This window comes from Roseibium sp. AS2, assembly GCF_038900065.1.
Classification (GTDB): domain Bacteria; phylum Pseudomonadota; class Alphaproteobacteria; order Rhizobiales; family Stappiaceae; genus Roseibium.
Genome location: NZ_JBBMQN010000001.1, coordinates 1 through 230686, shown reverse-complemented (window position 1 = coordinate 230686; position 230686 = coordinate 1). Strand labels below are relative to the sequence as shown.

The 230686-nt window shown below is 62.0% G+C and carries 204 protein-coding genes, 2 pseudogenes and 1 riboswitch (1 of these 207 cut by a window edge); of the genes and pseudogenes, 119 read left to right on the top strand and 87 right to left on the bottom strand.

All coding sequences use genetic code 11. The features are described from left to right. Window positions 1-684 carry the 5' portion of an aminotransferase class I/II-fold pyridoxal phosphate-dependent enzyme gene (locus WNZ15_RS01030; protein WP_342891071.1) on the bottom strand. 492 nt of this gene lie to the left of the window's left edge, so only the first 684 of its 1176 coding nucleotides appear in the window; its start codon is at window positions 682-684; the stop codon falls past the left edge of the window. Between the two features lie 34 nt (window positions 685-718). Continuing rightward, a complete protein-coding gene (locus WNZ15_RS01025) occupies window positions 719-1795 on the bottom strand; it encodes a fatty acid desaturase (RefSeq protein WP_342891070.1) in 1077 nt (358 codons plus the stop codon). A gap of 554 nt (window positions 1796-2349) precedes the next feature. On the opposite strand from WNZ15_RS01025, the gene WNZ15_RS01020 reads away from it, so the two are divergent. Together WNZ15_RS01020 and WNZ15_RS01015 are read left to right on the top strand one after the other, a co-directional pair. Next, window positions 2350-2571, top strand: coding sequence for a hypothetical protein (locus WNZ15_RS01020; RefSeq protein ID WP_342891069.1), 222 nt, complete (start codon window positions 2350-2352; stop codon window positions 2569-2571). A 175-nt stretch (window positions 2572-2746) separates the two neighbouring features. Next, a complete protein-coding gene (locus WNZ15_RS01015; RefSeq protein WP_342891068.1) occupies window positions 2747-3199 on the top strand; it encodes a hypothetical protein in 453 nt (150 codons plus the stop codon). A gap of 32 nt (window positions 3200-3231) precedes the next feature. On the opposite strand, the gene WNZ15_RS01010 is transcribed toward WNZ15_RS01015, so the two are convergent. The 7 genes and pseudogenes from WNZ15_RS01010 to WNZ15_RS00980 all read right to left on the bottom strand — a co-directional run bounded on the left by WNZ15_RS01010 (window position 3232) and on the right by WNZ15_RS00980 (window position 11311). Further along, on the bottom strand, window positions 3232-4929 hold the full coding sequence (locus tag WNZ15_RS01010) for a cache domain-containing protein (protein WP_342891067.1): 1698 nt from the start codon (window positions 4927-4929) through the stop codon (window positions 3232-3234). Between the two features lie 210 nt (window positions 4930-5139). Further along, a pseudogene (locus WNZ15_RS01005) lies at window positions 5140-5334 on the bottom strand (integrase core domain-containing protein); the annotation flags it as partial. Window positions 5335-5884: 550 nt separating this feature from the next. After that, window positions 5885-7528, bottom strand: coding sequence for a chaperonin GroEL (groL, locus tag WNZ15_RS01000; protein WP_342891066.1), 1644 nt, complete (start codon window positions 7526-7528; stop codon window positions 5885-5887). A 57-nt stretch (window positions 7529-7585) separates the two neighbouring features. Continuing rightward, window positions 7586-7873, bottom strand: a complete 288-nt coding sequence (gene groES / locus WNZ15_RS00995; RefSeq protein WP_342891065.1) for a co-chaperone GroES — start codon at window positions 7871-7873, stop codon at window positions 7586-7588. Window positions 7874-8141: 268 nt separating this feature from the next. Further along, on the bottom strand, window positions 8142-8720 hold the full coding sequence (locus WNZ15_RS00990; protein ID WP_342891064.1) for a hypothetical protein: 579 nt from the start codon (window positions 8718-8720) through the stop codon (window positions 8142-8144). A 208-nt stretch (window positions 8721-8928) separates the two neighbouring features. After that, complete coding sequence (locus WNZ15_RS00985; RefSeq protein WP_342891063.1) at window positions 8929-10428, bottom strand: sigma-54 dependent transcriptional regulator; 1500 nt, start codon at window positions 10426-10428, stop codon at window positions 8929-8931. Window positions 10429-10573: 145 nt separating this feature from the next. Beyond that, entirely contained in the window at window positions 10574-11311 is a 738-nt protein-coding gene (locus tag WNZ15_RS00980) for a hypothetical protein (protein ID WP_342891062.1), read from the bottom strand. 458 nt (window positions 11312-11769) lie between these two features. Here WNZ15_RS00980 and WNZ15_RS00975 point away from each other — a divergent pair, with 458 nt between their 5' ends. After that, window positions 11770-13248, top strand: coding sequence for an EAL domain-containing protein (locus WNZ15_RS00975; RefSeq protein WP_342891061.1), 1479 nt, complete (start codon window positions 11770-11772; stop codon window positions 13246-13248). Window positions 13249-13352: 104 nt separating this feature from the next. Here WNZ15_RS00975 and WNZ15_RS00970 read toward each other — a convergent pair whose 3' ends face one another. The 5 genes from WNZ15_RS00970 to ileS form a co-directional block, all read right to left on the bottom strand. Then, entirely contained in the window at window positions 13353-14678 is a 1326-nt protein-coding gene (locus WNZ15_RS00970; RefSeq protein ID WP_342891060.1) for a pitrilysin family protein, read from the bottom strand. Window position 14679: 1 nt separating this feature from the next. Next, entirely contained in the window at window positions 14680-16149 is a 1470-nt protein-coding gene (locus tag WNZ15_RS00965; RefSeq protein WP_342891059.1) for a pitrilysin family protein, read from the bottom strand. Between the two features lie 244 nt (window positions 16150-16393). Next, window positions 16394-17095: a hypothetical protein gene (locus WNZ15_RS00960; RefSeq protein WP_342891058.1), complete on the bottom strand. Its 702-nt coding sequence runs from the start codon at window positions 17093-17095 to the stop codon at window positions 16394-16396. A 72-nt stretch (window positions 17096-17167) separates the two neighbouring features. Then, a complete protein-coding gene (gene lspA, locus WNZ15_RS00955) occupies window positions 17168-17704 on the bottom strand; it encodes a signal peptidase II (protein ID WP_342891057.1) in 537 nt (178 codons plus the stop codon). Between the two features lie 20 nt (window positions 17705-17724). Then, the gene (gene ileS, locus WNZ15_RS00950; RefSeq protein WP_342891056.1) at window positions 17725-20685 is read right to left on the bottom strand and encodes an isoleucine--tRNA ligase; all 2961 of its coding nucleotides are present in this window, start codon (window positions 20683-20685) and stop codon (window positions 17725-17727) included. A 355-nt stretch (window positions 20686-21040) separates the two neighbouring features. Here ileS and WNZ15_RS00945 point away from each other — a divergent pair, with 355 nt between their 5' ends. Continuing rightward, window positions 21041-22348: a glycosyltransferase family 87 protein gene (locus WNZ15_RS00945; RefSeq protein ID WP_342891055.1), complete on the top strand. Its 1308-nt coding sequence runs from the start codon at window positions 21041-21043 to the stop codon at window positions 22346-22348. On the opposite strand, the gene WNZ15_RS00940 is transcribed toward WNZ15_RS00945, so the two are convergent. From WNZ15_RS00940 to WNZ15_RS00930, 3 genes are all read right to left on the bottom strand, one after another. Then, complete coding sequence (locus WNZ15_RS00940; RefSeq protein ID WP_342891054.1) at window positions 22324-23265, bottom strand: DMT family transporter; 942 nt, start codon at window positions 23263-23265, stop codon at window positions 22324-22326. The genes WNZ15_RS00945 and WNZ15_RS00940 overlap by 25 nt on opposite strands. Then, window positions 23262-24260 (bottom strand): bifunctional riboflavin kinase/FAD synthetase, encoded by a 999-nt coding sequence (locus tag WNZ15_RS00935; protein ID WP_342891053.1) that lies wholly within the window; start codon window positions 24258-24260, stop codon window positions 23262-23264. Before WNZ15_RS00935 ends, WNZ15_RS00940 begins: the two co-directional genes overlap by 4 nt. 200 nt (window positions 24261-24460) lie before the next feature. Beyond that, window positions 24461-24907 carry a MaoC family dehydratase gene (locus tag WNZ15_RS00930; RefSeq protein ID WP_342891052.1) on the bottom strand — a complete coding sequence of 149 codons (447 nt, stop codon included), beginning with the start codon at window positions 24905-24907 and terminating at the stop codon, window positions 24461-24463. Window positions 24908-25158: 251 nt separating this feature from the next. Here WNZ15_RS00930 and WNZ15_RS00925 point away from each other — a divergent pair, with 251 nt between their 5' ends. Beyond that, a complete protein-coding gene (locus tag WNZ15_RS00925) occupies window positions 25159-25542 on the top strand; it encodes a response regulator (protein WP_342891051.1) in 384 nt (127 codons plus the stop codon). A 195-nt stretch (window positions 25543-25737) separates the two neighbouring features. After that, entirely contained in the window at window positions 25738-26403 is a 666-nt protein-coding gene (locus tag WNZ15_RS00920; protein WP_342891050.1) for a chemotaxis protein, read from the top strand. Window positions 26404-26485: 82 nt separating this feature from the next. Here the strand turns inward: WNZ15_RS00920 and WNZ15_RS00915 are convergent, their stop codons facing one another. Together WNZ15_RS00915 and WNZ15_RS00910 are read right to left on the bottom strand one after the other, a co-directional pair. Further along, the gene (locus WNZ15_RS00915; protein ID WP_342891049.1) at window positions 26486-29608 is read right to left on the bottom strand and encodes an efflux RND transporter permease subunit; all 3123 of its coding nucleotides are present in this window, start codon (window positions 29606-29608) and stop codon (window positions 26486-26488) included. Further along, the gene (locus tag WNZ15_RS00910) at window positions 29605-30978 is read right to left on the bottom strand and encodes a biotin/lipoyl-binding protein (RefSeq protein ID WP_342891048.1); all 1374 of its coding nucleotides are present in this window, start codon (window positions 30976-30978) and stop codon (window positions 29605-29607) included. Before WNZ15_RS00910 ends, WNZ15_RS00915 begins: the two co-directional genes overlap by 4 nt. 266 nt (window positions 30979-31244) lie before the next feature. On the opposite strand from WNZ15_RS00910, the gene WNZ15_RS00905 reads away from it, so the two are divergent. Next, the gene (locus WNZ15_RS00905; RefSeq protein ID WP_342891047.1) at window positions 31245-31817 is read left to right on the top strand and encodes a helix-turn-helix domain-containing protein; all 573 of its coding nucleotides are present in this window, start codon (window positions 31245-31247) and stop codon (window positions 31815-31817) included. A 38-nt stretch (window positions 31818-31855) separates the two neighbouring features. Here the strand turns inward: WNZ15_RS00905 and WNZ15_RS00900 are convergent, their stop codons facing one another. Beyond that, a complete protein-coding gene (locus WNZ15_RS00900) occupies window positions 31856-32731 on the bottom strand; it encodes a TIGR01459 family HAD-type hydrolase (RefSeq protein ID WP_342891046.1) in 876 nt (291 codons plus the stop codon). A 113-nt stretch (window positions 32732-32844) separates the two neighbouring features. On the opposite strand from WNZ15_RS00900, the gene mutL reads away from it, so the two are divergent. Together mutL and WNZ15_RS00890 are read left to right on the top strand one after the other, a co-directional pair. Continuing rightward, window positions 32845-34746, top strand: a complete 1902-nt coding sequence (gene mutL, locus WNZ15_RS00895; protein ID WP_342891045.1) for a DNA mismatch repair endonuclease MutL — start codon at window positions 32845-32847, stop codon at window positions 34744-34746. A 66-nt stretch (window positions 34747-34812) separates the two neighbouring features. Beyond that, entirely contained in the window at window positions 34813-35742 is a 930-nt protein-coding gene (locus tag WNZ15_RS00890; protein WP_342891044.1) for an alpha/beta hydrolase, read from the top strand. A 79-nt stretch (window positions 35743-35821) separates the two neighbouring features. Here the strand turns inward: WNZ15_RS00890 and WNZ15_RS00885 are convergent, their stop codons facing one another. Both WNZ15_RS00885 and WNZ15_RS00880 read right to left on the bottom strand, forming a co-directional pair. Continuing rightward, window positions 35822-37006 (bottom strand): porin, encoded by a 1185-nt coding sequence (locus WNZ15_RS00885; RefSeq protein WP_342891043.1) that lies wholly within the window; start codon window positions 37004-37006, stop codon window positions 35822-35824. 144 nt (window positions 37007-37150) lie between these two features. Then, window positions 37151-37618, bottom strand: a complete 468-nt coding sequence (locus WNZ15_RS00880; protein ID WP_342891042.1) for a nucleoside deaminase — start codon at window positions 37616-37618, stop codon at window positions 37151-37153. A gap of 449 nt (window positions 37619-38067) precedes the next feature. Here WNZ15_RS00880 and WNZ15_RS00875 point away from each other — a divergent pair, with 449 nt between their 5' ends. After that, the gene (locus WNZ15_RS00875) at window positions 38068-39480 is read left to right on the top strand and encodes a pseudouridine synthase (RefSeq protein ID WP_342891041.1); all 1413 of its coding nucleotides are present in this window, start codon (window positions 38068-38070) and stop codon (window positions 39478-39480) included. After that, window positions 39477-40079: a 16S rRNA (guanine(966)-N(2))-methyltransferase RsmD gene (gene rsmD / locus WNZ15_RS00870; protein WP_342891040.1), complete on the top strand. Its 603-nt coding sequence runs from the start codon at window positions 39477-39479 to the stop codon at window positions 40077-40079. The genes WNZ15_RS00875 and rsmD overlap by 4 nt, the downstream gene beginning before the upstream one ends. Here rsmD and WNZ15_RS00865 read toward each other — a convergent pair. The 7 genes from WNZ15_RS00865 to WNZ15_RS00835 all read right to left on the bottom strand — a co-directional run bounded on the left by WNZ15_RS00865 (window position 40026) and on the right by WNZ15_RS00835 (window position 49207). Further along, window positions 40026-40883, bottom strand: coding sequence for an MBL fold metallo-hydrolase (locus WNZ15_RS00865; RefSeq protein ID WP_342891039.1), 858 nt, complete (start codon window positions 40881-40883; stop codon window positions 40026-40028). The genes rsmD and WNZ15_RS00865 overlap by 54 nt on opposite strands. Window positions 40884-41150: 267 nt before the next feature. After that, window positions 41151-41465 (bottom strand): hypothetical protein, encoded by a 315-nt coding sequence (locus WNZ15_RS00860; protein WP_342891038.1) that lies wholly within the window; start codon window positions 41463-41465, stop codon window positions 41151-41153. 139 nt (window positions 41466-41604) lie between these two features. Beyond that, window positions 41605-42456, bottom strand: coding sequence for a patatin-like phospholipase family protein (locus WNZ15_RS00855; protein ID WP_342891037.1), 852 nt, complete (start codon window positions 42454-42456; stop codon window positions 41605-41607). 136 nt (window positions 42457-42592) lie between these two features. Next, window positions 42593-45691, bottom strand: a complete 3099-nt coding sequence (locus WNZ15_RS00850; protein WP_342891036.1) for an EAL domain-containing protein — start codon at window positions 45689-45691, stop codon at window positions 42593-42595. Between the two features lie 359 nt (window positions 45692-46050). After that, entirely contained in the window at window positions 46051-46956 is a 906-nt protein-coding gene (locus WNZ15_RS00845) for an alpha/beta hydrolase (RefSeq protein WP_342891035.1), read from the bottom strand. Window positions 46957-46987: 31 nt separating this feature from the next. Further along, window positions 46988-48265 carry a phosphoribosylamine--glycine ligase gene (purD, locus tag WNZ15_RS00840; RefSeq protein WP_342891034.1) on the bottom strand — a complete coding sequence of 426 codons (1278 nt, stop codon included), beginning with the start codon at window positions 48263-48265 and terminating at the stop codon, window positions 46988-46990. Window positions 48266-48430: 165 nt separating this feature from the next. Beyond that, on the bottom strand, window positions 48431-49207 hold the full coding sequence (locus tag WNZ15_RS00835; RefSeq protein WP_342891033.1) for a PEBP family protein: 777 nt from the start codon (window positions 49205-49207) through the stop codon (window positions 48431-48433). Window positions 49208-49365: 158 nt separating this feature from the next. Between WNZ15_RS00835 and ubiA the strand changes: the two genes are divergently transcribed. Beyond that, window positions 49366-50310, top strand: a complete 945-nt coding sequence (ubiA, locus tag WNZ15_RS00830; protein WP_342891032.1) for a 4-hydroxybenzoate octaprenyltransferase — start codon at window positions 49366-49368, stop codon at window positions 50308-50310. Between the two features lie 431 nt (window positions 50311-50741). Here ubiA and WNZ15_RS00825 read toward each other — a convergent pair whose 3' ends face one another. Together WNZ15_RS00825 and WNZ15_RS00820 are read right to left on the bottom strand one after the other, a co-directional pair. After that, window positions 50742-51185 carry a hypothetical protein gene (locus tag WNZ15_RS00825; protein WP_342891031.1) on the bottom strand — a complete coding sequence of 148 codons (444 nt, stop codon included), beginning with the start codon at window positions 51183-51185 and terminating at the stop codon, window positions 50742-50744. A gap of 36 nt (window positions 51186-51221) precedes the next feature. Further along, window positions 51222-51590, bottom strand: coding sequence for an antibiotic biosynthesis monooxygenase family protein (locus WNZ15_RS00820; RefSeq protein ID WP_342891030.1), 369 nt, complete (start codon window positions 51588-51590; stop codon window positions 51222-51224). Window positions 51591-51694: 104 nt separating this feature from the next. Between WNZ15_RS00820 and WNZ15_RS00815 the strand changes: the two genes are divergently transcribed. Further along, window positions 51695-52183, top strand: a complete 489-nt coding sequence (locus WNZ15_RS00815; protein WP_342891029.1) for a MarR family transcriptional regulator — start codon at window positions 51695-51697, stop codon at window positions 52181-52183. Window positions 52184-52535: 352 nt separating this feature from the next. Here the strand turns inward: WNZ15_RS00815 and WNZ15_RS00810 are convergent, their stop codons facing one another. The 3 genes from WNZ15_RS00810 to WNZ15_RS00800 all read right to left on the bottom strand — a co-directional run bounded on the left by WNZ15_RS00810 (window position 52536) and on the right by WNZ15_RS00800 (window position 55602). Next, window positions 52536-52751, bottom strand: a complete 216-nt coding sequence (locus tag WNZ15_RS00810; protein ID WP_342891028.1) for a hypothetical protein — start codon at window positions 52749-52751, stop codon at window positions 52536-52538. Window positions 52752-53008: 257 nt separating this feature from the next. Further along, a complete protein-coding gene (locus WNZ15_RS00805; RefSeq protein ID WP_342891027.1) occupies window positions 53009-54337 on the bottom strand; it encodes a four-carbon acid sugar kinase family protein in 1329 nt (442 codons plus the stop codon). After that, the gene (locus WNZ15_RS00800; protein WP_342891026.1) at window positions 54334-55602 is read right to left on the bottom strand and encodes a ribulose-bisphosphate carboxylase large subunit family protein; all 1269 of its coding nucleotides are present in this window, start codon (window positions 55600-55602) and stop codon (window positions 54334-54336) included. Before WNZ15_RS00800 ends, WNZ15_RS00805 begins: the two co-directional genes overlap by 4 nt. Before the next feature lie 116 nt (window positions 55603-55718). Here WNZ15_RS00800 and WNZ15_RS00795 point away from each other — a divergent pair, with 116 nt between their 5' ends. The 8 genes from WNZ15_RS00795 (at window position 55719) to WNZ15_RS00760 (ending at window position 64683) form a co-directional block, all read left to right on the top strand. Continuing rightward, window positions 55719-56543, top strand: coding sequence for a phosphogluconate dehydrogenase C-terminal domain-containing protein (locus WNZ15_RS00795; RefSeq protein WP_342891025.1), 825 nt, complete (start codon window positions 55719-55721; stop codon window positions 56541-56543). A gap of 107 nt (window positions 56544-56650) precedes the next feature. Continuing rightward, the gene (locus WNZ15_RS00790; RefSeq protein WP_342891024.1) at window positions 56651-57589 is read left to right on the top strand and encodes a D-ribose ABC transporter substrate-binding protein; all 939 of its coding nucleotides are present in this window, start codon (window positions 56651-56653) and stop codon (window positions 57587-57589) included. A 113-nt stretch (window positions 57590-57702) separates the two neighbouring features. Then, window positions 57703-58371, top strand: coding sequence for a DUF2291 domain-containing protein (locus WNZ15_RS00785; RefSeq protein ID WP_342891023.1), 669 nt, complete (start codon window positions 57703-57705; stop codon window positions 58369-58371). Continuing rightward, on the top strand, window positions 58368-59930 hold the full coding sequence (locus WNZ15_RS00780) for a sugar ABC transporter ATP-binding protein (RefSeq protein WP_342891022.1): 1563 nt from the start codon (window positions 58368-58370) through the stop codon (window positions 59928-59930). The genes WNZ15_RS00785 and WNZ15_RS00780 overlap by 4 nt, the downstream gene beginning before the upstream one ends. Beyond that, window positions 59927-60991 carry an ABC transporter permease gene (locus tag WNZ15_RS00775; protein ID WP_342891021.1) on the top strand — a complete coding sequence of 355 codons (1065 nt, stop codon included), beginning with the start codon at window positions 59927-59929 and terminating at the stop codon, window positions 60989-60991. Before WNZ15_RS00780 ends, WNZ15_RS00775 begins: the two co-directional genes overlap by 4 nt. 10 nt (window positions 60992-61001) lie before the next feature. Further along, window positions 61002-62027, top strand: coding sequence for a Gfo/Idh/MocA family oxidoreductase (locus WNZ15_RS00770; protein WP_342891020.1), 1026 nt, complete (start codon window positions 61002-61004; stop codon window positions 62025-62027). Between the two features lies 1 nt (window position 62028). Further along, window positions 62029-63858 (top strand): hypothetical protein, encoded by a 1830-nt coding sequence (locus WNZ15_RS00765; protein WP_342891019.1) that lies wholly within the window; start codon window positions 62029-62031, stop codon window positions 63856-63858. A gap of 96 nt (window positions 63859-63954) precedes the next feature. After that, window positions 63955-64683, top strand: a complete 729-nt coding sequence (locus tag WNZ15_RS00760; RefSeq protein ID WP_342891018.1) for a transcriptional regulator NanR — start codon at window positions 63955-63957, stop codon at window positions 64681-64683. A gap of 141 nt (window positions 64684-64824) precedes the next feature. Here WNZ15_RS00760 and WNZ15_RS00755 read toward each other — a convergent pair whose 3' ends face one another. Then, the gene (locus tag WNZ15_RS00755; protein ID WP_342891017.1) at window positions 64825-65415 is read right to left on the bottom strand and encodes a DUF6101 family protein; all 591 of its coding nucleotides are present in this window, start codon (window positions 65413-65415) and stop codon (window positions 64825-64827) included. Between the two features lie 296 nt (window positions 65416-65711). Here WNZ15_RS00755 and WNZ15_RS00750 point away from each other — a divergent pair, with 296 nt between their 5' ends. The 6 genes from WNZ15_RS00750 (at window position 65712) to lpxK (ending at window position 71270) form a co-directional block, all read left to right on the top strand. Continuing rightward, a complete protein-coding gene (locus WNZ15_RS00750; protein WP_342891016.1) occupies window positions 65712-67055 on the top strand; it encodes a TldD/PmbA family protein in 1344 nt (447 codons plus the stop codon). Beyond that, on the top strand, window positions 67042-67860 hold the full coding sequence (locus WNZ15_RS00745) for a 3'(2'),5'-bisphosphate nucleotidase CysQ (protein WP_342891015.1): 819 nt from the start codon (window positions 67042-67044) through the stop codon (window positions 67858-67860). The genes WNZ15_RS00750 and WNZ15_RS00745 overlap by 14 nt, the downstream gene beginning before the upstream one ends. 105 nt (window positions 67861-67965) lie before the next feature. Continuing rightward, complete coding sequence (locus tag WNZ15_RS00740; RefSeq protein ID WP_342891014.1) at window positions 67966-68205, top strand: DUF4170 domain-containing protein; 240 nt, start codon at window positions 67966-67968, stop codon at window positions 68203-68205. Between the two features lie 36 nt (window positions 68206-68241). Next, window positions 68242-68940 (top strand): lysophospholipid acyltransferase family protein, encoded by a 699-nt coding sequence (locus WNZ15_RS00735; RefSeq protein ID WP_342891013.1) that lies wholly within the window; start codon window positions 68242-68244, stop codon window positions 68938-68940. Continuing rightward, complete coding sequence (locus WNZ15_RS00730; protein ID WP_342891012.1) at window positions 68933-70252, top strand: 3-deoxy-D-manno-octulosonic acid transferase; 1320 nt, start codon at window positions 68933-68935, stop codon at window positions 70250-70252. The genes WNZ15_RS00735 and WNZ15_RS00730 overlap by 8 nt, the downstream gene beginning before the upstream one ends. Beyond that, window positions 70236-71270 carry a tetraacyldisaccharide 4'-kinase gene (lpxK, locus tag WNZ15_RS00725; RefSeq protein WP_342891011.1) on the top strand — a complete coding sequence of 345 codons (1035 nt, stop codon included), beginning with the start codon at window positions 70236-70238 and terminating at the stop codon, window positions 71268-71270. Before WNZ15_RS00730 ends, lpxK begins: the two co-directional genes overlap by 17 nt. A gap of 27 nt (window positions 71271-71297) precedes the next feature. Here lpxK and WNZ15_RS00720 read toward each other — a convergent pair whose 3' ends face one another. The 3 genes from WNZ15_RS00720 to WNZ15_RS00710 form a co-directional block, all read right to left on the bottom strand. Beyond that, window positions 71298-71513 carry a DUF2093 domain-containing protein gene (locus WNZ15_RS00720; RefSeq protein ID WP_342891010.1) on the bottom strand — a complete coding sequence of 72 codons (216 nt, stop codon included), beginning with the start codon at window positions 71511-71513 and terminating at the stop codon, window positions 71298-71300. Window positions 71514-71609: 96 nt separating this feature from the next. After that, window positions 71610-71837, bottom strand: a complete 228-nt coding sequence (locus WNZ15_RS00715) for a hypothetical protein (protein WP_342891009.1) — start codon at window positions 71835-71837, stop codon at window positions 71610-71612. Beyond that, window positions 71834-72037 carry a hypothetical protein gene (locus tag WNZ15_RS00710; protein ID WP_342891008.1) on the bottom strand — a complete coding sequence of 68 codons (204 nt, stop codon included), beginning with the start codon at window positions 72035-72037 and terminating at the stop codon, window positions 71834-71836. Before WNZ15_RS00710 ends, WNZ15_RS00715 begins: the two co-directional genes overlap by 4 nt. Before the next feature lie 397 nt (window positions 72038-72434). Here WNZ15_RS00710 and tldD point away from each other — a divergent pair, with 397 nt between their 5' ends. After that, window positions 72435-73859: a metalloprotease TldD gene (tldD, locus tag WNZ15_RS00705; protein WP_342891007.1), complete on the top strand. Its 1425-nt coding sequence runs from the start codon at window positions 72435-72437 to the stop codon at window positions 73857-73859. 242 nt (window positions 73860-74101) lie between these two features. Next, window positions 74102-75892 carry a monovalent cation:proton antiporter-2 (CPA2) family protein gene (locus tag WNZ15_RS00700; RefSeq protein ID WP_342891006.1) on the top strand — a complete coding sequence of 597 codons (1791 nt, stop codon included), beginning with the start codon at window positions 74102-74104 and terminating at the stop codon, window positions 75890-75892. 67 nt (window positions 75893-75959) lie between these two features. On the opposite strand, the gene WNZ15_RS00695 is transcribed toward WNZ15_RS00700, so the two are convergent. Next, a complete protein-coding gene (locus WNZ15_RS00695; RefSeq protein ID WP_342891834.1) occupies window positions 75960-76433 on the bottom strand; it encodes an invasion associated locus B family protein in 474 nt (157 codons plus the stop codon). A gap of 626 nt (window positions 76434-77059) precedes the next feature. On the opposite strand from WNZ15_RS00695, the gene coxB reads away from it, so the two are divergent. The 12 genes from coxB (at window position 77060) to WNZ15_RS00635 (ending at window position 89633) form a co-directional block, all read left to right on the top strand. Then, on the top strand, window positions 77060-77977 hold the full coding sequence (gene coxB, locus WNZ15_RS00690) for a cytochrome c oxidase subunit II (protein WP_342891833.1): 918 nt from the start codon (window positions 77060-77062) through the stop codon (window positions 77975-77977). Window positions 77978-78054: 77 nt separating this feature from the next. After that, window positions 78055-79650 (top strand): cytochrome c oxidase subunit I, encoded by a 1596-nt coding sequence (gene ctaD / locus WNZ15_RS00685; RefSeq protein WP_342891005.1) that lies wholly within the window; start codon window positions 78055-78057, stop codon window positions 79648-79650. A 142-nt stretch (window positions 79651-79792) separates the two neighbouring features. Beyond that, complete coding sequence (locus WNZ15_RS00680) at window positions 79793-80728, top strand: heme o synthase (protein ID WP_342891004.1); 936 nt, start codon at window positions 79793-79795, stop codon at window positions 80726-80728. Between the two features lie 5 nt (window positions 80729-80733). Then, the gene (locus WNZ15_RS00675) at window positions 80734-80895 is read left to right on the top strand and encodes a hypothetical protein (RefSeq protein ID WP_342891003.1); all 162 of its coding nucleotides are present in this window, start codon (window positions 80734-80736) and stop codon (window positions 80893-80895) included. 8 nt (window positions 80896-80903) lie between these two features. Next, window positions 80904-81524: a cytochrome c oxidase assembly protein gene (locus tag WNZ15_RS00670; protein ID WP_342891002.1), complete on the top strand. Its 621-nt coding sequence runs from the start codon at window positions 80904-80906 to the stop codon at window positions 81522-81524. Window positions 81525-81570: 46 nt separating this feature from the next. Further along, window positions 81571-82443: a cytochrome c oxidase subunit 3 gene (locus WNZ15_RS00665; RefSeq protein ID WP_342891001.1), complete on the top strand. Its 873-nt coding sequence runs from the start codon at window positions 81571-81573 to the stop codon at window positions 82441-82443. A gap of 134 nt (window positions 82444-82577) precedes the next feature. Beyond that, window positions 82578-82967 (top strand): DUF983 domain-containing protein, encoded by a 390-nt coding sequence (locus tag WNZ15_RS00660; RefSeq protein WP_342891000.1) that lies wholly within the window; start codon window positions 82578-82580, stop codon window positions 82965-82967. A 7-nt stretch (window positions 82968-82974) separates the two neighbouring features. Further along, on the top strand, window positions 82975-83754 hold the full coding sequence (locus tag WNZ15_RS00655; protein WP_342890999.1) for an SURF1 family protein: 780 nt from the start codon (window positions 82975-82977) through the stop codon (window positions 83752-83754). Window positions 83755-84039: 285 nt separating this feature from the next. Further along, on the top strand, window positions 84040-86346 hold the full coding sequence (locus WNZ15_RS00650) for a TonB-dependent hemoglobin/transferrin/lactoferrin family receptor (RefSeq protein WP_342890998.1): 2307 nt from the start codon (window positions 84040-84042) through the stop codon (window positions 86344-86346). Between the two features lie 4 nt (window positions 86347-86350). Continuing rightward, window positions 86351-88123, top strand: coding sequence for an SbmA/BacA-like family transporter (locus WNZ15_RS00645; protein ID WP_342890997.1), 1773 nt, complete (start codon window positions 86351-86353; stop codon window positions 88121-88123). After that, window positions 88120-88803 carry a hypothetical protein gene (locus tag WNZ15_RS00640; protein ID WP_342890996.1) on the top strand — a complete coding sequence of 228 codons (684 nt, stop codon included), beginning with the start codon at window positions 88120-88122 and terminating at the stop codon, window positions 88801-88803. The genes WNZ15_RS00645 and WNZ15_RS00640 overlap by 4 nt, the downstream gene beginning before the upstream one ends. Continuing rightward, window positions 88800-89633, top strand: coding sequence for a ChaN family lipoprotein (locus WNZ15_RS00635; protein ID WP_342890995.1), 834 nt, complete (start codon window positions 88800-88802; stop codon window positions 89631-89633). Before WNZ15_RS00640 ends, WNZ15_RS00635 begins: the two co-directional genes overlap by 4 nt. A gap of 377 nt (window positions 89634-90010) precedes the next feature. On the opposite strand, the gene WNZ15_RS00630 is transcribed toward WNZ15_RS00635, so the two are convergent. Both WNZ15_RS00630 and WNZ15_RS00625 read right to left on the bottom strand, forming a co-directional pair. Next, the gene (locus WNZ15_RS00630; protein ID WP_342890994.1) at window positions 90011-90499 is read right to left on the bottom strand and encodes a peroxiredoxin; all 489 of its coding nucleotides are present in this window, start codon (window positions 90497-90499) and stop codon (window positions 90011-90013) included. A gap of 105 nt (window positions 90500-90604) precedes the next feature. Beyond that, window positions 90605-91429 (bottom strand): protein-disulfide reductase DsbD domain-containing protein, encoded by an 825-nt coding sequence (locus tag WNZ15_RS00625; protein WP_342890993.1) that lies wholly within the window; start codon window positions 91427-91429, stop codon window positions 90605-90607. Between the two features lie 197 nt (window positions 91430-91626). On the opposite strand from WNZ15_RS00625, the gene WNZ15_RS00620 reads away from it, so the two are divergent. From WNZ15_RS00620 to WNZ15_RS00600, 5 genes are all read left to right on the top strand, one after another. Then, the gene (locus WNZ15_RS00620) at window positions 91627-92223 is read left to right on the top strand and encodes a YqgE/AlgH family protein (RefSeq protein ID WP_342890992.1); all 597 of its coding nucleotides are present in this window, start codon (window positions 91627-91629) and stop codon (window positions 92221-92223) included. 340 nt (window positions 92224-92563) lie between these two features. Continuing rightward, window positions 92564-93970, top strand: coding sequence for a threonine synthase (gene thrC, locus WNZ15_RS00615; RefSeq protein WP_342890991.1), 1407 nt, complete (start codon window positions 92564-92566; stop codon window positions 93968-93970). Window positions 93971-93974: 4 nt separating this feature from the next. Further along, entirely contained in the window at window positions 93975-95264 is a 1290-nt protein-coding gene (locus WNZ15_RS00610) for a pitrilysin family protein (RefSeq protein WP_342890990.1), read from the top strand. A gap of 49 nt (window positions 95265-95313) precedes the next feature. Further along, window positions 95314-95952, top strand: a complete 639-nt coding sequence (locus WNZ15_RS00605) for a GNAT family protein (protein ID WP_342890989.1) — start codon at window positions 95314-95316, stop codon at window positions 95950-95952. 31 nt (window positions 95953-95983) lie between these two features. After that, on the top strand, window positions 95984-98893 hold the full coding sequence (locus tag WNZ15_RS00600; protein WP_342890988.1) for an EAL domain-containing protein: 2910 nt from the start codon (window positions 95984-95986) through the stop codon (window positions 98891-98893). Between the two features lie 123 nt (window positions 98894-99016). Here the strand turns inward: WNZ15_RS00600 and WNZ15_RS00595 are convergent, their stop codons facing one another. The 4 genes from WNZ15_RS00595 to ispH all read right to left on the bottom strand — a co-directional run bounded on the left by WNZ15_RS00595 (window position 99017) and on the right by ispH (window position 102427). After that, window positions 99017-99940, bottom strand: coding sequence for a YegS/Rv2252/BmrU family lipid kinase (locus tag WNZ15_RS00595; protein ID WP_342890987.1), 924 nt, complete (start codon window positions 99938-99940; stop codon window positions 99017-99019). Between the two features lie 69 nt (window positions 99941-100009). Then, entirely contained in the window at window positions 100010-100462 is a 453-nt protein-coding gene (gene rnhA / locus WNZ15_RS00590; RefSeq protein ID WP_342890986.1) for a ribonuclease HI, read from the bottom strand. After that, the gene (locus WNZ15_RS00585; protein WP_342890985.1) at window positions 100459-101424 is read right to left on the bottom strand and encodes a homoserine kinase; all 966 of its coding nucleotides are present in this window, start codon (window positions 101422-101424) and stop codon (window positions 100459-100461) included. The genes rnhA and WNZ15_RS00585 overlap by 4 nt, the downstream gene beginning before the upstream one ends. A gap of 4 nt (window positions 101425-101428) precedes the next feature. Further along, the gene (gene ispH / locus WNZ15_RS00580; protein WP_342890984.1) at window positions 101429-102427 is read right to left on the bottom strand and encodes a 4-hydroxy-3-methylbut-2-enyl diphosphate reductase; all 999 of its coding nucleotides are present in this window, start codon (window positions 102425-102427) and stop codon (window positions 101429-101431) included. A gap of 194 nt (window positions 102428-102621) precedes the next feature. Here ispH and WNZ15_RS00575 point away from each other — a divergent pair, with 194 nt between their 5' ends. From WNZ15_RS00575 to gcvPB, 6 genes are all read left to right on the top strand, one after another. Next, entirely contained in the window at window positions 102622-103206 is a 585-nt protein-coding gene (locus WNZ15_RS00575; protein WP_342890983.1) for a hypothetical protein, read from the top strand. Window positions 103207-103343: 137 nt separating this feature from the next. Further along, a riboswitch (glycine riboswitch) is annotated at window positions 103344-103435 on the top strand. Between the two features lie 180 nt (window positions 103436-103615). Further along, entirely contained in the window at window positions 103616-104767 is a 1152-nt protein-coding gene (gcvT, locus tag WNZ15_RS00570) for a glycine cleavage system aminomethyltransferase GcvT (protein ID WP_342890982.1), read from the top strand. Between the two features lie 27 nt (window positions 104768-104794). After that, complete coding sequence (gene gcvH, locus WNZ15_RS00565) at window positions 104795-105166, top strand: glycine cleavage system protein GcvH (protein WP_342890981.1); 372 nt, start codon at window positions 104795-104797, stop codon at window positions 105164-105166. 3 nt (window positions 105167-105169) lie between these two features. After that, window positions 105170-105655 (top strand): OsmC family protein, encoded by a 486-nt coding sequence (locus WNZ15_RS00560; RefSeq protein WP_342890980.1) that lies wholly within the window; start codon window positions 105170-105172, stop codon window positions 105653-105655. A gap of 262 nt (window positions 105656-105917) precedes the next feature. Continuing rightward, window positions 105918-107264: an aminomethyl-transferring glycine dehydrogenase subunit GcvPA gene (gene gcvPA, locus WNZ15_RS00555; protein WP_342890979.1), complete on the top strand. Its 1347-nt coding sequence runs from the start codon at window positions 105918-105920 to the stop codon at window positions 107262-107264. Continuing rightward, entirely contained in the window at window positions 107261-108859 is a 1599-nt protein-coding gene (gene gcvPB, locus WNZ15_RS00550) for an aminomethyl-transferring glycine dehydrogenase subunit GcvPB (protein ID WP_342890978.1), read from the top strand. The genes gcvPA and gcvPB overlap by 4 nt, the downstream gene beginning before the upstream one ends. Window positions 108860-108963: 104 nt before the next feature. On the opposite strand, the gene WNZ15_RS00545 is transcribed toward gcvPB, so the two are convergent. Beyond that, a complete protein-coding gene (locus tag WNZ15_RS00545) occupies window positions 108964-109863 on the bottom strand; it encodes a hypothetical protein (protein ID WP_342890977.1) in 900 nt (299 codons plus the stop codon). A gap of 359 nt (window positions 109864-110222) precedes the next feature. Here WNZ15_RS00545 and WNZ15_RS00540 point away from each other — a divergent pair, with 359 nt between their 5' ends. The 4 genes from WNZ15_RS00540 to tyrS all read left to right on the top strand — a co-directional run bounded on the left by WNZ15_RS00540 (window position 110223) and on the right by tyrS (window position 113621). Next, window positions 110223-110690, top strand: coding sequence for a MarR family transcriptional regulator (locus WNZ15_RS00540; protein ID WP_342890976.1), 468 nt, complete (start codon window positions 110223-110225; stop codon window positions 110688-110690). 4 nt (window positions 110691-110694) lie between these two features. Continuing rightward, entirely contained in the window at window positions 110695-111348 is a 654-nt protein-coding gene (locus WNZ15_RS00535; protein WP_342890975.1) for a cysteine hydrolase, read from the top strand. 158 nt (window positions 111349-111506) lie between these two features. Beyond that, the gene (locus WNZ15_RS00530) at window positions 111507-112091 is read left to right on the top strand and encodes a hemerythrin domain-containing protein (RefSeq protein WP_342890974.1); all 585 of its coding nucleotides are present in this window, start codon (window positions 111507-111509) and stop codon (window positions 112089-112091) included. 252 nt (window positions 112092-112343) lie between these two features. Next, window positions 112344-113621, top strand: a complete 1278-nt coding sequence (gene tyrS, locus WNZ15_RS00525; protein ID WP_342890973.1) for a tyrosine--tRNA ligase — start codon at window positions 112344-112346, stop codon at window positions 113619-113621. 93 nt (window positions 113622-113714) lie between these two features. Here tyrS and WNZ15_RS00520 read toward each other — a convergent pair whose 3' ends face one another. The 5 genes from WNZ15_RS00520 to WNZ15_RS00500 all read right to left on the bottom strand — a co-directional run bounded on the left by WNZ15_RS00520 (window position 113715) and on the right by WNZ15_RS00500 (window position 118341). Continuing rightward, window positions 113715-114854: a site-specific DNA-methyltransferase gene (locus tag WNZ15_RS00520; RefSeq protein ID WP_342890972.1), complete on the bottom strand. Its 1140-nt coding sequence runs from the start codon at window positions 114852-114854 to the stop codon at window positions 113715-113717. Window positions 114855-114985: 131 nt separating this feature from the next. After that, the gene (locus tag WNZ15_RS00515) at window positions 114986-115672 is read right to left on the bottom strand and encodes a DNA-3-methyladenine glycosylase I (protein WP_342890971.1); all 687 of its coding nucleotides are present in this window, start codon (window positions 115670-115672) and stop codon (window positions 114986-114988) included. Window positions 115673-115726: 54 nt separating this feature from the next. Next, complete coding sequence (locus WNZ15_RS00510; protein WP_342890970.1) at window positions 115727-116497, bottom strand: transporter substrate-binding domain-containing protein; 771 nt, start codon at window positions 116495-116497, stop codon at window positions 115727-115729. Between the two features lie 110 nt (window positions 116498-116607). Beyond that, a complete protein-coding gene (locus WNZ15_RS00505) occupies window positions 116608-117414 on the bottom strand; it encodes an amino acid ABC transporter permease (RefSeq protein WP_342890969.1) in 807 nt (268 codons plus the stop codon). Window positions 117415-117540: 126 nt separating this feature from the next. Continuing rightward, a complete protein-coding gene (locus WNZ15_RS00500) occupies window positions 117541-118341 on the bottom strand; it encodes a transporter substrate-binding domain-containing protein (RefSeq protein ID WP_342890968.1) in 801 nt (266 codons plus the stop codon). Between the two features lie 207 nt (window positions 118342-118548). Here WNZ15_RS00500 and WNZ15_RS00495 point away from each other — a divergent pair, with 207 nt between their 5' ends. Further along, window positions 118549-120057 (top strand): AMP nucleosidase, encoded by a 1509-nt coding sequence (locus tag WNZ15_RS00495; RefSeq protein ID WP_342890967.1) that lies wholly within the window; start codon window positions 118549-118551, stop codon window positions 120055-120057. Between the two features lie 117 nt (window positions 120058-120174). On the opposite strand, the gene bfr is transcribed toward WNZ15_RS00495, so the two are convergent. The 3 genes from bfr to mutY all read right to left on the bottom strand — a co-directional run bounded on the left by bfr (window position 120175) and on the right by mutY (window position 122824). After that, entirely contained in the window at window positions 120175-120660 is a 486-nt protein-coding gene (bfr, locus tag WNZ15_RS00490) for a bacterioferritin (protein WP_342890966.1), read from the bottom strand. Window positions 120661-120920: 260 nt separating this feature from the next. Beyond that, window positions 120921-121403 (bottom strand): fasciclin domain-containing protein, encoded by a 483-nt coding sequence (locus tag WNZ15_RS00485; protein ID WP_342890965.1) that lies wholly within the window; start codon window positions 121401-121403, stop codon window positions 120921-120923. 344 nt (window positions 121404-121747) lie between these two features. Continuing rightward, a complete protein-coding gene (mutY, locus tag WNZ15_RS00480) occupies window positions 121748-122824 on the bottom strand; it encodes an A/G-specific adenine glycosylase (protein WP_342890964.1) in 1077 nt (358 codons plus the stop codon). A 220-nt stretch (window positions 122825-123044) separates the two neighbouring features. Between mutY and WNZ15_RS00475 the strand changes: the two genes are divergently transcribed. The 9 genes from WNZ15_RS00475 to WNZ15_RS00435 all read left to right on the top strand — a co-directional run bounded on the left by WNZ15_RS00475 (window position 123045) and on the right by WNZ15_RS00435 (window position 131198). Beyond that, window positions 123045-123554, top strand: coding sequence for a DciA family protein (locus WNZ15_RS00475; RefSeq protein ID WP_342890963.1), 510 nt, complete (start codon window positions 123045-123047; stop codon window positions 123552-123554). A 253-nt stretch (window positions 123555-123807) separates the two neighbouring features. Further along, the gene (locus tag WNZ15_RS00470; RefSeq protein ID WP_342890962.1) at window positions 123808-124443 is read left to right on the top strand and encodes a thioredoxin domain-containing protein; all 636 of its coding nucleotides are present in this window, start codon (window positions 123808-123810) and stop codon (window positions 124441-124443) included. Between the two features lie 96 nt (window positions 124444-124539). Beyond that, complete coding sequence (gene smc, locus WNZ15_RS00465) at window positions 124540-127998, top strand: chromosome segregation protein SMC (protein ID WP_342890961.1); 3459 nt, start codon at window positions 124540-124542, stop codon at window positions 127996-127998. Between the two features lie 225 nt (window positions 127999-128223). Continuing rightward, window positions 128224-128610, top strand: a complete 387-nt coding sequence (locus tag WNZ15_RS00460; RefSeq protein WP_342890960.1) for an AtpZ/AtpI family protein — start codon at window positions 128224-128226, stop codon at window positions 128608-128610. Between the two features lie 54 nt (window positions 128611-128664). Next, complete coding sequence (locus WNZ15_RS00455) at window positions 128665-129414, top strand: F0F1 ATP synthase subunit A (RefSeq protein WP_342890959.1); 750 nt, start codon at window positions 128665-128667, stop codon at window positions 129412-129414. A 70-nt stretch (window positions 129415-129484) separates the two neighbouring features. Beyond that, a complete protein-coding gene (locus WNZ15_RS00450; RefSeq protein WP_068407233.1) occupies window positions 129485-129709 on the top strand; it encodes a F0F1 ATP synthase subunit C in 225 nt (74 codons plus the stop codon). A gap of 117 nt (window positions 129710-129826) precedes the next feature. Continuing rightward, on the top strand, window positions 129827-130387 hold the full coding sequence (locus tag WNZ15_RS00445) for a F0F1 ATP synthase subunit B (protein WP_342890958.1): 561 nt from the start codon (window positions 129827-129829) through the stop codon (window positions 130385-130387). A gap of 10 nt (window positions 130388-130397) precedes the next feature. Beyond that, window positions 130398-130877: a F0F1 ATP synthase subunit B gene (locus tag WNZ15_RS00440; RefSeq protein ID WP_342890957.1), complete on the top strand. Its 480-nt coding sequence runs from the start codon at window positions 130398-130400 to the stop codon at window positions 130875-130877. A gap of 18 nt (window positions 130878-130895) precedes the next feature. Continuing rightward, complete coding sequence (locus tag WNZ15_RS00435) at window positions 130896-131198, top strand: hypothetical protein (protein ID WP_342890956.1); 303 nt, start codon at window positions 130896-130898, stop codon at window positions 131196-131198. A gap of 64 nt (window positions 131199-131262) precedes the next feature. On the opposite strand, the gene WNZ15_RS00430 is transcribed toward WNZ15_RS00435, so the two are convergent. Together WNZ15_RS00430 and WNZ15_RS00425 are read right to left on the bottom strand one after the other, a co-directional pair. After that, complete coding sequence (locus tag WNZ15_RS00430; protein ID WP_342890955.1) at window positions 131263-131919, bottom strand: ribonuclease HII; 657 nt, start codon at window positions 131917-131919, stop codon at window positions 131263-131265. A 45-nt stretch (window positions 131920-131964) separates the two neighbouring features. Further along, window positions 131965-133098: a PA0069 family radical SAM protein gene (locus tag WNZ15_RS00425; RefSeq protein WP_342890954.1), complete on the bottom strand. Its 1134-nt coding sequence runs from the start codon at window positions 133096-133098 to the stop codon at window positions 131965-131967. A gap of 110 nt (window positions 133099-133208) precedes the next feature. Between WNZ15_RS00425 and WNZ15_RS00420 the strand changes: the two genes are divergently transcribed. Next, window positions 133209-133904 carry a glycosyltransferase gene (locus WNZ15_RS00420; protein WP_342890953.1) on the top strand — a complete coding sequence of 232 codons (696 nt, stop codon included), beginning with the start codon at window positions 133209-133211 and terminating at the stop codon, window positions 133902-133904. A gap of 92 nt (window positions 133905-133996) precedes the next feature. Here WNZ15_RS00420 and moaB read toward each other — a convergent pair whose 3' ends face one another. Then, on the bottom strand, window positions 133997-134554 hold the full coding sequence (gene moaB / locus WNZ15_RS00415; protein ID WP_342890952.1) for a molybdenum cofactor biosynthesis protein B: 558 nt from the start codon (window positions 134552-134554) through the stop codon (window positions 133997-133999). Window positions 134555-134741: 187 nt separating this feature from the next. Here moaB and WNZ15_RS00410 point away from each other — a divergent pair, with 187 nt between their 5' ends. The 5 genes from WNZ15_RS00410 to WNZ15_RS00390 all read left to right on the top strand — a co-directional run bounded on the left by WNZ15_RS00410 (window position 134742) and on the right by WNZ15_RS00390 (window position 141985). After that, on the top strand, window positions 134742-135968 hold the full coding sequence (locus WNZ15_RS00410; protein ID WP_342890951.1) for a PLP-dependent aminotransferase family protein: 1227 nt from the start codon (window positions 134742-134744) through the stop codon (window positions 135966-135968). A 37-nt stretch (window positions 135969-136005) separates the two neighbouring features. Then, a complete protein-coding gene (locus WNZ15_RS00405) occupies window positions 136006-136650 on the top strand; it encodes a ceramidase domain-containing protein (RefSeq protein ID WP_342890950.1) in 645 nt (214 codons plus the stop codon). A 95-nt stretch (window positions 136651-136745) separates the two neighbouring features. Further along, entirely contained in the window at window positions 136746-139040 is a 2295-nt protein-coding gene (locus WNZ15_RS00400) for an NADP-dependent malic enzyme (RefSeq protein ID WP_342890949.1), read from the top strand. A gap of 188 nt (window positions 139041-139228) precedes the next feature. After that, a complete protein-coding gene (locus tag WNZ15_RS00395; RefSeq protein ID WP_342890948.1) occupies window positions 139229-140359 on the top strand; it encodes a PQQ-dependent sugar dehydrogenase in 1131 nt (376 codons plus the stop codon). A gap of 327 nt (window positions 140360-140686) precedes the next feature. Continuing rightward, window positions 140687-141985 carry a DEAD/DEAH box helicase gene (locus tag WNZ15_RS00390; protein WP_342890947.1) on the top strand — a complete coding sequence of 433 codons (1299 nt, stop codon included), beginning with the start codon at window positions 140687-140689 and terminating at the stop codon, window positions 141983-141985. A 464-nt stretch (window positions 141986-142449) separates the two neighbouring features. On the opposite strand, the gene WNZ15_RS00385 is transcribed toward WNZ15_RS00390, so the two are convergent. Both WNZ15_RS00385 and WNZ15_RS00380 read right to left on the bottom strand, forming a co-directional pair. Continuing rightward, complete coding sequence (locus tag WNZ15_RS00385; RefSeq protein ID WP_342890946.1) at window positions 142450-142773, bottom strand: hypothetical protein; 324 nt, start codon at window positions 142771-142773, stop codon at window positions 142450-142452. A 509-nt stretch (window positions 142774-143282) separates the two neighbouring features. Further along, window positions 143283-144959, bottom strand: a complete 1677-nt coding sequence (locus WNZ15_RS00380) for an electron transfer flavoprotein-ubiquinone oxidoreductase (RefSeq protein WP_342890945.1) — start codon at window positions 144957-144959, stop codon at window positions 143283-143285. A 416-nt stretch (window positions 144960-145375) separates the two neighbouring features. Here WNZ15_RS00380 and WNZ15_RS00375 point away from each other — a divergent pair, with 416 nt between their 5' ends. The 5 genes from WNZ15_RS00375 (at window position 145376) to WNZ15_RS00355 (ending at window position 149360) form a co-directional block, all read left to right on the top strand. Beyond that, window positions 145376-146308, top strand: a complete 933-nt coding sequence (locus WNZ15_RS00375) for a uracil-DNA glycosylase (RefSeq protein ID WP_342890944.1) — start codon at window positions 145376-145378, stop codon at window positions 146306-146308. Between the two features lie 271 nt (window positions 146309-146579). Then, on the top strand, window positions 146580-147221 hold the full coding sequence (locus WNZ15_RS00370) for a PilZ domain-containing protein (protein WP_342890943.1): 642 nt from the start codon (window positions 146580-146582) through the stop codon (window positions 147219-147221). Window positions 147222-147475: 254 nt separating this feature from the next. Then, window positions 147476-148096 (top strand): PilZ domain-containing protein, encoded by a 621-nt coding sequence (locus WNZ15_RS00365; RefSeq protein WP_342890942.1) that lies wholly within the window; start codon window positions 147476-147478, stop codon window positions 148094-148096. 174 nt (window positions 148097-148270) lie between these two features. Beyond that, window positions 148271-149128 (top strand): S49 family peptidase, encoded by an 858-nt coding sequence (locus tag WNZ15_RS00360; protein WP_342890941.1) that lies wholly within the window; start codon window positions 148271-148273, stop codon window positions 149126-149128. Between the two features lie 46 nt (window positions 149129-149174). Next, window positions 149175-149360: a hypothetical protein gene (locus tag WNZ15_RS00355; protein ID WP_342890940.1), complete on the top strand. Its 186-nt coding sequence runs from the start codon at window positions 149175-149177 to the stop codon at window positions 149358-149360. A 38-nt stretch (window positions 149361-149398) separates the two neighbouring features. Here the strand turns inward: WNZ15_RS00355 and WNZ15_RS00350 are convergent, their stop codons facing one another. Beyond that, a complete protein-coding gene (locus WNZ15_RS00350; protein WP_342890939.1) occupies window positions 149399-150790 on the bottom strand; it encodes an MATE family efflux transporter in 1392 nt (463 codons plus the stop codon). Window positions 150791-151122: 332 nt separating this feature from the next. Between WNZ15_RS00350 and WNZ15_RS00345 the strand changes: the two genes are divergently transcribed. From WNZ15_RS00345 to gltS, 4 genes are all read left to right on the top strand, one after another. Beyond that, entirely contained in the window at window positions 151123-152091 is a 969-nt protein-coding gene (locus tag WNZ15_RS00345) for a glycine--tRNA ligase subunit alpha (RefSeq protein ID WP_342890938.1), read from the top strand. 158 nt (window positions 152092-152249) lie between these two features. Continuing rightward, the gene (locus tag WNZ15_RS00340; RefSeq protein WP_342890937.1) at window positions 152250-152804 is read left to right on the top strand and encodes a LemA family protein; all 555 of its coding nucleotides are present in this window, start codon (window positions 152250-152252) and stop codon (window positions 152802-152804) included. A 14-nt stretch (window positions 152805-152818) separates the two neighbouring features. Next, window positions 152819-154759: a DUF2207 domain-containing protein gene (locus tag WNZ15_RS00335; RefSeq protein WP_342890936.1), complete on the top strand. Its 1941-nt coding sequence runs from the start codon at window positions 152819-152821 to the stop codon at window positions 154757-154759. Between the two features lie 83 nt (window positions 154760-154842). Further along, a complete protein-coding gene (gltS, locus tag WNZ15_RS00330; protein WP_342890935.1) occupies window positions 154843-156063 on the top strand; it encodes a sodium/glutamate symporter in 1221 nt (406 codons plus the stop codon). A gap of 27 nt (window positions 156064-156090) precedes the next feature. Here gltS and WNZ15_RS00325 read toward each other — a convergent pair whose 3' ends face one another. Further along, window positions 156091-157608, bottom strand: a complete 1518-nt coding sequence (locus WNZ15_RS00325) for an EAL domain-containing protein (protein ID WP_342890934.1) — start codon at window positions 157606-157608, stop codon at window positions 156091-156093. A 290-nt stretch (window positions 157609-157898) separates the two neighbouring features. On the opposite strand from WNZ15_RS00325, the gene glyS reads away from it, so the two are divergent. Continuing rightward, window positions 157899-159986 carry a glycine--tRNA ligase subunit beta gene (glyS, locus tag WNZ15_RS00320; protein WP_342890933.1) on the top strand — a complete coding sequence of 696 codons (2088 nt, stop codon included), beginning with the start codon at window positions 157899-157901 and terminating at the stop codon, window positions 159984-159986. 127 nt (window positions 159987-160113) lie between these two features. On the opposite strand, the gene WNZ15_RS00315 is transcribed toward glyS, so the two are convergent. Further along, complete coding sequence (locus WNZ15_RS00315; RefSeq protein WP_342890932.1) at window positions 160114-161349, bottom strand: MFS transporter; 1236 nt, start codon at window positions 161347-161349, stop codon at window positions 160114-160116. 441 nt (window positions 161350-161790) lie between these two features. On the opposite strand from WNZ15_RS00315, the gene nadA reads away from it, so the two are divergent. The 3 genes from nadA (at window position 161791) to nadC (ending at window position 165449) form a co-directional block, all read left to right on the top strand. Further along, entirely contained in the window at window positions 161791-162873 is a 1083-nt protein-coding gene (gene nadA, locus WNZ15_RS00310; protein WP_342890931.1) for a quinolinate synthase NadA, read from the top strand. A 100-nt stretch (window positions 162874-162973) separates the two neighbouring features. Further along, complete coding sequence (locus WNZ15_RS00305) at window positions 162974-164575, top strand: L-aspartate oxidase (protein ID WP_342890930.1); 1602 nt, start codon at window positions 162974-162976, stop codon at window positions 164573-164575. A 10-nt stretch (window positions 164576-164585) separates the two neighbouring features. Beyond that, window positions 164586-165449, top strand: a complete 864-nt coding sequence (gene nadC / locus WNZ15_RS00300) for a carboxylating nicotinate-nucleotide diphosphorylase (RefSeq protein ID WP_342890929.1) — start codon at window positions 164586-164588, stop codon at window positions 165447-165449. A 16-nt stretch (window positions 165450-165465) separates the two neighbouring features. Here nadC and WNZ15_RS00295 read toward each other — a convergent pair whose 3' ends face one another. From WNZ15_RS00295 to WNZ15_RS00285, 3 genes are all read right to left on the bottom strand, one after another. Further along, window positions 165466-166092 carry a LysE family translocator gene (locus WNZ15_RS00295; protein ID WP_342890928.1) on the bottom strand — a complete coding sequence of 209 codons (627 nt, stop codon included), beginning with the start codon at window positions 166090-166092 and terminating at the stop codon, window positions 165466-165468. A 125-nt stretch (window positions 166093-166217) separates the two neighbouring features. After that, on the bottom strand, window positions 166218-166811 hold the full coding sequence (locus tag WNZ15_RS00290; protein ID WP_342890927.1) for a HupE/UreJ family protein: 594 nt from the start codon (window positions 166809-166811) through the stop codon (window positions 166218-166220). Window positions 166812-166999: 188 nt separating this feature from the next. Continuing rightward, the gene (locus WNZ15_RS00285) at window positions 167000-167656 is read right to left on the bottom strand and encodes a GntR family transcriptional regulator (RefSeq protein WP_342890926.1); all 657 of its coding nucleotides are present in this window, start codon (window positions 167654-167656) and stop codon (window positions 167000-167002) included. A gap of 134 nt (window positions 167657-167790) precedes the next feature. On the opposite strand from WNZ15_RS00285, the gene dctP reads away from it, so the two are divergent. From dctP to WNZ15_RS00260, 5 genes are all read left to right on the top strand, one after another. Then, window positions 167791-168774 carry a TRAP transporter substrate-binding protein DctP gene (dctP, locus tag WNZ15_RS00280; RefSeq protein WP_342890925.1) on the top strand — a complete coding sequence of 328 codons (984 nt, stop codon included), beginning with the start codon at window positions 167791-167793 and terminating at the stop codon, window positions 168772-168774. 68 nt (window positions 168775-168842) lie between these two features. Then, window positions 168843-169391 (top strand): TRAP transporter small permease, encoded by a 549-nt coding sequence (locus WNZ15_RS00275; RefSeq protein WP_342890924.1) that lies wholly within the window; start codon window positions 168843-168845, stop codon window positions 169389-169391. Beyond that, a complete protein-coding gene (locus WNZ15_RS00270; RefSeq protein ID WP_342890923.1) occupies window positions 169391-170707 on the top strand; it encodes a TRAP transporter large permease in 1317 nt (438 codons plus the stop codon). The genes WNZ15_RS00275 and WNZ15_RS00270 overlap by 1 nt, the downstream gene beginning before the upstream one ends. Continuing rightward, on the top strand, window positions 170707-171960 hold the full coding sequence (locus WNZ15_RS00265) for a malonyl-CoA decarboxylase (RefSeq protein WP_342890922.1): 1254 nt from the start codon (window positions 170707-170709) through the stop codon (window positions 171958-171960). Before WNZ15_RS00270 ends, WNZ15_RS00265 begins: the two co-directional genes overlap by 1 nt. Before the next feature lie 3 nt (window positions 171961-171963). Continuing rightward, window positions 171964-173481 carry a malonyl-CoA synthase gene (locus WNZ15_RS00260; RefSeq protein WP_342890921.1) on the top strand — a complete coding sequence of 506 codons (1518 nt, stop codon included), beginning with the start codon at window positions 171964-171966 and terminating at the stop codon, window positions 173479-173481. 16 nt (window positions 173482-173497) lie between these two features. Here the strand turns inward: WNZ15_RS00260 and WNZ15_RS00255 are convergent, their stop codons facing one another. From WNZ15_RS00255 to WNZ15_RS00235, 5 genes are all read right to left on the bottom strand, one after another. After that, a complete protein-coding gene (locus tag WNZ15_RS00255; protein WP_342890920.1) occupies window positions 173498-174658 on the bottom strand; it encodes a cell wall hydrolase in 1161 nt (386 codons plus the stop codon). Between the two features lie 320 nt (window positions 174659-174978). Next, window positions 174979-175962 carry an NAD regulator gene (locus WNZ15_RS00250; RefSeq protein WP_342890919.1) on the bottom strand — a complete coding sequence of 328 codons (984 nt, stop codon included), beginning with the start codon at window positions 175960-175962 and terminating at the stop codon, window positions 174979-174981. Window positions 175963-175973: 11 nt separating this feature from the next. Further along, the gene (locus WNZ15_RS00245) at window positions 175974-176480 is read right to left on the bottom strand and encodes a protein-tyrosine phosphatase family protein (RefSeq protein ID WP_342890918.1); all 507 of its coding nucleotides are present in this window, start codon (window positions 176478-176480) and stop codon (window positions 175974-175976) included. A 53-nt stretch (window positions 176481-176533) separates the two neighbouring features. After that, window positions 176534-177196: an HD family hydrolase gene (locus WNZ15_RS00240; RefSeq protein ID WP_342890917.1), complete on the bottom strand. Its 663-nt coding sequence runs from the start codon at window positions 177194-177196 to the stop codon at window positions 176534-176536. A gap of 23 nt (window positions 177197-177219) precedes the next feature. Beyond that, window positions 177220-178113 carry a folate-binding protein YgfZ gene (locus WNZ15_RS00235; protein WP_342890916.1) on the bottom strand — a complete coding sequence of 298 codons (894 nt, stop codon included), beginning with the start codon at window positions 178111-178113 and terminating at the stop codon, window positions 177220-177222. A 176-nt stretch (window positions 178114-178289) separates the two neighbouring features. On the opposite strand from WNZ15_RS00235, the gene WNZ15_RS00230 reads away from it, so the two are divergent. From WNZ15_RS00230 to WNZ15_RS00215, 4 genes are all read left to right on the top strand, one after another. Continuing rightward, complete coding sequence (locus WNZ15_RS00230) at window positions 178290-179621, top strand: dihydroorotase (RefSeq protein WP_342890915.1); 1332 nt, start codon at window positions 178290-178292, stop codon at window positions 179619-179621. A gap of 225 nt (window positions 179622-179846) precedes the next feature. Further along, window positions 179847-181064, top strand: coding sequence for a L,D-transpeptidase (locus WNZ15_RS00225; protein ID WP_342890914.1), 1218 nt, complete (start codon window positions 179847-179849; stop codon window positions 181062-181064). 565 nt (window positions 181065-181629) lie between these two features. Next, complete coding sequence (locus WNZ15_RS00220; RefSeq protein ID WP_342890913.1) at window positions 181630-182901, top strand: DUF3419 family protein; 1272 nt, start codon at window positions 181630-181632, stop codon at window positions 182899-182901. 25 nt (window positions 182902-182926) lie between these two features. Then, window positions 182927-183613, top strand: a complete 687-nt coding sequence (locus WNZ15_RS00215; RefSeq protein WP_342890912.1) for a class I SAM-dependent methyltransferase — start codon at window positions 182927-182929, stop codon at window positions 183611-183613. A gap of 7 nt (window positions 183614-183620) precedes the next feature. Here the strand turns inward: WNZ15_RS00215 and WNZ15_RS00210 are convergent, their stop codons facing one another. Further along, window positions 183621-184208, bottom strand: coding sequence for a TetR/AcrR family transcriptional regulator (locus tag WNZ15_RS00210; RefSeq protein WP_342890911.1), 588 nt, complete (start codon window positions 184206-184208; stop codon window positions 183621-183623). 108 nt (window positions 184209-184316) lie between these two features. Between WNZ15_RS00210 and WNZ15_RS00205 the strand changes: the two genes are divergently transcribed. Genes WNZ15_RS00205 through WNZ15_RS00195 form a run of 3 tightly spaced genes read left to right on the top strand, consistent with a single transcriptional unit; the run spans window position 184317 to window position 188786 of the window. Then, window positions 184317-185009: a PspA/IM30 family protein gene (locus WNZ15_RS00205; protein ID WP_342890910.1), complete on the top strand. Its 693-nt coding sequence runs from the start codon at window positions 184317-184319 to the stop codon at window positions 185007-185009. Between the two features lie 25 nt (window positions 185010-185034). Beyond that, window positions 185035-185316: a YiaA/YiaB family inner membrane protein gene (locus WNZ15_RS00200; RefSeq protein ID WP_342890909.1), complete on the top strand. Its 282-nt coding sequence runs from the start codon at window positions 185035-185037 to the stop codon at window positions 185314-185316. A gap of 59 nt (window positions 185317-185375) precedes the next feature. Then, on the top strand, window positions 185376-188786 hold the full coding sequence (locus WNZ15_RS00195) for an acyl-[ACP]--phospholipid O-acyltransferase (protein ID WP_342890908.1): 3411 nt from the start codon (window positions 185376-185378) through the stop codon (window positions 188784-188786). A gap of 64 nt (window positions 188787-188850) precedes the next feature. Here the strand turns inward: WNZ15_RS00195 and WNZ15_RS00190 are convergent, their stop codons facing one another. The 11 genes from WNZ15_RS00190 to WNZ15_RS00140 form a co-directional block, all read right to left on the bottom strand. Further along, a complete protein-coding gene (locus tag WNZ15_RS00190) occupies window positions 188851-189528 on the bottom strand; it encodes a LysE family translocator (RefSeq protein ID WP_342890907.1) in 678 nt (225 codons plus the stop codon). A gap of 436 nt (window positions 189529-189964) precedes the next feature. After that, entirely contained in the window at window positions 189965-190291 is a 327-nt protein-coding gene (locus WNZ15_RS00185; RefSeq protein WP_342890906.1) for a type II toxin-antitoxin system RelE/ParE family toxin, read from the bottom strand. Then, window positions 190288-190557, bottom strand: coding sequence for a type II toxin-antitoxin system ParD family antitoxin (locus WNZ15_RS00180; protein WP_342890905.1), 270 nt, complete (start codon window positions 190555-190557; stop codon window positions 190288-190290). The genes WNZ15_RS00185 and WNZ15_RS00180 overlap by 4 nt, the downstream gene beginning before the upstream one ends. Window positions 190558-190685: 128 nt before the next feature. Then, entirely contained in the window at window positions 190686-191864 is a 1179-nt protein-coding gene (locus WNZ15_RS00175) for a hypothetical protein (RefSeq protein WP_342890904.1), read from the bottom strand. Next, window positions 191858-192472 carry a hypothetical protein gene (locus tag WNZ15_RS00170; RefSeq protein ID WP_342890903.1) on the bottom strand — a complete coding sequence of 205 codons (615 nt, stop codon included), beginning with the start codon at window positions 192470-192472 and terminating at the stop codon, window positions 191858-191860. Before WNZ15_RS00170 ends, WNZ15_RS00175 begins: the two co-directional genes overlap by 7 nt. Beyond that, entirely contained in the window at window positions 192469-193359 is an 891-nt protein-coding gene (locus WNZ15_RS00165) for a VWA domain-containing protein (RefSeq protein WP_342890902.1), read from the bottom strand. Before WNZ15_RS00165 ends, WNZ15_RS00170 begins: the two co-directional genes overlap by 4 nt. 27 nt (window positions 193360-193386) lie before the next feature. Next, window positions 193387-194328 (bottom strand): VWA domain-containing protein, encoded by a 942-nt coding sequence (locus tag WNZ15_RS00160; protein WP_342890901.1) that lies wholly within the window; start codon window positions 194326-194328, stop codon window positions 193387-193389. After that, window positions 194325-194687, bottom strand: coding sequence for a hypothetical protein (locus tag WNZ15_RS00155; protein ID WP_342890900.1), 363 nt, complete (start codon window positions 194685-194687; stop codon window positions 194325-194327). The genes WNZ15_RS00160 and WNZ15_RS00155 overlap by 4 nt, the downstream gene beginning before the upstream one ends. Further along, window positions 194674-195525 (bottom strand): DUF58 domain-containing protein, encoded by an 852-nt coding sequence (locus tag WNZ15_RS00150; protein ID WP_342890899.1) that lies wholly within the window; start codon window positions 195523-195525, stop codon window positions 194674-194676. Before WNZ15_RS00150 ends, WNZ15_RS00155 begins: the two co-directional genes overlap by 14 nt. Then, on the bottom strand, window positions 195519-196469 hold the full coding sequence (locus WNZ15_RS00145; protein ID WP_342890898.1) for a MoxR family ATPase: 951 nt from the start codon (window positions 196467-196469) through the stop codon (window positions 195519-195521). Before WNZ15_RS00145 ends, WNZ15_RS00150 begins: the two co-directional genes overlap by 7 nt. A 204-nt stretch (window positions 196470-196673) precedes the next feature. Then, window positions 196674-197642, bottom strand: coding sequence for a LysR family transcriptional regulator (locus WNZ15_RS00140; protein ID WP_342890897.1), 969 nt, complete (start codon window positions 197640-197642; stop codon window positions 196674-196676). A gap of 158 nt (window positions 197643-197800) precedes the next feature. Here WNZ15_RS00140 and WNZ15_RS00135 point away from each other — a divergent pair, with 158 nt between their 5' ends. The 14 genes from WNZ15_RS00135 to WNZ15_RS00070 all read left to right on the top strand — a co-directional run bounded on the left by WNZ15_RS00135 (window position 197801) and on the right by WNZ15_RS00070 (window position 219268). Further along, window positions 197801-198667 carry an ABC transporter permease gene (locus WNZ15_RS00135; RefSeq protein ID WP_342890896.1) on the top strand — a complete coding sequence of 289 codons (867 nt, stop codon included), beginning with the start codon at window positions 197801-197803 and terminating at the stop codon, window positions 198665-198667. Further along, complete coding sequence (locus tag WNZ15_RS00130; protein ID WP_342890895.1) at window positions 198667-199452, top strand: ABC transporter permease; 786 nt, start codon at window positions 198667-198669, stop codon at window positions 199450-199452. The genes WNZ15_RS00135 and WNZ15_RS00130 overlap by 1 nt, the downstream gene beginning before the upstream one ends. A gap of 56 nt (window positions 199453-199508) precedes the next feature. Next, window positions 199509-200648 carry an extracellular solute-binding protein gene (locus tag WNZ15_RS00125; protein ID WP_342890894.1) on the top strand — a complete coding sequence of 380 codons (1140 nt, stop codon included), beginning with the start codon at window positions 199509-199511 and terminating at the stop codon, window positions 200646-200648. 71 nt (window positions 200649-200719) lie between these two features. Beyond that, window positions 200720-201805: an ABC transporter ATP-binding protein gene (locus WNZ15_RS00120; RefSeq protein ID WP_342890893.1), complete on the top strand. Its 1086-nt coding sequence runs from the start codon at window positions 200720-200722 to the stop codon at window positions 201803-201805. Then, complete coding sequence (locus WNZ15_RS00115) at window positions 201802-203157, top strand: aspartate aminotransferase family protein (RefSeq protein WP_342890892.1); 1356 nt, start codon at window positions 201802-201804, stop codon at window positions 203155-203157. The genes WNZ15_RS00120 and WNZ15_RS00115 overlap by 4 nt, the downstream gene beginning before the upstream one ends. Window positions 203158-203166: 9 nt before the next feature. Beyond that, window positions 203167-204096 (top strand): 3-keto-5-aminohexanoate cleavage protein, encoded by a 930-nt coding sequence (locus WNZ15_RS00110; RefSeq protein WP_342890891.1) that lies wholly within the window; start codon window positions 203167-203169, stop codon window positions 204094-204096. A 2-nt stretch (window positions 204097-204098) separates the two neighbouring features. Next, window positions 204099-204581, top strand: a complete 483-nt coding sequence (locus WNZ15_RS00105; RefSeq protein WP_342890890.1) for an N-acetyltransferase — start codon at window positions 204099-204101, stop codon at window positions 204579-204581. Then, window positions 204578-205600, top strand: coding sequence for a histone deacetylase family protein (locus WNZ15_RS00100; protein WP_342890889.1), 1023 nt, complete (start codon window positions 204578-204580; stop codon window positions 205598-205600). The genes WNZ15_RS00105 and WNZ15_RS00100 overlap by 4 nt, the downstream gene beginning before the upstream one ends. Further along, window positions 205597-206697 (top strand): FAD-dependent oxidoreductase, encoded by a 1101-nt coding sequence (locus WNZ15_RS00095; RefSeq protein ID WP_342890888.1) that lies wholly within the window; start codon window positions 205597-205599, stop codon window positions 206695-206697. Before WNZ15_RS00100 ends, WNZ15_RS00095 begins: the two co-directional genes overlap by 4 nt. Window positions 206698-206731: 34 nt before the next feature. Further along, window positions 206732-207082 (top strand): RidA family protein, encoded by a 351-nt coding sequence (locus tag WNZ15_RS00090; protein ID WP_342890887.1) that lies wholly within the window; start codon window positions 206732-206734, stop codon window positions 207080-207082. A gap of 481 nt (window positions 207083-207563) precedes the next feature. After that, window positions 207564-208523, top strand: coding sequence for an ABC transporter substrate binding protein (locus WNZ15_RS00085; RefSeq protein WP_342890886.1), 960 nt, complete (start codon window positions 207564-207566; stop codon window positions 208521-208523). 156 nt (window positions 208524-208679) lie between these two features. Further along, window positions 208680-210485 carry a methyl-accepting chemotaxis protein gene (locus WNZ15_RS00080; protein ID WP_342890885.1) on the top strand — a complete coding sequence of 602 codons (1806 nt, stop codon included), beginning with the start codon at window positions 208680-208682 and terminating at the stop codon, window positions 210483-210485. 543 nt (window positions 210486-211028) lie between these two features. After that, the gene (locus WNZ15_RS00075) at window positions 211029-213359 is read left to right on the top strand and encodes a hypothetical protein (RefSeq protein WP_342890884.1); all 2331 of its coding nucleotides are present in this window, start codon (window positions 211029-211031) and stop codon (window positions 213357-213359) included. A 65-nt stretch (window positions 213360-213424) separates the two neighbouring features. Beyond that, window positions 213425-219268, top strand: a complete 5844-nt coding sequence (locus WNZ15_RS00070) for an SIR2 family protein (protein WP_342890883.1) — start codon at window positions 213425-213427, stop codon at window positions 219266-219268. A gap of 103 nt (window positions 219269-219371) precedes the next feature. Here WNZ15_RS00070 and WNZ15_RS00065 read toward each other — a convergent pair whose 3' ends face one another. Continuing rightward, entirely contained in the window at window positions 219372-220022 is a 651-nt protein-coding gene (locus tag WNZ15_RS00065) for a hypothetical protein (protein ID WP_342891832.1), read from the bottom strand. Window positions 220023-220295: 273 nt separating this feature from the next. Here WNZ15_RS00065 and WNZ15_RS00060 point away from each other — a divergent pair, with 273 nt between their 5' ends. Continuing rightward, window positions 220296-220925: a LysE family translocator gene (locus tag WNZ15_RS00060; RefSeq protein WP_342891831.1), complete on the top strand. Its 630-nt coding sequence runs from the start codon at window positions 220296-220298 to the stop codon at window positions 220923-220925. A 95-nt stretch (window positions 220926-221020) separates the two neighbouring features. On the opposite strand, the gene WNZ15_RS00055 is transcribed toward WNZ15_RS00060, so the two are convergent. Both WNZ15_RS00055 and WNZ15_RS00050 read right to left on the bottom strand, forming a co-directional pair. Then, window positions 221021-221293: a hypothetical protein gene (locus WNZ15_RS00055; RefSeq protein WP_006933467.1), complete on the bottom strand. Its 273-nt coding sequence runs from the start codon at window positions 221291-221293 to the stop codon at window positions 221021-221023. 190 nt (window positions 221294-221483) lie between these two features. Next, a complete protein-coding gene (locus tag WNZ15_RS00050) occupies window positions 221484-221894 on the bottom strand; it encodes a TIGR02301 family protein (protein WP_342890882.1) in 411 nt (136 codons plus the stop codon). 207 nt (window positions 221895-222101) lie between these two features. On the opposite strand from WNZ15_RS00050, the gene WNZ15_RS00045 reads away from it, so the two are divergent. The 5 genes from WNZ15_RS00045 to WNZ15_RS00025 all read left to right on the top strand — a co-directional run bounded on the left by WNZ15_RS00045 (window position 222102) and on the right by WNZ15_RS00025 (window position 227486). Continuing rightward, a complete protein-coding gene (locus WNZ15_RS00045; RefSeq protein WP_342890881.1) occupies window positions 222102-222824 on the top strand; it encodes a response regulator transcription factor in 723 nt (240 codons plus the stop codon). A gap of 8 nt (window positions 222825-222832) precedes the next feature. Continuing rightward, window positions 222833-223999, top strand: a complete 1167-nt coding sequence (locus WNZ15_RS00040) for an FIST N-terminal domain-containing protein (protein ID WP_342890880.1) — start codon at window positions 222833-222835, stop codon at window positions 223997-223999. Beyond that, on the top strand, window positions 223996-226254 hold the full coding sequence (locus WNZ15_RS00035) for an ATP-binding protein (protein ID WP_342890879.1): 2259 nt from the start codon (window positions 223996-223998) through the stop codon (window positions 226252-226254). The genes WNZ15_RS00040 and WNZ15_RS00035 overlap by 4 nt, the downstream gene beginning before the upstream one ends. A 120-nt stretch (window positions 226255-226374) precedes the next feature. Further along, window positions 226375-227076 carry a hypothetical protein gene (locus tag WNZ15_RS00030; protein WP_342890878.1) on the top strand — a complete coding sequence of 234 codons (702 nt, stop codon included), beginning with the start codon at window positions 226375-226377 and terminating at the stop codon, window positions 227074-227076. A 50-nt stretch (window positions 227077-227126) separates the two neighbouring features. Beyond that, window positions 227127-227486 carry a hypothetical protein gene (locus tag WNZ15_RS00025; protein ID WP_342890877.1) on the top strand — a complete coding sequence of 120 codons (360 nt, stop codon included), beginning with the start codon at window positions 227127-227129 and terminating at the stop codon, window positions 227484-227486. An 80-nt stretch (window positions 227487-227566) separates the two neighbouring features. Here the strand turns inward: WNZ15_RS00025 and WNZ15_RS00020 are convergent, their stop codons facing one another. Next, a complete protein-coding gene (locus WNZ15_RS00020; RefSeq protein ID WP_342890876.1) occupies window positions 227567-228427 on the bottom strand; it encodes a quinoprotein dehydrogenase-associated SoxYZ-like carrier in 861 nt (286 codons plus the stop codon). A 234-nt stretch (window positions 228428-228661) separates the two neighbouring features. Between WNZ15_RS00020 and WNZ15_RS00015 the strand changes: the two genes are divergently transcribed. Then, the gene (locus WNZ15_RS00015; RefSeq protein ID WP_342890875.1) at window positions 228662-229699 is read left to right on the top strand and encodes a quinoprotein relay system zinc metallohydrolase 2; all 1038 of its coding nucleotides are present in this window, start codon (window positions 228662-228664) and stop codon (window positions 229697-229699) included. A gap of 88 nt (window positions 229700-229787) precedes the next feature. Here the strand turns inward: WNZ15_RS00015 and WNZ15_RS00010 are convergent, their stop codons facing one another. Then, window positions 229788-230387 carry a hypothetical protein gene (locus WNZ15_RS00010; protein ID WP_342890874.1) on the bottom strand — a complete coding sequence of 200 codons (600 nt, stop codon included), beginning with the start codon at window positions 230385-230387 and terminating at the stop codon, window positions 229788-229790. 189 nt (window positions 230388-230576) lie between these two features. Between WNZ15_RS00010 and WNZ15_RS00005 the strand changes: the two are divergent. Continuing rightward, window positions 230577-230686 (top strand): annotated as a pseudogene (locus tag WNZ15_RS00005) (S-(hydroxymethyl)glutathione dehydrogenase); the annotation flags it as partial.

The following is a 230686-nucleotide window of genomic DNA, read 5'->3' as shown; positions in this document are numbered from 1 at the left end:
CTTGCGGTTGTAGCGCGACCAGGCGTCCTTGGTGACGCCGTGAAAGCGCAGCAGGCGCAGCCGCTCGGCCAGGGTGTCGTCGTTCAGGACCACCATGCCGCCTTCGCCGGTGGTGATGTTCTTGATCGGGTGAAAGCTGAAAATGGCCATGTGCCCGTCGGAGCCGATCTCCCGGTCCTGATACCAGGTGCCGAGGGCGTGCGCCGCGTCTTCCACCAGTGTCACGCCGGTGCCCTCGACAAGCTGGCGCAAGGCCGTCAGGTCGCAGGGCGCACCGGCAAAATGCACCGGGATGACCGCGCGGGTGCGGGACGTGATCCGGCGGGCCACGTCTTCGGGGTTGACCTGCAGCGTCTCGGGAAGAACGTCCGCGAAGACGGCGCGGGCCCCCAGCAGTTCGACCATGTTGGCGGAGGACGCCCAGGTGATGGCGGGAACGATCACCTCGTCGCCCGGACCGATGCCGAGCGCATGGGCCGCAATATGCCACCCCGCAGACGCCGAAGTCACCGCGATAGCATGCGCCACCCCCAGACGCTCCCGGAACAGCGCTTCGAATTGTGCCGTGCGGGGCCCGGTCGTGATCCAGCCGGAGCGCACACATGCGACCAGTTCCTCGATTTCCTCGTCCCCGAGGACGGGCTGGGAAAAGGGCAAGAATGTTGCGCGAACCTGCTCGATCACCGCGGTGGGGCTCCTTGATCGGGAAAAGAGGGCCTCACTGTTCCGGCGCGTTGCGGACAGCATGGTGGAACAGATCCCATTGGGGGTCGAAAATGAACGCCCGGATCAGCTTCCAGCGCGAGGTGAAGGCATGCAGCGGTTCATAAAACTCCGGCGCAATCCGGCTGACGCTGGGCAGCCGGCTCCAGGGGATCCCCGGAAAGTCGTGATGCTCGTTGTGACAGCCGAAATTGCATTCGAGGATGTTGGACGGTCCGGTGAAGTTGTTTGTCTCCTGGCCGTCCTCGACCATCAGGTGCTCCTGCAGCACGCGCGCACCAAGCGGGTGCAGGCTGAAGGCGAAGAAAAAAGACAGGAACAGGTAGAGCAGCGGACCGGGGCCGAGCAACCAGACGATCACAACGTCGACGGCAAGCTGGACAACGACGTTGATCGTCATCCATTTGGTGAAAAAGGGGCTGCTGCCGGAAAACTTCGCGGTCCGGAACGCCTGGAAGACGACAAAGAATGTCAGCCAGACGGCCTTGCGCCAGGTGCTGTTGCCCACCCAACTGGCCTCCCATCGGGTCGGTATGCCGACATCCTGCCGGTAATCGCCCATATTGGCGTGGTGCCAGTAATGATAGCGCCGGAACGATTCCGCGCTGACGATCACGAGCGGCGTGTTGGCCAGGATGGCGACGATCCTGTTGGCGTTCCGCCTCCGGAAGATCAGGCCGTGGGCGGCATCGTGAATGAGCGCGTAAAGTGACGCTGAAACATAGGCGCCGACACAGTAGGCGGCGCCCGCAAGCAGCCAGACCGGCGCGTCCCGCAGCAGGAAGGCCATTGAAAAATGCAGCAGCACAAGGCCGGCCACCAGCAACGCGGATCTGGGCTCGGGACCGAACAGGTGCCGGATTTCCGGATGCGCGGTCAGGATCTGTGTGCGTCTCTGCTTGTGCGGGTCCGGACAGTCGATCCGGAAGAAGTCGGCCTGGGTGTTCGGCACGGCGGTCATCGCGGCGCGGCTGTCTGGAGGCGCGGCAGCGCCACGGCAGGCCTTCGGGGCAATGGTTGATGACGGTGAGGCCCACCGTTTTTCAGAGTGTTTGAACGTCTGGTCAACCATGTCGCTCCTGCTGGTGATTTCACGACAGTGTGTCGGATCACATTTCCGGGGAGAGGTTGTGAGAGCAGGCGCGTCCGGTCGCTGCGATCACGTTCACCCCCCTGAACGAGAAACCCTAAGGTTGCACACTAACAAAAATACACCGCAATTCAACTCTCAACCCATGGCAGGCATTCAATGTCCGGCTCCGTCAGTTTTGGGCCGGGATCCGGGTCGGGCTCGGCATCGCGGTTCTCATGTCTCGCGGTCAGGCCAAAAGCCCAGCCGTGAATGCGGGTTTTTCCCGCTCCGAGACACCGGCTGCGGCCGGGATGGGCCCGGACTCATGGACAGAGTGCACAACCGAAGATGGAAAAACAAAAGAGTTCATTTGACAGAATTGACAAAGAAACTGTGTCGAAAAAGCAAATGATTCACGAATGATCTGGAATTTCGACGATTTCAAGAAGTTTTATTCTCGTGAGTATCGACCTGGCGGATTTTTTTCTTACAATCGATTTTGTGTTGCACCGCACACCTCCCATGCGGGGCCACGTTGAACAGGACCACTACATATGCTGTACACCGCCTATGTGGCCGTGTGCCTTGCATCCACACCGGTCCAGGACTGCAACAGGGACAGCGCGCTCAACTGGATGGTTGCGCCGGGTATGCACCACCTGTCCTATTGCATGATCCACGGACAGCAATTCGCCGCCACTTCCGGCATCGTGAAGGACGGCGACATTGTGAAAGTCTACTGCAAGGCACCCGACCAGTTCAGACAAGCCGGCTGACCGGCCTCCTCCCATCTGAACGCCACCTTGAAATCCGGACGCTCCGAAAGGATCGCCCGGATTTTTTCTTGTTCAGGGAGAGAGGGGGGAGGGGGCGAGTGGCTTGGGCGGGAAGGAAACTTGCGGTGCATTCGGAACGACTGACCAAAAGGGGGCTGGAAGGGGAATAGCGGATTTGAACACAACTGCTCGTAAAGCGGACATTTGTGTGCCGCGTGCGAATAGTCTTTTCCGGCCCGAAGCGGACATAGGGCACTTTGCAGCAAAAGTCTGCTTCGAGCCCGAAATCAGAGTTCATCGCACTGCACTGAAGGTCTTGGATGGGCTGTGGTTTCAACGGATCGACGCAACACAGGCGTCAAATTTTTCTGCTGGTGTTTGGTATTGCAAAGTCTTTCTCGGTCGCTCGTTGAGTTGGCGTGCAGTTGCGCTGAGCTTACCCGGAGATCAACAAATGCTGAAAAGCACAACCCCGGACTGTCCTGCTATTTGTCCACGTCTCTATCAAAAACCAAGCGCCTGCTTGGTTCAAGCAGGCGCTCCAATTTCCACCGGCGATTTGCAATGGGTTATGGCATCATTCCTAATCTCAACCGCCCTGACGTCCATGTTAGAGACATACATGTGAATGCCAGATCAGGCGACTGGCGATTTTTCAATTCAAGCCGCCTTTATTTGGGCATTTGATTTAATGTCATCAAGGAAGGATCCAACTTGGTCGCGAAGCTGTTGCGCTTCCTGTTCGAGACTTTGCGACGCTGCAAATACCGTATCAGCGGCTTCCTGGGTGACGGTTGCAGCTTCGGAAACGCCAGAAATGTTCTCCGACACTTCCTGTGTTCCAGACGCCGCCCGTTGAATGTTGCTTGCAATCTCTGTCGTTGCATCTCCTTGCTGATCGACGGCTGAAGAGATGCTGACAGTGATATCGTTGATTTGTGCTACCGTTTCTGTAATTTCCGCAATAGCTTCAACAGCGAGGCTGGTTTCACCTTGGATAGAGGAAATCTGAGCGGAAATTTCCTCGGTCGCCTTGGAGGTCTGAGTAGCCAACTCCTTCACTTCCGAAGCAACAACAGCAAACCCTCTACCTGCCTCTCCTGCCCGCGCAGCCTCGATGGTTGCGTTGAGTGCCAGAAGATTGGTTTGTTCTGCAATTGCCTGAATGAGGGATACGACCTCACCAATGCGTCCGGCAGCTTCTGACAAACCTTGAATTCGCTCATTCGTCTGAGACGCCTGGGCCGAAGCATTCGAAGCGATCTCGCTGGAAGATCCGACTTGCCGACCAATTTCAGAAACCGATGCAGCCAGCTCTTCAGCAGCAGCAGCAACAGTTTCGGTATTATTGGAGGCGCTGGAAGCTGCGCCAGCAACAGCCTCACTTCGGAGGGTCGTCTGTTGAGCTCCGGCATTCAGGTTTTCAGATGCGTTTTTCAATCCATCGACAGATCCGGTGATCGTATCAAGCAGCCCACGAACCTTCCCTTCAAAATCGGAAGATAGGTTTTGGATGTTTTCGGACCGTTCCAGATCTTCCGTCTGACGGTTGGCTTGTTCTGACTCAAGCGTACGCCTCGCATTTTCATTTTCGACAAAAGTCTCCATAGCTTCTGCCATGGCTCCGATTTCGTCGCGACGCCCTGTTCCTACAATAGAAATGTCTGCATCACCGGATGCTAGTTTTATCATATTGCTGGTCAACGCTGACAACGGCCTGGTCATATTGCGGATTACAGCGAACGCAATTGTTCCGGCAAGTAGCGCCCCGGCAAGAACAACGATGGCCAGAGTGACCGCTTTTGACATGAAGGTGGCTTCAATATCGTCGATATAGTTCCCTGTGGCAAAAATCCAGCCCCATGGTTTGAACGGAGCCGCCCATGTCGCTTTCGGGATAGGAGTTTCCTCACCTTTTCGCGCCCAACTATAGTAGAGTAAACCGCCGCCATCCTTGGCGACCTGAACCATTTCGCGAATATGATGCTTGCCGTTCTTGTCTTTGGCATCCCAGCCGTTCGTACCTTCAAGCTTGGCATTATTGCTGACAACTCGCTTGCCTTTGAAATCAATAACGAACGCGTAGTTTTTACCGTCATAGGTAGCTGCTCGGATGACGTTCCCGGCTTGCGTCATGGCTTGTTCTTTTGTGAGCTCGCCACTCTTTTCCAGCTCGTGAAAGTAATTTGCAATTGATGCCGAGAATTCGACAACGGTTTCGGCTTTGGCGGCCCGCTCCGCAAATAGCGTTGAGCGAAGCGAAAGTACCTGGTAGCCAGCCAGCACGATCGCAAGCACCCCGGCCAAAACCATCGGAATCCAAATTTTTGCACCAATGCTATAGTTGTTTAAATTCATACCCGCCTCCAAAACCAAACTTTATCTATCTTTTGCGAGAAACAACTTAACCAAGGCTGAAGGTTCGTATTGTTGTTGGGTTTTGGTATGAAAAACTGTTTGAAGTCGCGAATGCTCCACACTTACCATCGACAATTGTACGAATATGTTTTTGGAATCAGTGCTCTGAGCTACTCCCCATCTGTTGGACAGCTTCCGATGTAAGTTAAGCTACTCTCTGCACCTGCTGATCGGGTTGGTGTAGTTCAATACGTTGCCATAGACCAAGGCAGGCGGTTTGCCGCCAAGGGCTGAGTGCGTGCGTTTCCGGTTGTAAAAGTCCATCCATTTCCGAACGCCAGCCCTGGTTTGCGAGCCGGTTTCCCAGGCATGCAGATAAACGCACTCGTATTTGAGCGTGCGCCATCGTTCCGATGGACCAAACGCCAAGCATGCACTAACAATCAAAATGGACCAACCTGGTGGGGCCGATCAGGAGCCATTCACCCCATCCGCACTGCTGCCATTCGTTTTGGCCGCAGCGAATTCACCGGATGGGCGGAAAGTGTGAATTCGCTGCGCCCTAAATGAACGCCAGCTTTCAGGACCCAATCGAGAACCGGCGAACGTCCGATGGGGGAGCGCGAAGCTGTCATTCATTTGGAAGGTGCCCCATGCCGGCCCTGGGCCGACCGCGTCCTTCCTCTCAACACCCCAAGACAAGAAAGGGCGGCCCGATGGACCGCCCTCTCGTATTCTCGCTGAGCGTTAGGCTTCTTAGAAGCCCATGCCGCTTCCCCGTGCCGCAAAGCGGCGCACCTCGAAAATGATGGTCGGCGCCGCATGCAAAAAGGGCAGCCTATCGGCCGCCCTTTCGTATTCTCGCTGAGCGTAAGGCTTCTTAGAAGCCCATGCCGCCACTGAACCCGCCGTAGCGGGTTCAGCATGTAAGGTGATGGTCGGCTTTATGGGCTTCTTAGAAGCCCATGCCGCCCATGCCGCCCATGTCGCCGCCCGGCATTGCCGGAGCTGCGTCCTTCTTCGGAAGTTCGGCAACCATGGCTTCGGTGGTGATCAGGAGACCGGCAACGGAAGCCGCGTCCTGCAGAGCAGTCCGGACAACCTTGGTCGGGTCGATGATACCGGCTTCGATCATGTTGACGAACTCTTCCGTCTGGGCGTTGAAGCCGAAGGTCGGGTCGTTGTTTTCCTGGATCTTGCCGACAACGATGGAGCCTTCGACGCCAGCGTTTTCAACGATCTGACGGATCGGGGACTCCAGAGCGCGCAGAACGATCTTGATGCCGGCTGCGATGTCGGAATTGGCCGAGGTCAGTTTCTCAACCGCGATCTTCGCACGCAGCAGAGCCACGCCGCCACCCGGGACGATGCCTTCTTCGACGGCAGCGCGGGTTGCGTTGAGAGCGTCGTCGACGCGGTCTTTCTTTTCCTTCACTTCGATTTCGGTCGCACCGCCGACGCGGATGACCGCAACGCCGCCAGCGAGCTTGGCAAGGCGTTCCTGCAGCTTCTCACGGTCGTAATCGGAAGTGGTTTCCTCGATCTGGGCCTTGATCTGACCGACGCGGCCGTTGATATCATCCTTGGAACCGGCACCATCGACGATGGTGGTGGTTTCCTTGGTGATGGCGACCTTCTCGGCGGTGCCGAGCATGTCGAGGGTGACATTCTCGAGCTTGATGCCGAGGTCTTCGGAAATCACCGTGCCGCCCGTCAGGATGGCGAGGTCTTCCAGCATGGCCTTGCGGCGGTCGCCGAAGCCCGGAGCCTTGACAGCAGCGATTTTCAGGCCACCGCGCAGCTTGTTGACGACGAGGGTCGCAAGAGCTTCGCCTTCGACGTCTTCTGCAATGATCAGCAGCGGACGGGAAGACTGAACGACAGCTTCCAGGATCGGCAGCATGGCCTGCAGGTTGGAGAGTTTCTTCTCGTGCAGCAGGATGTAAGGCTTTTCCAGGTCGGCCAGCATCTTGTCGGCATTGGTGACGAAGTAAGGAGACAGGTAGCCGCGGTCGAACTGCATGCCTTCAACGACTTCAAGCTCGGTCTCGAGAGACTTGGCTTCCTCGACCGTGATCACGCCTTCGTTGCCGACTTTCTGCATGGCTTCGGCAATGTCCTGGCCGACCTGCTCGTCACCGTTCGCGGAAATGGTGCCGACCTGGGCAACTTCAGCGGAGGTGGTGATCGGCTTGGAAGCGGCTTCCAGGGCCTTGACGGCTTCGGCTGCGGCCATGTCGACGCCGCGCTTCAGGTCCATCGGGTTCATGCCGGCGGCAACAGCCTTGGCGCCTTCCTTGACGATGGACTGAGCCAGAACGGTCGCGGTGGTGGTTCCGTCGCCAGCGATGTCGTTGGTCTTGGAGGCCACTTCGCGCACCATCTGGGCGCCCATGTTCTCGAACTTGTCTTCAAGTTCGATTTCCTTGGCAACGGAAACACCGTCCTTGGTGATGCGCGGTGCGCCGAAGGACTTGTCGAGAACGACGTTACGGCCTTTCGGGCCGAGGGTCACCTTGACGGCGTTGGCGAGCGTGTCCACGCCGCGGAGCATGCGCTCGCGGGCGTCGGAACCGAATTTTACTTCTTTAGCAGACATGGGATCGTCTCACTTGTTTGTGGAATTTGATTGAGATCAGGAGCGGTTCGCTGGAACTTAAGCGATCACGCCCATGATGTCGGATTCCTTCATGATCAGGAGGTCTTCACCATCGATCTTGACTTCGGTGCCGGACCATTTGCCGAACAGAACGCGGTCGCCGGCCTTGACGTCGAGCGTAACGATCTCGCCATTGTCCTTGCGGGCGCCGTTGCCGACAGCGATGATTTCGCCTTCCTGCGGCTTCTCCTTGGCGGAGTCCGGAATGATGATGCCGCCAGCGGTCTTTTCTTCAGAGTCTACGCGGCGAACGACAACACGGTCGTGCAGTGGACGGAATGCCATAACACTGTTTCCTCTCATGAGCGCGCCCCCACGCATAAGGCAGCGCGCGAGACATGATCATTGGGTTGACATGCACGGAAGGATCGAGCCTCCCGTCGCGCGTTAGCACTCCTTAACAGCGAGTGCTAACGGCGCCATGGATTTATGAAGCCGCGTCGCTCTTGTCAATGCTTTGTGAAGATAAATCGTTCGCCCGAACCGCCTGTGTCGGCGATTGAGCCAGCCGAAACCGCGGCCCCGCAGCCTTGCCGGGGCCCGCAACCGGTCTTCAGTTGGCGTCGGTTGCAGCGCCGGTCACTGTAAAGGGCAGGGTGAAGGCGGACTGGGTGCCGCCGATCTCGTCCTTGAACCGGGTTTCGATCCGGTAGGCGCCCGCCGGCAGTCCGCTGAATTCGAAGGAGAGCGCCGCGGACAGCTCCCGCTGCCTGGTGCGGCCGCTGCCGGAAAAGGTCGCGAAATTGTCCTGTTCGGCCAGAACCTGGTCGGCAGGGGTCAGCAGACGGAAACTTGCCGTCAGTTCATAGGCATATCCGGTACCGGTCTCCCGGAACCCGTATCCGACGGGTTCGGCATAGACGGACAGGGGGTCCTCGCCCGTGAACACCGCTTCGCCGCGCGGGGTGTATTGCCCGTAGCCTGTCGAAGGACCGTTGGTGAAGGTGACGCGGGTGAAGGCAAGGCCCGATGCGGTCCAGGCCTGATCGAAGGCGTCGAGCGCATTCTGGAAAGCGGCGGGCGGGCTGGCGGCTTCGGACTGGGCTTGCGCGCCGGTCAATCCCGCAAGCAAACCGACGGCGATCAGACCGGCGGATACGATCCGCCCAGGAGCACGACTTCCAGCCACCATTCTCATATTCCCCGCACGCCGTTAAATCTTGTCGTTCTTAGCGATTTTGCCGATATAGACCGACTTGACCGATTACACAAGACAATGCGTGCGATGCGGTAAACACCCGTTCAAGCAAAGCCGAAATAATTCTCCGAGATTGAAGAGAACCGGAGTGGTCTTAAGGCCGTCCAGTCCGTGTCTGTGCATTCCGGTTACGGCTCTAAGCTCACATACACCGGGACGACCACGACTGCCGTTTGCGATAGATTGTCGAAGGACTGATTTCCAGCGCTGCCGCGGCCATCGAGATGTTGCCGTCAAAGGCATCCAGCGCATCTTCTATGATCCGCCGTTCCTGTGCCCAGAGCGGTTCGATCGTGCCGAACGGGCGGCTCGGGGGAGCGGCGCGGGAGCGTTCCCGGGACAGGTCGATCAGGGCGTTCGGCCGGGCGCTCTGGTCCCGGATCACCAGCGGCAGCATGTCGTAGGTGACTGCTGCGCCGTCGTTCATGACCACCATCTGCCGTATGGTGTTCTCAAGCTGACGAACGTTTCCGGGCCAGGCATAGGCAACGATCCGCGCTTCGGCGTCCGCGTCGAAGCCCTTGAAGGATCTGCGTTCCTCCGAGGAGTACCGGTCAAGGAACGTTTCCGCGAGCGGCAGGATGTCATCCCGGCGTTCGCGCAGGGGCGGAAGATGGATCGGCAACACGTGAAGGCGGTAATAGAGGTCTTCCCGGAACCGGCCGGCCGTGATTTCCGCCACCGGATTGCGGTTGGTGGCGCAGATGATGCGCGCATCGACCTTGCGGGTCTGCGTGTCACCGAGCCTCTGAAAGGTTCCCGTCTGCAGGAAGCGCAGCAGCTTGCTCTGCAGAAGAAGGTCCATTTCGCCGATTTCATCCAGAAACAGGGTGCCGCCATCGGCCTGTTCCGCGGCGCCGGCGCGATTGTCGGCCGCCCCGGTGAACGCGCCGCGCACATAACCGAAAATCTCGCTCTCGATGAGGTCGCGAGGAATGGCGGCGCAGTTCAGGGTGACGAAACGGCTGGCCTGCCGTTCCGACTGGTCGTGAACGGCATTGGCGCAGAGTTCCTTGCCTGTGCCGGATTCTCCGGTGATGAACACGGGCGCCTGCGAGGGGGCCATCCGGGCGATCTGGTCGTGAATGTCGCGCATCTGCGAAGACACGCCGATCAGCGGGGCCGGCCCGGCCTGGGACTGCCGGGAGGAGGGCACCGAAAGCTGGGCCGGGGATGCTGCGCTGTTGTTGCGCAGGATCACGGGCTCGCGAGGTTCCGGCACGGTCCTGGCTGCCGCGGCCGGCATCGGCCGGCGCTGGTCGAGCTGGAAGACGATCTTCGTTGCAAGCGCGTCCAGGGAAAACGGCTTCGTGAGAAAGTCGTGGGCACCGGCGCGCATGGCACTGACGGCGCGGGACACCGAGCCTTTCGCGGACACCGCGATGATGACCGCTCTCGGACAGCGCACCGCATATGCCTCGAGCGCGTCGTCGCCGCCGATGGTTTCCAGGTCGATGACAAGAATGTCCGTCGTCTTGTCCGCCAGGTCCTGCAGGCAGGAGGCCGAATCCGTATAAAGAATGGGGTCCGAGCAGGCCGTTGACAATTTGGCGCAAACCGCGGACGTGCGGGCCGCTTCCGAAGCCGATGCGTCCAGCACGCGTACAATTTCAGGCAGGTCCTTGCCCTCGATACTCCCCATTGCTGGGCAACTCCCATCGTGCGATCTGCGACATGCGAATACCGAAGCATTCTTCGCACTGATTCTTCTTCGAACAGGGTAAACAAAGCGTTGTCAGAAGACGCAATTTGCACAATTAGCTGACAACGGGGCGCTTCGCGGCCGCTCAGCCGGCGGCAAAGAGGTAGCCGGCGAAGAAACAAATCACCGCAAGGAGGACGGCAAGGGGCAGGGGAACAGGCAGGTGCGCCAGGCGGCTGAGTGACGGCGTGTCCGGACCTGCCCGGTCCTGGAGCACGGGCGTGTCTGACCGGCCGGTCTCGAATTCGGTCCCGAATCCGGTCTTGGTATCGTCGGGCAGCGGCTCGGCCTCGGCGATCGGATGCGGGCCGGACTGGCTGCCGCGATCCGAAGGCCTGCCGGTCCGCACGGGGGACTTGCCGGGGTGTCCATCCGGATTGAGGGAGACCACACTGGCAGTGCCCGGCAACGGGCTGCGACCGGCAGCCGGGGAGATGAACTCCGGAGCATAGCTGCCCTTGGGAATGACAATGCGTATGGCAGCGCCGGCACCGGAGCCCGAATAGTATTTTTCAAGCCGTCTGCGCAGGCGCGCCGCTTCAACCCGCACGATCGGATCGGTGACGGGATTGAATTCCTCCGGCCGGCCGAGCGCCTCGACGGCGATCGTGTAGCCTTTCAGCTTGTCCTGCTGATTGGCGAGGGTCGCACGAACGATGAAGCCGAGAAACGAACGCAGTTGGGGAGCTGACTGGAACTCGGGGCTCTGCAATGTCGAGACAAGCGCCGCCTGCACCACGTCCTGATCGAGCGGCGGGTTCACCTCCTGGGCGCTCCGGGAGGGCAGGCCGCCCTCATGCTGTGCTGATTTCAAGTGATCCATGGGGTTCGGAGAATTCCGACCTCGGCTGCGTTCATCTGACTTTTGGTTTCGCAAGGGTGTTTGGAACGCTCGTTACTGTGTCGGTCCGGTGGCTTGCAGACCAGCTCCAGCGAGAATTCGATCAAAATTACGGTTACCACGACAAAACTTCCCCTGAGTAAGTTTACCGGAAGCCCGTCAGGTTGCATAGTCCAAAAGCCGGCGCCCGGCACCGGAAACGATTATGGCGCGGTTCGAAGGCAGGGGCCACCATGTGCCCGCGAACCGGGTGACAAAACACAGATTTTACTGAACAGACAAACCAAAATCGGGGACAAGTCCCGGATTTCACGTCTTAAAGCGGCTTGCGGATTCGGTGGCGACTGGTTCTTAAGGCATGATTAACCAGTAATTTTTGATTCGGATCGGAACATTCCACCGCCATGGGCCGGACAGGGACCATTTTTGTAGCAGTATGTATGGCCGTGATCGCTTTGTCGTCCGCGACGGTCCTGGTCTTCCAGTTCGGCCGTCCGTTCGGTGAAGCCGTCTCCCTGTCGCTTGCGCTGATGTGCACGATGATCCTTTTCCATCTCCTCATCGGCCGGGCACGGGACCGGGGTGCCGTCAGCGAGGCGGTTGACCGTCTCGAGGAGCGCATGGCGGATCTCGACGACGATGTCGGCAATCTCGAGGGCCGCCTCACCGGCATGGAACATTCCGCGCCGCGCCGGACCCGCGCCGAGATCGATCCATTGTTCGCGGAAGTCGAGGTGCTGGGCACCCTGGTCAAGCAGATGGCCGAAGCCATGTCGGACCTGGAAACCAGGGTCGAGGACCAGCAGGCGATCGCGCCGCCGCCGCAAAGACCGGGTCTGCCGCACTACCAGCAGCCCCATCCGGGCGAACGCGAACCGGCTTACGCGGCGCCGCAACAGCCACCCGCACAATTTGTTTCGCCGCCGGCGCGGGCGCCGCAGGATCCCTATGCCGTCGATCCGGCGCACCAGCGGCGGGACGTGGGGAACATCGACAACCGCTATCCCGCCCACGCGCCGAGGCGCGAGGACCTCTCGCAAACCGGCGACTATCTCCACGCGGACAATCGGGGGCAGGGCAGCGTCCCCCCGTCCACCGACCCGGTCATGGAACCGCAGCCACCGAAGCCCAATCTGGCGATGCGGGAACTGATCACCTCCGCGCTGAACGCCAACCGGGTGGAACTGCATCTACAGCCCATCGTCACGCTGCCGCAGCGCCAGGTGAAGTTCTACGAGGCCTTCACCCGCTTGCGCGATGCGGAAGGCACCCTTGTCGAAGCGGGATCCTTCCTGCCCGAAGCCATTTTGTCCGGACAGATCGCCCGCATCGACAATCTGCTGCTGTTCCGCTCGATCCAGGTGGTACGCCGGCTGACGTCGCGCAATCGCAACGCGATCCTGTTCTGCAACATCTCGGCGCTGACGCTTGTCGACGAAACGTTCTTCCCGGGCTTCCTGGAATTCGTCAAGGCCAACCAGAACTTCGCGGATGTGCTGGTGTTCGAGTTCTCGCAGTCCGATGTCGCTGAAATGGGGGCGATGGAGCTGGAAAGCCTGAGCGCGCTGTTCGAACTCGGCTTCCGGTTCTCGGTCGACCGGATCTCGGACATGAAGATGGATTTCAATTCACTGGCGGGCCGCGGCTTCAAATACGGCAAGCTTCATGCCGACTATCTCATCGGCCGGCGGGAGGCCAAGCACGGTCACATTCACCCGTCGGATTTCGGCGATCTGCTGCATCGCTACGGCATGCAGCTGATCACCGATCACGTCGAGACGGAATCGCAGGTTCTGGAACTTCTCGACTACGATGTGACGCTGGCGCAGGGCACGTTGTTCTCGCCGCCCCGCCCCGTCAGGGCGGAGGTCCTGCAGGGCGCGCCGGCTCCCGGTCCCAAGAGATCCGCAATGGGCTGACCAGCCCGGTCTCGGAAGCCGTTTTCACGTTACTGCCCTGAAACCGGATTGCACGGGTCCATGGACGCGCCCGTCCAAGGCCGGCCGCGCCCTGTCGCGCACCATCAGCCCTGTTTCGGCCCGACCGTCACGATGGTCGGGGTCTTGCCTGCCAGAAGCCGTTTGGCAACGCTGCGCACATCCTCGAGGGTGACTGCGTCGATCTCGCTGTTGCGGCGGTCGAAATAGTCGACGCCGAGATCGGCATTTTGCAGAGCCACCAGCTGGCTGGCGATCTTGCCGGAACTGTCGAAGCGCAGCGCGTAGGATCCGGTCAGATATTGTTTGGCAGACCGCAGCTCGTCATCCGTGGGCCCCTGTGTCGCCATGCGTTCGATCTGGGCGCGCATGACATCAACGGCTTCCCCGGCCCGATCCGCCTTGGTCGCGGCGGAACCGATCAGAAGACCTGTGTGGAGATAGGGCGACAGGGAGGTGCCGGTGCTGTAGGACAGGCCGCGCTTTTCCCGGACCTCCTGGTACATCCAGGAGGTGAATGTGCCGCCCCCCAGAATGTGGTTCATGACATAGGCGGCCTGGTAGTCGGGATCGTTCCGGGTCAGTCCGGGCAGTCCGAGCAGGATCGTCGTCTGGGGAACCGCGAGGGTTTGAGAGATCCTTTCGCCGAAGGCCGGCTCCAGATCCGGCACGGGCACGAGATCCGCCTTTTCCGGCAACTGCGCGAAGACATTGTCCAGGATCTTCGCCAGCGTTTCGGCGTCGATTGCACCGACGACCCCGATGGTGAGCCCTTCCGTGGCCAGAAGCCTGCGATGCTGGGCGGTCAGGTCAGCGGGGGTCAGTTGCTCAAGGGTTGCCGCGGTTCCAAGTGTTGGCTGCGCATAAGGGTGGTCCCCGAACATGGCATTTGCGAGGGAGCGTCCGGCAATCGCGTCCGGATCGCTTTCATTGCGCCGCGCCCGTGTTGTCAACTGGGCCTTCATGCGCTCGACCGGTTCTTCGTCGAAGCGGGGGGCGTTGACCGCAAGCGCAAGCAGCTCCGCGGCGTCCTGAAGCGTGGGGGTCAGGGTCCGCATGCTGCCGTAGAACCGGTCCTTGCCGGTGCTGAAGCTGATGCTGACCGCAAGCTCTTCCTGACGGGCCTGGAAGGCTTCGGCTTCCAGGTCTCCCGCGCCTTCATCGAGCGTCGCTGCAAGCAGGCGGGTCAGGCCTTGTTTGCCCTCCGGATCTTGCGCGGAGCCGCCATTGAACGAGAAATTCAGGGCGACCAGGGGAACGGTGTGGTCCTCGACCAGCCAGGCCTCGATGCCACCGGGGCTCGTGACCTGCTGGATCTCCACGGCCTGCGCCAGCCGGACGGCCCCGAACAGGGCGATCGGGGTCAGAAAGAGGACGGCCAGGCAGCCGCGAAACGTGATCTTTGCGGCCATGTCAGGACTTGTCCTTCAATTTGGGGGTATCGGTCCGGGCGGCATCCGGCACCTGGGGGGCCTCCATGCGCAATTCGCCGGTAACGGGAAGCGAGGTGAGATAGGCGCGTGCGGCGGCCAGCACGTCGTCTGGCGTGACTGCGCTTACCTGGGCGGGCCAGGTCTGCACGTCTTCCACGGTCAGCCCGATCGAGAGCGCGCCGCCGAACAGGCGCGCGAGTTGCGACTGGCTGTCCTGGGCATAGATGGCCCCCGCGATCATGCTGTTCTTGGCCCGCTCGACCTCCGCCTCGCTGACGCCGGTTTCCAGAAGAGTTTCGAGCTCGGCGGCAATCAGCTGTTCCATCTCTTCAAGCGTATGGCCGGACTGCGGGGAGGCATACACCCCGAAGCGGCCGTCATCGAGCGCGCTGCCCTGGTAGTAGGCGCCGGCGCTCAGAGCCGCTTCCTTGTCGAGCACAAGCGACTTGTGCAACCGGCTCGAGGGGCCTTGCCCCAGAATATAGGCCAGCACGTCCAGCGTCTCCGGGGTCCGTCCGGTACCGGTCGACTGACTGGGCACGATCCATGTCCGCGACAAGGACTCCTGCCGGACGCGCGGGTCACTGACGGCGATGCGGCGTTCACCGGAAAGGGGCGGCTCCGCGGGCCGGACGCGGGCGCCCGGTTCGGCGCGCCGCTGGACCTTGCCGTATGTGGCGGACGCCAACGCGCGGATCCGGTCCACTTCGACATCGCCCGCGATCACGACCACGGCGTTGTTGGGCGTATAGAACCTGTCGTAGAACGCGATCGCGGATTCCTTGTTCAGGGCCTCGATTTCGCTTTGCCAGCCGATGACCGGCGATCCGTACGGATGATTGACGAAGGTGATCGCGTTGACGGCCTCGCGCAGGCGGGAACCGGGTTCGCTGTCCACGCGCATGCGCCGCTCCTCCAGCACCACATCGCGTTCGGGATCAACGACGTCGTCCGTCAGGACGAGGTGTTCCATCCGGTCGGCTTCCAGCTCCATCATCAGCGGCAGGTGCTCCTTTGCAACCCGCTGAAAATAGGCCGTGTAGTCCGCGCTGGTGAACGCGTTTTCCTGACCGCCGCGCTCGGCAACCATCCTGGAAAAGGCTCCGTCGGGGTTGGTCGTCGTTCCCTTGAACATCAGATGCTCCAGGAAATGCGCGACACCGGATTGTCCTTCCGGTTCGTCCGCCGAACCGACCTTGTACCAGATCATGTGGGTGACGACAGGTGCGCGCCGGTCCGGGATCACGACAACCTGCAGCCCGTTCTCCAGGGTGAAGCTTTCCAGATTGGGGGCAACGATGATCTGGGCGGCATTGCCGCTTTGGCCAGCTGCGCCGGTGTCGCCGACGGCCGGGCCGCCGAGAAGCAGGACCGGGACAAACGCCAGCCCGAGAGCCGTGCGCATGCGGGATGACCGCAGCCAGGGACGCCGATTGGATAGTGGGTTCACGTGCAACTCCCGAATTCTGTTTTCCGAAGACCCTGTCACCGCACCTGTCACCGCGCCTGCGGGCTCTCCCGGTGACCTGTCTGGTGATCTGGCCGTATTGTCCGATCGAATGTCCGGATGTCCCGCCGAGACCGGTCGGCCTTCGCTGGCAGGCACAAAAAAACCTCCGCTCCCTTTCCATATAGGAACCCGGGAACGAAGGTCTCGTTACATTTTTGTCATCGACTGCAATGCCGCAGGGGCGTTACCGGCAAAATTCGGATTTGCCTTCCAGGCACCGCGGATCAAGCGGCTTGTCGTCGTAGGGATCGATGTTGGTCGCCTTCCTCTTGGCCTTGACGACCACCGGCATCGGCGCGTCCGGAGACGGAGTGCTGTAGGTTGTCGGCGGATCGATCAGATAGCGCCGTGAGGCCAGGCCGCTCTGGTCGATGCCGGCCTTCTGAGCCGTGATTTTCTGCAGCCGTTCCCATTCCGCCTTCTGTTCGGCGCTCGTCTGGACATCGCCTTCCAGAAGCTCTCTCTCACGCTCCTCGGCGGTGCGATTGCGCTGCTCCGTTCCGGTGACGCCGGTGATCCTGAACCCGCGCATCTGCTCGGGTGTCAGAGGATCCTGCTGACTGCCGGATTTGGCGTAAAGCTGCTTGAGTTCGGTCAGCTGCGCGTTTTCCTGCTGCTGCGGCCAGTCCGCCGACTGGGTGCCGGCGACATTGGTTTCCGGTTCCGGAAGGCTGGTCGGCTCGGACGGCATGGCCAGCGGCGCGCGCGGCTTGTAGTCGATCGGCTTTTCGTTCGGGTCGACGGCGCCCAGGCCGCGCATCATGCTGGTCACCAGAGCCGTGTCCGGCGCCTGGCTTGTGCCGTCTGCTGCCTGACAGGCTGCCAGCCCGGCCAGCAGCACCAGAACCGAAGACCTTTTTACCAAATCGACCACTGTCCGCGACACGGCAGACTCCCCGAATTACATTCACTGTTGCGCACATGGTCGCGCGCAATGCCTCAGCCCGGCGTTAAACCGCTATTTTGCGGCTGAATTAGGACCATTTTGAAAACTGTCATACAGGAGACCGACCACGCCCGCAACGATCCACACGTCCGCCAGGTTGAAGACATACCAGGAGAAGGTGCCGACGTGAAAATGCACGAAGTCGACAACGGCGCCATAGGCCAGCCGGTCGATGCCGTTTCCGACCGCCCCGCCGATGACCAGCGCAAGCGCCAGTGCCAGCAGCCTGGACGCGCATCTTGCCGACCAGATCCAGAGCCCGGCGGTCACCACGACCGTGAGCCCCGCCAGCAGCCAGCGGCCCAGATCGCTGTGCTGCTGGAACAGGCCGTAGGAAATGCCACGGTTCCAGACCAGAACGATGTCCACGACCGGCAGCAGGCCGACCGGACCGTTCGCTGCCAGATCGAACCCGTGCACGAGCCAGAGTTTGGTTGCCTGGTCCAGAACCAGTCCGATCAGGGCAACGATGAGGACCAGCGCGCTGAAGCGGCCCCACAGCAGGGGCTGCTTCAGATGTGCAGAGCCGGTTTTTTCCGTATCGCTCATGAGGACGCTAGGCTTTCCGGTCAGGCCGTCGTATGGGCGGCGTCCCATTCACGCAGGGCAGCGGCGTCGCGCGGGGTGACATCCGGATACTCCGGATCCGTGCCCACATCCGGCAGGATCTTCCACGAACGGGCACACTTGCGGCCTTCCGCCAGCCCCGGAACCACGGCAACACCTGCGGTGTCGTCAAGCGTGAACGCGCTTTCCGGTGCCGGATCGCCGGACAGGGTCACCTGGCTGGTGATGGCGATATCCGCCAGATCCCGGCCTTTCAGCGCGCCCATCAACTCCGGATCGGTGACATGCACCACCGGATGGGCCTCCAGGGAGGAACCGATCCGCTTTTCCCGGCGCTCGATTTCCAGCGCCCCCGTGATGACCCGGCGCACTGTCCGGATCTTTGCCCACTTTTCTGCCAGCGCATCGTCGCGCCAGTCGGAAGGCACTGCCGGGAACTGCTCCAGATGCACGCAGGCGTCCTCGCCATGGCGCGAAGTCCAGCACTCGTCCATGGTGAAGGGCAGCATCGGTGCCAGCCAGGTCACCAGACAGTCGAACAGCTTGTCGATCACCTGAAGCGACGCCTTGCGGCGGGTGGAAGACGCGGCATCGCAATAAAGCGCGTCCTTGCGGATGTCGAAATAGAAGGCCGACAGCTCAACCGTCATGAAGGTGAACAGCTGGTGGAAGATCTTCTTGTAGTCGAATTCCCGGTAGCCTTCACGGACCAGCGCGTCCAGCTCCGTCAGCCGGTGCAGCATCAGCCGTTCCAGTTCGGGCATGTCGCCATGGGCGACTTCCTCACCGGTGGCATGGGCCAGCGACCCGAGCATCCAGCGCAGCGTGTTGCGCAGCTTGCGGTAACTGTCGACATTCGTCTTGATGATTTCCTGGCCGAGGCGCTGATCTTCCCAATAGTCGGTCGACGCGACCCACAGACGCAGGATATCGGCACCGTACTGCTTGATGATGTCCTGCGGGAAAACCTGGTTGCCCAGAGACTTGGACATCTTGCGTCCATCCTCTGCCATGGTGAAGCCGTGGGTCAGAACCGCGTCATAGGGCGCCTTGCCGCGGGTGCCGCAGCTTTCCAGGAGCGAGGAGTGGAACCAGCCGCGATGCTGGTCGGAGCCTTCCAGGTAGAGCACGTAATCGTTGCCGCCGTCCGGCTTGCGCTTCGGAGCGAGATCGGCGCGCTGTTCCAGCACGAAGGCGTGGGTGGAGCCTGAATCGAACCAGACATCCAGAATGTCGGTGACCATGTCCCAGTCGCCCGCCTGGTGGTCGTTGCCCAGGAAACGCTCCTTGGCGCCATCCTCGAACCAGGCGTCCGCGCCTTCCGCCGCGAAGGCGTCCCGGATGCGCTGATTGACCGTCTCGTCCTTCAGGACCTCGGCGCTCTCCTTGTGGATGAACACGGTGATCGGCACGCCCCAGGCGCGCTGGCGCGACAGCACCCAGTCCGGACGGTTCTCGATCATCGAACGCAGGCGTTTCTGGCCGCTGCCCGGCACGAAGCGTGTTTCGTCGATGGCCGTGAGCGCGCGTGCGCGCAGGGTGTCGCCTTTTCCGGACAGGTCCTTGTCCATATAGACAAACCATTGCGGCGTATTGCGGAAGATCACCGGTTTCTTGGAGCGCCAGGAATGCGGATAGGAATGGGTCAGACGGCCCAGGCCGATCAGGTTGCCCGCTTCCTTCAGCTTTTCGATCACGGCCTTGTTGGCCTTGCCCTTTTCACCCTTGTGGGTGATCACTTCAAAGCCTTCGAAACCGGGCGCGTCCTTCGTATAGAAGCCGTCGTCGGCAACCGTGAACGGGATCGCCGAACTGATGCCGCGCGCCTCCAGGTCGGCACGATTTGCCATCCAAATTTCAAAGTCGTCCGTACCGTGGCCCGGCGCCGTGTGCACGAAACCCGTGCCGGCGTCGTCGGTGACGTGATCGCCGTCGAGCAGCGGCACGTCGAAGTCGTAGCCTCCCAGATCGAGGCTCTCGAGCGGATGCGCGCAGGTCACGGTTGCAAGCTCTTCGGACGTGACCGCACGCAGACGCTTGAAGTCGGTGATGCGGGCATTCTTGAAAACATCGTCGGCAAGCGCATCGGCCAGCATCAGCTTGTCGCCCTGCTGCACCCAGTTGTCGTCCGGCAGACCGTCCTGTGTGACTTCAAAGATGGAATAGGCGATTCGTGAGGAATAGCTGATCGCCCGGTTGCCCGGAATGGTCCAGGGCGTGGTCGTCCAGATGACGACGGCGGCGTCCAGAAGCTGCTCGACGGCGACGTGATCGCTGCCGCCCGCGCTGACCACCGGGAACTTCACCCAGATCATGTCGGACTTGTGGTCGTGATACTCGATTTCGGCCTCGGCCAGAGCTGTCTTTTCGACAACCGACCACATCACCGGTTTGGAGCCGCGGTAGAGCTGCCCGGACATGGCGAACTTCATCAGTTCCTGCGCGATCACCGCCTCGCTTTCGAAGCGCATGGTCAGATAGGGATTGGCCCAGTCGCCCTCGATGCCGAGCCGCTGGAATTCCTTGCGCTGGACATCGATCCAGTGCTCGGCGAAGTCCCGGCATTCCTTCCGGAATTCGTTGATCGGCACTTCGTCCTTGTTCTTGCCCTTGGCGCGGTACTGTTCCTCGATCTTCCATTCGATCGGCAGGCCGTGACAGTCCCAGCCCGGAACGTAGTTGCTTTCAAAGCCCATCATCTGCATCGACCGGGTGACGATGTCTTTCAGCGTCTTGTTGAGCGCGTGGCCGATGTGGATGTTGCCGTTGGCATAGGGGGGGCCGTCATGAAGGATGAACTTGTCCCGGCCCTTGCCCTGTTCGCGCAGTTTTTCGTAAACCTGAAGGTTTTCCCAGCGGGCCAGGATTTCCGGCTCCTTCTTGGGAAGGCCCGCGCGCATGGGAAATTCGGTCTGCGGCAGGTTGAGGGTTTCTGAATAGTCGCGTTTGTCTGTCTCGGTCATCGTATGGTCGATCCGCTCGTTCGGGCGCAAGGCCCGCAGCTGATAAAGAGGTTTCTGCCCGCCTGTCGCCAGGCTGCAATTTGACTGCTGGAGGAGCCCGGTCCCTGGCGCCGCGTTGCCGCGTCAGCCGAAGGCCGGGCAAGTAATTCGCGAAATCGCGATCATCGGCAGGGCGCTGATTATGAGAAGCTGCTGGTGCATGGCATGGGACATAGCAGCACTTGGTTCCTGAATAAAGATGTTCCGGAAATCCGGGCGCCGATTGTCTTGCCCGCGGCGGACACGGCTGCGCAATTTCGCTGCGGGGTAACCGAATGTGAATGTCTGTCGGGCAGGATCGCGGCAGGCGAACGGTATGACGGACGAAAACGCACGGGCCATGGCATCTATTCCCAAAAACACTGCGGACATCGCGGCTGCGGATTCGCGCTCCGGTTTCTGGCACCGCGCGGTGCGGTCCGGCGACTGGTTCACCTGGGACCGGATCGGCTTCGCATGCCTGTGTTCCGCGATCGGTTTTGCCGCGGGCCTGATCTGGATGCTGGCCATTCCCAACACCTATGGCGCCCCCAACGGCACGTTGCTGATGGACTATCTGAGTTTCTGGCTGGCGGGTGGTCAGGCGCTCAACGGAACGCCGGAGCTGGCCTATGTTCCGGTGGAATTCGCGGCCATCCAGAAAGACTTTACCGGCGCCGACACGGTGTTCGGCTTCTTCTATCCACCGACATTTCAACTCCTGCAGGGCGGTTTCGCCCTGTTGCCCTACAAGGCCGCCTTCGCCACGTTCATCGTCCTGACCACCGGGATGTTGTGCCTGGCTTGCCGGATGATCACCGGGGCCTGGCTTCTGGCCGTGTGTCTCATTCTCGTTCCCGCTTGCGCCAACAACGCCTTTCACGGGCAGAACGCCGCCCTGACCGCGGCGCTTTACGGCTTTTTCCTGGTGGGCATCGAGCGTCAGAAGATGATCCTGGCCGGTGTCGCGCTCGGTCTTTTGACCATCAAGCCGCAACTCGGCATCCTGGTGCCGGTTGCCCTGATCGCAAGCGGAAACTGGCGCACGTTCCTGAGCGCGTCGGTAACGACGTTTGTGGTCGCGGGCGCCAGCGTGGCTGTCCTGGGTGCCGGTGTCTGGCTGGTGTTCTGGCAGCAGGCGCCGGTGGCCGCCGCGATGATGGAACTCGGCGGCGTGGAATGGGGCAAGATGGTTTCCGTCTATGGCGGCCTGCGCCTGCTCGGCCTTGCCCATGGATCCGCCATGGTGGTTCAGGTCGTGGTCGGCCTTGCCGCCGCGGTTTGCGTCTGGCGCGCCTGGCGCCGGTCCGAGGCGATGGCGGTGCGCTCGGCCGTTCTGGTCGGCGGCGCGCTTCTGGTGACACCGTTCGCGCTGTCCTACGATCTGACGCTGCTGGTCGTGCCCTGCGCCTACCTGATCCGCGACGGGCTGAAATCCGGTTTCCTGCCGTATGAAAAGGCGGTGCTTGCCCTGGTCATCGTGTTGTCCGCCTCGACCAGCCCGCTGGCCGTCTGGCTGGGTCTGCCCGTGGCACCGCTGCTGCCGCTGCTGGTGATCTGGCTCGGGCTGCGCCGGATGGATCAGGCGCCTCGGCCGCTGGCCGGAATAGACGACCCTGCTCAGACCTCGGCGATCGCGGGCTGACCCTTCGATTTCCGTTTGCGTTCCCTGTGGGCGATATAAAGCCCGCTGCCGATGATCAGGGCGATGCCGATCCAGGTCGGCCCATCCGGAAAATCCGAAAACACGAGATAGCCGAACAAGGTCGCGCTGACGATCTCGATATATTGCAGCGGTGCCAGCAGGCTCGCGCTGCCGCGTTGGAAAGCGGCGACGACCAGACCGTGAGCCGCGAATGAAATCAGCCCGATCAGGGCCAGAAATCCGACCTGGCTGCCGGATGGCATCAGGAACGTCATGTCTTCAAACCCGGCGAGGTTCGCGATCACAAGCGCGGTACCGAGCATCAGCGAACCGGACAGGCCGGCGCTGAACTGTATGGTCAGGAGGCCGTCGGTCACGGGATAGAGCCGGTTGAGCAGAAGATAGAAGGAAAACAGAAAAGCCGTCGCCACGGGCAGCAGGCTGACGAGCCCGATCTCGGCGAGATTGGGCCGCAGGATGATGATGGCGCCAATCAGGCCGACCAGAATGGCACCAATCCGGCGGATGCCGACCTGCTCCTTCAGGATCAGCGCCGCGAGAATGGTCAGCACCATCGGCTCCACGAAGAAGATCGAGATTGCGGTGGCAACCGACATGAATTTCACGGCGGTGAAAAAACACAGCGACGCGGCGGCCAGAAAGATGCCGCGCAGATAGTTGATCACCGGCTGTTGTCCACGCAGACGCGCGAACCGGCCTGTCGCGAGGGCCAGGACCAGACAGATCAGGAACTGGAAGAAAAACCGGCCGAAGGTCACTTCCAGCGGCGGCAGGTCCGTTGACAGGTACTTGGCGATGATGTCCATCACCGGAACGATCAGCATTGCCGAACTCATCAGGGCGATAGCCGCAAGCGGGTTCTGGTCCACGAGTGAAGGTGGGGTGCTCGCTGTCACCCGGAGACATCCAGCAGCAGGGTGTCGATTTCGGACAGGGGCTGCATCGAGCCCAGGGCCGCTCTGGCTTCGGCGCTGTCCTGGTCCATCTGGGTGATCAGCGCCTCGGCACTGTCGAATTTTTCCTCGCCGCGCAGATAGGACACCAGGTGCACCCGGAGTGTCTGTCCGTAGAGATCGCCGGAGAAATCGAACAGGTGGACCTCGAACAGGGGAGCGCCATTGTCGAAGGTCGGGCGGCGCCCGTGACTTGCGACCCCGTCATGCCAGCGCCCGCCTGCCTTGACCTTGACCGCGTAAATGCCGTGCCGCAGCGGGCAGTCAGCGGCAAGCGCAAGGTTTGCCGTCGGATACCCCAGGTCCCGGCCGCGCTTGTCGCCCTGGCGCACCTCGGCCTCGAAGAACCAGCGATAGCCGAGCAGGCCGTTCGCCTGGGCAATGTCACCGTGTTCGAGACTGTCGCGGATCCGGGTGGAGGAAATGACTTCCGCGCCTTCGTCCTCTTCACGCTGGACGATTGTCACGCCGAAGCCGTGGTTCGCACCGGCGCTGCGCAGGTAGTCCGGTGTGCCCTGGCGGGCCCGGCCGAAATGAAAGTCATATCCCGTGACCGCGTGCGAAATGCCGAGCGTGTCGATCAGGATATCCTGGACGAAGGCATTTGCCTCGATCCCGGCGAATGCTCTGGTGAAGGGCAGGATCAGCGCGCCGTCGAGGCCGCAGACACGCAGCAGGTCGAGTTTCTGCGCCGGCGGCGTCAGCCGGAACACCGGCTTTTCCGGATTGAACACCGTGCGCGGGTGCGGTTCGAAACTCATGGCATAGACCGGATGGTGCGTGCCATGGCCGAGACCCATGGCGGCGTCGAGCACCGCGCGATGTCCCCGGTGTACTCCGTCGAAATTTCCGATGGCGACGATGCCGCCTTTCAGGTCCGCCGGAAAGCCGTCAAGGCTTTCGGCAACGTGGAACCCGGAGGAAACAGTTCGGCTCATGCGGCAAACCTTCGCGCAACGTAACGGCCGGGACACGTCGGTGAGGCCGACATGTCCGGGAGGATGAGCAGTCACAGCGGTCTGCGGCAGAACACAGATCACCGTTGCTGGCGTGGAACCTGCCGTCAACAACTGAAAAGGTCAAGTTCGGCGGATCGGGAGAATGGCGTGCTTCTGAATGCGGCGCAGGCAGGGGCGTGTCAGGAGCCGGAGCGATCGTCGTCGCGACCGGGCACCTTGACGAGAGCCTCGCCTTCCAGAACGACGGTCTCCTCGACGCTGCATATGCAGGACAGGCGCGCACGGTTGCCGCGCTCCATCAGTTCCTCGACGGTCACGGTCACCTTGACGTCGTCACCGATTCGCACCGGCGCCTTGAAATTGAGGGTCTGGGAAAGATAGATCGCACCCGGACCGGGCAGACGGGTGCCCAGGACCGCGGAAATCAGGCTGGCGGTGTAGAGCCCGTGCGCGATGCGTGTCTTGAAGGGCGTTCTGGCGGCGAAATGCTCCGACAGATGGATGGGATTGCGGTCCCCGGACACTTCCGCGAAGCCCACGACATCCGAAGAACTGACATGTTTGACAAGTTCTTCACTCAGTCCGACGGACAGGTCTTCGAAACAGAGTGTTTGGAGCTCAAGCATTGCAAGTACCGCCATTAATTGTCTTTTTTCAAGCAACGCGAACGCTAGGCTCCGCAAGGTTTTTTCGCAATTGTGCTTTGGGCGAAGAAAAAAAGCTTCGTTATTAACGGTCTTTTCAGGGGCGCCGGTTAAATTGCGTTGAGTGTGGGGAGGCGAGGACACAAAGATTGTGTCACTCTCCTTCGAAGTCATAACGCGTTTCCACCGGCCCACGGCCAGGGGCCGCGCCAGTTGACAGTATGGAGTAGACAATGGCCCTTGATCTTCAGATGCCGGTCCTCGTGGTCGATGACTACAAGACGATGATTCGCATCATTCGGAACTTGCTCAAGCAGCTTGGATTCGAAGACATCGATGATGCCGCGGACGGCACCGAAGCGTTGGAAAAAATGAAGCAGCGCCGTTATGGCCTGGTCATTTCCGACTGGAATATGGAGCCGATGACCGGTTACGAGCTGCTGAAGCAGGTTCGTGCCGACGGCAGCCTCAGCAAGACACCATTCATCATGGTCACGGCTGAGTCCAAGACTGAGAACGTCATCGCCGCGAAAAAAGCCGGCGTGAACAACTACATCGTGAAGCCATTCAACGCACAGACGTTGAAAGGCAAGATCGAGGCGGTCTTCTCCGAGTGAATTCTTGCTGCTGGCGGAGGTCTGCGCGAACACGCATCTCCGCCAGTGCCTGAAGGGTGATCACGACTGGCTCGGACTTGCCGATCAGGCAGGCCGGGTTCGTTTTGACGCATCCGCAACGAAATAGCGGCACCTGACCCTGGGTCCGTCCTCGGAAGAAAAAACGACATGGAGAGGCACGACCAGGTGGCTAACATGAAACAGGAAAACATCGCCCGCGTCATCGATTTTCTTGAAGAAAACAAGAATCGAGAGGGAGAGGTTTCGTTTACCGACGTGATGCATCTCGCCGAGGTCATGTCGGGATCCATGTTCGACTTTCTGTCGACCGTCCAGCCGGCTGTAACCGAAGAGCTGACGGCGATCGCCAAGGAAATCACGCGCATGAAGGAGGAAATCTCCGCCTTGCGCGCCAACGACATGACCGGCAACAAGATACCGGGTGCCGGCCTTGAACTGGACGCGATCGTGGCAGCCACGGAGGAAGCCACGAATTCCATCATGGAAGCGGCCGAAGAGATCATGGGCGCCGACGCCAGCGACCCGGCAGCCTATCAGGAGCTGGTCAGCAACAAGATGATCGGCATTTTCGAGGCCTGCACCTTCCAGGACATCACCGGCCAGCGAATTTCCAAGGTCGTTGAAACGCTCAACTATATCGACGAACGTGTGAGCGTGTTCATTTCGCATCTGCGCATCCCCGAGGATATCGAGGCGGCCATCGAGGAAACCGACGAGGAACGCCGCAAGCGCGAGCTGATCCTGCACGGACCGCAGCATTCCGGAGAAGGTGTCTCCCAGGACGACATCGACGCCATGCTGGGCGACGCGCAATCGGACATCGACAAGCTGTTCGACTGATCCGGGAACACACCAAGAATTCGAAAAGGCTCTCCTCTGGAGGGCCTTTTTTATTGGGCGCCCGGACAGGAAAATGCCCGTTCTACCGGGTGGCAGCCCCTGCCTCCCGATGCGCCTTGCGCTCGGCAGCCAGCGAAGTCAGGCCGAAATCGTCCAGGATCGTGTAGAAGGCGGGCACCACGAACACGATCATCAGCGTCGTGCCGATCAGGCCGAAGGAAATCGAGGTGACCAGTGGGACCAGGATCTGGGCCTGGGGGCTGGTTTCGAACAGCAGCGGCAGCATGCCGACGATCGTGGTGACCGAAGTCAGCAGGATCGCGCGGAACCGCGCCTTGGCGCCCAACGGGGCGATGTCGGCGACATTTTCCATCTCCGGGGTATGTTCGTTCTTGATGAAATGCACCAGCAGGATGGAATCATTGACCACGATCCCGGCCAGGGAAATGAAGCCGAGCATGCTCGGCAACGCGAAATCGATGCCCATGAGCAGGTGGCCCCACACCGCCCCGATCAGCGCGAACGGGATCAGCACCATCACCACGACAGGCTCGATGTAGCTGCGGAACTGGAAACTCAGCAGGATGAAAACGAAGATCAGGCCCGTGCCGAGGGCGGCCGCCATTGACGCCTGGGTCTTGGCACCTTCCGCGTTCTGGCCTTCCGTCGATGCCGTCAGGCCGGGATAGCTCTCCAGCAACTGCGGGACAAACACGTTTTCCGTGTCGTTGACGACTTCATTCGCGTTGGCGGTTTCCAGATGCACATCGCCCGTCACCGTCACGGTCGGAAGGCGATCGATGCGATTGATCCGCGTGTAGGTCCTGTCGGACAGGATTTCAGCAACGCTGCCGAGCGGAACCCTGTGGCCGGACGGGGTCTCGATGGTGAAACGTTCCAGGTCCCCGAGGCTGTTGCGGTCCATGCCGGACAGGCGCACATCGACTTCGAAACTCTCCGCGCCGACCTGAACCTCATCCGCCGTGATCCCGTTGAAGGCGCCCTTGAGCTGGTCGGAGATCGCCTTGGCATCAAGTCCGACCGCACCGGCGCCGTCCCTGAGCGACAACGCCAGTTCCGGCTTGCCGAGACTGAGGTCGTCGGAGACGTTGTAGACGCCGTCATAGCCGTTCAGCCAGTGCTGCAGCTCCTGCGAGGCCAGGTCGAGAACATCCAGGTCCTCATGGGCAAGCCGCAGTTCGATGGCCCTTCCCGCCGGCCCGATACTGGATTCGGTGAGAATGTTGCGTCGCACATCCAGCGTTGCGGGCAGCTCCTGCTGCCATCTGGCCAGGATTTCCTGATTGCCCGCATCGCGCAGGTTGCCCTCCAGCAGGTCCACGTTGACGGTCGCCAGATGTCCGCCATTGGTGCCCGCATCACTGTTTTCGTTGAAGCGCACCAGCACATTCTTCAGGAGCGGGGCTCCGTCCGGATTGCGCGGCGAAAGCTGCGCGTCCGTGCGTTCCAGCGCGGCGATCGTTTCCGCCACGATCGTTCTGGTGTCGTCAAGCGCCGCGCTGGCGGACAGTTCGATCCGGGCTTCGATCTGGTCGCCCTCCACATTGGGGAAGGCCTGGAACTTGACCAACCCGCCCGCAAGAAGCGCCAGCGTGCTCAGGAAGAGCATGATGCAGATGCCGACCGTGAAATAGCGGTTGCGCACGGACCAGGACGCGCAGGGCCCGACCACATGCTCGCGCAGCCAGGACATTCCGATTTCCGCCGATTGCGTCACCCGGTTGGGCCTGTCCGCCGCGCCATGGGACAGATGGTTCGGCAGGATGAGGAATGCCTCGATCAGAGAGATCACGAGCACCAACAGCATGACGATCGGGATCACCCGCAGAATGTCGCCGAGATCGCCGCTGAGGAAGGCGAGCGCACCGAAGATCGCCACCGTCGTCAGAAACGAGGACACGACTCCCGGAGCCACCTGCGCCGTGCCTTCGATCGCCGCGTCGAGCGCGCCGAGGCCTTGCTGGCGTTTGGTGGCGATGTTTTCCGAAATCACGATGGCGTCGTCCATCATGATCCCGACCACGATCAGAAGCGCGACCATCGACAGCATGTTGATGGTCAGGCCGGTCAGCGCCATCACGGCAAGAGCGCCGAGGAAGGAGACCGGCAGCCCCATGCCGATCCAGAAGGCCTGCCGTCCGCCGAAGAAGATCCACATCGCGGCGACGACGAGCGCCAGACCCTGGCCGGAGTTCTTGACCAGCATCTGGAGCCGGTCCTTGAGCACGATCGAACCGTCGTTGAGGAGGGTCAGCGTCACGCCTGGAGCGGTGCGGGCCTGTTCCTCCTCGACAAAGGTCTTGACCCGATCGACCACCTTGATCAGATCGTCGCTTCGGGTCTTGGAGACATCGAGAACCGCGGCCAGCCGCCCGTTGAGCCGGGTTTCCACCTCTACGTCCTCGAACAGGTCCGTGATCGTCGCGATGTCGCCAAGCTTGATCTGGCCGCCTTGTGGGGAGGAAGCGACGATCACGGACGAATACGCGTCCGCCGCCAGCCGTTCGTCCGCAAAGCGCAGCAGGATCGAGCCACCCGCCGTCGTGATCTCGCCCGACGGGGTGTTGATGTTCTGCCGGGTGAGGGTCTCGGCGATCTCGGTGAGGGTCAGGCCGATTTCGCGCGCAGCCGCGTCGCGGACCTCGATCCGGAACTGGCGGTCGGAAAACCCCGAAATCTCCACCTGGGGAATGCCGCCGAACCGGAGCATGCGCTCCTTGACCGCCTGAGCGTAGTTCTTGAGCTGCGGCTTGTCGCCGATGCCTGTGATGACCACCGACACCGCCGCGCTCAGACGACCGGACTCTTCGATGACCGGATCCTCGACAGCGTCGGGAAATTCGGAGATCGCGTTGATCTCGCGGTCGACGTCGAGCATCAACTGGTCGATGTCCTTGCCTTCGACGATGCGGACGGTCGCAAGGGCGAGATTCTCCCTGGAATCGCACCTGAGCTCGTCGATGTTTTCAATCCCGTCGAGCGCATCCTCGATCCGGCGGCAGACCGTGCGCTCCACATCCGCGGAGGTCGCGCCCGGATAGGCGACGGTAACGGTGATCTCCTTGATCGGGATCTGCGGAAAGGTTTCCAGCAGCAGCGCGGGCACATTCAAAAGGCCGAGAACGACCAGGCCTGCCATCAGGAGATTGGCGGCGGTCGGATGCCGGGCGAAATACCGGATCATCGCTTCGCCTCTCCGGCTTCCAACGGCAGTCCGGAGGCTTCCACCAGCCGGGTGCCGACCGTGTCGTCTTCAACCGGGGCAAGCAGCATGCCCTCGATGACGGGCGACGGGTCGCTCACGATGACCCGGGTGCCTGCGGGCAATGCGGTTTCAAGAACGACAATGTCGTCAATGTGATAGGCAACCTGAACATTCAGAAAGGCGAGGCGGCTGTCTGGCGAAACCGTCATGAGCTTGCCGTTCCGGACGGCATTGCGCGGCACAAGGATCTTGCCGTCCACCGCCGGCGCCGACAATTCAACCTCCGCGAACATGCCCTTGACGAGCGGCGGCTTGATACCGGGCCGAATGGTGTCATAGGGCTTTTCAACGGTGACGATCAGGCCGATGGAACGGGTGTCCGGATCGACCGTGTCGCTGACCCGCTTGACCCGTGCCTTCCAGTTGGCGTCCTCTCCGACCGAGCCGACCATGACAGTCGCCGACAACCTGTCCAGCGAACGGCGGGCGCGCATCACGCCCTCTGCCGTATCCAGTTGACCGGGAAAGGCGAGATTGGCGAAGCCGGCCATGTTGGCCGGGCTGATCTGGACGTCGATGTCGGCTGCCTCGATACCGTCCAGGCCGCCGATGGACGTGCCGGCCGCGACGAACTGGTCGATCTCCACGCTGACCTCCGACACGCGGGCTTCGAACGGTGCACGCAGGCTGGTGCGGGCAAGGTTCAGCTTCGCCGTTTCCAGCCGCACCTCGTTCTTGCGCCTGGCCTGTTCCAGAGCCTTCTGCTGCACGGGATTGAGCGTGATGTCGTTTTCCAGGTCCTGGACCACGGACCGCTGCTGCAGGACGGCGGCTTCCTGGTTCTCGACCTGCTGATCGGAGATGACCTTGCGCTCGGCCAATGTCTTGAGCCGGGCCAGTTCCCGTTGCTCCAGGTCCAGAACGGCTTTCGCGATCTCCAGGGATTTTTTCTGCGTTTCAAGCGTGATCGAGAGCTCTTCCAGATCGACGTCGGCACTGGCGATGTCGGTTTCGGCCTCGGCGATTTCCAGCTGGTAGTCTTCAGGCGACAACCGGATCAGAACGTCGCCCTCGGCAACGAAGTCGCCGCGTTTGAAGCCGGGATTGATATAGGTGACCCTGCCGGACACCTGCGCAATCGCATCGAGCGTGCGGGCCGGTTCGACCGTTCCGTATCCGATGACCCGCGGCACGAAAGGCCGCGGCTCAACCGTGACCACACGCACGACGGAGGCCGTTTCCTCGATTTCGGTCCGCGGAGGGGTGTCACGACCGCTGACGGCGTAGAACAGCACAGCCGCGCCAACGAGGACCGGCGGAAGGATCAGGGCTTTGCGCAGCAGTGACACGGCATGTCTCCTGAATGTGAATGCGTTTGTCTCGACCGCAAGACCGGCGGCTGGCCAACAGACGGATATGATCGCACCAAGTCTTCCGACTGTAATCCTGCATTTTTCGCTGGCGGACGTATGCAAGCGTTTACTTGCAATAAGCTGTTTCCGTCTCGATTGCAAGCGCATGCTTGCCTAAGCCGTCAGGCAAGCTTAGCGTGCGAACGCACAGATGAAGATGACAGGGCATCGAATTGGTCCGGATTGGCCGGATGCGAGGGATTTTGGCGAAAAGTATCGATGTTTCCGAAGTCTATTCGGCAACGCTGGCGCTGTTCCGCGAACGCGGTTTCACAGGCACGACCACCAGGGAGATCGCGGTGCGGGCGGGTGTCAACGAGGTCACCCTGTTCCGGCGGTTCGGTTCGAAGGCGGCCCTCATGCAGGCGGCGATCGGCGATGCGATTGCCGATGCGCCTTTCGGACAGGTTCTGCCGGGCGACGACCCGCAAGCGGACCTGTGCGAGGTCGTGCGGGCGTATCTGGCCACTTACGAAAAATACGGGGGGCTAGTTCTGACCCTGTTTGCCCAATTGCCGCATCACCCGGAGCTGTCCGGGATTGCGCCGACCCTGTTCAGGAACATGCAGAACGTTGCGGCGATCATGGCCGCGCATCAGCAGGGCGGCCGGATCCGGGCGGGGGACCCGGGCAGGTTCGCCGTGGAACTGATCGCACCGCTCGCGGTGATCGGGATGATGAAGGAGATGGGCGCCGGGCCGGGACACAAGGATTTTGATGTCCCGGATTACGTCCGCACCTTCCTGTCCGGGCACGGAGCTTCGGCATCCGCTTGAACCGGCAGGGTTTCAGGTGTCGGGGCGCTGGCTTTGGGTCACCACCAAAGGCGCGGCAACGCGGCCCGGGCGCGCAGGCCTTCTTCCGCCAGGCGGCGCCGGATGAGGTTTTCGTCCGGCGTGTCGCTGGGGCCGAAATCGGACGCATGAATGCCGGCGGTGATGAACAGCACGTCGATATCCTGAGAAACCGCACCGCGGATGTCCGTGGGCAGGCCGTCGCCGATCGCAAGAACGTCTTCTCTGGCCACGTCCTCGCCCGATAGTTTCGCCAGCCGCTGCATGGCCGCGGTATAGATGGGCGCGTGCGGCTTGCCGAGGATGGACACCTTGCCGCCCAGGTCTTCGTAGAGACGTGCCAGCGCGCCAGCGCACCAGATCAGCCGGTCGCCGCGTTCAACAACGATGTCCGGATTGGCACAGATCATCTGCAGGCCGCGATCGGCCAGTTTCTGCAGGCGTTCGCGATAGTCGTCCGGTGTTTCGCTCTCGTCGTCTACGAGGCCGGTGCAACTGATCGCTTCCGCCTCGTCGTCATTGCTCGTGAAGGTGGCCTCAAGGTCCCAGTAGAGCGGCTGGTCGCGATTCGGGCCGATATGCAGCAGCGTCTTGCTGCCCTGGGCAACAAGCACTTCCCGGGTGACGTCTCCGGAGGTGACGATGTCGTCATAGGCTTCCCCCGGTACGCCGAGGCTGGCCAGCATCTCGCCGACCTGTTTGGCCGGGCGCGGGGCATTGGTGATCAGCACCACCTTGCCGCCGGTTTCCTCGCGATAGGTCCTGAGGGCTTTGTGCGCGCCTTCGAAAGCGGCTACACCGTTGTGAAGAACACCCCAGACATCACACAAAATACCCTTGTAGGATGGCGCGAGGGCATTGAGCCCGTCAACAAGAAGCGGTGCAGAAACGGTCATGGCGGGTCACTCGATTGCGGTGGGTCTGGTAAGCTTTACCAAGGAAGCGGGACAAACACGGCGCGGACCATATAGGAACATGCCGCGGTGCGAAACTGCGTAGAGAGAGTTTCATGAAAGTCAGGCAGCTTGGCGAACAGGTGATCAACCAGATCGCGGCCGGAGAAGTGATCGAACGGCCCGCCAGCGTCATCAAGGAACTGGTGGAAAATGCCGTCGATGCCGGAGCCACACAGATCGAGATTGTGACGGCCGCCGGTGGCAAGACGCTGATGCGGGTGTCCGATGACGGTGACGGCATGCACCGCGACGACCTGCAACTGGCCATCCGCCGTCATTGCACGTCCAAGATTTCGGACGACGACCTGTTCGATATCCGCACGCTCGGGTTCCGGGGCGAAGCCCTGCCGTCCATCGGTTCGGTCGCCCGGCTGGCGATCCAGTCCCGCCACGCGGACGAGGACCACGCCTGGGCCATTGCGATCGAGGGCGGCAAAGAGCAGGCCGCTGTTCCGGCGGCGCGCACCAGAGGCACACAGGTCGAGGTCCGCGATCTCTTCTTTGCGACGCCCGCACGGCTGAAATTTCTCAAGTCGGACCGCGCCGAGGCCGCCGCGATCACCGAAATCGTCAAGCGGATCGCACTGGCCTATCCCGGCATCGGGTTTTCGCTGGCCGGTGCGGACAGGCAGGCGCAGAGCTGGCCCGGTGCGCGCGGCACCGACCCGCACCTCACCCGGATCGCCCAGATCCTCGGCAAGGCCTTCGTCGACAACGCCATGGAGATCGACGCCGTGCGCGAGGGCGTGCGTCTGAGCGGGTTCGCCGGTTTGCCGACCCATCACCGTGGCAACGCCCAGCACCAGTTCTTTTTTGTCAACGGCCGGCCCGTCAAGGACAAGCTGCTGCTGTCCGGTCTGCGCGGGGCCTATGCGGACGTGCTCGCCCGCGACCGCCATCCGGTGGTGGTGTTGTTCCTCGATCTTGACCCGGTGCAGGTCGATGTGAACGTGCATCCGGCCAAGGCCGATGTGCGCTTCCGGGACGGCCAGCTTGTGCGCGGGCTTCTGGTCGGTGCGATCCGGCATGCGCTGGTTCAGGCCGGTCATCGCTCGTCGACGTCCAATGCCGCCGTGGCACTCGATGCGTTGCGCCCGCAGGCGCCGGGCTACGCATCCGCGCCTGCGGGCAATGGTGCCGCCTATGGCGCCGGAACAGGAGCAGGTGCAGGAGCAGGAGCAGACTTTGTCCGGTCCCATGCAGCGCCCCACTGGGATCCAGGCGCCTTTCGGCCGCTGGACGGCGGGGGAGCCGCGGCAGGGTTCGCCGAACCGGCACAAGCGCCTTTCACCAGCCCGGGCGGTTTTGAGGATTTCGCGGTGCCGTCCGCCGATGCCCGGGCCCATGATGCGCCGGTCGAGATCGAGAAGACCCGCTTGCCGCTGGGCGCCGCCCGGGCCCAGGTGCACGAGACCTATATCATCGCCCAGACTGGCGACGGTGTCGTCATTGTCGATCAGCATGCGGCGCACGAGCGTCTTGTCTATGAGCGCCTGAAAGAGGCGTTGGCCAGGAAAGACGTCGCCCGGCAGATGCTGCTGATCCCGGAAATCGTGGAATTGCCGGAAGAAGATGCCGCCCGGCTGACGGAACGGGCGGAGGACCTTGAAAAGGTCGGTCTGTGTCTGGAAGCCTTCGGCCCCGGTGCGATCGCGGTCCGGGAGACGCCGGCGATGCTGGGCGACATGGATATCCAGGGCATGGTCCGGAACCTTGCCGACGAACTCGCCGAATGGGACACTGCGGATGGCTTGAAGGAGAAGCTGGACCATGTTGCGGCCACCATGGCCTGCCACGGGTCCGTGCGTGCCGGCAGGCGCATGCGCCCGGAGGAAATGGACGCGCTGCTGCGGGACATGGAGGCGACGCCGTTGTCCGGCCAATGCAATCACGGACGGCCCACCTGGGTGGAACTGAAGCTGACCGACATCGAGAAGCTGTTCGGGCGGAAGTAGACCAGGCTGATCGGCAGGCGCCGGCTGTGCGTATCTCTCGGGGCCACGCGGGATGGAGAAGGCTGCATGAGCGAATCCGATGCGAACGGGACTGGCGGGCGCGCGCGGCGGGCAGGCGGCTTGCTGCGGCGGGCAGCCGGGCTTCTATCCGGTCCGGCGATCGTCGTCGTCATCGCCTATTGCATGGCGGCAGGCTACATGTATCTGAACCAGCGCGGCTTTGTTTTCGTGCCGACGGGAACGCTCGCCGCCCCGGCGGAGAAGGGCCTTCCCGGTGTCGATGTTGAAACCGTCGCGATGGCGGACGGGACGCAGGTCGCCGTCTGGCGGGCCGGCCCCACGCGGCCCGGAGCGCCAACCGTCGTCTATTTCCACGGAAACTCCGGTAATGTCTCCAGCAGATCGAACCGCTTCAGGCGAATCCTGGACAGTGGTTTCGGCCTTTACGCACCAAGTTATCGTGGTTATGCCGGCAGCGAAGGCAGCCCGTCCGAGGCCGCGCTGATCTCCGATGCCCTGGAACACTTCGACAGGGCCGCCCAGTCCGGTGCGCCCGTTGTCCTTCACGGCGAAAGCCTCGGGACCGGCGTCGCAACGGCGGTGGCCGCCGCGCGTCCCCAGGCCGGTCTGCTTGTTCTGGAAGCGCCCTACACCGCACTTGTCGATCTTGCGTCCGCGCAATATCCGTGGCTGCCGGTCACTCTGCTGATGAAGGATCCGATGCCGACCCGCGACCGCATCGGCGATGTCGCGGCCCCGGTGCTGATCGTTCACGGGTCGAAGGACCGGCTCATCCCCGTCGCCCATGGCAGAGACCTGTTTGAACGGGCCGGGGATCCGAAACGCAGTGTCATCGTCGACGGTGCCGGACACGGGGATCTTTGGGACAAGGGTCTCTGGAACGCTGTTCTGGAGACGTGGCGCGATACGCGGCTATGCGCTTCGCCGGAAGAGCGGCGCGAGGGCGGCAATTCCCTGGATGTGGCGGACTGCTGACAAGATTTCGGCAGATTGCCGGACTTGTGACCCGGGCCGGTCGGCCCGGGCTGCGCAGTGGGGAACGCGAACAGTGTCCTCAGAAGGTCCGCTGAACGCGGAACGTGCCATACAGTTCGTAGGTGTCGTCGAGACCGGACGCGGTGTTGAAATCCAGATCGCGGTACTGCAGTTCCGGGCCCATGATGAAGCCGGAAACCGGTTCCCAGACCGCGTTGACGGTCGCGTCCCACTGGGTGAAATCATACGCGTTGGTGCCGCCGTCCACGTTGTGGTAGCCGCCTTGCAGGTTGACTTCGATCGTATTGGTCAGGCCCAGGCTGACGCCGCCGAAAACGTTGATCGTCTTGGTGGTGTCGATGCCGTTGCCGACCACGACCGCATCGGTGATCCGGCTGTTCCAGCCCGTGGAACCGTAGGCGCTGGCGCCGTCGGTGTAGACGACCTGAAGGGCGGCACGGCCACCTTGCCCGATACCGCCGAACTTGACTTCGCCAGCCGCGCCGAGGGCCCAGCCGAGTTCGTCCTCGGAGCCGCCGCCGGTGCTGTTGACCAGTGCGTTGGCGTAGATCTGGTGCAATGCGCCCATGATCTGGACTTCGCCCCAGCCCTGCTTGAGGGCAAGTGCGCCGGTGAAGTCCGGCATGCGCGTGCCGCCGTAGCCCTGTACGCCGTTGTTGAAGCCGACGCCGGCCTGCCTGTTGGCCCCGTCCTCGACGGCCACGGACGCATTGAACCCGTTGCCAAGGGCGTAGGTGTAGCCGATCAGGTTGGTGTCCTGATCGGAGTAGGATTCGATCTGGGCGCCAAAGGAATAGCCGGTGAAGAAATCGAAATAGGACGATGTGAAACCGGCTGTCAGGCCGCCCCACTGGATATAGACGTTGTCGACCGAGAAGCTCTCGGTGCCGTTCTGCACTTGCCCGTAGTAGCTGATATAGGAGCGCAGGGTTCCGAACTCGGTTGCCGTTCTGGCATCGAGATACAGATAGCCGCGTGTGCGCAGTTGCAGGCCGTCGGCGCTGCGCGTGCTCCATGCGTTTTCTTTCTCGCCGAAATTGCGGAACCTGGTATCGACACGGACGCGGCCGCCGACGCGCAGGCAGGTTTCGGTGCCCGGAATGTAGTAAAAGCGCGAGCCGTAGGCATCGCAGACGCGAACGTAGTCAACCGGCTCCGGCGCGATCGGCAGGTCGGCGGATTGTGCAGGACTGGCCATGGCCAGGATGCCGGCGATCGATCCAAGAAGTGCGTGACGTGTCATTTCAAACTCCGAACTCATAGCGGAATGCCCCCGCATGCGATTGTGGCAGCGGTAAATGACAGCACAATCATCAGGTGGATCACATTTACACTTGTGAGTGTATTTCTGAGCAGTTGTTGCCTCCGGGCAACGCTGGGTGTGCGCTCAGCGCCTGGAGCTAAAAAAGGTCCTCAGCAGATTTGCAGAGGGCACCTCGCCAATTCCCGAATAGACATCCGGGGCGTGGTGGCAGGTCGGCTGACTGAAGAACCGGGTACCGTGATCGACCGCCCCGCCTTTTTCGTCGCCCGCACCGTAATACAGCCTGCGGATACGGGCAAAGGAGATCGCGCCCGCGCACATCGGGCAGGGCTCCAGCGTGACATAGAGGTCGCAGTCGGGCAGGCGCTGCGAATTCATTTCTTCGCAGGCTGCGCGGATCACCAGGATTTCCGCATGGGCGGTCGGGTCGTTCCGTTCCAGTGTGCGGTTGCCGTCGCGGGCAACAACCCGGTCCCCCAGCACGACGACCGCGCCGACGGGCACTTCTCCCCTGGAGGCGGCCTTTTTCGCCTCTTCCAGGGCCAGGTCCATGAAGGAGCCCTGGTGCGCACCGGGTGCCGGGCCGCTCATTGGATCTCGGTGCTGGTGGGGTCAATCGGGTTCATATGGATTTGTTTAGTCGGAATTGCGGATGCCGTCAGCCCCGGCCACCAATTTCCGCCGGGAAAAACAGGGTGGAATTTGTATCCGGAAAAGGCCGGCCATTTGACGATTGCTGAAAACAACCGATTCCCGAAAGGCCCAAGCTCTGCTATGACGCGCGCATGACGACAAGAAAATCACCTCCCCGGCGCCCGGCCGCATCAAAAGACCAGGGGCGCGACAAACGCACGGCGGAAAAACGCCGCCCGGCGCCGAAGGATGCGGCGAAGGCGGCACCGAAAGCCGTTGCGCATGGCTCCGACACTGCCCGAGACGGCGGAGAGCGGAGCGCCAAAAGAAAAATGTCACCGAAGCGTCCGGCCTCCCCGAAGGATCAGGGGCGCGACAAACGCCGCTCTGCGTCGAAAGAGGCGCCGATGTCGATGCCGGTTGTCGCGGCCCGTGGTGCCGACGATACTGCCGAGCGTGGCGAGCGGATTGCCAAGGTGATGGCGCGCGCCGGTCTGTGTTCGCGCCGGGACGCGGAAAGCTGGATCGAAAGCGGCCGGGTCGAACTCAACGGCCAGGTGCTGACGACACCCGCGATCACGGTCACCGGCAAGGACAAGGTTGTCGTCGACGGCAACCCGTTGCCGACCCGCGAGCGCACGCGCCTCTGGCTTTATCACAAGCCCCGTGGCCTGGTGACCACCAACAAGGATCCCGAAGGCCGCCCGACCGTGTTCGCCCGGCTGCCGAAGGACCTGCCGCGGGTCCTGACCGTCGGCCGCCTGGACATCAATACCGAGGGCCTGCTGCTGCTGACAAATGACGGCGGACTTGCCCGGGTCCTGGAGCTGCCGTCCACCGGCTGGCTGCGCCGCTACCGCGTGCGCGCCTTCGGCAGGATCACCCAGGCCGATCTGGACAGCCTGAAGGACGGGATCGCGATCGAGGGCGTGCTCTACGGCGCGATCGAGGCAACGCTCGACAAGGAGCAGGGCGGCAACAGCTGGATGACCGTCGGTCTGCGCGAAGGCAAGAACCGGGAAGTCAAACGCGTTCTGGAACATCTCGGACTGACCGTGAACCGCCTGATCCGTCTGTCCTACGGCCCGTTCCAGTTGATGGACATGCCCGAAGGCGAGGTCCGCGAGATCCGCGGACGTGTCCTGCGCGATCAGCTCGGCGAGACATTGGCCGAAGAAGCTGGCGCGGACTTCGAGGCGCCCCTGTTCAACTTGTTCACGCCGGAGCCGGAGAAGAAGTCCTCCGGAGTGCGCCAGAAAAGCGGCCGCAGCGGTGACAGACCCTCCGGCGAAAGAGCGCCCGGAGGCAGGGCAACTGGTGGCAGGAGATCCGAAGCCGGAGAAGCCGGAACGCGATCCGCCGGCACAAGATCCGCTGGCACAAGATCCGCCGGTGCCAGAACGCCGGGAGACAGATCCACCGGCCAGAAACCTTCCGGCGAACGCCGTGAGGGGGGGCAGGGAAAATGGATGACCGCCCGCGAAGGAAAGTCGGAGACGGACCGGCACAAGGCGTCGAAGTCCAAACGCGCGGACAGTGCCCGCGCCGAGCGGGACAAAGGCGGCAAACCGGGCAAACGCAAGCCGTCCGGCCCGAAACTCGAAAAGGTCTCGCCGCGCTCGCAGTTCCGCATGACATCAGCGCCGAGGCCGCGCAAGGACACCTCCCAGGACCGGCCCAGTCCCCCGACGCGCCGGATCTGGGGTGACGAGGGGCTGGTGGAAGACAAGCGCCAGCAAACCAGAAGCGACATTGATAAGCGCGACCGGAACGGTCCGCCGAAAGGCGGTAAAGGACCTCGGGGTGGAGGCCGTTCGTGAGAATTGTCGCAGGCCGCTTCAAGGGCGCAGCGCTTGCCGCGCCGAAGTCCCAGGCGACACGGCCGACAAGCGACCGGCTGCGCGAGACGATCTTCAACATTCTCGCCCATGGCCTTGATGTCGACCTGACCGGTTTCCGGGTTCTGGATCTGTTTGCCGGCACCGGCGCTCTCGGTTTCGAGGCGATCAGCCGGGGCGCACGTCACGGCACGTTCATCGAGGAAGGTGCGGAGGCCAGGGGCCTGATCCGCAGCAACATGGAAACGCTTGGGCTCAACGGCGCGGCCAAGATATTCCGCCGTGACGCCACGAAGCTCGGCGCGGCCGGCACCGTCGAGCCATTCGAACTGGTGTTCGCCGATCCCCCCTATGACCGTCAACTGGGTGAAAAGGCGCTGGCATCGGCCGCCCTGGGCGGATGGCTGAAACAGGACGCCATTTGCGTTCTTGAAGAGCGCGCCTCCGTGGAGATCGACGTCCCTGACGGATTTGAAGTTCTGGACAGCCGCAAGGCGGGCGACAGCCAGATCGTCTTCCTTAGGTTTTCAGGCGCCTCCGGGCATCATGACATAGACGGTCTGCCTGATCGGCAGGCTTGAGCGGCTGACAATCAGCGAAGGGCTCTGCGCCGGCACGATCTCGTAGCCGGCCTCCCGGGCGCGGCCCGTGAAGGCTTGCAGCGCTCCGGCGAAATGAAAATGCATCGGGATGACCATCGACGGGCCGATGTTTTCCAGAACGTCCATCAGGCTGTCGAGCCGCAGGGTCGAGGAATTGTCGATCGCGGCAAATACGACGTCGATCTGGCCGAGCCGGGTCAGGTCTTCCCGTGTCAGCCTGTGGTGCAGGTGGCCGAGATGGGCAATGCACAGGTCCGCGACCTCGAAGATGAAGATGGAATTGCCGAGGCGCCGGTCTTCTCCGTCCCAGCCGCGGATGTTGGTCTGGATGTTACGGACCCGCACATCCCCGACCGTCAGGTCGTGGTCGATGGGGCCGCCCTTCGGGTTCCAGCCGAAAAGCAGTTGTTCGATGTTCGGGTCGGGATTGATGGAATGATGGGTGCTGTGGGCGCCGTTCATGGTCGCAATCGTGGGCGGCAGGAACGGACGGACGCTGTCATTGTAGTCGGTCGCGATCCGGATGCCCGCGGGGGTCTCGAGTTCGAAGGTGGAATGACCGATATAGCGGATCTGGACCTCACCGGCCTGCAGGTCTGCCCGCCAGATCCGGACGTCATCTGCGGACGGTGCGTTGAGGGGCGCCTTTGCAACAAGCTGGCAAACCGCATGGGCAGGCGAGGCGGCAATGAGGAGCGGGGCAAGGCTCAGCAGCGCGCATGATCGGCGCAGGCCTCGTCGGGTGGGCAGAAACCTGAAAAGGGCGGAAAGAAGCAAAGCCATGGGAAGCCATCCGGGTTCGGGTCTACCTCATTAAGAGTAGCGGCCGGCACGGCGGTGGCAAGCCGTAATCAACACTCTTTGGTGTTCCTTGGAATTCGGCAGTATTCCTGGGGTATTCAGGCCATTCCGGTGCCGGATTGCCTGAAATCCGGGGGCGGCGGTGTCCGGATGCCAAAAGAAAAGGCAACCAACTTGCAGGTGGGCTGCCAAGAAGGTTGCCTGAGGTGGGGGCGGGCGGGAGGAAGGACCAGCCCCGGAATGGCACATTCAAACCACGTGAAGACTGACCGGGGCTTTGGCCCCCCTTGGACGGATGTCCATGTCGGCGTCCGTCGGTGTGGCGGATTTTGCCTGACGGAAGATCAGTTCGCCGGCGTGGCCTGCCTCGGTCACAAGCGCATGCTGACTGCACAGCGCGGCCAGGGTCAGGCCCAGACGGCGGAAATGGGCCCGGCGATAGCAATAGACGGCGAGAGCGGCCCGCTGGTCTTCCGACAACTGGCCTGCGACGTCGGTCACTGCATTGAAAGTTGTGTCCAGCAGCCGTTTCAGAAGATCGTCCGAAACCGGACAGCTTTCCAAATCTGAGGATCCTGATGGCGTCATTGGTTTGCTCCCGATACCTAAAGCAAACTATTCAGCAATAATGTTAACGGATTATTAAAGGGAAAGTTATTTTTAATAAATATGATTTTTCTGGTCAATTATACGAATGTTGCTGTCAAGTAACGTTCATAGGTTCTTTTATCAGATTTGTCAGTTGTTCCCGTGTAACTGCTCGCAGGGTTTCGGCCTTGTCGAGAATTCGTTCTGCCTTCATGAAGTCCAGCACGCGGATCGTATCATTCGGTGGCCTGACCAGGATATCCGGTTGCTCGAGCTTGAGTTTTTGCCTGGTGATGGTCTGCATCAGGATTTGCGACGAGCCGAACAGGGAATCCAGCATGCTGATATCGTCCCTTTCGTCCCGGGGCACCGGCGCGCCGACGACATCGACGGCAATCACGATGTCGCAGTTTGAGCGCAACCCGTCGAAAGGGAGCGGATTGACGACGCCGCCGTCGATCAGATGGTGGCCGGCATAGCGCACGGGACGGAAGATCGCGGGAATCGCGATGGAGGCGGCAAGCGCCGGCAGCAGCGGTCCGCTTTCGAAGTCCACTTCCTCGCAGCCGTAGAAATCGGTGGCGAGAATGCGCAGCGGAATCTCGAGGTCCTCGAAGCTGTCCGGCAGAAATTTGCCGATGAACACCTCGAGCACCCGTTCCGGATCGAATTGAATAGGGGCGGACCGGAACATGTCCACGAACCGCTTCGGCCTGAGCTGCCACAGGCGCGACAGGACGGAATTGCGGTCCGCGAATATTTCCAGCGCGAGTTCCCGGATTTCCTGGCCGCTGCGCCCGCCCGCGTAAGCTGCCCCCATGATCGCTCCGATCGATGTCCCGGATATCTGAACGGGTTTCAGCCCGAGATCGTCGAGCGCTTCAAGGACGGGAATATGGGCAAGGCCGCGCGCGCCGCCGCCGCCAAGGGCAAGGCCGATGCGGGGAGATACCGGGGGAGGGAGCATGGTCAGGGTCCGGGCTCTGCTGTTCATGCAGGGGCAGGTGGGGCCTCGAGGGGCACTTTCCAAGGACAGCGCATTGGGAAAAACAACGGGTCGGAGGGAACGGTCGCCGGAATGGGTGGTGAAATTCCCTCGGTGATCAGACCATGAAGTAGAGATCGTTGGACGACTCGGACATCCAGCCGCTGACCTGGTCGAACGGCATCGGCCTGGCGATCAGGAAACCCTGGATGGAGAAATCTCCCATCATCCGCAATCGGTCGTATTGCGCTTCCGTTTCGACGCCCTCGCAAATCACGTCGATGTCCAGTGAGCGCGCCAGATGGATGAGCTGGTTGACCACGATCTCCTTCTTGGGATCCTGCAGCATCTGTTGCGTGAACGACTTGTCGACCTTCAGGCCGTTGATGGGCAGGTCCGTCACGTGCGACAGCGACGCGTAGCCGGTGCCGAAGTCGTCCAGTTCGATATGAACGCCCAGATCGAACAATTGCCTCAGGGGCGTCAGGTGTCCTGATTTCGTGTCATTCAGAAAGACCGATTCAAGCACTTCGGCGGTGATCCGCTCCGGGCCGACGCCATGTCTTGCCATGGCCACACTGAAGTGATCCAGCAGCTTGCCGGAGGCCAGGTGAGAGGGGGAAATGTTCACCGAGACACGTCCGAAGTCCAGACCGTCATCCAGCCACTGCCGTGCGGCGGACAAGGCCTTGTCGATGACGATCTCTCCCAGGATCGGGGCCAGCCCCGACTTTTCGACAACCGGCAGGAATTCTCCCGGGGACACCACGCCGCGGTCCGGATGCTGCCAGCGGACGAGGGCTTCGACGCCTGTCACGGTCTGGGAGCGGAGATTGACCTGCGGTTGAAACTCCAGGAAAAACAGGTCGTTCTTGACCGCATCCTTGAGTTCCAGTTCGATCTTCGCCTCCGCTTCGCTGTCCTTCCTCATGTCGGGCCTGAAATAGGTGTAGCGGTCCTTGCCGTTCTCCTTGGACTGGTAGAGGGCAAGATCGGCGTTGACCAGCAACGTGTCGAAGACGTCGCCGTCCTCCGGGCAAAGGGCCAGACCCATGCTGACCGTCGGCCAGAAGCGGTTGCCGTGGTAATCCATCGGCTGCCGCATGATGCGGCGTGCCCGTTCGCACAATTCGTTCGGGTCGGAGGCGCTGTTCTCCGCGAGTATGACGAATTCGTCGCCCCCCCAGCGGTAAGCCGTGCCGAGGCCGCGGCAGACTTCCCGGAGCCTGCGCCCGGTTTCCTCAAGGCACTGGTCACCGGCGAGGTGGCCGAGCGTATCGTTGACCCGCTTGAAACCGTCCATGTCGACATGCACCAGAAAGGCCGGCTTCTTGTCGGTGGCGAAACGCTGCTTGGCGTCGCGCTGGCATCCGGCGCGGTTCGAAAGCTTGGTTAGGGGGTCGAAATAGGCAAGGCGCTCGGCACGGACCTTGGCTTCACGGGTTTCGTTCTCGCGTTGCACACGTTCCGAGATGTCGTTTGCAATGGCGACGAACAGGTTGCGGTCCTGGCCGCGGACAAGCTGAACCTGAAGGTCGACGGGATACTCGCTGCTGTCCTTGCGCCTGTGAACGCTTTCCACCGTGAGGCTTTCCTTCTCGCCCGACAGAAGGGGCGTCACATAGCGGCGAACCGTGCGCAGATCGTAGACCGGATTGATGTCCCAGATGCATTGGGACTTCAGTTCATCATGTCCGTAACCGAGATTCCTGAGGGCGCATTCGTTGGCGTATTCGATACGAAAGGTGCTGGAATTCAGGATGTAGATTTCGTTGAGGGACGACTCCAGAATACTGGCAAGCAGGTGATTTCTGCGTTCTGCCATACGGCGCTCGGTGATGTCATGGGCGATGCCGACCAGCTTGGCCGTTTTCCCGTCAGAACCGGCGAGCACATAGCCGCGCATATGCAGATAATTCTGGCTGCCGTCTTCCTGATAGAGCGTGTGCTCGAAATCGAATTCGCCGCGGGTGGTGACCGCCGTGCGCACGGCGGCCAGGACCTTGCTGCGTTCGTCTTCGGGAATGCGGGCGACAACATGCTGCTGAATTTCGGAAGCGCTCAGGCCCGGGGGGAGACGCATGATCCGGTAAAACTCGTCCGATGCCCAGATTTCCTTGGTCGCGAAGTCCAGTTCCCAACTGCCGACATTGGCAATGTGTTGGGCCTCGGTCAATTGAAGCGTTCTATGCTCGAGCTTGCGGGTGTTTTGAAGAACTTCGTCCTCCAGGCGGGCCTGTGTCTTCTGGACGGAAGACTGCAGCCTTGTGAGCAGACAGAAAACGACGGTCCAGGCCAGAAGGACCAGGCCGATGCCCGCAAACAGGGACAGCAGCGTCCCCTTGACGAATGACCAGACATTGCCGGTGATGTCTTTCACCAGCACCAGGCGGACTTCGCGATCCTTGCTGATCACCGGGATCGGCAGATCACGCAAGGTGAAGATCTTGTTGTCTTGCAGGAAAAACCGGTTGAGGCCGTTCACGTCGGTGATGCCGGCAATCACGGCGTCGAAATCCAGCGAGGCCGGCGTGAGGTCTCCGAGCGCCCTGTAGCGGATTGTATTGGCCTCAGGGCCGCCTGCCTCGCTGACCTTGCAAAGCTTGATAATCTGCCCGTCGACCGCGGAACTGGCCAGCGCAAGCGACTTTTCGATGTTGATCGCCAGCTTCAGGTAGCCGACCAGGTTTCCATCGGAGATCCATGGGCGCAACACGGAGACCACGAATTCATCGTTCGGTCCGAAGCCGATGCCGTTGGTCTGGCGGATGAGACTGGAATTCAGTTCAGATTGAAAACTGGTGTCTTCACGCGGCGCTCTGTCGTCGTCACGTGCCCGGTAGATGAATTGCCGATCCGCTGAAAAAAGTGTCAGTTCAGCGATGTTGAGATCGGCCGCCTTGCGCGCGAACACGCCGTCGGCGACCCGTTTGATCTCGTCCCGATCGTTGTTTCGAACCGCGCTCAAAAGGGCATTGTCCGCACTCACCGCCTCGACCGCCAGGTCGAGGGCCTCGCCTCCGAGCGCGCGCTGGTGGGCCAGCAGCCTTTCGGTGGTCCGGACGGTCAGGTCCTGCGGCTCACGCAGGCTGCGGTACTCCGAGACAATATTCTGAAAGGTCAGGACGGCCACGGTGAGGCCGAGAAAGGACAGAAAGACGGCGCGAAGCGGTTTGCTGAACCGGGTTTCGTCCCTGCAGCATTTGTCGAGCATCATGTCGAGGCATGCATTGAGCCCGCGAAGCCGTGGCTTTGGCTTTCGCGCGAGATCGCATTCCTGGAAACCTGAACCTTGTTTTCCCACGCGTCGCACCCGTCCCCCGGTCAGCCCCGGGCTGTACCTTTTCCGGCAGGAACGGGCCGCGGTTTTTATAGCCCCCGGACGGGGCTTACCTTGCGCGAACGATCACTGCCATTTTTAGCAATAATCGTGAATGGTTAAATTGTTTTGAATAAATTTTTAAGTTATCGTTAAGAAAAGAATGCTGCCTTTTGCTCAAGATTACGCAATAAGAAGGCGCGTCGGGGGTGAAAAGTAGGCGCTTATCTGAATATTCGTGATAGTTTCTTCCGAATTTATCTGCGAAAAAACATCAGGAGTGCTTCCAAAGTCTCGTCGGGCGCTTCCTCCGGCAGAAAATGCCCTCCGGGCAGCCCGGTTCCCTCCACAGTGTCGGACCAGGCGCGCCACACAGCCAGAGGCGCGTCGACACTGCTTGCAATGCCCTGGTCGCCCCACAGTGCCAAAAGCGGCATCGCGATCTTCAGTCCGGCGTCGAGGGTCTGTCTGTCGTGGTCGTAATCAAGCGTCGCGCCGGCGCGGTAGTCCTCGCAGGTCGCGGCGATCCGGGCGGGATCGCGAAACCAGGCTCGGGTGTGGGCCAAGGCCTCCGGCGAAAAACACCGCAGGCTCTTCGCCGCGGTCCAGCTCGCAAGGGTGTGTTCCAGAAAGGGCACGGCCGCGGCGGCAATCATGTTCTCGGGAAACGGAGCCGGCTGCGCCAGGAACGTCCAGTGATAGACTTTCAGCCCGAAGAGCCTGTCCATCCTGACCCAGTAGTCGCTGGTCGGCAGGATATCGAGCACCGCGAGACGGTCGATCCGTGCGGGATGGTCGAGTGCCATCCGGTAGGCGACGCGGCCGCCTCGGTCATGGCCGGCCAGAGAAAAGCGATCATGTCCCAGGGCCTGCATCAAGCCGGCGAGACCCGTCGCCATGGCCCGTTTGGAATAGGCGGCGTGATCCCCGGACAGGTCCGGCACCGAGGACTGGCCGTATCCGGGCAGATCCGCCGCAACCACGGTGAAATGTTCGGCAAGCGCGGGCGCGATCTTGTGCCAGCAGACGTGGGACTGCGGATAGCCGTGCAGCAGCAGGAGCGGCGGGCCGGACCCGCCGATCCGGCAAAACAGGCGCGTGCCGTTGACATCGACCGTTCGAGTGTCGAATCCGGGAAACAAGTCGGGCAAACTGCTGTTCAAGTCCGTCTCTCCCGCCCGGTTCGGTGCCGGATCAGCCTTCGGTTTCGCGTTCGATTGCGCGCCAGCCGATATCGCTCCGGCAGAACCCGTCCGGCCAGTCGATGGTTTTCACGGAGGCATAGGCACGTTCCCGGGCCTCGCGCACGGTTGCGCCGAGGGCGGTCACGCCGAGAACGCGGCCGCCATTGGCGAGGATCCGGTCCCCGTCGCGCTTCGTGCCGGCGTGAAAGACCGCAACGTCATCCTTGCCGGCTGCAGTCAGTCCGCGGATTTCCGTGCCTTTTTCATAGCTGCCCGGGTATCCTCCGGCGGCCATGACCACGGTCAGGGCGGCTTCGTCGCGCCAGTCGGCGGTGGCCTGGTCGAGCCGTCCCTCGACGCTGGCCAGAAGGAGATCCAGCAGGTCGCTCTCCAGGCGCATCATCAGCACCTGGCACTCCGGGTCGCCGAATCGTGTGTTGTATTCAATCAGTTTCGGACCGTCGCCGGTGATCATGAGACCGGCGAAAAGCACCCCCTTGAAGGGCGTGCCCCGCTCAGCCAGTGTCTTGATCGTTGGCTCGATGATCCTGCGCATGACCTCGGAAATCACCGCGTCGGTCATGACCGGCGCCGGTGAATAGGCGCCCATTCCACCGGTGTTGGGCCCCTGGTCGCCATCATGCGCGCGTTTGTGGTCCTGGGCGGTGGCAAGCGCCAGCGCGTTGGTCCCGTCGGAAAGCACGAAGAAGCTCGCTTCCTCGCCTTCCAGGAATTCCTCGATCACGACTTCGGCGCCGGCCGCGCCGAAGGAGCCTTCGAAGCAGGCGGTGACGGCCTGTTCGGCTTCCTCGAGTGTCATCGCCACAACGACCCCCTTGCCCGCGGCCAGCCCGTCCGCCTTGACGACGATCGGTGCGCCTGTCTCGCGGACATGGGCGAGGGCGGCTTCCACGTCGCTGAAGCGGCCGTACCCGGCGGTCGGAATGCCGGCTTCGTCGCACACCCCCTTGGTGAAGGCTTTCGACCCTTCAAGCTGCGCGGCCGCCCTGGACGGACCGAACGCCTTGATGCCGGCCTCCTCCAGATCGTCGACCAGTCCGGCCACCAGAGGCGCTTCGGGGCCGATCACGACAAGGTCGACGTCCATGGCATGGCAGAAGTCGATGATCGCACCATGGTCCTCGACGTTCAGGCTCGTCAGTTCCGCGATCTCGGCAATGCCGGCATTGCCCGGCGCCGCGTACAGCTTCGTCAGTCCGGGGGACTTTGCCAATGCCCAGGCCAGCGCATGTTCGCGGCCACCGGAACCGATCAGGAGGAGTTTCATCAGCGGACAGTCTCTTTAGAACCAGGTTGATGCGGGTCGGGCCGGGACTGCCTGAAGCGGCACCCGGCGCTGGGCGGGGTCTAGCACGGGCGCCAGCACGCCGCAAACGCACACGAATGCGTCATGCCGGTTGCGTGTCCAGATACCTTTCTGGCATCCGCCCGATCAGCCGCCCACCGTGACGCGGCAATAAAGGATGTTGTCCTTTTTCAGGTCAGGTCCCCAGATGAGTTTCGCGGACCGGTCCCAGTCCACCCGGTCATAACCGTGTTTCGGGCCGACATCGCGGGCGCTGTGCACCGTGGCATGGGGCCAGCCGCTGTCGTCGAACCCGGGCGCCGTCCAGGTGTCCGGAACGGACGTGCGTGTGGGCGCGCAAGCAGGCAGGGACACATCCGGGTTTTGCGCGCGCGCGCAGGATGCATCGGCAGGGGCCGCCTGAACCGTCAGGCAGCGCCAGTCCGCACCGGTCACCGTCAGCAGCTTGCCGCTGGCACGGTCCCGGAATTGTGCGATGGCACCGCCGTCGCCCATTTGCTGGCGCCGTGTGCCGATATATTCAAGCCCGGTTTCATTCTCCATGAAGTCGCGGAACTCGAACGCAAGGGTCATCGGCAGGTCGGCGCTGAAGGTGACCCGTTCCGCGTTGAAGGACCGTTCGGTCCTGTAGGCGACGCTGTCTTCCAGAAGGGGCGCTCCATTGACAAAAAGCCTGAACCAGTTGTCGACCCAGATCTCGCCGATGATCTCCTGCGCACCGGTCGAATCGGCATGGCTCTCGTTGAGCTCGCCACCGCGGCCACCACCACCGGGCTTCGGCGGCGGCCCGTCCGCGCCGGGACGCGGCGGAGGCGGCGTCTGCGCGAAGGAAATCGCAGGCGAGGCGGCCAGCGTGACGGCGAGGGAGAGCAGGATCGCGAGTGTGTCTCTTGAGGATAACATCACAACATACTCCGTATTTCGAGAAGGGTCGCACACGACAGCGGCACTATGGCCTGTTGCGGGATGAAGTTCATCTCAAATATAGGTAGGAATGCCGGGACCCGGACCCGGAACGGATCGCGCGGGCGATTCAGCGCCAATGCGGATAGGCACCAGACATGATCTTCTCCACCAAGGACACCGGCCCTGTCGCCGACGCGGTCAATCAGCACTGGGTGGACACAAGGCTGCCACCGGCCTTGCGTCCCTATGCAAGGCTTGCACGCTGGGAACGTCCGATCGGCTGGTGGCTATTGTTGTGGCCTTGCTGGTGGTCCGCCGCGCTGGCTGCGATTGCCGCCGGAAACGGCTGGCCGAACCCGTGGCACCTGGCGCTGTTCCTCATCGGCGCCGTGGCCATGCGCGGCGCGGGCTGCACCTATAACGACCTGGTCGATGTCGACATCGATGCAAAGGTGGAGCGGACCCGGTCGCGGCCGATCCCTGCCGGACAGATCACGAAATTGCAGGTGAAGATCTTTCTGCTGCTGCAGGCGCTGCTCGGCCTTGTGGTGCTTCTGCAGTTCAACACCTTCGCGATCGGGCTCGGTATCGCCTCGCTGATACCGGTGGCCATCTATCCGTTCATGAAGCGGATCACCAACTGGCCGCAGCTTTTCCTGGGCTTTGCCTTTTCCTGGGGCGCGCTGATGGGCTGGGCGGCGGTGTTCGGATCGCTGGGCTGGGCGCCGGTGCTGCTGTATCTCGGCGGCATCTGCTGGACCATCGGCTACGACACGATCTACGCCCATCAGGACAAGGAAGACGACGCGCTGGTCGGTGTCAGATCGACGGCGCGGCTGTTCGGCGCGCGCACCAAACCGGCCCTGATCCTGCTCTATACCGCCGCCACCGGACTGTTCATGCTGGCCGCCACCGTCGCAGACGCGGGCCCGGCTGCCTTTGTCGGCATTGTGGCCGGGGTTGCGCATCTGGGCTGGCAGGTCATCGTCCTGGACATCGACGACGGCGACCAGTGCCTGAAACTGTTCCGCTCCAACACCACCTACGGCTGGATCCTGTTCGCCGGCTTCTGTGCCGATGCGCTGATCGGGTGGCTGTGAGGAGACGCGGTGAGCGGATCGCGAAAAAGGCCCGAACCCACGTGCAATGCAAACGCTGCCTACGGTCTCGTTCCAACGCCCTGAGCACGGGCGCATCGCAGAAAATCGCCCGGAATTCCCGGTCCTCTATGACCTTCCGGGCCAGGATATGTTTCGAATATCTGAATGTGGTAAAAACTGAGACGGTTGTTCTCCCGTGCCGGCTCGAACGCAATCCGCCCGCTTCACGCCTTCAAGTCGGGCGTTCACGGGATTTCGGCCCGTATTGCAAAGCTGCCGTTCATTTCGTGACGTGCGAAGGTCAATAGGGGCGGGCAGCGGGCATTTGCCGCAGCCAGAAGCAACGGCAATACAGCGAAACTAGATGAGCTTTCGCTCCGTCCCCTCGATGTCTAATTTTAGATTGGAAAAAGACAGTTCGATCCGCGCCGTTAGCGTGCCCACCGAATTTTCCCGGTCATCCTTAGACCGTCACGAATGTTCAACCCCATCATGGTGAGGTTTGCCGCACCAGCGATCAGTTCAACGACTTGAACGATGTAAAAGGTGCTATCGAGTTCGCCAGCGGCAGCTTTGCCAGCCAAAAACCACGCCGCTGGCACAAGGATAATCAAACCGTTCAACGCGATGATGGGCATACGTTTTTTCTTGACCTTCGTCAGCACATCTTTGCGTCGTCGTCCCATGACCATTCCTGATCCGCCAGCAATGGCCATGGCAGGTATGAGGATAAACGTGCCGTATAGGATCAACGCTTTGACGGCTGCGATTGTCTCGTGGTTCGTAAACAACTCGCTGATCACCGTGGATGTCCAAAACAGCAGTATCATCAGGAAGCCAATGCTACCTGCAAAAGCGTGAGCCTTTGTTTTCATTGTTGTTCTTCCAATTTTGAAGTCACGCTGAATTCATCAAGCCGCGCAGCAGTTTGGTACGGCGACTTTCTCGAACAGGTGAGGAGCCGTCACTGCGCTTGAAGGATAGTGGCTAAGCTGTTGCTGAAATTCGGGGTTGGAGAAGGCCGCGCGGAAGTCGGCAACGGATTCCCAAACTGCATAGTTGAGGTACATGCTGCCATCGCCAATGGCCTTATGCAGTTGAGTGCTTATGTAACCTGCCTGTTTTTTCATCCAGAGAGCATCGCACCTCCAAGCTTCCACCAACGCGTCCTGGTCGACCGGATCTACTGTGAAAAGGTTGATGAGAACAATTGGCCCGGCATCGACGTCCAGTTGCTGTTCGATTGGAAACTCGGGATCGAGGGGTTTGAAGTTGACCATATCGTTACTCCTTGAACCTTGGTTCAATTTGGTGTCATGTTGTCATATATTGGAGCTAGAAACCACAATGACAACATGTTGTCAAATAAAAACGAGGAGGCGGTATGGCGGAAGAACGTTGGACCAATGAGGGCGAAGCATTGACTGCGTTGATACTCGATGTTTTTCGGCTGAACGGTCGACTACAACTCGCCGGGGACAGATTGGTCGCGGAACTTGGATTGACCAGCGCGCGCTGGCAGGTTCTTGGAGCGGTTGCCTACGCTGAAAGACCAGAATCGGTTGCGTGGCACGCGCGCACGATGGGCGTTCACCGACAAGGTGTTCAACGCATCGTGAATGAGTTGGAAAAAGAACGGATCGTCGAATTCGGACCAAACCCGCATCATAAGAGGGCACACCTTGTGCTATTGACTGCAAAAGGTAAAGAACTGTTCGAATCTGCGATCGCGTTACAAATTCCCTGGATAAATGATCTCTCAAAGGGCCTGTCAGCAGACGATATCGCGACCGCGCGAGAGGTCATCGACTTCTTGAAAATACGCCTGCTGGAGGCCGACAATTCACACGAGGTGCGCTCCGAACAAAGCTGACATTCCATGTGATGCTGCGTTGGTTCGGGCGGGGAATGGAGTTTCCATTCGGTCAAAACGAATGCCAGAAAAGGGCCGGGAGCTACAGCAGAATTTTGTCCGAACGAATGTCGGTTTTGGGGGGCGAAATTCCAGGGTCCAGAAGGCAAAAGATTGCCCCATTCCAGGGATTTATACAGGTTACGGTGACCGGCAGGATTTCTTCGCAAGGCAGAAATATGAACACCCGGAACACAGCTCCTTGCTTCCTTGAAGACGAGCGGGAACCTACCTGCTTGCATCCACCTTCGAGGAAGGAGCAGTGCCGAGACGCGCGCTGTTTTTGGTGCCTTGGAATGTGGTCGGCACACCGTCACGACCGCGCGATGATCTGGCGTTCGTTGCTGTGGACAGCCGCAACCTCCGCCAGATCGTCGGAATGCTCCGTTTCGGCCAGTGTGATCGACAGGGCGCTGTCGGGGTGTTTCAGGATCAGCGTCGCAAGGATGTCGCCCGGGGCCGCACCGGGAACGATCCGGACCATGACCCCGTCGAAACCCTGAACCGGGACGACGACCTTGACGGGCACGCCGGCAACCCGGCGATTGATGACCGCCCTGTCACGGTCAAGAAGGATCTCCGCCGGAAGTGAGCGCGTTCCAGGCAGGGCTTGGCAACGCCTCGTCGGACGTTCGATGCCAGTCGCGCCTTGCCTGAACGAGGACCCGGCAATGCGGTCGCAACGAGGACACGCCACGTCCCTTAAAACACTGACAACACTGACAATACCGATAGCATTGGCACCACTGGCAGCCACCCGCCGGAGGATCATGCGCCTGTTGCCGATCAGGTCTCGAATGTGCCGTCGCGAAGATCCGCAAAATAGGTGTCAGTTCCGATCTGCCCTCCTTTCAGCGCTATTTCGAATTCTGACCCGCCCCGTGTATGAGCGGTGCAAACCGGTGAGCCGGGTGTGGTGGGGATAGCCTGCCGGAGGGTCAGGGCAAAAACATCCAATTCCGCGAGAGCATGGCTTGATGTATCACCGCCCGCGACGGCCACTCGCTCCAGGTGATGCCTGTCCTTGAGGGTGGCCAGCAGGCGTCCAAGCGTCTTTCCGACGCCGTCAAGGTTCAAGGGGCCTGACACAGGGTCCGCCGCCTTGCCCTTTGCCGTGTAGAGGACCGGGCTTTGTCCGGCCTCCAGCGCCGTGGACGCAATCTGCAAGATGCGATCGGCTTCCTGCTGCAGTCCGTTTCCGGTTGCCAGTGCATTGAAATCGACCGGCACGCCTTCGAACCCTCTCTTTTCAGCGGTTTCGATCTGGCGCGCGGTTGTCGGCGAACAGCTTCCCGAGACAACCGCAATGCGAGACCGGGCGGCCAGCGGCCGCGACACCGCTGGAGGCGGCAGCAGGTCGAGTTCCCGCCATCTTCTCAGAAGGGCATATTCGACGCCGGACGACCCGGCAATGAAAGGTCCGAGATCCTGCCTGTTGTCCTCGATATGGCCTCCCGCCGCCGCCTGGGACAAGCTGTCGTAGACATCGATCAGGCGACTGGCGGTGCGCGCCTGACCGGTTTCTCGGGCCTGGTGGGTGCGAGGGGCGGCGATGGAACCGTCCAGTGGGGTCAGGCATTCAAAGGGCAGATCCGTCTGCAGGGACAGGTGTTCGATCAGGTCTGCCTCGTGCATCGGCGTTGCCGGGTGCCTGCTCATCACCGGGTGCCTGTCGATCCTGTAGACCTGTTCGCCGTAGGCCGCGAAAAGAGTGCCGAAAAAGGTGTAGCGACGAAGCTGAGGCGCGCCAACGACAACCGCGGTTCGTCGCTGGCTGAATGTTTCCAGTCCGATTTCAAGGGCGCGGCCGATAGATCCCTTTTCCGGAGAACTGTCGAAAGTCGAGCAGGTCTTGTAGTGGCAAAACCGTGCATCGAGTGACTTCAGCCAGGAGAAGATTGCCGGAAGGGTCTCGGACATCCAGCCGGGGGCCTGACTTCGGCTGATGCCTGCCAGGCCGACCGCACGGCAGTGTTTGAACCTTGCGAGCTGTTTCTTGTCCGGAATGGAGGTGAAGAGGACGGTTTCGATGCCTCCCGTCGTCAGGGCTTCCATCACGTCCGTTGATCCGGTGAAGTCGTCACCATAGTAGGAAATGAAGAGCGCGCCTGTCATGTCCTCTCTCCGGCGCCGTCCTTGTCCCCGAACAGGTCCAGGGCCTGGGAAAGCTCCTTGTGGTCTTTTGCAAAAACATGCGCCGGAACCCCGCCAATGGCGGCCTCCGCCGCCTGCTTCAGGCTGGCGACGCCTCCGGCGACACCGCCGGGATGACCCATGATCCCGCCCCCTGCGCAATAGATAAAGTCCGTATGCCCGATCGCCTTGCAGGTCGCTTCCATCTGAACGGCGGTCTGTCCCGACGAGAAGACCGGCATCGCCTGATATCCGTGTTCGCTCGACAACGGATCGTCGAGTGAGCGGGCATTCTCGATGACGGTCGCGTCGGGTTCGGTAAACTTGTTTGCAATCCCGTTGACATGCAGATGGTCCGCCCCGGCGAGCCTCCAGAATTTCTGCCAGACCCGGAACGAGATGCCGATATCCGGTGATCTCGAATAAATTCCCCAGCCGTTCCGGTGACAATGAAGTGGCAGATCGATGTGCCGCCTGATGGCACTCAGTCCCGTGAGACCGAGTGGAAACAGGCTTACCATCGCGCAGGTGCCGCCGGCCTGCTGCACGAGGTCGGCATTGTGGCGCATCACGTCCAGCTCGTCGGTGATGTTGAATGCGTACATGACCTTCCTGCCGGTGCGGTTCGCATGCGTATCGATCACCTTCATCACCTCGCGCAAGCGATCCTCGAACGGACAATGGGGGCCGTTTGCCTGGAGCTCGTCGTCCTTGATGAAATCAATCCCGCCTTCGACGAGCCTTTCGACAAGTGATGCGGTCCCCTGAGGAGAGAGGCCGACACTCGGCTTGACGATCGTTCCGATCATCGGCCGGTCACTGACGCCGGCGAGTGCCCGAGTGCCCTGCCGGCCGAACGCCGGGCCCGGATATGCACTGGCGAATTCTTCTGGCAGGGAAATGTCCGTCAGACGAAGTGCGGACACTTCCGCAAGTTCGAACAGGTTGCCCGCAACCGTTGCCATGACGTTGGGAAGGGACGTGCCCATGTTGTCGAGCGGCCAGGAGAGAACGATCTCGCCGCGCGTATGGATGTCCGCGCCGATCCGGCACGGAAGCGACGGTGTGCTGCTCGTCGATGACACGGTGATCTGCTCGACCCTTGCCCCGGAACGCTCCCTCAACCGGTCTGTTTCTCCCGGCAGTCTCAGAAATGTTCCCGAGGATTGCTCACCCGCGATTACCTCGGCTGCCCGCTCCAGGCTTGTCGGCGTTTCAAGATCATACGTTGCAAAGAGCCTCCCCATTCCTGTCCTCATCCCCGTTTCTGGTTGAACTTCAGATATATGATTAGCAACTTATCATACCAGTTGACAATGTGATTTGTGTGTGAATTTATTCGTTCAACAAATTTGGAGGAAACATGAAAATCGCGCTCATCGGTGCGGGAGGAAAAATGGGAGTGCGTCTCTCCCAGAACCTGAAAGGCTCCCGATTTAACGTTGCCCATGTCGAAGTCAGCGATGCCGGCAAAGAGCGGCTCAAGGCTGAAGTCGGTGTCGATTGTGTTGACACGGACGCCGCTCTTGAGGGCGCGCGCGCCGTTATTCTTGCCGTGCCGGACACGGCGATCAGGGCGGTTGCGGAAAGTATCATCGACAAATTGGCGCCAGGAACGATGCTGATCGCATTGGATGCGGCAGCTCCCTTTGCCGGGCACTTCCCGGATCGCAAGGATGTGACCTATTTCGTCACCCATCCCTGCCATCCGCCGATCTTCAACGACGAAACGCAGATGCCTGCCAAGCACGACTATTTCGGCGGCATCGCTGCCAAGCAGGCAATCGTGAGCGCCCTCATGCAAGGGCCGCAAGAGGATTATGCGGTGGGCGAAGAGATCGCCCGGACGATCTTCCAGCCAATCCTGCGCTCCCATCGGGTCACGGTTGAGCAGATGGCGCTTCTTGAGCCGGGATTGTCGGAGACCGTCTGCGCAACTCTGCTTGTGGTCATGAAAGAGGCCATGGATGAGGTCGTCCGGCAAGGTGTCGACCGGGAAACCGCCCGGGACTTCCTGCTTGGTCACATGAATATTCTTGGTGCGGTTGTCATGGGAGAGGTCGACGGCGTCTTCTCCGACGCCTGCAACAAGGCCATCACCAACGGTAAAAAACGTCTCATGCGGGACGACTGGATCGGCGTGTTCAAGCCGGACGAAATCAAGGAAAGCATCCGGCAGATCACCTGATTGAGCTGCCTGCATTGTGGACCGCAGGCCGTTCGAAGTGGCAACAGGGAACCTGGGAGAGGTCCCGTGTTGCCAGACTGGGAATGAAACATTTTCGGGAGGAAACCATGAATCTTACAAAAAGAACCCTTTTGGCCGGAGCCGCCGTCATGGCGACGCTGCTTGCGCCTGCCTATGCCTCGGCGGCTGATCTGATCGCGATCATCACGCCGTCCCACGACAACCCGTTCTTCAAGGCGGAAGCCGAGGGCGCTCAGAAAAGAGCCGAAGAACTTGGCTACGAAACCCTGGTGCTTGTTCACGACGATGACCCGAACAAGCAGAACCAGCTGTTCGATACGGCAATTGCCCGTGGTGCGAATGCCATTATCCTCGACAATGCGGGGGCCGATGCGACCGTTGCTCCCGTGCGCCGGGCCAAGGAAGCAGGCATCCCCTCTTTCCTCATCGATCGCGAGATCAAGGAAACAGGCATCGCGGTGTCGCAGATCGTCTCCAACAACTACCAGGGAGCGCAGCTTGGCGCGGAAGAGTTTGTCAGGCTGATGGGCGAGGAAGGCAAATATGCCGAGCTGCTCGGCCGCGAGGCAGACACCAACGCCGGCATTCGTTCCGCAGGCTATCATGATGTGATCGACCAGTATCCGGATCTGGAGATGGTCGCTCAGCAGTCGGCGAACTGGAGCCAGACCGAAGCCTACGAAAAGATGGAAACCATCCTTCAGGCGACCCCCGAAATCAAAGGCGTCATTTCGGGCAATGACACCATGGCCATGGGGGCCTGGGCGGCACTCAAGGCTGCCGGACGGACGGACGTGATCGTTGTCGGTTTTGATGGCAGCAACGATGTCCGCGACTCGATCCTGGAAGGCGGCATCAAGGCCACCGTGCTGCAGCCCGCCTACCGCCAGGCCCAGATCGCGGTGGAGCAGGCCGATCAATACCTGCGGACGGGTTCAACCGGTCAGGACGAAAAGCAATTGATGGATTGCGTCCTGATCAACAGCTCGAATGCCGGTGACCTCGAGACCTTCGCGCTGAACTAGGCCCGACATCACACCGTGGTGTACGTTCCGCCGCGGTGTGATCTTTCCCACGAAAAACCTGGAAATCCTGCCGGAGAGAATGCCGGGAGGATTCTGTTCAAGGAGGTTGCACAGTGGATCGCGGCGCAGTTCCTTCCCTGTTTTTGGTCCTTGTGGCTGTCGCCGGCCTGGGCGGATGCAAACTCGAAAAGCATCTGGCCACGAATGACGGTGGCGGTCAGGGGCAACAAGTCGTTTCAAGCAGCCCCGGCGGCGACATGGATGTGCTTGTAGCTGACATCTGGGCCAAACAGGTTCTACCTCACCTTCAGCAAACGGCGACCGACATGGCCGTTCTTGGCGACGCGATTGCAGCGGATCTCGACACGGCCGGCGAAGCACATGGCTATCGTCCGTCCAGCGAGGGAAGTCCCTGGAACTTCGCCGTGCGGGTACAGGGCACAATCCTGGCAGCCAAGACGGATTCACGTGCCGCGACAGCGGATGTGGACGTGACCGCCGATGGCAAGGCAGATGTCATCCTGCAGCTCGGTCCCGTGATCCGCGGAACGGCGCTCCGGGATATCCTTCCGTTCGTCGATTTCTCTTCATTCACGGATCAGATCGAGTTTGCCCAGCTCTCCCGTTCCCTGAACACGCGCGCCTACGAAAGTGCCCTGAAGGATCTGCCCCGCGACGCTCTCGTGGGCAAGACCATTGACGTGATCGGTGCCTTTACCGTGCGCGGCGGCGGTCCGCCGTACCTGATCACACCCGTGTCGACAAAGATGGGTGGTTCATGACAGACGAAATGCACCAGATCGGCTTGTCGGTGCGTGCGGCAAACAAGGTCTATCCGGGCACGCACGCGCTGAAGGATGTGGACTTCGATGTCCGGCTTGGCGCGGTGAATGTGCTCGTCGGTGAAAACGGCGCCGGCAAATCCACCCTGATGAAAGTGATCGCCGGCGTCGAGCAGCTGACTTCGGGTGAAATCCTGCTGCAGGGGGAAAAGGTCACCTTCCCCGACACGCGCACGGCAGCGGCAAACGGGATCGGCATCGTCTTCCAGGAGCTCAACCTCTTCCCCAACATGACGGTTGCCGACAACATCTTCATCGCACGGGAAAAGACCCGCGCCGGGGTCGATATCGCTGCCGGAGACCAGAGAGCGGAAGCCGCGGCGCTCATGCGGCGCCTCGAGCACGACATTTCGCCGGACGCGATGGTGAGCGACCTGCGCATCGGCGAGCAGCAGATCGTCGAGATCGCCAAGGCGCTTGCCCAGGATGCGCGGATCCTGATCATGGACGAACCGACCTCCGCCCTGAGCGCGGCGGAAGTCGAAATCCTCTTCCGGGTCATCGCGGACCTGAAGAAGCGTGGTGTCGGCATCGTCTACATTTCCCACCGCCTGGAGGAGCTGATCCGGATCGGCGACTACATCACGGTGCTGAGGGACGGTGCGCGGACAGGCGCCAGAAGCATGGACGGCGTCGACGTTTCCTGGATCGTGCGGAACATGATCGGCGCGGCGTCAAAGGATTTCGCCAAGACGGTCAAGCACGACTTCGGCGACGAGGTGTTCCGCTGCGAGAACATCAGCCTGATGGGCCGGACAGGAAACCGCGTTGTCGATGACGTCTCGCTGTCCTTGCGCGCTGGCGAAATTGTCGGGATCTACGGTCTCATGGGTGCGGGGCGTTCCGAACTGTTCGAATGCATCATGGCCCAGCATCCGCATTGCACGGGGCATTTCTACGTCGAGGGCCGCCACCTGAATGAACCCGATGTCGCGGGCCGCATCGGGCGCGGGCTGGCGCTCATCCCAGAAGACCGGAAGTCGGAGGGCCTGATCCAGATCCTGCCGATCCGGGAGAACATGTCGCTGTCGAGCCTGGCCAGTTTCGTGAAGGGCATTCATCTCAGCCTCGCCGCGGAGCGGGAGACGGTGACGCGCTTCGTCAAGGATCTCGCAATCAAGATCGCCAGCATGGAGAACCCGGTCAGCTCGCTGTCCGGCGGCAACCAGCAGAAGGTCGTGATCGGCAAGGCGCTGATGACCTCGCCCAAGGTTCTGCTCATGGACGAGCCGAGCCGCGGCATCGACATCGGTGCCAAGGCCGAGGTCTTCCGCACCATGCGGCGGCTGGCGGCGGAGGGACTGGGGATCCTGTTCGTCACCTCGGATCTTGAAGAAGTCATGTCCCTGTCCGACCGGATCATCGTGATGTCGAACGGCAGCATCACGGGCGAGTTCGAGGGCGCCGGCGTCAAGGAAGAACAGATAATCGCGGCCTCCGCGATCGGCCATACGCCTGCCTCCGAGGCAGGTCATGTCATTGGGAGTAGGAACGGATGACATCAGTCACCACAATGCAGCCTTCGGGCACCTCCGGCGGACAGCCGATGATCCTGCTGCTGCTGAAACTCAGGACCTTCATCGCCCTGATCGCGGTGTTTGCCTTCTTCTCGTTTGCAGCCCCGAATTTCCTCAGCACCGCGAATTTCGTCATCATGTCCAAACATGTGGCCCTGAACGCGTTTCTGGCGATCGGCATGACCTTCGTCATCATCACGGGAGGGATCGATCTCTCGGTTGGCTCGATTGTCGGCCTGTGCGGAATGGTGGCCGGCTACCTCATCCTCAACGGTGTCGATCTGGGGATCGGGTATTCGCTCTATTTCAACATATTCGAGATCATTCTCATCACGCTTGCGGTCGGTGTTTTTGTCGGGGCAATCAACGGCGTGCTGATAACGCGCCTCAACGTGGCCCCCTTCATCGCGACGCTCGGAACGCTTTACGTGGCGCGCGGCCTGGCACTGCTTTCTTCCGATGGGGCGACCTTTCCCAACCTCGTCGGGAACGAGGCCTACGGATCGACGGGTCTTCACGTGCTCGGAACGGGAAGTCTTCTTGGCATTCCGGTTTCCATATGGCTGCTGATTGCCGTCGGTCTGACCGCTGCCTATATCGCCGGACGAACGCCGCTGGGACGGCACATCTATGCGGTCGGCGGCAACGAGAAGGCGGCCGCCCTCTCCGGCGTGAAGGTCAATCGCGTCAAGATGTTCGTCTACATGTTCTCGGGTTTCTGCGCGGCCATTGTCGGCCTTGTCATCTCGTCACAGCTGATGGCCTCGCATCCCGCGACGGGCGAGACCTTCGAACTCAACGCGATTGCCGCAGCCGTCCTCGGCGGCACGTCCATGTCGGGTGGACGCGGCCGGATCGGCGGAACCATCGTCGGCGCATTCGTAATTGGCGTGTTGTCCGACGGACTGGTGATGATGGGTGTCAGTTCCTTCTGGCAGACCGTCATCAAGGGCCTGGTGATCATCGCCGCCGTTGTTGTCGACCAGGCGCAGCAAAGGCTGCAGGCCCGGGTGGCACTGCAGCAGCAGGCCGCCGCAGCATGAGGAGAACATCATGAAGAAAGGCGCACTGATCGGCTGCGGTTTTTTCGCTCAGAACCACATGCACGCCTGGGCCGACGTCGAGGGAGCAGCCATCACCGCGCTGTGCGACCGCGACGAGAACCGCCTGAAGGAGACGGCGGGACGCTTTGGCGTCGAGCGGACCTATACCGATGCCGACGAGCTTCTGAAATCGGAAGAGCTCGATTTCGTCGACATTGCCACGACGGTTCTGACCCACAGGCGGCTGGTCGAACGCGCGGCCGGATCGAATGTGCACATCATCTGCCAGAAGCCCTTTGCGGACACGATGGCAGATGCCAGGGCAATGACAGACGCGGCCGCCGACGCCGGCGTGACCCTGATGGTGCACGAGAACTTTCGTTGGCAGTCGGCAATCCACGCTGCCAAGGCCGAACTCGACAAGGGCGCCATCGGAACGCCCTTCTGGGGACGGGTCAGTTTCCGGTCGGCCTATGACGTCTATTCGGGCCAGCCGTATCTGGCGACGGACGAGCGCTTCATCATCCAGGACCTGGGGATCCATATTCTGGACATCGCCCGCTTCCTGTTCGGCGACGCGCGCACGATCTCGGCAAGCACGAAACGTGTCAATCCGGCCATTTGGGCGGAAGACGTCGCGACCATGATGCTGGTTCACAAAAGCGGCGTCACCAGTGTTGTCGACTGCAGCTATGCATCACGGCTCTCCCGGGAGAGCTTTCCCGAAAGCCTTCTCGAGGTGGATGGCAGCGAGGGAACGCTGAGGCTGATGCCCGGATACAGGCTGGTTGTGCACAATGCGTCCGGCACCCGGGAACTGGACGTATCGCCCCCGCTGCTGTCCTGGGCGGAGCGTCCCTGGCACAACATTCAGGAAAGCGTCTACAACATCCAGCGGCATTTCATCGATTGCCTGAATGCGTCCGGGGCACCGGAGACATCGGGACTGGACAACCTGAAAACGCTGGAACTGGTCGAGGCTGCGTATCTTTCCGCTGCCGGGAACAGCCGGACAATCAAGCTGGACACCGCCTGACATGAGCGACGTGAGCCGCATTCGCCTGTATGGAACGGAATCGGCCCCGGAGCCATTCCGGACTTTGCGCGCAGGGCCGCTGGAAGTGCGGCTGGAAAACGGAAATCTGCGGTACATTCGGTTCGAAGGCCATGAAGTTCTGCGCGCCATTTCCTACGTTGTACGCGACAGTGACTGGGGCACGCTTCCTGCGGCCATTTCCGATCTCGCAGTGGTGGAAGACCCCGGCAAATTCGAAGTTTCCTACGTCGCGCATTACCAGAACCAGGGGGCGGGTCTCAGCGTCAGGGCGCAGATAACCGGCACTGAGGCCGGATCATTGAGGTTTGCTTCCTCGGCAGTCGTCGACAAGGCCTTCGAGACGAACCGGTGCGGTTTCACCGTGTTGCATCCGATCAACGGGGTGGCCGGCGAACCCGTCGAGGTCGAGCATTGCGACGGGACCATTGCCAACACCAGGTTTCCCGATCTCATAGACCCCTGGCAACCCTTCAAGTCCATCCGGTCCCTGACCCACGCAGCAGCGCCGCACCTGAAGGCCCGTTGCCGGATGGAGGGCGACGCCTTCGAGATGGAGGACCAGCGCAACTGGTCCGACGCCTCCTACAAGACCTATGTGAGGCCGTTGGCGCTTCCCTGGCCGTATCTCATGGATGCGGGACAAGAGGTCGATCAGTCGGTGACACTCGAAATGATGAGGAGTGAAACCGAAGGGGCATCGATCTTCCCGGCGCGTGATGACACAGCAGCCAGAGTTGTCGAGTTTGTTCGAGGCGAAGCCACAAACAGCCGTCTGCCGCGAATAGGACTGCTGATCAGCCCTGAAGACACCAGGTCCGCCATCGAACACGCCGGTCTGCTGAAAGAGGTCAACCCTGCTGCGCTCCTGTGTCATTTCGATCCGACACAAGCGCACGGACTGAAGGCACTTGAAGATTTCCGGTCCTTGCAGGACCTTTTCCCGGCGTCTTACGATCTGGAATATGTGGTCGCCTGTGATGGCGACCTCGAGGCGGAATTTGACAACCTGGCCAGCATGGTAAAACGAAGCGGGCTTGCCTTGAACTCAATCGCGGTGTGTCCTTCGGTCGACCGTCAGTCGACACCGCCGGGCAGTGAATGGCCCGCGTGTCCTCCATTGTCGATAATCTATGCTGCTGCGAGACAAGCTTTTCCCGAGACCAGGCTCGGCGGCGGCATGTTCAGCTATTTCACCGAGTTGAACCGCAAACGGCCGCCAATGTCATGGCTGGATTTCGTGACCCATTCAACCAATCCGATTGTTCACGCGGCCGATGACGACAGTGTCATCGAAACACTTGAAGCCGTGCCGCATATCACGCGCTCGGCCCGGGCGCTCATTGGCAAGGACAAGGAATACAGGCTCGGACCGTCAACCATCGGCATGCGCCAAAATCCCTACGGATCCCGGACATTTGCAAATCCGGGCAACAAGCGTCTTTGCATGACCCATGACGATCCGCGCCAACGCGGCCTTTTCGCCGCTGCCTGGACCATGGGCTATGCGTCCGCGATTGCCCGGGCTGACATTCGTCAATGGGTTCCAGCAAGTTTCACCGGCCCCAGAGGGATTGTTGACGAAGCCAGCGGATCTCTCTGGCCCGTTGGAGAGGTCGTCGCGACCCTCGCGGCACTGGGCGAAGCGAACGTTATCAATTGTGACTGTGTCGGAGCGGATAAGATAGCTTCGCTGTGTGTGGAGAAGGACGGTGAGGTCTTCCAGATTGCCGCTAATCTGACAGACCGGAACCTGGAAATTGTCTGTGGCGATCGGCGGATGCTTGGTCCATTCGAAGTTCTCCGGCTATAAGTCCACTGAAGGCGGATGAATCTGCGGTCGGCTGTGAAATCGTGCGTGCCGCGATCCGCAGACAGCCCTGCGGTGAAAGGATCAGATTGGCGGGTCATGGAAAACTGGAACGGCTCGGGAGCCGGTGATGACAAGATTGTCCGGCGAAAACTCTCCGATCAGGTTTTCGATCGATTGCGTGAAATGATTGTGCGGGGCGAGCTTGCCCCCGGCGATCCCATGCCGTCCGAGCGTGAATTGATGCTGCGCTTCGGCGTCGGCAGGCCCGCCGTTCGCGAAGCCATGCAGACGATGCACACTCAGGGGCTCATTTCGATTTCCCAGGGCGAGCGGTCCCGGGTGAGCGAGCTGTCGGCGGATCTGGCGTTTCGGCAGATGGACATGGTGGCGCGCATGCTGCTGTCTGCCTCTTCTGACAATCTTGAACACCTCAAGGAGGCGCGCAGACTGTTCGAAGGCGGCATGGTCAGGATCGCGACCGAGAAGGCCTCGCCGCAAGACATTTCAGAACTCAAGCAGCTTGTCGTCGATCAAAAGGACCTGCTCGGCAATCCGTCCGATTTCATCAAGGCCGATATCGCCTTTCACAGCAAGATCGCGTCGATATCGGGCAACCCGATTTTTGCGGCGGTCAGTGACGCCATGCTCACCTGGCTGTTCAATTATCACACGGACCTGCTGATCTGGTCGGGACGTGAGAACGTCACGCTTGCCGAGCATTCCAAGATCGTCGAGTGTATCGAAAGCGGTGTTGCTGAAAATGCCGAAAGCGCCATGCGTTCACACCTGAACAGATCGCAGGATCTTTACCGGCATCATCTTTGAATGTTCCACCGGAAGCTGAGGCGATTGACAAGCCGGCAGACAGCAGGTGACGCCGGCAAGCGCTGGTAAACGCCGGTCTTCCCTGCAGCGCGCCGCGGAGCGGCGCCATTTTTGCAGTCCTGGAATGTGGTCAGCGCACCGTCACGACCGCGCGATGATCTCGCGTTCGTTGCTGTGGACAGCCGCAGCCACCGCCGGGCGGCCGGGGACGCGCCGGTTGAGAAAGCGCGGACGGCGGCCCGTGAGCAGGCGCAGTTGCCGGCGCGGTGCGGGGCGGGCGGCCGGAAGGGCGCTGTAGGCCTCGATCGGCTTGATCTTGCCGCCGAGATCGCACACCAGCATCGGCAGGTTGAAAACCTGCGCCCAGCGGCTCCACAGCACGGCCAGATCGTCGGAATGCTCCGTTTCGGCCAGTGTGATCGACAGGGCGCTGTCGGGGTGTTTCAGGATCAGCGTCGCAAGGATGTCGCCCGGGGCCGCACCGGGAACGATCCGGACCATGACCCCGTCGAAACCCTGAACCGGGACGACGACCTTGACGGGCACGCCGGCAACCCGGCGATTGATGACTGCCCTGTCGCGGTCAAGGAAGATCTCTGCTGGAAGTGAGGGCGTTCCGGGCCGGGATTCGAGCCGCTGCTCGAAGCGGACCGGTAGGCCGCCGGGATCGGGCAATGTTGTAATGCCCGTCCCGGTTGCCGTCGTTTCCTGTATTTCTGTTTGACGTCTCAAATGACTCTCCACAGGGCCTTATGGCCTCTTGATGTGATTGAAGCTACGGGAGAAAAGTCGTGATCAGCTTAAGAGACAGGGTTAAAAAACTGTGATTTCAAAGACGGTTACCGGAGTATGAGCAGAGCGGTAACCGCTTGTTCAGTCCTGTGACGACCGGAGGGGAATACAACCGGAAGCTTAGAAACGGTCGATGCGAGACACATTCCGCTTCGGCCTTTCCGACAGCAGATGTTGCAGCCGCGAGGTGAGCGGCGTAAACAACAGCCGGACCATTGGACGGATGAGCGTTGAACATGTCGGAACTGATAGATCAGAGCGAATTGCAATCCCGCGCGGCGCGCCTTGTGGCGGCGGCCCGCACGGCCGGGGCCGATGCCTGCGACGCGATCGCCGTCACCGGCGTCTCGCTCTCGGTCGATGTCCGCGAAGGCAAGGTCGAGGAGACCGAACGCGCCGAGGGCGATGACGTGACGTTGCGGGTTTTTGTCGGCAAGCGCACGGCGGCCGTGTCGGCCAACCGTCTCGACGATCCCGCGAGCCTCGCCGAACGCGCCGTTGCCATGGCGAAGGTCGCGCCCGAGGATCCCTATGCGGGACTTGCCGATCCGGACTTGCTGGTCAGGGACCAGCCTGTGCTGGAGCTTCTGGACAGCACGGAAATGACCGCAGACAAGCTGGCGGAGATCGCGCTGGAGGCGGAAGCCGCCGGGCTGGCCGTCGAGGGCGTCAGCAAGTCGGGCGGGGCGGGAGCGTCCTGGCGTCTGGCAGGCGTCGTGCTGGCAACAAGCCACGGTTTCGAGGGATCCTACCTGTCCTCCCGCTACGGCATGTCGATGACCGCCGTTTCCGGCGAGGGCACGGCGATGGAGCGGGACTACGATTTCGACAGCCGGACCTTCTTTGAGGATCTGGAAGCGCCTGCGGAAATCGGCCGCCGGGCCGGGGAACGGGCGGTCCGCCGCCTCAATCCGCAGAAACTGTCGACCCGAACCGCCAACGTGATTTACGAATCCCGGGCAGCCCGCAGCATTCTCGGACACCTCGCCGGGGCCATCAACGGTGCCTCCATCGCCCGCAAGACCAGCTTTCTGCGGGACCGCATGAACGAGGCCGTGTTCGCACCCGGGATCAGGGTTGTCGACGACCCCTTCAAGAACCGTGGCGCGGCGACCCGTCCGTTCGACGGCGAGGGCACGCGGGCGGAGGTGCTCGACGTGATCGAGGACGGCGTTCTGCGGCACTGGTTTCTGGACGGCGCCTGCGCGCGCGAACTGGGCCTGACACCCAATGGCCGCGCCCATCGCGCCGGCAGCGGCACCTCGCCGGGTGCAACCAACATCACGCTGATGCCGGGCGACAAGTCGCTCGAGGAACTCATGGCCGAAGCGGGCGACGGTTTGCTCGTGACAGATCTTATCGGCCACGGCGTCAACGGTCTTACCGGCGATTATTCCAGGGGCGCATCCGGTTTCTGGTTCGAGAACGGACAGATCGTCGAGCCTGTCAGCGAGATCACCATTGCCGGCAATCTGACGGACATGTTCGCGCGGCTGGTGCCGGGCAGCGATCTGGACAACCGCTATTCGGCGGCGACCCCTTCCGTGATGATCGAGGGAATGGCGCTTGCGGGCAGCTGACACGGGCATGGATGAAACCGGCTTCGAAGCGGATCTTCGGCTTGTTGAAACGGCGGCACGGCAGGCCGGCGCGCTTGCGCTGACTTTCTTCGGCAAGGACCCGGAAGCCTGGTTCAAGGGCAAGGGCAATGTCGCTCCCGTGTCCGAAGCCGATCTTGCGGTCGACAAGCTTCTGACGGAGCAATTGCGTACCGCGCGGCCCGGCTATGGCTGGCTCTCGGAGGAAACCGCCGACGACCGGTCGCGGCTTGATCATGAGCGCGTTTTCATTGTCGATCCGATCGACGGGACCCGGGCGTTTCTGGCAGGCGGTGACGAATGGACGATTTCCATCGCGGTCGTCGAACACGGACGCCCGGTCGTCGGGGCCGTGTTCTGTCCGGTCCGGGAGGAAATGTTTCTGGCGCGAAAGGGCGGCGGCGCCTGGCTGAACGGCAGCCGGATCAGCGTGTCGGACCAGAGCGGCATCGAGGGTGCCACCTTGACCGGGCCGCATTCGATCGTCGCCAATGAAGACGTTTTATCCGCCGGTCTGGTGGCCACGCAGATCCTGAGGTCGCTGGCTTACCGGCTGGCCATCGTGGCGGCGGGCCGTGTGGACGTGGGCGCCGCGCGCGGCGGGCCGAGCGACTGGGATCTTGCGGCGGCCGATCTTTTGGTGCAGGAAGCAGGCGGAAAACTGATCGATCTGACGGGCCGGAACCTGATCTACAATCGTGCCAGGACCGGACATCCGGCCCTGATCGCGGTTCCGGAGGTTCTGGCCGGGCCGATGTGCGATGCGCTTCGGCCCCTGATCGGCTGATGCCGCCGGTACTCCGCACCCCGGAAAATAGCGGCACGTTGCTTCAACGGTGCGGGTTCGATCGTCTGCCGAGCCTGACCGGCACAGATGTAAAGCGAGGATATCATGAGTGAAACCGACAGCCAGAAACAGCTTCTGCACCTGGTGTTCGGCGGCGAGCTGGAATCGCCCGAAGGACTGACCTTCCGCGATCTGGACGAACTCGACATCGTCGGCATCTATCCGAACTACGCCGAAGCTGAAAAGGCCTGGAGAGCCAAGGCCCAGTCAACCGTCGACAACGCGCATATGCGTTATTTCATCGTGCACATGCATCGTCTGCTGGATCCGGAAACGGCTTCCTGAGCAGGCCACTGCCATAGATTTCGGGCGAAAACAAAAATGATCAAACGCCTCGGCCGCCAGCCCTGGGTCCTCTCGGGAGTGGGGTCCCTGCTTGCGGGGTACCTGAAGCTTGTCTATCGCACCAACCGCTTCGTGGTGGCGCCGGAAGGCGTGCACGCGCGTATGGAAGCGGACCTTCCGGTGATCGTGGCCATGTGGCACGGCCAGCATTTCATGGTGCCTTTCGCCAAGCCCTCCCACTGGCTGGCCAAGGTCATGATCTCGCGTTCCGCCGATGGTGAGATCAATGCCATCGCGGCGAGCAAGTTCGGCCTCGGACTGATCCGCGCGTCCGGAGGCAAGAATGCGCGGCAGATCAAGAAACGCGGCGGCATGCGGGGTTTCATCGAGGCGCTTCGCGCCCTCAAGGACGGTTACAGCATCGCGATGACCGCGGACGTGCCCAAAGGTCCCTCGAGGAAGTCCGGTGTCGGTATTGTCCAGCTTGCCAAGCATTCCGGGCGGCCCATCCTTCCTGTCGCGGTGGCGACCAGCCGGTCGATCGAGTTGAACAGCTGGGACAGGGCAAGCGTCAATCTGCCGTTCGGTCGCGGCGGGATCGCCGTGGGGGAGTTGATTTGGGTGCCGGCCGAAACGGAAGAGGACGCTCTTGAGGCCTACCGTCTCCAGGTGGAGGAGGGGCTGAACGCTGCCACCAGGCACGCCTATGAACTGGTCGGAAGGGCGGATGGCTGACCGGCGGCCCATTCTCATAAGCGCCTACAGGGGCCTCGCCAGGGTCCTGACGCCTCTGTTCAATCTGCTGTTCCTGCTGCGCAGCCGCTCCGGCAAGGAGAACCCGGCCAGAAAGGGCGAACGGTTCGGTTATTCGGCCACGCCGCGCCCCGAGGGCCGGCTCGTCTGGATTCATGCCGCCAGCGTCGGTGAAACCACGTCCGTCCTGCCTCTGATCGAGCGCCTGGCGGCCGCGGACCTGAATGTGCTCCTGACCACGGTCACCGTGACGGCGGCCGACCTGGCCGGGCAGCGCCTGCCGGACGGGGTGCGGCATCAGTTCGTTCCCTATGACGCACCAGGGCCCGTGAACCGGTTTCTGTCCCACTGGTCACCCGATTTGGCCATGGTCGTGGAATCGGAGGTCTGGCCTTGCATGTTCGACGAGCTGCGCCGCTTCAAAACGCCGTTCGTGCTGCTGAACGGGCGTCTCTCGGACAGGTCGCAACGCGCCTGGGCGAGACTGCCGGATGTTGCGCGTCATGTGTTCCGGTCTCTCGATCTGGTGCTGGCGCAAAGCGACGCCGACGCCGGGCGCTTCCGCCGCCTCGGCTGCGACCGGGTCGAAACGCCCGGAAATCTCAAGTTCGATGCGGACGACCCCTCGGCGGACCCGGCGGAGATCGCCCGGTTGAGCACATCGGCCGGCGGGCGGCCGGTCTGGCTCGCGGCGCTGACCCATCCGGGCGAAGACGAAATCGCTGTGGCTGCGCATGTGTTGTTGCGACGTGAGTTCCCCGATCTTCTTATGATCCTTGTGCCGCGCCATCCGTCGCGGGCGGACGCCATTGCCGATCTGCTGCGCGGGCACGGGCTCGAAGTGTCGCGGCGCAGCCTGTCGGGAACCATTGTCCGCTCGACCGATGTCTTCCTTGGGGATACGCTCGGCGAGATGGGACTTTATTACAGACTGGCCCCGGTCACCTTTCTGGGCGGATCCTTCACGGATGCCGGGGGACACAATCCGGTAGAAGCGGCTCTTGCCGGCTCCGCGCTCGTGACGGGGCCGCGTGTTGCCAACGCGCGCGCGGTCTACAAGGAGTTCTGGAACGCCGATGCCGGCGCGCGGGCGGAAACGGGGGCGGAGCTGGCGGACACGGTTGCCGCCCTGCTGCGCGATCCGGATCTTGCCGCCCGTCAGGCGGAGCGTGCCAGGGCGCTGGTCGCGGCCGGTCGCGGAGCGCTGGACAAGACCCTGATGCTGCTCAAGCCCTTTCTTGCCGAACCGGCCGGAGACCCGGCCCGGGAGGCGGCGCATGAAGACGGCACCTGATTTCTGGTGGAAGCCCGGCTTTTCGCTCGCCGCGACGTTGCTGGCGCCGGTGGCACGGCTCTACGGGCTGGTCGCGGCCCGGCGCATGTTGAAACGGCCGAAGTACCACAGCCGTCTTCCCGTGATCTGCATCGGTAATTTTGTCGTGGGCGGCACGGGCAAGACCCCCTTTGCGATCGAACTCGCCTGCCGGCTTCAGGAAGAGGGCTACCGGCCTGGATTTCTGCTGCGCGGCTATGGCGGTTCGGCAAACGGTCCCTTGCTGGTGGATGCCGGCCTTCACGATGCGGCCGAGGTCGGCGACGAAGCCCTGTTGCTTGCCCGCTACGGGCCGACGGTCGTTGCCGCGGACCGGCCTTCAGGGGCCCGGCTCGCCGAACAGCAGCCGGTCGACCTGCTCCTGATGGACGACGGGTTTCAGAACCCGGCGCTGGCCAAGGATCTCAGCCTTGTCCTGGTGGACTGCAACACGGGTTTCGGCAACGGCAGATGTTTTCCGGCGGGGCCGTTGCGCGCCCCGGCAGACAGACAGATCGTCAGGGCGGACTGCCTTGTGCTGGTCGGAGACGGTTCGGCGGCGGAAGAAGCTGTGCATCTTGCCGGACGCAAGGGACTGCCGATCGTGCATGCCCATCTGCGGCCGCAGCCCAATGACGACCTGGCGGGCTGCCGCCTGTTCGCCTTCGCTGGGATTGGCCGGCCGCAGAAGTTTTTCGCGTCACTGAAGGCGCTCGGATACGAGGTCCGCAAGACCCGTGCCTTCCCGGACCATCACGTCTATTCGCAGGCCGATATCAAGGCCCTTCTGACGGAAGCGGAAGAGGCGGGGCTGGGGCTCGTGACCACGGCCAAGGACATGGTGCGCCTGGAAACCTCACACGGTGAACTGTTTCACTGGATCGCCTCCAGCACGGCGGTTCTGGACGTGCGCATGGACATTGACGACGAGGACCGTCTTGTCGCCCTGATCAGGGAGAAACTGCGCCAGCACATTCTGTCCGGAGCGCACGTCGACTGAGGCACACCGGCGGCACATCGGCTGACGCTATTTGCTTTCCAGATAGCGTTTCATGGACGCATTGGCGTCAACATAGGCCTCCTGGCGGTCGACCGACCAATATTTCAGTTCGTCGAGCGGGATCGCCACGCCGGTCACCGCGCAGCGCACGAAGGTACCCGGCGTTTCCACCTGGTAGTCGCCATCCAGATAGCGGACGCGCGCTTCGCTTGGCACCTGCGGGTTTTCGTATCGGTTCATCATCGCCGTACCTGGCGCCCTTGTCTGTTTTTCTATGCCGCCCTTTTACGGCAGTTCACCACGGTCGGGCAAGCCCCTGCAAGGCCACAGCCGGGACAATCAGAACATCGGCAAGGATCTGCCATCACGCCTGATCTGGTAGCGGCACCGCGACATGACGACTGTCTGCGGTGCAAGCAATCTGCGGGCGCGGATCGTTTCGCCATCGCGGTCCTGTCGGCAGGCTTCCATAGTGTCCCATGTTTGCGACACGCCGGAAATATCCTCGCAGATGAGCAGGTCCGGCTGGCACGCGACCAGATGCATTGCGACCAGGACCGCGTTCACCGGGGCTGCGCCTTGGGAGCCGCACGCCTTGGCTGCCGGGCGGCAAAGTCCGGCCGGATCACGTTTTCGCCGGTCTGTTCGGACGGTTTCGGCGGGCCGGACACCTGACCGGTCCTGCCCAGGGCCTGCAGCAACAACGGATGCAGGCCGTCGCCGCGAAGCGCCGCGATTTCATGAAAGGCAGAAACATCCTGTCCCACGCGAGACTCTGGTGGCTTTGACATCAGCAAAAGGTCTTTCTGGCCGGGGCAATGCCGCGGCGCGTTGTGTCATGGAAATGAGGGGCGGCGGCGACCTGCCCGGATCAATGGATGCCCGATGGTTTCGATCGGACTTTCCGGAGTTGACCGGGTTGGAAATGCGGGTGCGGTGCAGTCGGGTGAACGCAAAAAGGGCACAAGCGGTCTGGCTTTCAAAGGCCAGTCAGGATGACTGTCCTTAAATATGAGTATTAAACTCAGGTTTAAAATACGGCAAGTGGATTTCTGAGGTTTTGGGATGAAATGTCTGCCAAAACTCCTATGTTGGTGATAAATCGGCGAAAAAGCTCTTCAGACCGGGGCGGACCGCGTTGCCGGGAAAACTCAGGACAGTCACATGACCCTTTCCACCACCGATCTCATCGAAACCTCCGGCCTCGGGTTGGAGACCGCCAAGCGGATCACCGAGGAGGCTCTTTCCGGATCGGACGATGGCGAACTCTTTGTCGAGTACCGTCAGACGGAGGGGCTGGTCTTCGACAACGGCCGGCTGAAGGGAGCCAATTACGATACCGCCCAGGGCTTCGGTCTGAGGGCGGTCGCCGGCGAAGCCGCCGGTTATGCGCATGCCGGTGACATCTCGGAAGGCGCATTGCAACGCGCTGCCGATGCGGTCAGCTCCGTCAAGAAAGGCTATTCCGGCAGCTATGCCGCCGCGCCGGCCCGCACCAATCAGTCGCTCTATTCCGACGCCAATCCGCTGGGTGGACCGAGTTTCGAGGACAAGGTGAAGCTGCTTCAGGAGATCGATGCCTTTGCGCGCGGCCGCGATCCGCGGGTGCGTCAGGTGTCCGCGTCTCTGGCGGGATCGTGGCAGGTCGTGGAAATACTGCGTGCGGACGGTCATCTGGTCCGTGATGTCCGCCCGATGGTACGCCTGAGCATTTCGGTCGTTGCGGGATCCGGGGACCGGCAGGAAAGCGGCTCGTTCGGCTGTGGTGGACGGGAAGGCTTTGACCGCTTCATCACCCCCGAGAACTGGCAGGGCGGTGTCGACGAGGCATTGCGCCAGGCTCTGGTCAATCTGGATTCGGTGCCGGCGCCCGCGGGAACCTTCGACGTGGTGCTCGGACCGGGCTGGCCGGGCATTCTTCTGCATGAAGCGGTCGGCCATGGTCTTGAAGGCGACTTCAACCGCAAGAAGACCTCTGCGTTTGCCGGCCTGATGGGCCAGCGCGTGGCAGCACCGGGGGTCACGATCGTCGATGACGGCACCATCCCGGACCGGCGCGGGTCCCTGAGCGTCGACGACGAGGGCACGCCCGCCAGCCGCACGGTGCTGATCGAGGACGGTATCCTGAAGGGCTACATGCAGGACCGCCAGAACGCCCGTCTGATGGGCATGGAGCCGACCGGCAACGGACGGCGCCAGTCCTATGCCCATATCCCCATGCCGCGCATGACCAACACGGTGATGATGTCCGGTGACAAGGAGCCGGAAGAAATCCTGCGCTCCGTCAAGGACGGCATCTACGCGGTTTCCTTCGGGGGCGGGCAGGTCGACATCACCTCGGGCAAGTTCGTGTTTTCCTGTACGGAAGCGTATCGGGTCGAGAACGGCAAGGTCGGCGCGCCGCTGAAGGGCGCCATGCTGATCGGCAACGGGCCGGACGCGCTCACCCGGGTCTCCATGATCGGCAACGACATGAAGCTGGATCCGGGCATGGGCACCTGCGGCAAGCAGGGCCAGGGTGTTCCGGTCGGGGTCGGCCAGCCGTCGATGCGTATCAATGAACTCACGGTCGGCGGCACGGCGGTCTGAGACGCGCGGTCTCGCGGGCGGCTTAGTCCCTGCCGGCCTTGACCGGCGCTTTTTTGGGCAAAACCGTCCCTGTTGGGGAACAGGCGAGCCCATCGATTGAAAACGGCGTCTTTCGCTCGTGGCGTGCTGGCATTCGGGCGGGGTTCGGGCGTAGTCTCGAAAGGACCGGAATCAGTGTTCCGACGGCCCTTTGAGGGAATTCCGGTCGATACGCCAATGAGGGAGCCGGACAGGGAGAGAGAATGGCCGTAGAAGGGGCGCCCCCGTTCTTTGCCGAGTCTATCGTGTTTCTGGCCGCGACAGTCGTGGCCGTGCCGATCGCCAAGCGTCTTGGTCTTGGCTCCGTGGTCGGCTATCTCGCGGCGGGAGCTGCCATAGGTCCCTACGGCATGCAGTTGCTCGGGTCCGGTGAAGATGTGCTTCACGTGGCCGAACTCGGCGTGGTCCTGCTTCTGTTCGTGATCGGACTGGAGCTTGATCCGAAAAAGCTCTGGCGCATGAAACGCGACATTTTCGGGCTCGGGACCGCCCAGGTGGTTCTGACCGGCCTGACTTTTTTCGGTATCGGCCGGCTCGCCGGGTATTCCTTTTCGACATCGCTCGTTGCCGGCTTCGGGCTTGCCCTGTCCTCCACGGCCTTCGCCTTGCAGATCCTCCAGGAACGCGGGCAACTGTCCTCCGCTTACGGCCAGCGTGCGTTCGGCATCCTGCTGTTGCAGGACATTGCCATTGTGCCGCTGCTGGCGATGGTGGCGATCCTCGCCCCGGGGGAGGGGCCATCAACCTTCGCCCAGATCGCAAGCGAGATCCTGATCGTCCTGGGCGCGGTCGCGGCGGTTATCCTGACGGGCCGGTATCTGATTTCCCCGGTGTTCTTGCTGCTGGCGGCAAGCCGGGCGCGCGAGGTCATGCTGACGGCGGCGCTTCTGGTCGCCCTGGGCAGCGCCGGGATCATGCATGCGGTCGGCCTGTCGATGGCGCTGGGCGCTTTCCTTGCCGGGGTCCTGCTGGCCGAATCCAGTTTCCGGCACACGCTCGAAGCCGATATCGAACCCTTCAGGTCCCTGCTGATGGGGCTTTTCTTCGTCGCCGTGGGCATGTCGCTCAACATCGCCCTCGTGATGGAGCACTGGATGGGCGTGGCGGCCGGCGTCTCCATCGTGATGGTGGTCAAGGGGTCTTATCTCTGGGTGTTGTCACGCAGCACCGGGTCGCCGAACTCCGACGCCCTGCGTATCGCCGTGACCCTGCCCCAGGGCGGCGAATTCGCCTTTGTGCTGTTCACCGCGGCCATCGGCAACAGCCTGCTGGACTATCAGACAGCGAACCTGCTCAACGCCATCGTCATCCTTTCGATGCTGCTCACGCCCGTGGCCTGCCTGGGGCTCGACAAGCTCGCGGCCAGGGTGAAGGCCAGGGGCGTCGAAAATCCGTCGATCGAGACATTCGAGGAAGCGACACCGACCGTGCTGGTCGTCGGTTTCGGGCGCTTCGGCATGGTGGTCGCCCAGATTCTGACCTCCGAGGGGCTGGAGATCACGGCCATCGACAACCGTCCAGACCGCATCCAGTACGCGCGCAAACAGGGCTACAAGGTCTTTTATGGCGACGCCACGCGCGCGGATGTGCTTGCTGCGGCCGGCGCGGACAAGGCGGCACTGGTGGCCATGTGCATCGAAAACGACAAGGTCATGGCCAAGGCCATCGATCTGGTCCGGGAGGGGTTTCCCGACACGCTCATCTTCTGCCGTGCCACCGACCGCGCCCATGCACTCGACCTGACCAAGCGCGGCGTCGATTTTCAGATCAGGGAAACCTTCGAGTCGAGCGTCGTCTTCGGACGGGCGGCCCTGGAGGCGCTCGGAACGCCGCTCGATCGGATCGACCAGATCGAGGAAGACGTTCGCTATCGTGACGAGGAACGCCTTGCCGTGCAACTGACCGAGGGCATGTATGCCGGAGCGGACAGGCTGCACAAGGTGACGCCGCGCAGACCGCAGCCCAAGGAAGAGCACGACGCACCGGCGGAATGACGGGTCGTCGGGACACAAAAAAGGCGCCGCAACGGGCGCCTTTTACTTGTGAGGGGTATTTCCCGCGTCAGGGCAGGGAATCAAATCCCGCCGAAAATCCGTTCAGGGAAATCGGAATGCCGATGCCCTCTTCCGGTGTCTGGAAAATGATGAAGGTCGCCTGGCCGCCGGATCTCAGCTTGGACAGGAGTTCGTCTTCCAGAATGACCTCGGCGATACAGCCGTTCGGCAGGCAGCGCACGAAACCCGCGCGGCCGATATCGGCATTGTCGACCCTCAGGCCCAGTCCGGACGGCAGCAGCACGCCGAGGGGCGCCAGGACGCGCAGGATCCGTGCCTGCCTGTCGGCGGTCTTGAGGACGATCACCGACAGGCCGACATTCTCGCGGTCGGCGGCAGTGACGTTCTGAATGAGCGCGCATTGTTCGCTGGTCGCTCCCGGAGGTGTGTCGCAGCGCATCTGCCAGTCACCATGGGCCGAACGCACCTCGCCCTGCGACGACGCGGGCAGGGTCCCCTGGGCAAGCGCTCCGAGAACGATACCGGCAAGTGCGGCGACTTTACCCAGGGACGCACCGGGCCGTTCGCTCAGGCGGGCACAAATGGACTGCAGCAATTGGGTTGACAAGAAATCCTCCAGTCAAGCGTTGTCCGGTCCGCCGGCGGCCGGTGCGGGTCGAAAGCGGGCCGGCTCAGCGAATCAAGATGGTATTCCGGGCAGACAGTGCCGCATCACGGCGCGTGATTCCAGTCCGGCCCGGGCAAGATCGCGACGATTAGCTGCAATTCTTGTCGAAAATCCGTATGTCTTGACCAATGTCATATGGCGATGATCTCAGGGGCACCGGGAAAAGTTGCAAATTCCGTTGCAGCCTGACGTTTCTTGTGGTTTTTGTGCGGCACGAAGGTGTCGGTGGATTGATGCGGCACATCGCCGCTCTGCCCAATGGTAGCCATCGCCCTTTATATGAGTTTGTGGTTATAGTTCGGCAATCTCATGATCCAGTCCACGGCCAGGATGCGGCAGATAAGGCTTGCACGGCAACGCCAAGCCCGGTACTGCCGCACCGGATTGGACAGGATCTGAGTCCGGAATTGACATATGTGCCGCGAATGACGCGGCTGAGGGAAGGGAGCGCGGACGTGAAGGCATTCTTCAAGCGTCTCATGACAATGGCTGGTATGGCTGCTGCTGGTGTGGCCGCGACCGTCGCGGGAGCGTCCACGGCCGCTCAGGCCGCCGAATCCGGAATGTCGGAATGGCAGCTCGGTTATCAGGTCTCCGTGACGGACGTGATGGACGACATCACGTGGTTCAACGGTTTTACCTTGGTGATCATCACAGTCATCACACTGTTCGTGCTGGCGCTGCTCATCTATTGCATTTTCCGCTTCAACGCCAAGGCGAACCCGGTTCCTTCCAGAACCTCTCACAACACCATGATCGAGGTCGTCTGGACCGTCGCGCCGATCCTGATCCTCCTCGTGATCTGCATTCCTTCCTTCCGGCTTCTGTTCAAGCAGCTCGATATTCCGGAATACGACATGACCATCAAGGCCACCGGATACCAGTGGTACTGGGGGTATGAGTACATGGACGAGGGCATGGGCGAACTGTATTTCGACAGCCTGATGGTTGCCGAGGACGAGCGGCAGGAAGTCGCCGAAGCGCGTGGCGTGACCCTGAATGAAGTTCCGCGCCTGCTCGCCGTCGACTACGATCTCGTCATTCCCGTCGATACCACGGTGCGCCTGCAGGTGACCTCCGAGGACGTGATCCACGCCTTCGCGATGCCGTCTTTCGGCGTCAAGATCGACGCGATCCCCGGCCGTCTGAACCAGACCTGGTTCCATGCCCGCGCGGAAGGCGTCTACTACGGTCAGTGTTCCGAGCTTTGCGGCAAGGACCATGCCTTCATGCCGATCGCCGTCCGGGTTGTCTCGAAAGAGCAGTTCCAGAGCTGGGTGACCGCCGCGCAGGACGATCTGGATACCGCGAACGAGCAGCTCTATGCATCGCTCGCGACCGACAAGAAAGTCGCCGCGACCGGCAGGCTCGAACAAATCTCCGTCGCCGCGAAGTAACGCGGCGGGGAGCCTAATTGGCGATGCGCGCGACAACACGCAGCGCCGCTGGGATTGTATGAAAGAGGGAGCCCAAAATGGCTGCGACCGAAGCACATGCGGCACATGCCCACCCCTACGGGTGGCGCAGGTGGGTCTATTCGACCAACCATAAAGACATCGGAATCATGTATCTGATCTTCGCGATTATCGCAGGGATCATCGGCGGCGCACTCAGCGTCGGCATGCGGATGGAACTTCAGGAGCCGGGGATGCAGATCTTCGGTGATCCGCACCTGTTCAACGTGTTCACGACCGCACATGGTCTGATCATGATCTTCTTCATGGTCATGCCGGCGATGATCGGTGGTTACGCCAACTTCTTCGTGCCGATCATGATCGGTGCGCCGGACATGGCGTTCCCGCGCATGAACAACATCTCCTTCTGGCTGCTGCCGCCGGCCTTCCTGCTGCTGCTGCTGTCGCTCTTCGTTGAAGGTCCTCCGGGCGGTAACGGCGTCGGTGGCGGCTGGACGATCTATCCGCCGCTGTCCACGTCCGGTCAGCCGGGTCCGGCGATGGATCTGGCGATCCTGTCCCTGCACATTGCGGGTGCCTCCTCAATCCTCGGTGCCATCAACTTCATCACGACCATCTTCAACATGCGCGCGCCGGGCATGACCCTGCACAAGATGCCGCTGTTTGCATGGTCCGTGCTGATTACCGCGTTCCTGCTGCTGCTGTCCCTGCCGGTTCTGGCAGGCGCCATCACCATGCTGCTGACGGACCGCAACTTCGGCACGACATTCTTCAATCCGGCCGGCGGTGGCGATCCGATCCTGTTCCAGCACCTGTTCTGGTTCTTCGGTCACCCGGAAGTGTACATCCTGATTCTCCCGGGCTTCGGCATCATCAGCCACATCATCTCGACCTTCTCGCGCAAGCCGATCTTCGGTTACCTCGGCATGGCCTACGCGATGGTGGCCATCGGCGTCGTCGGTTTCATCGTGTGGGCCCACCACATGTATACCGTCGGCATGTCCTCCGAGACCCAGGCCTACTTCGTGGCGGCCACAATGGTGATCGCGGTTCCGACGGGCGTGAAGATCTTCTCCTGGATCGCCACCATGTGGGGCGGCTCCATCGAGTTCAAGACACCCATGGTCTGGGCCGTCGGCTTCATCTTCCTGTTCACCGTCGGCGGTGTCACGGGCGTGCAGCTGGCCAACGCGGGTCTCGACCGGTCCTACCACGACACCTACTACGTGGTGGCGCACTTCCACTACGTGCTGTCGCTGGGCGCCGTGTTCGCGATCTTCGCGGCCTGGTACTACTGGTTCCCGAAGATGTTCGGCTACATGTACAACGAGACGATCGGCAAGGCCCATTTCTGGATCACCTTTGTCGGCGTGAACCTCGTGTTCTTCCCGCAGCACTTCCTGGGTCTGAACGGCATGCCGCGCCGCTATGCCGACTACCCGGATGCGCTGGCCGGCTGGAACTTCGTGTCGTCGATCGGGTCCTACATTTCCGCCTTCGCGGTTCTGGTGTTCCTGTTCGGTATCGTCGAGGCCTTCTCCAAGAAGCGTGCCGTCGGCAACAACCCCTGGGGCGAAGGAGCGACGACCCTGGAGTGGACCCTGTCCTCTCCGCCGCCGTTCCACCAGTTCGAGACGCTGCCGCGCATCAAGTGATGGCGGCGGGAGGCCCTGCCTCCGCATGACACTCAGCACCGCGCCGGTTCCGGCGCGGTGCCGTCTTTAAAAGATCCGCCGGATTGCGCCCCTTGCGCGTGACCATCCGGACCGGCGGAAACGGAATTCGAAGGACGCGCCCATGTCGCTCGCAGAGCGCCAGGATACGATAAGTCAGGACAGCGCCGTCTGGGACGGCGGAATGGGGTCTGTGGGCGACTATGTTGCGCTCCTCAAGCCCCGTGTCATGTCGCTGGTGATCTTTACCGCCTTTGTCGGTCTGATGCTGGCGCCCGGCTCGGTGCATCCGGTGCTCGGCGCGGTCGCGATCCTGTGCATCGCCATCGGGGCGGGTGCGTCCGGCGCGCTCAACATGTGGTACGATGCCGACATCGACGAAATCATGTCGCGCACCCGCAAGCGGCCGATTCCGGCCGGCAAGATCACCCCTGACGAGGCGCTGGCGTTCGGCGTCACGCTGTCCATCGGTTCCGTGGTCACCCTGGGTCTGCTGGTCAACTGGTTCGCCGGCGCCTTCCTGGCCTTCACGATCTTCTTCTACGTGTTCGTCTACACAATGTGGCTGAAGCGCTCGACGCCGCAGAACATCGTCATCGGCGGCGCAGCCGGCGCGTTCCCGCCCATGATCGGCTGGGCCTCGGTGACCGGCAGTGTCAGCCTGGAAAGCTTCGTGCTGTTCCTGATCATCTTCATGTGGACACCGCCGCATTTCTGGGCCCTGGCGCTGGTCAAGAACAGCGACTACACCGCCGCGAAAGTGCCGATGCTGCCGGTGGTGGCCGGCGAAACCAGCACGCGGCATCATATTCTGGCCTATTCCGTGCTGCTCGCGCCGGTCGGCGCAGCGCCTTACTTGCTCGGCTTCGCCAGCCCCGTCTACGGTGCCGCCTCCGCTCTGCTGGGGCTGGCCTTCGTCGCCCTCGCAGCCGACATCTGGCGCAAGCGCGAGGGCGACCCGGCCAAGGCTGCCTGCTGGCGCCTGTTCAAGTTTTCCATCTTCTATCTGTTCACGCTGTTCGCCCTGCTGCTCGGCGAAAGCCTGGTATTGGGAGCGTGACGGGAATGGCTGAAGAGGACAAGGGCATCGCCCTGACCGACGAGCAGAAGAAGAAGCGCCGGTCCCGGTCCATCGCGATCGGCATTGCGCTGGCAGCACTCGTCGTCCTGTTCTATGTGGTCACCATCATCAAGCTGGGACCGGGAATCATGGATCGGGCCCTGTGAGGAATGACATGGTGACAGAACCGGACACCGGCCCGGATGCGGGCAAGGCTCTTGCCCGCCGCAACCGCAAGTTCGCGGGCGCGTGCGTCGGCCTGTTCGTCACGATGGTGGGCGCATCCTATGCGGCTGTTCCCTTGTACAACCTGTTTTGCAGCGTGACCGGCTTCGGTGGCACCACGCAGGTCGCGGAAGAGGCCAGCGAATTGGTCATCGACCGGAAGATCACCGTGCGGTTCGACGGCAACGTCAATCATGCGCTGCCCTGGAAATTCAGGCCGGAACACCGGTCGGTGACCCTGAAGATGGGGGAAACCGCTCAACTGGCCTATCTGGCGACCAACACCGGCGGCAACGCGACGGTCGGGACGTCGACTTTCAACGTGTCGCCGCCGACCGCGGGTATCTATTTCAACAAGCTGGATTGCTTCTGCTTTACCGAGCAGGTGCTTGAAAGCGGTGAAACGGTCGAAATGCCGGTCGTCTTCTTCGTCGACCCGGAAATGGACAAGGATCCCGAGCTGAAATCGGTCAAGGAAATCACTTTGTCCTACACTTTCTTCCCGGTAGAACAACCGGAACGTCCTGTTGCAGCAACGGCCGGAACGGCCGGAACTGAAACGAACTTGTAAGCGCTTGGCGCGGCAACGCGCCGGAATCACTTTGGGGAGCTTGCCGATGGCTGAGGCACATACCAACAACCACGATTACCACCTTGTGGACCCGAGCCCGTGGCCGTTCATCGCATCGGTCGGCGCGTTCATCATGGCACTCGGCGCGATCGGGTTCATGAAATCCGCCCAGGGCAAGGAATTCCTGATCGGCGGCATCGATCTCACCGGCTGGGGCCTGTTCGCGGTCGGCCTGCTGATCATTCTGTACGTCATGTTCGGCTGGTGGCGCGATACTGTCCGCGAAGCTCATGCCGGTCATCACACCCGGGTCGTGTCCCTGCACCTGCGCTACGGCATGCTGTTGTTCATCGCTTCCGAAGTGATGTTCTTCGTTGCCTGGTTCTGGGCCTATTTCGACGCGTCCCTGTTCGCGGGCGAAGCGATCCAGTTTGCCCGCGTCGAGGCAACCGGAGGCCACTGGCCGCCGGCTGGCATCGAGACCTTCGATCCCTGGCACCTGCCTCTGCTCAACACGCTGATCCTGCTGTGCTCCGGCACCACCGTCACCTGGGCGCACCATGCGATGCTGCATGACGACCGGGAAGGTCTCAAGTGGGGTCTGACCCTGACGGTTCTGCTGGGTGTGCTGTTCACCATCTGCCAGATCTACGAATACACCCATGCGGCGTTTTCCTTTGGTGGCAACATCTACGGCGCGACCTTCTTCATGGCGACCGGGTTCCACGGCTTCCATGTCTTCGTCGGTACCGTGTTCCTGCTTGTCTGCCTGATCCGGGCCCTGATGGGACAGTTCACGTCTGAGCGTCACTTCGGGTTCGAAGCGGCCGCCTGGTACTGGCACTTCGTTGACGTCGTCTGGCTGTTCCTGTTCGTCGCCATCTATATCTGGGGCGCTGGTACACCGGCCGCTCACTAGGTCGATACGCCTCCGGCCGGATACGTCCGGCTGGCTGGAAAATGATCGGTTCCAGAAACTGAGCACCGCCAATCAGAACGCCCGATCCGGCTTCCGGGTCGGGCGTTTCCAGTTTCGGGAGCAAAAGGAAAGACATGGAAGACAAGGCTCATTTTCCTCCGGTCAATCCCGTTTCTGCGGGTTTGAAGGGCAGGTGCCCGCGCTGTGGCCAGGGAAACCTGTTCGACGGATTCCTGAGCGTCAGGAAATCCTGTCAGGCCTGCGGACAGGATTTTTCCTTCGCCGACAGCGGCGACGGTCCCGCGGTCTTCGTGATCATGCTGGTCGGCTTCGTCATCGTCGGGCTGGTCCTGTTCGTTGAATTGTCGTTCCAGCCGCCGGTCTGGGTCCACCTCGTTATCTGGCTGCCGCTGACCGTCCTTCTCGCCGGCCTGGTTCTGCGCCCCCTCAAGGGCCTGATGATCGCCATGCAGTTCCGGCACAAGGCCGAGGAAGGCCGGCTGGACACAGACCGGGACGGATAACAGCAAAGTGTCGACGAAAGCAGAACCCGCCATGGGGCCGATCCGGAAACTTCTCCTGCCATTCGCGGTTGCGGTCGTGGCGCTGATTGTGCTGCTCAAGCTGGGTTTCTGGCAATTGGACCGTCTGGCCTGGAAGGAAACCCTGATCGTTCAGGTGGAGGAAGGCATCGCCAAAACACCGGTCGCTGCGCCGGCTCCGGCCGGATGGCAGCGGCTCGACGAGGCCGACGATTACCGTCATGTTGCCGTTTCAGGGACATTTCTACCCGGAACGGCGTTTTACTACACGGCACTCAGCGACCCTGCCGGTCCTTTCGAGGGCCCTGGCGTGATGGTCTATGCACCTTTCAAAACCGCTGAAGGCTGGATCGTTCTGGTCAACCGGGGCTTTCTGCCCCAGGGTCTGCCAGACGATCTCCGCGTGCAGGCGCTTCAGGTCCCGGAAGGACAGATGCGCCTGACTGGCCTGTTGCGTCTCAGCGAAGTCCCGAACTGGACAACGCCGGCCCCCGGCCTCGACGACAATATCTGGTTTGCCCGCGATACGCGGGCCATGGGCGCTGTTCTGGGCCTCGATCCGGACGCACTCCCGCCCTACAGTATTGACCTCGACGCCGCGTTCACGCCGCCGGGCGGCCTGCCGCAGGCGGGCGAAACGATCGTCAGCTTCAAGAACGATCACCTCGGCTATGCCCTGACCTGGTTCGGCCTCGCCGCGACGCTTGTGGGCGTCTTTCTGACATACGCCGCGGGTGTTGTGTGGCCGCGCGCGCGGCAGACGGACTGACAAACGTTCGGCGATAGCGGAGGTTTTCCGACGGGCGCCGAGAATGACTCGGTTGGGTCAGATCGATAGGCAGCCCCGTCTTCTTGGCGCTGATAACATTGATGAAAAATGAATTTTAATACTTGACTATATAACTCATATATTAAATATTGTGGCTACAAAGGGTCGAAAATGGGCCCTAACGGCGCGCGCAATGCGGCGCTTTCTTCACTGCCAGCCTCCAGCAAGCTTCCCCACGACGATCCGAGTTCGAAAGTCCTTTCGAGCTAACGACGGAGCTCATCCATGCCTTACAAATCGGGGCTGAAAAGCCTCAAGCTGGCGACCATCGCCGGCTCCGCCCTGTTATGCCTTGCACCTGATACGCAAGCTCAGCAAGTCAATGCTACTCCGGCAACCGAACCGGAAGTGACGACCAGTCAGGTTGACCCCGAAAACGACCCGCTTGCCGTTGATGGCGCGAAGGGGACATTGCTGGACACGATTACAATTGTTGCAGGCCGCAAGTCCGTTTCGACCCTCGACATACCTGCGAATGTCACCGTCGTCGACGGTGCGGAGATCGAGAAATTCGGTATTTCCGACATGCAGGAACTCACCCGGTATATCCCGGGTGTGACCGTCGGCCGCCAGACCACGGCCACTGATCCGTTCAACACTTTCGGCGGGTTCAACATTCGCGGTGTCGGCGGCAACAGGGTCATGATCCTCTCGGACGGGTCTCGGATACCGGAGCGGATCACCGACGGGACGCGCGACTATCTGGACTTCAATTTTGTCAAGCAGGTCGAGGTGATACGCGGACCGTCTTCCGTTCTGTGGGGCGCGGACGCCCTGGGGGGCGTGGTCGCTCTGGAGACACTGGATCCGGAAGATCTCCTGCTGGGACGGACTTATGGCGGGCAGGGGAGTGTCGGCTACGACAGTTTCACCAACTCGGCGGCGGCCTCCGGTGCCGTTGCCTACCGGTTTTCCGACCAACTGTCGGCGATGATCGCGCTGTCGCGCCGGTACGACGAAGAGCCTGAACTGAGCAATGCGCGCGCCGATGGCGGGATCTACGGCTGTCCACGGGATTTTACCGTGGGTCAGTTGGCGTGTGACAAACTGGACGACACGACGACACAGGCCTATCGCGGTCTGGCAAAGGTCGTCTGGGAGCCGACCACAGAACACCGGCTGGAAGCCTCCGCCGATATCCTCAAGCGCATCACGGGCGTCAACTACACCCAGAACCTGAGCGCCGACATTCACAGGTATGACCGGGACCTCGATCTCAACCGCGGCCGGTTCGCGATCGAACACATCTGGACCCCGGAAGCGGGTCTCCTGGACGAACTGAAAACCGTGGTCGCCTATGCCCCGAACAATTACGACCGCACCGGCAGCGAATGGGGCGTGACGTCTTCGGGAACCGCTTATCTTACGGAAGACGAGTTGACCTACGAGGAGGATTTTTTCGAACTGGACATCCAGGCGTCCAAATCCTTCGTCACCGGCCCCGTCAACCATGACGTGATCTTCGGTTTTGACGGCGACTACACGACGATCGACTATACGCGCATCGACCGCACGACCGACCTGTCGACCGGCACGACCACCGAGACCCGGGCCGGAGGGTTCAACTTCGCGAACTCCGACACCACCCGCGCCGATGTCTATCTTCAGGACACGATCGGCCTGTTCGGCGACAGCCTGGAAATCACGCCCGGCGTTCGCCTGGCAAGCTACCGCATCAAGCCGCGTCCGAACGAGGACTACAAGCTCGTCGACGGCTCCGAGCCGCAGACCCGGGAGGACATCGCGCTCGTCAAGAGCCTGTCCGCGCTCTACCGCGTGAACGACACCTGGTCGGTCTGGGGAAAATATGGCGAAGGCTTCAAGATGCCGACCGCGCAGCAGCTCTACACCTCGCTTCCCAGCACGTTCTTCAATCTGATCCCCGCACCGGGCCTGGAACCGGAACAGGTCAAGAACTACGAGGCCGGGATCCGTGCACGGATTGACAAGGGGCATGTCGCGGTGACCGGTTTCTACGCCGACTACACCGACTTCATTCAAAGCTTCTACAATGTGCCCGGAACCAGCGACTACACCTATCGCAACCTGTCCTCCGTCCAAGTCTGGGGAATTGAACTCGAAGGGTCCTACGAGTTCAACGACAACCTGAGACTGAACGGCAGCCTGGCCTGGCAGCGCGGCGTTCAGAAAGCGAACCAGGAGGCCGACACCGTGCCTCACACATTGCCGCCTTTGACGGCCGTACTCGGGCTGGACTACCTGATCCCGGACTACAATCTCAGCCTGTCCGCCGTTACCACGCTTGCGGCACCGGTCACGGAAGTCTCCAGCAGGGACGACGGATTCAAGCCGGGAGGCTATGCCCTGCTCGATCTGTTCGGAAGCTGGCAGTTCACCAGGCTCGCCAGTCTGGATGTCGGTGTCAGGAACGTCTTCGACAGCCGCTACTTCGAGGCAGGGGCGGCGGGCAAGACGCTCTCTCCCTCGTCGTCGGTCGCAAGGCAGAACCCGCTGGAACTTCAGACGGGGCCGGGGCGCACCTTCACCGCTTCGCTGAACGTCAAGTTCTGAGCGGATGCGCGCGATCCTGAAACGGATCTTCGCCCTGACACGGATTGCCGTGTCGGGGCCCGGGTCCTGGTACGCATATTGTCTGTACGCCGTCGTTCTCGGGTTTCAGTTCGCCGGGGTCTGGGTTTCGGTGAAGTTCATTGCCTGGAACAAGAGCTTCTTCGATGCCCTGGAAAACCGGGATGCGTCGCTGGCCTTGATCGAAATAGGCAGCTTTGCTGTTCTCACAGCCGCGTCCGCAGGCTTTCATCTCGCGGGAAGCTGGCTGCGCAAGCGCCTGTTCCTGTTTCTGCGTCAAAGGCTGACCGGGCATGTGCAAAATGCCTGGCTTGCGAACAAGAGTTACTGGCACTTGCGGCCGGGCTTCGCACTTCAGCCGATAGACAACCCGGATCAGAGAATTGCCGACGATTGCCGCCAGTTCATCGACCGTCTGCTCATCGAAACGCTCGATCTCATCTCGAACATCGTCGCGCTGGTCTCCTATGTGGCCGTGTTGTGGTCCCTGTCCTCCTTCCCGCTGGAATTCAGTCTTCTGGGCCAGGACATTGTCATCCCCCGCTACATGGTCTGGGCAGCGTTTTTGTATGTCGCCCTGTCGAGCATCATAACCGACAGGCTGGGCAGGCCGATCAAGGGGCTGGTGTTCGCCAAGGAACGCTGTGAAGCGGATTTCAGACATGCGCTGATCCAGGTGCGCGAAGGGGCCGACGAGATCGCGCAGGCGTCCGGCGAGAATGCCGAGCGACGCCGGCTTGAGAAACGCTTCGATGCGATCCGTGGCAACTGGTACCGCCTGATCAACGCGGAACTGCTGCTCGGCCTGTTCGTCCGCCCCTACATGCAGACCGTCTTGCGCATACCGACGTTCCTGGCGCTGCCGGCCTTCTTCATGGGCAATCTGACGCTGGGGGGGCTCATGCAGCTCGCCGGGGCCTTCTCCCGGGTCGCCACGACCCTGAGCTGGTTCATTTTCTCCTACCGCGATCTGGCGGAATTCGCCGCGGTTGCCGAGCGGCTGGACTTGCTGCTGCAGGCAACCCGTGATCCGTCTCCGGATCCGCAAGCCCCCCGGGCGATCAAGCGGAGCAGGTCGGACGATGGCCGCCTGCGCATCTCGAACCTGACGCTCGCCACGCCGAAAGGCGCGGGCCTGGCCCCTGTTCCGGATCTGGAAGCAAGGCCTGGCGAGACCGTTTGGGTGAAGGGGCGATCGGGTATCGGCAAGAGCACGTTGCTCACCGCCCTGTCGGGGGTCTGGCCTTACGGCCAGGGTGAAATCCGGATCCCGGGAGGCAGGCTTCTCGCTCTGCCGCAGGTCCCGCGCGTGTTCCCGGATGGCCTCGCCCAGTCGCTGACCTACCCGGATGACCCGAATGCCTTCCACCGGTCCCTGATTGAGGGAGCCCTCGTGAAGGTCGGTCTCTCGCACCGGCTGGATGCGCTCGATAAGCCGGGGGAAGAGAGTTTCGCGGGTCTGTCCATCGGCGAGCGGCAGCGGTTGGCCCTTGCCAGGGTCCTGTTCGCGCGTCCGGATGTTCTCATCCTTGACGAGGCGACCAGCGCCCTCGACGGCAACAGCGAGGCCGAGGTCCTGACCTTGCTGCGCAGGGAATGTCCCGAGGCGATCATCATATGCGCCGCCCATCGTCCACCCGATGCCCTTGGCACCTTCAAGGTGCTGTCCCTGGGGCACGGCTCCCGGGCACCCGATCCGCGGGAAGAAAGGCGCACCATCCGCACCAACCCATTGCCAGACACAGGAACGCCTGCATGAACGACACCGACAAACGCCATCTCCTGAAAGCTGCCCCCTCCGACATCCTGAAGAGCCTGCCCGAGATGGATCGGGTGATGGTGATCGTCCGTGCGGACGGACTGCTGCACGAACGGCTTGGAAAGGTCGACAAGGTGGATGTGCAGGCCGAAACCATTCGCCTCTCCGGACCGTGTCAGGATATGGATATTGACCGGTCCATGCTGGCATCGGCGGAATACGACACCTCCTCGCAGATGCGGGGCAAACACTATCCGCGCCTGGATTTTCTTGGAAACGACGGCGGCATCCTTTTCTCCGTCGTGGGCCTGGAGGGACTGGAGCCATTCGAAAAGCCATTGACCGGCCTTGATCGCGTGCCGGTCGACATGCGGCCGCGCCCCGATCCTGGCGACGCCGACCCTGATCTGGACACGGATCCGGCCCGTCCGTTTCTGGAAGGCCTCGTCGGTGGTCCGGAGGTCACCGTGCAGGTCCGAACCGGGGCGGTCACGCAGAAATGGACCGGCAAGGTCGAGGACATGAAGCCGATGGGCGGCTGCTTCAATATTCTGCTGAAGGACTTTCACCTGCATCTGCCGGCGGGCTGCCTGTCCGGCTGGTCGGAGGAAGAAGGCTGGCACCACGGCATCCTGAAGGACGGAGGCCGGAGCGCCCTGTCGATCGGACTTGACCGATGACGCCGGGGCAACGGACGGGACAGTGGATCGATCCGGCAACGGGTGAACCCCTTGCCCATCAGGCCGTTTTGAGGAAGGCGGCCGCAGCCTCTGTTGTCCTTTTGGGAGAGCAGCATGACAAGGCCGCTCAACACCGCTGGCAACTCCATGTTCTGGCCGGCCTGCTGGCCCTGCGGCCCGATCTTGTCGTGGGCTACGAGATGTTCCCCGCACGGCTCGACCCGGTGCTCGCGCGCTGGGTGGCCGGGGACTTCGGGCAGGAGGACAGTTTCCTGAGCGAGGCGGAATGGGGGACGGTCTGGGGATTCGCGCCCGAACTCTATTTGCCTCTGTTCCGCTTCTGCCGGCAGTTCCGTATCCCGATGCATGGCCTCAATTGCCGGCGTGCTCTTGTCACTGAAGTGGGAAAATTCGGATGGGAGGCGATTGACGAGGAAGACCGCGACGGTGTCACGCCCGCTCTGGCCGCAACATCGGCCTATCGCAGATATCTGTTCGAGCTGACCGGCGGCGGCCCGCCCAACCGCAAGGCGCAAGGGCCGGAGGACCCGGGTATGGACCGTTTCGTGCGGGCCCAGCAGGTCTGGGACAGGGCGTTTGCCTGCCGGATAGCCGCCTTGAGAAACGCCCCGGAACCGCCGCTTGTCGCGGGGATCATCGGCCGGGGACATCTGGAGTTCGGGCACGGAACGCCTGCTCAGCTTGCCGATCTGAATGTCGGGCCCGTCGTCGTCCTGCTGCCGCACGCCGATCATCAGTCGCCCCGCGAAGGCCTCGCGGACGCGGTGTTCTGGATGGATGAGGAAGACGGTCAGGGTGCCGCCACATGAAGGTGCCGGACCTGACCGTCTGGAAAAGACGCGCAGGGTGTTCTGTCTGTGGAAAGGGCCCCTCGGGGCCCTTGGACTGCTGACAAACTGACGTCGTCATTCCGGCCGGGCAGCGCAGCTGCATGGCCAGAGCCGGAACCCAGCGCGTAAGTCGCGCCACAGGCGCGTCTTTACTTTTAATTTCAGATAGTTGGCTTGCTTCTGTGCTCGCCTGCGTCTGCGCTGACATGCTGGGTCCCGGATCAGCGCGCAGCTTCGCTGCACTTGTCCGGGATGACCAACTGAGAACCTGTCAAAAACCCGAAGCCTCGGGGCCCTTTCGCGAAATTGAGCTGCTCTGATCAGGCGATCAGCCCCGAGGGATCAGATCCGGGACATCAGCCGAGCGATTCCAGGATCGCGGCGGCGCCGGTCTTGGTGGCTTCGCTCGGGGTTTCTTCCACGGCCAGGAAGGTCACTTCGCCGTCCTTGGCAATCAGGGCGAAGCGCTGGGAGCGGAGATGGCCGAAAATGGGTGCCGGTCCGAGGCCGAGACCGGCCGCGTCAACGAAACCGGCCGCCGTGTCGGAGAGAAAGGTGATGCCGTTGCCGGCGTTGGTGGCCTTCTTCCAGGCATCCATCACGAACACGTCGTTCACGGAGACCACCGCGATCGTGTCGATACCCTTGTTCTTCAGCGTTTCTGCATGTTCCACGAAACCCGGCAGGTGGTTCATGTGACAGGTCGGCGTGAAGGCCCCCGGAACGCCGAAGAGCACGACGGTCTTGCCGGCTGTCAGGTCGCTGGTGGTCATCTCGCCCGGACCGTCCGCGGTCATGATGTTGAACGTGGCCTCCGGAAGGCGGTCCCCAACCTTGAGTGTCATTGCAACTCTCCCTTGTCTCTCTTGCTGCGGAAAACATGCAGCCCGCAGCACAGATAGAGCGTCCTGGCAGGTACGTCGAGAGGGATCAGGTCAGAACCCGTCCGGTCAGTCCACCCAACCTGACTGAATCGGCTCCAGATGCTCGATTGCCTTGCCACCGGCGGTCAGCACCAGCCTGAGCGTGTTGTCGTCCGCACCGTTCGTGGCGAGCCCCTTGGTGGAAAGTGTCCAGACGGTCTTGTCGGCGGACCGGCTCACGGGTTGCGGCAGCGCGATGAAGGATCCTGCCGGAGCCTCGGCGAAGAGATCCGGATCGGATGCGTCCCCGGTCCGCGCTTCGATCACGAGCATGTCGCCGGCTTCGTCCAGCGAGACCGAGCTGATCCTGAGGTCGTCCGGCGCCGCACCCGATGGAACCCGCTCCAGGTCTCTCTGAATGAGCCTGCCTGCAAGCGCGTCCGTCGCGGCTTGCGGTGACAGGTCGAGAGACAACGCGGCATCGCCCGGCACACAGATGTCCTTGCAGATGCCGAAGAAGACCTCGACATGCAAGGACACCGGGCGTTCCGGATCCTCCGGCACGACCCGGACCGGCAGCACGATCCCGTCGTGATAGACGATCGATTGCGAGAACCCGTCGCTGTAGCGTTCCGGAACCGGATAGAGCACATCCAGTTCCTTCACGTTTGAGCTGGCCTCTGTCGTGATCTGCGGCGGAATGCCCGCTTCGCCCGGATAGCGCCAGTAGGTGTGCCAGCCGGGTTCGAGCAGGAACTCGAGGCCCGTCAGGTACTGGCCGTCCTGCATCGGCCCGGAGGCAATCAGCCGAACGGCGCCGCCATGGACTTCCGTCCACCCGGTCATGGCCGCATGAACGCGGCCGGGCACCAGGGCAAGCAGCAGGGCGAAGGCGACGTACAGGTGTTTCATGGCAACTGTGCTACACGAGTTTCGCCCGGGCGTCATCGCCGCGAGGCGCGCGCCGGGTCATAACCTTGTGACGGCCGCGTGAGGCGCCCGGCCCGGAGACGCCCGGACGGCCATTCACAAACACCGGCATTAACAAAGACCTGCAAAGGGGCTATGCTTTCCCGTGGTGAGGGGTATCAACAGGCAACGAGGTACGCATGGTCGAGACCGAAGCGGCAGAATCCCTCGAAGGACAGTTTCTGATTGCGATGCCGAGCATGGCGGACAGCCGGTTCGAACATTCCGTGATCTACCTGTGCTCTCACACCGACCAGGGGGCGATGGGGCTGGTCGTGAACCGGGTGGCCCGGCATCTCTCGCTCGAGGAATTGCTGATCCAGCTGGACATCGTCACCGACGAGAACCCCATCCGGCTGCCGCCTCAGGTCCAGGACATGAACGTGCACAAGGGCGGTCCGGTCGAGATGGAACGCGGCTTCGTGCTGCACAGCGATGATTTCATGCTGAACCAGTCGACACTGACGATCGACAACGGCATCTGCCTGACGGCAACGCTCGAAATTCTCCGGGCTCTTGCGCAGGGCGGCGGACCGGCGCAGGCGATGCTGGCGCTTGGCTATGCGGGCTGGGGACCGGGACAGCTGGAAACGGAGATCCAGGCCAACGGATGGCTGACTGCGCCGGCCGATCCCGACATTCTGTTCGACCGCAATTCGGACGGCAAGTGGCAGCGGGCCCTTGGCACGCTCGGGATCGATCCGGCCATGCTTTTATCGGAAGCCGGTCACGCCTGAACTGCCGGGCGACGGGGCCAATGTCTTCGGAAAGCGAAACCGGTTTCCATCCCTGTATTGCAAAGCAATCAATCGGGATCGCGGCCCTCCTTGTGCGTTTTTTCCGGCAGAAACGCGCTGTTTGCTCTACCGGGCCGGGGTGTGTTGTGCCGGGTGACTGGTGTCTCCACGGTCACCATTTTAACCAAAAGCGACTTGCGCTTGATTGTTATGGCGCGTAAGTCGCATGAGTGGCATGGTTTGTTTCAAATCTGCCGGGATTCAAGTACTCTGAAAGACTGGCTTAACGGGCAGGGGCGTCGAGCGTCCTTCGGCGAACAGCAGCAAGGGAAGTTGCGCGGTGAAATACATCAGTACGCGTGGGGAAGCTCCGGTCCTGGATTTTTCGGACGTTCTGCTTCAGGGACTGGCACGCGACGGCGGTCTTTATCTTCCCGAAACCTGGCCGCAATTCGATGCCGAGACCATCGCCTCTTTCGCCGGCAAGCCCTATGAAGATGTTGCCTTTCAGGTCATCCGCCCGTTTGTCGGGGACGCGTTTGACGAGGATGTGCTGAAATCGATGATTTCGGACTCCTACGCCGGGTTCCGGCATCCTGCGGTGACGCCGCTCGTCCAGACCGGCTCGAACACCTTCATTCTGGAACTCTTTCACGGTCCCACGCTGGCGTTCAAGGATGTCGCCATGCAGCTGCTTGGCCGCATGATGGACCATATCCTGGGCGAACGGGGACTGCGGGCGACCATTGTCGGCGCAACGTCGGGCGACACCGGCGGCGCCGCGATCGAGGCATTCCGAGGCCGTGAGCGGACCGACATCTTCATTCTGTTTCCGGACGGCCGCGTGTCCAACGTGCAGCGCAGGCAGATGACGACGCCGACGGAAAACAATGTTCACGCACTGGCGCTGACCGGAGATTTTGACGATTGCCAGGCCATCGTCAAAGGCATGTTCAACCACTTCGCCTTCCGGGACCGGGTGGCGCTGTCCGGGGTCAACTCGATCAACTGGGCACGTATTCTTGCGCAGATCGTCTATTATTTCGTAGCCGGGGCCGCGCTCGGCGCGCCGCAGCGCAAGATCTCCTTCACGGTGCCGACCGGTAATTTCGGCGACATCTTCGCCGGCTATGCCGCGAAGATGATGGGCCTGCCCATCGAAAAGCTGGTTGTCGCGACCAACGTCAACGACATCCTTGCACGCACGCTGGAAAGCGGTCGCTATGAGAAACGGGGTGTCACGCCCACGATTTCGCCGTCGATGGACATCCAGATCTCCTCCAATTTCGAACGGCTTCTGTCTGAAGTCTGCGGCAAGGACGGCGCCGCCGTGCGCCGGATGATGGACCAGCTCGCCCAGTCCGGCAGCTTCGCCATCGAGGCCGGCCCGCTGGAGGCCATGCGTGCGGTGTTCGGGGCGGGCCGCTGCAACGAGGAGGAAACGGCTGCGACCATCGCGCAAACGTGGAAAGACGCAGGCTATCTGCTGGATCCGCACACCGCGATCGGCGTGCATGTCGCAAAGTCCCACGAGGACGGCTCGGTGCCCATGGTGGTACTGGGAACAGCACATCCGGCAAAGTTCCCGGATGCGGTTGAAAAGGCGTCCGGCGTTCGGCCGGAACTGCCGGAGAACTTAAAAAACATGATGGCAGCGGAGGAGCGTCAGCAGGTGCTGGCGGCCGATCAGGGTGTGGTGGAGCGATTTATCGAAGAGCACGCCCGGGCCGTCACTGCTGGGGTGTGAGGTTATGAAAGTACAAACAACGGTCCTGGACAACGGGATGACGGTCGTCACCGACCAGATGCCCTACCTGAAGACGGCTGCGCTCGGGGTGTGGGTGCGCACCGGATCGCGGGCGGAGACCGTGCATCAGAACGGCATCACCCATCTTCTGGAACACATGGCCTTCAAGGGCACGAAAACACGGTCGGCGCGTTGCATCGCCGAGCAGATCGAGGCGGTCGGCGGTGAACTCAATGCCTCCACCAGTATCGAACACACCAATTATTATGCCCGCATCCTGGCCGAGGACATGCCGCTGGCGGTCGATCTGCTCGCCGACATTCTGCAGAATTCGACCTTCGATGCCCAGGAACTGACGCGCGAACAGCATGTCATCCTGCAGGAAATCGGCGCTTCCAACGATTCACCCGATGATCAGGCTTTCGATCTCTTCCAGGAAGCGGCATGGCCGGATCAGTCCATCGGACGGCCGATCCTCGGCACACCCGAGACCGTGCAGGGCTTCAACCGGGATGCGCTGAATGCCTATCTGGGCGAACGCTACCGCGGCCCCGACATGGTGCTGGCAGCAGCAGGCGCCGTCGATCACGATGCACTGGTCGCCCTGGCGCGCGAAAAATTCGGCGGCTTCAGCAGCGAACCCGCGGCTCCGGAACCTGCAGCCCGCTACGGCGGCGGTGAAACCCTGCGCCCCAAGGAATTGATGGAAGCGCAGATCCTGATCGGCTTCGAGGGACGTCCCTACAAGTCCAAGGACTATTACGCGATCCAGATCCTGGCCTCGGTTCTCGGCGGAGGCATGTCCTCGCGCCTGTTCCAGGAAATCCGGGAAAAACACGGGCTTTGCTACGCGATCTACAGTTTCCACTGGGCCTTTTCCGACACGGGCCTGTTCGGCCTGCACGCGGCCACCAGTCAGGAAGATCTCGGCGCATTGATGCCGATGATCGCGGACGAGCTTGTCTCCGCGTCGCACACGATCACCGATGACGAAGTGGCACGCTCGCGTGCCCAGATCCGGGCCGGCCTGATGATGGCCCTGGAAAGCCCGGCGGCGCGTGCCGGCCAGATCGCCCGCCAGATTCTCGTTCACGGCCGTGTGCTCGTTCCCGACGAGATATCCGCAAAGATCGACGCGGTCACGGCAGCGGACATCCGGCGGGTGGCCCATGAAACCTTTGTCGGCACGACGCCGACCCTTACGGCGATCGGGCCGCTCGAGGGCATCATGAACGCGAGCGAGCTTGCAGAAAGGCTGCAGCAGGGGCCGGTCTTGCAGGCCGCGTCGATGTAGGGTCTGATGAACATGCGACGGAACGCAATATAAGGCTGGAGTGCGGGGCATGGCGCTTCTACGTCCGGGAGCTTCACCTGACGCCGAGCTCCTGATCGAGGCCGGCGGATACTATCTTCGTCCGCCGATCATGTATGACTTCAAGTCCTGGGCGGGTCTGCGGGACGAAAGCCGCGCATTCCTGAAACCCTGGGAACCGCTCTGGCCGTCCGACGATCTGACCAAGACCGGCTTTCGCCGCCGCCTGCGCCGTTACGCCAGGGACCGCAAGGAAGGCCGCAGCCTCTCCTTTCTGCTGTTCAACGCCAGGACCGACGAAATTCTGGGTGGCATGACGCTGAGCAACATCCGCAGAGGTGTTAGCCAGACTGCGACACTTGGCTACTGGATGGGGCATCGGCACGCGGGAAAAGGGCACATGTCTGCCGCCGTGGCCATGATCTTGCCGTTTTGTTTCGACGTGCTGAACCTTCACCGAATTGAAGCGGCCTGTTTGCCAACGAACATGCCGTCCATCCGCCTACTCGAAAAAGCCGGATTCCAGAGGGAAGGCTACGCACGCAACTATCTGTTGATCAACGGCTCCTGGCAGGACCACCTGCTGTTTGCCTGTTTGGCGGAGGATCATGCGTCGCGGCCTTCCAGAGTGGCTCCGAACGTCGAGGGAATCTTGAAAGAATTCTTGTGACATGTGCCACAACCCGGTAGGTCTTCGCTCCATGTCGAATTTGATACCGGATCCAATCAGCAACGTGTTTAAAAGCCTCGCCATTGCGGTGTCGCTTCTGGTCACGTTGGTTGCGGCGCCGCCAGCGCAGGCGCTGGAGCCGATCCCTGTGCCGATCGATATCGAGGCGCTCGATATCACCAGTTCCATCGACCTCCACCGCGAGGCGGGCAATCGGCTGCAGGTCTCCACCGCACCGGGCGCCGACGGCATCGTGCGCCGGATCGAGGTGCCGTCGCGCGACGGCACCAACACAAACTGGGCGGTCTTTTCGCTGGCCAACACCAGTGACGAGCAGATCGACCGGCTGATTGTCGCGCCGAACTACAAGCTTGTCGGCTCCGCGCTGTTCTGGCCGGACCTGGGCTCGTCGCGCATCGCCGCGATCACGCCGAGCCAGGGGATTGCCCCCGAGCGCCAGAAAAGCCTGGAGGCGGATGTCTTCCTCGTCACGCTCGACCCGGGGTCCATCGTCACCTTTGTCGCCGAACTGACCACGCCGAACCTGCCGGAAATCCGGATCTGGGAACCGGATGTCTATGAGGAAACAATCAACGCCTACACGCTGTACAGGGGCATCATTCTCGGCATTTCCGGGCTTCTGGCCCTGTTCCTGACCATTTTGTTCGTGGTCAAGGGCACCGTGATGTTTCCCGCGACCGCGGCGCTGGCCTGGTCGGTGCTCGCGTATCTGTGCATCGACTTCGGGTTCTGGGGCATGGTCTTCAAGCTGGAGGGCGGCGGCAGTCAGCTGGCCCGGGCCTGCGCCGAAGTCATGCTCGCCGCCAGCCTGATCATCTTCCTCTACGCCTATCTCAACCTGAACCGCTGGAACATCCATTATTCCCATCTGGCGCTGACCACCCTGATCCTCATCCTGGGCCTTCTGGGTGTCGCCGTCTGGGATCCGTCCATTGCCGCCGGCATCGCGCGTCTGGCGCTGGCCGTGATCGGCATTCTCGGGTTCGTGACCATCGCCGTACTGGCGTTCCAGCATTACGACCGCGCTATCCTGCTGATCCCGACCTGGTGTCTCCTGATCGCCTGGCTGATCGGCGCGGGCATGACCGTCACCGGCTATATTGCCAATGACATCGTCCAGCCGGCCCTCGGCGGCGGACTGGTCCTGATCGTCCTTCTGATCGGCTTCACGGTGATGCAGCATGCCTTTGCCGGCGGCGCGATCGCGCAGGGGCTGATTTCCGACATCGAGCGCAAGGCGCTTGCCCTGACCGGTGCCGGCGACATCATCTGGGACTGGGATATCGACCGCGACCGCATCTACACCGGCAACGAGGTCGAGGATCTGCTCAACCTCAAGCGCGGATCGCTGGAAGGTCCGGCACGTGACTGGCTCGATGTGCTGCATCCCCAGGACCGGGACAGGTTCCGCGCGACACTCGACGCGGTGATCGACCAGCGCCGCGGCAAGGTGATGCAGACGTTCCGCCTGCGCTCCGAGGACGGTCATTTCCGCTGGTTCCGCCTGAGGGCGCGCCCGATCATCGGCTCGGATGGTGAAGTGATCCGCTGCGTCGGCACTTTGCTGGATGTCACCGAGGAACGGACCGCCGAGGAGCGGCTGCTGCATGATGCGGTGCATGACAACCTGACCGGCCTGCCGAACCGGGAGCTGTTCGTCGACCGCCTGCGCACCAGCGTGGTCAGGTCCAAGGCCGAAGAGACCGCCAAGCCGACCATTCTCGTTCTCAATCTTGACCGGTTCAAGCAGGTCAATGACAGCATCGGCCTCAGCGCCGGCGACAGCATCCTGCTCACCGTGGCCCGTCGTCTCGGCCGGCTGATCGGACAGCAGGACACGCTCGGGCGTCTGTCGGGCGACCAGTACGGTCTTGTGCTGTTGTCCGAGCAGGAGCCGGACCGCATCGTCGCGCTGGCCGATTCCCTGCGCAAGGCCGTGCGTGCGCCGATCACCTTCGGCGACCGGGAGATCTTTCTGACCTGCTCCGTCGGCATCGCCTTTTTCGAGGGCGGCAAGCAGGGTGTCGAGGACATGCTCACCAACGCCGAGATCGCCCTCAACCACGCCAAGCGGCTGGGCGGCGACCGCCAGGAAGTGTTCCGGCCGATCCTCAGGCCGCTCGACAAGAATATCGTCGATCTGGAAGCGGATCTGCGCGAGGCCATCAAGAAGGAAACGCTCGGGGTCTTCTTCCAGCCGATCATTCGCCTCGAGGATCAGTCCGTCGCCGGCTTCGAAGTGCTCGCCCGCTGGAACCATGCCAAGCGGGGCAAGATCTCGCCGTCGGAATTCATTCCGGTGGCCGAGCAATCCGGCCTCATCAACGAGCTGGGCATGTACATGCTGGACAAGGGCGCGCAACAGCTTGCCTTCTGGCAGCGCGAGTTCCCGACGCCGCAGCCTCTGTTCACGTCGGTCAACCTGTCGTCCCGCCAATTGCTCAAGCAGGACCTGATCAACGACGTCAAGGCCGTGCTGTCGCGGACCTCGCTGGAACCTGGAACGCTCAAGCTGGAACTGACGGAATCCCTGGTGATGTCCAATCCGGAATATTCCGCCAAGGTTCTGGAGCGGCTGCGCGGACTGGGCGCGGGCCTGTCGCTGGACGATTTCGGCACCGGCCATTCATCGCTGTCCTACCTGCAGCGCTTTCCCTTCGACACGATCAAGATCGACCAGTCCTTCGTCAAGCCGAACGGCTCCTCCGCCCGCCCGGTGCTGCTGAGGACCATCGTGGCCATGGGGCACGACCTGGGCATGTCGGTGGTCGCCGAGGGCGCGGAAAGCGAAAACGATGCCCTGGAGCTCTACCAGCTCGGCTGCGAATATGCGCAAGGGTTCTTCTTCGGCGAAGCCGTCTCGGCGAACGAAGCCACCAGGATCCTGCGCAAGATGCCGGCACAGGCGGAAACCGCGTAGAAGCCAGCACCGGCTTGCGGTCCTGGCCCTGGTCTGGAAACTCTCACGGGAAAGGGTGGTCAGGATCAGGGCCGGAACGGCAGGCCCGGCCTGATCCAGACGTCCTCAGTCAGACCTGAAGACTCACGGCACCAGGACCGGCACCGTTCTTTCGGTCTGCCGGATTTCCAGGGGCGTCGCGCCGAAAGGATCGCCATCGACCTGGGCGGCGACATGTTCGCGCGCGGCGATCGTGGCGGTGGTGAAGGGGCGCACCAGCGCGCCGTGCGCCTTGTGGATCCGCCCGCAGACCAGCGCAATTCCGTAGCGCAGGGTCGACCAGGGGTCATCGCGTTCCAGAACCAGCATGTGCAGGCCGGAATCGGTCGCCCCGCCCGGGCAGATCACGAAGGGGCCGCCATAGTGCCGGGCATTGCTGGCAACGGCGAATTTGCCCGAGCATTTTTCACCGTCCAGCACGATGTCCAGGGAAGTGGCCTTGCGGCTCAGGCCGATCCGGAGCGCGGTGAGAACATAGGCGAGTTTGCCCAGCCGGCGCTTCAGCGACAACGGCACGGCATGAACGACCTCTGCATCGAAACCGGCGGATGCCATGAGCACGAAGGGCCGGCCATTCGCGAGGCCGTAGTGCAGCGGTGCGGTCTTGCCTGCGCAGATCATCTGCGCGATCGCCCTGGCGTTGCGCGGCAGGGACAGCTCGAGCGCGAGCACATTGGCCGTTCCGAACGGAATCACTGCAAGCGGCGGCGGCGCGGGATGGTCCATGAAGCCGTTGAGTGCCTCGTTGATCGATCCGTCGCCGCCGGCAATAACGAGTGTCTTCACGCGCAGGTTCGGGTCGGCGCAGATCTCGCCGATCTCGCCCGCGTGCCGGGTCAGCCGGATCACAGTCTTGTGGCCAAGATCCTCCAGATGCTTGCGGACATTGTCCAGGAGATCGGCCTTGTAGCCGCCCGAGGTCGGATTGGCCATGATCAGCACCGTGCCTGCGGTGTCGCGCACCATGGTGCGCGCTGACGCCGGGCCGGACCACCAGAATATTCCCACACACAATCCTTTACTAACCGAAGCCGGTCTCAGGTCCTGTCCTCATCGCGTGAGGACACAGCCGATGGCTTACCCGCCGCCCTTATAGGGCGCCATGCCGCCGCGCGCCAGTTCGTCAGCGCGTTCGTTGTCCGGATGGCCCGCATGCCCTTTGACCCAGTGCCAGGTCACGTCATGTCGCTCCCTGGCCGCATCGAGAGCCTGCCACAGTTCCGCGTTCTTGACCGGCTTGTTCTGGGCGGTGCGCCAGTTCTTCCGCTTCCAGCCCGCAAGCCATTCCCTGATGCCGCTGCGCACATAGGTGCTGTCCGTGTAGAGATCGATCACACAGGGCCGCTTGAGGGCGTTGAGCGCCTCGATGGCGGCCTGCAGTTCCATGCGGTTGTTGGTGGTTTCCGGCGCGCCGCCCTTGAGTTCCTTCTCATGCGCGCCGAACCGCAGGATAGCCCCCCAGCCACCGGGACCCGGATTTCCCGAGCAGGCGCCATCGGTATAGATCGTCACACGGTTGTCGTCGCTCATCGTTTCAGTCCGTAGGCCTGCGCCGTCTCGACACTCTGGTGAAAACGCAGTTTCTTCAGATATTCCATCGGGTCCTTCGGCGTGACCAGCGCGCCTTCGGGAACGCTCAGCCAGTCGTACAGCCGCGTCAGCAGGAACCGCAGCGACGCTCCCCGGCACAGCGTCGGCAGGGCATCGTATTCCGCATGGCTCAGCGGGCGCACTTCGGCATAGCCTTTCAGCAGGGCCCTGGCCTTGGTCACATTGAAGGACAGGTCCTGTTCGAAGCACCAGGCATTCAGGCAGATCGCGATGTCATAGGCGAAAGCGTCGTTGCAGGCGAAGTAGAAATCGATCAGGCCGGACAACTCGTCGCCCAGGAAGAACACGTTGTCCGGGAAGAGGTCCGCATGGATCACGCCGCCGGGCAGATCCGCGGGCCATCCGTTTTCCAGATGGTCGAGTTCACGGGAAATCTCCGCGCCAAGGCCCGGATGGACCGTGTCGCACCGCGTCCCGCACTGGTCGAACAGCGGCCGCCAGCCGGAGACGTCGAGGGCATTGCGGCGGAAACCGTCATAGTCCTGGCCGTCGATATGAAGCTCGGCCATGGCCTTGCCGAGTTCCGCGCAGTGGTCGACCCGGGGGCGCTTGACCCACATGCCCTCCAGAAAGGTCACCAGCGCGGCCGGACGCCCCGACAGGGTCCCGAGCAACGCGCCGGAGCGGGAGGCGACGGGTGTCGGGCACGACAGGCCTTTTGCCGCCAGATGCTGCATCAGGTTGAGAAAATAGGGCAGATCGTCCGGGCTGACCCGTTTTTCGTAGAGCGTGAGGATGAATGACGCCTTGTCCGTGTGGACGAGAAAGTTGCTGTTCTCGACCCCTTCCGCGATGCCCTTGAAGGACAACAGGCGCCCCACGTCGTATTTGCCGATGAAGTCGTTGAGCTCCTCGTCGGTCACTTCGGTATAAACTGCCATGATTTTATCCGGTGGCCGCTCTGGAGGGGCCGGTCGGCTCCCTGAGTTCGCGCGGCAGGTTGAAGGCAATCGTTTCCTCGGCGGTGCGGACCGTTTCGACCGAGACGTCGAATCGGTCCGCGAAAGCGCTGATGATTTCCTCCACCAGGGTTTCGGGCGCCGACGCGCCTGCCGTCAGGCCAAGCGAGGTGATGCCGTCAAAACCGGGCCATTGAATGTCGCTCGCACGCTGGATCAGAACCGAGGTCTTGCAGCCGGCACGTTCAGCCACTTCGCGCAGCCGCTGTGAATTGGATGAATTCGGCGCGCCGACAACGATCATCGCATCAACAACCGGGGCGACCTGCTTGACCGCTTCCTGCCGGTTCGTGGTGGCGTAGCAGATGTCTTCCTTGTGCGGGGCCACGATCTTCGGAAACCGCTCCTGGAGCACGGCGACGATCCCGGCGGTGTCGTCGACGGAGAGCGTCGTCTGGGTGATATAGGCCAGTGGACGGTCGGTCTTGGGTGCGAAGGCGCGGGCGTCCGCTTCTGTCTCGATCAAGGTCACGGTGCCCTCGGGCAACTGGCCCATGGTGCCGATGACTTCCGGGTGGCCCGCATGACCGATCAGGACGATTTCCCGATCGCGCCGGAAGTGGATTTCCGCTTCCTTGTGAACCTTCGACACCAGCGGGCAGGTCGCGTCCAGATAGAACATGTTGCGCGAACGGGCGTCTTCCGGGACGGCCTTGGGCACGCCATGGGCCGAGAAGATCACCGGCCGGCCGGCGTCTTCGGCCGGAATTTCCTCGAGCTCCTCGACAAACACAGCCCCCTTGGCCTTCAGCCCGTCGACCACGTATTTGTTGTGCACAATCTCGTGACGCACATAAACGGGAGGGCCGTATTTCGCGAGGGCGAGTTCCACGATCTGGATCGCCCGGTCGACGCCGGCGCAAAAGCCGCGCGGCGCGCAAAGGCGAATGACAAGGGAAGGTTTGTCTCGTGCGATTTCGGTCATCAGTTGCTTTCGGCGCTCCTGTCTGACCGCAATAAGGGCAGCAGACCCTGTTCTGTCAAGGGAGGGGTACTGAACCGCGCGTCAATTCAGCCACATTTTGCTGGTTGAAGGTTTGCTTTCAACAAGCCTCGCCAAGTAAATCGTCAGCTGCTATGAAGCTCCGCCGATGAGTGTTGCAGGAATATGGATAGAAGATGAGCAGTGCGAAACCCGCCGTGACCGGTAGAAACCTGAAGGCAATTGTGACCGCGGGCCTTTTGGCCGCGGCCCTGGGCGGCTGCGGGGGTGTTGCGGACGGTGTCGCCGGAAAAGTCATCTCGGGCGGCCAGGAGCCGATCGAGATTTCGCCGGACACCTTTGCACCGCCCGTCGCCTGCCCGCCGATGCAATTGCAGACGGACACCTTCCTGATCATGAAGTATGCGCGCGGCAAGGAAAACGACCCGGCCGGGCTGCTTTATCAGGCGTCCCTGGAGGATTGGGCCAACACCTGCACCCTGGAGCCGGACGGCTCCCGCCGCATGAAGCTTGGCTTTTCCGGCAATGTGACCTCCGGACCGCTCTGGAAGGGGGGCGAAGTCGTGCTGCCCCTGCGCATCGCGATCGTGCCCGCCGGAAGCGACGCGAAACCGCTGAGCTCCGAGGTCATACGCATTCCCGTTACGCTGGGAGCCAACGCGCCGAGCGAAACCTGGACGTTGATCGAAAACAAGTTCACGGTGCCGGGAAACCAGGGCGCGAAGGTGGTGTTCGGATTTGACGACAACCGCCGCCGCTGACGCGTCGGATCCGCCCGGGCAAATCCGCCCACCACGCAAGTCGTATATTGACAAGCCTCTGTCGGCCTTTCACAATCGCGCGCAATCGGGATCGTCCCCCGGTTGGCGTGTCGCACAGTTCAACACAGCGGCACGGCAAAGTCTGTGCGGGAGAGGCCGGGTAGAGTAACCCGGCGCCGAAGGAGCAACCGCCCCGGAAACTCTCAGGCAAAAGGACCGCACGGGTTCAAACGCTCTGGAAAGCAGTGCTCCGCGCCTTTGTCGTGCGGACTGCTCACCGAAGGAGTAACCGTCCTGACACCTTGTCGGGCGGGAAATCTCTCAGGTACTCGGACAGAGGGGGTGCAGACAGACCAGAGCCCGGCAGGGCCTGTTTGGGACTGCGCAACCCTGAACACGAGGACCGTACATGGCGGAACACGTTGCAGAAACAGATCTGAAACAAACGCCTCTTCATGATCTTCACGTGGAACTTGGTGCCCGCATGGTGCCCTTCGCCGGCTACGCCATGCCGGTGCAGTACAAGGCCGGTATCATGGCCGAGCACCTGCATGCGCGCAGCAAGGCCGGCCTGTTCGACGTGTCCCACATGGGGCAGGCGTTTCTCCTCGGTCCGGATCATGAAACGACCGCGCGTGCCCTGGAAGCTCTGACCCCCTCCAATTTCGTCGAACTCGGTCTTGGCCGGCAGCGCTACACGGTGCTGCTCAACGACGACGGCGGCATCATCGACGATCTGATGGTGACACGTTCCGTCTCCGAAGACGATGACGGCAAACTGATGCTGGTGGTCAATGCGGCCCGCAAGGATGTCGACTACGCCCATTTTCGCGCAAGACTGCCGGAAAACGTCAGCCTGCATGTGGTCGAGGACCGCGCCCTGATCGCGGTGCAGGGGCCGGAGGCCGTTGCCGCTGTCGCCGCGCATGCGCCCGCGGCGGCCGACCTTGCCTTCATGTCGGCATCTTCCATGGAATTCGACGGCATCGACTGCCACGTCGCCCGCGCCGGTTATACCGGCGAGGACGGTGTTGAAATGTCGGTTCCCGCGGGTGCCGCCGAGGCGATTGCCCGCGCCCTTCTGGCCGATGACCGGGTGGCCCCCGTCGGGCTGGGCGCGCGCGACAGCCTGCGCCTGGAAGCGGGTCTGTGCCTGTACGGTCACGATATCGACGAAACCACGTCTCCGGTTGAAGGCGCCATCACGTTCTGCATGCAGAAACGCCGCCGCGAAGAAGGCGGCTTTCCCGGAGCGGACCGGATCCAGCAGGAACTTACCGGCGGTCCCGGCCGTGTCCGGGTCGGCATGAAGCTTGATGGCAAGGCGCCGGCGCGTGAAGGCGCGGAAATCGCGCTTGCCGACGGACCGGTGATCGGCACGCTGACCTCGGGGGGCTTCGCGCCCACCGTCGGCGCTCCCATCGCCATGGGCTATGTGCCCACGGAGCACGCCGCAGTCGGAACCGCCCTGGAACTGATCGTCCGGGGCAGGCGCCTGGCCGCGACTGTCGCGGACATGCCCTTCGTGCCGAACCGCTATTACAGAAAACCCAAGCCTTAAGTCTTTCCAGAGAATGGACGTACGAACATGACGACCTATTATTCCAAAGATCATGAATGGATTTCCGTCGAGGGCGACACCGCCACGATCGGCATCACCTCCTATGCCCAGGAACAGCTTGGGGATGTTGTCTATGTGGAACTGCCGGAAACCGGCAAAGCCCTGTCGCAGGGGGATGAAGCCGCCGTGGTCGAATCGGTGAAGGCCGCCAGCGAAGTCTACGCGCCGATCGACGGCGAAGTGGTGGGCACAAACGACGTGCTTGCGGATGAACCGGCCAAGGTCAACGACGACCCTGAAGGTGCGGCCTGGTTCCTGAAACTGAAGATCGGCAACGCCGGTCAATTCTCGGATCTGATGGATCAGGCAGCCTACAAGGCCTATGTGGAGACGCTCTAGCTCATGGCAGGTCATCATTACACAGCACTGGTGGAATGGGCCTGTGACGGCGACTATGCCGCCAATGCCTATTCCCGCGGACATATCTGGCAGTTTGACGGTGGACTGAAAATCCCGGCGAGCGCATCGCCAACGGTCGTGCCCCTGCCGCATTCCGTCGAATCCGCCGTCGATCCCGAGGAGGCCTTCGTCGCCGCCATCTCGTCGTGCCACATGCTGTCGTTTCTTGACCTGGCGCGGATGGCGAACTTCAACGTCGCAAGCTACAGGGACAACGCGCAGGGAGAGATGAACCGCGTGGGCCGGGGCAAGATGGCGATCACCAAGGTGATCCTGCGTCCGGAAGTCACCCTTGTGGCCGACCAGGCTCCGGACCCGACATGGCTGACGGACCTGCACGAAAAGGCGCATGAAGTCTGCTTCATCGCCAATTCGGTCAAGTGCGACATCCTGATCGAAGCCGGACCACTGAAGCTCGCGGCGAAGTAATTTGGGAATCGGGCCGCGCAAGCCTCGCGGCCAGGTCCTTGCCTTGGACGGTGTCCGTCTCTCCCCACCGTCATTCCGGGCGACGCGCTGGCGCCGGGCCGGGACCGGGGAGTTCGAACCCGAGAGCCCGAACCCGTGAGCCCGGACCCGTGAACATTGCGGCTTCCCGGTCCCGGATGTCGCTGTGTTCGCCCGGAAATACGATTAGAGAGTATGGCGGCATGCCGCTCCACTCACAGACCAACCCCTTGGGAGCTGCCTGATGCGCTACCTGCCTTTGAACGACACCGATCGCACCGACATGCTTGCGCGGATCGGGGTCAACTCGATTGACGATCTGTTCGCCGACATTCCGCAGGAGGTCCGTTTCAGCGGCCTGCTGGATCTGCCGAAACGCGCCAGCGAGCTGGAAGTGGAACGAAAGCTCTCGGCGATGGCCGCGAAAAACACGGCGGCCGGATCGGTGCCGTTTTTCGTCGGCGCGGGCGCCTACAAGCACCACGTTCCGGCCACGGTCGATCATCTGATCCAGCGGTCCGAATTCCTGACCTCCTATACGCCTTATCAGCCGGAGATCACGCAGGGCACTTTGCAGTACCTGTTCGAATTCCAGACCCAGGTGGCGCAACTGACAGCGATGGATGTCGCCAACGCGTCCATGTACGATGGTTCCACCGGCACTGGCGAGGCGGTGCTGATGGCCCACCGGATCACTCGGCGCAACAAGGCGGTTCTGTCCGGCGGACTGCATCCGCAATACCGCGCCGTTGTCGAAGGCCTGTCGGCGATGGCCGGCGACCAGGTGGTCAGCCTGCCCGCGGACCCGAGCGGTACCGAGGACATTCTCGCGCAGATCGACGACGAGACCTCCTGTGTCGTGGTTCAGTCGCCGTCCTTCTACGGTCAGTTGATCGACCTGAAGCCGATTGCCGAAAAGGCCCATGCCCACAAGGCGCTGCTGATCGCGGTCTTCACCGAAGTTGTGTCGCTCGGCCTGATCGAGCCGCCGGGGACCCAGGGCGCCGATATCGTTGTCGGCGAGGGCCAATCCATCGGCAACGGCCTCAATTTCGGCGGTCCCTATGTGGGCCTCTTTGCAACCCGTCAGAAATATGTCCGGCAGATGCCGGGACGCCTGTGCGGAGAGACGGTCGATGCGGAAGGCAAACGCGGTTTTGTGCTGACGCTGTCGACCCGTGAGCAGCATATCCGCCGCGACAAGGCGACTTCCAACATCTGCACCAATTCAGGCCTCTGCTGCCTGGCCTTCACCATTCACATGTCGCTGCTGGGGCAGGCCGGCCTGACGAAACTGGCCCGCATCAACCACGCCAACGCGGTCAAGCTGAAGACGCTTCTTGCCGGCATTTCCGGTGTCGAGGTTCTGAACGCGGCCTATTTCAACGAATTCACCATCGCTCTGCCGAAACCGGCCGGGGACGTCGTCGAACGGCTTGCCAAACGCGGCATCCTCGCCGGCCTGCCGGTCTCACGGCTGGAACCGGGCAAGGAAAATCTCGCCAATCTGCTTGTTGTGGCTTCGACGGAAATCAACACGGATGAAGACCGGGCCGCTTTCGCAAGCGCGCTGAAGGAGGTGCTGGCATGAGCATGAACACGCAAGGACGCCCGACAAATCCGGGCGAAGCGGACAATGGTTTCCGCCCGAAGACCTTCACCGGCAACCGCGGGCTCGACATGGAAGAGCCGCTGATCTTCGAATTCGGTTCGCTGGAAACCACCGGTGTCGATCTGGACGAGGACACGGACGGGAGCGTCGACTTCGAACTCGGCGGCCACCGCCGTCAGGCCGAGATCGGCCTGCCGGGTCTCGCCGAACCGGAAGCGATGCGCCATTATGTGCGCCTGTCGCGCAACAACTACGCCATCGACAGCGGTCTCTATCCGCTCGGCTCGTGCACCATGAAGCACAATCCGCGCCTCAACGAGAAGATGGCCCGCCTGCCGGGCTTCGGCGATATTCATCCCCTGCAGCCGGTCTCGTCCGTGCCGGGTGCGCTGGAACTCATCGACGACCTGGCCCACTGGTTGATGGTCTCCACCCACATGTCTGCCGTCGCCATGAGCCCCAAAGCCGGTGCCCACGGAGAATTGTGCGGCATGATGGCGATCAAGGCTGCCCATACGGCGGCCGGTCGCGACCCGAAAATCGTGCTTGTGCCGGAAAGCGCCCATGGCACCAATCCGGCCACCGCCGCGCTGCTCGGTTACAAGGTCGTTTCCATCGGCGCCAAGGACGACGGCACGGTGGATCTCGACGCCCTGAAGGCGACCGCCGAAGAGCACAGCGGCAACATTGCCGGCATCATGCTGACCAACCCGAACACATGCGGGCTGTTCGAGCGCGACATCAAGCAGATCGCAGACCTGATCCACGCAGCAGACGCGTATTTCTACTGCGACGGAGCCAATTTCAACGCCATCGTCGGCAAGGCCCGGCCCGGGGATCTGGGCGTCGATGCGATGCATATCAACCTGCACAAGACATTTTCGACGCCCCACGGTGGCGGCGGTCCCGGCTCCGGTCCGGTGGTTCTGTCGGAACGCCTGGCCCCCTTCGCGCCCTTGCCCTTCATCCGTAAGACGGATGCGGGTCTGGAACTGGTCGAAACGGACGAGGCGACCGGGGAGGGCGAGCAGCCTTTCGGCCGCATGACCGCCTTTCACGGCCAGATGGGCATGTATGTGCGCGCGCTCTCCTACATGATGAGCCACGGCTCGGATGGCATGAAACAGGCATCCGAGGACGCCGTCCTGAATGCCAACTATATTCGCGTCGGCCTGCAGGACCTGATGAGCCTGCCGTTCGGCGAACGCCCGTGCATGCACGAGGTGCTGTTCGACGACAGCTTCCTGAAGGACACCGGTGTCACCACACTCGATTTCGCCAAGGCGATGATCGATGAGGGCTATCACCCGATGACCATGTATTTCCCGCTGGTCGTTCATGGCGCCATGCTGATCGAGCCGACGGAATCGGAGAGCCGGGCGTCGCTGGATCTGTTTGTCGCCACAATGCGCGATCTGGTCATGAGTGCGCAGCGCGGAGAAACCGGCCGCTTTTCCGGTGCTCCCTATCTCGCCCCACGCCGGCGTCTCGACGAAACCGGAGCAGCCCGCAAGCCGGTGCTGAAGTGGAGCGCGCCGGCACCGGCGGAGGTCACGCCGGCGGCGGCGGAATAGACGCGGCTTCGGGCCAGACATCTTGTCAGTTCAGGCCCCGGTGACCGACCGGGGCCTGCTGCCGGAAATTGCAGCCGGAAACTGCCACAGGAATCTTGCCGGGCTCACCGGATCAGGACGGTGCCCTCATCGGCTTTCGCGCCGAAGATATGCGAGGAATTGAGCCACAGAGACGGGTCATCCAGAGGCGTTTGCGGACCGAGGAGCGGATTGGGAATGCTGATGACCGTGCGTTTGTCGAGCCGCGCGCGCGCAATGGCGTCGCTGTAGTATTTCAGAAACAGCCTGTCGAAGGAGCCGTCTGAAATCATCCCTCGCAGCCCGCGTTCGATGCGCTCTGCGAGATCGGGGCGTTTTGGCGTCACGAAGTAGTAGATCGGGTGCGGAAAAAACAGCGCGATTTCCTGCTCGACGGCCAGAAATGGGTATTCCGTCACCCATTGGGCATGTTCGAAATATATCTCGTCAATCCCGCGGCTGAAGGTAATGAAACGCCTCAGGCCCAGCATCTTGAACAGTTCGTCGTTGCCTGGCGCCGTCATGACGGTGAAGCCTGCAGCCTCAAGGGACGTCGTTGTGGACCATTGGGCACCGGATCCGGTCGGGAGCTTTTTCAGGTCTTCGAGTGTCGAGACCTTCGACAGCATGTTCTGATCTTGCCTGTTTATGAAGAACAGGCGGTACCCTTGCAGCCCTTTACGGATCGGTATGCGGATCGGAATGAGTTTTTCCTCCCATTCCGGTTTTGTCGGCAAGGCGGTGAACTCGATATTCTCGCCGGAGAGAAGTTCCAGGAATTTCCGGTTGCGGGAGTAAGGCAGTTCTCCCGCGACGCGGCGCTTCGCGGCACCCGGAGCTTCCGTGCGTTTGAAAATCTGATGGGTCAGTTCCAGAATAAAGTTCGAGTTCTTTTCCGCACCTCTCGTGGCGGTGGGGGCGGCCACCAACAGGAACAGCAGGCCGGCCATTGCAACGGGACTCAGGAAAGTCTTTATCTTGGGCATCGCTGTTTCGTTCGAACTCGGGTTTGGAATTTCGATCCTCGACAAGATTTGTCCGTATAGTCTGAACAATAAATGAATCGCAACGTAAGAAATTGTGTCTAACGAATTAAAGTATTCGGGAGAATATTGTTATAAATAGCGATAACGATTTTGGTTATCGTGAAGAATGATTCTTTAAATCATTAAGTTAAATTAATGGAGTCGAAGCGGGCGGCGCTTTCCGGTGGAGAAGGTCTACCCGCGCCGATCCCCGGCTTCTCCACACCCTGGTATGCCGCATGAAATCTGTCCCGATGAAAAGTACTTGATTTATGACAAATAATTTGTCATATTGACAATAATATTGCTGAATGTGTGCCATGAACAAATCAGTTGAACTCTATGAAATTATCCGCCTGATCAGGCCGGTTCACAGGCGTCTTGCCCGGGCGGTCGAGGCGAAACTGGAGGGAACCGGCATCACGGTCGGCATGCGTGCTGTGCTGGAGGTGCTGCAAGAGGCCGGTCCGATGTCGGTACCTGATCTGGGGCGCATGCTCTTTCTGGCCCGCCAGCAGATCCAGTTGCTGGTCAACGAGCTGGAAAAACGGGGACTGGTCGACCGCAGGCCCAACCCCGCGCACAAACGTTCGCCGTTGTTCGCCATGACCCGGGCCGGAGAGGCCGGGTTTGGCGAGATCCGCGCGCGCGAAAACGACGACATAGACAAGATCAGCGGTTTGTTCGAGCAAGAGGATCTTCGTTCGGCGCAAAGCGTGCTCTGCGCGATGCTTGATCAATTCGCGGAATTCGAGGACGACCCTGATCTGCCGAGAGCCCTGGAGTGACCCCATGTCCGCCTTCTGGATCGCACTTTTCATCGCCGGGACAGCTTTGGCCGGCCTGCTGGTTTACGCCGGATACTGCCTGCGCAGGTTGGGAACGCCGACAAGGGGCGTTGCCATCGACAGGTCGACCCGTCCGAACCGGGCGCTGGTCGTGATCGACGTACAGGAGGATTTCACCCGCAACACGGGCAGGCACGCCTATGATCCGGCGATCCGGGACAAGGCGCTGGCCGCCATCGGCAGGGAAATCGCGATTGCCCGTTCGGCCGGAAACGACGTGATCTTCGTCAGGAATGTGTTTCGCGGGTGGGGGGTGGTGCTCGCAATGAAACTCGTGGCAGGCGGTATCGGCACGCCGGGACGGGAAGGCTTGCGGATCGACCGGGCGCTTGATGTCGGCGAGGACCCTGTTTTCGAAAAGTCCATCGGCGACAGCTTTTCCGATCCCGGTTTCGAAGCCTTTCTGGCGGACCGTGCGATCGGCGCGCTCACGCTTGTCGGCCTCGATGCCTGCCATTGTGTGCAACTGACGGCCAGGGGTGCCCTTGCGCGCGGTTACGAGGTGGAGGTCAGGGAAGCCTGCCTGCTGACCGTGACACCGGACAAATGGCCGGCATTGAAGCGGGACATCGGCGCGGCAGGGGCTCAGGTGGCCTGACTCCGGTCCATGCCGTTCACACGCCAGGCCGCCGGACAGAGGCAATGCAATCCCGAGGGGGTGTTCCCGATTGTTTGCCTGTGATGAACACTGTGTCGACACCGGATATCGGCAAATCCGCGTATAAGGACAGTCTTGGCAAGCTCGAAGGCACCGCAATGACCACTTCCCGGCATCTGGACGAACGGCAGGGTCTCCCTCCGGAATGGCTGTATCTGTTGAAGGACCATCCGCGCGATGGCTGGCCGGCGCATGGAAATCTCGGGCCGCTGACCCAATTCTGGCTCGAGCGCCACAACGGGTTTCGTCAGCTCGGCCGGGCACTGGACGATTTACTTGCGGATTTTCGGGAGGACCGCGTGCGGGCCGAACGTTTCGGCGGTCTGTTCGCGCCGCGCCTGCAACAGTATCTGTCAGAGCTGCATCACCACCACATGATCGAGGACGAGCACTATTTTCCCGTCTTCATGGCAGCGGAAAAGCGGCTGGTCGCCGGGTTCGAACTGCTGGAAGGCGATCATGACCTGATCCATCACCGGATCGAAACGGTGATCGGCAGCGCCAACACCTTTCTGGGCCGGTTGCGCCAGGGCGGGCGTGACGGGCTTCGCCGCGCGGCTGACGACTACGCCGCCGTCAGCGACACCCTGCTCAGTGGCCTGATGCGCCATCTGGACGACGAGGAAGATCTTATTGTTCCCCTTATCCTGGATCGGGGCGAACATGATCTGGGGCTGTCGTGAGACTTTTACGCCACACCGGGCGGTTGCGGCCGTGAAGCGGCCGGAAGGCACTTGACTCTTTTCGTCCGGCCACGCATTTAAACTGACATGAACAGGATGAGCGCCACCTTTGTGTATTTTTATTACGTCACCGACATACCGGCGGCTGCGTAGGATCTTGTTCACCCCATAGAAACCTCAAAAGCCGCCGCGTCAGGCGGCTTTTTGGTTTCCAACCCCAAGCTTCCTGGCGGGGATACCAGGAAGCAGACGATGACCAGACACATGATCGAGGCCGGGAAACCGGCATCCAGCCTCAAGTCCGAAGCACTCGCCGTGCTTCTGGAACGCGGGCTCGTGCACCAGTGCACCGATATCGAGGCCCTCGACAACACCCTCTCCAATGGCCCGATCACGGCTTACGCCGGGTTCGACGCGACGGCGGCAAGCCTTCATGTCGGGCACCTGATGCCGCTGATGACCATGCGCTGGCTGCAGAAACTCGGGCACCGGCCGATTGTCGTGCTTGGCGGCGGCACCAGCCGGATCGGCGATCCGAGTTTCCGCAAGGACGCGCGGCCGATGCTGGAGGAGCGTCAGATCGCGGCCAATATCGCCACCATCCGGCGGTCCGTCGAACGTCTTGTCGACATGGAAGGCGCTGACGGCGCGCTTCTGGTCGACAACGCCGAGTGGCTCGATGAATTCCGCTTCCTGGAATTCCTGCGCGACTACGGCTCCCAGTTCACGGTCAACCGCATGATGACCTTCGACAGCGTCAAGTCGCGCCTGGATGCGCAGATGCCTCTGACGGTGCTGGAATTCTGCTACATGATGCTCCAGGCCGTCGATTTCCTGGAACTCTCCAAGCGCCACGGCTGCGCGCTGCAGGTGGGCGGCTCCGATCAGTGGGGCAACATCGTCAACGGCGTCGAACTCGGCCGCCGGGACGGGCGAAAGCTGCACGGCCTCACCGTGCCGCTGCTGACCACGGCCAGCGGGGCCAAGATGGGCAAGACCGCAGCCGGAGCCGTGTGGCTGCATCCCGAACACCTGTCCCCCTTCGGCTTCTGGCAGTTCTGGCGCAACACCGCCGACGCCGATGTCGCGAAGTTCCTGCGCCTGTTCACCGAACTGCCAATGAGCGAGATCGACCGGTTGGGCGCGCTGGAAGGCGCGGAGTTGAATGAGGCCAAGAAGATCCTGGCAACCCAGGTGACCGCCATCGTCCACGGTCCGGAAGAAGCCCGCGCCGCGCTGCAGCAGGGCGACGCGCTGTTTGCCGGTGAGGGCGAGATTCTCGAGCCGACCCACACCCTGCCGCTGGCGCAGCTTGCCGAGGGGCTGGGCCTCCTGGAGCTCGTCGTTGCCGTCGGCTTCGCCGCCTCCAATGGTGAGGCCCGCCGCCTGGTCGAAGGCGGCGGCGTGCGTCTCAACAGCCGGATCGCCGACGACCCCCGCCGCCGCATCGCCATCGGCGATCTTGCAGCCAACGACAGGCTGTCGGTTGCCGTCGGCAAGAGGCGCAAGGCGCTGGTCGGGTTTGAGTAGCAGGTCAAGAAAAAACCCCGCCTCCTTTTCTGGGAGACGGGGCTGAAGTTTGTTTCGCGGGGAATGCGAATGTCGCTTCTTGGAGACGCCTGCTTATGCCTGCAGACGGGATCTGATCTCCTTGCGGAGTTCGTCGATGGGCGCGGCCTTGGCCCCGTCCCTTATGTGCCAGAAGGTCCAGCCGTTGCAGGCTTCCTGCCCCTGGACCAGCGCACCGACCTTGTGGATCGAGCCGGTGTGGTCGCCTGACTTGAGCGATCCGTCCGCGCGCACGATGGCCAGATGCTTGCCCTTGGAACAGGACAGCTCGGTGCCCGCTTTCAACAGCCCGCTTTCCAGAAGGGTGCCGAACGGGATGCGTTTCAGGGCGCGTTTGCCCTGATGCATCTCCAGGGCCTGCGCATCGCCGGGCTCGATCGCTTCGATGCGCGCGGTTGCGGCATCGATATAGTCCTGCTCGCGCTCCACGCCGACAAAGTTGCGGCCCAGTCTCTTGGCGACAGCGCCGGTGGTGCCGGTGCCGAAGAACGGGTCAAGGACCACGTCGCCTGGCTTGGAGGAGGCCGTCAGCACCCGGTAGAGCAGAGACTCCGGCTTCTGGGTCGGATGTACCTTCTGGCCCTGCTTGTCCTTCAGGCGTTCCGTCCCCGTGCACAGCGGCAGGTGCCAGTCGGAGCGCATCTGAAGGTCTTCGTTGAAGGTCTTCAGCGCATCGTAGTTGAAGGTCGGCTTGGCATCCTTCGACTTCGTCGCCCAGATCATGGTTTCATGCGCATTGGTGAAGCGCTTGCCACGAAAGTTCGGCATCGGATTGGACTTCAGCCAGACGATGTCGTTCATGATCCAGAAGCCGAGATCCTGCAGGATCGCGCCGACGCGGAAGATGTTGTGATAGGAGCCGATCACATACAGCGAGCCGTCGGGTTTCATCACCCGGCGGATTGCCAGCAACCACGCCTTGGTGAAGGCGTCATAGGCCTGAAAGCTCTCGAACTGGTCCCAGTGGTCGTCGCAGGCGTCAACCTTCGACTGGTCCGGCCGGTGCAGGTCGCCGCCCAACTGAAGGTTGTAGGGCGGGTCCGCGAACACTAGGTCGACAGACCGGGACGGCAGTTTCTCAAGGGCGGCCACGCAGTCGCCCTTCAGGATCGTGTTCAGCCAGGAAGCGGAAGCTTCCGGATTTTGGGTTTTACGGGGTGCCGCGAAGGACACCCCGGTACGCAGTACACTCATTGCGACGCAATACCTCACGCAATTTAGAGTGTCATGGTTACCGGGTTTGGTAAATCAGGCGTTAAGCGCTGAAAACAAAAATTGCCGTTGAATCAATGCTTTGTTTACATTGGTAAAAGCTGAATGAGAAGTTAATGAGGTGTCCCGACCGAAAAGGCCAGAATTCTGCTGATTTCATTCAGGGAACGACCGGAAGTTGCGTTCCATTCGTTAAAGGCTGCCTGAATCGCCCTGAGGTTTTTTTTCGACATAGCGGCATTCTCAATGACATTTTCAACGATCAGCGCATTAACCACGTCGCTCGAGAGCACGAAACTCTCCTTTCCCATGAAACGCAGGGAGATTTGTCCGGCAAGTCCGCCGAGGCGGCTGCCGCGCTTCTTCAGGAGGTCCATCAGACCGATCTGGTCCGTGACCGGATAGCGGGCGAAAAACCGCGCGGCGCTGCCATGTTCGGCTGCCAGGTCCTTCAGGAAATTGGCGTTCTGCTGGACCGACCTGATCTTGGCGCCGTTGCGGACGATGCGGGTGTCTTTCAGGAGTGCCTCGAAGGCTTCGTCGGGAAGGAAGGCAAGGCGGGCGACGTCAAACCCTTCGAAGGCTTCCTCGAATCCGGGCCATTTCCGGTCGATCACCTTCCAGCTGAAACCGGCCCGGAACACGCATCTTGTGAACATCGACAGCCATCGGTCGTCGCCGATCCGTTCCAGTTCGGCCGCGGACCTGGGCGGATCGTGTTCGGCCAGCAGCGCGCTGAGCCGATCCGCTCCTCCCTTGCGCGCCGCGGAAACGGCCTCGATCTCTTCAAAAGGTCGCATGACTAAGGGTCTTTTCCGGCACGGCCTGTGAACCCTGTTGCAAGGGACCGTATCTCAAGGCGTCCTGTTTTCATCAAGATAAACCTGCTTGTATTTCCCCAGCAGGTTCTCGACCATCTGCATGTAACCCGGCTCCGCCAGAATGTCGTCGATCTGGTCCAGATACCCGGAAAAAGGCGATTTCTTCGAAACGGAAATGTACAGCGGACCCTGCACGACCGGCCTGGGCAACACCGTGATCCTGTCCTCAAAATGATGCAGGTCGCGCTGCAGCAGGCCGATCTGCTTGCCGGTCACGAAGAAGTCCGCGCGGCCGGCCTCCAGGAAACGGAAGGCCTGGAGACGGTTTTCCATCCTGTACAGCATGGTGTTGGCCTCCAGAAAGACATCATTGCCCTGTCCGATGCTGACGCCGTCGAGCATGATGGCCCGCTTGCCGGACAGGTCCCGAAGGGTGGTAAACGCGAATTCCTCGCCCTTGCGCACGAAGATCGAGATCTCGTTGATGCCCATGGGCCGCCCGGCGAACGTCGAATAGCCTTTGCGGGTGTCGTTCACGAAGGCGCAGATATTGACGTCGATCCTGCCGCTTTCGACATATTTCTGGCAACGGCTCCAGGGGCCGGCATAGTCGAGAGACACCTCCAGCCCCAACCGGGCGAACACGGTGCTGGTGATTTCCGCGCAGACCCCGACAATCTTGTCGCCGCTGCGCCAGTTCCAGGGAGGATAATCGTCATGGCCGCAGGCGGTCACCACGTCGCTGGCAAGAGCGTTTCCGGCGAACAGACATGCCATGACCCATCCTGCGATGATCCGGCGCACGCTTGCGTCTCCTGATACTTACTTGGAATTGCAGCCTAGGGGCAAATACACGGTTCGGCAAGCAGGGCCGGCGAGGGGGCGACCGGCCAGTTGCGTCCCTTGAGCGGCCTCTAACGGGACCCGGGCGGGCCGGACCTCTCGAACCGCCTCAGGGCCAGCGACAGCGTGACGGTCATCATCAGATAGATCAGTGCGACGACATTATAGGTCTCGAAATAGCGGAACGAGCCGGCTGCATAGATCTTTCCGAGCTGGGTGATGTCGGCCACACCGAGAACGGAAACCAGGGAGCTGTCCTTGATCAGTGCGATAAAGTCATTGCCGAGCGGGGGCAGGATGGTTTTCAGAGCCTGCGGGAAAACGATCAGGCGGAACCGCAGCCAACGGTTCATGCCGAGCGCCTCGGCGGCCTCGATCTGGCCCCTGTCGACAGCCTGGATGCCGGCCCGGAACACTTCGGCGATGAAGGCCGAATAGCCGATTGTCAATGCGAGCACCGCCCGCCAGAGCAGGGGGAAGTCCCGGCTGCGCACCGGGTCCAGCCCCATGGGTTCCAGGACGGCGTTGACACCTGCCACCAGCAACGGGGTTGCGACGAAGGCAATGTAGAGCAGCAGCACGATGATCGGCAGGCCGCGCACGATCTCGACATAGAACCGGGCGGTCTGACGCAGGACGAGGGATCCGGAAAGCGACGCAAGCGCAAGGGCAAGCCCCAGCAGCGAAGCCAGCAAAAACGCCACGAGTGTCACCAGGACCGTCAGCCCGACACCGCGGGACACGGTCGCCATGACCTGGCTGTAGATGTCGTCGGTCGCGATCCGGAAAAGCAGAAACACCGCAATTCCAACCGCAAGCAGCAGCCAGTACGGAAAGTCCGGTCGCGGTGTGCCTGACGGATTTTTGCGTGAGATCATGAGCTGACTTGAGGTTCGCGGGGAAGGGACTTCGGCGGCGGCAATGAAAATGGCCGGTCTCCGGACGAGGGCCCGGAAACCGGCCATGACTATGGATACCCGCCACCCGAAGGCGGCGGCAGGGATCTATTTGCCGATCTTGTAGTCGAAGAACCATGTCTGGTTGAGCGCGTCGAGCGTGCCGTCTGCCCGCATTGATGCGATTGCGGCATTGAACGGGTCAATGAGGTCGGAGCCTTTCGGGAAGATGAAGCCGAAATCCTCGGAGCCCATCGGCTCGCCGATCAGCTTGAAAGTGTCCGGATTGGTGGCGACATAGCCCTTGCCGCCGGTGCTGTCGGTCAGAACCAGATCGACGTCCCCGACCTTCAGAGCCTGCACGGCCGCCCCGAAGGTTTCGAACAGCTTGATCCGTGGATTGGCCTCGTCGCCATCCAGCACTTCATAGACGGTAACATAGAACGGTGTCGTGCCCGGCTGCGCCGCTGCAAGGAAATCCGGGTCGGCGGCAAAACCCTTGGCGTCGGTGAAGCGGTCTTCCTCGGCGCGCACCAGCATGAACATTTCAGAGCGCATGTAAGGGGCGGAGAATGCGACCTTTTCGGCGCGGTCTTCACGGATGGTAATGCCGTTCATGGCCAGGTCGTATTCACCGGCGGACACCGCCGGGATCATGGCGTCCCAGCTGGTGTTCTGATAGGTCACCTTTGCGTTCAGGCGCCCGGCGATTTCGGCGATCGCGTCATATTCCCAGCCGATCGCCTTGCCTGTGTTCGGATCGACGAACTGCAGCGGCGGATAGGTATTTTCGGAGGCCACGACAATCTCGCGGCCGCCGAGATCCGGAAGGTCGCCGGCAAGGACACCGGCGCCCGCGCCTGTCAGGGCGGCGACGGCGATCGCAAGGGTCAGGATCGGATTTTTCATGAAATAACTCCCGGTCGAATTTCCGCTAGGTTCGTGGCCGGAGCTTACCGGTTCACTGGACATTGCGAAAGGTCGCCGAGGCAACAGATGAATTGCAGTTGAAGATTTTTTCTGACGACGAAAAAATTTTCACAAACCTGGCTGACATCTATTGACCCCGGGGAGACTTGGCGGGACTGTGGGCCCACAACAATAAGGAGAGGCTGGATGTCCGGAACCCCCAATGTTTTTCAGCAGCCCGCGCGCCGCGTCCGGCTTGCCCCGTCGCATCCGCTTGAAGTGTTCAGCGATGCCGGGCAGGCGGTCGATCGGCTGGTCGAGATTTTCGAAGCCAATACCACGTTCCTGCGTGCCCGTTTTCAGGATCTGCTCGATGGCAAGCCGATCGAGGGACGGGTCCGCGCATTTTATCCGCAGGTCCGGATCATCACCGACAGTCACATACGCCTCGACAGCCGGTTGTCCTACGGCTTTGTCTCAAGGCCGGGCACCCATGCCACCACGGTAACGCGCCCGGACCTGTTTCGCCACTATCTGCTCGCACAGCTGTCTCTCCTGATGAAAAACCATGACGTGCCACTGCTGATCGGCGACAGCGACATGCCGATCCCGCTGCATTTCGCGTTTTATGACGGCACCCACGTGGAAGGCGGTGCGGCCGCCGCCAAACTGGACCGGCCGCTGGCGGACATGTTCGATCTGCCCGATCTGACCGTGATGGACGATTCCATCGCCAACGGCACCCATGAGCCGCTTGACGGCGTCATGCCGCTGGCCTCCTTCACCGCGCCGCGGATCGACTATTCCCTGCACAGGCTGCAGCACTACACCGCGACCCGGGCCGAGCATTTCCAGAATTACGTGCTTTTCACGAACTACCAGTTTTACATCGATGAATTCTGCCGCATGTCCCATCAGTTGCTTGCCGATCCGGAAAGCGGCTACGAGGCGTTCGTGTCACCGGGCAATCTCGTCATTGAGGCCGGGCAGAGCGAACCCAGCAGTGGCGAGGAACCGGCCAAACTGCCGCAGATGCCGGCCTACCACCTGAAACGGGCGGACGGCAGCGGCATCACCATGGTCAATATCGGCGTCGGTCCGTCCAACGCCAAGACCATCACCGACCACATTGCTGTCCTGCGCCCGCATGTCTGGCTGATGCTCGGTCACTGCGCCGGCCTCAGGAACAGCCAGACGCTCGGCGACTATGTCCTCGCCCACGGCTATGTGCGCGAGGACAGCGTGCTCGACAAGGATTTGCCGATCTGGGTGCCGATTCCGCCGCTGGCCGAAGTTCAGGTCGCGCTGGAAGATGCCGTTGCCGAGATCACCGGCATTGACGGGTATGAACTGAAGCGGGTCATGCGCACGGGCACCGTGGTATCTCTCGACAACCGCAACTGGGAACTCTGGAACCAGCCGGAGCTGGTCAAGCGCTTTTCCCAGTCACGGGCGATCGCGCTGGACATGGAATCGGCCACCATCGCCGCCAACGGGTTCCGCTTCCGCGTGCCTTACGGAACGCTCCTGTGCGTGTCGGACAAGCCGCTGCACGGCGAACTGAAGCTTCCGGGCATGGCCACGGATTTCTACACGCGCCAGGTCGCCCAGCATCTGGAAATCGGCATCAGGGCGATGGAAAAGATGCGCGCGATGACAGCGGAACGGCTGCATTCACGCAAGCTCAGGAGCTTTGCGGAAACCGCGTTTCAGTGACCCCGGTGCGAAGTGCATCCTGAAGTCAGCGGAAGCTGTGCAGCTGAGTGAAAAAAAGGCCGCCGGTGCTGTTTCTTGCACCGGCGGCTGAACAGGGTGATGGGGCCTGAAGTAACCTTATTCCGCTTCGTCGGCCGGGACGGCGTTCAAAAGGCCGTAGCGCTCGACGCCGATCTTTTCCAAGAGCTCGAGCTGTGTTTCCAGGAAGTCGATATGGCCTTCCTCGTCCGTCAGCAGCTCCTCGAACAGGTGCATGGAGACATAGTCGCCTTCCTCGCGACAGACTTCGCGGGACTTGGCATAAGCCGTGCGGGCGTCATATTCGCCGGCAAGATCGCATTCCAGCACTTCCTTGATGTTCTGGCCGATCCGAAGCGGTGCCAGCTTCTGCATGTTCGGATGACCTTCGAGGAAGATGATGCGGTCGGTAATCTTGTCCGCGTGCTGCATTTCCTCGATCGACTCTTCACGCTCCTTCTTGGCCAGGCGCGCGTAGCCCCAGTCGTTCAGGAGACGGTAATGCAGCCAGTACTGGTTGATTGCGCCGAGCTCCAGAAAAAGGGCCTCGTTCAGACAATCGATAACCTTTTGATTTCCCTTCATGGCAGTTCTCCTGAAAGCCTCTAATTTAGAATTATTCTAAAAGACACATTAGGATCATTCCGATGCTCTTGTCCAGTCATGGCGTGCAAAAAATATTCAAAAAAATAGCCTGCCCGGCGCGTTTTCCAGCGGAACAGGCAATGCCGCAACGCCTTCAGAAAAAAGAGTTTTTGCGAGCAAGTCGCAATAGGCGGCGCGGCCTCGAAAGGCCGCGCCGCTTGCCGTCACCTGTTACGGGTGAAAGGGGTTCGAAGAGAACCTCAGGACTTCGGAAGGATGACCGCGTCAATCACATGGATCACACCGTTGGATGCGCCCACATCCGCTGATATCACCGTGGCGCCGTCGACCTTGACGCCATTGGTCGCGTCGATGGAGACCTCACTGCCCTGAACGGTGGCGACGGAGGCCTTCTTGCCGGCGATATCGGCGGCCATCACCTTGCCCGGGATCACGTGATAGGTGAGCACGGCCACCAGTTGGTCCTTGTTTTCCGGTTTCAGCAGGTTCTCGACCGTGCCTTCCGGAAGATTGGCGAAGGCCTCGTCCGTCGGCGCGAACACGGTGAAGGGGCCGTCGCCTTTCAGGGGCTCGACGAGTCCGGCGGCCTGAACGGCGGCAACCAGCGTGTTGAACGAGCCGGCTTCGACTGCCGTGTCAACAATGTCCCTGTCGGCGGCCCTTGCGGCGGACAGAGGTAGAATGACAAGCAACGCCATGACGATGTTCTGAATCAGTTTCATTTCATACTCCCACTCGGTTCACGCAGACACAAAGATGCCGCTCCCGGAAACGCATTCTCCGGGGTATCTCAGGGCTTCAGTTCAAATGTCTGTCGTAATTGAGGTACGGCGGACCGCACGGTGTGGATGAGGAAAAACTCTTTTCCGATTTTTAACAGTAATCGGGTTTGGCGCCGGATCGTTTGCCGCGACCGGACGTAAAATGAAAATGGGTGTCGATACCCGCTGCAGAACGCGCCTGGCCGGTCGTTCAAGCAGCCCAACGCTGTTCGGCGCGCCGGAACAAGCCACCGATGGCGGCGATTGCAAAGTGTTCCATGGCGGAAGGGGACCGTGCATCAGGCTCACGAACCTTGATCGGCGGCCAGTGCCATCGCGAGAACCTTGCGCATCACAGTCGGGAGAGCTTCGTCGTGAAGCTCTGTCCGCGCGGACCACCAGCCGCCCTCGGGCGGCCTGGCAAGTGTCAGGTCGGCCCGGTAGACGGCCAGGCGAAGATGAAAATGGGTGAACGTGTGTTTCACCTCACCCGGCCGGCGGGTCCAGTCGGCGGGGAAGGGGGCCAGATCGAGCGCCGCTTCGCCTGCAAAGTCCGCGGCCCATTCCGTTCCGGGAACTTCCGTCATGCCGCCGAGCAGGCCCTCGGGCGGGCGCCGGCGCAGCAAGACCGCGCCCGACTTTTCATCGATGGCGACGAAGGCAGCCCCGAAGCGGGTCGGCTTTTTCTTTTTCGGCGCCTTGCGGGGCAGGGTCTCGGCGACGTTTGCCGGCTGGGCCGCGCAGTTCTCCCGCCAGGGGCATAGCCCGCAGGCAGGCCGCCTGGGCGTGCAGATGGTGGCGCCGAGATCCATGACGGCCTGGGCAAAATCTCCGGGCCGCGCATGCGGTGTGAGTTCGCCCATCCGGGCCCTGATTTCGGGCTTGGCCTCGGGAAGGGGTGTTTCGATCAGGAACATGCGCGAAAGAACCCGCTCGACATTGCCGTCGACCACGGCTGCATGCCGGTCGAACGCGATGGTCGCGATCGCCGCTGCGGTGTAGGGGCCGATGCCGGGCAGACCCATCAGCGCGTCTTCCGTCTCGGGAAAGCGTCCGTCATGCTCCCTGGCGACCGTTTCGGCACATTTTTTCAAATTGCGCGCCCGCGAGTAGTAGCCGAGACCGGCCCAGGCCTTCATCACGTCTTGTTCGTCGGCCATGGCAAGATCTTCCACGGCGGGCCACAGGCGGATGAACTTTTCGAAATAGTCCTTCACTGCCGCAACGGTCGTCTGCTGCAGCATGACCTCGGACAGCCAGATCCGGTAGGGATCGGGAACTTCGCCGAGGTTCCGGTCTTGCGGGCTGACGCGCCATGGCAGGCGCCGGGCATGCCTGTCGTACCAGTCGAGCAGCGATCGGGAGTGCGAAACAGTCGTCATGAGATCAGCGATGCAGGTCTTGTGAATTCAAGCAGCGAAGCGTTGGATAGGCTGGGGACAACTTGGGAAGCGCCGCGTTCCGCAGAGCTTCATGAAAGTATTCGTCGTCATTCTGTCGTATTCTATTGGGACACATCAGGCCATTCCGGAATCTGGCCGGCCGTTCGGGCCGTGCGGATTGAGGGGGAGGTAGGACATAAGCGCTGCAAAGGCAAATTCCGTGCGCCCGCCGATGGGGGCGAAACGACTTTCCGATCTCGTCGGCAAGGCGATGACGCCTGCCTGCAGGAAGCGTGGATTTGCCTCGGTCGACATCATCGCCGCCTGGGCCGACATTGTCGGGGAGCGCTATGGCGCCCGGGTTCAGCCCGATCGCCTGATCTGGCCACGCCGGCCTGACCGCACCGATCCCGAGACGCCTCCGGAACCGGCGATCCTTGTCGTCCATACCGATGGCGCGACTGCGCTGCTGCTGTCCCACGAAACTGCGCAGGTGATCGAGCGCATCAACACCTTCTACGGCTGGCAGGCCGTCGGCCGCATCAAGATCCTGCAAAAACCGGTAAAAGTGAAACCCTCCGCCCCGAAACGGCAGCTGCGGCAACTGACCAGGAGCGAACAGGACCGGCTTGACCAGAATCTCGAGGGTGTTCAGAACGAGCGCCTGCGCGATGCCCTGAAAAAGCTGGGAACTCAGGTGATCGCCCGTAACGGCGACAAGGCCGCCTGAGCAGTTTGCCCGAGATCGGCGGCCGCCTGAAGTCCCGATCAACAACACCACCGGGCGATTACACTGCCGGGCGCTAACTACCCCGATTAATAACAACACTGTGATACGCCGAATTGCATCGTCCTCGCTCCCGCCACATTTGATAAGCTCTGTTGACGCGATGTGTCGGAAAGGGCACATGAGATCCCGGTATTCGCGCCTGACAGTGCAAACTGGGCAAGGTACAGCGCTTAATATGTGACAGGACGAATTTGTGACCCAGACCCGTAGACAGTTTCTCAAGACCACCGCCCTGGCGACCGCCGCACTCAGCCTCACAATGCCCCATGCGGCATTTGCCCAGTCCGTTGATCTGGACGAGCTTCTGAAGCCGGGTCCTCTTGGCGACAAGATCCTTGGTGATGAAAACGCCCCGGTGGCCATTGTCGAATACGCTTCCATGACGTGCGGGCATTGCGCCAATTTTCACAAGCGCACCTGGCCGGAATTGAAAGAGCAGTTTATCGACACCGGCAAGGTCCGATTTATCTTCCGCGAGTTTCCGCTGGATCCGGTCGCTGCCGCGGCCTTCATGCTGGCGCGCTGCGCACCGGCCGACAAGTATTTCGAGATTGTGGATACCATGTTCGAAAACCAGCGGACCTGGGCATTCGGCGACAATCCGTACCAATCCCTGCTCGACTTTTCCAAGCAGATCGGATTTACACAAGAGACCTTTGAGGAATGCTTGACAAACCAGGGGATGCTGGACGCAGTAAATGCTGTCAAGGACCGTGGTGCGAACGAGTTCGGGGTGAGCTCGACACCGACATTCTTCATCAATGGCGAAAAGCACTCGGGGGCGCTTTCGATTGAAGAGATGGGCAAGATCATCGAGGAGAACCTGTGAAGCCGCGGACTATCCGCTGCTCCTGAAGGGCTGCCCTGATCTTTCCCTGAAAAACTCGGTGTCCGAACCCCGGCAGCCCTGGAGGGCCGGGCACCGATGAAGTTCTCCAAACTCCGTATCGTCGGCTTCAAGTCCTTCGTCGAACCGATGGAATTCATCATCGGTGACGGCCTGACCGGGGTGGTCGGGCCGAACGGGTGCGGCAAGTCCAATCTCGTGGAGGCCCTGCGCTGGGTCATGGGCGAGAATTCCTACAAGAACATGCGCGCCTCCGGCATGGACGACGTGATTTTCTCGGGCAGTCTCAACCGCCCCTCGCGCAACACCGCGGAAGTCACGCTCTTTCTGGAAAACCAGGACCGCACCGCCCCGTCCGCCTTCAATGACGCAGATCTTCTGGAAGTCAGCCGGCGGATCGAGCGCGAGCAGGGCTCCAACTACAAGATCAATGCCCGGGATGCGCGCGCGCGCGACGTCCAGCTTCTGTTTGCCGATGCCTCGACCGGCGCCCGCTCGCCCGCCATGGTGCGTCAGGGCCAGATCGGCGAGCTGATTGCGGCCAAACCGACCTCCCGACGCCAGATTCTGGAAGAAGCGGCGGGGATCTCCGGCCTGCACTCGCGCCGCCACGAGGCGGAGATCCGCCTGCGTGCGGCCGAGCAGAACCTGGAACGGCTCGAGGACGTGCTGGTGCAGATCGACAGCCAGCTCGACAATCTGAAACGCCAGACGCGGCAGGCGACCAGATACCGGAACCTGTCCTCCGAAATACGCGCGGCGGAAGCATCTATTCTCTATATCCGCTGGACGGAAGCCCGCGACGCGCTCGGGGCGGCGGAGACGCATTTCGCGGATGCCCAGAAGCAGGTCAACGAGGCGACCGCCTTGCAGGCCGAGAGCGCCCGGATCCAGGCGATCGCCGCGCACAAGCTGCCCGAACTCAGGGACGAGGCGGCCCGGGCCGGAGCCGCTCTCCAGCGTCTGGTGATCGCGCGCAACGAACTGGACGCCGAGGAGCGGCGTGTGAAGGAGCGGTTGCAGGACCTGGAGCGGCGGCTGGCGCAACTGGCCGAGGACATTCGCCGCGAACAGACAATGGTCTCCGAAAACGACGAGGTGCTGGAGCGCCTTTCGGAAGAGCGCGCCGAGCTTCTGGAAGAAAACGAGATGGTGCAGGAACGCACGGGCAGCGCGCGGGAAAAGGTCGCCGAGGCGGAAGAAACGGTGCGTGACCTCGAAACCGGACTGTCCGAACTGACCGCGGCCGAAGCGCGCGCCGCCGCGGAGCGGCGTCAGTGGGAAAAAGCGGTTCAGGACAGCCGCCAGCGGGCCGACCGGCTTGTTGCCCAGGCGCAGGAAGCCCGGCAGGTCCTGGCCGATCTCGAAGAGCGGATGGCGGAACACGACGGTGTCGCCGACAACCGCGAGGCACTGGAGCTTGCCGGGGAAACGCTTGCTGAAGCCGAGGCGGCCGTTGAAGACGCGGAAACGGCAACGCGCGAAGCGCGCGAACGCGAGCAGGCCGCGCGCGGTCCGGTGAGCGCGGCGCAGCAGACCCTGCAGGGATATGAGACCGAGGCACGCACCCTGGACCAGGTCCTGAATGCCAACGCGGACCGGGATCACACGCCCGTGGTCGAAAAGATGCGGGTCGATCAGGGCTTCGAGACCGCGCTCGGTGCCGCGCTGGGCGAGGACTTGGATGCGTCGCTGGAAGATGCCGCCGCCGTGAAATGGGGAGCCGCGCTGGCGCATGACGCCGACCCGGCGCTGCCGGACGGTGTGCGCAGCCTTGCCGATGTGGTCGAGGCCCCCGCCGAGCTTGGCCGGCGGCTGCGGCAGATCGGCATCGTCGATCAGGCGGCCGGTCCGGCTCTGCGCGCGGCGCTGAAGCCCGGCCAGCGTCTGGTGTCGCGCGAGGGAGACCTCTGGCGCTGGGACGGCTTCGTGGTCGCGGCCAATGCGCCGACGCCGGCGGCCCAGAGACTGTCCCAGAAAAACCGGCTGGCCGAACTCGGCGGCGAAATCGATGTTGCCCGGCGCTTGCTGAAGGAGCTTCAGGAGGCGCTGGAAACGGCAGCCGGCGAGGTTCGCCAGGCGGAAGAACAGGAGCAGACTGCCCGGGGCAAGGTGCGTGACGGCCAGCGCCGGGCAGCCGCAGCGCGCGAGGCGCTTGCCGCCGCCGAACGGGCGGTCTCCCAATTGGCCACCCGCAAGGAAGCGGCGCAGGAGCGTGCGCAGCGCCTCGGCGAGGAAACGGAACTGGCCCGCGAGCAGCTTGCCGAAGCCGAAGCCAGCCTGGAAGACGCGCCGGACGCCTCAAGCTATCGCGCCCGGATCGAGGACCTTCAGATCCGGGTGGACACGGCCCGTGGTGTCCTTGCCGAAGCACGCGCCGTGTCGGAGGGACTGACGCGCGAACAGCAGATGCGCGACCGGCGCCTCGAGGCGATTGCCCGCGAATATGACGGCTGGAAGACCCGGGCCGCCAATGCCTCGCAGCAGATCGAGGTGCTCAGGGAGCGCCGCGAGGAGGCCGAGGAAGAACGCGCGGAACTGATCGAGGCACCCGAAGACATCGAGATCAAGCGCCGCGACCTGTTCTCCGCCATCGCCAGGGCGGAGGAGGAGAAAAAGGCAAAGGACGACCGCCTGCAGCAGGCCGAATTCGACCTTGCCGATGTCGACCGGGCGGCCAAGGCGGCACTGGAGGCCATGTCCGGCGCGCGCGAGGAAAAAATTCGGGCGGAAGAGCGCCTGGAGGCGGCACGCGACCGCAAGGGCAATCTGGAACGGCGCATCGACGAGGATCTGGAAGTCGCTGTCACGGCCCTGCCGGAGATCGCCGGCCTCAGGGAAGGCGCGCCGCTGCCCGATCCGGAGGCGATGGAACGCAAGCTGGAGCGGCTCAAGGCCGAGCGCGAGCGCCTCGGCGGCGTCAACCTGAGAGCGGAGGAAGAATTGCGCGAAATCGACGAGCAGAAATCGACGCTCACCTCCGAGCGTGACGATCTGATCGAGGCGATTCGGCGTCTGCGCACCGGCATCTCCAACCTCAACCGGGAAGCGCGGGAACGCCTGCTGGCTTCATTCGAGGTCGTCAACGGCCATTTCCAGCGGCTGTTCACACATTTGTTCGGCGGCGGCACGGCGGAACTGCAATTGGTCGATTCCGATGATCCGCTCGACGCCGGTCTGGAAATCATCGCCCGCCCGCCGGGCAAGAAGCCGCAGACCATGACGCTGCTTTCCGGCGGCGAACAGGCACTTACCGCAATGTCGCTGATTTTTGCGGTATTCCTGACGAATCCGGCGCCGATATGCGTTCTCGACGAAGTCGATGCACCGCTCGACGACGCCAATGTGGAACGCTACTGCGATCTGCTGGATGAAATGACCTCGAGCACGGAAACCCGCTTCGTGGTCATCACGCACAATCCGATCACCATGGCGCGCATGAACCGCCTGTTCGGGGTGACGATGGCGGAACGCGGCGTTTCCCAGCTTGTTTCGGTGGATCTGGAAACGGCGGAGCGATTCCGGGAAACCGCTTAGCCCGGCAGTCCGGGAACACATCCGGTGCGGCACGGCTGCAAAAACCTTATGCAACTTAGGTCTCGCAGAATCAGTTCGAACTGAAAAAGATGTTTATTTTCAATCAGATATAACTTGTTTTAGGCTCCTTGACACGACATGAGGCGCCGACTATGGTGCGCGCGGCTCAAGGGGCTCCCCTGTTGTTGGATCTGACATGTCGGCGCGGCAAGAGGACTAGTGAATATGTCTTCGCAAAACGGCGATAAGGAAGATCGGACAGTCGGAACCCTGGAAGCAGGTCTGTCGGAACGGCGGGCTCAATTGAACCGGAAGCTTGACGACCGGCGGGTGGTGGAAGAAAAAGCCGCACGGAAGTCGACAAGCAGCTCATCCGGATATGCGCAGGCAATGAAGCTCTCTTCGGAGTTTATTGCGGGCGTTCTGGTGGGGGCCGGGATCGGTTGGGTTGCCGACCAGTGGTTGGGAACATCACCCTTCGGGCTGATTGTCTTCCTGTTGCTGGGCTTCGTGGCCGGTATCTTGAATGTCTTGCGTTCGGCGGGTGTCGTCGAGCATCCTGACCCGAGAAACCAGCCCGATACTGACGTTCAGAACGACAGGCCGGACTAGAATTTGTCGCGCCCTCGGGCGTTGTGATCATGAACGAGCGAAGAAGGCTGGCCGGTGGCGAACGATCCGATCCATCAGTTCCAAATCCAGAATATCTTTCCGATTGAAGTCGGGGGAGTGGATTTCTCTTTCACCAATTCTTCGCTGTTCATGGTTTTGACCGTGGCAGCGACGTCCGCGTTTCTGATCTTCTCGACCAGCGGTCGCGGGCTTGTCCCGTCCCGTCTGCAGTCGGTGTCGGAAATGGCGTATGAATTCGTCGCAGGCACATTGCGAAGCGCAGCGGGAACGGACGGGATGCGTTTCTTCCCGCTGGTGTTCTCGCTCTTCATGTTCGTGCTTGTGGCCAACCTCTTCGGGATGTTCCCGTATTTCTTCACCATCACCAGCCACATCATCGTGACCTTCGCGCTCGCGATGCTGGTGATCCTCACCGTGATCGTCTACGGCTTCATGCGCAACGGCATGAGTTTTCTCAAGCTGTTCGTTCCCAGCGGCGTCCCTGCCTTCCTGATCCCGCTGGTGACCCTGATCGAGGTGATCTCGTTCCTGTCGCGTCCGATCAGCCTGTCCGTTCGTCTGTTTGCGAACATGCTGGCCGGTCACATTACGCTGAAGGTTTTCTCCGGGTTCATCGTCAGCCTCAGCGCCATGGGCGCGGTTGGCGTGTTCGGAGCCATTATTCCCCTTGGGATGACAGTTGCCCTGACGGCGCTGGAATTCCTGGTTGCGTTCCTGCAGGCCTATGTCTTCACGGTCCTGACCTGCATGTATCTGAACGACGCCATTCATCCCACACACTAAGGGTTACCCAATCACACGGCCTTCGCGCCGCGCGTGAGAAATCTGCAAACACCATCTAGGAGCACGTGTCATGGAAGCAGAAGCAGCAAAATACATCGGTGCCGGTATCGCATGCCTGGGCATGGGCGGCGCCGGTATTGGCCTCGGCAACATCTTCGGTAGCTATCTCGCCGGCGCCCTGCGCAACCCGTCCGCTGCTGATGGCCAGTTCGGCCGCCTGATCTTCGGCTTCGCCGTTACAGAAGCTCTGGGCATCTTCTCCCTGCTGGTCGCCCTGATCCTCCTGTTCGCTTGATCGCTCATTCGCAGCGACTTTCGATGCGACTCCGGTGGCGGCGCCCCGAAACAGCCAGCGTTCCATGTGAGCGCCGGCTGTTAGAAGTGCCGCCCAGCCGGATTTAGGAGACAGGAAATGGCAAGCCCAACGCATTCGACCACCGAAGGCATGCACGAAGTCATCGAAGTGCCGGCTGCTGAGCATGGCGCTGGCTTCCCGCCGTTCGATGCGACTACCTTTGCGTCCCAGCTCTTGTGGCTGGCCATCACCTTTGCCGTGTTTTACTGGATCATGAAGAACGTGGCCATGCCGCGGATCGCAGGGATCCTGGAAGACCGCAAGGATCGCATCGCCGGGGATCTTTCCGAGGCCAGCCGCCTCAAGGAAGAAACCGACGCGGCGATTGCCGCTTACGAGCAGGCGCTGGCCGAGGCCCGCAACAAGGCGCATGGCATTGCCCATGACACGCGGTCCAAGCTCAAGGCGGATCACGAGACCCGCCGCGAAAAGGCCGAAGCCAAGCTGGGCGAGAAGCTCAAGGCGGCGGAAGCTCATATCGCCGGTATCAAGACCGAGGCCCTTTCCCAGATCGAGGAAATTGCCGGAGACACCACGTCAGCTCTCGTCGAGCAGCTGATCGGGAAGGCTCCGACAAAGACCGATCTGACCAAGGCGCTGAAGTCGGCGATGAACTGAGGAGACCATCATGGACGCAACATTCTGGGCCACGGTCGGTCTCGTTCTCTTCTTCGTGCTGATCATTTACGTCAAGGTTCCGGGCAAGATCGGAGCTTCTCTGGACGACCGCGCCGATACCATCCGCAAGGAGCTGGAGGAAGCACGCAAGATGCGTGAAGAAGCCCAGTCACTGCTGTCGGAGTATCAGCGCAAGCGCCACGAAGCCGAAGGTGAGGCGGAAGCCATCATCGCCGAAGCCAACTCGGAAGCCGAGCGCCTGACGGTGGAAACCAATCAGGCCCTTGAAGAGATGATCGCCCGCCGGACGAAGGCTGCCGAGGACAAGATCGCCCAGGCCGAAAGCCAGGCGATTGCCGAGGTTCGCGCCAAGGCGGCCGACATTGCTGTCGCAGCGGCCGAAGTGATCCTGACCGCCAAGGTCAAGGACAAGGTCGCCGACGACATTCTGGCCAAGAGCATTTCGCAGGTGAAGGAACGGTTGAACTGACGTTCAGCTTTCCTGGCGATGAACAAACTGAAAAGCGGCCTCACGGGGCCGCTTTTTGTTTGTGCCGGTATCGGTCGTTTCGGGCAGCCGTTTCGGGTCAAACCAAAGAGTGCTGGTGACGACCCGTCTTATGACCCGTTCCGTCTGCCGGCATGGCGCGCCGAGGTGCGCGGTCTGGTTGACCGGGCGAGCGGCCTTTCTGCCGGCCGGCAGGATCTTTTGCTTTTGAGCTACGCCGCAGAAACGGGGCCGTGCTCTTCACGGGGCTTGATCGTCCAGTCCCGTCAGATCGCCGCTTCGCCCCGGATGGCGGCCCTCTGAAACTCAGCAAGTCACCGGTGTCATCGGCTTTTGCCCTTGTGATATTCGGGGCGGCCTGTTCCTTTCACCGGCGTGCGTCTGCCGCAACCCGGACCGGCCTGAAGCTCATCCGGTGGTGCGGGGAAGGCCCAAGTCTGGCCAGGGCTGCCTGATGCAGCGGAACCCCGTAGCCTTTGTGACGGGCAAAGCCGTAGCCCGGACAATGCTCTTCCAGCCGCACCATCATCCGGTCCCGGGTGACCTTGGCGACAATTGAGGCGGCAGCGACACACAGGCAGCGGCCGTCGCCTTTTACCAGAGCTTGCCCCGGTGATTTCAATCCTGCCGGAACATCCCGCCCGTCGATCAGCACATAAGCTGGAACGGCGGCCAGGAGTGTGACCGCCCGAACCATCGCCGAAAGGGTTGCCGCGCGAATGTTCAGCCGGTCGATCGTCGCAGGTGACGCACTGGCAACCGACACATGCGCACTGGCAACGATTTCCTCGAACAGCGCCTCGCGCCGGGCCTCGGTCAGTTTCTTGGAATCGTTCAGCCCCTTCGGAACCCGGTTATAGTCCAGCATGACGGCCGCGGTGACCACAGGTCCCGCCCAGGGACCGCGTCCGGCTTCGTCCACACCGCAGAGAAATCCGTCGAACGCTGCGGCATGCCGGCGTTCAATGTCAAGGTCCGGCTGATCGGGGAACGGCAGATCGAAAAGGGTCGGAGTGTGTGGCATGCCGTCAAACCTGCAGACACCCGAGCCTTTCCGCAAGTCGCCGGATCAAAACAGGTCCAGTTGCACACCGCCTTTTTGCGGCTGGACGAAGTCGTCCGAATTCAGTTTCTTGCGGCGCAGGTTGAGTCCGAGACGTTTGGCGGCGAGCGAGAAGCGTTTGCCTATCTGGTCCGCATAGGGACCGCGTCCGCGCATGCGCTCGCCCCATTTGGCGTCGTAATCCTTGCCGCCACGCATGGACCGGATCAGGTTCATCACATGCTGGTAGCGGTTCGGCCGCTCGCGCAGCAGCCAGTCGCGGAAGAGTTCGGAGACTTCCCGCGGCAGGCGCAGCAGGACATAGCCGGCCTCCGCCGCACCGTGTTCGGCCGCGGCCTCAAGCAGGGCCTCGATTTCGCTGTCCGTCAACGCCGGGATGATCGGTGCCATCATGACGGACGTTGGAATGCCTGCTTCCGAAAGGGCTTTGATGGCACCAAGCCGCTTGTGCGGTGCGGAAGCCCGCGGCTCCATTGCCCGGCAGAGTTTCCTGTCCAGCGTCGTCACCGATAGCGCGACCTTGACCAGATTTCGTTTCGCCATGCGGGTGAGAATGTCGATGTCACGGGTGACCAGGGCCGACTTGGTGACGATCGCGACCGGGTGGGAACAGGCCTCCAGAACCTCCAGTATTTCGGGCATCAGCTTGTAACTGCGCTCCATCGGCTGATAGGGGTCGGTGTTGGTGCCGATGGCGATGACGCGCGGGATGTAGCCGGGACGGGAAAGTTCGCGTTCCAGAAGCTGCGCGGCATTGGGCTTGGCAAACAGTCTGGTTTCGAAATCGAGCCCGGGAGACAGGCCCATATAGGCGTGGCTGGGTCTGGCGAAGCAGTAGATGCAGCCGTGCTCGCATCCCCTGTAGGGATTGATCGACCGGTCGAAGGAGATGTCCGGAGACTCGTTGCGGGTGATGATGGTGCGCGCGCGCTCCTCCTGGATCTCCGTCTTGAGTGGCGGCAGGTCGTCAAGGCTGTCCCAGCCGTCGTCGAAGTCCTCTCTGGCAACCGGTTCGAAACGCCCGCTCTTGTTGAGAGCCGCCCCCCGGCCGCGGCGGCGCTCCTCACCCAGCCTTGCGGCTTCCGATGCGGAAGGCTCTGCCGCTGGCGACGCGGGCAGGGAGTGTCTGAAGGCATTCATCAAGGCGTTCCGTAATCAGAAAAGAACATAGCGGGAACATTAGCCTAAATCAGAGCTTTCACAAGCGGACTCTCTCGCACTTTGAAATTTTTCATGTAAAACTCGGGCTCATGATAAGTGTCATCATCGCGACAAAGAATTCAGAAACCGAGCTGGTGCACGCCCTCTCGGCTTTGGTACCGGCGGCGGCGGAAGGTGTCGTGCGCGAAGTCATCATTGTGGATGGCGGGTCGACCGACAACACCGACATGGTCGCCGATGCCGCAGGCTGCACCTGGGCCTGCCGCCAGGGCGCGCCGCGCAGCGAGCGCCTTGCCTATGGCGTGTCTCTTTCAAGGCGTGGCGACTGGCTGTTGTTCCTGCGTCCCGAAACGCTGCTGGAAAGCGGCTGGCATCACGAGGCGCAGGCTTTTGTCGAAAGAGCCGCGCGTGCGCGCAAGGGTCCCGGCACCGCCGCAAGTTTCCGCCTCCGCTACGAAGCCTTCGGCTTTGGCGCCCGCATCAGCGAAACCATTGCGGCCCTGCGCTCCCAGCTACTTGGCATGCCCTACGGCAATCAGGGCCTGCTGATCTCGCGCAGCTTCTATCAGAAGCTCGGCGGACACAGGCCTTTGCCGGAACTGGAAGACCTGGACATCGCCAAGCGCATCGGGCGCGGGCGGCTGGTGTTTCTGCGAGCGGCTGCCGTTTCGTCCGGTGATGCGGAAGACGACAGCGTGCTCTCCCGGTTCCGCCAGTCCCTGGCACGCTTTTGCGTCGGCATGCTGCGCATCCCCGCGAGCGTCGCGGTCAAGCTGCACGGCTGAAACCGGCACTCGGCCCCGGCGAGGGGACTGCCCGTCTTTCGAACGAATGGCGCCTGAGGGAATCTCAGGCTCTTGGCTTGCCCTGTCCGGGCCTAGGCCTCCCGCAGCTTGCCGCGTTTCAGGTGCTCGTCGAGCCGCGGCATGATTTCCACGAAATTGCAGGGCATGTGGCGGTAGTCGAGCTGCCACATCAGGATGCCGTCCCAGGCGTCCTTGCAGGCGCCCGGAGATCCCGGCAGCACGAAGATATAGGTGGCGCCGGCGACGCCGCCGGTGGCTCTGGACTGGATCGTCGAGGTGCCGATCTTGTCGTAGGAAATCCGGTGAAAGACCTCCGAGAAACCGTCCATGCGCTTTTCGAACAGGGGTTCCATCGCTTCAGGCGTCACGTCGCGGCCGGTGAAACCGGTGCCGCCGGTGGAAATGATCACGTCGACACCCGGATCCGCAATCCAGTCCTTCGCGATCTTCCGGATGGCCGGCACGTCGTCTGTCACGATCTTCCGGTCCGCGAGGCGGTGGCCCGCCTTTGCAAGCCTTTCCGCCAAAATGCTGCCGGACCGGTCCTCTTCCAGCTTGCGCGTGTCGGACACGGTCAGAACCGCAATGTCGAGCGGGATGAACGGGCGCGTATCGTCCAGACGGGGCATGGCGTTCTCCTTTGTCGTCAACAGATAGGCGATTGCTGGCGCAGGTTCCAGAGGCATCGGCAATTGCGACCGGAAACCTGTAGCGCAATAAAATTACAAAAAATAACAAGAATGAGACACTTGCTAAATAGATAGGTCAGTATTATTGACTTAAATAGCAAGACCAAAAACAGCCAAAGAGCCGAACATGACCACCTGGGACAGCCTCTATGCCCGGCGCGCCAGCCGGATGAGCGCCTCGGAAATCCGAGAACTTCTGAAACTCCTGGACCGGCCGGACGTGATCTCCTTTGCCGGCGGCATCCCTGATCCGAATCTGTTTCCGGCGGAGGAATTCAGGCAGGCCTACCAGGACATCCTCGGCGGACCCGATGCCGGCCGGGCCCTTCAATACGGTGTCAGCGAAGGCAGTCCCCGGTTGCGCGACTGGATCGTGAGCCACATGCGCACCCTCGGCGTTGACTGCGATCCCGGCAATATCCTGATCACTTCCGGCTCCCAGCAGGGACTGGACTATATTGGCAAGCTGTTCCTGTCGGAGGGCGACACGGCCCTGGTGCAATGGCCCACCTATCTTGGTGCGCTGCAGGCATTCAACGCCTACGAACCCCGGTTCGACCGCCTCGATCCATGCGCGAACCGGGACGTCACCGACTATGCGGCGCGCGCGCAGGAGCAGGGCGGCCGGGTCAAATTCGCTTATCTGTCGCCGGATTTTGCGAACCCGACGGGGCTGTCGGTCGGTCTTGCAGAACGCGAGCGCGTTCTGGCACTGGCAGAAGAGCTGTCCTGCGCGATCATCGAGGACGCACCTTACGAGGCATTGCGGTATGACGGCGATACGGTCCTGCCGCTGCTGGCCCTCGACAGCCGCAAGCATGGCGGCATCGAGGCGTCCCGCACACTTTACCTGGGCAGCTTCTCGAAATCCTTGTCACCGGGCCTGCGGCTCGGCTGGGTCTGCGCCGCGAAAGAAGTCATCTCGCGGCTGGTGCTGATCAAGCAGGCCAGCGACCTGAACACGCCGGTCCTCAATCAGGAAGCCATGGCCCGGGTCGCGGAGCGGGTCTTCGACACGCACACGGCGCGCACCAATGCAGTCTACAAGGCCCGCCGTGATGCGATGCTGTCCGCCCTTCAGATCCATATGCCCGAAGGTGTTCACTGGACCAGACCGGATGGCGGCATGTTCATCTGGTTGGATCTGCCCGCCGGCATCGACGCGGCCGATCTTCTGGAGAAATCCCTCGCGACGGTGCGGGTGGCGTTTGTTCCGGGCAAGGCCTTTCATCCGGACCGCACCGGCGCCAACTCCCTGCGCCTCAGTTTTTCCTGTGCGGACTTTGCGAAAATCGAAGAAGGTATTTCAAGGCTGGGACGCTTGATTTCGGAAACTGTCATGTCCACGGTGTAGGCAATGCTGGTAAACGGGGCTGACGGGGAACCGGCCGATGGCACTGACCGATCAGGTGGACAATTATTGCGAGCGCGTCGGCCCGGAATTCTGGTCCGAGCCGCTGAACGCGGTGACCAACGCGGCCTTTCTGATGGCGGCGGTTGCCGCCTTTGTGTTCTGGCGCCGAAAGACACCCGGAGATCTGCCGGCACTTGTGCTGATCGCGATCGTGTGCGCCACCGGGATCGGCTCGTTCCTGTTTCACACCTTCGCGACCAGGTGGGCCGGCCTGGCGGATGTCATTCCGATCGCCCTGTTCATCCATGTCTATCTTTTTGTCGCGCTGACCCGCTTTCTGGGTCTGCCGTGGTGGGCGGCGCTGGGGATCGTCGCCGTCTTCTTCGCGGCGACACCCCTTGCGGGGCGGGCTGTTGCGCCGCTCGTCGGTTCGTCAGCGGGCTATGTTCCGGCCCTCATGGCGATCTTCATCACCGGAGCGCTGTTTGTCCGCCGGGACCGTGAACTGGGAACGCAGGTCCTGCTGACGGGAGCGATCTTCGCCCTGTCGCTGGCGCTGCGAACCCTGGACGGTCCGTTGTGCGATCAGATCGCATTCGGCACCCATTTCCTGTGGCATATCCTGAACGGTGTCGTGCTGTTTCTGCTATTACGGGTTCTCATTTGGCAGCGTGCCGGGTAGACCTCGGGGAAACGTCGGAAAAAAGTACGGTGTCCCGCCGGCAAGGACGGGATCATCGCAGACATAGCAAGTGACCTTGGGAGACAGGGACCGCAATGAGCGACAGAAAGACCACTGATAGCGATCTGACAGAAGCGGCCCTGTTCTACCATGAGCATCCGCGCCCGGGGAAACTGGAGATCCAGGCGATCAAGCCGCTGGGCAACCAGCGCGATCTCGCGCTGGCCTACTCTCCCGGCGTTGCCGCTCCGTGTCTGGAAATCGCTGACGATCCGGCAAAAGCCGCCAACTACACCTCGCGCGGCAATCTGGTCGCGGTCATCTCCAACGGCACCGCGGTGCTGGGGCTCGGCAACATCGGGCCGCTGGCCTCCAAACCGGTGATGGAAGGCAAGGCGGTTCTGTTCAAGAAGTTCGCCGGCATCGATGTCTTCGACATCGAGGTCGACGAGACCGATGTCGACAAGTTCGTCCATGCGGTGTCTGTGCTGGAACCGACTTTCGGCGGCATCAACCTTGAAGACATCAAGGCGCCGGAGTGTTTCATGATCGAGGCGCAGCTCCGGGAGAAAATGAACATCCCGGTGTTCCACGACGACCAGCACGGCACCGCGATCATTGTCGGTGCCGCCGTCCGCAACGCTCTGGACCTGGCCGGCAAGAAGATCGAAGACGCCAGGATCGTCGCTTCCGGAGCCGGCGCGGCCGCGCTTGCCTGCCTCAACATGCTGGTCTCGCTCGGCGCGAAGCGGGAAAACATCTGGGTGACGGATATCGAGGGCGTTGTCTATGAAGGCCGCGAGGCGCTGATGGACGAGTGGAAGGCCGCCTTTGCCCAGAAGACCGACAAGCGCACGCTCGACGAGGTCATCGAAGGCGCCAACGTGTTCCTGGGCCTGTCCGCCGCCGGTGTCCTGAAACCCCACATGGTGGCGAAAATGGACCAGGGGCCGCTGATCCTGGCCCTGGCCAATCCCAATCCGGAAATCATGCCGGAAGAGGCCCAGGCGGTGCGCGACGACGTGGTCATGTGCACCGGCCGGTCGGACTATCCGAACCAGGTCAACAACGTCCTGTGTTTCCCCTACATATTCCGGGGCGCGCTGGATGTCGGTGCGACCAGCATCAACGAGGAAATGAAACGCGCGGCGGTCGAGGCGATCGCCGGCCTGGCGCGTGAGGAACCAAGCGATGTCGCCGCCCGCGCCTATGGCGGCAAGGTGGAGACCTTCGGCCCGAACTACCTGATTCCGTCGCCTTTCGACCAGCGCCTGATCCTGCGCATCGCGCCCGCCGTTGCCCGGGCCGCGATGGAGACCGGCGTCGCGACCCGCCCGATCGCGGATTTCGACGCCTATCTGGACCGCCTGAACCGCTTTGTCTTCCGGTCCGGCCTGATCATGAAGCCGATCATCCAGAATGCCAGCAAGGATCCGCAGCGGATCATCTATGCCGAAGGCGAGGACGAACGGGTGCTGCGCGCCGCCCAGGTGCTGATCGAGGACAAGATTGCCAAGCCGATCCTGGTCGGCCGGCCCGACGTGCTGCAGCAGCGCTGCGAACGGTTCGGACTGAAGATCCGTCCGGATGTTGACTTCGAGTTCATCAACCCGCAGGACGATCCGCGCTACCGCGACTATGCCGATGAATATTTCGAGTGCGTCGGCCGCCAGGGCATGCCGCCGAACGCGGCCCGGACGGTCGTGCGCACCAACACCACCGTGATTTCGGCGCTCGCCGTGCGCCGGGGCGATGCGGATGCGGTCATCTGCGGCCTGGAAGGCCGTTTTATCCGCCATCTGCGCGACATCAAGCAGGTGATCGGGATTTGCGAATCGGCGCGGGACCTGTCCGCCATGTCGCTTCTGATCAATTCCCAGGGGGCGATGTTCCTGTCGGACACCTTCGTCACCGAGGATCCGACCGCCGAGGAAATCTCGGAAATGGCGATCCTCGCCGCCGAAGAAATCCGCCGGTTTGGCATCGAGCCGAAGATCGCGTTGCTGTCGCTGTCGAATTTCGGCTCCCGCGACACGGCTTCCTCGCGCAAGATGCGCGAAGCGCTGAACCTGATCTGGAAGCGGTATCCCGGTCTGGAAGCCGACGGCGAAATGCACGGCGATTCGGCACTCAGCGTCGACCTGCGCGAACGGGTCATGCCGGGAAGCAAACTGACCGGCGAGGCCAACCTCCTGTTGTTCCCCAACCTGGATGCGGCCAACATTGCCCACAATCTGCTGAAGGTGGCGACCCAGGCCCTGCATGTGGGGCCGATCCTGCTCGGCGCCGCGAAACCCGCTCATATCCTGACCCCGTCGGTCACATCGCGCGGTGTGGTCAACATGTCTGCACTGGCGAGTGTCGAGGCGCAGACTCGTTCGGTGGACTGACCCGTTCGGTCGCGCGGTGCGTCCAGCCATGAAACCGGCCATGCGCCTGGCCATGCGTGTGAGGAAATGCCTGACACGCATGGCCGGCTCTCAAAGAGCTGCCAGAAGGTTTTTTAACCCGGACCGCTTTTCAGCGCAGATCCATTGCCTAACTTATCCAGGAGACCCGACGGCCTAATGGAGCTGCCATGACCTGGACGTTTTCTGCACTTTCCCCGCTTGTATCCATGGGCGTTGCCGCCTTTCTCACGGTGGCGCCCGCGGCCGCCCAGTCCTCCATTGAACTTGAGACGGTCGCGGACGGCCTGTCCTATCCATGGAGCGTCGCGTTTCTCCCGGAGGGCGGCTACCTGATCACCGAACGGGACGGTGTTCTCAAACACGTGGATGCGGCCGGCGGCCAGACTGCCGTGGAGGGGGTGCCGGAGGTTTTCGCGCAGGGCCAGGGCGGTCTTCTGGATATCGCGCTGGATCCGGAGTTCGGGACCAATGGCACGATTTACCTGACGTTCTCGCAAGGCTCGGTGGAAGGGGCGGGGACGTCGCTCTACAAGGCCGTTGTGGCAACGTCACCGGCGCGCGGATACGCGCTGACCGGCGGGGAAACAATTTTTGCCGGCAATAACCGGTCCTATGGCGGCCGCCATTTCGGTTCGAGGCTGGCCTTCGCGCCGGACGGGCACCTTTTCATGACGATCGGCGAACGGGGGGAGGACGAGCGGGCGCAGGATCCGTCCGACCATGCAGGCTCGGTCCTGCGCCTGACACGGGACGGTGCCCCGGCGCCCGGCAATCCGTTCCTGGAGCGCGATGGCTACCGGCCTGAGATCTGGTCGATCGGTCACCGCAATCCGCAATCCGCTGCGATCCACCCCGAAACCGGCAAGCTCTGGACGGTCGAACATGGCGCGCGTGGCGGCGACGAGGTCAACATCCCGGAAGCCGGCAAGAACTACGGCTGGCCGGTGATCTCCTACGGACGGCACTATTCAGGCGGCAAGATCGGCGAAGGCACCGAAAAACAGGGCATGGAGCAGCCGATCCATTTCTGGGATCCGTCCATTGCTCCGTCCGGCATGGCTTTTGTCACCGGCGACACCTACCCGGACTGGCGGGGAAACCTTCTGGTGGGCGCGCTGCGGGGCCAGCATCTTGCCCGGCTTGAGCTGGACGGCGCGCGGGTTGTGGCGCAGGAAAAGCAGCTCGGTGATCTGGACGAGCGCATCCGGGATGTGCGCCAGGGGCCGGACGGATATATCTATGTTCTGACCGACAGCGACGACGGCCGTCTGATCCGTCTGGTACCGGGATCGGGTTGAAGAAGCACCGTGCGCCCGGCGGGCCTTTTTACATGACTGCTTGACTTTTCAGGCCGCTAAGCCGATATAGCGGCGTGCAACCGCTGCCGCGTGAGCAGACAGCGCGCCCTTTTTTCCAAAACCATCGTGTTTTCAAGGGCAGCCGCTTGCCGGTTGCAGTCAAGGGCCCAATGAGGGGTCCAACCAGTTCCCATGTCACGCGAGGGTCTGGCGGCACAGAGCCCGTTTTTCGAAACGAAGCGGCTGCCGCAATCCATCATCGAACCGCAAGGATGCGTTCCTGCGGTCATCCGGGCGTGTTTCCTTACGCCCGAAAAGGAATTTATATTGACCGACTTTCAAAGCCTGGGACTTTCCGACGGCCTACTGAGCGCTGTTGCTGACAACGGCTATGACCAACCGACACCGATCCAGCAAAAAGCGATCCCGTTGATCCTGGAAGGCCGTGACCTCATGGGTCTGGCCCAGACAGGAACAGGCAAAACCGCAGCTTTCGGGCTGCCGCTGATCGACAGCCTGCTTGCGGACAACGCAAGAGCCCGGCCCAAGGGCACCCGCGCCCTGATCCTGGCACCGACGCGCGAACTGGTGAACCAGATCGCCAAGAACCTGATTTCCTTCCTGAAAAACACCCCGTTGCGTGTCACCTCAGTCGTCGGCGGCGTGTCGATCAACGGCCAGATCAAGCGCCTGTCCAAGGGCACGGACATTCTGGTCGCGACCCCGGGCCGGCTGCTGGACCTCGTCGACCGCAACGCCGTCGATCTGGCATCGGCCTCCTATCTCGTCCTCGACGAGGCGGACCAGATGCTGGATCTCGGCTTCATCCACGCCCTGCGCCGCATTGCCGGACTGGTCGCCAAGGAGCGTCAGACGCTGCTGTTCTCTGCGACCATGCCCAAGCAGATCAACGAATTGGCCCAATCCTACCTGCGCAACCCGGAGCGGGTGGAAGTCTCGCCGACGGGACGGACCGCCGACAAGGTGACGCAGTCGGTGTATTTCATGGACCAGAAGGCCAAGGGCGACTTCCTGGTCGAGCAGTTGCAGGCAAAGCCTGACGGCATGTCGCTCGTCTTCGGCCGGACCAAGCACGGCGCCGAACGGCTCATGCGCAAGCTGGCGCAATGTGGCATCGCAGCAGGCTCCATCCACGGCAACAAGAGCCAGAATCAGCGCGACCGGGCGATTCGCGATCTGCGCGAGGGCAAGATCAATGTTCTGGTGGCGACGGATGTCGCGGCCCGCGGCATCGACATTCCCGGCGTCAGCCATGTGTACAATTTCGAACTGCCGGAAGTGGCTGAAGCCTATGTCCACCGTATCGGACGGACGGCGCGTGCGGGTGCTGAAGGCGAGGCAATTGCCTTGTGCGCGCCCGAGGAAATCGGTCTGTTCCGTCAGATCGAGAAGCTGATCGGCATCGACATCACGGTCGCCGGCGGCGAGATCCCGCCAATGTCGGCTGCCAGCAAGCCCAAGCGTGGCGGCGGCGGCGGTAACCGGGGTGGACAGAATCGCGGCGGCGGCAGGCCGAACGTGAAAAAGACCACCGGCAGCAACGACAATGCCCAGAACCGGCGCCCGAACCGCAGACGGACGACCGGCCGCAAGAGCGCTGCATAAGCGATCTCGTGACGGCACAATGCAAGACGCCCGGCCATCTGGCCGGGCGTTTTTTTGTGCCTGACAGGGAGGAAAGACAGCAACGTGCGGAGGCGCACCGCGGTGCTGGCCGCGCACCGGGTCCGGTGCGCCTCAAAAAAAAGCACCGGGAAGTGGCCTTCCCGGTGCAGAACCTTGTGGTCGATGGGTTTCAAAACTGCCGGAGCCGTTCTGAACGTGATTTTGGAAGTTTACCTGACCCCGGTCCATAACCGCCGCGATCTGGAAGGAGCCAGCTTTCTTCCTGTCCACAAGGTATCCAACCGCTTGCACGGTTCGATCCCATTATCTCGTCGGGAAACTCGCGGGATTTCCGCGAAGACCGTGCAGTTCGCCGCCGGATACCGACCGTTAACCGCAGTTTTGCCCCCGTTGGAGGTAAACCTAAATTAACCAAGTTGAATGCGCAATCACGTGACCCAACGTCAGGTTTGTTGCGTGTGGATAATAAAAATACTCTTTAAAATCATGTGGTTGATGTCGTTTTTGGTGATGAGGGGGGCTTTGGCAAGCCAGGGTTGGCGGGGCAGAGATGGCGGGCGGATCAAGAAGTGCTTGAATTTCAACCAGATAGCGGATGCATTGCGGTAACTTATTGATGGATAGATAAAATTTATGCGCTGGCTTTGAGCACCGGGATCTGCAACCGGTTCCAAAAAGCCGGTGTCGGAATGAGGGCGTCTGACCAAGCGGCATCCGTTTTCCGACAAATTTTGAACAATAAGTATAAAATTTTCTTTTGGGCCCATCCAATTTCTTTTTTTGGCGTTAAGGAGGGTTGACCTTACCCTAACGTGAAGCTAATTCACCTCTCACCGCAGTTTAATAAATCAAATAAAACTAATCGGACCCGAACAGGGGCGGATTGGACAAGACAATGCGGATGTTCAGGGTGGGAACGACACTTCTGAAGAAATTGTCCGTCGATAGACGGACCTTGAATTTGTGGCGCGGGACATGGCGCGCGGCTCAAGAAGTGCGGACAGACCGCACCTGGCCGCTGCCCAAGTGACAACCGCAACGAACCGGCCTCCCATCACCGGTTCGATAAGACCCATCGGCCGCAAGTCAGCGGCATCGGAAAGATTTCTTTCCGGTGCCGTTTTTTTTGAGCAAACTGACCGACTTGAGAGCGGTGCAGATCGCCCGGTTGTGAACAGTCCGGCGCACGGCCGAAAAGAATGACCCGGCTCGGGGCCGGGTCGCTGACATCAGGGAAATTGCTCGGGTGTGGCCGGATCGGCGGTCAGTGTCCGCCTCACATGTTCGGATAGTTGGGGCCACCGGCGCCTTCCGGCACGGTCCAGGTGATGTTGCCGTTCGGATCCTTGATGTCGCAGGTCTTGCAGTGCACGCAATTCTGCGAATTGATCTGGAACTTCGGGGCGTCCGCGCCCTCTTCCACCCATTCGTAGACGCCTGCCGGGCAATAGCGGCTCGACGGACCGGCATAGACATCGTGTTCGGATGTCTTTTGAAGAACCGGATCCTTCACCTTCAGGTGGCTCGGCTGGTCTTCCTCATGGTTTGTGTTGGACAGGAAGACGGACGACAGCTTGTCGAAGGAGACGACCCCATCCGGCTTCGGATAGTCGATCCTGTCGCAGTCCTTGGCCGGTTTCAGGGTGTCGCGATCCAGCTTGCCGTGCTTCATGGTGCCGAAGAAGGAGAAGCCGAACAATTCGTTCGTCCACATGTCCAGTCCACCAAGGCCGATGCCCAGCCAGGTTCCGAATCTCGACCAGAGCGGCTTGGTGTTGCGCACTTTTTTCAGGTCCGCGCCGATAGGGCTGTCGCGCCAGGCCTGATCGTACCGGCTGAGCTCGGTATGCGCCTCGCCGCGGCCGATGGCCTCCATGACTTCTTCGGCGGCCAGCATGCCGGAAAGCATGGCATTGTGGGAGCCCTTGATGCGCGGCACGTTGACGAAGCCCGCGGAACAGCCCATGAGCAGGCCGCCCGGGAAGGAGAGTTTCGGCACGGACTGATAGCCGCCCTCGGTGATTGCGCGTGCCCCGTAGGAAATGCGCTTGCCGCCCTCGAACGTGTCGCGGATCGCCGGATGGGTCTTGAAGCGCTGGAACTCGTCGAAGGGCGACAGCCAGGGGTTCTCGTAGTTGAGATGAAGGACGAAGCCCACGGCCACCTGATTGTCCTCCAGGTGGTAGAGGAAGGACCCGCCGCCGGTTTTGCCGTCCAGGGGCCAGCCGAAGGAGTGCTGCACCAGACCGAGCCTGTGCTTGTCCGGATCGACCTGCCACAGCTCCTTGATGCCGATGCCGAATTTGGGAACATCGCAGTCTTTGTCCAGCCCGAACGTCTCGATAAGCTGCTTGGCCAGAGAGCCGCGGACGCCTTCGCCGATCAGCGTGTACTTGCCGCGAAGCTCCATTCCCCGCGTGAACATCGCGTTTGGCTTGCCGTCGCGGCCGATGCCCATGTCTCCGGTGGCCACGCCGACGACCTTGCCGTCGTCATCATACAGCAGCTCGGAGGCCGCGAAACCGGGATAGATCTCGACACCAAGGGCCTCGGCCTTTTCGGCGAGCCAGCGGCAGACGTTGCCGAGCGAAACAATGAAGTTGCCGTGATTGTTCATCAGTTTCGGGAGGAACAGATTCGGCAGGCGCATGGAACCCGCGGGGCCGAGCACGAGGAAATGATCGGCGGTCACCGGCGTCTTGATCGGCGTGTCTTCCTCACGCCATTCGGGGAGCAGCTTGTCGAGTGCGATCGGGTCGATGACGGCGCCGGACAGAATATGAGCGCCGACTTCCGATCCCTTCTCCAACACCACGACGCTCAGCTCTTCGCCCTTTTCACTGGCGATCTGCTTCAGCCGGATAGCCGCGGCAAGCCCGGCAGGGCCTGCGCCGACGATCACGACATCCACGTCCATGCTTTCGCGTTCGCCAAGCGTTTCCTGTTCGCTCATGTCTTTCTCCCTCCGCCCAAAGGGGCATGCCTTGTTTCACGGACGGTCAGCCGGAAGCCATTGGATGACCAAAAGCCCCTCGATACCCCGCGGTCCAGGGCAGGTGTTCCGCGTCCGTTGTCACGGCAACCGGTTGTTACCGCCTATGTGCCCTATTTCGCAGTGCGAAACACGACATTTATCGTGGTCCAAAACGAATTCGGGCAGCGTGTTCTCTCGTCCGGCCCAGATAGATCAAAGCAGGCAATGGGCGTCAAGAGTAATACTAACGTTTACGTAAACGTAAATTGTCGCAGTAACTGGTGGCTTGCCGTGGCGAGCGGTTTCTGAAAAAAGGCCTCCTGCGGCCCGCTTTTGCGGTGGCGCGCTTGTACTATTGCGGCTGGGGGGTACACTCAACACCGGAGGCTTTTTGCGTGCAGAACACACCGACCGACCAACGCCAGATCGAAGCCCTGCTGGATTTTTTCACCAGCGCGGGTGTCGACTGTTTTCTGGGCGACGAGCAGGTCGACTGGTTCGCCCGGACGCGTGAAGCGGCGCGGGTGCAGCCGGATCAGGGGAGGCCCGGACCGCAACAGGTGTCGCAGATACTGCCCGGGAGCTCTGCCGGCCGGGATGGAAACCGATCCCAGGCTCGTCTTGACCCTCAGGCCCGATTGGACCCTCAGACCCAGTTTGATCCCCGGGCCCAATCCGCGCCGCAGGCGCGCGCGCCGGGCACCGGTCCTGCCGCTGTGCTGCCGGACGGCGAGGTGATTGCCGCTGCCAGGGACCTTGCGGCCCGCGCGTCGTCTCTTGCCGAACTGCAGGCATGTCTGGAGACCTTCGATGGTTGCAATCTCAAGCTTACCGCGAAGAAACTGGTCTTCGCTGACGGCAATCCGCAAGCCCGGCTGATGTTCGTGGGCGAGGCGCCGGGCCGCGACGAGGACCTGCAGGGCAAACCGTTTGTCGGCCGGTCCGGCCAGTTACTCGACAGAATGTTGGCCGCAATCGGCCTCGACAGGTCGTCAGCCTATATCGCCAACGTGGTGCCATGGCGTCCGCCGGGAAACCGCACGCCGACACCCCAGGAAACGGAAATCTGCAAACCGTTCATCGTGCGCCAGATCGAACTGGTCAAACCGGATGTGCTGGTGTTTCTGGGAGCGGCTTCTGCAAAAACACTGCTCAATGAGAAGGACGGCATCCGCAAATTGCGCGGGCGCTGGATGACTTATCCGGCAGGCGGACGGGAAATTGCCGCGATCGCGACCTACCACCCGGCCTACCTGCTGCGCAGCCCTCTGGAAAAAAGGCTTTCCTGGCGCGATTTTCTTGCAATCGGACAAAAACTATCGGGTTAACCGGTGATCGTTTGTCTGATTGCAGATTGAAACCAGTATTCCCTTGCGTTACTATGAGGAGTGGGATGAATTTTATATAACTAAAGTATAGTATAGAGTAAATAAGGGGAGGTGGGTAAGAGTAAACTTGAATAATACAAATTTCATCATCGGATTTATTGATTTTTAATTCGGGCGTGGTTTTTCACATAAGCAAGATTACGGGTGTTCCGTCATCATATGGAAGTCGGCAATCGATCTGAACCAAGGGGATAAATTGACAGGACCAGAGTTGAACATCCCTGAAAATGCCGTACTGCACATCCTGGTCCTGGACTTCGACACCCTGGGCTGTGAGGAAACGTCTGCTTCCGGCTTCAGCAGGAACGGATGCCGGGTCCTGTCGACAAAGCATCGGCGGGTCGGCAAGGCCCTGGGGCTCCGGATCGCCGGTTTTGATCAGATGGTGAAGGCCAGGGTCTCCGAAGTCAGCGGCGCCGACGTCGTCGTTCGTTTCGAATTCGATGAAGCCGAGAACACGGAAAAACGCAGCGAGCGCCGCCGCAGGGTGTCCATTCCGGCCTGGGTCAGCGGCCAGAACTCTCGTGAAGGGCTCCGGTGCGAAATAGTCGATGCCAGTCCGTCCGGTTGCCGGCTCGCAAGCTATCAGATGGAAAACCTGCCCGCTGATATCCAGCTTCAGATTGCCGGCCTCGATCTGCCGGTCGTCGGCAAGATCGTCTGGCGGTCGCCGGAATATGCCGGCGTGAAGCTTATCTGGAAGTTCACCAGCGGCAGGGAATTTGATGAAAAACGCCTCCAAGCACCGTCCGGTGCGGGAGAGACCGGCGCGAAGCCCAAGCCCAGCGCCAAGCCCAAGCCAAAACGCACTTCGGACAATTCCGGTTTTGGTGTCAGGCGCACCAAGGACTGACCCGGACAAGGACCTGTCTGGTCTCCGGGCTGACACCGCGCGCTCCGGCAACACGCTTGCGAACCTTTCCTGCCGTTCCGTCCCGGGTCACCGTATCGGGCACACCATCCCGGCCGAACCCTTCCTTCGAGAGTTGTTTGCAGATGCCGGGACCCGGAGGGCCCGCCAGAATGTCCTCCTGGCCGTCTCCCGTGTGTTAACCAGGTTTTCAGTCTTCCGATCGTAAGGTAAATCGTGCAAATCGGGGGGACGACATGAGCACTACTGCCGCTGCGATGAATGCGGATAACAGAATTGCGGCTCAGGTCTTCGATCTGGCCGACATGTCCTTTTTCGACGCGACCGCCTATGACGTTTGTGAAACGGGCTGCCGGATCGCGACCGACAGGATCGATCTTCTCAAGGAAGAAGTGGGACTGCGCCTCGCGGGTTTCGACGAGCTTGTTCGTGGCAGGGTGGTTGCCTGCGGCGATCGCGATGCGCAGATCTCGTTTCACCTCAAGCAGGTGGAGCCTGGCGAAAAGCGGCGGGAAACCCGCCGGCCGGTCTGGATAACCGCTGTTGTCAGCGGCAGGAAGCAGCCGACGACGATGAAATGCCGGATCGTGGACGCCAGCAAGTCCGGGTGCCGTCTGGAAGGCGACACCGTTGGGCGCCTGCCCGAAGCGATCGAAATCGCCATCCCCGGCATGGACCAGCCGATCAGCGGATCGATTGTCTGGTGGAAAGACAATCAGGCGGGTGTCCGGCTGAGCTGGCCGTTCAAGGCGGGGCCCAAGCCGACAAAAGAGTCGCTCGCCAAACGTCCGGGAGAAGACAAACAGCCTGTTTCCGGACCAAAGGTGAAAAAGAAGATCAGCGCATTCGGCGGCTAACACCGAAGCGTGTTGGTCTTGCCCCCTCTGATGGTCCGTTTCCGTCTGCCGGCAGGGCGCGTCGGCCGGCCTTCACAGACAGCTTTTATCCGCTGCAAGGCCTCATGGCCTTTGAAACTGCCCGCCGGATACATATATCGGAGAAGATTGTGAACTCCTTCAGGGCTATTCCGCGTGCTTTCAAAAATCCGCAGCTATCTTCCCAGACCTTTCCGCGATGAAAAAACCGTCATTCCGGTCGTTCGGCTCCAGGGAGCGATCGGCGGCGGCGGCCCTCTGAGAACGGCCCTTTCCCTCGCGACTGCCGCGATGCCGCTGGAAAGGGCGTTTTCGGTCAAGAAAGCGCCTGCTGTCGCGTTGATCGTCAATTCGCCTGGGGGCTCGCCTGTTCAGTCGCGTCTCATTTTCAAGCGGATCCGCGATCTTGCAAAGGAAAACCAGAAGGACGTGCTCGTTTTCGTCGAGGACGTCGCGGCCAGCGGCGGCTATATGATCGCGGTCGCCGGCGATGAAATCTTTGTCGATCCGTCTTCGGTCGTTGGGTCCATCGGTGTCGTTGCCGCCGGCTTCGGCTTCACGGAAATGATCAAGAAGATCGGCGTCGACCGGCGCGTCTATACGGCGGGCGAGAAGAAGGTGATCCTCGATCCGTTCCAGCCGGAAGTGCCCGAGGACATCGAGTATCTGAAAAGCCTGCAGCTTGAAATCCACGAGACCTTCATCGACCTGGTGAAATCACGCCGGAGCGACGTGCTGGCCGACGACGCCGATCTGTTCAGCGGCAAGTTCTGGACAGGGCGCACGGCGATCGAACTCGGTCTGGCCGATGCCATCGGAGATCTGCGCGGCGTCGTCAGGGAGCGCTACGGCGACAAGGCCGAGCCGAAACTGATTTCCGCCCCGCGCGGACTGTTTGGCCGCAAGGCCGGCGTGGGCATCGGCCGATCCGGCAGCCGGCTGATCGAAGGGCTCGGCGAAGACCTGATGTCGTCGGTGGAGGAACGGGCAATGTGGATGCGTTACGGCCTTTGAATTGGCACATTGCCCGTGTCAGGTGCGGGCATAAAAGGGGAACGACATGACCGAACTGATTGGTGTGGCCGCACTGGCCGTTGGCGGATACTGGATCATGCAGCGCGTCAAGCGCAAGATGGCCGACGTCGAGAACCGGATCTCCCGCGCGGCGGCCAAGGCAGACCCGAACGGCCGCGGCCCGAAGCTGGTGCAGGACCCGGTCAGCGGCAAATACCGGCCGCAGGCCTGAAGGAACGGCGGGCAGGAAGTCCAGCCCGCCGGATTTGATCATGTGACCGTTTCTGCCCGGAAAAGCCCCCAGCGCGCTGTGCCGCCACGCGCGGCCCCGGCCAGGACGATGGCCGTCAGCACAACAAGAAGACCTTCCGCGATCGGACCGGACAGCCAGATGCCGGGTTCGCCGAGACCGCGCGGCAGCACGAACAGCAGCGGCAGGAAAAAGACGTAGGGCTTGGTCAGGCTGAGCACGGCTGCCCGGCGCGCATCCCCGAGCGCCTGGAAGTAGGTCGCGACCACGAACAGGGGCCCGGCGGCAAAATACATCGCCACCATCACCGGCAGAATGCGTCCGATTTCGCCGATCACCTCGGGGTCCTCGACAAACGCAAAACCAATGTGTCTTTCTCCGAACCACAGGACGACTTGAACACAAAGGCTGTACGCGAGGGCTATGCCGAGCCCCAGGCGCAAAGTGTCGTCCGAGCGCCTCCACAGGCGCGCGCCGGCGTTGTTGCCGATCATGGATTGCAGTGCCATGGAAAGGCCGAGCAGCGGCAGATAGGCAAAGGTCATGATCCGGGTGGTCACGCCGAAAGCGGCCACGGTGGTTTCATAGCCTTCGGCCCCGAATGCCTGAAGAACCGCGAGCGTAGCCGCCGCTCCGAAGGCGATGCCGATAAAGCTGAGGCTCTGCGGCGCGCCGAGTACCACAATGGCGCGCCAGTGCGAGGTCAGCGGGTTTCGGACAAGGTCCTCCGGGCCAAGAGCGGTGCGACCGCTCAGGCGATACCAGGTCACGAAGGCAAATGCGGACACCTGAGCCAGCACGGTGCCGTAGGCACTGCCCGCAACGCCGAAGTCGAACACGGCAATCAGCAGGTAGTTCAAGGCCAGATTGGCCAGCGAGACGGAGAGGCTGAGTCCGGCCATCAGCAGGACATGGCCCTCGTTCCGCAGAGCGTCGGAATTGACCGCCAGCACGAACATCAGCGGCGAGAATCCGATGGTGATCGCGAGATACGTGAAGCTCATCGCCGCGATCCCGCCTGCGCCATCGGCCGCTGCAAGCGTTGCCGTCCGGCCGAAGACGAGCAGCAGGAGGATGAGTACGGTGCCGGCGGAGAGTGCCAGACCGTGTGCGCCGGCGTAGACGGCACGCGCCTCCTTGAACCGGCCGCCACCCAGATGTCGGGCGAGCAGGCTCGACATGCCGCTGGAGACGAGTGTCGCCAGCGCGGCCAGGAGCATATAGGCGGGAAACATCAGGGTGACCGCGCTGAGCGCGTCAGGACCGACATAAAGCCCCAGGAAGACCGCGTCCGCGACGGTCAGAAGCCCGTTCATGCTCATGACGAGTATGATCGGCAGGGCGGTTTTCAGCAGCGTCGGGCCGATCGGCCCATGCGTGAACGCATTTGCTCTGGAGGTGTCGTGCGACATACCATTCTCCGAGATCTGGGCATTTCGAGATGTAGGAGGGGCTCGCATTGCCACCAGCGCGAAATGCGTCGGGGAACAGGAAGTCTTCAGCCGGAATTTCACCAGGGGTTAGGGCCTGCGAGCGGCGGGCATTCCGGAGCCTGTCAGCTTGCTATCTTACCATGGGTAGGTCCGTCAATCCCGACAGGGCCCTGTCGGACCTCGCTTTGACGCTGAAGGCCCAGACGCCATCCTTGCATCATCCTTGCGCCAACGCGCCCGCCACCTTGACCTCGCGCCCGCATCGTGGCACCTGTCGCCGCCGGAACCAGCCACATTCGCGGAACAACTCCATGTCGACTGAAACGCTGCCGGCGCATATGCGGCCGGAAAATTCATTCCAGGGCCTGATCCTGACCTTGCAGCGCTACTGGGCAGACCAGGGCTGCGTGGTGCTGCAGCCCTACGACATGGAAGTCGGTGCCGGGACCTTCCATCCGGCGACAACATTGCGTTCGCTCGGGCCACGCCCCTGGAAGGCCGCATACGTTCAGCCGTCGCGCCGCCCGACAGACGGCCGCTACGGCGAGAACCCCAACCGGCTGCAGCATTATTACCAGTTCCAGGTGATCCTGAAGCCATCCCCGGCCAACCTGCAGGACCTCTACCTGAATTCGCTCTATGCCATCGGGCTGGACCCGAAGGTGCACGACATCCGTTTTGTCGAGGACGACTGGGAAAGCCCGACGCTGGGCGCCTGGGGACTGGGCTGGGAGTGCTGGTGCGACGGTATGGAAGTGTCCCAGTTCACTTATTTCCAGCAGGTGGCCGGTTTCGAGTGTTCGCCGGTCTCCGGCGAGCTGACCTACGGCCTGGAGCGTCTGGCCATGTATATCCAGGGCGTCGATAACGTCTACGACCTGAATTACAATGGCATGGAAGGGGCCGACAAGGTCACCTATGGCGATGTCTTCCTGCAGGCCGAGCAGGAATATTCGCGCCACAATTTCGAACATGCCGATACCGAAATCCTGTTCCGCCACTTCAAGGACGCCGAGGCCGAGTGCCGGGCGCTGCTCGAAGCGGGCGCCAGGGCGCGTGACGAAAAGGGCGCCAGCGTGCATCAGGTGGTGCTGCCGGCCTATGACCAGTGCATCAAGGCCAGCCACGCCTTCAACCTGCTTGACGCGCGCGGCGTGATTTCGGTGACCGAGCGCCAGAGCTACATCCTGCGGGTGCGTGAACTGGCCAAGGCATGCGGAGCCGCCTTCCTGGAGACCGAAGCCGGCGGCGTCGGCTATCACAACCAGGCGGCGGAATAGTTTCCACGTGTCACCGGGTCTGCAGGCGTGAAAAATGTGTTCCACAACACAGAACGGCGCTTGATTTTGACCTGAGACGTTTGAGACAGTTTCAGCGGGGTGACAATTCCCGTCCTGGTGGCTAGGTTCCGGGACCTGTATTTTTGGAGGTTCCCCCGATGGCCTGGTTTGTTCTCGCGCTTCTGATCGCGGCCAGTGTTTTTGCGATCATTCTTTACAACGCGCTCGTGAAAAAGCGTCAGATGGTCGAGGAGGGCTGGAGCGGCATAGATGTGCAGCTGAAGCGCAGGGCCAATCTGATCCCCAACCTTGTCGAAACCGTCAAGGGCTATACCTCCCACGAAAACGAGACGCTGCAGTCGGTCACCGAACTGAGAGCCCAGGGCAGCGCCCTGCCGCAGGGCGATGTCGCCGGACGGGCAAGGGTGGAGGGTGCCCTGTCGCAGGCGCTGGGCCGGCTGTTTGCCCTGGCGGAAGACTATCCGGACCTGAAGGCCAGCCAGAACTTTTCCAACCTGCACCAGTCCCTCGACGAGATCGAGGATGCCATCCAGATGGCCCGCCGCTATTACAACGGGGCGGTGCGAAACCTGAATGTGGCGGTCGAGAGTTTTCCCTCCAACCTGATCGCCCGCCAGTTCAGGTTCGAAAAGGCCGAATACTTCGAGATCGAGGACGAAGCCGACCGGGCAGTGCCCCGCGTGACATTCTGAGGGAGACCGACGGGATGCTGAAACAGCTTGCAACCGCCTGCCTTGCCACTTTTCTTCTGGTGCTGGCCGGACTGACCGCGCAGGCCGATGAACGGATCCTGCATTTTGCATCCGACATCGATGTCGGCGCGGACGGGACCTTGACCGTGACGGAGACCATCCGGGTCCGCGCGGAGGGCAACCAGATCAAGCGAGGTATCTTCCGCGATATTCCCCTGACGGCGGAAGGTGCGAACGGCCGCATCTATCAGGTTGGTTTCGAACTTGTATCCGTTCTCCAGGACGGGCAGCCCGTAGCGAATTTCACCCGGAAAAGCGGGGCGGGCGTGAGGATCTACGTGGGCGAGGAAAGCGTCTTCCTGCAGTCGGGCGTGTATACCTACACAATCAGGTACCGGACCGACCGGCAGATCCGCTTCTTTGACGACCATGACGAGGTCTACTGGAATGTCACCGGCAACGAGTGGAACTTCCCGATCGACGAGGCCATTGCACGGGTGAGACTGCCCAATGGGGTGACCGCCACGGACTGGACCGCGTTCACGGGGCCCTTCGGAGCGACTTACCAGAACTATACCGCCCGCACCCAAGACGACGGTTCAGAGGTGGTTTTCACGACCACGCAGCCCTTGTCCTACCAGGAAGGCCTGACAGTCGTTGTCACAATGCCGTCGGGCTCCATCGCCCGGCCCTCCAGCACGGAAAAGATGCGTTACTTCCTTGGCGACTACCGGTCCGAGCTGATCGGCGGTGGCGGGTTCTTGCTGGTCATTGCCTATTATCTGTTCGCCTGGTTCAGGGTGGGCAGGGATCCAGCGGCAGGGGTCGTCTTTCCGCGGTTCAAGGCGCCTGCGCGCATTTCACCGGCCCTTTCCAGATATATCGTCAACCGCGGGTTCGGAGATGGCGGCTGGGTGGCCCTGTCCGCGGCGTGTCTCAATCTGGCGGTCAAGAAACGGCTTCGCCTCGAAGACACGGACGGCGACATGACGCTGACGCCGGACCACGCAGGGCGCAAGGAGCACGTGCCGGGTTTCGGCCTGCCCAAGGGGGAGGCGGCGCTCGAGAGCTGGCTGATGGCGCGGGGAAGTCCGCTCACGTTGAACAAGGCGAACGGTCTGTCGATCAAGTCCCTGGGCAACAAGTTCCGCGGCGCGATCGAGCAGGAAAACCGCAATGTTTTCTTCAAGAGCAACTGGACCTACCTCCCGGCCGGCGTCCTGATGAGCCTGGCCACGATCGTGGCCCTGATCCTGTTCGTGCCCAAGTCCCAGGGCGAACAGGAATTCATGATCGTGTTCCTGTTTCTGTCGGTGTTCGCGACTGTGTTTCCGATTGCCTTCGGACAGGCGCTTCTGCCCATCGCCAACATGAAACTTCGGCTTGGGGTCACTTTACTGATTGCCGGGCTGGCCATGTTCGGCGCGGCCGCCCTGGCCGGGCTGATCACAGGCGCAGTGGAAACGCTTCCGGCGGTTCCGGTGGTCGTGGCGGCGCTGGTTGCCGCGAACCTGCTGGCCTTCATGTTCATTGGTGCTCCGACTGCATTGGGCCGTGAGGCACTCGACGAGATCGAGGGCCTGAAGCTCTATTTGTCGGTTGCCGAAAAGGATCGGCTCAACATGCAGGTGGCGCCGGACATGAGCACGGAGCATTTCGAGGAACTGCTTCCCTATGCGGTCGCCCTGGACGTTGAAAAGCCCTGGGCGAAAACCTTCGAAGGCTGGCTGGCAACGGCGGCCGGGGCCGCGGTGGCGGCCAGCTATCATCCGAACTGGTATGCGGGCCGCGATTTCGATGCCCGTCATGTTTCTGACAGTCTGGGCGAGACGGCGAGCGCCATGGCCGGGTCGTTCCAGTCCTCCATTCCGGTTCCCAAGTCGTCGAGTTCCGGCTCGTCGGGCGGTGGTTCGTCCGGGGGCGGGGGCGGTGGCGGCGGCGGCGGCGGCTGGTAGTTTTGCTTGCGCCGAAACCGGTCAGGAGCTTTTATGGAGCATAGAATCATGCCTTTTTCATCCGGATCGGTTCGGCTTCTCACATGACCGGTGACACAATCTCCTTCAGCGAATTCGCCAGTTTCAATCTGGCGATCCTGGTCTATTTTCTCGGCGTCCGGCTGAACAAGAAGATCGTTTTTCTGCAGCGCTACAACATTCCCGAACCTGTGTCGGGCGGACTGCTGGTCGCCCTGCTGGCCCTTGTCGTCTATCTCGGATTTGGCAGGGAAGTCGGATTTTCCCTGCAGTCCCGAGACTACCTGCTCTATTGCTTCTTCACGGCAATCGGTCTCAATGCCCGGTTCTCCGACCTGGCGAAAGGCGGCAAGCCACTGCTGATCCTGCTGTGCCTGACCGTCGTCTACATGCTGCTGCAAAACACGATCGGCACCGGCATCGCGCTCGCGCTCGGGCTGCCGGCGGGTTTCGGCCTGCTCGGCGGAACGGTCTCCCTGGTCGGGGGGCATGGCACCGCGATCGCCTGGGGGCCGAAGCTGGTGGCCGACTATGGGGTGGTGGGCGCCGTGGAAATAGGCGCGGCAACGGCAACGCTCGGCCTGATCGCGGCGAGCTTGCTGGGAGGGCCCGTCGGCAACTACCTGATCGAGCGGAAAGGGGCCCGGCCGGATCCCGACCGACCGCCCGAAGCCCCGATGATCGGCATCGAGAGCGACCGGGAAGACGACATCGCCGTGACCCATACCGGGTTGATGCGGGCCTTGCTGGTGCTCAACATCGCCATTGCTCTGGGTGTCGGACTGCAGGAGGTCCTGGTCACCGGGTTCGCCGTCGATCTGCCGGTCTTCGTTTGCTGCCTTTTCTGCGGTATCGTGCTGTCCAATACGGTGCCGGTCGTGTTCAAGAAAATGACCTGGCCTGCCCGGTCCCGGTCGCTGGCGGTCCTGTCCGATCTCGCACTCGGGATCTTTCTGACGATGTCCCTCATGAGCCTGCAGCTCTGGACACTTGCGGGCCTTGCCGGGCCGATGCTGCTGATCCTGGCGGTCCAGATCGTCGCCGCGGGGCTGTTCATCATTTTTGCGGTGTTTCCGATGATGGGGCGCGATTACACCGCAGCCGTTCTCGGCGCTGGCTTTGCCGGGTTTGCTCTCGGCGCCACCCCGACCGCGATCGCCAACATGACCGCGGTGACCAAGAGCTACGGTCCTGCAACGCAGGCGTTTCTGATCCTGCCGCTGATATCCGCGTTCTTTGTCGATCTGGCGAATGCGGCGATTATTCTGCTTTTCCTGGGAGGCTGACCGGGGCCCTGCGCCGGAAAACGCCCGTCACACGGAGTGGTCGGCAGATCCGGCAAAGGACAGCCGTCCGTCCTCCTGGGAAGCCAGCAGGGCGATGGCGTCTTCCGCCGACAAGGCAGCGGCATAAAGGAAGCCCTGGCCGTAGTGACAGCCGTTCGAGTTGAGGGCCTGATGCGTCTCGGTTTCCTCGACGCCTTCGGCGACTGCATCAATGTCGAGGCCTTTGGACAGAACCAGTATGGCTTCCACGATTGCGGCGCATTGCCGGTCGGTCAGCATGCGCTCGGTAAATGATTTGTCGATCTTCACCTTGCTGATCGGAAAGTCGCGGAGATAGCTCAGGCTGGAATGCCCGGCGCCGAAATCATCCAGCGCGATCGAAATGCCGCTTTCGGTCAGCTCCGAAATGATGCGCTTCGCCATTTCCGGGTTCTTGACCAGAGAGGTTTCGGTGATCTCCAGGACAAGCCGGTTCGCCGGGAAGCCGTGTTCTTCCAGAATGGCAGCCACCTGCGCAGGCAGGGAATTGTCCTGGAGTTGGACCGGTGAAAGATTGAAGGACAGGTAAAGCTCCTCCGGCCAGGTCTTCGCCGTCCTGCAGGCTTCCGCGAGAAGATGTTTCGTCAGGTCGGTGATGATGCCGCACTCCTCGGCGATCGGAATGAACTGCAGCGGCGGAACCTTGCCGAAATCGCTGTCTGTCCATCTCGCGAGGGCCTCGAAGCCGGCAATGCGTCCGGTCTTCATGTCGAGAATCGGCTGATAGTTGGCCGCGACCTCATTTGCCGCGATCGCCTGGCGCAGCCGTTGTTCCAGGAGGGTCCGGTGCAGGATCGACGCGTCCATGTCCAGCTCGAAGAACCGGTAGGTCGAACGGCCGGATGATTTGGCCCGGTAAAGGGCAATGTCCGCGCGGCGGAGCAGTTCCGTCATGGCGTGGCCATCGTTCGGATAAAGAGCGATGCCGATGCCGGAGCCGATCGAGATCTGCCGGTCGTTGAGCTTGAAGGGTTCGCTGATCCGCGTCAGCAGCCGCCGTGCGAACCCCGCTGCGTCCGCCTTGTCATTGAAAACCGGAGAGACGATCGCGAATTCATCGCCGCCGAGCCGCGCGACAATGCCGTCGTTGCCGATAAATTCGCTGATGCGGTCGGCGAAGCTGTGCAGGAGAGTGTCTCCGAACGCGTGGCCGTAGACATCGTTGATGGGTTTGAAGCCGTCGAGGTCGAGCATCATTACGGACCGGAAGGAACCCGCCTTCACATCGCCTGTGAGCACCGAAAAGGCTTCGAGCAGACGCCGCCTGTTTGGAAGTCCTGTCAGGGGATCGTGCTGGGCGAGCGACAGCGCCTCGGAATGGGCCGAGGATCTCTCGATCAGTTGCTTGCGCAGATGCCGTGTCGACCATACTCCGTAGACGAGGCTGAACAAGGCAATGATGAAAAGGATGCTCGTGACAATGTCATAGACCTCGTGAGCGTGTTCCGAGCGGTCGGCAGGGAAAAAGACCGGGAACAATCTCAGGGTCGCGAAACTGACAAGCATTATGGAAAGGACGAAAAATATAGGTCGCGTCAAGTATTGGGTGTTTGCAACTTTCCCATCAGTCACGAAGTCGTTTCCATCGAATAGTAATATGCGCGATATGGGGAGTTTCACATGAATTTGTTGATGAAGAGTGAAATATTTCCGCTGGGTCAATAATCACGCCTTGTGAAAGCGGGCTCTGGTCGCCAATGCGAAAGGGGGTGACAAGTTGCCGCCGACTTGGTAACGGACGCGCATTCCGACTTCGGTGATGTCCCATCTACCAAGGCCAAAGGTCAACTCATCCCATGCCTGATCTTCTGCTTGAGCTTTTCAGTGAGGAAATTCCGGCCCGCATGCAGCGCAAGGCGGCCGAAGACCTGAAATCTCTGGTGACCAATGCGCTGGTGGATGCCGGGCTGCCCTATGAGGGTGCAAAGGCCTTCGCAACGCCCCGGCGCCTCGCGCTTCATGTCGCCGGTGTGCCGGCTGGTTCTGCAGCAACCCGTGAAGAACGCAAGGGTCCTCGAGTGGGCGCGCCGGAAAAGGCTGTCGAGGGGTTTCTTCGCGGAGCGGGTCTGGCGTCCATCGACGAGGCGACGATCAGCACCGATCCGAAAAAAGGCGATTTCTATGTCGCCGTGATCGAAAAGCCCGGCAGGACCGCCATCGACATCATCGCGGAGTTCATGCCGGGGATCCTGCGCGCTTTCCCCTGGCCCAAATCCATGCGCTGGGGGACAACCAGCACAAGGTGGGTCCGGCCCCTGCATTCGATCGTCGCGAGCTTCGGTCCGGAAACCGAGGAACCGGATGTCGTGCCGTTCGAGTTCGACGGTATCCGGTCGGGCAAGACCACGCGCGGGCACCGGTTTCTGGCCGATGAGGCCTTCGGCGTGCGCCGGTTCGATGACTATGCCACGGGGCTCGAGAAGCACAAGGTCGTGCTCGACGCCGACCGCCGCAAGGAGATCATCCTGCACGATGCCAAGGACCAGGCGCTGGCGCTGGGACTGGACCTTGTCGAGGATCCCGGCCTTCTGGAAGAGGTTGCCGGTCTGGTCGAATGGCCTGTGGTGCTGACCGGAAGTTTCGACGAGGCTTTCCTGGCCATTCCGGACGAGTGCATCCAGCTGACCATCAGGGTCAACCAGAAGTGCTTCGTGCTGAAGGATCCCGACACCGGCCGGCTCGCCAACAGGTTCGTGCTGATCTCCAACATCGTCGCCGACGACGGCGGCAAGCTGATCGTTGCCGGCAACGAGAAGGTGATCCGGGCGCGGCTGTCCGACGCGCGCTTCTTCTGGGACACCGACCTGAAGACCCGGCTGTCCGACAATCTGCCCAAGCTGGACGAGGTCAAGTTTCACGAAAAGCTCGGCAGCGTCGGCGAACGGGTGAAGCGCCTGATTGCGCTCTCCGCCGAATTGGCTCCGCACGTCGGCGCCGATCAGGCAAAGGCGAAACGCGCCGCGGAACTGGCCAAGGCCGACCTCGTCTCCCAGATGGTGTTCGAATTTCCCGAACTGCAGGGCCTGATGGGCCGCTACTACGCGCAAGCGCAGGGAGAGGATGCCTCTGTCGCGACCGCGATCGAGGAACATTACAAGCCGCAGGGGCCGAGCGACAGCGTGCCGGCCGACCCGGTGGCGATCGCCGTCGCCCTTGCCGAAAAGCTGGATCTGCTGGCCGGCTTCTGGGCCATCGGCGAAAAGCCGACCGGCTCGAAGGATCCGTATGCCCTGCGCCGTGCCGCGCTGGGGGTGATCCGGATCGTGCTGGAAAACAATCTCAGGCTCAATTTGGGCGCGGCGATGCGTTCCGCGCTTGATCTTCAGTCGGCCGATGTTGCCGATCCGGCGGCTGTCGTTCCGGATCTCCTGGCGTTCCTGGGCGACCGTCTGAAGGTCCATCTCAGGGATGAGGGCGCCCGGCACGATCTGATCGACGCCGTGTTCGCGCTCGAAGGCCAGGACGACCTCCTCAGGGTGGTCAGCCGCGTCGAGGCGCTTGGCAAGTTCGTGTCATCCGACGACGGCGCCAATCTGCTGGCCGGCTACAAACGCGCGATCAACATTCTGAAGGCGGAAGAAAAGAAGGACGGCGCACCGGTCACAGGCAAGCCGCATGCGGATCACTTCAGGGAACAGGCCGAGATCGACCTGGCAGCGGCCATCGACACCGCCCGGGCCACAGCCGCCGATGCGGTCGCGGAAGAGAACTTCGAAGCCGCCATGGAGGCGCTTTCGATGCTGCGCGCTCCGGTCGACCGTTTCTTCGAGGATATCCTGGTCAATGCCGACGTGGCCGAGCTGCGTATGAACCGCCTGCAACTCCTCGCCGAAATCCGCGACGCGACCCACGTGGTCGCCGATTTCTCGAAAGTGTCCGGGTGATCGGGTAGAACCGGATCGGGTTCCCTTCACGGCATTGCATACGCCCACCCCTCATGGGGGAGGGTGGGCGTATGCGGTTTCTCGAAAATTCTTGAGCTTCCGGAGACCCAGTTTCGTCTGCGATGCCTTATTCGGCCGCCTGGCCCGCCAGCCTTGCCACCGGTTTTTCCTCGATCGGCCAGTGAATGGCCGCGGCGAAAATGCCCAGGGCGATGCCGAGCCACCAGATGGCGTCGTAGGAGCCGGTCTGATCGTAGAGCTTTCCGCCGAGCCAGACCCCCAGGAACGCGCCGATCTGGTGCGACAGGAACACGAAGCCGAACAGGGTTGCCATGTAGCGCGGTCCGAACATGACCGCGACGAGGCCGGAGGTCGGCGGCACCGTCGACAGCCAAAGAAGTCCCATGACGCCGGAGAACACCAGAACGGAAGCCGGCGTGATCGGCAGCATGATGAAGGCAAGGATCGCGGCCGACCGGCCGAGATAGATCAGCGACAGGAAGATCGGTTTGGAATAGCGTCCTCCGATATAGCCGGACGCCAGTGAACCGACCACGTTGCACAGGCCGATCAGCGCGATCGCCCAGGCCCCCCAACTGGGATCGAGGCCGACATCGGCAATGAACGGCGGCAGATGCACGGTGATGAAGGCGACGTGGAAGCCGCAGACGAAGAACCCGATCGACAGCAGAATGAACCCGCGCGTTCCGAAGGCCTCCGACAGGGCGGATTTCAGGTTCTGGTCATGCGCCGGGCTGCCGTCGCCGGAGCGTTCGGACCTGCCCCGCAGCGCGACAGCCAGCACGGGAATGAGCGCAATGAGGCCGGTAAAGACGATCAGCGTGTCCTGCCAGCCGATATTGGCAATGAGAGCGCCGCCGAGCGGTGCGAACAGGAATTGCCCCAGGGAGCCGGAGGCGGTGCCGATGCCGAAGGCAAGCGACCTCTGTTCGGGTGTCACGGCGCGCCCGAAGGCCGCAAGGACCAGCGAGAACGAGGAAAAGGCGATGCCGAGACCGATCAGGATGCCCGCGGAGACATGCAGGGCGACGGCGCTTTGCGCGTCGATCATCAGGAGCAGTCCGGCGCAGTAGAGCACCGTGCCGAAGGCCATCGCCTTCCAGGTGCCGTATCTGTCGGAGACCATGCCGGCGATCGGCTGGCCGATCCCCCACATCAGGTTCTGGATCGCCAGTGCCAGGGCAAAGATCTCCCGGCTCCAGTCCCGCGCTTCCGTCATCGGCTGGAAGAACAGCCCCATCGCCGACCGAGGTCCGAAGGAAATCAGGGCGATCAGGCAGCCGCAGGCAATCACCAGCGGGATATTCGGGCCGGGCCGGCCGGTGGTGGAGGCATTGGTCATCTTCGGCCTGTTCTGATCGTTAAACTACGATCAGAATAGGCGGAAAGCGGGAGCCGGCAAAACGCGTAATATTGATCCATTGATCACGAATTGGAATGAGACTGCGCGAGCCGGTTGTTTGCACGTCACAACGGTCTTGTCGCAGCACCTGATGCGTGCCGTTCCCTGCCGTGAGGCCGAAGGGTTACCAAACGCGGTCGGATGCGTGATAGTCAACTCTCGTCGGGTTAAGTCTCTGATTATCATATGAGAAACATTTAAATCATCGGTTTTTTGCGATTTTGGTGGATTTCGGACGCGGGGATTGTTATATAAACTCTGAAAGAGCAAAAGTATGGGCTTCGGGCCCGTTTTCTTTTCGCTTTAATATGCTCAATTTGAGTATAAAGCATTTGCGCCACCGGGCACGCAGTCCGGAGCGCACAATCAAGGGAGGTCGCCATGACTATTGCCCAGACCAGGACCCCGGTTGGACATCCTGTTGCCACCGGACTGACCGCATTGGAACGCTTCGGCAAGCTGGAGCGCCCCGATCTGCGTTACACGCCCGAGATCGCCGAAGCCACGGCTCCGATCTTCGAGAAGGTCAGGCATATCATCCCGGCCATCGAATGGCCGGCGCTGGCGCCCACCATCCATGCCATCAATGTGCTGAAGAAACAGCGCAATGCCGTCATCCTGGCGCATAACTACATGACGCCGGATATCTTTCACGGCGTCGCGGACATCGTCGGCGACAGCCTGCAACTGGCGATCGAGGCGACCCGGACGGATTCCGAGGTTATCGTCCAGTGCGGTGTGCACTTCATGGCCGAGACCTCCAAGATCCTGAGCCCGGAAAAGACGGTGCTCATTCCGGACATGCGCGCGGGCTGCTCGCTGGCCGAGTCGATCACCGGCGCGGATGTCCGCGGTCTGCGCGAGCGCAATCCCGGCGTGCCGATCATCACCTATGTCAACACCTCTGCCGAGGTGAAGGCCGAATGCGATATCTGCTGCACCTCGTCGAATGCGTTGCAGGTGGTTGAAAGCTTCGGCGTCGACCGGGTCTTTCTGATCCCGGACAAGTATCTGGCGGCCAATGTCGGCAACAAGACCGATGTCGAGGTTCTGACCTGGGACGGTGCCTGCGAGGTCCACGAGCGGTTCACCGCCGAGGAATTGCGGGACTACCGCAAGATCGATCCGGGTGTGAAGATCATCGCTCACCCGGAATGTCCGCCGGAGGTCGTTGCCGAGGCGGATTTTGCCGGCTCGACCGCGCATATGATCGACTGGGTCAAGACAAAACGGCCGGAAAAGGTGATGATGATCACCGAGTGTTCGATGGCGGACAACGTTGCCAGCGAAACCCCGGACGTCGACTTCATCCGTCCGTGCAACCTGTGTCCGCACATGAAGCGGATCACGCTGAACAAGATCCTGGAGTCTCTTCTTGAGATGAAGGAGGAGGTCGTCGTCGATCCGGCGATCGCGGACAGGGCCCGCACGGCCGTCGAGCGGATGATCAACTTGAAAATGTGACCGGCTTCGGTCTACACCGCTCCCCAGTATCTTCTTCCGGGCCGGACTTCGGCCCGGAACATCCTTTGGGCGATGCCCCGTCTCTACCAGGAAGTTCCCCATGGCCGTTTCGGTTGAGGATTTCGCGCCTGCCTATATTGGCAAGGATGTCGATGACGTCGTGATTTTGGGAGGCGGCCTGGCCGGTCTCTTCTGTGCGCTCAAACTCAGTCCGAGGCCGGTGACCGTAATCACCAATGCGCCGATCGGGCAGGGGGCCTCGTCCGCCTGGGCCCAGGGCGGCATCGCCGCGGCGATTTCCGAACAGGACTCGGTTGAAAAGCACCGCGACGACACGCTGGCGGCCGGTTGCGGCATCTGCGAGGAAAAGATCGTCGAGCTGATGACCCGCGAGGGCAGCGACCGGGTGCATGACCTCCTGTCCTACGGCGTTCCTTTCGATCAGGATCTGGAGGGCCGCCTGAAATTCTCCCGGGAAGCCGCGCATTCCCAAAGCCGGGTCGTGCGCGTGCGGGGAGACATGGCCGGCCGCGCCATCATGGATGCCCTGATTGCCGCCGTGCGCAAGACGCCGTCGATCCGGATCCTGGAAGGGTACCTGGGCGAAAGCTTTCTGGGCGCCGGCCGCTACGTGACCGGCGTGCTTGCGCGCCGCCGCGGCGGGATCGAACGCCTGGCCTTTCCGGCAAAGGCTGTCGTGCTGGCCTCCGGCGGCATCGGCCACCTTTACGGCCTGACCACCAACCCCCACGAAGCCAATGGCCACGGTCTGGCCATGGCCGCCCGGGCCGGGGCGGTGATCGCCGATGCCGAATTCGTGCAATTCCACCCGACCGCGCTCGACGTCGGCAGGGATCCGGCGCCATTGGCGACCGAAGCTCTCAGGGGGGAGGGGGCGACCCTGGTCAACTCGGCCGGCGAGCGCTTCATGGAAAGCGTGCATCCGGATCTGGAACTGGCACCGCGCGACATCGTCGCCAGAGCGATCCACCACGAGGTCTCGGAAGGCCGAGGTGCGTTTCTGGATTGCCGGGAAGCGATCGGCGCACGTTTCAAGGATGATTTTCCGACCGTGTTCGCGGCGGCGCAGGCGGCCGGACTTGATCCGGAGAAGGACCTTCTGCCGATGGCGCCCGCCGAGCATTACCACATGGGCGGCGTGCTGACCGATGCCAACGGGCGCACGTCCCTGGACGGGCTGTGGGCCGCCGGGGAAGTGGCCTCCACCGGTGCCCACGGCGCCAACCGGCTTGCCTCGAACTCGCTTCTGGAAGCGGTCGTCTTCGCCGCCCGCATCGCCGAGGACATACAGGGGCTGATGCCGACGCCGCGCAGCGCCTATTGGAACGAGATGGACGACGAGCCCGGCCTGCCGAGCCAGCGCAACACGGAAGAGCGCGACGGCATCACCGTTCTGCGCGAGACCCTGCGCCGCAACGTCGGCGTTCTGCGCGATGCCGCCGGTCTGAAGGCGGCGCTCGCCGACATCGCGCGGGTCGAGAAGATCTGCGTGCGCCAGTCCATTCGGAACATGATGATCACGGGCAAGGTGATTGCAGCCTCGGCGCTGAAACGCCAGGAAAGCCGGGGCGGTCATTTCCGCAAGGACTTTCCGGAGGAAAACCCGGACATGGCGTCACGCTCCTACACCACATTGAAAGAGGTCGAGGCGATCACCGCCGAGGCTCTGGAAACCGCCTGAAGGAAAACCCATGACCCGCACCGTCCTGCCGGAGTTGCCGTGTCTCATGGTCGATGATGCCGTCAAGGCTGCACTGCTTGAGGACTGGGGCCGGGCCGGTGACATCACCAGTCAGGCGACCCTGCCCGGAGAGGCCCGCGCCACCGCAGTCATCGCGGCGCGCAAGCCCGGTGTTCTGGCCGGGCTGGCGCTGGCGGAAAGCGCCTTTCGCCAGACCGACGCGGCGCTGGCCTTCGAACCGCTGCTCAACGACGGGGCCCGGCTGGCGCCCAGGGATGTGGTGGCCAGGATCGAGGGCCCCGCACGGGCCCTGCTCGCCGCCGAGCGGGTCGCGCTGAACTTTCTCGGTCATCTTTCCGGCATCGCTACAGTGACCGCGTCCTTCGCGGACCTGATCGCCCACACCAGGGCGGACATCGTCTGCACCCGCAAGACGACCCCCGGCCTGCGGGCCTTCGAGAAATATGCGGTCAGATGCGGTGGTGGTTCCAATCACCGCTTCGGCCTCGACGACGCCATCCTCATCAAGGACAACCACATCGCGGTTGCCGGTGGCGTCACCCGGGCGATCGAGGCCGCGAAGGCCTTTGCCGGGCACCTGGTCAAGATCGAAGTTGAAGTGGATACGCTTGACCAGTTGAAAGAGGCGCTGGCGGCAAGGCCCGACGTGGTCATGCTGGACAACATGCCGCCGGAAACGCTGAAGCAAGCTGTCGCAATCGCGGGCGGCAAGGTCCTGCTGGAAGCCTCCGGCGGCATCGAGCTCGACACGGTCAAGGCCGTGGCGGAAGCCGGAGTGGACCTGATCTCGTCAGGCTGGATCACCCATTCGGCTCCGGTGCTCGATCTTGGTCTTGATATCGAACTGGCTTGAGTCAGGCTTGATTTTGCTATCGTTCCTGTAGAGCAAGCCGGACGCCGAGCGTGCAAAAAATGCAGCCCACCACTTTGCCCTGCCATTTCAACACTGTCGGGTTGCGGCGGAGAAAAGCGCCGAGCCCTCCCGCCCCGGCTGCGAAGACGACAGTGCTCAACAGCCCGAGCAGAACGAACACCAGCCCGAGCGTCGTAAGCTGCAGGGCAACCGCGCCGTTCCCGGGCTGCACGAATTGAGGTAGGAAGGCCAGAAAGAACAGTGCCGTTTTCGGGTTGAGCACTTCTGTCAGGATTGCCTGGCGGAATGCCTTGCCGGCAGTGATCGGCAGAGCACCACGGCTCAGATCCGTTGATCCCCGTTCCAGAATCGCGCGAATGCCGAGATAGACCAGATAAGCTGCTCCGGCATATTTGACGATGCTGAAAAGCAGCGCCGACGTGGCAATGATGGCTGAAAGACCAACCACTGCCATAAAGGTGTGCAGCAAGTCTCCTGCTGCGATACCGGCGCCGGTCGCGATCCCGACACGCGTACCGGACGTGGTTGCCCTGGCCACTGTGAGCAGCGTTGCCGGGCCCGGAAGGAACACGAAACCGAGGACGATGGCGACATAGGTCACGAGCGTGGCTGTATCGATCATTCGGTTTCTACCCCCTGGCACTCGTTCCGTGCCACTCAACCCCATGGGCGGGCGAAAATCAATCCTGGCGGCAGGGTCCCGGCATCCCTTGTTGTCTGATCCGGGGATCCGTCAATTCTGACCTGTCAGCCGGCCGCCAGGAACACGCCCCCGAGAGCGGTGACAACGCCAAGCGCGCGCAGGATGCCCGGCGCACGATCCGGTTCGTTGCGCGCGGCGGTCCTGGCGCCGTGACCGATCAGCAGACCGGCCGCATGCAGCAGCGCGGTTGCCAGCACGAATCCACCCGCATAGCCGATCGCGTCCGCAGCCCCGATTTCACCTCCATGGGCGTGGCCGTGGCACAGGCCAAAGGCAAACACAAGCGCCCCGGAAACCGTGAGTGGCAGGCGCAGAGCCAGGGCAACGACGGCGCCGAGCACAATGACGGAACCCAGGATGACCGGTTCCACGAAGGGCAGTGCCACGCCGGCGAGCGACAGGGCGAATCCGGCGATCATGGCACCGACAAACGCCGTCGGCAGGACCCAGACGGCGCGGCCGCCGATCAGGGCCGCCCACAGGCCGACAGCGATCATGGCCAATACATGATCGGCCCCGAAAACCGGATGGGTCAGGCCCGCGGCAAAGGAGCCATGGGCAGCGGAATCCAGATGCGCGAAGGCAGGCGAGGCGGCAAGAAAGAAGACGGTGGCGGCAAGGCCGAAGCGGAATTTCATGAAAGGATCCTTCATTTGGTCGGTCCGGTGCCCCGGGATGGGTCGCACCGTTCATGCGGGTTCGCATTGCCGGTAAAGCTAAACGCGATTCCTTCCTATTGTAAATTGTGCTGACCAGGGGACGTGCAGATTAACGTCAGCTGCCGCAATCATGCAGGCGCTCCCTGTGGACGCGAAAGCTGCGAACGTCACTCGGCGGCGGGCCTGAGACTCGTCAGAAGGTGGTGGAATTTTTCGCCCTGAACGGACACATGCCGGCGAACGGAATCGGCGGCGCGTTCCCCGTCGCCCGCCTCTATGGCGGCAACGACGGCCTCGTGCTCGAGCATGGACTGTTTCATGCGACCGCGCACCCGCAATTGCAGACGCCGGAACGGCTGCAGGCGGCGCTGCAGGCGCAGGCATTCCTGCTCGAGAAACCCGTTGCCGGACTGTCTATACAAGATGGCATGAAACTGTTCGTTTTCGCGGTAGTAGCCATCCGTGTCCTGGGCTTCCACCGCAAGCCTGCATCGGTCGTTCGCGGTGTGAAGATCGGTCAGTGCCTTGTCGGATATGCGTGTGGCCGCCAGCCGGGCGCTGACCGCTTCCAGTTCGGCCATGACCTCGAACATTTCGATCAGTTCCACCGGACCGGGCTGGCGCACGAACACGCCGCGCCGCGGGATCTGTGTGACCAGACCGGATTGCGCGAGCCTGAGGAGGGCTTCCCGGATGGGAGTTCTGGAAACCGAAAAACGGGCGGCCAGCTGAACTTCGTCCAGCCTGTCGCCGTCCGCGAAAGTGCCGTCGAATATCAGCCCCTCGAGCGCATCTGCGATGCAGTCTGACCGTTTTCGTTCCATGCTCCGCATTTATCATAATGAGATTTAGTGCGCAATATTGTCATTCTTGTATACAAAAGGCCTTGACTCAAAAACATCGTCTGGGGCTAAGTTCCGTTTCCGGTTTCAATCCGGGCTTTCCATGGGAGGAAAACATGAACTTCAAACTTTCAGTCGCCGCCGCAGCGCTGGTTTTCGCAGGCTCGCTCTCCGCAGGGGCCACCGAACTGCGCCTGTCGCATCAATGGTCCACCGGCGACGTGCGCCACAAGGTGGCGCAGATTGTCGCCGACGAGGTCGCCGCGGCCGATGTCGATCTCGACATCAAGATTTTCCCGTCCAAGTCGCTGCTCAAGCCGCGCGACCAGTACAAGCCGCTGACGCGCGGCCTGCTGGACATGACGGTGCTGCCGCTCAGCTACGCCGGTGGTCAGCAGCCGGCCTACAACCTCACCCTGATGCCGGGTCTGGTGAAGAACCACGATCATGCCGCGCGCCTCAACGAAAGCCCCTTCATGGACGCGATCGAAGAGATCATGGCGGGCGATGATGTCATGGTGCTGGTGCACGGCTACCTGGCAGGTGGCTTCGCCGGCAAGAACAAGTGCATTTCCGAGCCAGGAGACATGCAGGGCCTGCAGACGCGTGCTGCCGGCAAGGCCTTCGAGCAGATGCTCGCGGGTGCGGGTGCGTCCATCGCCTCGATGGCGTCTTCCGAGATCTACAATGCCATGCAGTCCGGCGTGCTTGATGCCGCCAACACCTCGTCCTCGTCCTTCGTCAGCTACCGCATCTACGAGCAGGTGTCTTGCTACACGCCGGCAGGGGAATATGCGCTCTGGTTCATGTATCAGCCGCTGCTGATGAACAAGAGCACGTTCGAAGGGCTGAACGAAGCACAGCAGAAAGCGTTGCTGGACGCTGCCGCCAACGCGGAAGCCTATTATCTCGAGGAAGCCAAGAAGCAGGATGCGGCCTCGGCCGAGGTCTTCCGTGAAAACGGCGTCGAGATCGCGGCGATGACCGAGGAACAGTTCGAAGCCTGGCGCGCCCTTGCCAAGGAGACCTCCTACAAGGCCTTCGTCGAGGACACGCCCAACGGCCAGCAACTGCTCGACCTCGCCCTGTCGGTCGACTGACGTGTGAAGATCGGGGCGGCCACCTGCCGCCCCGGATACGTTTCAAAGCCTTTTTGAAGGAGTGACCCATGGCGGGCCACAGTTCGGCAGCCGTCGCGCATGCCGGTAACAATCCCTTTTTGCGCGCCGTTGCCGCCGTGTCGACGCTGGCAGGCTGGTGTTCCGCACTGATGATCGTGATCGCGGTTGCCATCACCTGTCAGATGATCTTCGTGCGATTCGTGCTGAACGGCTCGACGATCTGGCAGACGGAGGCCGTGATCTATCTCGTTATCGCCGCTACCCTTGTCGGACTGCCCTATGTCCAGCGTCTGCGCGGACATGTGAATGTCGACCTGTTTCCGTTGTGGCTGTCGCCCCGCCCGAGGTGGGTGCTGGCCTGTATCACGCTGTCCACGTCGATCGTCATCGTCGCGATCATGCTCTTTTACGGTTTTGAATACTGGCACTTCGCCTGGGCCCGCGGCTGGACGTCGGACACGGTCTGGGGCGTCCGGCTCTGGATTCCGTATCTGTCGATCCCTGTCGGCTTCGGCCTGCTTCTGCTGCAACTGGTTGCCGATCTCGCTGCCGTGATTCTCGGCGTCGACAAACCCTTTGGTCTGGAGGACGCCTGATGGATCCGCTGCTGCTCGGTATACTTGTCGCCGTTGCGACCATTCTGATTCTTTTCTCCGGCGTATCGGTCGCGATCGGCCTGCTGATCGTTTCCGCCGGGTTCCTGATCCTGTTCGACGGCGCGCGCTCGCTGGAACTGATGCCGGAGATCCTGTTCGGGAAACTCGACAATTTCGCCCTCCTGTCGATTCCCATGTTCATTATCATGGGCGCCTCGATCGCCTCGACCCGCGCCGGCGCGGATCTCTACGAGGCCCTCGAGCGCTGGCTGACGCGCATCCCGGGCGGACTGGTCGTCTCCAATCTCGGTGCCTGCGCCCTGTTTGCCGCGATGTCCGGCTCGTCGCCCGCGACCTGCGCCGCCATCGGCAAGATGGGGATCCCGGAGATGCGCAAGCGCGGTTATCCGGACGGCGTCGCGGCCGGTTCGATCGCGGCCGGCGGAACGCTCGGCATCCTGATCCCGCCGTCGGTCACCATGATCGTCTACGGCATCTCCACCGAGACATCGATCGGACGCCTGTTCCTGGCCGGTGTCTTTCCGGGCCTGATGCTGCTGTCCCTGTTCATGGCCTGGTCGCTTTATTCGACCTGGCGCAGCGGCAACGCCAGCGTTCTGAGCGCAGGAAGTTACTCCTGGCGGGAGAAATTCGAGATCCTGCCGAGGGTGCTGCCCTTCATGGCCATCATTCTCGGTGTCCTCTACGCCATGTATGGCGGTGTTGCGACCCCGTCGGAAACAGCCGCCGTCGGCGCGCTGCTCTGCCTGCTGATTGCGGTCATCATCTACAAGCTCTGGCATCCGAAGGCGCTCTGGGTGGTCCTGAGGGACAGCACCAAGGAAAGCGTGATGATCCTGTTCATCATCGCGGCGGCGGGCGTCTTCTCCTACATGCTGTCGTCCCTGTTCATCACCCAGGCAATCGCGGAATGGATCGGCACGCTGGATGTCAACCGGTGGCTGCTGATGGGGGTCGTCAACGTGTTCCTGCTGATCGCCGGCTTTTTCCTGCCGCCGGTCGCCGTTATCCTGATGGCCGCACCGATCCTGCTGCCGATCATCATGACGGCCGGTTTCGATCCTATCTGGTTCGCGGTCGTGCTGACCATCAACATGGAAATCGGGCTCATTTCACCGCCGGTGGGGCTTAATCTCTACGTGATCAACGGCATCGCTCCGGACATCTCGCTGAAGACCATCCTGACCGGCTCGTTGCCCTTCGTGGCATGCATGGTGGTCGCCATCATTCTGCTCTGCCTGTTTCCGGAACTGGCCACATGGCTGCCGGACGCCGTGATGGGAGAACGCCGATAATGTTCCTGGCCGACCTGCTTACCACCGTCTTCGAACGCAGGTACCGTTCGAGGAGTGCGGACAAACCGGACGACAGGCGGATCGAAGCCCTGGTCGACGACCTGATCGGGGCGACCGGAGAGGTCTCCGGGGTCTCGATGGCAAGGCAGATACTCGGCCGTTACGCCGCGATGACGGACGACGACAAGCGCGGGTTTTTTCATCATCTCGCGAAAGAACTGTCCGTTTCCGCACCGAATGTCCGGGCCGCGCTGGAGCTTTACGAAAACGGCCAGTCGAAAGCGAGCTACCGTGCATTCCTGGAGGCCGTCGAACCACCGCGCCAGGAACTGATCCGCAGACTCAACCAGGTGCCGGATGCGACCCGGTTCCTGGTGAGAATGCGCGAGGACCTGCTGCGCCTGAGCCCGGGAGACGACGCGTTGCAGGCGCTCGACCTCGATTTCCGGCACCTGTTTTCAAGCTGGTTCAACCGGGGCTTTCTGGTCCTACGGCACATCAACTGGGACAGCCCGGCGCAGCTTCTTGAAAAGATCGCTGCTTACGAGGCCGTACACGAAATCGACGGCTGGGACGATCTCAGAAGGCGTCTTGCGCCGGCGGACCGGCGCTGCTTCGCGTTTCTCCATCCCGCGATGCCGGATGAGCCGCTGATTTTCGTCGAAGTCGCGTTGACGCGGGGCGTTCCCGGGTCGGTTCAGGACCTGCTGGCGGAGAACCGCACGGTGCTCGATGCCGATACGGCCGACACGGCCGTCTTTTATTCCATCTCCAATTGCCAGGAGGGCCTGGCGGGAATTTCTTTCGGAAATTCGCTCATCAAGCAGGTTGCCGCGGATCTGGCCCTCGAATTGCCCGGCTTGAAGACCTTCGTCACCCTGTCTCCGATCCCGGGCCTCGTTCGCTGGTTTGAAGCCGAGGGCCTCGCGGTCGATGCCGACAACGAAGAAGGCCTGCGCCAGCAGGCGGCACGCTATCTGGTGACGGCCAAGCGCAAGGACGGCCTGCCGCTGGATGCCGTTGCCAGGTTCCATCTCGGCAATGGCGCACTGGTGCATCAGGTCCATGCCGGTGCCGATCTGTCCGGCAAGGGCGTGCGCCAGTCCGCCGGCGTGATGGTGAACTATCTCTACGATCTGAACAGCGTGACGCAGAACCATGAACGTTTTGCCGCCTCGCGAACCGTCGCCGCCTCCGCGGACATACGGTCGCTGTGCGCGGCCGCGAACGAAGCAGTCGCCCCAGGAGCCTGAACGATGACCAATCCACTCTACGACCAGCTGTTCGGAAAGCACGCGGGCAAACAGACGCCCTTCCTGCTTTTCAGGGATGGCACCGTTCTGACCCACGCCGCCTTTCTGGAACAGGCGGCCAGGTTCGCGCATGTCCTGACCGAAGGTGGTCTGAAGCCGGGCGACCGTGTCGCCGTTCAGGTGCACAAATCCGCGGAAGCCCTTGCGCTCTACGCGGCATGCGTTCAGGCAGGCATCGTGTTTCTGCCGCTCAACACGGCCTATACCGTTGATGAACTGGATTATTTCATCGACAACAGCGGCGCCCGGATCGTCATTTGCGATGACGGCAGCAAGACACTTCTGCAGCCGGTCGCCGATCGTCTCGGTGCGGGTGTCGAAACGTTGAATGCCGACGGCTCCGGCTCCTTGAGCGACCGGTCCGCCGCCATGCCGGCGCACTATCCGACCGTGGAACGGTCAGCGGATGATCTCGCAGCCTTTCTTTATACTTCCGGTACGACGGGACGGTCCAAAGGCGCGATGCTGACCCAGGACAACCTGCTGTCGAACGCGGCGACGCTGGCAGATCTCTGGCGGTTCACCGCCGAAGACGTCCTGCTGCATGCCCTGCCGATCTTCCACACCCACGGGCTGTTCGTGGCCACCAACGTGACCCTGATCGCCGGCGGGTCGATGATCTTCCTGCCGAAATTCGACCAGGACGCGGTCATCGACCTGTTGCCGAAGGCCACGGCGATGATGGGCGTGCCGACCTTCTACACCAGGCTCTTGGGGGACGAGCGTTTCAACCGCGAGCTGACCGGGCACATGCGCCTGTTCGTGTCGGGCAGTGCGCCCCTTCTGGCCGAAACCCACAAGGATTTCGAAGACCGCACCGGTCACCGCATCCTGGAGCGCTACGGCATGACCGAAACCAACATGAACACGTCCAACCCCTATGACGGCGAACGCAAGGCCGGGACCGTGGGCCCGCCGCTTCCCGGTGTCGAGCTGATCATCACCGATCCCGATACGGCTCTGGAGCTGCCGCATGGCGACATCGGCCAGATCGAGGTCCGCGGTCCGAACGTGTTCAAGGGTTACTGGCAGATGCCGGAGAAAACGGCAGCCGAATTACGCGACAATGGCTTCTTCATCACCGGGGATCTCGGCAGGATCGACGAGGACGGCTATGTCCAGATCGTCGGCCGCAACAAGGACCTGATCATATCCGGCGGCTACAACATCTATCCCAAGGAGATCGAACTCCTGCTGGATGAACAGCCCGGCGTCCTGGAAAGCGCCGTGATTGGCGTGCCCCATGCCGATTTTGGTGAAACCGTGCTGGGCGTCATCGTTCCAAGGCCGGGAGAAACACCCGATCCGGAGCAGATCCTTCAGGTGGCGGGCGCCTCGCTGGCCCGCTTCAAGCATCCCAGAAAGCTCGTCATCGTCGACAGCCTGCCGCGCAACACCATGGGCAAGGTGCAGAAGAACCTTCTGCGCGACGCGTTCAAGGACACGTTTGCGGCCGGGTGAGGGCCGCAAACGTCACCTAGTTCCAGCCGCCCGCGTAGGTCTTGTAGAAGATGTGCAGGCCGACCTGGCCGCGTTTGGCCATGGATTTGGCCCACCGCGGATTGACATAGGTCGCGTGGTAATGGGTCGAGGCGTCGACCATCTTGGAATAGCGCTTGCCGTCAAGGACTTCCCTGGCCAGCTTCTGGGCGGTCTTCCAGGCCACCGGGCTGGCGATCCGATCCTTGATGCCGTCGCAGGCAAAGGAGAACTGGCAGCGGTTGCGCTTGTGGCGGTTCTGGTAGACGACACCGCAGATGGTGTCCGGATAGGCCGGGTTCTTGACCCGGTTCAGGACCACCTGGGCCACGGCCTCCTGGCCGTCCTCGGTTTCGCCGCGGGCCTCGAAATAGATCGCTTCCGCCAGGCAGCGCTGTTCCTTCTTCTCGCCGACCGACAGGGGCAGAGGCTTCTGGGCCCACCAGTGCGGGTTGTCTGGATCCTCCGGCGGCGGCAGTTCCTGTTCGTATTTGGCCGCGCCGAAGAGTGCGTCGAAGGGCTCCTTGGTTTCCCTGACGCTGTCCGGCGCATAGGCCGACACGAGCGAGAAGCTGGCGGCAGCGGCATTGCGCGCCATCATCACTTTCTGAAGGTCGATCGGACCGCCTTCCAGCAGGCCGTCCCTGCCGGCCCTGGCAAGGCGCCTTGTTTCCTTGGCATCGAGCGGCTGCGCCTTGACGAAGGCGACACGGGGCAGGTCTTCGTGCTTCTTCTCCGTGGAGATCAGGCTCGTCATCAGGTAAAGGTTGCCGGAGGCGCGGTCGACCATGTGCCGGTCCGGAGCCATCGTGATCCGGCGGTCGCCCTTGGCGCCCTTGTTGGTGGCAATCTCGTCCGGAATGACGGTCGGGCGCGAGCTCGTCGCGACATCCGCCAGTCCGACGACAGCCCTGGTCTCGAAGTCCTTGTCCGCGGACGTCAGCGTGAGCACCGGAGCACTGGTATGATCCGGAACCGGTGTCGACCCGAGAGCCAGGTTGGGGGCCAGTTTCGAGGTGTAGTTCGCCGGCTCGAGCGCCATCATCCAGCGCGGCGTCTCATGGTCGCGCGCATTGACGAGAGCGAAGATATCCTGGTTGCCTGCGGTTCCGCCGAGACCGAACCAGGCGAGCGGACAGGCAATCAGAAGATTGCGCATCCGGCGCCTGCGCGCGCGGACCGGGCCGTATTTCGGAGACATGCTAGAAGAAAACCGCTTTTTATTGCGGGACATAGGGCCAGACATACGCAGCCAACTCCAACTCGGTACACATCATCCCGAATACGCCGGGTGATCAGTGCTAACGTCGTGTGAACAGCGACGCAGGAATTCAAGATGTGCGCTTAACCTTGAAAGAGCGTTAATGCGGGACAAAATCGCGGAATTTCGCGGCCGGTTTCGCCGAAATACGCCCCGTAATGGTTAATAGTGCGAAGGTGTCGGGTGCAATTTCAGGGCCATGCGGATAGCCGGGCGGCTCAGCGGCCGCCGACCCGCAGTCCGGGAGCGGGCCGTTCGCTCATCAGCTGATGGCGGAAGCGGAACAGCGCCGCCGGGCGGCCGCCGGTGGCGGTGGAGGTTGCACCGGTCGGTTCGACGAGATCGGCGTTTTCCACCAGACGGCGGAAATTCTGCTTGTGCAGATGGCGCCCGGAGATCGCCTCGACCGAGGTCTGCAACTCCGTCAGGGTGAAGGCTTCCGGCATCAGTTCGAAGATCACCGGCCGGTATTTCAGTTTGCCCCTGAGGCGGGAAATCGCGGTCGCCAGAACGCGGCGGTGATCGAACCGCATCGGCGCACCGAGCGCCGGCAGCGCACCGCGCTCCAGCGCCGCGCGCCTTCCGTCTGTGCGCGCTTCCGCCCCCAGGCCCGCCTCGTAGAGCAGCTCGTATCGCTCAAGGGCCCGTTCCTCGTCCCAGCCGGTGGCGCCGGTTCCGAACGCCAGGTGGATGCGCTCCCGCCGGCTGAGCGCCCGGGGCGGTTCTCCGTCCGGGGGCGGTTCCTTGGCCCAGGCGTCGAGCGCGGGCAGGATGTCCCGGTCCAGAACGCCGGGCCGGCCGGCCCGCCAGTCTTCCCAGGGGAAATAGTCGTACCAGGAGCGCCAGGCCGAGTTGTGCCGGGCAAGCATGCTTTCCGAGCCCGCAGTCTGCCGGGTGAGCGCCAGATAGCCGACAGAGACCACATGCGGGCCTTCGTCTCCCGTGACCCTGTGCCGTCCGCGGTCTCCGAACGTATAGAGCTGTTCCACGTAGCCGAGCCGCAGGGCAGTCTGGTTCTCCACCCATGTGCGCAGGCCGATTTCAAACGTGCGGTGCCGGATCGGATCGAACGGACCGAAGGGCAGGCTGTCCAGCGCCGTCTCTCCGGCGTCATTCACATGAACGATCTGCGGCAGGCCTTCGGCAACCGACACGACGACGGCGTTCAATCCGATTTCGATACTGGCTTGCCGGTGGGGCATGGCGGCTCCGGTCAGTCGATGGGCATGACGAAGGGGGTGCCTTCAAAGGCATTGGCGCCGCGGCCGATGCCGCGCACCGCATCAATCATGCGTCCCTCGCGGCCAAGCAGCTTGTCTCCCATGGCGACGATGCGGCCATTCGGCGTCGCGGACGGCGCGCGTTCCCGCAACAGCGCCGCGAGCCGGTACTCGTCCGCAGCCGGGTTCAGCGCGCAGGCGGCAACATAGGCGCCGGCCGTGGAGCGGCTGATGCCCGCCCAGCAGTGGATCACCAGGGGCGCCTGCCGGTCCCAGGAGGCGATGAAGTCCAGAAACGCCACCACATGCTGTTCACTGGCCGGAACGAGTCCGGCAACCGGGTCGACAATGTCGTTGAAGGCCAGGAACAGATGCCGGTCCGGCGGGATGCCCTGCGGTGTCGGCACGCTCATTTCCGCATTGATCAGCGTGACCAGGGATCTTGCGCCGGTGGCGGCGACCGTCTCGGGCAGTTTGGACAGGGAACAGACGTGCAGCATGACAGGACCGGGTTATATCTCTGAAGGTAAACTAGGACTGTTTGCGGCTGAGGTCACCCGTTTCCATGCGGGCTTTTCCGTTTGTTCCCCGTTTCGCGCAGCGTGTCGATCAGCTCGAAGCGCTCCATGAACTTTTTCTGGGCGATCTTGACCGGCAAGGGCTCCAGTCCGTAGCGCAGCTTGCCGTCGCTGTTGAGGGGAAAGCCGCGGGGCCGTCCGAAGATCCGCGCCGCTTCCCCGTCCTCGAAACCGGCCAGCTCGACCGCCTCGAAATAGGCGCAGATGATGTCCGCGCGCTTGGCCAGTTTCTTGACGCTCAGGGGGATTTCCGCGGGCAGGCCGAAGCGCAGATGGATCGCGCCCTGGAGGCGGGACTCCACCGCCTTGTAGGCTTCGCCGATCACCGCCTTGAATGGCGAGATCATGTCGCCGATGACATATTCGGGCGCGTCGTGCAGCAGCACCGCCAGGCGCCAGTGCGGCGGCAGGTCAGGCTTCAGCATCAAGGCGATGTCTTCCACGATCATGGAGTGTTCGGCGACCGAGAAGGCATGATCGCCGAAGGTCTGGCCGTTCCAGCGCGCCACCCGTGCAAGCCCGTGGGCGATGTCGGTGAGCTCGACATCAAGCGGCGAGGGGTCCAGCAGGTTGAGGCGTCTTCCGGACAACATGCGCTGCCAGGCACGGGGCGGCTGGTCGGAACGGGCGGCGGGCATCGGACCTCGAACGGCTTTCGGTTTTAGTCCGCGGTGCCGGTCTCCGGCCAGCTGAAGCCGGCCCAGTCGGGCAGCCTGACCTGGATCTCCACGCCACCGCAGTCAAGAAGGGTGCCGTTTTCCTTGGCCAGCGCGACCTTGTCAAGGCGGACGAGCGCAAGTCCGGCGAAAGTGTCGCCGCCGGGCGCCGACGACCCGAGGACACCGACCGACTTGCCGCCGGCCGTGATGTCCGTGCCTTTGGCTGGGAGGGCCGCCGCGCCTTCGACCTGCACGAAGCGCTTGCGCGCGGTGCCGCGGTGGTGGACGCGCGAGACCACTTCCTGGCCGACATAGCAGCCCTTGGCAAAAGAGACACCGCCAAGCTGGTCGAGATCGGCGTCATGGGGGAAGATGTCCGAATAGTCGTAGTCGCAAAGACCTTCCGGAACGCCGAGGCGGATCCTGTGGGCGTGATAGGCGGCAAGTCCGGCGTCTTCGCCTCCAAGGATGGCCGCCAGGTCGGCCACCGCACCCGTCAGACGCTGACCCATGGCATCAAGGCGCGGATCGGTGACGGATGTCAGGGGCCCGCTCGCCGCCGCCATGGGGCCGCCCCAGACGGCAACAACACCGATGCCATCTTCACACATCTCCAGTTCGACCTTGGCCCTGAGCCGGTAGAATGTCAGCCGCTTCAGCAGGTCCGGCGCAGCAACGGCCGGCGCGTCCAGCAGATAGCCGCCGTCCACCTTGTAGACCAGGAAATCGAACAGGATCTTGCCCTGTGGTGTCAGCAGGGCCGCCGCCGTCGCACCACCGGGTTCAAGCCCGTCGATATCAGCCGTCACCAGGTTCTGCAGAAAGTGTTGAGCCTCGGGTCCGCCGGCGCGGATCAGCGCACGGTCGGTCAGGTGGGCGAAGGACGGTGACGGCACGGGGAGCTCCTTGCTCGGTGATCGCACGGACGGGTTTCCTGACAGCGACATAGGCTTTCCGGGGAGCGCGGACAAGGCTTCGAAACCGCTGTGGCATCTGGTTCTTTGCGGCGGGGCCGCGTATAAGCCCATCGAAACCGACACGACCTGATTGCAAATTGAGCCGGAGGTGCCCCATGAGCGCGACCTATGACCTGATCCTGAAAGGCGGAACCGTTGTCAACCAGGACGGCGAGGGACTGCGGGACGTTGCCGTCCGGGACGGAAGGATCGCCGAAATCGGCGCTTTCGATGCCTCGCAGGCAGGCGAAGTGATCGATTGTACCGGGCTTCATGTGCTGCCCGGCGTCATGGACACGCAGGTGCATTTCCGCGAGCCGGGGCTCGACCACAAGGAAGATCTGGAATCGGGTTCGCGCGCAGCTGCGATGGGCGGGGTGACCGCCGTCTTCGAAATGCCGAACACCAATCCGCTGACCACCTCCGAGGCAGCGCTCGCCGACAAGGTCAGGCGCGGCCATCACCGCATGCATTGCGACTTCGCCTTCTGGGTCGGCGGCACGCGCGATAACGTCAAGGACATTCCGGAGCTGGAACGGCTGCCGGCCGCCGCCGGGATCAAGGTGTTCATGGGCTCGTCCACCGGTGATCTTCTGGTTGAGGACGACCAGGGCGTGCGCGAGATCCTGTCCGCCACCCGCCGCCGGGCGGCGTTTCATTCCGAGGATGAATTCAGGTTGCGTGAGCGTATGGGCGAACGGATCGAGGGCGACCCGCGGTCCCATCCGGTCTGGCGCGACGAGATCGCGGCGCTTCAGTGCACGCAGCGGCTGGTTGGAATTGCCCGGGAAACCGGCGCCAAGATCCACATCCTGCATCTGTCGACCGCCGAGGAAGTCGACTTCCTGATCGATCACAAGGATGTCGCCTCCATCGAGGTGACCCCGCATCACCTGACCCTGACCGACGAGGCCTATCAACGGCTCGGCACCCTGGTTCAGATGAACCCGCCGGTGCGCGCTCCGCGCCATTCCGAGCGGCTCTGGTGGGGGCTTCAGCAGGGCATCCTCGATATCTTCGGTTCCGATCATGCGCCGCATCTTCTGGAGGAAAAGCGGAAACCGTATCCGGCCTCGCCCTCCGGCATGACCGGTGTGCAGACGCTGGTGCCGGTCATGCTCGACCACGTCAATGCCGGCCGGCTCTCCCTGGCGCGCTTCGTCGACATGACCAGCGCCGGGCCGGCGCGCCTGTTCCAGACCGCCAGAAAGGGCCGGATCGCGGTCGGCTACGATGCCGATTTCACCGTGGTCGACCTGAAGCGCAAGCAGACCATCCGCAACGAGTGGATCGCCTCCAAATGCGGCTGGAGCCCCTATGACGGCAAGGAGGTCACGGGCTGGCCGGTCGGGACCCTCGTCAGGGGACAGCAGGTCATGTGGGAAGGGGAGCTGGCGACGCCGTCGCGCGGCGAGGCGGTTCTGTTTCAGGACAGCCTGAGAGGCTGAGATATCCGTGAAACGGGAACGTGCCGCGCTCAGGTCAACGCATCGGCAGGTGCCCAACTGGACAAAATGTGATGTGAATAACAGCCGAAAGCTGGGTAATGTGCGATTTCTCGGTGAAACGATGAAGGAAACCAATGGGTAACCGTGTTTCCTAACCGGATTTACATAGGTATTGTCTAGAGTTTGAAGAGAGCTTTATGGGTTTTTGCGTAGGGGAGCTCAAGGATGTTGTCAGTAAGTTTTAATAGCAGGCGCTCGCTGCTGGGTCTCGCCGGAGCTGCCGTTTTGTCGTTCACCACTCTGTCTGGGGCCGTTGCCCGCGACAGCGGGGCGGAGGCTGCGGAAATTCCGGCGACTGAATCGCCACTTCATATGCTGATCTCGCTGAACGAACAGCAGATCAAGGTTTTTCGTGGTACCGATCTGATCGAGACCTCACCGATCTCCTCCGGCATGCGTGGCCACAGCACCCCGACAGGGGTCTTCTCCATTCTGGAAAAGCGCCGCAAGCACTTTTCCAATCTCTACAACAATGCGCCGATGCCGTTCATGCAGCGGTTGACCTGGTCGGGCATCGCCCTGCATGTCGGCAAGCTGCCTGGCAGGCCGGCCTCCCACGGCTGCATCCGCCTGCCGCGCGACTTCGCCAAGTCGCTCTACGGCATGACGGACCGCGGCATGCATGTGGTCATCACCAGGGACGGAACCGCCCCGGTCGGTGTGCGCCACGCGGTGTTGCCGCAGCCCTATGCGCCCGAGACCGAAGTCGCCAGCCTGTCCCGCGAGACCATAGCCGCCGACGCGGCGCTGCGCGGTGCGATCCATGAGGCCGCGCTGCAATCCAATGTGCCGAACGTGCTTCTGGAAAATCCTCATTTCGACCAGCCGCTGCGCATGATCATCACGCCGCAGCAGGCACCGAACCGGGTGAAGGTGCAGCAGCGCCTGCTCAACCAGATGGGCTTCAACGCGGGCCCGGTCGACGGTGTCGCCGGCCGCAAGACCCGCGCCGCGATCAGCCTCTATCAGGAAGGCGCCGATCTGCCGGTAACCGGCAGGATGACCGACGCTCTGGAGGCCCGCATCCACGCGGATGCCGGCTACGAGGAGCCGCAGAACGCGGTGCTGCGCATCCGCCGCAAGTTCCGCGACATCTATTCCGCGCCGGTCACCATCAACGACATGCACCGGGACATCGGCACCCATGTCTTCACCGCACTTGATTTCCAGCAGGGCGACAATGCCGTCGACTGGATCGCCGTTTCCGCCGAAGGCGAACGCGGCGGCGCACCGGCTGATGTCCTCGACCGGATCGAGATGCCGGAGGCGGTTGCCCTGGAAGTCTCCAGGATGCTGACCCCGGGCACGTCCCTGACGGTCACCGACCGCAGCTTCAAGCGCAACACCGGCCTCGGCACCGACTTCGTGGTGATCACCCGCTAAGGCGGGGCGCCTACGGCCATGGACCGGCCTGACGCCCCCGCTCCGGCGGGGGCGTCAGGCCGGATACGTCCTTCCCCTTGGGGTGTCACCAACTCTGTTTTCCTGATGGGGCCGACAAGGGTCAGCGGGACCTTCGTCGGAATTTCGGCAGGGCCGCTTGTTGACCCTCTCCCCCGCAAGGGGGGAGAGAGGCGTAAGCGGCAGGGTTCCTCTTGTCCCAACCGCGCTCCGGCAGACCAACCCCATCATGACGCATGATGAGACAAACAATGCCGGCCAAGCGGAACGCGCGCCGGGATCGGGCAGCCGCAAGCCCTTGCCGGGATGCCTATATCAGTTCGACAGAGTCCGGCTCAGCGGTTCCGGATCTTCACCGCGCCCCTCCGGGAAGACGAACTGCAGACCGGGAGGACGAACCGCAGGTTTTCCGGCGGTCTTGAGCTCCGGTTCATCGACCGATTTATTATCCGGATAAAGACGCATTTCCCCCGGAACGTCACCAAACTGTCGTGTCACTCACGTATCGGAAGGCAGTTTATTCGCGCAGGTGACACGGGAGAACATGATGGCTCAGAGCACGCTGACGGCTTCGAAAAAACGCTTGAAAAATGCGGTTCACCGCTCCGAGGCAGCCTCTCGTGAAGGTATTCTGGAGCGGCTCTTCACATTCGCCTTCAAGGGTCTCGTCTATCCGCAGATCTGGGAAGATCCGGACGTCGACATGAAGGCGCTGCGCCTGACACCGCAATCCCGGATGATTGCCATCGCATCCGGCGGCTGCAACGTGATGTCCTATCTGACCGCCAACCCGGCCGAAATCACTGCCGTGGACCTGAACCGGGCCCATGTGGCGCTGGGCCGGCTGAAACTGGCGGCGGCCAGGAACTTCCCGAACTACGAGACCTTCTACCGGTTTTTCGGCGAAGCCGACGAAAAGGCCAATGTGGCCGCCTATGAGCGCTTCCTGAAGGACGATCTCGATGCGGAAACGGTGGCCTACTGGGAAGGCCGCGATGTCGCCAACTGGGGCCGCAAACGCATCACGCTGTTTTCCCGCGACCTCTATCACCACGGCTTGTTGGGGTATTGCATCGGCGCCGGCCATCTGATTGCCCGGCTCTACGGCATCGACCCGAAGCACATGGTCAAGGCCGGCTCGCTCGAGGAGCAGCGCACCTTCTTCGATACGGCGCTGGCCCCCCTGTTCGACAAGCGGCTCGTGCGCTGGGCAACCTCCAAGAAGATGTCGCTCTATGGCCTCGGCATTCCGCCCGCGCAATATGACGCGCTGGTCTCCGCCAATGCGGAGGGCGACATGTCGGCGGTGCTGCGCCAGCGGCTGGAAAAACTGGCCTGCGACTTCTCCATGAAGGACAATTATTTCGCCTGGCAGGCCTTCGGGCGCGGCTATGCGCCCGGCGGGGATGGGACAGGTGGGTCCACCGGAGAATCCGGCCCGTTGCCGCCGTACCTGAAGCGGGCGCATTTCGAGGACATCCGCGAACGCGCCGGGCGCGTCCGCGTGCTCAACCGGAACTTCACCGAGCACTTGCAGTCGGTGGCCGACGACACGCTCGACGCCTATGTGCTGCTCGATGCCCAGGACTGGATGACCGATCACCAGCTCAACGCGCTGTGGAGCGAGATCACCCGGACCGCGCGCCCCGGCGCCCGTGTCGTCTTCCGCACGGCCGCCGAACCGACCCTGCTGCCGGGCCGCGTCGCCGACGAAATTCTCGATCTCTGGACCTACGAGGAAGCAGAAAGCCTGGAACTCGGCCGGCAGGACCGCTCCTCCATCTATGGCGGTTTCCACCTTTATGTCTTCAACGGCTGACAGCAGGCGACAAGCGGATACCAGGATGAGAGAAGCTGCCGAAACCGCCCGGCTGATGGACGGGGTCTATCGCCGCCAGCGCCACTTTTACGACCTGACCCGCAAATACTATCTGCTCGGCCGGGATCTCCTGATCGACGAGTTGCAGCCGCCCGACGGCGGCGCGGTCCTGGAACTGGGCTGTGGTACCGGCCGCAACCTGATCGCTGCCGCCAGACGGTATCCGGACGCCCGTTTCTACGGCCTCGACATATCCCGGCAAATGCTCGAGACGGCGCGAACCAACATCGACAAGGCCCGCTTGAGCGACCGGATCACTTTGATCGAGGGCGACGCCGCCAATCCGGCGGCAACCGAGCGTCTGGGTGTCCCTGCCTTCGACCGGGTGTTTTATTCCTACACGCTCTCCATGATCCCGATCTGGCGCGAGGCGCTGGCCGCAGGCGCGGCCCGCCTCAAGGACGGCGGTTGCATCCACGTGGTCGATTTCGGCCAGCAGGAGGGCCTTCCCGGCTGGTTTCGCAATCTGCTCTTCGCCTGGCTGAAGTCCTTCCACGTGACCCCGCGGGCGGAGCTGGAAGCCGAACTGCAGAATCTGGCGCAAAAGACGGGGACCGACCTGACGGTCCGTCCTCTCTACCGGGGCTACGCGGAGTATGCGGAGCTGCGCAAGGCGGAGGCCGCGGGACAGGACGGCGCGGGGCGCCGATGATGCCGGGTCATGAACACAGCCGTTCGACGACGAAATCCATCTCCGAGTGAAGCTGTTCGTCCTCCAGGGCAACGAAACGCCCTTCCAGAGCGATGGAAACGAGGCCGTGCATGGCCCCGAAGCAGGTGCGTGTCCGCACGGCGAGGCCAGCCTCGTCCAGGCCCGGCGCAAGTTCTGCGAGCGCATCGGCAATCAGGGACAACAGACGAATGTTTTCCAGCTGGTGTTCTTCCGGCATTTCACGCCGGTCCGGCAACTGGTGCGCGAACAGGCCGCGCCAGGCATTCGTATCCGCCGCCGCATAGTCCAGATATGTCCGCGCAAGAACCTTGAGACGGGTCAGGGGATCGCAGATCCCCGCGCTCGCTTCGGTCAATGCCGTCCGGATCTTCGAGAGTGTCCGCGAATTCACGGCGATGATCAGCTCGTCCCGGTCCGAAAAATGCTTGTAGACAGAGCCTACGGAACAGCCGGCCCTGGAGGCGACTTCCCGGATCTGGACCGCATCTATCCCGTTCTCCGTCATGACGGTCGCCGCGGCCTCAAGCACGCGCCGCCGGGTTTCCTCGCTTTTCGTCTTCTGCAGGCCCGGCATTAACCTGTTCCTTTTTTGAAATTGAACAGTGTTCACTTTTTTCTTGACCATGCCGGTCAAATGTGGCTTTGTCAAATAGTGAACGCTGTTCATTTTTCTGGAGGACGCATGATCAACAGATTTGTATCCACATTCAAGGGCCTCTTCGCGGAAGGCGACGGCGGGCTGGAGGCGCGTACCGATCTCGCACTCCTGTCGGGCCAGTTGCGGGAAGCAGGAGGCGCGGTGCGTCAGGCCCGGCTCGCACTGGCGCTTGCTTCCGCCCAGCACCAACAGGACCGGAACCGCAGGAACCGGATCGACCGGACTCTGCTGGACCTCGAGGACCGGACCCGAACTGCGCTCGTTCAGGGCCGGGACGGGTTTGCCCGGGAAGGGGCGGAGGCGATCGCGGTTCTTGAAGACGAGCGGGAGGCGCTCGACCGCTCGGTCCGCAGTTCCGAACCCGATCTCGCGGCCTTGAGGCAAAACCTGCACCGGACAGAAGCGCGTCTGCGGGATCTCGAACGTGGCCGCAATGTCGCCCATGTGCGGGCCCGCATCAGCGCGGCCGGATCCGCGACGGCTGACCCGGCGCCCCTGTACCAGGCGGAAGAAACGCTGGAGCGCATCAACACCAGACAGGAACGCGGCGTCCTTGCCGATCAGGCGCTCGCGGCCCTCTCGGTCATCGACCGGCCCGGGGATCTGATCGAACGCCTGGCCGACGCCGGATGCGGTTCTCCGGCTTCCAGTTCCGCCGATGCCGTTCTTGAGCGCCTGCGGGCAACCTCCACTCAAGCTGTTGAAATGAAAAAATAACTCACACAAGGAAAGGTCAGATACCATGCAGGAAGAGCAGATCAAACATTCGAACAACTGGACCCTGTTCACGATCGTGAGCTTCGCCGTTGCTGCCGGCATGATGGCCATCGGGATCTACAATCTCGAAGCCAGTTTCTCGGCCAAGGGGTTCTACACCATGGCCGCGATCATGCTTGTGCACACGTCGGTGACACTGACGAAAACGCTGCGTGACCGCGACGAGGTGACCAAGCTCCACAACCGGATCGAGGAAGCCAGGACCGAAAAGCTGTTGATGGAAGTCGGCAAACCCGGCGTGTCCTGACGCCAGAGACGAGGGGCCGGACCATCCGGCCCCTGCCTGCACCAAACCGGAGAACGGCCATGTCCCAATTCCAATCCCAGTCCCTGATGAAATCCGTGCGTTTCGCGCCCCTTTTCTGGACCCAGTTCCTGTCCGCGTTCAACGACAACTTCCTGAAGAACGCTCTCGTCTTTCTGGTCCTGTTCAATGTCGCCGACGGCGGGGCGGTTCTGATTTCGGTGGCAAGCGCCGTTTTCATCGCGCCGTTCCTGCTCTTGTCCGCGCTGGGCGGGCAGATCGCGGACAGATGCGACAAGGCGCTTGTTGCCCGGCGTCTCAAGCTCCTTGAAATAGGCGGTGCCGTTCTGGCCGTCGGCGGCATGGCGATCTCGAGTGTTCCGGTGCTTTTCGCCGCGCTGCTGGTCTTCGGCATCGGCTCGGCCCTGTTCAGCCCGGTCAAATACGGGCTGTTGCCCGACCATCTCGACCGGTCCGAACTGACCAGGGCCAACGCCTGGGTCGAAGCCGGAACGTTTCTGGCGATCCTCGGCGGGACCATTGCTGCGGGCCTGATGTTTTCCTCCGGCAATGCATCGCTCCTGTTCGCACCGCTCATGATCGGCCTTGCCCTTGCCTGCTATGCCTGCGCCCGCAAGATACCGTCGGCGGGCAGTGCCGCTCCGGACCTGAAGGTCGACTGGAACATCCTGCGCTCCAGTCACGGCATCCTGCGCGACCTGTTCGCCGACCGCCGCCTTGGCCGCACCGCCTTGATGACCTCCTGGTTCTGGATGACGGGCGCATTGGTCATGGCGCTTCTGCCGATCGTCGTGAAGGATGTCCTGGGCGGTGGTGAACTGGCCGTGACCTGGTTCCTGACCGTCTTCGCCGTGTCGATCGGCATCGGCTCGGCGCTGGCCGCCTGGTTGTCCGCCGGCCGCGTCGTGCTGTTGCCCGCTGTTGCCGGAACCGCCCTCATCGCCGTCTTCGCGCTCGACACGGCCCTGACCCTGTCACACGTTACCCCGGGCGCGCCGGACACGGGCTTCGCCGCCTTCCTTGCCCGTCCCGATGTCATGCGGCTGAGCGTCGACATGGCCGGCCTCGCCATTGCCGGAGCCCTTCTTGTCGTTCCCACCTTTGCCGCCCTTCAGGCCTGGGCCGCGCCCGAACGCAGGGCACGGACCATCGCCGGGGCGAACGCTCTGGGGGCGGGCCTGATGGCGGTGTCCAGCGGTGCTCTTGCGCTCGCTCTGGGGGCAGGCACCGAGCCGGTCCACGTGATGCTGGTTCTGGCGGTTCTGAACGCAGTCGCAGCGGTTGTCATGTTCCGGTTCCTGCCGACGGATCCGTTCCGGGATCTCGTTTCGATCATCTATCGCGCGTTTTTCAGGATGGAAATCCGGGGTCTTGAAAACCTGGAAAAGGCGGGAACTGCCCCGATCCTCGCCCTGAATCATGTCAGTTACCTGGATGCAGGCCTGGCGCTGACCCTGACCGAGAAAGCCCCGACCTTCGCCATCGACTACAATGTCGCGAAGCGTTGGTGGGTGCGCCCGTTCCTGAAGCTCGCGAATGCCTTGCCGGTCAACCCGGCCAAGCCCCTGGCCACGCGGGCGTTGATCCAGGCGGTCAACGCCGGTCAGCCGATGGTGATCTTCCCGGAGGGGCGCCTGACCGTGACAGGCAGCCTGATGAAGGTCTATGACGGCGCTGCCATGGTCGCAGACAAGACCGGCTCGATGGTCGTGCCGGTGCGGATCGAGGGACTGGAGCGGACACCATTTTCCTATCTGCGCCCGGCCCAGATCCGCAAGAGGCTGTTTCCGAAGGTCAGGGTGACCATTCTGGAGCCGGAGAAACTCGCCGTGGACGAAGCCCTGAAGGGCCGCCGTCGCCGCGCGGCTGCCGGTGCCAGGCTCTACGACATCCTGTCCGGCCTGATGTTCGAGACCGATCTGGCCAACCGGCAGACGATTGTCGAGCGGGTCGTGGAGACCGCGAAGGATCGCGGCATGTCCAGCGTCGCCATCGAGGATCCGGTGACCGGTGCGCTCACTTACGGCAAGCTGCTCACGGGCGTCGCCGTCCTGGGGCGCAAGCTCGCCGAAATCGCCCGGGAAGACGAAGCCATCGGCGTGATGCTGCCGAACGCCAATGGCGCGGTCGTCACGACGCTCGCCGTCATATCCGCCGGCAAGGTGCCCGCGATGATCAACTTCACCGCCGGTGCGACCAACGTGGTGTCGGCCTGCCGCACGGCGAAACTGTCCAGGGTCCTGACCTCGCGTGCCTTTGTCGAGCAGGCCAAACTGTCCGCTCTGGTGAGCGAACTCGGCCGTCATGTGGAGATCGTCTGGCTGGAGGATGTCCGCAAGACCATCGGCCTTGCCGACAAGCTGCGCGGGCTTCTGACACGCGCGCGCCCGCTGGTCCGCCGTGACCGCACCGACCCGGCTGCGATCCTGTTCACGTCCGGGTCCGAAGGCACTCCGAAGGGCGTTGTCCTGAGCCACGAGAACATCCTGGCCAATGCCACCCAGGCGGCCGCCCGGATCGACTTCTCGCCCGAGGACAAGGTCTTCAATGTCCTGCCCATGTTCCACTCCTTCGGGCTGACGGCGGGCACGATCCTGCCGCTGATCTCCGGCGTGCCGATCTACATGTACCCGTCGCCGTTGCACTACCGGATCGTGCCGGAGCTGATCTACTCATCCAACGCGACGATCCTGTTCGGCACCGACACTTTCCTGAACGGCTACGCGAGGGTTGCCCATGCCTACGACTTCCGGTCCCTGCGGTATTGCTTCGCGGGCGCCGAACCGGTGAAGGCCTCCACGCGGCAAACCTATATGGAACGGTTCGGAGTGCGTATTCTGGAAGGCTACGGCGTTACGGAAACCGCACCGGTCATCGCAATCAACACGCCGATGTTCAACAAGCCGGGCACGGTCGGCAAGATCCTGCCGGGCATGCGCGCGCACCTCGAACAGGTGCCGGGTGTCGAGGAGGGCGGTCGGCTGTTCGTCTCGGGCCCGAACGTGATGCTGGGGTATCTGCGCGCGGAGAAGCCGGGAATACTGCAGCCGCTCGCCGATGGCTGGCACGATACCGGCGATATCGTCGAGATCGATGCCGAGGGCTTCGTGATCATCAGGGGACGGGCCAAGCGGTTCGCGAAGATCGGCGGGGAAATGGTGTCCCTGGCGGCGGTCGAGGAGATCGCAGGCCGGCTCTGGCCCGATGCCTTGTCCGCTGTCGCGGCGATCAGGGACGAGCGCAAGGGCGAAAAGCTGATCCTGATCACCGAAAAGGCCGAGGCCACCCGCATGGAGTTCCTGAAATTCGCCAAGGCCGGCGGCGTTCAGGACCTGATGGTGCCGTCCGAGGTCCGGGTTGTCCCGGCCGTTCCGGTCCTCGGCACGGGCAAGGTCGATTTCGTCGGCGTCGCTGCGCTGGTTTCAGGGGCACCGGACCCCGTGGCCGCGTAGTCATCGCCGGCTGCATACGCGCCTGACACCGGAAACCCCGCCCGTCGCACGGATCGGGCGGGGGTCACCGTGTCGAGGAAATGTATCTGACGGGCGCGGCGAGCATCCACACCCCGACCCCCAGCATCGTCGAGCCGGCGAAACTGCCGCCCCAGAAAGACAGTTTTCCCGGTCCGAGCCGCTTCACGATCTGCCCTTTCACGGTGACCGCCGCCAGGGCGATGACCGTGAAGCAGACAAAGCCGTTGAGATACATGACGAGGCCGAGCATCAGGATCTGATAGCTGATATGCCCCAGGTCCACCGCAACGAACTGCGGCAGGAAGGACGTCAGCAGGACAACCATTTTCGGATTGCCCAGATTGGTCAGGAACCCCTGAAGACAGGCGGCCCACAGCGGCTCGTCCTGCGCTGCGGCGGACCGGTTCGCCTGCGGTGTTCCGGTTCTGCGCCTGGTGAACTCCGCGGCAAGCATTCTGGAGCCGACATAGATCAGGTAAAGCGCGCCCGCGGCACGAACGCCCATCCAGACTGCGGGAGACAGGGAGTTGATGAAGTCCATCCCGAACGCGATCGCAGGCACGAGAATGAGCCCTGCGGAAATAACGCCGAAAATCGCCGCGAACGCATGCCGCATTCCCTGGGAAGTCGCCCGCGAGACGACAATGATGCTGTCCGGACCGGGGGTCAGAAACATCAGCGCATGGATCCCCACCATGATCATCACCAGGTTCCAGTCCATGAGCAGCCTTTCTGAGTGTCGTCGTGCGTCGGTGTTCGGACGCTATGCTGTGTGCAGCGGATGGTAAAGAGGGATCGGAAGGTTCATGCACCGCGAAACGGCGAAGGGTGCTTCGATGAACAAACACGAATTGAGTTTTCTGCCCTCCCTTGGCGTTTCCCGAACCCTGACCTGTCCTCCGTGGTGCGGCGCGGCTGATCCCGAACGCTGCTCTTTGGTCTGGCTAAGGCCCTTCCACGTCTTCCCGCGTGCGGAGCTGGAAACCGACGTGCAAAGCTTTGCGCGGAAGCGCGGCAATTCATGTCTGAGCTTGGCGGTGCATTGAACCTGGAATTGACCCTGGTAGATAGATGATCAGCATTTTGGGTTCGAAGCGGTACTTCGCTGCACCGACTGTGGACGTCGGCTCCGGGCGGCGAATGCCGGGACCGAACAGCTAGATTTCCAACTCCTGCAGCCTGGCCTCAATTTGCATGCGTTCATGAAAAACCTCAACCAGTTCGAGTGTATCACTGCTTTCCCGCAAGATCAGATAGTGCCGTCCCTCCCGATAATACTTCAGTCCTTTGGCGTCCCGGTTTCCCTGGAGCAAACGCGAGCAGGAAATTGCATGCGGGGGACTGCCGGATGCGAGCGCATCCAGTCGCGCCGCCAACTGTCTGCTGTAGCGCTCTGCCTGGGCGTCTCCGAATGCTGCTATGGTCTCGAACAATATGTCTTCCAGACTGGAAAGCGCCGCAGGCGAAAAGACGAGTTGCTTCACGTTGTGTGACGCGCCCGCGCCGCGCCGAGGACATCCGTCAGCACAGTCTCCGGGGTTCCGGAAATGCCTTCACCCTTGTCAAGCTGATCCAGGGCCTGAGTTATCCGGTCGCTGATACTTTCCAGCGACTGGCGTTCCTTCAAGGCGCGAAGGCCCGCACGCAGGACCTCGCTCGCATTGGCGTAGTCGCCTGATGTCACCATGTCATCCACATAGGCGCTGAGTTCAGGCGTCAGGGCGACGTTTCTTGTATGGCTTGCCGGCATGTTTTTCTCTTTCATCGAACGAAAACACACTATCACGGGTGGCGAACTTTGACACCCAAGGCGGGAAGTTTTCCTTGTCATACGGCAGTCGCTCCCTCTGAACCCTTCTGCCCGAATTTTCCCCGCTCTTAGGTCCTCCCCCTGACCAGCCTCCGCCGGAATCGCTCCGGATCAAACCCCTCCGTCCCGGCCTTCGCCGCGTAAATCGACCGGTCCAGTTCCGCCGTGGCGCTGCCCGGTACCGGCAGGCCGAGAGCCCGCCGCCGCGCGAGATACCGCTCTGTCGCCGAGCGCAGCACGATGAGGTCGTTTGTTCTTGCGGCTGCCTTCAGGGCGCGGCGGGTCGGGTCGTGCGGGGACCAGCGCTTCAGCAGCTTGAGGACCTGGGTCTTCCTGCGCGGCGATGCGCCGGAGAGGGCAAGGCCGAGGCCGGCGAGGAGGCCGGCTGTGAACAGGGCGCAGGCGATGGCGAGCTGGGAAAGGGACAACCGGCCGGTGCCGGACCTGTTGCTGGTGCGATTGGCCTCAAAACTGGCATAGCCGAAAGGGATGGCCGGGATCTGTGCGACCTGCATCTGCCGGGTCACCGTGTCGAACCAGGAGATCTCGACCGGCGGCAGCACGCCGGGTTCGCCGGTCTTGGGGCGCAGGTGCCATTCCCAGATGACGGTGGTTTCCGGTCCCTGCGGCGTCGGCTTCATCTCGCGCACCTCCGGCGCGCTGAAGCTGATCAGCCAGGGCTGGCGCACAATGGGCCGGGGCGGCAGCAGATGGGGCAGCGTGTCGTCGGCGGTGAGTGTCACCCGGCGGATCAGGGTCTCGCCGTCGCGAAGCTTGCCCGGTTGCGCCGACAGCGTGTCCTCCACCTTGAGCGCGCTGGCCGCGAGCGGCCGGCTGTCCGCCGGATACGGCGCGACCTGGACCGTCAGCGGCTCGGCATTCACGTCCAGCGGCGCGCGGCCGCCGGTGTCGGTGGCAATGGTGAGATGATGGGTGAGCGGTCCGATCGTCACCGGTCCGGCCTTGCGCGGAAACAGCGCGATGCGCCGTTCCAGGACCCGAACGGCCCGGCCGTTGACCCGCGCCTGGCGCCAGTCGTCACGGGCAAGTTGCATCCAGTCATAGGCGTCCGAGTCGGGGAAAATCAGCGTCTCCAGGGCGATCCGGCTGGTGTATTCACCCCTCACGGTCACCGGAATCATTTCCCCGACAACGGGCCGCATCTCCGGCACCAGCAGGCGCAGCGTTTCTGCCCCGGCAGCCGGAGTGAACAGCAGGATTAGCAGCAGGGCATACCGGATCACCATGGTTCGGCCTCCTCCGCCCGGATCAGGCCGAGCGCGGTCCGGCGCTGGTATTCCTTTTCAAGGCGCAGTCGCAGGAATTCGCCCGGGTCGTCCGAGATCGTTTCCAGCCAGGCCTGGGAGGCACCGACCCCCCGTTCGCCGACCTTGCGCTGCCATTCGGGATCCGGCGTGCCGGGCCAGCCCCACGGGCTGCTGTCGCCCGGACCGGGGCGGCCGCCATGGCCGGTCAGCCGACCCGGGGCGTCGCTGTCGCCGCGTGTTGCGGCAACCATCGTACCGACAAGATCGCGCAGCCGTCGGGCCTCGTCGTCGGCCGGAGCGGCGAACAGGACCGCGTCGAAATAGGCGACCGACAGCGCATGCTGTCCGGTCGCCGCCAGCGTCAGGGCGCGGTTGAAGGTCTGACCGCGTCCCGCATCTGCGAGAGCCGCGTCGGCGGCCTCATAGGCGCCTTCCCGATAGAGCGCGAGGCCTTTTTCGGCAGGCGCGGTCAGCAGCGCGGCCGCGCCCGGCAACCCGGTCCACAGCGCGATGCGGCCCCATGCGGAGGGCCCGGCAAGGGCAAGGCAGGCAAGCCCGATCAGGAAGGCGGCGGCGGTGCGTTTCATGCAGGCCTCCTGAACAGGGCGAGCACGGGGACCATCGTCAGCAGCGCGAACAGCGGCCCGAGATCGTGGAAGCGGAGCGCACGCAGGACACCGTCCCTGCTAAGAGACGCCGCCGACGAAATCCGGCTGAGCACGGGCTCTGGCGCCCGGGCCGGTGCGGTGACACCCACAGCGCTCAGCTTCTGGAAACGATCCGGGCGGAGCGCGGGGCCCGCAGTGCCTGAAAGCGTCAGCAGGGAGAGGCGGGCGCCGTCACCGGCCAGGCGGTCGGCCTCTGCGGCCGCGTCCGCGCCGAAACCGCCGCCATCAGAGATCAGCACCAGATCGGCGTCGTCCACGCCCGACAGCATCTGCCTTGCAAGCGCCAGGGCGGCGGCGGGGCGGCTGCCTTTTCCGGGCACGGTGTCCGGGCCGAGCACCGCGATCTGGGTTTCCAGCGTCGCCGGGTCGGCGGTCGGAGCAGCAACGTCGAAGGCCTCGCCGGCATAGAGGATCAGGCCGACAGCGCGCCCGTTGGCGGCCCGCAGGATCTGCGCGGCGGCCGCCTGCGCATCGGCCAGCGCCGGACTTGTGGCGACGGAAGGCGACATGTCGATGGCAATCAGGATCGCGCCGCTTCCGGCCAGCACGGGCGCGTCCGTCCGGGGCACGGCCGGTCCCGCGAGGCCGAGCGCCAGCAGACCGGCCGCTGCGAGGCAGGCAAATCCCGCCCGGCCGGTGTCCGCGCGCAGATGGCCGAGCGTGCGCATGGCCCCCAGCATCGGTGCGGGCAGGACCTGCCGCCAGCCGCCTGCTTCAGACCCGCGCCGCCAGGTCCACAGCGCAAGGACGATCAGCAGCGGCAGCACCGCCAGCCACCACGGGCGCAGCAGGGTCAGATCGCTCATGTGCTCCTCCTCCTCATGCGCTTCTTCTCATCCTCTTCTTCGGGCAGCAAGCAGCAGAAGCAGCACCAACGCGGCACCGGCGGGCCAGATCCACAGCGGACGCCAGTAGTGCAGGGGCGGGCGGCGCATAGGGCTCGGCTCCAGCCGGTCCAGGGTCGCGGCCATGGCTTGGAGATCCTCCATGGTACGCACCCGGAAACTGGTGCCGCCGCCGATCTCGGCCATCGCCTTGAGAGCCGCCGCATCGACCGCGTCCCGGGCGCGGGGCTGGCTCTCAAGATCCTCGGGACCGAGCGCGATGGTGTGCACCCGGATACCCTTGTCTGCCGCCAGCCGGGCGACATCGCTCGCGCGCACCTTGCCTGAGGTGTCGACACCGTCCGACAGCAGCACGACGATCCTTGTGGCGGCCTGGCTGGTCTCCAGCCGCTTGACCGCCAGTCCGAGCCCGTCGGCGATTGCGGTTGCCCGGCCCGAGATGCCGATCTGCGCCGTTTCGATGGAGCGGGCGACCGAGGCGACGTCGAAGGTCGGCGGTTGCGCCACATAGGGGCGCTCGCCGAAGACCACGAGGCCGATGCGGTCGCCCTTGCGCGCGGCAACAAAAGCCGATGCTGCCCGTTTGACCGCATCGAGCCGCGACAGCAGCGCGCCGTCCAGAACGAAGTCTTCCTTGACCATGCTGCCGGAAAGGTCGAGCGCCAGGATGATCTCGCGTCCGGAAAACGGCAGGAGGCCCGTCGTCTGCGACAGGCGCGGCCCCGCAAGCGCCAGCACCAGCGCCCCCCAGGCCAGGATCAGCAAGATCCTGCCGGGACGATCGCCTCGGCCTGCCGCCGGCAGGGCCGAGGCGTAGAGACCGGCCGGAACCTGCAAGGCGGCACGGACGGTGCCGGGGCGCGTCAGAAAACGATGGACCAGAAAGGGCAGCGGCAGCAGCAGCAGCGCGAGCGGAAAGGCGAGGTTCATTTCCGCCCCGCATCGCGTCTGGAGAAAACCCGTGTCGAGCGCAGGGCGATACGCTCGATGACCTCACTGGACGGAGGGGCTTGGCCGCCATAGGCCGCCGGGCGCAGCGCCTTGGGCAGATGGCCGAGAATGCGCGCGATCGCCAGCAGACGTTCTTGCGGTGCAAGTGCGCGGGTCGCGCGGATGCGGGCCTTTCGGGAAGGCCGGCGCGCCAGGAAAGGTGCGATCAGCAGCGCCACCAGCGCCGCAACCATGAGGCCGGCGCCGAACAGGGCCAACAGCTCGGCGGGGCCGGGTGCTGTCAGGTCCGGAGGCAGGCGGCCTGCCGGCAAGGTGGCAATCAGCTCAGCCTGTGTCATCTGCGGCGGCCATGAAAATGACGTTCAGCGCCCGCATCCGGGCAGCCAGCGCCGTTGGATCGAATGCCCGCAGCCGCGCGAACCGGCAGGCGGCGCCGGACGAGACCGGCAGGGCCGCGGGCGGTGGGGAAATCTCGGCCGGATCGAGCGGGCACAGCAAGGTCACCCGCCTGCGGCGGGACAGACGGCGCAGGGCGGCTTCGTCCTGCCGGGCAATGCCCTCCCCATCGGTGGCAAGCCAGACCTGCGCGCCGGGCGGGGCAAGCCGCGCCGCGCGTACCAGCGCCGCCGCGAAAGGCTGGCTGTGCTCCGAAACGTCTCCGTGCAGTTCCAGCGCGCTATCATGCGCCTGTGCGAACATCTGGGCGATGGCACCGAGCTGCCTTGCGCCGGTGCGCGCGGGCAGCGCCGAGACGCCGGTGGCGGTGATCGTCAGCGCGGCAACGGAGGCTCCGCGCGCGGCGGCCTGCCAGCCGTGCCGGGCCAGCAACCGGGCCGCCCGGACCGAGCGCAGCGTATCGCCCGTGCCCCAAAGCATCGCCGGCCTGAAATCGGCGATCAGCAGCGTCGTGTCGTCCCGGTCCTCGTGAAAGCTGCGCACATGGGGCGTGCCGGTCCGCGCGGTGGCGGCCGGGTCGATCCGGCGGGTGTCGTCGCCTTCCGAATACGCCCGGATTTCCCTGAGGTCCATGCCGGCGCCCGGCAGTCTGGCCGGAACCGCACCGGGCCTGCGGGTCGCCGGGCGGTGCCTGCCCGGTAGCCGCGCGTCCTCGCGCAGCGCCAGCAGGTCCCGCGCGCTCAACCGGATGCCCGGATGGTTCAGCGCTGCCCTCACCATGGCTCGACCAGCCCCAGGATATCGGCGACCAGGCCGCGTCCGGTGCGTCCCTCGCTGATGGCGGCCCAGCTCGGGATCAGCCGATGGGCAAGCACGTCGGGCGCCAGCGCCTGGGCGTCCTCCGGCAGGCCGTGGTCGCGGCCCTTCAGCCAGGCGCGGGCCCGCACGGACGCGGCCAGCGCCAGCGTGCCGCGCGGCGAGACGGGATGCTCGACCCATTCGGCAACGGCGCCACCGAGCCGCGACGCCATGACCAGCCGCACGATGAAATCCTTGAGCGCGGGCGCCAGATGCACCCTCGCGACTTCCGCCTGCGCGGTGCGCAGCTCCTCGGCGGACATCTGCTGGATCGGGGAAGCCGCCGCGGCGATGTCCTCGGCTTCCACCAGATCGAGTATGGCGCGCTCCTGCGCGGCTTCCGGCATGCCGAGCGCAAGATGCAGCAAAAACCGGTCCATCTGCGCCTCCGGCAGGGGAAAGGTGCCCTCGTGCTCGATCGGGTTCTGCGTGGCGACGACCATGAACGGGTCGGGCAGGGGCCGGGTGACACCGGACGTGGTCACCTGGCGCTCGGCCATGGCCTCCAGCAGTGCCGATTGCACCTTGGGAGGCGCGCGGTTGATCTCGTCGACCAGCACCAGCGCGTGAAAGACGGGTCCGGGAAGAAAGTCGAAGCTGCCGGTTTCCGGCCGGAACACCTGGGTGCCGGTCAGGTCGGCGGGAAGAAGATCCGGCGTGCACTGGATGCGGCCGTGGCTGCCGGGCAGATGGGCCGCAAGCAGCTTGACCGTACGGGTCTTGGCAACGCCGGGCGGACCTTCGATCAGCACGTGACCGCCGGTCAGCAGGGCGATCAGCAGACGCTCGACCATGTCCGTGTGCCCGATCAGACCCGCCGAGACATCCGCCTCCAGACGTGTGATCGGATGGCAAATATCATCCATACGCTTGCCTCCCATGCGCGGTGATCGACCGGAAGATCCGCGGATGTACGCCCGAGGTCCGATTGCGCGGATCTGCAGGGTGGATCGGTTCCTTCTGGCCACTCTACCGTGACCTTGCGATCGGGCTCAATGCATCCTTAATGGGCAGAAAAGGGCATCGCTCCGGGGGGCAAAAGACGGGAAATCCGGTCCTCCTTCATCGTGTTACCGGTAGGTTCTCTCCTCGATCGGGGTCTCCCGGATCCTGGCCAGCAGCATGCCCAGGAGGGCCTTTTCGGCGCGGTTGAGCTTGGCCTTCGGGTTCCAGACCACGTGGACATCAATCTCCGGCAAGGCGTCATAGGGCGGCAACTGCCACAAGAGACCGTCGCGCACATCCCGCCCGGCGACGTGAACCGGCAGCGGGCCGACGCCGAGGCCGGCGATGATCATGCGCCGGACTTCTTCCAGATTGGCCGAAGTGCCGACGACCCGGTCTTCCAGATCGGCCTCCGCGCGCATCAGCGTGACCGGCCTCAGCGCGTCTTCCAGCCGGTCGGTGACGAAACTGACCGCCGACTGGCCGGCAAGATCGGATTTGGTCAGGTCGGTCTTGCCGAACAGGGCATGGGGCGGCCCGCAGAACAGGCCGAAGAATTCGCGGAACAGGCGCAGGTATTCCAGCCTGGGATTTCGATCCCGTACCAGGCAGACGGCCACGGAGGCACGGCGCGCGGTCACGGCCTCCAGGGCGTCCTTGCTGGCCGACACATTGATGGTGAGGGTCGCCGCGGGGTGATGTTCGTGAAATTCGCGCAAGGTATCGTCGAAGAGCGGGCTGACCACGTGACTGGCCATGGCGATCTCGACATGGCCGCGGACCTCGTCGGTGACGTCGCGCATCAAGGTGCCGAGCCGCAGGATGGATCCCTGGATCTCGACCGCCTCCTTGAACAGGAGCGTGCCGGCCTCCGTCAGCTCGAACTGGCCGGGCTTGCGGTTGATCAGCCTGCGCCCGAGCCGGTCTTCCAGCCGTTTCAGGGCACTGGAGACGGTCGGCTGTTTCAGGCGGAGCCGTTCTGCCGCACGGGTCACGCTGCCCGCCTGCGCCAGGACGACAAAGGTCCTGAGCAGGTTCCAGTCCAGGTCGCGGGCCAGCCTCTCGGCCTGGATAGGGCGAAGCTCCTCGGGCATATAGATCTCATCAATACTTGTAATTTCTATTATCTATTTGATCTATGAGGGGCCGCCTGCAACGCTGGAGTCAAGTAGTTTTGACAATCCAAAAACCGGTCAGCTCCTGAAGGTCCGTCGATTTCGATCGGTCTTTGCTGATCCAGCGGGGCAAATCCATGAGCGTCGAGGCGCGCGAAAGACGGCAACCGTGGATACTGCTCACGCCGGCCCTGAGCGCGGTGGGCCTGCTGCTGTTCGTGCCGCTCGCGTTCATCGTCGTCTATTCCTTCTGGCTGCGCACCGCCACGGGCGCCGATCAGGCCGGCTTTTATCTCGACAACTGGGTCGAGGCGCTCACCGATCCGTTCTACCGGGACATTCTGCTCGGAACGTTGCGCATCGCGGCGATCACCACCGTCGCCTGCGCGGTGCTGGGCTACCCGGCCGCCTATTTCATCGCCCGCTCGAAAGGCAACAAGGCGTTGCTGCTGCTTCTGCTGATGCTGCCGTTCTGGATCAGCTACATCATCCGCACCATGTCCTGGATCAACATTCTGGGCGTCTCCGGCGCGGTCAACTGGCTGCTGCTCAATCTGGGCATCGTCTCCGAGCCGGTTCAGATGCTCTACAACGAGCCGACCGTGATCCTCGGGCTGGTGCATTTCCTGCTGCCGTTCATGGTGCTGAATGTCTATGTCGCTTTGGAAGGTGTCGATGTCTCGCTGGAAGACGCCGCCTGTTCGCTCGGCTCGACCCGCTGGCAGGCCTTCCGGGAAGTGACCCTGCCGCTGTCCCTGCCGGGGCTGGCCGCCGGCGGACTGCTGTGTTTCGTCCTCAGCGCCGGCACCTACATCACGCCGCTGGTCCTCGGCGGTCCGACGGACGCCATGTTCGCCAATCTCGTTTTCGAGGCGATCATCACCCAGCTCAACTGGCCGCTCGGCTCCGCCCTGTCGCTGATGCTGCTCGCCGTCCTCGGTGCCCTGGTGCTGATCTACAATCACTACCTGGGCATGGCACAACTGATGAAGGGGCTCGGCTGATGGGCTGGAACCTGATCCGCATCTATACGCTTCTGGTGTATCTGTTCATGTTCCTGCCGGTGGCCGTGATCGTGCTCCTGAGCTTCAACGCCAGCCAGTTCGGCAGCTTCCCGATGACCGGGTTCTCGTTCCGCTGGTTCGTCGAACTGGCCCAGAACGACGCCATCCTCAGGGCCTTCCGCACATCGCTGATCCTGGGCGGGCTGACCGCGCTGGTGTCCACGACACTGGGCGTTCTGGCGAGCCTGGCACTGGTGCGCTACAACGTGCCCGGCCGCAACCTGATCTCGACACTTCTGATCGCGCCGATCCTGGTGCCGGAAGTCGTTCTGGCGGTCGCCCTGCTGCTGTTCCTGAATTTCCTGTCCATCAACAAGAGCTTCTTTCTGCTGCTGATGGGACACGTGATCTTCACACTGCCCTTTGTCATCCTGGTGGTGCAGGCCCGCCTCGTCGGCATCCGCAGGGATTACGAAGAGGCCGCGCTCAGCCTGGGCGCCAGCCCTGTGCAGGCCTTCTTCCGGATCACCCTGCCGCTGCTGGCCCCGGCCGTCTTCGCAGGCATGCTGTTCGCCTTCACCATCAGTTTCGACGACATCACGGGCACGCTGTTCTGGAAGCCCGGCGGGGTGGAAACCGTGCCGACCCAGATCTTCGCCATGCTGCGCAATTCGATCTCGCCGGAGATCAATGCGCTCGGCACCGTGATGATCTTCCTCACCGTCGGATTACCGCTTCTCGGCCTGGCGATCGCCCGGCGGATGGCCATGCAGCGCGGCGGCTAGAACCGCGCGACCCAAACAAGAAAACCTGAAAAAAACGAACCAGAGTGGACAGAAAAATGGACAGTACCAAACGTTATGAACGCCTGCGCGAACGCTACCTCAATGGCGATCTCGACCGGCGCAAGTTTCTCGGACTGATCGGCGCCGCCGGTCTTGCCTTCGGCGTCCAGACGCCCTTCGCCCGTCAGGCCTTCGCCGCCACGGACCAGGTCCGGTTCGACGGTTGGGGCGGTGTGGTCTCCGAAGCGTTCCGAAAATACGCCTTCGACCCCTACACGGAAAAGACCGGCGTCAAGGTTGTCGACGGCACCTTCGGTGGCGGTGACGAATATCTCTCCCGTGTGAAAGCCAGTCAGGAAGGCGAATACAACATCGCGCATCTGTCCGGCGTGTTCGACTATGCGCGCTACGTCAATCTCGGGCTGAACGCGACCCTCAACGAGGACAACATCCCGAACCTCAAATACGTCATTCCGAAGCTGACCGATGTTTTCCGCTCGGTCACCGACGGCAAGCTTTCCTGCGTACCTTATGACTATGGCACCACGGGCATTGCCTATAACCGCAAGTACATCTCCGACGAAGAGGCCAGGGAAAAGGGCGCGAAGCTGCTGATCGACGAGGCCTACAAGGGTAAGATCGGCGGCTGGTCCGACTGGCGCACCCGTGTCTGGTACGCCTCGCTGCAGACCGGCCAGGACCCGAACAACGCCACCGACATGGACGCGGTCTGGGCGGCCGTGCGCACCAACCGGGATCTGCTTTTGAAATATTGGCAGTCCGGCGCCGAACTGATGAGCCTGCTCGCCGAAGAGGAGATCTATGTCACCGAGGGCTGGTCCGGCCGCATCTACGCGCTTCAGGAACAGGGTCACGACATCGGTTACATCGATCCGCCCAACGGGTTCGGCTGGCAGGAATGTCTGTTCGTCATCAAGGGCTCGCCCATGGCCGAATGCGAGGAACTGCTCAACTTCATGCTGGCGCCGGAAACCTCGATTGCGGTTGCCGAGGGCCAGAACTATCCACCGGCGCTTGATCCCAACAAGGTCGATCTCGGCAAGAAGATCCCGACACTGCCGGCGTTCGACCCGACCGGCACCCTGGACGGACTGACCTTCGCCAACCCTGAATACTGGAACGCCCACGAGGCGGACTGGTCGAAGACCTTCGGCCGGATCCAGAAGGGCTACTGAGCCTGACAACGACTTGCCCGCAGCCGGTTCCGGCTGCGGGCACCCCCGCACCCGACAGCCGGAGAAATGGCGTGAGCGCAGTTTCCCTCACCAATATCGTCAAGAAGTTCGGCGGCTTCACCGCCGTTCACCGGATGAGCATGGACATACCGGACGGCAGTTTCGTCACGCTGCTCGGCCCGTCAGGATGCGGCAAGACCACCACCTTGCGGATGATCGCCGGTCTGATCGACCCGACCGAAGGCGACATCACCATCAAGGGTCAGCGCATCAACGATGTGCCGATCCACCGGCGCAATCTCGGGCTCGTGTTCCAGAACTACGCGCTCTTCCCCCACAAGACGATTGCCGAAAACGTTGCCTTCGGGCTGAAGTACCGCGACATTTCGAAAGCGGACGCGGAGAAGAAGGTGAGGGACGCGCTGGACCTCGTGCAACTTCCCCAGGTCGGCGACCGCTATCCGAAACAGCTTTCCGGCGGCCAGCAGCAGCGCATCGCCCTGGCCCGCGCGATCGTCATCGAGCCGGATGTCCTGCTGCTCGACGAGCCGCTGTCCGCGCTGGACGCCAACCTGCGCGAGGACATGCGCGTGGAATTGAAACGGATCCAGCACCGGATCGGCATCACCACCGTTTTCGTCACCCACGACCAGTCCGAGGCCCTTGCCATGTCGGACCGGATCGTCGTGATGTCCGACGGCCGGGTGGAGCAGGTCGGCACGCCGGAAGAGGTCTACAACACCCCGGCCAGCGAATTCGTGTCGCGCTTCCTGGGGATCTCCAACATCCTGCCGGCCACCTGCAGGGAAGTGACCGGCCACGGCCTGACGCTCGAGCATGACGATATCGGGCAAGTGACCGTGCCGCGGGACCGGGCGCCCAATGTCGCCAGAGCCGGCCCGGCTCAGCTCGTGATCCGGGCGGAAAAACTACAGCTCACGGAGGCGGATGCCCCGGCGGACGACCGGATCGCCCTCGACGGCGTCGTCGAAGCGGTCGATTATCAGGGCCAGGCGGCGCGCTATTTCGTGCGCGTCGGCGATCAGAAGCTTCAGGCGGTCAACATGATCGACCGGCGTCCGTTTGCCGAAGGAACCCCTGTGTCCGTTCGTTTCCGCCCGCGGGACTGCGCGGCGCTGCCGGGAGCGTCCGCATGACCCGTCCGGAAACCTCGCACCTCTTCTACCAGACTGGCCAGCGGCGGCCGGTTCTGGATCAGGCCCGCGGCGTCTACATGTGGGACGTCGACGGCAAGCGCTACCTGGACGGATCGTCCGGCGCCATGGTCTGCAATATCGGCCATTCCAATCCGCGCGTCCTGGACGCCATGCGCAAGCAGATGGACAAGTCGACCTTCGGCTACCGGCTGCATTTCGAGACGGAACCGGCCGAACAGCTCGCCGCCAGAACGGCGGGCCTGGCGCCGGACGGGCTCGACAAGGTGTTCTTCGTGTCCGGTGGTTCGGAGGCGGTGGAAAGCGCCATCAAGCTGGCGCGCCAGCACGCGCTCGCGATCGGCGAGGTCGGCAGGTACAAGGTCATTTCCCGGGATCCGTCCTATCACGGCTGCACCCTCGGGGCGCTTGCCCTGACCGGCTATGCTCCCCTGACGGAGCCGTTCGATCCGATGATGCGGCCGATGCCGAAGATCCCCGCGCCGCGGGCCTATCTCGACGGTCTCGATCCTGAGGACGAGGCGACCGGCCACCACTACGCCGACATGCTGGAGGAAAAGATCCTCAACGAAGGCCCGGACACGGTTCTGGCCTTCATCGTCGAGCCGGTCGGCGGCGCCTCCACCGGTGCGCTGGTGCCCCCGAAGGGGTACATGAAACGCATTCGCGAGATCTGCAGCCGCCACGGCGTTCTCCTGATCCACGACGAGGTCATGACCGGCGGCGGGCGAACCGGCAAGTTCTTCGCCGCGGACCACTGGGACGTCGCGCCGGACATCCTGGTGATATCCAAGGGTTTTGCCGCCGGATATTCCCCGCTCGGCGCAATGGTCGCGCATCGCGACATTGTCGCCAGGGTGCTCGATGCCGGAGGATTCCTGCATGGCTTCACCTACGCGGGAAATCCGCTTGCCTGCGCCGCCGGACTGGCGGTTCTGGACGAAATCGAGCGGGAGCATCTCTGCACGAACGCCGCTTCCACCGGCGCACTGCTGAAAGGCGAACTGACCGGATTGATGAACCGTTACGGGATAATCGGCGATGTGCGCGGCGAAGGACTGTTGCTAGCCTTCGAACTGGTCGAGGACAGGGCAGGCATGACCCCGCTTCCAAGGGAGCTGAATGCCTTCAGCCTGCTGGTCGATATCGCCTATGAAAACGGTCTGATCATCTATTCCCGCAGAACGCGCGGCGGTTACAGCGGCGATCATTTCCTGATTGCCCCGCCGATGATTTCCACGCCGGACCATGTGGCCGAGATCGTCGACGGGCTCGACAAGTCCCTGCGCCAGCTCGTGGACAGGTTTTCGCAACAACGGGCCCGTGTTGGCTGAGCGATTGAAATGACAGACAAGATTATAATTACATGCGCCGTTACCGGTTCCATCCACACGCCCACCATGTCGCCGCATCTGCCGGTGACGGCGGCCAAGATCACAAGCCAGTCCATAGGTGCGGCGCAAGCGGGTGCGGCGATCCTGCATCTGCACGCCCGCAATCCGCAGACCGGTCAGCCCTCCGCCGACGCGGCGGACTACATGGCGTTTCTGCCGCAGATCAAGGCCGGCTGCGACGCCGTCCTGAACCTGACCACCGGCGGCAGCGCCGTCATGAGCCTGGAGCAGCGCCTGCAAGGACCGTTGACGGCCGAGCCGGAAATGTGTTCGCTCAACATGGGCACCATGAACTTCGCGCTCTATCCGCTGGCGGCCCGGCATGACGACTGGAAGCACACCTGGGAAAAGCCGTTCCTGGAAAACTCCGACGATCTTGTCTTCAAGAACACCCCCCGGGACATCGCCGAGGTTCTGGTCCGGATGGGACAGGAGCGCGGCGCGCGTTTCGAGTTCGAATGTTACGATGTCGGCCATCTCTACATGCTGCGCCACTTTGCCGACCGGGGTCTGATCGAACCGCCCTTTTTCATCCAGTTCGTGTTCGGGGTGCTGGGCGGCATCGGCGCCGACCCGGAGAACCTGCAACACATGAAACGCATGGCTGACAAGCTCTTCGGCAAGGACTACCTGTTCTCCGTGCTTGCCGCCGGGCGCCAGCAGATCCCCTTCGCGGCGATTGCGGCGGGTATGGGGGGGCATGTGCGGGTCGGCCTGGAAGACAATCTCTATATCGCCCGGGGCGAGCTGGCCCGGTCCAATGCGGACCAGGTCGTCAAGATCCGCAAGATCGCGGAGGAACTCGGCCGCAGCATCGCCTCGCCCACCGACGCCCGGAAGATGCTCGGCCTCAAGGGCGCGGGCGGGACGGCTTTTTGAAAATGGACGGGATCGAAATCACACCCGCGCGGCGCGAGGATGCCACCAGGCTGTACTGGGCGCTGAGCTGCCTTTCCCGCGATCTGGGAGATTGTCATGCGACCGGGCCGGACGATCTGCTGCGTCACGGTTTTTCCGATCCACCGGCTTTCCTCGCGCTGCTGGCCTCGCGCAACGATGAGACCCTGGGAGCGCTGGTGGCTTCCCCCGTGTTTTCGACCACACGCGGCGGCGCCGGCCTCTATGTGTCGGACCTGTGGGTGTCGGAACGCGCGCGCGGGGCCGGGCTCGGCAAGCGGTTGCTGGCGGCCGCGCCGGCGCTCGCGCCCGAGGACTGGACGGTCACCTTTCTGAAACTTGCCGTCTATCACGACAATCCGGGCGCCCGCCGTCTGTATGAGCGCCTGGGTTTCGAGCCCCGGGGCGATGAAACTGTCTTCGATCTGCAGGGACCGGCACTGGCCAACTTGAGGAAACGTTCATGAGAGCGATACTGGACGAGCGTCAATGGGCGCATGATCCCAAACACTTCATGGCCAACGGCACACGCCTGGCGAACCCGGAACAACCCCGCCGTATCGAGGTCCTGAAAGCGGGCGCGGAAGCAGCCGGGGCGCGCTTCGAGGCTCCGCGGGATCATGGGCTGGGTCCGATCGCGGCGGTGCATTCGGCTGAATACCTGGTCTTCCTGCAGACGATCCACAAGCGCTGGAGCCGGATCGAGGGCGCTTCCGACGAAGTGATCCCGAATATTCACCCGGACCGCAGAACCGCAAGCTACCCGCGCTCGGCGGTCGGTCAGGCTGGGTTTCATCAGGCCGACACCAGTTGTCCGATCGCGGCTGGAACCTGGGAGGCGGCCTACTGGTCCGCGCAGAGCGCCATCGAGGGCGCCGATCTGATGGCGGCAGGCGGTGAGGCCGCCTATGTGCTGTCGCGCCCGCCGGGGCATCATGCCTTCGCGGATCTCGCCGGGGGGTTCTGCTTCCTCAACAATTCCGCGATCGCGGCGGAGCGCCTTCTGAGCGCCGGCAAGCGGCCGGCCATTCTCGACATCGACGTGCATCACGGCAACGGCACGCAGGGCATCTTCTACGGGCGCGGCGACGTTCTGACCGTCTCGCTCCATGCCGATCCCGTGCGCTTCTATCCGTTCTTCTGGGGCCATGGCCACGAGCGCGGTGAGGGCGCAGGCCGGGGCTGCAACCTCAACCTGCCGCTGGCGCGCGGCACCGGCGACGCTGCCTATCTGGAGACGCTTCAGACCGCGTTCGAGCACATCCGCGCCTTCGGTGCCGATGTTGTTGTTGTGGCGCTCGGCCTGGACGCCTATGAAAAGGATCCCCTCAAGGGGCTTGCCATCACCACGCCGGGCTTCGGCCGGATCGGCGCCGCCATCGCCGGGCTTGGCCTGCCGGCCCTGTTTGTCCAGGAAGGCGGCTATTTGTCTGAGGAACTCGGTCAGAACCTGACCGGCTTCCTGAAGGGATTTCAGGACGCATGACCGAAACCTCGGATTTCCTGGTCATCGGCGGCGGTATTGCCGGCGCGAGCGCCGCCGCGCGCCTGGCGCCTGACGCCTCCGTCACCGTTCTGGAAATGGAGGATGCGCTCGGGCGGCATTCCACGGGACGCTCGGCGGCCATCTATATCCGCAACTATGGCAACCGGACCCTCAGGGCCCTGAACCGTGCGTCCGAGCCGGTACTGGAGGCGCCCCACGGTATTTCGGACAGCAGCTTGCTCACGCCGCGCGGCGAAATGCTGATCGCTGCGGAAGACGAGCTGGAGGCCTTCGACACCTATCTGAAAGGCGCCGAAGGCATGGAAATCCTGAGCGCGGAGGACGCGGTCGCCCTGTTTCCTCTGCTGCGCAGGGAACGCATCGCCGCGGCGGCCATCGAGCGCGACGCCAGGGACATCGATGTCGACCGGTTTCTGCAAGGGTGCGCGCGTCTCGCCCGGCGAAACGGCGCGACATTCGTCACCGAAGCACCGGCTGAAAGAATTTCTCGCGTCTCCGGCTCCTGGCGGGTGGAAACGCCGAAGGGCACGTTCGAGGCGCCTGTGCTGATCAATGCCGCCGGTGCCTGGGCGGATCAGATCGCCGGCCTGGCAGCTGTCGGCAAGGTCGGCCTGGTTCCCATGCGCCGCTCGGCGGCCATCGTGCCGCCCCCGGAGGGTGTCGATGTCACCGGCTGGCCGCTGGTCGCCAGTGCTTCGGAAAGCTGGTACGTCAAACCCGACGCGGGCAAGCTGATGGTCTCCCCTGCCGACGAGGATCCGGTCGAGCCTCACGATGTCTGGGCCGACGATATGGTGCTTGCCGAAGGGCTGCACCGCTTCGAGCAGGCCGTCACCATGCCGGTCACCCGGGTGGAGCGGAACTGGGCGGGGCTCAGGAGCTTCGTTGCCGACCGCACGCCCGTTGTCGGCTTTGCTCCGGACGCCGAAGGGTTCTTCTGGCTGGCCGGACAGGGCGGTTACGGGGTACAGACGGCACCGGCCCTGTCGCGGTTGACCGCGGACCTGTGCTTTTCTCGTCCCTCCGAACTGGCTGCGGATGTTGTGCTTGCTCTCAATCCGGCCCGTCTCGCCTGAACGGCGACGGTCTCGAACCAAAGGAAAACGAAATATGTCCGATATCAAACGGCTCGACAGCGGTGCCCGCATGAGCCAGGCCGTCCTTCATGGCGGTCTTGTCTGGCTGGCCGGGCAGGTCGGCAATCCAGGTGACACCACCGCAGACCAGACCCGCACCATCCTGGAGCGTATCGAGGCGCTTCTTGAGCGGTCCGGCAGCAACAAGTCCCGCATCCTGCAGGCCACGATCTGGCTGGCCTCCATGAATGATTTCGCCGAGATGAATGCTGTCTGGGATGCCTGGGTCGATCCGGCCAACCCACCCGCGCGGGCCTGCGGCGAGAGCCGGCTGGCAACACCTGACTATACGGTCGAGATCATCATCGTCGCGGCGGCCGCCTGATCCGGCTCCCAGGCGGTCGCGAGATCGTCAAATGGCCATTAACTGGCCGTCACTTGACCGTCTCTTGAGCGGATGACCCGGACCTTGCGCTCCGGGTCATCCGCCCGGGGTGATGCCGGCAGACGCGTTTCCGGTACCTGGTGGTCCGTTGTTCTGCTCATTGCAAAAAAAATGACCGGGACACCCGAGTTGGCGACCACAAAAAGGTTGTATCGCCCGGATTTGTTATGGGTCCGTCATGAAGCCTCCATGAGGCTGGCTGGAGACAGATTGCGGAGTAAAAACATCAGAATCCTGCGGATATTGTTGTTTCTCGCAATGAAAATGGCAGCCAGATCGACGCGATAACTCATACGTATTTTTTACAATAAAAATTGGAGAATTTTGAAGTGCATTTTTTTTAATCGCTATTTTGACTATATCTTAAGAGCCGTCTGCATAAATTCTGGGCATCAACACGAAGAAATTGCGGAGAGGCATAATGAAAACCAGATATACTCGGAATTTGCTTGCAGCGTCAGCAATCATCGCGTGCGGTTCGGCGCAGGCAGGAGAAGTCCTGTTTGTCGATTCTTACCATGAAGGCTACGCTTGGAGCGATGGCATCGCTGCAGGCATCCAGGAAACACTTGACGGTTCCGGCCACAACCTGACCATTTTCCGGATGGATACCAAGCGCAACAAGGGCGACGACTTCAAGGTCGAGGCTTCCCAGAAAGCGTTTGATCTCATCCAGGAATCAAAGCCGGATGTCGTGATCGCCTGTGATGACAACGCAGCGAAATTCCTGATCGTCGAGCATCTGGACGGCACGGACATTCCGGTTGTGTTCTGTGGTCTGAACTGGGATGCGTCCGGCTATGGCTTCCCGACAGCCAATGTGACCGGCATGGTCGAAGTTGCGTCTGCCGATGAACTTGTCGGCATGCTCGCGCCGGGTGCGGCTGGAGACCGGGTTGGCTTCATCGGTGCCGAAACGGCGTCCGAGCACAAGAACTATGAGGCCATTGCCAGCAAGTTTGGTGACCAGATCAACTTCACTGCGGCCGATTACGTCAGCAACTTTGAAGACTTCAAGACGAAATTCGTCGAGCTTCAGGACCAGGTCGATATTCTGATCTTCTCCAATTATGCTGGTATCGAAGGCTGGGAAGACGGCGCTGCCGAGGAATTCATCCTGGCGAACACCAAGATCCCGACCGGTTCCATGCAGCCGTTCATGCAGAACTTCGTGACGCTGGTCTTCGGCAAGGTCGCCGAGGAACAGGGTGCCTGGTCGGCCAATGCAGCCATGGAAATCATGGGCGGCAAAGCGGTCAGCGACATTCCTGTCACGCACAACAAGGAAGGCCTGATCATCATCAACGGCAAGATCGCGGAAGCGTCCGGTGTCGAGCTTCAGGCGGAACTGGTCGAAATCGCGAATTCGATCGTCGAGTAGAAAACAACGGCGCAGTCCGACGGGCTGCGCCGTTTTCGCACGGAACAATACCGGGGTTTGGGGGTCTTGATCATGATTAGAACGCGCTTTCTTGTGCCTTGTCTGCTGTCCTTGATAGTGGCACTGGCCGCATTGGTCGGAGTGTCCTCTTGGGGCATGTCGGACAGCATCGGAACAATGGTGCGCTCGCAACTTCGCGAAACGGCTGTCCTGCTGAGCAGCTCGACCGGCGACTGGATCAAGGACCGAAGGATTGACGTCTCCTCCTGGAGCGAACGCGACACCTATGCCAAGGCCATGGCAGACTCCTTTGTCGCCAAGGCAAGCCGCAAACTCTCGGTCAAGCAACTCGATCAGATCGTCGCGACCTACGACCACCTGTCCGCCATGCAGCTTCTGAATGCTGAAGGCGAGGTCGTAGTCAGCACATCCGAGAATCTCGCCGGTGTGCCGGTGAACGCCATTGTCGCGACCCTGTCCGGCGGCGAACAGACACTTTACGAGGAAACCGGCGCCGAAGGCAGGAACTTCTACCTTGCGGCCCAACTGGTGGACAAGAAGGCCGAAGCTGTCGCGGGATATCTCGTTGCCGTCTTCGATCTGGATTTCCTGCGGACCTCCCGCTACGGGGTGGTCACGGTCGGTGATGCCGGCGGCGCGCAACTCACCACCGGCGTCGACAAGGTCGATACCCCCGTGACCTCCGCCATGGTGACGTTCTCGGACATGGAACGGGACGGCAAGACCTATGTTTCGGCGATCGCGCCGGTGCAGGGCGCTCCCTGGGCTGTCGAGACCTTTGTGCCATCGGCTGAATTGACCGGTCCGGCATTCGGCATCGCGGTTCAGATGATCATCATCGGACTTGTCGCGCTTGCCGCCATGGCGGTGATCATCGTCGTGCTCATGAATCGGATCACCACGCCGATCGGCAATCTCCAGAATGCCATCACCTCGATCGCCGAGGGCGAATTGGACACCACCGTGCCGGCCACCGGTCGCCGGGACGAGATCGGCTCCATTGCGACCTCTGTTGAATCCTTCCGTGTAGCCCTGATCCACCAGCGTGAAATGGAAGCCGAGCAATCGCATAACCAGCGCCAGCAGCTCGAGCGCCAGCAGAAGGTGGAAGATCTCATCAGTGAATTCCGGTCGACGTCCCAGGGGCTTGTGAGTTCGGTCGAGGAGACTGCCCAGGGTCTGGACAGCACGGCTCAGGACCTGATCCAGATCGCCAAGGACAGCGCGGGTCATGCCACGCAGACACTTACGGTTTCCGACGAGGCGACCAACAACGTCCAGACCGTTGCGTCCGCTGCCGAGGAGCTGTCCGCGTCCATCGGCGAGATTTCAAGACAGGTGTCCCAGACCACGGAAGTGGTCGAGCGTGCCACCAGCGGCACCCGCGTGACCAACGAGAAAGTGGAGAGCCTGGCATCCTCCGCGGCGAAGATCGGCGAGGTCATCACCCTCATCCAGGCGATCGCGGAACAGACCAACCTGCTTGCGCTGAATGCCACCATCGAGGCGGCCCGGGCAGGCGAAGCCGGCAAGGGCTTCGCGGTCGTGGCGGCGGAAGTCAAGGAACTGGCCACCCAGACATCCAAGGCGACCGAAGAGATCAGCACCCAGATCAATGCGATCCAGGGAGCAACCGAGGAATCGGTCCAGGCGATTGCCGAGATCACCGAAACGATGGAGCAGGTCAACAACTACACGGCCACCATCGCAGCCGCGGTTGAGCAGCAGGGCGCGGCCACCCAGGAAATCTCGCAGAACGTTCAACGTGCCGCCCAGGGAACCACCTCGGTTTCCTCCAACATGAGCGAGCTGTCCAGCTCGGTCGAGCACACCTCGAGTTCCGCCGACATGGTGCTCGAAGCCTCGTCCGCCCTGACGGAAAAGACCGAGACGCTGAAGGGCGAAGTCGAGCGTTTCCTCGGCGAGGTCGCCGCCGCCTGAGGCACCGGACCACCTTCACTACTCAATCGGATCAAGCGGGGCCTGGGCCCCGCTTTTTTCGTTTTGCGGGAGACAGGCCGAACACGGTTGCCACAGAAACCCTCAATCCCCGGCGACGAATTAGTGCAGCGTGCCGTCGGGACCGATGCCGAGGCTCCAGGCGCTATCCGACGTCACAGCGAAGTCTCTGGCAACAGGGTGCAGTCCGCCCTGTTGTCGGATTGCGGCTGAAACGGACTTTCCTCCCGGTTGGTTCAGCGGAGTGGCCGTCGAGTGGTGTTTTTTTGCAAGTGCAAGCAATTATTGCAAAAAATGGAAAGCAGGTATTCAGGAATTGAATTTTCAGGCCGAGTGCATAAGCGATTTCTCGAATAAAGTAATTGACTAAAAAATAATCTATATCATCATGAGTCTCGTTATGTTTATGAGATTAGTGATTTTCGGTATTTTAGTTCATCTGCTTTGCTTTTCAGAAGTCTTTGAATTCAAGTTTGTATTCGATGGTGAAGAGGTTCTTTCAGACGATTTTTTGGGAGTTTTCAAATGCCTGAAGATCAACCCACCCGTATTCTCGTTTTCGGCGACAGGGTAAGGGACGAGTATATTCTTCCTCTCGCCCGCCGGGGCGGGTACGGCGAAAACGAAGGCATCAACGAAGACTGGAAGAACCACGATCAGTGGATCCCTATGTCGCGCGACGGCGGCGTCCAGATGACGGCTGACATGCTCAGATGGTTTTTTGCCAAAGACGAGGTTGTCGTCGCAAAAATCAGGACCAGCACACCGGCACTGAAATCGCTTGCGCGGCTGGGCGACTGCAAGCTGTGCAAAGACACTGGCAGACCGGAGAGTTTCCGGACAGCCCAGGTCGCCAGCAAGAACGTACCGGAGGACCTTAAGCTCCGTGTCTCGGATTTTCAGGGATATCATGGCGTTGCCCGGGATGTCTCCCAATCGGAAATCTCGATTGAACTCGAACAACCACGTGAGCGACCGGACGCCATTGTCATCAACGACGCGGGTACGGATTTACGGCGATCCGCCTGCGAAGACCAGAATGCCTTTCTTGCCGCCATGAACGGTTTGCCGGAGAACAGCGGCACCGACGTGATCCTGAAAATGCACCTGCCCCTTGCCGAGGAACTGGCCTGGACGGCATTCAGGGACGCGGTGGGCAGTGCGAGGACGCGGGTGGTGATCGTGGGGGCCAGCGATCTCCGTCTCCACTACAGCGGCGAGACGACGCAAGCCGGCGCCCCGATCGCTCGCTGCCCCAGTTGGGACAGGGTCGTGGAGGACCTTCGTGCGGGCGTGGCTGCGAGGCATGGTCTGCTCAAGACACTCGTTGAGGGCTCGGACGCGCTGATCGTTTTGTTCGATGTGGAAGGGGCTGCCATTCTCGAAGGCACGTCGCCGGACGCACTGAAGATCACCCTTGTATTCGATCCGATGCGGGCGGAAGGCGAAATGGCGCATCTTCTCCCTGGCGACATGGTTGGCAAGATGAATTGCTTTCTGGCCAGCTTCACCAACACATATCTCCGACCGCCGGACGAAAAGCGCGAAACACTTCTTGCCGCAGCAGTAACCGATGCGATCATCGATGCGCGTCTTTATGCGGAGAGTTGTTTTACCGTCGAAACGGATTCGGAGGGGAAGCTGCAACCGGGCTATCCGGCCGTCCGGTCGCTCAGGCAAGACTATGAGGCCCAGTTGCAGGGCACGCCCGAAGGGCACGCTCTACCGGTCTATGTTCAACTTTCCCCCAAGTTGAGTGCCCCTTGCGACGAAACGGGAAATAAAACTTCAAGACCCCAACACCCTCCTGTGCAACTCCTCGCGGATGCGGTGGAAGAGACGCGCGCACCCGGTGAAAGCGAAAAAACTTTCGAACAATTGGCGCACAAGATCGTTAGCGAGGGCATTGAAAAAACCCTGAAAAATCTGCCGCACGGCCGCTTCGGTGACTTGTGGACGGTCGACAGGGAGGAAATCGAAGGCCTTCGGGCTGTGAACACGCTTATCCAGAGTTATCTGGACGATCAATCCGATTCCAAACCCCTGTCGATCGCGGTTTTTGGTCCGCCGGGTGCGGGCAAGTCCTTTGGTGTGAAGCAGCTTGTCGACAAAGACAAGACACCGGTTCTGGAATTCAACCTGTCACAGGTTGGGGAAGAGCAGCTTCCCGGGTTCTTTCACATGATCCGCGACTGTAATCTGGAGAACAAAACGCCGCTGTGTTTCTTTGACGAGTTCGATTCCAGAAATCTCTCTCTTTTGAAGAACTTCCTCGCGCCGATGCAGGACGGCCAGTTTCTCGAGGGCCAGACCTTGCGTCCCGTGGGGCGTGGCATTTTCGTGTTTGCGGGCGGGACCTGTGACACGCTCGACGAATTTGAGTTCGGGCTAGGCAACCAGCCGTTTCCTCAAGACACCAAGGGTCCCGAAGAAAAGTCCGGCCTCGAAGATTTCGAGGCGGCCAGAAAACTGGCAAAAGAGACCAAGAAGGCCGATTTCATTTCCAGGCTGCGCGGGTCCTACGACGTGAAGGGCCCCAATCCGCGCAACGAGCATGATCATGCCTATTTCCTGAGACGGGCGATCCTGTTGCGGCGTCTGCTCGAAAGGCATCTGGACGGCATCATTTCGCAAGTGGACAAACGCGCTTCGATCGAGCCGGAACTGCTCACTGCCCTGATCGGGGTCGACGCGTACCGGCACGGGTCCCGGTCCATGGAGCTCCTCGTGCGCGCATTGGCCCGCGGTCATGCCGGTGCCTCGGTGGGCCGCTCGGATCTTCCGATCGACGGCCAGATCGGCATGCTCGTGGATCTCGATTCCTGGCGAGAATTGTTGGCCGGGCCGGCTGGCTGATTCCGCGCAGACAGCAATTCTCCTGACGTACCCCAATTTCTTAGCGACGACGTGAGGCACACGCCATGTATACCCATCTTCACCCCGAACTGGATGATGTTCCCACGGCCAAGTCCGTTCTCCGCGACGGTCGCATAGGACTGTACCGTGCACTCAACATCGGCCGGCTGGTGGCGGTGACCGGCAGCGGCAGCACCATGACACACGGCCAGCCGTCCTGGGGGGAAATTCCCCATCTCTACAGTCTCAGCGTTCAGACGCAGATAGAGGAGAGCTTTGAGGAGCATCCGTCCCTCAACCCGGTTCAGTTCAAGGATGGAGAAACGGACGCGGAATATCGGCGCCTGATGTACGCCTATCGCACGGATCTGCGCGTGAAGATCGACCAGATTCTTCGGCAAATCCAGACGCTGTGCAACGAAGAGAGCGGTGTGCAGCATCGGGCTCACGAGAAGATCGCTGAATGCGAAGTGCCCTTGCTGAGGATACCGCCGGAATGCGAAATCGACGGCCTGATGCTTCTCAGCCTGTGCGATGCCTTGCTGAAGCGGCTTCCGGATCATCGGGAAAGCGGCGAAACCCGCCTGTTCCGAGCCCGGCACGATTTCGCGAAAAAATTCAGTGCATCCGAGGTCAATGTGATCGCATCGAAGATCGCTCGCGGAAGCAACGAAGCTATAAATTGCCAATCAATTCTGGTTCGTGATCAAGAGAAATACAACGAATTTATCGAAGAATTTGCCAAATTTAAATCTAACAAAGAAGATTCAGGCAAAGTTAAATATGAAAAAAATCCATTTGAAAAGATTGGAAGTTATTTAAAAATATTGATTGAACTCTACTTCAGTCGTGTCGATGACGTCGGGTGCGGTGGCGATGACAAGCGTAGTTTAAAAAAACTGATTTTAGAGAAGACCGATCACTTTGACGGATTTGGGCCCTGGCTCGAACCGCACATTCCTCACGAAAACAATCCTGCACAAGCCAAGGCGGCGCGGGACATGGTCAGCACGCTTCTGAACGACCTGCGTGTTTCCCGGATCGCGACACTGAACTACGACGTTGAAATCGAGCGGCGGATCCTGCGCGACCTGAGGCTGTCAGGGGAATCCGAAGCCACGGATTTCGAGGATCTGTGCGAACAGACCCGCACGGAACGGCCGCACAAGAAGCGCCTTCTGATCGAAAGCGGGGTCAAGAAAGGCGCGGTGTCGATCACGCTCAACTCCGACAACATCGGCGAGATCGTGAATTTCTCGTCCTATTCGAGGCGATACGAAAAGCAGGTCTTGCACCTCCACGGCCGGTTCGACGATCCGGAAAACCTGGTGCTGACGCCGGAAGACTACCTGCGCACCTATGCGCAGCGGGAGATTTCGCGGGAAAGCTTTCGTGAGGCGCAGCAGACGCTGTTCGAAGGAAACGACGTCCTCTTCGTCGGGATCGGCTTCAAGGAGGAGGAGGTCCGCCGGCCTCTGGCGCAGTTCTTCGCCAACGAGACCTATGTGCGCCACGACAGCCGCCGCGCGTTCCTGCTCCGCGAGACGAGCAGTTGCGAAAAGTGTTTCTATCGCGGTGGCGAATGTGCGGATTGTGACCGCAAAGACGAGGAGTTCGTCCTCAACGAGTATCAGAAGCTCAACGTCTACACGGTCCTTTACGGCGGCAAGAACTACCGGACGACCAAGTGCTGGCTGGTGTCTTGCCGTGATGTTTTGAAAGCACACATCGATAAACCGGAAGCAAAGCATAAAAAGAATCCGATGCTTCCTGTGAAATTCTGGGAAAAGATTTTAGCCGAGAAATTTTTTTCGAATAAAAATGAAAACACACGTCAAAAGCAGCTGATAACTAATGGCAACTGGGGGGCTTTCGCCACGGCCGCGCTTTTGCAGGACGCGAATGGATCGTCAGCGCAACTGCTGACGGAAGCGGAACTGACGCTTCTGGCCAATCTGGCGGAGGAGGAGCCTTTAGCGGCCCAACTGCCCGTCCTGAAGATGTTCTTCGACGAACTGATCTCGCGGGTCATGGCCCGTGGGGCCAACCTGGAACTCAAGCTGCTGAAAAAGGAATCCGGCGACTGGTGGGATGCGTGGGGCGAAATCCCGGTCGAACGGCGAGCACTCTATCATCTGGCCTCCAAGCGCATCAGCGGCCGACCGGGCTACCTGTGGGCGCGTCATTGTCCGGTCGCGATGGGGCGGATCGTGGAATTGGACAAAAAAGGCAAGGAACTGAAAGACCAGAGCGGCCATGAGCCGCTGGGACCCGACAACTGGAGGCCTCTCGAAGACGCCATCAAGAACGCAAAGGAACAGTTGAGCGCGCAAGGCTCTAGAGAAATCGAGCTATCGAACGGCAAGAAGTCCCGTACAGAGGTGCAAAGGCGTATCTTGAGGTTCGCCGGCCCGCGGGGGAGCGGCAAGGGAACGCTCATCAGATTGCTGATGCGCGACGAAAATCATGCGCGTCTCTTTCACAGGCACGAGCGGGACTATGCAGGTGCCTTCGTTGCGCATTTGTCGTTCTCCATGGAATTCGCGTCGGTTGCCAAGGCCGTGACACGATTTTTTGCGCGCCACGCCGCGGAACTCCAAGTAAAGCACCATGTCGACGGGGCGGACGAAGGTCTACGACAAACCAGAAAAGAACTGAAGAAATTCTACGACAACAAGCCCCTTACCGGAGCTTTGCGGTTGCAATTCGCCAATCTCTTGCAGGAATTCTCTCCGAAGGAAAGATACAAGCTGGGCCATATTCTGAAGCGGTACAAGGCGGCTGTAACAGGACGCGAAGAAAACGGCAATTCAGTCGAGGAGAGCGTCAAGGATGGTGATATCGACATAATCGCTTACCATCTCTTCATTGCGCGTCGAGAATCCGAACCTAGACTGGTCGAAGAGGCAAAGATCGCGTCGATTGAACAGTTGCAGCCGATCGTCGAACGCAAGCACCGGCTCGACATGATGCGCGAGATGATGGTCAAATACATGGAGCTTGCGCGTGCCCAGGGCGGCAAGCGTCTGTTCGTGTGCCTGGGCGGGCTCGACAAGCTGTGCGACCGGGACGGGGATGCCCACAATCCCATGCACAGGGCGATGTTCCGGATCCTGACGGGAACCCATGGCAATGAAGAGGTTGATCCACCGATGGATCTGGTTCTGATCGCGGGAAGACCTCAGACACCGATCTGTTTCCTGTCGGAGACCCATGACAACATCGATGAAGTTCCGCTGCATCGGCGCAAGCAATACGCGACCTACAGCCAGACCAGACAGGCCCTGAAAGTGTGGCCGCCTTTGGGCAAACCCCGCTGGCGGGACAGGATCATGATCGTGCCGGAATACGATGGCGAAAGTAAAGCCAGTGAAGAACAACGACGGAAAATCCCTCGAAAATTCCTGGCATGGGCCGAGCATCATGATGCCGCGTCGATGCATCCGCGGCAACATGACTACAGCCGCACGGACGGCATACACCGTTCGCTCTGGCACAGTGTCGGCCTGACGGTGCTGGTCTATTGCTGCTGGCGCGAGATCAAGAACGGCAACACGACGATGCCCAGGGACCTGACCTTCGACCACTTTGTTCGCAACCTTGAACGACATGAAAACCGTGACGGCGCCGTCGGCGTGATGAACTACGTTTTCGGCATCTACGGGCTGCTGAATCGGTCGATTGCGGATCTGGAAAACAAACTCGACGATCTAATCCTGCGTCACTTGGTGCTGTTTGGCCTGCCGGTGGAGCCGCCGGTGCTGCTCGCCTGTCCGATGATCTATCGCAGGCTTCTGAGGCACTACGCGCAAAGCCAATCGGAAGAATCAAATACGGATGAGCTTAAGTCCGGCGGCGACGTACGGGAGCCGAACGACGCCCATGACGAGGAAGACTACCGCCTTCGCGGCTGGATGCTGAATGAACTCAAGAAGTCCCTCGCCAGGTTGTGCCGTCGTGCGCTGGTTCTGGAGGTGCATTGCGCCTTTCCAGAGCCGGAAGGGGACAATGTCTCCGATGCAGACCCAGGCCAGATTTTCCTGCATCGGCGCTTTGGCATTCACGGGCAGATCCAGGAAATGGTCGGGCACCGGATGCAACTCGATGTTTCCGATGAGGGCGACCTGAACCATCATCAGATTTCACTGTTTTGCAGCCAGCCTCAGGATCTGCCGACACCCAGCGAGGCTCATTTCAGGATGCTCAAGGATATCCTGGACAATCTGCAGGAGGCAAACCGGAAATCGCTGCGCGTGGCCTACCGTCATTCCGAGGCTGGCATCCGTTTCCGCCGCCGCGAATGGGACCCGAAAAAGCCGAGAAACAATGACGAAGTCGACGCCCGCCAGGCGGTTCTTCATCTGTTCGAGCCGGTTGACGGTGGCGACCACCGGGCGCTTGCCGGTTCCCTGGGGCAGATCCATGCGATCCCGCAGCGACTGCGCGCCGGCTTCAGTCTCGTGCGCAGTGCCTTTTCCGTCGGTTCCCTGTCGCGCATGGAGAACGTCCGGCCCGAGAATGGGCATGAACCGCCGTTCGAGGTCTATCGCGGCTGGCTTCGCGGTCTGATGAATGCAGCCACCGGCTTGCGCATCAATCATAGCGAACTGACATGGCTGCTGAGCGAAACCGTGCTTGAGAAAAACATCGATGAGTACAAGGCAGACAAGGAGCTGATAAAGGAGCTTGTCGCCAAAATTAAAGACTTTGATATGACCCGCAGCGCGGACAATACGCCGAGCGAATTCGAGCAGGCGCTCGAAATTCTCGGGATGGCTGTCAATCCGGAAAAGTTGAAAAGGAACGATCCGACCGAAATCAAGGATCTGAAAGACGGTGCCGCGAATATCGCGCGGATCGTCAGCACAGCGCAGGGCAGCCCTACGACAGAAAATTCGTTTACGCAACGGCAGCGTTCGATTCACAAGACCCTGAGGCACCCGCTTTACCGGGACGAAATCGCCTGGCTGTTCAACGAACGGGCACTTACCAGTTTGATTCAGGGGCGCATCTATGACGCGATCCCCCTGTTCCGCAAGGCGCGGTTCATCATGAGCCACCGGCTGACGCCGACCTCGGACGACAAGGCCTATAACGCGGTCGAACGCCGCATCAACCTGAACCTTGCGATCGCGCAGATCGAGCGCGGCAATCTCACTCTTGCCAGATCCATTCTCGCGGACGTCGAGCGGTCGTCGGAAAGCCTGCCCAAGTCCACACCCAGCCGGCTGATGGGCTATATTACCGGTTACAAGGCCTTGTGCGAGCATCTCGGCGGAAGTTTCGAAGCCGCCAGGGAGGGCTATCGGAAGTCGCTTGATGAGTTTGAGAAACGCCGGGAACTGCGTGCGATCGGAATTTTCAAGCGCCACTTTGGCGACCTTCACCTGGCCAACGGTGACCTGGAGGAGGCGGAACGTGATATCAAGCTGGCCATGAATGCGGCCAGCCAGGCGCAGCAACGCGACATCTGGAATATGGCGCAATCGAGCTATGCGCGCCTGCTGATCGCGCAGGGCAAACTCCAGGAGGCCGGGAGCTATATCCGCCAGATCCGTGCTTATTCAGAAAACATGGGCCTCTACGGCTTGCGCGCGCAAACCTTGCAGATGGAAGCGATGCTGCTGATCAAAAGGGGCGAACTGGGCCCTGCTGCCGGATGCGCCGCACATGCGATTGCGCTGTCCTCACGCTATGGCATGCGCCTGCGCAAATTGTCCAGCCTGGTCATCTACGGAGAAATCCAGCTTTCCCGTGGGCAAAAGGAGGTCGGAATTCACGTTCTTCGAAATGCGAGGACCGAAGCCGAGAAACTGGGCTATCAGCTGAAAGCTGCGCAGGCGGCGGAAGTACTGTCGCGGCAGGACAAATCCCGGCCCCCTGTGGAGATGGAGAGACGGCTTCATTGAGGTCAGGTCAGGCCAGTCAGTGGACGCTAACGTACGGGCACAGGACTCGGCTCCACTAGCCGGAAAGATACAGGAGGGTGGCTCGGAAGAGCACCGCTCCACCTCAATCCCCGGCGACAAAATAATGCAGCGTGCCGTCCGGGCCGATGCCGAGGCGGTAGAAGGTCCAGGCGCCGAAATCCTGCATTTCGGCGAAGTCACCGGCGGTGATGATGCGGAACATCTCGACCTTCTGGTCCGGGGTCAGGCCCTGCAGCGGGTAGCGCGCGAAATAGGGCCAGATGAACATTTCCTGCGGCGTGCCCACGTCCACATGCAGGAAGCCCGCATCCAGCACGTCGGCGAGGATCGCAAGGATCTCATAGCCTTCGCCATCGCCCGAGCTCTGCCGGATGAAGTCGATCGGATCGCCGATTTCACCAAAGGACAGCGTCGGCGGCATCTCGTTGCTTTCCAGCACCATGCGCAGCCGGTTCAGGTCGCCGTTGACGGCAGCTTCCCGCAACTGGGCGTGCATGCGTGCCACCGCTTTGGGCAGCATGGCCGGGCTGTAAAGCACCTGGGGCAGGTCCTGCGGGGCCGCAACGGCTGTTTCATCGGCGCCCGGCACGTCAAGGTCTCCGGCCGCCGGCGCAGGGCTCTGTGTCTCCGGCGCGGGGATCACCGGGATCGTCTCGATCTCGATGGTCTTGGCCGTGGCCCCGGCAGGCAGCAGACACACGCTCACGAGCGCTGCGATCATTGTCCGATTCATCAAGACCGTCTCCTGCTTGGGCCAGACAACCTGCGGACCCGCGCCTGCGGTCCGAAATCAGGGTTCCCTGGCATCGGCGCCCCGTGCCGGGTCTTTCCTTAAACAATTCCTGCGAGGCTGAAAACAGCCTGCCGGACAATATCACGTCCTTGTCAGGTCCCCGAAGGGCCGTTATCGAGAGACACCCTCGCGTTTCAGGCAACAACAACAAGCTGGCGACTGCTGCCGGGCCGGTTTCAGCAGCTCCGGAAAAAAGGACCGATCGTGACATTTATGGAATATGTGCTGATCGGATATTTTGTCGGCATTCTGACCACCGCTCCCGTCGGGCCGGTGAACATCATGGCCATTCAGCACGCGGTACATGGCGGTTTCCGCCAGGGTGTCTACGTGGGCCTGGGCGCGGTCATCGCCGACACGATTTTCGCGGCCGCGGCCATCTTCGGTGTCTCGGCGGTCACCAGTTTCGTCGAAGGCCAGTTCGATCTCATCGAAGTCGTCGGCGGGGCGGTGCTGATCATCTTCGGCATCAGGATCTGGAACACCCATCCGCATCTGGACGATGACGGCAATGGCAGGGATCGCGGCTTTATCGGTGATGCCGCGGCGGCCTTTTTCATGGCGATCACCAATCCCGGTGCGGTGCTGGCGTTCATCGCCATCTTCGGAGCGCTGGGAGACTTCATGCCGGCCCATGGCGACCATCTGGGCGCACTGGTGATGGTGGCCGGGGTCACCGGCGGCGCGACGAGCTGGTGGGTGATGGTCTGTGCGACGGTCTCGCATTTCAGGGGCAGGATCGACGATCACTGGCTGGACCGGGCCAACCACATCGCAGGCGTCCTGCTGGTTGCCTTCGGGGGGCTGATCTATCTGAAACTCGCCCTCGACCTGATCCTTTAAGAACGGCGCGTCGGGCGGCACGTGTGTCGGCCGCATCCAGGGCGCGCAACAAAAAAGGCCGGAACCCGGCCTTCTCGGCATCATCGGAAAAGCGGTTACTGCAGGACGCGGTTGACGGTGTAGTCACCCTGAAGAATACGGTCCGGCAGGCCTTCGGCCAGTTTGGCCACCGCGTCCTCGCCGTAGGCGGCCACGAGATCCGCGAGCGCCGTGAACATGGCCGCATGGGCCACCGCGTCGGCGTCGACACCGTTTGCGATCGCTTCCGCCCAGGCATCGGAGATGAAACCGAGTGCTGCGCGCCGGATGTCCTCGTCTTCGGCAAATTCCGCTTCCATTGCCGCATCAGCGTAGTCGTCGTTTATCATTCGTTTCCTTACCGGTCCTTCCCGAACATCGCGAAGCAACTCCAGCGTGTTCCTGCCCCGAATCTTGTGGTTTGATCCTAACACGGCGAACCGTGCTGATAAGCAACCGTGAACGCAAACTTAACGTCCACCCACAAATTTGATTCAAAAGGTTAACCAACTCGTAACGATTGGAAGATTTCCGTAGCGTCTACCGGCCGTACCGGCTGGTGACGTCGCCGATGATGGTCTCGCCTTCACTCATATACTGTCCCATTGCGAGACGGGCAGCGTCGGTGCATGTGCGATAAGCGACTGAAAATCCACGGTAACCCTGATTGAACCTCTCGATAAAACGGCGGCGCCGGTTTTCGTCGAGAGTTTCCGCGTCCAGAAAGTCTTCCATCTGGTCGCGCCAGCTCGGACTGTCGCTCTCTTCGCAGAGAGGCCGCAGGAAATGCAGCGCCCCGAAGATTTCCGACAGGCGCATGAGCTGCTGTTCGAAAGGCGGTTCGTCCGCCGTGACCTGCTGCGCGGATACAACCTGCACCGGACACACCAGCAGCGTGGCCGCGACCAGGGTCACCGGAAAACAGCGGAAGTGCGATCGGCTTCTTGTCATGGGCGGATCATGCTGAACGGCTGGCGCCATCGCAAGCGTCCTCGTGAGGTGATCCCAAGAAATGCGGCTTGCCGGTCTGCGGCCCGGCGCTGGCGGGCCGAAAGGGGCACCCACGACAGCTCCAAAACAGGTCCATTGGTCGACCTGTCCTTGCGTCGCCGTCAAAAGGACGGCTATCCTCTCGAGCAGACTGGGAGGAACGGTCTCATGAACAAGAAATGCGGAACGCCGGAGGGCGTCCAGATCCGTTCGATTCTCGTGATCGACGATCACCCGCTTTATTGCGACGCGCTGGCGTCGACACTGGAAAGGTTGTTTGATTCAAGGTCGGTAAAAAAGGCGACATCGCTTCAGGACGGCCTGCGACAGATGAGTTCGCGCGTGCGGCTCGATCTGGTCATGCTCGATCTGAAACTGCCCGACGCCACCGGTATCAGCGGCTTCATCAAGGTGAAGAACAGGTTGCCGGATGTACCGGTCTTGGTGATTTCGGCTGAATCATCCGATGACTCCGTCGGTGCGCTGATGTCGGCCGGCGCCGCCGGTTTCATCCCGAAGGACGCGTCCGTGCAGGTGCTGCAGAAGGCGCTGCTGGAAGTGCGCGAGGGGCGCCGGTTCTTTCCGCCCGGGTTCACGCCGAGCCCGAAATCCCGCAAATCGGATCTTTCGACCCGGCAGATCGCCAGCAAGATCGCCGATCTCACGCCGCAGCAGAGCCGGATCATGAAGCTGATCTGCGCCGGCAAGCCGAACAAGCAGATCGCCTATGAACTGTCCCTGGCCGAAGCGACGGTGAAAGCCCACATCACCGCCCTGCTGCGGCGCCTTGGCGTAAGCAACCGGACGCAGGCCGCGATGATGGTCAACAGCATCAGCCTTGGAGCGGAGCCTCAGATTTCGGATGCTGACGCCCGGGCCATGTTGAGCTGAGGCTCTTGATGTCCCCGGCAGACACCTTGTGCGACAAACCGACGACGGTCGAAATCGGAGTGTCGCACGCACGCGGCGAGGAAGAGGCCGTTCGGGAGGCGACCGCCGGGTTCAAGCCCGGGGGAACCTGCTTCGTTCTCTTCTTCATGCCGGACCATCTCGATCCTGAAAAGGTCGCGGCGCAACTGTCTGGGCGGATGCCTTCGGCGGCCGTGTTCGGCTGTTCGACAGCGGGTCAGATCACGTCGGTGGGCTATGAGAACGATGCCCTGCTCGTGATTGCCTTTCCAAGGCGGCATTTCCGGTGTTCGTCCACGCTCATCAAGCCACTCAAACCCGGCTCCATCGAACGCACGGCCAACCAGGCGCAGGTCCTTGCGGAAAGGTTCTCGCGCACCGGCAACTGGAAGACGGTGGCCTTCGTCATCGCCGACGGCATGTCCAAGCAGGAGGACCTGCTGGTGGCCGCGCTGAACGCCGGCTTGCGGGACATTCCCGTTTTCGGCGGCTCGGCCGGCAACGGCCTCGCCTTCAACGAAACCTATGTTCTTCATGGCGGGGTGGCGCATCAGAACGCGGCGCTTCTTCTGCTGATCGAAACCGACCTGTCCTTCGGCGGTGTCGGCTTCGACCATTTCCGGCCCACAGACCGGCAGATGGTCGTCACCGGGGCCGTTCCCGAAGAACGGCTCGTCATGGAAATCAACGGCGTTCCCGCCGCCCGCGAATATGCACGCTATGTGAATTGCGCGGTCGAAGACCTGTCACCCAGGGTGTTTGCCGAAAACCCGGTTCTGGTGCGAAGCGGCAAAAGCTGGCATGTGAGAGCCATTCAGCAGGTCGCGGACAATGACGGGCTGTGGTTTCTGTCCGCCATTGACGACGGTCTTGTGCTGACACTCGGCCAGGGAACCGAAATTCTGAACACGCTCGAGCAGGGGCTGGAGCAGTGCCGGGGCGAGCATGGCGACCCGGACTTCATCATCGGTTTCGACTGTTACCTCCGCCGGCTCGAGATCGAACAGAACGAACTGGTCGAAGACGCCTCCAGGGTGCTCACTCGCAACCGCGTCTTCGGCTTCAACACCTATGGAGAGCAGCATCTGGGCGTACATGTGAACCAGACATTCGTCGGTGTGGCTTTCTATCCGCCCGAGGACGGCGTGCTTTATTGATAGATGCCGATCAGCCGCTGGAAGTCCAGCTCGAACGCCAGGCGCGGATCATCAACGCGCTCGTCCGGCGGGCAGCCAGGGAAAACGATGTCGGGGGCTCCGCCTACTCCCTGTTCCAGTCGGCGATCGCCCTCCAGGGGGAAGTGTGGGAAAAGACCAGGCATCTGGAACAGGTGCTCGACACGCTGGGCCAAGCCAGCAACCAGCTCAGGATTTCCGAATTCGCCCGGGAGCAGACCGAACGCAATCTTGTGGATGCGCTCGATGCGATGGAAGGCGGTTTCGCGCTGTTCACCGAAGGCAGGCTGGAAATCTGCAACACCCAGTTCAAGAACATGGTGCCGGAAATTTCGGAGGCAATCGTGGCCGGTCTCGGCATTGATGAGTATTTCAATGCCTTGAACAGCAGCGCCGGGGTCATATCCAGCGGTGTGCCGGCCGCCGCGCCGAATGAGGCAAGCGGCGCGCTCAAGCGCAATTCCTCCAGGTATCCGTCCGTTTTCGGATTGAAGAACGACCGCTGGTTTCAGATCACCCAGAAATCCGCCTCCGCCAGCAAGACGGTTCTGCTGTCGACGGAAATCACCAGCATCGTTCTGCAGAACCGCATTGAAAAAGATCGTCTGATCGACGAGCAGGCGGATTTTCTCAAGGCTGCCTTCGAGCATATCTCACAAGGTGTTTGCACCTTCTCGCCGGCCGGATCCCTGACCCTGAGAAACGAGAGGTTTCGAAAGCTGTTGCGCCTTCCGGTCCCGCTGGTGCGCAAGGGAACGGCGCTCAGCCAGATCCTGGAATTCTTTGCCCGCCATGAACTTCCGGCCGAGACCGGGCCGGAGACCGAGAAGGAGTTTCTGGCTGCTGTCGAGCCGGACTGCGAGGGCATCGAGAGAAAGGTCCGGCTGGCGTCGGGTGACATCCTGAACATCAGCATTCATCGCCTGCCGGACAACGGCCTGATCATGAATGTCATGGATTTCACGGCCGAGGCCCAGACGACCGATCTTCTGGAAAGGCGTGTCCGGGAACGGACGATCGAGCTCACGGAAGCCAACAAGCGTCTGCGGTGCCAGAACGAGGAGCAGATCCGGATCGACGAGCAGCTGCGGCAGGCCAAGGAGCGCGCGGAAGACGCGGTTTCGTCGAAAACAAAATTCTTCGCGGCCGCCAGTCACGACCTGCTGCAGCCAGTCAATGCCGCCAAGCTGCTGATTTCGACCATGAGCGACAGCACCCGGAACCAGCCCATTGCGGACACGGTCTCGCGCCTCGAAAAGTCGTTCAAGTCGATCGAATCCCTGCTTCACGCCCTGCTGGACATTTCACGGCTGGACTCCACGGGCACGGAATTGACGCTCAGCACCTTCAATGTGGGGGAACTTCTGAATTCGGTTGAACGCGATTGCAGGCAACTGGCGGAGGAAAAGGGCCTCCGGCTGGATGTCGTTCCGTGCAGCCTCTGGGTGAAGAGCGACCAGCGCTATCTTCTCAGGTCGATCCAGAACCTGATCGTGAACGGGATCCAGTATACCGAGGACGGCAGGGTGCTGGCGGGCTGCCGGCGCCGTGGACCGACCCTGGTCATCGAGGTCTGGGACACGGGCATCGGCATTGCCAAGAAAGACCAGAAACGAGTTTTCACCGAATTTACCAGAGCGTCCACCGATGGTGCCGGCTTCGGCATGGGGCTGGGCCTGTCGATTGTGGAGCGTGCCTGCAGACGGCTCGGTCATACGGTGTCGGTGCGCTCGAAACCCGGTGTCGGGTCGGTCTTCTCAATCACCGTGCCGGTCGTCGAAGCTCAGGAGGAAAGCGACAGCCGGGAGAATGCGGATCTGGTGGTTCCGTCCAGCGACATGGATGTGATCGTCCTGATCGTGGAAAACAATCCGGATGTTCTGTTCGCGACTGCGCAGAAGATCGAGGCCTGGGGCGGGAGCATACTGACCGCCGCATCGACGGAAGAGGCTCTGGACCTGGTGCGGGAGCTCGGGATGCCGCCGGATATCATTCTTGCGGACTATCAGCTCGATGGCGAGGACACCGGCGTGAAAACCATCCTGGAAGTGAGGCGGGAGACCATGAGCGATGTTCCGGCGATCATGATAACCGCGAACCGGGAAGAGAGCCTCGTGAAGGAAAGCCGCACGCACCAGTTCACGATCCTCACCAAGCCCGTCGAGCTGTCCCGGTTACGCCCCCTGATCGACTGGAAGACACGCCGCTTCACGTCGATCGACGGCGAGGACGGCTGACGCCTGTTCCCGGGGCCGGCGGGAATGCAGACATAAGTCTGTGCTGACAGGAAGCATGGTCGGCTTAGGCTAGGGGTTCGTGATAGTTGCAAAGTCGTTGAAAGCGGGAGGCGAAACAACATGCTGCCATCTGCCATGATGCCAAGGAGCATCATTTCATTTGTCCTGGCGGGACTGGTTGTCTGGCTGGGGGCCTCTGCGGGGCAGGCGGCGGATACCTATGCGCTCCTATTCAAGGAAGGCACCCTGGACGCGGTGCCCAGAACCGCGTCGCTCGACTACCGGAGAAGCGTTTCGGCACCCGAGGACCGGTCTCTCGAAACAAGAAGCAACGGCACCATAAAGCTGACATTCACGCCCGGCGACATGGTTGATCTGAATTTCGAAACCGACAGCAAGGCCAGACGGGTCGGGACCTTTCCAGCCAACGTCGGCAATCCGCTGATCATGTATTTTCTTGAATCCGTGGTGAAGGACCTGGCGAGCTTTGCCGGTGGAAGCCCGTACTACATCCGCAACCGGATCAAGGCTGCGCTCCTGCAGGACAGGCCTGTTCGGGAGCGTCAGATCGCCCTGGAGGGGCGCGACGTGGCCTCCCGGTCGATCGTCCTTTATCCGTTCAAGGATGATCCCGCCAGCGACAGGATGCGCGGCGTCGAGACGCTTGCCCTGACGGTCACGGTCTCCGAGGACGTGCCAGGTTGGTATTATGCGCTGAAGGCGGAGACGACGACAGACCGGGGGCAACGCTCGGAGCTGCCCGACACGCTGCCCGCCTATTCCAGTTCGATCGTGTTTCTCAAGCAGGGAGAGACAAAGTGAGGCAAGGCGGACGTATGCGGTCAGACCTGCGCGCCAGCATGACTGTTGCCATGCTTGTTGCAGCCGCGGGTCTTCTGGGGGGGACGATTTCCGGCGGTGAAAGCGCGCGGGCACAGGGCACCATACAGGCACAGTTGAACGACTACCCGACGGCGGCCAGGGCCGAATATGTGTTTGCCTGCATGGCTTCCAACGGCCAGTCGAGCGATGTTCTGCGCCGGTGTTCGTGTTCAATCGACACGATCGCGTCGATCATTCCCTATGAGAAATACGTCGAGGCGGAAACCGTGCTCTCGATGCAGCTTGTCGGCGGAGAACGCATGTCGCTGTTCAGGACGGCGGCCAGCGCCAAAATGCTTGTCGCCGATCTCCGCCGGGCCCAGGCCGAAGCCGACATTCTTTGTTTTTGAAGCAGGGGCCGGCTTCGTTTTTGAAACAGGGGCGGCTTTGTTCTTGAAACAGGGGCCGGGCCCCGCGTTTTGAAAACGCCCTAGCTTTCCTTGTTCTTGCCGAAGACCTCTTCCCAGACGTTGCCTTCCGTATCTTCCGCATGGACGCTCAGGGTTTCGGTGCCATTGTCGTTATAAGTGAAACGAATGACCGGGTTCTCGGACAGGGAAATGCCGCCTTCCAGCGTGAACAGGACATCGTCGCCCTGTTTGACTTCGATGAAGTTGATGAAATGAGCGGAAATGAAAAGCTGCGTGATCTGGTCTCTCTGCAAGCCCGAATAATTCGGATGCCGGATCATGATCTGGGCCTCGCGGCGATTGCTCGTGTCCGCGGCCGGCGGTGCGAAATGTTTCGCCCGGATCAGTCCCATCTGCGAGAGCGCGAGTTCAGGCGATTTCGTTGCCGGGGCGGAGCAGCCCCCCGACGCCTTCACATAGCGCCCGGCCATGACCGGCCCGGCCTGTGTTTCAGCGACCACACGAACGTTGGAATACTGATTGACCCGAACCCTGATCTCCATGTCGAGGGGATGCATGGCTTCACCGAAGGTCATTTCCGCCGCCACGGGAGCGGGGTTTTCGTCGATGATCAGGAGTGCCCGTGTCACGGACGGAGAATTGGGCGAAGGCTGCTTCAGTCCAATGGGCACAGTGGCGGCGTCATGGGCACGATAGGGGGCGTCGAGATCTATGGTGCCGGTGTCCGGTTCCGGGACTGACAGTCCGACAATGTCCTCGCGCAGATCGTTCCAGCTGCCTTCTGACCGCAACGGATTTTCGAGCCTGTCCTGCTCCGCGCCGGTTGCGGCCGAGGACAGGGCAAGAACGGCGCATGATACCGCGATCGGGACAGCCAGTAGCGGCCTCCTCAGACAGCCAACCGTTTTCCGAAACTCCATGATACGTCCTCCCACCATGCCGCTTGTTGAAACCATGCGGGAACCCGGCTGAGGCAAACGGAGGTGCTTCGGCGAAGTTCAGCCTGTTGCAGCGCAAGATCTCGTCAGTGTAACACGAATGGTCCTGCGCCGAAATCAAGCCTTTGGGATGTATTGTTCAACCTTCTTCGTGCTGTGACGCTGGGTTGGTTCCGCCGGAGAACTCCGGAGATGTTGAGCGGGGTCACGAAACGCATGTTTGAGATCATCGTCAGTCTGTGTCTGCTTGGCGACCCCGGCATCTGCCGGACACAGTTGCTGGCCGGACTTGAAACGGTTTCCGAAGAAGAGTGCGTTGCCGTTCTGCAGAACCTGGATCCGGGCTCCCGCCTCAATCCGGCAACGGACTATTCGATCGGAAAACCGGCCTGCCGGGAAATGCCGGACGGGATCGCCCTGGAGGAAGTGGCGCAGGGCGTTTTTGTCCATACGGGAGAGATTTCGGAACCCGATCCCGGAAATCTGGGCGATATCGCGAACCTGGGGGTTGTCGTCGGCGACACCTCCATCGCCGTCATCGATGCGGGGGGCGCCCGCGCGGTTGGGGAGGACCTGTATCGGGCCATCCGGAAAATCAGTGCGTTGCCGGTCGGTCATCTTGTGCTGACACACGTCCACCCCGATCACGTCTTCGGCGCGTCTGTCTTTGCCGAAGCCGGGGCCAGAATCGTTGGGCACCCCAATCTGGCCCGCGCCCTCAGGGACCGGGAACAGTCCTATCTTGAGAGCTTTCGCGCGGAAATCGGTGCGTCCGGATTTCTGGGAACGCGCGTGGATTTTGAGGTTCTGCCACCGTCAGGGATTGACCTGGGCGGCCGCTCCCTGGAACTCAGGTCCTGGCCGATGGCGCACTCGACTTCGGACCTGACGGTACTGGATGTTCAGACCGGGACCCTGTTCACCGGGGACCTGGTCTTTCATCGTCATGTTCCCGTTCTGGACGGGTCCCTGAAGGGCTGGTTGAGCGTTCTGGATGAGCTAGAAACGCTGGAAGCGGTGCGGATCGTTCCGGGCCATGGCAGTCCGTCCCTGCGGGTGGAGGAAGGTCTGGCGCCGGTTCGGGAGTATTTGCGGGTTCTCCAGGACCAGACACGTCAATCGCTCGACGCCGGCAGCCGCATGAGCGATGCCGTGACCGGGATCGCGCAGGACCAGCGACCCCGCTGGGAGCTTTTCGACGCCTTCAATATCAGGAATGCCACGGTCGCCTTCACCGAACTGGAATGGGACTGACCAATGAGACTGACCGGTGGGCATGACCGATGGAAATGACTGGCAGGCGCCCCCCGGGGACATTCAGGGGCGCGGATCAGCCGATGCCCTAATCGGCATGCTTGAGAAGAATTTGCGCCAGGGCGTAAAGGCGTTTTTCGATGAGCACCGGTGTTTCACAGACGTAGGTCAGTGATTTGCTCCGGTCGCGGAAGATACGTTCGTCCCAGTCCAGCTGCTCTTCCAATGCATCGATCCTGTCGAAGTCAGGCGTCTCGGAATTTTCCAGCGCGCGCATTTCGGAGCGGACCCTGTCGATCTTGTCCGACAGGGCGATCTGTTTCAGGGAATAGTCCTCGATCCCCCTGATGATCCGCAGGCGGATGCCGCCGAGGGCGTCGAACACGCGCGCAAAGATGGCGGCCATCTGCACGGGATCCGGGTTTTCGTCCCCCGACGCGAACGCCTGCACGGCCGCGCCGGCTTCCTCGAGCGTTATCCGCCGCTGCGCCAGAAGTGCGGCAAGTTCGGCTGCCTGCGGTGGCAGAACAACCTCTGGGAGACCGGCCGGTCCGTCGGGCAGAGGGGCGGTCCATAAAATCGCAAGAGACAGGGTTTCGACCTTGCGTTGCTGACAGGGCCATGTCGGGTCGTCAAAGGAAGCAGCTTGAACGTATTCAACGCAGCAGAGGCCGAGAAGGACGTTCATAAACAGTATTTTAGAAATAGATTTGATCGGATTCATTCTATTCGGCTCCCTTGTTCCAATGTTAGCGAAACGACCAATTTTGTCCATGCAAAGAAATGCACACTAAGGTCGCAATTGCTTGGTCAAGACCCCCGCCTATAGTCAATCTCAAGGTTGGAAATGCCTGATTTTGATAGAGCGGAGACGTAGATGAAAGTTCGTGCAGCGGTTGCAGTTGCCTCAGGAAAACCTCTCGAAGTCACCACCGTGAACCTTGAAGGTCCGCGCGCGTTCGAGGTGCTGGTCGAGATCAAGGCGAC

Excerpts from the sequence above, each read along its gene's own strand:
- WNZ15_RS01025 (WP_342891070.1), bottom strand. The coding sequence starts at position 1,795 with ATGGTTGACCAGACGTTCAAACACTCTGAAAAACGGTGGGCCTCACCG.
- WNZ15_RS01020 (WP_342891069.1), top strand. The coding sequence starts at position 2,350 with ATGCTGTACACCGCCTATGTGGCCGTGTGCCTTGCATCCACACCGGTC.
- WNZ15_RS01010 (WP_342891067.1), bottom strand. The coding sequence starts at position 4,929 with ATGAATTTAAACAACTATAGCATTGGTGCAAAAATTTGGATTCCGATG.
- groL (WP_342891066.1), bottom strand. The coding sequence starts at position 7,528 with ATGTCTGCTAAAGAAGTAAAATTCGGTTCCGACGCCCGCGAGCGCATG.
- groES (WP_342891065.1), bottom strand. The coding sequence starts at position 7,873 with ATGGCATTCCGTCCACTGCACGACCGTGTTGTCGTTCGCCGCGTAGAC.
- WNZ15_RS00990 (WP_342891064.1), bottom strand. The coding sequence starts at position 8,720 with ATGGTGGCTGGAAGTCGTGCTCCTGGGCGGATCGTATCCGCCGGTCTG.
- WNZ15_RS00985 (WP_342891063.1), bottom strand. The coding sequence starts at position 10,428 with ATGGGGAGTATCGAGGGCAAGGACCTGCCTGAAATTGTACGCGTGCTG.
- WNZ15_RS00980 (WP_342891062.1), bottom strand. The coding sequence starts at position 11,311 with ATGGATCACTTGAAATCAGCACAGCATGAGGGCGGCCTGCCCTCCCGG.
- WNZ15_RS00975 (WP_342891061.1), top strand. The coding sequence starts at position 11,770 with ATGGCCGTGATCGCTTTGTCGTCCGCGACGGTCCTGGTCTTCCAGTTC.
- WNZ15_RS00970 (WP_342891060.1), bottom strand. The coding sequence starts at position 14,678 with ATGGCCGCAAAGATCACGTTTCGCGGCTGCCTGGCCGTCCTCTTTCTG.
- lspA (WP_342891057.1), bottom strand. The coding sequence starts at position 17,704 with ATGAGCGATACGGAAAAAACCGGCTCTGCACATCTGAAGCAGCCCCTG.
- ileS (WP_342891056.1), bottom strand. The coding sequence starts at position 20,685 with ATGACCGAGACAGACAAACGCGACTATTCAGAAACCCTCAACCTGCCG.
- WNZ15_RS00945 (WP_342891055.1), top strand. The coding sequence starts at position 21,041 with ATGACGGACGAAAACGCACGGGCCATGGCATCTATTCCCAAAAACACT.
- WNZ15_RS00935 (WP_342891053.1), bottom strand. The coding sequence starts at position 24,260 with ATGAGCCGAACTGTTTCCTCCGGGTTCCACGTTGCCGAAAGCCTTGAC.
- WNZ15_RS00930 (WP_342891052.1), bottom strand. The coding sequence starts at position 24,907 with ATGCTTGAGCTCCAAACACTCTGTTTCGAAGACCTGTCCGTCGGACTG.
- WNZ15_RS00925 (WP_342891051.1), top strand. The coding sequence starts at position 25,159 with ATGGCCCTTGATCTTCAGATGCCGGTCCTCGTGGTCGATGACTACAAG.
- WNZ15_RS00920 (WP_342891050.1), top strand. The coding sequence starts at position 25,738 with ATGAAACAGGAAAACATCGCCCGCGTCATCGATTTTCTTGAAGAAAAC.
- WNZ15_RS00915 (WP_342891049.1), bottom strand. The coding sequence starts at position 29,608 with ATGATCCGGTATTTCGCCCGGCATCCGACCGCCGCCAATCTCCTGATG.
- WNZ15_RS00900 (WP_342891046.1), bottom strand. The coding sequence starts at position 32,731 with ATGACCGTTTCTGCACCGCTTCTTGTTGACGGGCTCAATGCCCTCGCG.
- mutL (WP_342891045.1), top strand. The coding sequence starts at position 32,845 with ATGAAAGTCAGGCAGCTTGGCGAACAGGTGATCAACCAGATCGCGGCC.
- WNZ15_RS00890 (WP_342891044.1), top strand. The coding sequence starts at position 34,813 with ATGAGCGAATCCGATGCGAACGGGACTGGCGGGCGCGCGCGGCGGGCA.
- WNZ15_RS00885 (WP_342891043.1), bottom strand. The coding sequence starts at position 37,006 with ATGACACGTCACGCACTTCTTGGATCGATCGCCGGCATCCTGGCCATG.
- WNZ15_RS00880 (WP_342891042.1), bottom strand. The coding sequence starts at position 37,618 with ATGAGCGGCCCGGCACCCGGTGCGCACCAGGGCTCCTTCATGGACCTG.
- WNZ15_RS00875 (WP_342891041.1), top strand. The coding sequence starts at position 38,068 with ATGTCGATGCCGGTTGTCGCGGCCCGTGGTGCCGACGATACTGCCGAG.
- WNZ15_RS00865 (WP_342891039.1), bottom strand. The coding sequence starts at position 40,883 with ATGGCTTTGCTTCTTTCCGCCCTTTTCAGGTTTCTGCCCACCCGACGA.
- WNZ15_RS00855 (WP_342891037.1), bottom strand. The coding sequence starts at position 42,456 with ATGCTCCCTCCCCCGGTATCTCCCCGCATCGGCCTTGCCCTTGGCGGC.
- WNZ15_RS00850 (WP_342891036.1), bottom strand. The coding sequence starts at position 45,691 with ATGATGCTCGACAAATGCTGCAGGGACGAAACCCGGTTCAGCAAACCG.
- purD (WP_342891034.1), bottom strand. The coding sequence starts at position 48,265 with ATGAAACTCCTCCTGATCGGTTCCGGTGGCCGCGAACATGCGCTGGCC.
- WNZ15_RS00835 (WP_342891033.1), bottom strand. The coding sequence starts at position 49,207 with ATGTTATCCTCAAGAGACACACTCGCGATCCTGCTCTCCCTCGCCGTC.
- ubiA (WP_342891032.1), top strand. The coding sequence starts at position 49,366 with ATGATCTTCTCCACCAAGGACACCGGCCCTGTCGCCGACGCGGTCAAT.
- WNZ15_RS00825 (WP_342891031.1), bottom strand. The coding sequence starts at position 51,185 with ATGAAAACAAAGGCTCACGCTTTTGCAGGTAGCATTGGCTTCCTGATG.
- WNZ15_RS00820 (WP_342891030.1), bottom strand. The coding sequence starts at position 51,590 with ATGGTCAACTTCAAACCCCTCGATCCCGAGTTTCCAATCGAACAGCAA.
- WNZ15_RS00815 (WP_342891029.1), top strand. The coding sequence starts at position 51,695 with ATGGCGGAAGAACGTTGGACCAATGAGGGCGAAGCATTGACTGCGTTG.
- WNZ15_RS00805 (WP_342891027.1), bottom strand. The coding sequence starts at position 54,337 with ATGACAGGCGCGCTCTTCATTTCCTACTATGGTGACGACTTCACCGGA.
- WNZ15_RS00800 (WP_342891026.1), bottom strand. The coding sequence starts at position 55,602 with ATGGGGAGGCTCTTTGCAACGTATGATCTTGAAACGCCGACAAGCCTG.
- WNZ15_RS00795 (WP_342891025.1), top strand. The coding sequence starts at position 55,719 with ATGAAAATCGCGCTCATCGGTGCGGGAGGAAAAATGGGAGTGCGTCTC.
- WNZ15_RS00790 (WP_342891024.1), top strand. The coding sequence starts at position 56,651 with ATGAATCTTACAAAAAGAACCCTTTTGGCCGGAGCCGCCGTCATGGCG.
- WNZ15_RS00780 (WP_342891022.1), top strand. The coding sequence starts at position 58,368 with ATGACAGACGAAATGCACCAGATCGGCTTGTCGGTGCGTGCGGCAAAC.
- WNZ15_RS00775 (WP_342891021.1), top strand. The coding sequence starts at position 59,927 with ATGACATCAGTCACCACAATGCAGCCTTCGGGCACCTCCGGCGGACAG.
- WNZ15_RS00770 (WP_342891020.1), top strand. The coding sequence starts at position 61,002 with ATGAAGAAAGGCGCACTGATCGGCTGCGGTTTTTTCGCTCAGAACCAC.
- WNZ15_RS00765 (WP_342891019.1), top strand. The coding sequence starts at position 62,029 with ATGAGCGACGTGAGCCGCATTCGCCTGTATGGAACGGAATCGGCCCCG.
- WNZ15_RS00760 (WP_342891018.1), top strand. The coding sequence starts at position 63,955 with ATGGAAAACTGGAACGGCTCGGGAGCCGGTGATGACAAGATTGTCCGG.
- WNZ15_RS00750 (WP_342891016.1), top strand. The coding sequence starts at position 65,712 with ATGTCGGAACTGATAGATCAGAGCGAATTGCAATCCCGCGCGGCGCGC.
- WNZ15_RS00740 (WP_342891014.1), top strand. The coding sequence starts at position 67,966 with ATGAGTGAAACCGACAGCCAGAAACAGCTTCTGCACCTGGTGTTCGGC.
- WNZ15_RS00735 (WP_342891013.1), top strand. The coding sequence starts at position 68,242 with ATGATCAAACGCCTCGGCCGCCAGCCCTGGGTCCTCTCGGGAGTGGGG.
- WNZ15_RS00730 (WP_342891012.1), top strand. The coding sequence starts at position 68,933 with ATGGCTGACCGGCGGCCCATTCTCATAAGCGCCTACAGGGGCCTCGCC.
- lpxK (WP_342891011.1), top strand. The coding sequence starts at position 70,236 with ATGAAGACGGCACCTGATTTCTGGTGGAAGCCCGGCTTTTCGCTCGCC.
- WNZ15_RS00720 (WP_342891010.1), bottom strand. The coding sequence starts at position 71,513 with ATGATGAACCGATACGAAAACCCGCAGGTGCCAAGCGAAGCGCGCGTC.
- tldD (WP_342891007.1), top strand. The coding sequence starts at position 72,435 with ATGACCCTTTCCACCACCGATCTCATCGAAACCTCCGGCCTCGGGTTG.
- WNZ15_RS00700 (WP_342891006.1), top strand. The coding sequence starts at position 74,102 with ATGGCCGTAGAAGGGGCGCCCCCGTTCTTTGCCGAGTCTATCGTGTTT.
- coxB (WP_342891833.1), top strand. The coding sequence starts at position 77,060 with ATGACAATGGCTGGTATGGCTGCTGCTGGTGTGGCCGCGACCGTCGCG.
- ctaD (WP_342891005.1), top strand. The coding sequence starts at position 78,055 with ATGGCTGCGACCGAAGCACATGCGGCACATGCCCACCCCTACGGGTGG.
- WNZ15_RS00680 (WP_342891004.1), top strand. The coding sequence starts at position 79,793 with ATGTCGCTCGCAGAGCGCCAGGATACGATAAGTCAGGACAGCGCCGTC.
- WNZ15_RS00675 (WP_342891003.1), top strand. The coding sequence starts at position 80,734 with ATGGCTGAAGAGGACAAGGGCATCGCCCTGACCGACGAGCAGAAGAAG.
- WNZ15_RS00670 (WP_342891002.1), top strand. The coding sequence starts at position 80,904 with ATGGTGACAGAACCGGACACCGGCCCGGATGCGGGCAAGGCTCTTGCC.
- WNZ15_RS00665 (WP_342891001.1), top strand. The coding sequence starts at position 81,571 with ATGGCTGAGGCACATACCAACAACCACGATTACCACCTTGTGGACCCG.
- WNZ15_RS00660 (WP_342891000.1), top strand. The coding sequence starts at position 82,578 with ATGGAAGACAAGGCTCATTTTCCTCCGGTCAATCCCGTTTCTGCGGGT.
- WNZ15_RS00650 (WP_342890998.1), top strand. The coding sequence starts at position 84,040 with ATGCCTTACAAATCGGGGCTGAAAAGCCTCAAGCTGGCGACCATCGCC.
- WNZ15_RS00645 (WP_342890997.1), top strand. The coding sequence starts at position 86,351 with ATGCGCGCGATCCTGAAACGGATCTTCGCCCTGACACGGATTGCCGTG.
- WNZ15_RS00640 (WP_342890996.1), top strand. The coding sequence starts at position 88,120 with ATGAACGACACCGACAAACGCCATCTCCTGAAAGCTGCCCCCTCCGAC.
- WNZ15_RS00635 (WP_342890995.1), top strand. The coding sequence starts at position 88,800 with ATGACGCCGGGGCAACGGACGGGACAGTGGATCGATCCGGCAACGGGT.
- WNZ15_RS00630 (WP_342890994.1), bottom strand. The coding sequence starts at position 90,499 with ATGACACTCAAGGTTGGGGACCGCCTTCCGGAGGCCACGTTCAACATC.
- WNZ15_RS00625 (WP_342890993.1), bottom strand. The coding sequence starts at position 91,429 with ATGAAACACCTGTACGTCGCCTTCGCCCTGCTGCTTGCCCTGGTGCCC.
- WNZ15_RS00620 (WP_342890992.1), top strand. The coding sequence starts at position 91,627 with ATGGTCGAGACCGAAGCGGCAGAATCCCTCGAAGGACAGTTTCTGATT.
- WNZ15_RS00610 (WP_342890990.1), top strand. The coding sequence starts at position 93,975 with ATGAAAGTACAAACAACGGTCCTGGACAACGGGATGACGGTCGTCACC.
- WNZ15_RS00605 (WP_342890989.1), top strand. The coding sequence starts at position 95,314 with ATGGCGCTTCTACGTCCGGGAGCTTCACCTGACGCCGAGCTCCTGATC.
- WNZ15_RS00600 (WP_342890988.1), top strand. The coding sequence starts at position 95,984 with ATGTCGAATTTGATACCGGATCCAATCAGCAACGTGTTTAAAAGCCTC.
- rnhA (WP_342890986.1), bottom strand. The coding sequence starts at position 100,462 with ATGAGCGACGACAACCGTGTGACGATCTATACCGATGGCGCCTGCTCG.
- WNZ15_RS00585 (WP_342890985.1), bottom strand. The coding sequence starts at position 101,424 with ATGGCAGTTTATACCGAAGTGACCGACGAGGAGCTCAACGACTTCATC.
- ispH (WP_342890984.1), bottom strand. The coding sequence starts at position 102,427 with ATGACCGAAATCGCACGAGACAAACCTTCCCTTGTCATTCGCCTTTGC.
- WNZ15_RS00575 (WP_342890983.1), top strand. The coding sequence starts at position 102,622 with ATGAGCAGTGCGAAACCCGCCGTGACCGGTAGAAACCTGAAGGCAATT.
- gcvT (WP_342890982.1), top strand. The coding sequence starts at position 103,616 with ATGGCGGAACACGTTGCAGAAACAGATCTGAAACAAACGCCTCTTCAT.
- gcvH (WP_342890981.1), top strand. The coding sequence starts at position 104,795 with ATGACGACCTATTATTCCAAAGATCATGAATGGATTTCCGTCGAGGGC.
- WNZ15_RS00560 (WP_342890980.1), top strand. The coding sequence starts at position 105,170 with ATGGCAGGTCATCATTACACAGCACTGGTGGAATGGGCCTGTGACGGC.
- gcvPA (WP_342890979.1), top strand. The coding sequence starts at position 105,918 with ATGCGCTACCTGCCTTTGAACGACACCGATCGCACCGACATGCTTGCG.
- gcvPB (WP_342890978.1), top strand. The coding sequence starts at position 107,261 with ATGAGCATGAACACGCAAGGACGCCCGACAAATCCGGGCGAAGCGGAC.
- WNZ15_RS00545 (WP_342890977.1), bottom strand. The coding sequence starts at position 109,863 with ATGCCCAAGATAAAGACTTTCCTGAGTCCCGTTGCAATGGCCGGCCTG.
- WNZ15_RS00540 (WP_342890976.1), top strand. The coding sequence starts at position 110,223 with ATGAACAAATCAGTTGAACTCTATGAAATTATCCGCCTGATCAGGCCG.
- WNZ15_RS00535 (WP_342890975.1), top strand. The coding sequence starts at position 110,695 with ATGTCCGCCTTCTGGATCGCACTTTTCATCGCCGGGACAGCTTTGGCC.
- WNZ15_RS00530 (WP_342890974.1), top strand. The coding sequence starts at position 111,507 with ATGACCACTTCCCGGCATCTGGACGAACGGCAGGGTCTCCCTCCGGAA.
- tyrS (WP_342890973.1), top strand. The coding sequence starts at position 112,344 with ATGACCAGACACATGATCGAGGCCGGGAAACCGGCATCCAGCCTCAAG.
- WNZ15_RS00520 (WP_342890972.1), bottom strand. The coding sequence starts at position 114,854 with ATGAGTGTACTGCGTACCGGGGTGTCCTTCGCGGCACCCCGTAAAACC.
- WNZ15_RS00515 (WP_342890971.1), bottom strand. The coding sequence starts at position 115,672 with ATGCGACCTTTTGAAGAGATCGAGGCCGTTTCCGCGGCGCGCAAGGGA.
- WNZ15_RS00505 (WP_342890969.1), bottom strand. The coding sequence starts at position 117,414 with ATGATCTCACGCAAAAATCCGTCAGGCACACCGCGACCGGACTTTCCG.
- WNZ15_RS00500 (WP_342890968.1), bottom strand. The coding sequence starts at position 118,341 with ATGAAAAATCCGATCCTGACCCTTGCGATCGCCGTCGCCGCCCTGACA.
- WNZ15_RS00495 (WP_342890967.1), top strand. The coding sequence starts at position 118,549 with ATGTCCGGAACCCCCAATGTTTTTCAGCAGCCCGCGCGCCGCGTCCGG.
- bfr (WP_342890966.1), bottom strand. The coding sequence starts at position 120,660 with ATGAAGGGAAATCAAAAGGTTATCGATTGTCTGAACGAGGCCCTTTTT.
- WNZ15_RS00485 (WP_342890965.1), bottom strand. The coding sequence starts at position 121,403 with ATGAAACTGATTCAGAACATCGTCATGGCGTTGCTTGTCATTCTACCT.
- mutY (WP_342890964.1), bottom strand. The coding sequence starts at position 122,824 with ATGACGACTGTTTCGCACTCCCGATCGCTGCTCGACTGGTACGACAGG.
- smc (WP_342890961.1), top strand. The coding sequence starts at position 124,540 with ATGAAGTTCTCCAAACTCCGTATCGTCGGCTTCAAGTCCTTCGTCGAA.
- WNZ15_RS00460 (WP_342890960.1), top strand. The coding sequence starts at position 128,224 with ATGTCTTCGCAAAACGGCGATAAGGAAGATCGGACAGTCGGAACCCTG.
- WNZ15_RS00450 (WP_068407233.1), top strand. The coding sequence starts at position 129,485 with ATGGAAGCAGAAGCAGCAAAATACATCGGTGCCGGTATCGCATGCCTG.
- WNZ15_RS00445 (WP_342890958.1), top strand. The coding sequence starts at position 129,827 with ATGGCAAGCCCAACGCATTCGACCACCGAAGGCATGCACGAAGTCATC.
- WNZ15_RS00440 (WP_342890957.1), top strand. The coding sequence starts at position 130,398 with ATGGACGCAACATTCTGGGCCACGGTCGGTCTCGTTCTCTTCTTCGTG.
- WNZ15_RS00435 (WP_342890956.1), top strand. The coding sequence starts at position 130,896 with ATGAACAAACTGAAAAGCGGCCTCACGGGGCCGCTTTTTGTTTGTGCC.
- WNZ15_RS00430 (WP_342890955.1), bottom strand. The coding sequence starts at position 131,919 with ATGCCACACACTCCGACCCTTTTCGATCTGCCGTTCCCCGATCAGCCG.
- WNZ15_RS00425 (WP_342890954.1), bottom strand. The coding sequence starts at position 133,098 with ATGAATGCCTTCAGACACTCCCTGCCCGCGTCGCCAGCGGCAGAGCCT.
- WNZ15_RS00420 (WP_342890953.1), top strand. The coding sequence starts at position 133,209 with ATGATAAGTGTCATCATCGCGACAAAGAATTCAGAAACCGAGCTGGTG.
- moaB (WP_342890952.1), bottom strand. The coding sequence starts at position 134,554 with ATGCCCCGTCTGGACGATACGCGCCCGTTCATCCCGCTCGACATTGCG.
- WNZ15_RS00410 (WP_342890951.1), top strand. The coding sequence starts at position 134,742 with ATGACCACCTGGGACAGCCTCTATGCCCGGCGCGCCAGCCGGATGAGC.
- WNZ15_RS00405 (WP_342890950.1), top strand. The coding sequence starts at position 136,006 with ATGGCACTGACCGATCAGGTGGACAATTATTGCGAGCGCGTCGGCCCG.
- WNZ15_RS00400 (WP_342890949.1), top strand. The coding sequence starts at position 136,746 with ATGAGCGACAGAAAGACCACTGATAGCGATCTGACAGAAGCGGCCCTG.
- WNZ15_RS00395 (WP_342890948.1), top strand. The coding sequence starts at position 139,229 with ATGACCTGGACGTTTTCTGCACTTTCCCCGCTTGTATCCATGGGCGTT.
- WNZ15_RS00385 (WP_342890946.1), bottom strand. The coding sequence starts at position 142,773 with ATGGGCCCAAAAGAAAATTTTATACTTATTGTTCAAAATTTGTCGGAA.
- WNZ15_RS00380 (WP_342890945.1), bottom strand. The coding sequence starts at position 144,959 with ATGAGCGAACAGGAAACGCTTGGCGAACGCGAAAGCATGGACGTGGAT.
- WNZ15_RS00365 (WP_342890942.1), top strand. The coding sequence starts at position 147,476 with ATGAGCACTACTGCCGCTGCGATGAATGCGGATAACAGAATTGCGGCT.
- WNZ15_RS00355 (WP_342890940.1), top strand. The coding sequence starts at position 149,175 with ATGACCGAACTGATTGGTGTGGCCGCACTGGCCGTTGGCGGATACTGG.
- WNZ15_RS00350 (WP_342890939.1), bottom strand. The coding sequence starts at position 150,790 with ATGTCGCACGACACCTCCAGAGCAAATGCGTTCACGCATGGGCCGATC.
- WNZ15_RS00345 (WP_342890938.1), top strand. The coding sequence starts at position 151,123 with ATGTCGACTGAAACGCTGCCGGCGCATATGCGGCCGGAAAATTCATTC.
- WNZ15_RS00340 (WP_342890937.1), top strand. The coding sequence starts at position 152,250 with ATGGCCTGGTTTGTTCTCGCGCTTCTGATCGCGGCCAGTGTTTTTGCG.
- WNZ15_RS00335 (WP_342890936.1), top strand. The coding sequence starts at position 152,819 with ATGCTGAAACAGCTTGCAACCGCCTGCCTTGCCACTTTTCTTCTGGTG.
- gltS (WP_342890935.1), top strand. The coding sequence starts at position 154,843 with ATGACCGGTGACACAATCTCCTTCAGCGAATTCGCCAGTTTCAATCTG.
- WNZ15_RS00325 (WP_342890934.1), bottom strand. The coding sequence starts at position 157,608 with ATGCTTGTCAGTTTCGCGACCCTGAGATTGTTCCCGGTCTTTTTCCCT.
- glyS (WP_342890933.1), top strand. The coding sequence starts at position 157,899 with ATGCCTGATCTTCTGCTTGAGCTTTTCAGTGAGGAAATTCCGGCCCGC.
- WNZ15_RS00315 (WP_342890932.1), bottom strand. The coding sequence starts at position 161,349 with ATGACCAATGCCTCCACCACCGGCCGGCCCGGCCCGAATATCCCGCTG.
- nadA (WP_342890931.1), top strand. The coding sequence starts at position 161,791 with ATGACTATTGCCCAGACCAGGACCCCGGTTGGACATCCTGTTGCCACC.
- WNZ15_RS00305 (WP_342890930.1), top strand. The coding sequence starts at position 162,974 with ATGGCCGTTTCGGTTGAGGATTTCGCGCCTGCCTATATTGGCAAGGAT.
- nadC (WP_342890929.1), top strand. The coding sequence starts at position 164,586 with ATGACCCGCACCGTCCTGCCGGAGTTGCCGTGTCTCATGGTCGATGAT.
- WNZ15_RS00295 (WP_342890928.1), bottom strand. The coding sequence starts at position 166,092 with ATGATCGATACAGCCACGCTCGTGACCTATGTCGCCATCGTCCTCGGT.
- WNZ15_RS00290 (WP_342890927.1), bottom strand. The coding sequence starts at position 166,811 with ATGAAATTCCGCTTCGGCCTTGCCGCCACCGTCTTCTTTCTTGCCGCC.
- WNZ15_RS00285 (WP_342890926.1), bottom strand. The coding sequence starts at position 167,656 with ATGGAACGAAAACGGTCAGACTGCATCGCAGATGCGCTCGAGGGGCTG.
- dctP (WP_342890925.1), top strand. The coding sequence starts at position 167,791 with ATGAACTTCAAACTTTCAGTCGCCGCCGCAGCGCTGGTTTTCGCAGGC.
- WNZ15_RS00275 (WP_342890924.1), top strand. The coding sequence starts at position 168,843 with ATGGCGGGCCACAGTTCGGCAGCCGTCGCGCATGCCGGTAACAATCCC.
- WNZ15_RS00270 (WP_342890923.1), top strand. The coding sequence starts at position 169,391 with ATGGATCCGCTGCTGCTCGGTATACTTGTCGCCGTTGCGACCATTCTG.
- WNZ15_RS00265 (WP_342890922.1), top strand. The coding sequence starts at position 170,707 with ATGTTCCTGGCCGACCTGCTTACCACCGTCTTCGAACGCAGGTACCGT.
- WNZ15_RS00260 (WP_342890921.1), top strand. The coding sequence starts at position 171,964 with ATGACCAATCCACTCTACGACCAGCTGTTCGGAAAGCACGCGGGCAAA.
- WNZ15_RS00255 (WP_342890920.1), bottom strand. The coding sequence starts at position 174,658 with ATGCGCAATCTTCTGATTGCCTGTCCGCTCGCCTGGTTCGGTCTCGGC.
- WNZ15_RS00250 (WP_342890919.1), bottom strand. The coding sequence starts at position 175,962 with ATGCCCCACCGGCAAGCCAGTATCGAAATCGGATTGAACGCCGTCGTC.
- WNZ15_RS00245 (WP_342890918.1), bottom strand. The coding sequence starts at position 176,480 with ATGCTGCACGTCTGTTCCCTGTCCAAACTGCCCGAGACGGTCGCCGCC.
- WNZ15_RS00240 (WP_342890917.1), bottom strand. The coding sequence starts at position 177,196 with ATGCCCGCCGCCCGTTCCGACCAGCCGCCCCGTGCCTGGCAGCGCATG.
- WNZ15_RS00230 (WP_342890915.1), top strand. The coding sequence starts at position 178,290 with ATGAGCGCGACCTATGACCTGATCCTGAAAGGCGGAACCGTTGTCAAC.
- WNZ15_RS00225 (WP_342890914.1), top strand. The coding sequence starts at position 179,847 with ATGTTGTCAGTAAGTTTTAATAGCAGGCGCTCGCTGCTGGGTCTCGCC.
- WNZ15_RS00220 (WP_342890913.1), top strand. The coding sequence starts at position 181,630 with ATGGCTCAGAGCACGCTGACGGCTTCGAAAAAACGCTTGAAAAATGCG.
- WNZ15_RS00215 (WP_342890912.1), top strand. The coding sequence starts at position 182,927 with ATGAGAGAAGCTGCCGAAACCGCCCGGCTGATGGACGGGGTCTATCGC.
- WNZ15_RS00210 (WP_342890911.1), bottom strand. The coding sequence starts at position 184,208 with ATGCCGGGCCTGCAGAAGACGAAAAGCGAGGAAACCCGGCGGCGCGTG.
- WNZ15_RS00205 (WP_342890910.1), top strand. The coding sequence starts at position 184,317 with ATGATCAACAGATTTGTATCCACATTCAAGGGCCTCTTCGCGGAAGGC.
- WNZ15_RS00200 (WP_342890909.1), top strand. The coding sequence starts at position 185,035 with ATGCAGGAAGAGCAGATCAAACATTCGAACAACTGGACCCTGTTCACG.
- WNZ15_RS00195 (WP_342890908.1), top strand. The coding sequence starts at position 185,376 with ATGTCCCAATTCCAATCCCAGTCCCTGATGAAATCCGTGCGTTTCGCG.
- WNZ15_RS00190 (WP_342890907.1), bottom strand. The coding sequence starts at position 189,528 with ATGGACTGGAACCTGGTGATGATCATGGTGGGGATCCATGCGCTGATG.
- WNZ15_RS00180 (WP_342890905.1), bottom strand. The coding sequence starts at position 190,557 with ATGCCGGCAAGCCATACAAGAAACGTCGCCCTGACGCCTGAACTCAGC.
- WNZ15_RS00175 (WP_342890904.1), bottom strand. The coding sequence starts at position 191,864 with ATGGTGATCCGGTATGCCCTGCTGCTAATCCTGCTGTTCACTCCGGCT.
- WNZ15_RS00170 (WP_342890903.1), bottom strand. The coding sequence starts at position 192,472 with ATGAAACGCACCGCCGCCGCCTTCCTGATCGGGCTTGCCTGCCTTGCC.
- WNZ15_RS00165 (WP_342890902.1), bottom strand. The coding sequence starts at position 193,359 with ATGAGCGATCTGACCCTGCTGCGCCCGTGGTGGCTGGCGGTGCTGCCG.
- WNZ15_RS00160 (WP_342890901.1), bottom strand. The coding sequence starts at position 194,328 with ATGAACCTCGCCTTTCCGCTCGCGCTGCTGCTGCTGCCGCTGCCCTTT.
- WNZ15_RS00155 (WP_342890900.1), bottom strand. The coding sequence starts at position 194,687 with ATGACACAGGCTGAGCTGATTGCCACCTTGCCGGCAGGCCGCCTGCCT.
- WNZ15_RS00150 (WP_342890899.1), bottom strand. The coding sequence starts at position 195,525 with ATGGTGAGGGCAGCGCTGAACCATCCGGGCATCCGGTTGAGCGCGCGG.
- WNZ15_RS00145 (WP_342890898.1), bottom strand. The coding sequence starts at position 196,469 with ATGGATGATATTTGCCATCCGATCACACGTCTGGAGGCGGATGTCTCG.
- WNZ15_RS00140 (WP_342890897.1), bottom strand. The coding sequence starts at position 197,642 with ATGCCCGAGGAGCTTCGCCCTATCCAGGCCGAGAGGCTGGCCCGCGAC.
- WNZ15_RS00135 (WP_342890896.1), top strand. The coding sequence starts at position 197,801 with ATGAGCGTCGAGGCGCGCGAAAGACGGCAACCGTGGATACTGCTCACG.
- WNZ15_RS00130 (WP_342890895.1), top strand. The coding sequence starts at position 198,667 with ATGGGCTGGAACCTGATCCGCATCTATACGCTTCTGGTGTATCTGTTC.
- WNZ15_RS00125 (WP_342890894.1), top strand. The coding sequence starts at position 199,509 with ATGGACAGTACCAAACGTTATGAACGCCTGCGCGAACGCTACCTCAAT.
- WNZ15_RS00115 (WP_342890892.1), top strand. The coding sequence starts at position 201,802 with ATGACCCGTCCGGAAACCTCGCACCTCTTCTACCAGACTGGCCAGCGG.
- WNZ15_RS00110 (WP_342890891.1), top strand. The coding sequence starts at position 203,167 with ATGACAGACAAGATTATAATTACATGCGCCGTTACCGGTTCCATCCAC.
- WNZ15_RS00105 (WP_342890890.1), top strand. The coding sequence starts at position 204,099 with ATGGACGGGATCGAAATCACACCCGCGCGGCGCGAGGATGCCACCAGG.
- WNZ15_RS00100 (WP_342890889.1), top strand. The coding sequence starts at position 204,578 with ATGAGAGCGATACTGGACGAGCGTCAATGGGCGCATGATCCCAAACAC.
- WNZ15_RS00095 (WP_342890888.1), top strand. The coding sequence starts at position 205,597 with ATGACCGAAACCTCGGATTTCCTGGTCATCGGCGGCGGTATTGCCGGC.
- WNZ15_RS00090 (WP_342890887.1), top strand. The coding sequence starts at position 206,732 with ATGTCCGATATCAAACGGCTCGACAGCGGTGCCCGCATGAGCCAGGCC.
- WNZ15_RS00085 (WP_342890886.1), top strand. The coding sequence starts at position 207,564 with ATGAAAACCAGATATACTCGGAATTTGCTTGCAGCGTCAGCAATCATC.
- WNZ15_RS00080 (WP_342890885.1), top strand. The coding sequence starts at position 208,680 with ATGTCGGACAGCATCGGAACAATGGTGCGCTCGCAACTTCGCGAAACG.
- WNZ15_RS00075 (WP_342890884.1), top strand. The coding sequence starts at position 211,029 with ATGCCTGAAGATCAACCCACCCGTATTCTCGTTTTCGGCGACAGGGTA.
- WNZ15_RS00070 (WP_342890883.1), top strand. The coding sequence starts at position 213,425 with ATGTATACCCATCTTCACCCCGAACTGGATGATGTTCCCACGGCCAAG.
- WNZ15_RS00065 (WP_342891832.1), bottom strand. The coding sequence starts at position 220,022 with ATGAATCGGACAATGATCGCAGCGCTCGTGAGCGTGTGTCTGCTGCCT.
- WNZ15_RS00060 (WP_342891831.1), top strand. The coding sequence starts at position 220,296 with ATGGAATATGTGCTGATCGGATATTTTGTCGGCATTCTGACCACCGCT.
- WNZ15_RS00055 (WP_006933467.1), bottom strand. The coding sequence starts at position 221,293 with ATGATAAACGACGACTACGCTGATGCGGCAATGGAAGCGGAATTTGCC.
- WNZ15_RS00050 (WP_342890882.1), bottom strand. The coding sequence starts at position 221,894 with ATGACAAGAAGCCGATCGCACTTCCGCTGTTTTCCGGTGACCCTGGTC.
- WNZ15_RS00045 (WP_342890881.1), top strand. The coding sequence starts at position 222,102 with ATGAACAAGAAATGCGGAACGCCGGAGGGCGTCCAGATCCGTTCGATT.
- WNZ15_RS00040 (WP_342890880.1), top strand. The coding sequence starts at position 222,833 with ATGTCCCCGGCAGACACCTTGTGCGACAAACCGACGACGGTCGAAATC.
- WNZ15_RS00030 (WP_342890878.1), top strand. The coding sequence starts at position 226,375 with ATGCTGCCATCTGCCATGATGCCAAGGAGCATCATTTCATTTGTCCTG.
- WNZ15_RS00025 (WP_342890877.1), top strand. The coding sequence starts at position 227,127 with ATGCTTGTTGCAGCCGCGGGTCTTCTGGGGGGGACGATTTCCGGCGGT.
- WNZ15_RS00020 (WP_342890876.1), bottom strand. The coding sequence starts at position 228,427 with ATGGAGTTTCGGAAAACGGTTGGCTGTCTGAGGAGGCCGCTACTGGCT.
- WNZ15_RS00015 (WP_342890875.1), top strand. The coding sequence starts at position 228,662 with ATGTTTGAGATCATCGTCAGTCTGTGTCTGCTTGGCGACCCCGGCATC.
- WNZ15_RS00010 (WP_342890874.1), bottom strand. The coding sequence starts at position 230,387 with ATGAACGTCCTTCTCGGCCTCTGCTGCGTTGAATACGTTCAAGCTGCT.